Origin of the sequence: Aquimarina penaris, from assembly GCF_040786285.1 — a bacterium.
Classification (GTDB): domain Bacteria; phylum Bacteroidota; class Bacteroidia; order Flavobacteriales; family Flavobacteriaceae; genus Aquimarina.
This window is the reverse complement of the sequence record NZ_JBFMKQ010000005.1, coordinates 1-230686: the sequence shown is the minus strand read 5'-3', so window position 1 is coordinate 230686 and position 230686 is coordinate 1. Positions and strand designations below refer to the sequence as shown.

Sequence of the window (230686 nt, the reverse complement as noted above, 5' to 3'; positions counted from 1 at the left end):
GTAGGATTAAATTATAGTTACTCTTCAGGGGTTTCGGGAAACCTTTCTTTATCGGCGAATAGTTATTCTCCAGAGGAGGTTTCGGGAAAACTTTCTATGCCGGTGAAAGGATACTCTTTAGGCGTAAGTTTTAGTGACAAAGGAACTTCGGTAAACATCAGTAATGGGTATGGCCTATCCACAAACAACAATGGTACTACAGCTGGAGATTATGATGAGGTTGGAGAAGCGTGGTTTCAAATAGCAATACCAATTTATGCGTTTTTTATAGGTTATGGACACAGAAGAGATCACTATTCTCTTTACAAAAAAAACACATTAACAACCTCGGGTTCAGTTTACCCGTATCATGCAAACGAAACTAAACCATTCATTGATGGAACAGGATCTAGTTTTTTGATGAAAGAAAATTATTTTATGGATGTGAATGAGTTCCCTGCTTTTTCTCATAAGGACATGAGTTTGGATTATTTAGTAGAACAAGATTATAAGATTGATAAAAACAACATTTCTTTACCCGGATACGATAGTTATACAGTTACTTCTCAAGGGTTATCCGGAAGTATTACTCCTGCCAGTTACAATGAATTGAATTTAGTAGATAGAGGAAGAGGGGAAGCTAATAATGATAATATTTACACCGCTTATGTAGCTGATAATTTCGATGGATGGTTGGATCGATATAACGACTTAGGTGGATATACCAATTTCTATTTCGAAAATGAATTTAGTTCCTTTTTAAGAATTGACAAATCCAATATTTATAAAGAATCATTTGTTAATAACGCAACCGACCAAACCTTACTTAATGGTTTTAAAACTGCAAATACAAATACTTTTAGTCAAGATATTCTACCAAATGGGGATAAACTAAAATCAGGAAACAGAAAACGAACTGGAAGATATGTAGAAACCTTTACAAATAAACAAATTCGCGAGAATATAAACACATCCGGGTTTATTGAAGCCAAAAACATTCATAGAAATGTTGAAACCAACACATTTTTAGATGAAGGAATCGGAGCTTTTAGAATTACTGCACTAGATGGTAAAACATATCATTATTCTCTACCTGTATATAATTTTGAAATTTTTTATAAAAACTTTAAAAATCCATCAAACGAGGACGAAAAATTTTTCGAAATTGAGAAAACAAAACCCTATGCTACACACTGGTTACTTACTGCCATCACAGGTCCTGATTATGTAGACGTTAATACTAACGGAGAAGTCGATAAGGGAGATTATGGATATTGGGTAGAGTTTGACTATGGAAAATGGTCAGATGGTTACATTTGGAGAAGTCCTTTTAGTGAATATGAAATCCAAGAAGACAAAGAAAATCCAGATGATACTACATATTATTATTATTGGGGTAGGAAACAAATTTACTATTTAGATGCAATAACTACACGAAGCCATAAAGCTCTTTTTGTAAAGAGTTTAAGAGCTGACAATCACGGAAAATCTATTGAAAAGTATAAAGAAAAAATAGATTATTCTGAAGGACAAACTTTATATTCAACTCTAAATCATAGAACTTTTAAGAAACAGGTTGGAGATCCTGAAGAAGTAAGGTATGGACAAGAATGGGTAAGAGGAGTTCGATATAATACTCTTTTTGCTAAAGGTGGTAAAAAAGCTTCAGCAGAATACATGGACATTCCAAAAAACAGGACATTAAAATTAGACAAAATAATTTTACTTAAAAATGGAAATATAGCTATAGATAAATCTAGATCTAATAATATACCTTCATCAACAGGATACTTAAATAAATTAATCGGATTTGGAGAAAAATATGAAAATACCCAATACAGTTATATTCCTAATTCCCCTCCTGGTCATTATAACAATGCATTGTATTATGATGGACAAGTTGTTGGAATTACCTATGACTACTTTACTCCAACAACGACGCACTTCAACGTATTTCAACAACATATTTCTAATAATGTTATTGACTCTGATGATATAGTTGGATTAGACTTAGAACAAAATACAGTTCAAGTAATTGATTTTAATTATGATTATTCTTTAGCACAACAATCCCCTAATTCCTTAGCTTCTACTAAAGGGAGATTATCTCTAAAGTCTGTACGCTTTAAAGGTAAAAAAGGAATTTCTTTAATCCCCCCATACAAGTTTAGTTATGATTTACCCTATGTTACCTATAATAAAGAAAATCAAGATGAATGGGGGTATCACAAAACGTATCCACAAGCATGGAGTTTAAATGAAATCACTACACCAACCGGAGGTAAAATTAAGATTCAGCACGAACCTGATTCTTATTATTCAGAAGCTGCATATACAGCAACTGAAAAATTTGATGATATAGAAATAACTAAAACAGAAACATCAAAAATAGTTACGGCTAAATTCAATAGCGGAAACATAAATTTATTAGATTACTTTCAAGAAGGTATCGAAACAGAATTAACACTTACTGAAAAAACGTTTGGTTTTAATACAATATGCAGGTGTTGGATCCCATATTTCGATAACAAACATACTTTTAAAGTAAATATTATAAGTGTTTCTAATATTAACAAAGAACTTACTGCTGAGTTAATATTGCCAGATATTGTTAATAACCCGTTTGCTCCGTCAACTATAAATACTAGACTAAATGACTATGGTTTTACGGCTACTTCTAATAATTGTGAAAGAGTTGGTCCAGGAGACAACGTCTCTTCTTATTGCTATTTTGAACCAATACTAAAAAGTACCAAAGCGCCAAATCTTAATTATACTAATTCAAATCCGAATGGTAAAAAAGGAGGAGGTATTCGAGTTGCTAGTATTGAAGTTAAAGGCGAAAACACAACTTTAAAAACGATATATGATTATACGAATTTAGAAAACAATAATATTTCTGGTATAACTTCTTATGCTCCTTCTGAAGAACAAAAAGGAATTCCTTATGTTAGCGAACTTCCTGCGCCCTTGGTTACATATGGTAACGTAACTATGAAAAACTATGATGCGAACAACGAATTCTTAGGTAGTACTTCTTATAAATTTGATGTATTAAAACCGTATGAAGAAAACCCTGATTATATTTTCTGTTTAGGAGATTTCTTTAAAGTAAAAGAACAACAAGATGAAAACTTTTTTAATGGAGAAGTAAGAGCCAAAAAATATACTATTTATAACAAAATAAGTGATATCGGTCGAGTATTATCTGTTGCTTCTAAGAATAGAAACGGGCAATTACTAAACAAATCCGTTAGTAATTATAAGGTAGACCTTGATGATAACGGTCAGATAGGAGTTTCTCAACAATCCTATAAGAGCATTAAAAAGCTAAAAAAAGATAATGTAGAGAGTTTTTTAATAACCTCTTCCAGCAAAGTAGATTATCCAAGTGTAATAGAAAGTACAACTAATACACAAGGAGGGTTTACAAACAGTACCTATTATGACAAATATGATTTTCTAACAGGTCAAGTTACCGAAACCAGATCTTTATCTAGCGAAGGTGCAGAAATTATAACCAAAATCACTCCGGCATATCAAGTTGGAAATTATACCAATAACACCAATGGTTATAGTATGGGAGCTAAAGTAGACAACCCAACCAATAAAAACATGCTTACCCAAACCGCAGCTACTTTAACACAAATCAAAGGAGCCACAGGAGGTTGGAAAACCATCAATGCCGATATCACTACCTGGAACAACAACTGGACCTATCGCAGTGATAATGGCACCACCACTACCCCTTCTAGTGACAATGAAAAAATATGGCGTAAGCATAAAACCTTTGCCAGAAAAGGGCAACTAGATCAAGATGGAGCCTTTGCAGGATATACCGGAGATTTTGATGGTTTCAACTGGAATGATCCGGATAATCAAACCAATCGTGATTGGATCAAAACATCAACAGTAAGTCTTTACGATCATTATTCTATGCCTTTAGAATCTATAGACATCAATGGCAATAAAGCCAGTACAAAAATGGGAGATGATTTTTCTAAAGTATTTGCAGTTGCCAACGCAGGATATAATCAGATGTATTATTCTGGTGCAGAAGATCTTATAATAGGAACAAACTATTTTAGTGGTGAAGTATCAAAAGGGAGTACCGCTACCCTATCCGACACCTATCATACTGGTAGCAAAGCCTTACAAGTAGCTGCCAATGTAAAAGCATTTGCAGTACAACCAAAAGCTGGGCAATACAAAGCTTCGGTTTGGGTACATAAAAATAACAACCAAACCAATACCCGATTACGGATTGGGGGTACTACAGTAACCTACCATCCTACAGAGATTATTCCTGCTGGAGATTGGGTACAACTTAATTTCTATACAGGTGATATCGCTAATAATCAGGAAGTATACATATATAACACTTCTGGAACCGCTATATATGATGATTTCAGGTTGCTTCCTGTAGCATCATCGATGTCTAGCTATGTATATAATGAGTGGGACGAACTCACCTATATCATTGGAGCCAATAATATGGCTACGAAATACGAGTATGACGATGCCGGTAGACTAAAAAAGACCTATCATGAAGTAATGGATACTCCAGGAATAAAAGGTGGGTTTAAACTGAGTAAGGAAATCAACTATAATTATGGAACTCCTACAAGTAGCAACACAACTAATCCTAATGCACTAAGTGTAAATTTAGGTATTGGTGATCCTAATGTATCAACTACTACACTTACCGCAACTGCAAACGGTGGAAGTTATGAATACGAATATCGATGGGCGATTAGTACAAATAGCAATAGTTTTAGTTTTGGTAGTTGGACAACTTCAAATACAACTACACTTACCACTAGTTGTGGAAATGGTGGTAGACGCTATTATAAATGTGAAGTAAGGGATAAAAACTCAAGAGCTATCGTATCAGGCTCTGGAAATCATCAAAGAGGAAACTGCGGAATCGATGGTGAAGGAGATCCTATAGAAATTATTCAACAATAATCAGCTTTAAACTATAGAAAAACAATGAGAAATTTAAAATCATATATCATATTTTGTCTAGTAATGGTGGTTATTGGAACCACTAAAGCTCAAAACTTAAATTGGTATCAGAATACTGGTTTTGATGTCATCGATGCAAATACAGTATCAGGAAATGGAAACTTATTATCACTTGAAGTATTATCCGAAGAACAACCTACGGGTTACTTTGAAATTCGTAATTTCAAAGTAGATGGTAATAACCTTGCCCCTTTCGTAGAAACAAAGTTTTCCTCGGCTTCCATATTTCTATCGCAAACTGCTTCATTGAATTTATCAAGCAACAATGGTTACGCCATTACGATAGCGCTCGACACAAGAAATGATTTATTAGGAAATCGATATACGATAACCGCTAAAAAACCAGACGGAACTGAGTTAGGAAGGTTAAATGATATAGTACTCCAAACGACAGACCGCATACGTATTGAAAAAATAAGTAGCTCACAGTTGCGATTCTTTTTTAATAATCAGATTATGGCTACTGTTACGGATTCTGATTTATCTTGGAATCGTGCAGGAATAAAAAATTACAATCTTATAGAAGCTGGATCTAATGCTGGTGTTTTATCAGTATCCTACGCTCAAAACGGATTTGAAATTACTGATGACAGTTATGGTCCCTTTAACGTAACAGATACAGATAAAAACTGGGTATCTGTTAATAGTTATGGAATTACTGAAAATGTGGAGGGTAACTTTATTGGAGCCAGTGTGAGTTATTATGATAATCTTGGTAAAGGAACGCAATCCCAGTCTTTTGATCTTAAAGGGAAAAAGACCTGGGCTTCAGAAATTCGATATGATCATCAGGGAAGACCTGCTTTAAGCACGCTAACTGCTCCTATTGGGAGTGAAGGTGCTTTTACATATAAAGACGGCTTTATTAAAAAATCTGGAAATGCAGATTTTAATATTAGTGATTATGAAAAGTCTGATATTGAGAACCCTACTCCTGTAACTTCTGAATCTAATACTTTAGGTTGGTATTATAGTCAAAATAATAATAATGATCCTTATCAAGATATCACTAATAGGCCTTATTCTAGAGCAATTTATAGTGAATTAAACCCAGGAACAGCACTTAAAACTGTTGGAGGAAATAAAATGGATGAAGAATGGAAACAAGGCTATGTGTTTTCTATGCCAGCAGGGCAAGAGCTATCTAAGTCTGGAGCTTTCGGAGAAACCAAATACAACAACTATAAAATCGTAAAAACTGTAGCAAGAGATGTTCATGGAGTGGAATCTGTAATTTTTACAGATACTGATGGTAAAACCTTAGCAGCAGCAAGAAGCGGTAATGAAGAAGGAAATAATACATCAAGAGAATCTACGGTTACCATTAGCGAACAAAAATTTGTAGATATCCATATCCCCGTAGGTTTACAAGGAATAACAGTTACAAATGAAAATTTTGGAAACTTATCCAATAACCATTGGTTCGAAGTTTATAATTTAATTACGGAACAAAAAATTACTGCTCCTTTTGGAAGTTTATCTAATGGTTTTTATAGAATATCGTATGTTGCAGCGGGTGAACCTGTTATAAATGTAACCTATCCAGAAAACTATTATGATTACAGTCTTAGCCAATACGATAAAGCAGGACGATTGCTTAGTAGCAAGCAACCCTTAAAGAAAAATGATGGTACTGATCAAAAACTGGAAAGCACCTTTAAGTATGATGCCTTAGGAAGATTAACCTATTCAAAAAACCCTGATGAAGGTGATGCCTGGTTTAAGTATCGCTCTGATGGGCAAATTCGATTTTCTCAAAATAGCAAACAAAAAGCCAATGTCCAGTTTTCATACACCAATTATGACCAACTAGGAAGACCTGTAGAAAGTGGAGTATATAAAGAAAACTCATCGATTTATTTTAACTCTATAGCTTTACATAGTAGTTTAGATAATGTACATACATATCAAGAATATTTAAATGACGAGGATTTTTTGAAAAACCAATATTGTAGTGAGCGTCATATTACAACCTATGATGCATTATCGACATCAGACCTTAATTATCTAGAAACACTGGATAACAGTTATGCCACCCCTTCTTTCTTAAACGGTAATGTGGCCAAAACATGGAACGAAAACACCACTACCTATTATAGTTATGATATCTACGGTAGAGTACAATGGATTGTACAAAACATTACTGGTTTAGGAGCCAAAACTATCGATTATGAATATGACCCAGTAACCAGTCAGGTTAACCGTGTACTCTATCAAAAATACAGTACTACTGATCTTTTCATACATAAATACACTTATGATAAAAATGATTATAGCCTAACCAAAGTAGAAACCTCTACAGACGGCAGTAATTATAAAGAACATGCAGCTTATGAGTATAACGAAACTGGTGCACTGAAACAGTTAAACTTAGCAGAAGGGTTACAAAAAATTGATTACGTATATAACCTCAATGGCGCTTTAAAAAGTATCAATGATCCTACACTTGATGACACCAATAATCCTGCTCAAGACATTGATGATCTTTTTGGGATGAACCTGCATTATTATAATAATGACTATGCCCGTACAGATACCCCAAGATCTGTAGCCAACACAAGCGCTGGTATCAATCAGTATAATGGAAACATTAAATCCATTACCTGGAACACCAATAGACCTGATATAGCTAATAATCCTAATAGTTATTATTATACCTACAATAAAAACAATTGGTTAACAGGAGCTAGCTATAACCAAACGGTCAATGAAGCAGATCCAAATATCTCGCTAACTGAAACCAGAAATCAAACTGTGAGTACTACAGAAAATGTAAAAGCCAGGCAATCTATTAAATTAAGAGAAAACTTTCGTGTCACGGCGACTTCAGGGCTTACGTTTAGTGCAAAAATTACCACCGATGGTACTGTACAAGGAGATGGCGACTATAATGTATCTAATATAACCTATGATCCCAATGGTAATATCCAGTCATTACACCGTAACAAGGACACCTATCAAGGTAGTAATGCGATGGATAAATTATCATATGAGTATAAAACTGATAAACCCAATCAATTATTGCGCGTAGAAGATGCTGCGGGTGATGCAAACGGTGCAGATGATATCGATACACAAACCAATCCTGATAACTATGTATATAATGAAATAGGTCAACTAGTAGAAAATAAAGAAGAAAATATTACATATATTTACAATGCCAGTGGATTGGTGACCGAGGTACATAAAAACAACACACCTTTGGTGATGTTCTTTTACAACGACAAAAATTTTAGAGTACGCAAAGAGTCCTATAATCCTAACAATGGTAGTTTGGTCTATGCCGAGTTTTATATCAGGGATGCAGCGGGTACCGCGATGGCTATTTATAGAAAAGATGCCAATGGTACCAACCTGGTAGAAAACACCATTTATGGAGCTAGCAGATTAGGAATACATAAACCCGATGGTTCCGACTATTATCAGCTTACAGATCATCTAGGGAATGTACGTGCTGTAGTAACCAGGGATACAGATGGTACCCCTATAGCAAAAACTGCTACCGACTATTATCCCTTTGGGATGCCAATGCCTAACCGAAACTTGAAAGGAGACTACAGATACGCATATCAAGGACAAGAAGTAGATCCGGAAACTGGGAAAGAAGCGTTTCAGCTGAGATTATGGGATTCTAGGATTGGTAGATGGTTAACTACAGATCCAGCCGGGCAGTTTGATTCCCCATATTTAGGTATGGGAAACAATCCTTTGAAGTATATTGATCCTGATGGGGCAAAAATAGTAACTGAAGGATCCTGGTTTTTTAGATTACGCGTGAATTTTAGTTTATTTTTAGCCAAAACATTTTCAAAAGATGCTCGAATAATTATAAACGAGTTAGACGACTCTCCTTTTGAGCATAAAATAGTTAAGGGGTCAATTAACCTTACACAAACAAAAGGATTTAATAATATAGCAACTAATGATTCGCCTTTAGGTTATAAAAACTTTGTTGAATACGTACATAATGGAGAAACCGTTATCGATGAATATATTGGAACTGGAAAAGGAGCAGGCAGCATAATAACATGGGATACTAACGAACGTGATGGTGGATTAGATGTTTTTGGTAATAGAGCAAGACCGAAAATAATTGGATTGCTTCATGAATTAGTACATTCTTGGGATATTAACAATGGAAATATTAGAAGAAATAGAAACCATAATGGCATAAAAACTTCTGAATTAAGAGCTTCCAATTATGAAAACGTGTTCAGAGTACAATTGGGTTCCAGCTTATTTTTCAGATATATACCTTTAAGAGCAAAATATGAAGGCAAAACAATTCTTTTTAATCCTACGCATGATTTTAGAACCGGAGTTCCTCCGAATTTACCTAGGTAAATTTTTATTATTAATTTTTATTATTTTTTCTGTTTTTTCATGTAAAAGTCAATCCAAGATAGATCGCGATATTAAATGCATAGTAAGACAAATTGATAAGGAATATTTAATGAGTCTAGATGTTTCTAAAAGAGCAGAAAAAATTGCAAAAAAATTCTATGAGAATCATACAAACTATAAAGAGGATGTATTTGTTCATTGCTTTAAAGTTATAGAGAATAACAAGACTTTTTATAACATTTATTTAAGTTCAAAAGATCATCAAATAATTAATAATAAAAGTATTCATTTTTTTGAAATTGAAATAAAGGAAAACTTATTTATACTAAGAGATTATGTGGTTGAAGATGGGGCTAATTCTGTAATTTTAAAAATTAATAGAAATTTATCCATTTCAGCAGGATATTTGAGTTTAGGATATGATTTTTTTGTTAAACATTGTAAAGGTTGTGATTACTCAAAAGAATTTAATGAATTAAATGAAAACTTAAAACCATTTAAAAATTGATAATAAAGGATCGCGCGGATGTGATGGCGCGGAAATGTTCCTTAAATCCGTAAGTCTCAAGTGAAAATAAACGCTGCCGCTAGAGTGGTCGCTACCGCTACGTCTTTGACTAGTGGCGATAAAGATTGGTAACGTATGAGTAAGCAACAACAGTAAGAAATACTTTAAAAACAGTCACATCGATATGGCTGTTTTTCTATAATCAATACCCTTCTTTAATCACCAAAACTTGAAACAAAAAAGTTTATAAAGTTTAAAAAATAAGTACTGGATCTTCAACTGTATACAAATACAGAACTCAAGATATCTATTATACCCTTATTATTGTAGTGTTGAGTTTGATAGGGAAAAATAAACCAGGTGCGGATTAGGGAAAACAAAAACTGCCTCGCCGCTCGGGTATAATATGTCGCTAGTGCTAGTTTGCAACTAGTACCGTATATGAGTAAGCAACAACAGTAAGAAAAAAAGTAAAAACAGTCACATCGATCAGATGTGGCTGTTTTTTTTATCATCATCCAGTTAACAAAACATCTCGATCCAAGCTCGTACCTCACGCACTCGATGTGACATCCGGGTTACTCAAAAAAACTTCAATTTCAAAATCCTAAAACACCCTGTAAAACAACAAATTACGGGAAACCATATTCTCAAAAAAGCAACTTTTGTACTATAAAAAAACAGTGATTATAGCTAACTTCCTTATTTTCAAATAGAAGCCTTGCTCCTCACCTCTCTCATCTAATATCTTTCCAGAAATTTCCCCTACTCAAAAAGGGATATAATCCCCATACCGCAGCATTGCATTTAGCTTTAGGTTTGCCATTCTAATTATTAATCAAATAAAATATTCACACAAATGGCATTAGAAAATCTAATTAGCATTGATTTTAAGAAAGAAGAATTAAAAGAATTGGATCATCACATGACAGGTATTCAAAACATCTTCAAAGGTAAGACGGTTAACATTACTCCAGAACAAAGACGACAGTATGGTAGTATTGGTAACCACAATAAACTTATCGTAGATAAAGCCAAAAATTATATGGAGCAACACCCAGATTGGATTCCACGGTTTTTGGATAAAGAAGAGTTTGATAGAGATCATAAAACCAGAGAGCAAGTAGAGAGCCGAGCACAACTACTCAACAACTTGTCACAACAATTACTAGACACCAAAACACTGCTGGATCATGACAATTATACCAATGCACTCAGTTTTTATCGTATGATGCGCTTTTTGGCCGGAGAAAACGAACCAGGTGCTAAACCCGTGTATGAGGATATGAAAGTACTGTTTAATAAATCTACAGCAACAAGTACAGATGAAACCGAATAATAATTACAATTATTCTAGAAAAGCCGCTATACAGCGGCTTTTTTTATACACACTATTACCTCCATCAGATACCCCCTAGAGGGTGGTTCTGAACCACCCCTGACCCGGTTGCGAACCACCCCTAACCAGGTCCTGAACCCTTTTTACCCTATACCATAGTATCTCGAAGCGGTTCGAAACCCTTTCGAAGAGGTTACATAGGTATTTAGAACGGGTAATTTACCGGTTCTAACAGGTATTGAACCACTTCAAATAGGTGCAGAACCATCTCGAACCAATACAGCAACCCATTATAATGGGTATACTATTGTTTCTAATGGGTATAGAACCGCTTCGAAGCAGTAATCAACTCCCCAACCCTAAGTGATATACCAACTAAAGAGTGTACGAAACCACTTTGAATCGATCTATAACTGCATAGAACCAGTGCATAACCACCTAGACATGAATTGCGAACCTATTATAAAGAGTCTACAACCTATTTGATCTAATAACCAACTATAAAAACTTAAAAAAATAAGTTCTGGATCTGTAGGTAGTTGAAGATTCAGTACTTCCTTTTTTATTAAACCTACTATCATTGTCGCATTTAGATTATACACACAAACCATAATAAAAGTTAACATGTATTTCAATCATCATAAAAATCAATTTACTAAAATGAAAAATCAAATACTCCTAGTTTTAATTTGTTCTATAACATATTTAGGCTTCTCGCAACAAACACAATATAATGTTACCGCCGGTAATGGAAATGGTTTACGATTTTGGAACAGTGATACCTACAAGATACACATGGGTAATGCCGCCGAATATAAGTTTGGGCCTGTAACTGATTACAGTATTAAAATGAATATGAGTAATACCGCCGGAAGAGGTTGGACTTGGGGTGTGGTTGGCCAAACTCCCATTGCTGCATTAAATACTTTAGGGAATTTTCAAACAGCAGGTAGCATAAGTGGTAATACCATTAGCGGATTAAAAGGTGTTTTCGATTCTAGTAGTTTGGGAAATAATGGATGGATTCCTGTCTCTATAGGTCGTGAGTATAAAACAGATAGAAGAACTTTTGAGTTCGTTGTTGATCCTACCGATACAGGGTCTGGATATACTGCATTTGGAATAACAGATCAATCAGAAAACTTAAGACATGATTTTGTTTCTAGGAATACAGATACCTGGATAGATCTAGATGATCACAAAGGAACTCATTTCTTTAAATTAAATAGATCAGAAACGGCACCCGGCAAATTTGCCACTTATATCCATATGCCTACCTCAGATGCTAGAATCGTTATCGGACAATATGGGGGATATTTAAGTGATATGGGCTATAAATTGGTTGTAAATAATGGAGGAGCATTAGTAAATGGTGATTTAATCGCAAATGGAAATGTAGGCATTGGTACAAACGACCCTGGAGCATATAAACTTGCAGTAAATGGTAAAATTCATGCACAAGAAGTTAGAGTAGACCTGGTAGGATGGCCCGATTATGTTTTCAAAGAAAATTACTCCTTGCCTACCCTATATCAAGTAGAACAACATATTGCAGAAAAAGGTCATTTGATCAATATTCCATCTGCCAAAGAAGTTGAAAAAGATGGAGTTCAATTAGGAGAGATGAATAAAAAGCTTTTGGAAAAAATAGAAGAGCTTACCCTCTACACTATTGCTCAAGAGAAAGAATTAAAATCTCAACATGAAGCCATTAAACAACAGCTTATCATTAATCAAAAATTAGAGACTAAAAACAATACCCTCGAAGCCCGATTGTCAAAGTTAGAACGTCTTTTAATTGAAAAATAAAATCACCAATATACATTCTCTATGAAAAAGTGGTTATTTATAATATTTAGTGCAGTAACGCTAACCTCCTACGCCCAATCTTTGGATCAAAACTTTACCATGTCTATTGTTCCCAAAAAGGCCATGACTATAGATGAATTGGCAAACGTGGTAGAATTTTCTAACGGTACAATAGATAATTTGATTATCGATTTTGCGGCCAGTAATCAAACTTTTGTTGCATCACAATCCATAACCTTAGAAAACAACACTGTTCTTACACCTGATGTAACCTTGAAGATTAACGATCCTTCTACTACTAACGAGTCGGTATTTAGAGATATTACCTATTATGATGGTTTAGGAAGGTCAATACAATCGATCAATATAGGCCAAAGTCCAAATGGTAAAGATCTTGTACAGCATTATGAGTATGATCAATTCGGAAGAATTGAGAAATCATACCTCCCATTTGCAAGTACTCAAAATACCGGGAACCTGGTTAATAATCCAACGTTAGAAATTAATACCTATTACCAAACAAAATATGGAGATACCAATCCTTTTACAGAGCAACGATTTGATAATTCTCCGTTAAGCAGGGTATTAGAATCTGCAAGCCCCGGTAATGATTGGCAAATGTCTTATACAAATGACACTGATCATACCACAAAATATGACTATGACATCAACGATGCTAAACAAATAAGGTTATATGATATTGATAATTCTGGAAACCTAGTTTTAGGAATTAATTTCTACAATCCGAATGAGTTGATGAAAAATATCTCTAAAAACGAAAACTGGCAGCCGGCTGATGGTAAACTAAATACCTCAGAAGTCTATACCGATAAAAATGGTAGAATCATTGCAAAAATAAACCATATAGGTAACAATGGAAGTATAGAAGAACAAATCACTCAATATGTTTATGACTATTATGGTAGGTTAGCATATATGATGCCTCCAAAGGCTAATGGAAAAATGTTAAATAATACTCCATATGAAATTTTTGACGTGGCTATTCCATTTGACAGTTTTGTTGAAAACCCAGAACTGGTGCAATGGCGAGGATCAGGCTATATTTCTTTGCAAAGTTTTCATACAGAAGCTGGTGTCACTACAGATTACGATTTTGGAGCACAAATAAATTTTCAATTTGATGATACAAATCCTGGCAATGGAGCTTATCTAAAACTAGGAAACATCTTTACATTCCCTAACAATGGAACTATTGTCCCAGACCGTCACCTGTTCGATATTTATAATTCAAATGATAGTAGCTGGTATGAATTTTCGATAAAAAATGGAAGTATTCACAATGTTTTAAGGGCACGTAATGGCCCTGATAATGATCCTCAGGCAGCCTTTAAAGTTGCAGAAATTGATTTTGACTTTAGAGAGGTTATTCCTGCTTTGTTTTCGGTAAACACTACAACCCTTGATGAACTGGTTTATCAATTCAAATATGACGAACTTGGAAGGCAAATTGCTAAAAAAACTCCCGGTAAAGGGTGGGAATACATTGTTTATGATCAACTAGATAACCCTATCCTCATACAAGATGCGAACCTAAGGGAAGAAAACCTTTGGTTGTTTACCAAACATGATTCCTTTGGAAGAGTTGTGTATAGTGGAAAGTGTTTTAGCACTAAATCAAGAGAAAATCTGCAATTGGAAGTTGATAATTTCATTAACAATTCAACAAATTTAACAAATGTTGAGAAACGTATATCGGGTACAAATTCTATTGATGGTGTTAACATTAGTTATTCCAATAGCGCTTATCCTAAAAATGGTATTACCCAACTCTTATCCGTAAACTACTATGATGATTATAATTTTGTAGACTTAGACAAGCCTTCTCTTCCTTCAAACATAGAAGGACAATTAGTATCAGATAAAACTCAAGGATTACCTACAGCAAACTGGACAAAAACACTTGAAGAGAATTCTTGGTCTAAATCGTATACTTTTTATGATGAAAAAGGTAGAAATATTAAAATATATGAAAAAAATCATCTGGGAGGATATACTACTACGGACAACAAATTAGATTTTAGAGGAAATACTGAGAAGACTATTACTACGCATAAAAGAGTCAATAGTTCAACGCCACTTACTATTCATGACAGATATGAATATGACACCTCTGAACGCTTAATTGCCTCATACAAGAAAATAAATAATCAATCTGAGGAGCTAATTCATCGATATGAATATGATGCACTTGGAAACATTGAGAATAAAAATGTTGGTGGATTAGCCTCGTCCAACACATCATTACAACAAGTTTCCTACACATATAATATAAGAGGATGGTTAAAAGAAATCAATGATGTAGATGATATTGGTAATAAATTATTTGCTTTTAAATTAAATTATAATGATCCTATCGAAGGTACCAATGCTGAAGCAAATAGTCATTTTAATGGAAATATTACGCAAAGTATCTGGAGATCTAAGCATGATAATACAAAGAAATCATACGCTTATACCTATGATGAATTGAATAGAGTAACTAATGCAAACTATTTAATTGGTAATTCTCTTGTTAGAGAATCTAATAATGCTTTTGAGGTTCATAATATAAATTATGACACCAATGGAAATATAAAGTATTTAGACCGTAATGGACCATCCGAAATCATGGATCAATTATCTTATAATTATGGTTTATCAAATGGTAACCAATTAACTTCAATAACTGATAATGCAAATAAAACTGTAGGTTTTATAGACGGTAATATTAATGAGGATGATTATGCTTATGATGAAAATGGTAATATGATCAAAGACCTGAATAAAAACATTAGTGAGATAGCCTATAATCATCTAGATCTTATCAAAAAAGTAACTTTTAATGATGGAAAGAGTATCAACTTCACTTATGATGCTTCGGGTAGAAAACTGGCAAAAACTTTCAATACTGGAAATAACACTTATAAAACAGAGTATTTAGGAGGATTTCAATACCAGCAAAATCAATTGCAGTTCTTTCCTATGGATGAAGGCTATGTATATCAAGATAACGCTAATCTATATAAATATGTCTACACCCTTGCTGACCATTTAGGTAATAACAGGGTTACCTATAGCGATACCAATGGTGACGGTACCATAAGTAGTGCCGAGTTATTATCAAATACAGACTATTACCCTATGGGCTTAACTCAGAGTGGAGAATTTAATAGTTCTATAGCATCAGAATTTAAATATAAGTATCAAGGCAAAGAACTACAAGAAGATAATAATATAGATCTATATGATTTTGGATCCAGAATGTATGATCCCACAGTAGGTCGTTGGTTTAATACTGATCCTCAAAATCAATTTGGTAGTCCATATCTGGCTATGGGTAATAATCACGTAGCAGTAATCGATCCAAATGGAGAGTACTCTGAGGCTGTTGTGGTTGCAGGAATTATATTAGCAACTGTAGTTGGTGCAGCATATGCTGCTATTTCTACAGCAAGTAATGGTGGAGATATTTATCAATCCATAGGAGCAGGTATAAAAGGTGCAACCGTTTCAGGTTTTAGTGCAACTGTGGGAGCTGCAACCGGAGGAGCCGTAACTAGTACAGGAATTGCTTATGCAGGAACATTAGCTGCCGGAGCAAGTGCAGCCGCATCAACTACATCGGCAAACTTAATACAAGGAAATGGTGTTTTTGAAGGAGTTGAAAGTAATGTAATCGGAAGCATGGTAGGGTCTTATATAGGTGGAGGTATAGGGTCCTTTACAGGCGGAGCTATTTCTGGTGGTCTTGAGGAAGGCTTAAATGGAGGGGATTTTGGAGAAATTGCTTCTTCAGCTGGAATCTCAGGAGCACAGGCGTTAGCCACTTATTTAATATTAGAAGAACTATATTACCAAGATTATCAAAACGGTCCTAAAGCATTTGGTGATTTGACCAGAAGTGGTTATCGAAAATTTAGTACTGCTGTTCAAAGAAGTTTTGCCAGAAATCGTGAAGTACGAGGCTATTTTCTTCAAAACGGAGAAGTATCAGATCTAAAGTGGGGTTCTTCTTCTAAAGTAGACTATAACACTAGTGATAGGCCCACATATGCCAGAGCAAGTTTTCATACACATCCTAATAGAAATCAGGGCTACACTATGCCATCTATGCCTGCCGATTTTGAAGAAATATTTGCAGCTTATATTATCGCTTTTGATAAGACTGCATTTTTTGCAGATACTATCAAGCAGGTCAATTTTACGAATAGGTACAATCAAGAAGGGATTAGTTTCGCAAACGAATATTACAATTCTTTTGATCAAGTTTTTCAAAACTCAATTGGAGGAACAGGTTTAAAACCATATGTACCTTCTTTTAATCATAGTCTGAACCGAGGAAATTACTATTATAACAATTTTTAAAGAAGCTATTAAAGAAGTTACTTAAATGAAAATTAAAAAAAAATGAAGAAAATTCTTTTAGCAATCATAATATCTATAAATGCCATAGTTAGCGCCCAAGAAGTGGATATAATAACACCGAAAAAATCTACTTTTAATGCTGGGCAAAATATAGAAGGCTTTGTAAAAAGCTCAATTAATGAGCCCACAGGGAAAGTTAATTTCTCGGTACCTGTTACCAAAATAGCATCTAGAACAGTATACTATGATGTCTCTCTAAATTACAACGGTAATCTTGCATTTGATGAAGGATCATATACTAACAAGTATATGCCCACTAGTACAGTTGGAGTTGGGTTTAAGTTAAACATACCCAGGGTCATAGTGGATAATAAAAATACCGCAGCAAAAGATGATGATGTGTTCTATTTACAAAATGGTACGAGTAGCACAAAACTAAATTGTTTTAATAAAATTGATCCAGGAAACGTTGAAGGGGATGAAATTTGGGAATTTCATACAGAAAGTTATTCTCCATGGAAAGTAAACTATTATAAAAGTCATAAAACTTTTACCGGAAATCCTGTTGTAGTAACAGAAACTCCTCTTGATTATTGGGTAGTGACTAATGAGGAAGGTGCCGAGTATATATACGGTAAAACACAAAATTCTAGAGAAAATCTAGTGGCTTGGGGAAACTGGATGGGGAATTCTATTAAAACCGGGGGAGCAAGAGAAACCATAGCCTGGAATCTAACTACTATTCGCGATCAATGGAACAATAATATACAATTCGAATATGAGATTCAAGGAAGTACCATAGGTGGTGTACATCAAACTGAAGCTGCTTATTTAAAAAAAATAACTTCATCTACAGGCGAAAGTGTCAGGTTTTCATATACTGATAAAAGTCTGGGAGAAATCTATGAACCTCATACAGAACAGACTGAACCAGATGCTTATCAAGAGCGCTATGAAAAGAAATATTTACAACAGATACGTACATATAATAGTAACAATCAGCTTATTTATAACTATAATTTTGCTTACTCCTTAATAAATAATAGTTCTGCCGAAGATCAGAAACGCTATCTACAAAATATTACACAAGAAAATGCAAACGGAGAATTCTTACCCGGACAACATTTCGAATATTATACAACCGGTGATTTTAAAGGGGGCATTAAAAAGGTTACCTACCCTTCAGGAGGTTCGGTTAACTATGAATATAATAACAAATATTTGTTCACTAATGAAGAAAATAAATTTGGTAATGCAAATCCCAAAAATACAGACTACTACTACTACTCTATCGCTACACGAGATAAGTACGCACTAAGGATGTATCACAGCCCTTTACCCGTTAATGGTAAACATTCTTTTCAAGTAATTAGACATTTCTGGAACGGTCAGTCTTGGATAAGAAATGGATTTGATTTCCCTTACACTATTGCAAATCCTTCAGCACCTACGTTGCAGAATTTTTATACTGTTTTTGGTGATGATTTTTACGCTTTCTTACACGTAGAGGGTTTCAAAGGTAGATTAGATCTCTTTCATTTAGAATCTGATGGTGTATCATGGGACCATAAAACGTATACTAACATCAATATAGGAGCTGGTATACCAAAACTTCTTAAGGGAGATAAGTTTGTAGCCATCGGCACACATCATATAGGTAATTTGCATACTTATACTTGGGATAATAATCAATGGCAAAGTAAAACCATTTATCAAGGAAATGGTCAATATTATTATGGAGCTACTAACAATTATGTCTTATCTCTAGATGAGGATGGTGGGCTTGATATGATTACAAATATTGATCATGAAGATAATTACTATATGCACTATCTGGATATCTCTAATATATGGAAAACTAAATCATGGTCTGCTAAGGCAGATCCCTATATTGCAGGTATAGAAAAGCCAAGTTACTTCTACCCTGATAATGCTATGAGTGGTTTTGTAGCTGATGACAATCCAGAATTCTTTTTGCGATGGGATAAAGACTATAACCTACAGCGACCAGATAATGTTTTAGGAACTTATGATGATACTAATCCGATTATATCAACATATACAGGTATGTTTACTTTGCAAAATAGCTTTTATCAATATCCTTTTAGATATGCAAGATTTAATGGATTAAGTTGGAACGTAAGTAATTTACCTGAGTCATACGGATTTAATTATGCTAAACCAACATATGGGGAAGACATCTTAATGTTTCAAAGCTACAGAAACAACCGTCATATTGGATATGCATACTATGATCCCAATTCTAACTTCTGGATTTATGACCTCCAAAAGTATCGTTTTTCAAATTATCAAAGTGGGGATATTCATAAGCTAACAGGAATTGTACAAGATTTTATGATCGCCGGAAATGAAATATATCTAAGTTCAAACACTTCAAGGTTTGCACAAACAGCAAATATTGTTAATTACGATAATGTATTTACTCATACCGATGGATTATCACATGGATTTGTAGAACTCGCATCGGGATCCTACAGTCCAACGTCTTCAAGATTTTATTATAAAGATAAAAAGACAAACCAATTGAACTATATATCTTTAGGAGCAAAGTTTCATACGGATTCGCCACCTTCTTTTGCAGGAAGAACTCCCTTTATGAATCCAAAAACAATGTGGTTGAGAAGTAAAAGCTTTACAAATCCAAATGGATCAACCTCATTTACTCCTTATTTACATAGAGTCATTGATGATAAGTTAAATAACCCTATCTATGATATCGTTGTGGGTAAAGTAAAAATTGATAATAATAATGGCGAAGTAAGGGAAACTGTATATACTTACAACGCTCCAAAATCTTCACCAAATAATGAAACTACATTTTATGGAAATGTAACCGTTGAAAATAAAGGATTCGGTACTGCTTCTATAGGTAAAATAGAAAAAAAATATAATAATGGATCTGAAGATGTTCAAATGGCAGGAGTATTATTAGAAGAGCGAATAAAGGATACTAGCAACAATACGGTGCGTTTGCTAACAAATACCTGGACAAAATTTAAGCCTTTTTCTAAAAACTACACATTAAAACTAACTAAACAGGAGGAAGAAACAATCTATAATGGTAAAACCATAAAAACTACAAAATCTAGTAGTTATGCAGCACCCCATTATTTCCCTTCTTCGACATCAATTGTAAATAGTAAAGGTCAAACAGAAAAAACAGAAATTAGTTACGCAATAGATCGATACCCTTTTATGAATGATAGAAATCTGGTTAGTCAACCTTATGAAGAAATATCAAAGATCGATGGCAAAGTTGTTTCTGTTAACCGAACCATTTGGATAAAGGGTAGTGATAATAAAATATTTGCTTCAGAAACCTGGTCAGGACTTTCTGCTAATACATTAAGAAAGAATTATGAAGTAACAAAAATGAATGATTATGGTCAGATTATAGAAACGACCAACGGTAAAGGACAATATAATTCTATACTATTTGGCTACAATTATAGGTTCCCCGTTGCAACATTATCAAATGTAGGATATAACACTGTCATAAATAATCTTGATGTTTCATTAAGCGCTCTTCAAAATCTTAATAATACAACGCTTAAGGGAGAATTATCAAAACTATATGATAGGCTTTCAACATCAATGATTGACGCTAGTATATACGATATAGAAGGAAAAATTGTAACAAAAATTAATCAACGACAAGAAGAATTAAATTACTTCTATGATAGTTTTAATAGATTAGATTATGTTACGGACACAAATAATAACGTCTTAAAAAAGAATATCTACAATTATAAAGTTAACTAAAGATACTTTATTTAATTACACTAGTAAAAGCTATCCTATATGGGTAGCTTTTTGTGTTTAAAAAGAGTTTTGAATCTATTGTTATGCTTAAGCTATACTCGCAAAACAGAACTTTAATCCTTTATTATATAAAAAATTAAAAAAATAAGTACTGGATCTTTAACTTTATATAGATCCAGAACTCGAGATACCTATAGTACTCGTATTATTGCTATGTTGAGTTTGAAAGGGAAAATAAATCTAGGTACGGTACATTGGGAAAACAAAATTACCGTACCTCTTCCCTATTTCTATTTTTTATATCGACGTTTAAAGTTGTATGCTCCAAAAGAAAAATCATCTCAAATCTTCAAAACTATTTTTTCTAGATATAATATATACTCCATGTTTAAAATAAGAATATAACATACCCCTAAACACACAAAACTCTGTTTTTCAATACTTTAATTTTTTGGCACGCTGCTTGATACTATAATAGTGAGCATCAAAATACACAAATTGAGGTGCTTACTTAAAATCAAGAATTATGAAAAAATTTGTTTTACTTTTTACAGGGCTTTTATTAGCAACGTTTAGCGCTAACGCATCAGAAACCAGTACAGAATCAACTGCACGTTATTATAATAGCGGTAAATCTTTTATCTTCTCTGAAGGAGGAATTGATTTCTCTATATACGCAGATGGGCAATTCGATTTTTATCTTAATGGCCGAAGAGGTGGTGTAAGCGTTGGTGTTAATGCACCGGGAGTAAACATTAGTTTTAATTCGGGATATGATTATGATGCCTATGTACAGTATGATGATTACGGAGCTGTAGTGCAAATCGAAAATACGCCTATATTTTATGATCACTATGGTAGAATTACACAGGCCGGAGATATCTTTATCAATTATAATAATTACGGACGAATCTCTAGAGTTGGTGGATTATATGTACACTATAACAGCTACGGAAACTTTTTAAACTGTACAGGTTTTATTAACCCTTATAACAGACGTTATGTATATAGACCTTTTCATGCCTACTTTACGGTGCCTGTAGTAAGCAGATGTATAGTATATAACAGACCATATAGAAGATATTATACACCATACAGATATTCTTATAGGGTATACAGAAATAACTATTATAACGGATATTATAACAGACCTTACGGAAGTCGTAACTATTACAGACCTCATAATAGAGTGGCAAGTTATAACAGAGGATATAGAGGTTCTAATGCGAGAGCAGTAAGTTATAGAAATAGAGATCGAAGAGCTGCAATGTATAAAAGAAATGATCTTAATTATGGATCAAGATATTCAACGCGAAGTAGGTCTAGTAATTATGGAAAAAGTCATGTTACACGTAGCAGATCTAATAACTATGGTACAAAAAACACAAACAGAAGTAGATCTAATAACTATGGTACAAGAACTACAACTAGAACTCGATCTGTAAGCCCTAATCAAAGAACACGTTCTGTAAGTAGAAATGTGCAAGCTAAACCAAGAGTGCAATCGACTAAACGAAGTACTCCGTCTAGAAGCTATGCAAAAGGAAATCAGAGAACAAGAAGTGCTGTAGCAAACAGATCACAGAATACAAGTAGGTCTCAATATCAGAGAAATAGTACTCCAAAAAGATCGGTAGCAAAACCAAATCAAGTACAAAGATCAAGGAGTACAGCAAAAAATTACTCTAGAAATGCAACAAAGCGATCTAATAACAGTAATTATAGCAGTAGAGTACCTAGCAAGTCTAGGTCAACAATAAACAGACAAAGAAGCAATACTTCAAATAGATCAGCAAGATCAGGTAACTCACGTTCTCGATCTGCTAGAAGTAGAAGCTAAGAAAACATAAACGACATTTATTTTTTTGGTTGGTTAGTTGGAAAATCCCTTAGAGAAGATGCTCATGCACCTCGAGGGATTTTCTTTTTATTACTATTACCTACTTAGGATACTATCAATCAGGCTATTAATATCCCGAGAAATCTTCAACATATAAAGAATTGTTGTATAACTGGTAGTGATCAAAAAGCTTTTCAGGATAATATTAAGAATAGGGTGAAAAGGTAACTCCCAAAAGTAAAACCCCAAAACAAATACAATAACTAGTAGCAGTGCTAAAAACGAATTTCTCGAAAACGGGTGCATGTTAAACTTAGTATAAACAATCCATAATTTAGCCAGGTTATAACAAACCACTGCCGAAAATGTAGCGATAGCTGCTCCCGTAATTCCGAAAATAGGAATACAAATTAAATTTAATACCACAGTAAGCACTGCCATCCCAATACCAATATACAGGATAAGTCTATAGTAGTCTGAATTATAAAGTATAGAATTGTTATTCCCTAAAAAATTATCAAAAAGCTTCACACAGCCGATAAGAATAACTACCCATATGTACAATTCATATTGTACAGGTAACATCTCAAATAGTTGATTTACATTACAGATAATTAGCACAAATAACAACCCACTTATAGCCAAAAGAGTAATCGAGCTTTTGGTATACAAATCTTTTAATCCACTATACGCTTTTTCGTTCATTAATTTTGCGGTTAGAGGATACGTAATCTGATGCATCGCTCTAGAAGGTATAATAATTACTATCGCTATAAACGCAGACAATTGATAATCTGCGAGATTCTCTATAGGCATATAGCGCTCTATCATTGCTTTATCTAAATCAATCAATAACGTAGCAACCGATCCGGCTATCAATATTAATGAAGAATACTTTAGAACCGAAACAAAATTATCGGGTAAAGAAAAACGAAATTTAGGACGATGTAAACTAAACGCATACACTTTCATGATCAGTGTGCGTACTACATATGCAATGACTAATGCATAAATAAACTGCTCTACAGAAAGTAGTTTGAAATATACCAGAAACAGTAACCCACTAATGCAGACTCTTAAGAAAAGTTCTTTCATTAGGTTACCAAAAACGCTTTTCAATTTTACCTTAGACCACGCAAAGAAAAGTTCGAAATACGATGTTGCAAAAGCTAATACAAAAATCGTCCAAACATAAGGTTGTACAATAGTGTTTCCTTCACTAAAAAAGTCGAGCAAAGTGCTATACAACAAGGTTGCAATACTTCCTATAACAACTGCTATCCCAAGGGGTAGCAATAACATGAAGCTTAAAAACTTATTTTGCTGTTCTTGATTCATATAAGATGAAAAAAATTTCACCAGAGTATTTTGTACTCCAAAAGCCAGTAAGGGCCAAATCAAATTAGAGGCCGAAATCAGGTAAGAAACCAAACCATAATATTCCTTTTCTAAAAAATGGGTGTATAAAAATAGCGTATTCACCGCCCCAACGCCAAAGCCAAGACATGTAATCACTACATTTTTAATAGATTGATTTACTACTATTCCCATTCTTATAATTACAACTTTAATGATATGTCAGCGTGACAAATTGTTTATTCATTGGTTTTTAGTTCTCTTAGTATTTCAGCCAAACTTCGTGTTAACTCCCTCCTACTATACTTTTTAATTCCTGTTACCCGTGAAACCAGTTTCTTATCTTGATACTCCTTAAAATACTTAAATATTTCATTTTTTAAAGCTTGATACTCATGATACTCAAAAAAACATCCTGAATTAGTTTCTGCAATTAATTTTGAAATATCTGCATCTTTAGGCCCCATAGCTACTATCGGTCGATTTGAAACCATATACTCAAACAACTTACCCGGAATAATACATCGGGTTTCTTTACTATCGATTTCAATTAATAACAATAACTGCGAACTTCTTTGAATCTCTACCGCCTTGCCATGAGGTACATACCCCTTTAAATCCAGAAAATCAGATAAACCCACTTCTGTAATTGTTAAAAGCACATCATCACTCACCGCACCAACCAATTGCAGTTTAAACGCCTTTGAAAAAGCTTCATTTTCTTGCGTTAATTCATACAAAGCTTTCCATAGGTATTTGGGATTGCGACCAGATAATAACGATCCAATATGTGATATCGTAAATTGTTCATCTAAGATTGCATTAGAGCTCATTTCGGTATCATACCCATTAGTAATTACAGAAATAGGCGTATCAGTGATCTCCCCAAATTCTTTCTGAGTAGTAAAACTGGTCACAATAATTTGATCTGCAGTATTTAAAACTTCTTTTTCAAGAGATTTATGCTTTTGGATTGATCGTTTTGTGAGCTTTAATTTATCATGATACCCAATGGTAGTCCACGGGTCTCTAAAATCGGCTATCCAATTTAGATTCATCTGTGCTTTTAACTCCTTCCCTATCATATGCATACTATGCGGTGGCCCCGTAGTGATTATCGTATTGATTTCATGTTCAGCAAGGTACTTGTTTAGATACTTCACAGAGGGTTGCACCCAAAACTTACGTGCATCGGGTATAAAAAAGTTTCCACGAATAAATAACAATACCCTTTGAATGAATGATTGTTTTTCTTTACCCGATATAATCCCTCTACTGATAGTTTTAGTTTCTTTTTTCGAAAAAACCTGAGCGAACCGATAAGGTTCAAAAATAGGATGTTTTAAGACCGTAACATCTTTGGGAATGTCTGATAATAAAGAATCGTCTTCTAAGGGATATGTAGGGTTTTCTGGTACATATACAATAGGTTCTATGTCAAAATCTTTTAAATACTTTACAAACTTAAGCCATCGCTGCACTCCGGGGCCTCCTGCTGGCGGCCAATAGTATGTTATGATTAGAACTTTCAAAATTCGAATTACTTCTCTTCTTGGGTTAACGATAGTATACTACCTGTTTTCTTGTATTGATATAACACTCCCCCTACAATCAGCAATAGAAAGAGTATCGAACTGGTAAGTGTAATTGTACTTCCTGTTTGTATAACCTGCGGTTCAAATTTAAACTCTACTTTATGATTTCCTGCAGGAACGGGTACTCCTCGCAATGTATAATTTACCTGTGCATGCGCCACTGGATTCCCATCTATATATGCTTGCCAACCGGGGTAATATATCTCAGAAAATATTGCAAAACCTTCTTTAGGGTTATTCGATTCATATACCAGATGATTGGGTTTGTGTTGTATAAGTGATACCGAGGCTATACTATCAACAACATAATTAGTTTTGGATATTACCTCATTGAATTTAGCGTTGAAAATAGCATCTTTTTTGGTGTCCAACTTTTTCAACCCCAACATCTCATCATTTACAGTCTCTACAGGTTTTAATGTTGAAACAAACCATGCATTACCATTGGCATAAGGGTTATTTAGAGCTTTTATACCATCTTCATCTTGAGTAATGATATATTTTACATTAAGCATATTCATAACTCCAACGTCATTTTTAGCCAGGTAAAATTCGAATAACTCTTGCATTCTTCCTGGTTTAGCAGCATGATATCCCCCTATTGCATTATGAAAATACGAAGCTCTACCAGAATTAAAAGGATTTGCAGTAAGATCATACACTTTAAAGTGCCCTTTATCTTTTAGAATTTCTTTATCGGCTGCATTTGGGCTAAATGGTTTATTAAACTCTCTTGAAGAAACGAAGTTGCTTTTATTTACATATTTCCAGTCTACAGAAATTAAATCTATAATTATCAAAGCCCCCAGCCCGACTATTAGTAAATTTTCCTTTAATTTTCCTTTTAGATAAAACCAACATGCTGCAGCGGTTAACAATACAAAGATTAATGATCGTAAGGTATCAGAAGTATACATTGCCTTTCGGTCTTCTTTAAGTGCGCGAACAAAATCTGGTCCTAATTGTTGTATAAAAATACTATCATTAGCTCCGCTAAAATCAAATAAAGCAGACTTAAACAATAAAAGTACAACTGCTAGCCCACCCACAATTGCAGTAGCATATTTTATAGCTTTAATCTTCACTTCTTGTTCGACCGTATTGGTTAACAGTTTATGCACTCCAATAATCGCCAGAATAGGAAGGCATAACTCTATAATAACCTGAATGGATGATACTGCTCTAAATTTATTATATAACGGAAAAAAGTCAATAAAAAGCTCAGTAAGAAAACTGAAGTTTTTACCCCATGATAATAACAATGCTAATATCGTTCCTCCTACGATCCACCATTTTAGTCTTCCTTTTACTAAAAACAAGGCAAGAACGAACAGAAATATAACGACAGCTCCTATATATGCAGGAGCCCCAACGTAGGTTTGATCTCCCCAATATGTGGGTGCGCTTTCTGTTATCGATTTAGCTTGTCTTGCAGGCATTCCTAACCCCAATAATTCTGAATAAATATTTGCATCAGTTCCTATGTCTTCTGCACTAGACCCTCCCATAAATCGAGGAATAAATAGATTAAGAGTTTCTGCACGACCATAACTATATTCTGTAATGTAGTCAAAATCCAAACCAGCACCTTTACTTTTTTCTTTACCATTAGATTCGATAGTCAGGCCTGTATCTCCTCGGGTACTATACTTTGTGTATTCCCTGGTTGCAAGAAGACTTGTAGCATTTAATAATACTGAAAAAAGTACGGCCACGACCATTACTCCTAAGGATTTAAAATAATCTGGTATTTGCTTCTTTTTGTAGGCGTCAATCAAATACGAAACCCCAAGTACCAGAACTAGTAAGAAGAGATAATAGGTCATCTGAAAGTGATTTGCCGCGATTTCTAACCCCATTGAAATTGCCAACAAAAAGAATCCCCAAATATATTTTTTCCTGAATGTGACTATAATTCCGCTCAATACCAAAGGCATATACCCTATTGCGTGTGCCTTGGCATTATGCCCAACTCCAATAATGATAATAAAATATGTAGAAAAACCAAAGGCCAAGCTGCCCAGAAAGGCAAGCTTATAATCAACTTTAAGCACTAACAATAAGACATAAAAACCAATAAAATACAGAAATAAATAATCTGCTGGTCTTGGTAAAAATCGAATCAATCGATCTAATTTCTTAATATAACTATGAGGATACTGCGCTCCCAATTGATATGTCGGCATTCCTCCAAATGCATTATCAGCCCAATATGGTTCTTCGTCTGTTTGATTTCTGAAATCGGTTTGTTGCTTGGCCATCCCGGTATACTGCACAATATCTCCCTGTCGCATTTTTTTTCCGCTAAGAACGGGATTAAAATATGCTATCGAAGCAATTAAAAAACCTAAGAGAACAAGAATATGGGGTAAAAATCTTTTGGTTAAAGACATGATAAGTGCGAGTTTACGAAATGAACCGCCAAATTAAAAAATATAAGTTACTTCTGTAATAATATTACATATTTTTAATTCTTGTATTTGTCAATGAAAAGGAATGAAAAATCAATCGATCTCTTCAAAATCGATATACTCTCCTACATCTTTATTAGAAGAATTTTGTGTTGGTTTTTTATCAATTGTAACTTCGTCTTGTGCAGATTGTTGTGCTTGATGGTATTGACTAAATTGTTGTTCAAATTTTTCTCCGGCCTTCTTTGTGACATACCTAAGCAATAGAGGACCAAATAAACGCGTTAATACTTTTAGTCCATAATATATTAGTACTATAATGAGAATTACCTTTAACACCCCTTGTAGAGAAGCTTCTTGCATATCATTTTTTTTCAAAAATAAGGAACTATCTATACAATTACATGTTGTTAGTCCTAAAAAAATGATAAAATCTGCTATATTTGAACCAAATCTACCGAATATGAGCCCTAGATATATTCTATTCTTTTTTACCCTGTTTTTATTGGGGATATCAGCTTCTGCACAATATACCGAGAAAATAAATTCTAATAGACCGGGGACCTCTCAAGGTTCTTTCTCTGTAGGAAACAATGTGCTACAGTTAGAAGGTGGTATGGGTTTTGGAAAAGAGAAACACAAAATTTTTGACACAAAAACGAATGTATTTAATTTTGATTATACTGTACGATATGGGCTTCTTATCGAACAATTAGAAATTAGATTAAATGGTAGATTTAGAGCCGATGGTGTTAAACAAACGATAGGTGGTAACGAGGAAAAAATAAACAGAAGCAATTTTGAAGTTAATACACTAGGTGCAAAGTATTTAATCTATGACCCTTATAAAAGACCTAAAAAGGATACTATTAACTATGCCGCTCTAAAAAGTTGGAAAGAACATCATAAGTTTAGATGGAAAACCTTGATCCCAGCGGTATCTGCCTATGTAGGAGCTAATTTTGTTTCTTCAGATAACCCTTTTACATTTCCAGAAGATCCGACTTTCAGTCCTATTTTTGCAGTACTTGCTCAAAATAACTGGACCACCAGCTATGGTGGTGACTGGGCTTTTGTTACCAATATAATTGTGGATAAAGTGACAACAGATAATCCCGCAATCGGATGGATTCTTACTGCTACTCATACCGTAAATGATCAATGGGCAGGTTTTATAGAGTATCAGGGACAAAAAAGCGATTTCTACAGTGATGATATATTAAGATTAGGAGGAGCCTATCTATTTGATAAAGATTTGCAATTTGATGCAAACATTGCTTTTAACTTCAAAGACACCCCTTCTATATTTACCTGTAGTTTTGGAGCATCATATCGATTTGACTGGCATACTAAAGACGAAATCATTGAAAAACCCGGTTTAGAAGGTGGTATAAAAGAAGGTGAAGAGGAAGAAGGTGAAGAAGGTGAAGAGGAAGATGGAATTGATGGAGAATTAGATGAGCTTGAAGAAATTGAAAATGATAGTCTTAAGTTAGAAAAAACTCCGTTTATAAATACGTTCGAGGATGATGACTTTAGAGATGCTATTGAAAAAGATCTTGACGAAAGACGTACCGAGGAGCGTTTAGAACGAGAACGTATCGAACAAGAAAAAGTAGATAAAAAAGAAGGTAAAAAATTCAAAAAAGAAGAAGCTAGACGATTAAAACGTGAAGCTAAAGAAGCTAGAGAAGCAGAAAAAGCAGCGCTTAAGGCCGAAAAGGAAAAGCAAAAAATGATCGAAGATATTGATGCAGAATTGGATAAGATGGAAAAAGATCAAGGCGTTGATGGAGAACTTGATGATATTGACAAACAGCTTCAGGAGTTAGAGAAAATGGAGAATGAATTAAATCAGGAAGAAAAAGAAGAAGAACAAAAGGAAGAGAAAGTAGAAGAAAAGAAAACCGAGGAGAAAGAAGAAGATGTCGATGCTGAGTACGAAAAATATCAACTGCAGCAAGAAAGAGCCAAGAAAGAAGAAGAAAAAAGAAGAAAGAAAGAAGAAAAAAGGCGATCAAAAGAAGAGAAAAAAAGAAAAAAAGAAGAGTCTAAACGCAAAAGCAAAGAAAAAAAAGAGGATAATGAAAACCTTGACATCGATAAGGAATTAGAAATAATTGATAATTAACCAACTCGATATTGTTCAAAAAATTTTCTAAATGAATTCGGTAAAATACTTAACACAAATGCCAAAATGATCGAAACGTAATCATTATATTAAAAAAAGGGTTATATATTTGCCAAGAATTAGAGATGACATATGATTTATGATTACGATTAAAGAAATTACTTCTAAAGGAGATTTAACAACATTTGTTAAGTTTCCTTTTCAATTATATAAGGAATCACCTTATTATGTTCCTTCAATTATCAAAGAAGAACGGGATGTAATGAACCCCAAAAAGAATCCGGTTTTTAAAAATGCGAATGCAAAGTATTTTTTAGCGTATAAGGGAGATACTATAGTAGGACGAATTGCCGCAATTATTAATTGGATCGAGGTAAAAGAACAAAAAAAGCCTAAAGTTCGTTTTGGCTGGTTTGATGTTATTGACGATATAGAAGTAACCAAAGCACTTTTAGAAAAAGTTGCCGAATATGGTGCCGAGCATTCTCTAGAATATATGGAAGGCCCGGTTGGTTTTTCTAATATGGATAAAGCAGGAATTCTTATTAAAGGGTTTGAGGAGCTAAACACCATGATTACCTGGTATAATTATCCATACTATGCAGATCATATGGAACAACTTGGTTTTGAACCTGCTGCTACCTGGGTAGAGTATAAAATTAAGGTTCCTAAACAAACCAAAGAGAAGGTTCTAAAATTTGCCAAGGTGATTAAAGAACGTTATCAACTACAACTTTTAAAATTTAATAAAGGAAAAGATATTCTTCAGTATGCAGATGATATGTTTGACCTGCTTAATAAAACCTATAGCGGCTTACAAACTTTCGTCCCTATACAACAATATCAGATAGATATGTATAAGAAAAAGTACCTACCCTATCTAAATCCTGAGTATATTATTTGTATTGCAGACAAAACAGGAAAACTTATCGCTTTTTCTATTGTTATGCCTTCATTTTCGAAAGCATTAAAGAAGATGAATGGTAAAATATATCCTTTACGATTTTTGCATATTCTAAAAGCACAACGAAGAAATGATACCGCAGCCTTTTATCTTATTGGTGTAGATCCCGAATATCAAAACAAAGGAGTTACTGCACTAATTTTTAAAGAAATGAATGAAACTTTTCTTCGAAATGGAATTGAAACTGTAGAAACCAATCCCGAATTAGAAGAAAACAAAGCTATTCAGGCACTTTGGAACGGATATGAACACGATCAGCATAAAATGAGAAGGACGTTTAGAAAAAGTCTTTGATACTTCTGCATACTACTAGTAAAACACTGTAGTAGTATATTAGGACATACAACTGTTATTGTATTGTGCCCACCAGTATCCATATTGTTTTAGTAGCATCATTTTCCCATTTACCAAAGTCGTTAATTTCTTTTGAGATTAGAAACCCTGCACTCTTTAACTCTGACCTAACATAACTCATCGATAATGTATGTGCCTCTATTTGGTCTGCACGAGATTTATTACGCATGTGTTTCTTTAGCTTCTCTATTATAATAATCTTTCCTTTGGGTTTGAGAGACGTTTTAATATGCGCTAAAACAGTTTTATATTCCTTTATTTCATGATATGTATCCATTACAATAACGGCATCCAGGGATTGCTTTGGTAATTTAGGATCATCATAGTCCCCTAATACCGTAGTAACATTAGCTATCTCCCTTTCTTTTACATGTTCATCTAACGTACGCAATCGATCTTCTCGCACATCTACAGCATATATTTTTCCAGATTCTCCTACTTTTTTAGACAGATGAATAGTTAGATATCCTTCATGGCACCCCACATCGGCAACTACACTTCCAGATTCAATTTCTGATAATTCGAATATTTTAGAAACATTCATCCAAGTATCCCTATCTGCCCAATCGTTTTCTTTGTATTGAGCATGGCATTCCTCTAATGTACAAACACCTATAAAAATTAAAACCGCAACTTTTAGTTTCATACCCCCAGTATTTAGATATAATTAATAATTCAAATTAGCTTTTAATTGAATCATAAGGATCTACTTTATGAAAAATTTGGGTGTTAAATATAGTACAACCAAATGTACTTTGTGCGAGCATTTCACCCTGTACTCCCCTATTTACGGTACAAATATGTTAATATTTGTTAAAATAGTACCTTTTTATACATAGTACTGTAACAAAATTGAAATGGTGACGTCTAGTAAGTATAAACAATCATAAAAAACAATATCATGAGAACTTTAAACAACGATCAAATCACGAAAAAGCCAAGTACATCGAAAGGACATATCTGGAATACTAAAAGACGTTACAGATAAATTATAAAATTCAATTTAAACCATAAAAGACTAGAAAATATGAGAACATTAGACAATAATCAAATCACTAAAAAACCAAGTGCAGCTAAAGGATACATCTGGAATGCTAAAAGACGTTACAGATAATTTTTAAGAATTCAATAATAAATCAAAAAACGACAAACACATGAGAACTTTAAACAACAATCAAATCACTGAAAAGCTAAGTACATCTAAAGGATATATCTGGAACACCAAAAGGCGATATAGATAACGTAAAGACATTCATCAATCAAAAACTAACTACCATGAAAACATTAAAAAACATCAAAAAAAGATTACAAGAAACGAAACAAAAACAAACCCAGTTTTTGGGTTTTACACAAAGTGGTCATGATTATGAGTATCATATTCGCATACGACCAAACCTATATATTTATTAAACGTTACATAATTAGGCAAATGTAAAGGCAGATTTTTGTTAAAATCTGCCTTTCTTCTTTTGAAGAATTTAGAGGTTATTTAGATTTTCTATACCCTTCTATGGTATACCCTCTATCATAAACATATACTTTTTAGTATTTACATATAATTTTTGAAGAATATATAGTCCATAACTTGAGGTGAGTTTTAAAAAGCAACCAAAAAGTTGCGTATTAGAATTTGGCACTGTATATTTGCAACCAATAAGTTGCGTATTAATATTTAAATTTTCACTATTATGAATGATATCATAAGTAAAGTTCACATTTTCAGCCATTCTATTGATAAAGTTTGGAATGCTATTACAAAAGAAGAAGAGATCTCTACATGGTTTATTAAGGCTAATTTCAAGGCTGAGCCGGGTTATAAATATACCTTTACTGCTCCCGAAGAGCAAAACTGTACTCAAATTACCGGCGAGGTAAAAAAGGCTAATCCGTATATTTTGATTTATACTTGGATTGTTGCTAATACAGATACAGAAACAACCGTAAAATGGGAATTAGAAAAAACCGAAGAAGGAGGAACAAAACTACATCTTGAACATTCTGGTATTTCAAATTATCCTGGTGATACCGCTGTAAATATGTTTAACAGCTTTAATGGTGGGTGGGATAATTGTGTTTCAGAATTGAAAGAATATTTAAAACAAATAGTGCATGCAGGATAAGATCACTCGAATATTAAAAGCAGTAGCCGATCCCACCAGGCGTGAAATTTTTCACGCTTTAGTGGTTGCTGCCACTGCCCTACCCATTACACAAATATCAAATCAATTTGATATTAGTCGTCAAGGGGTTACCAAACATCTTAAAACCTTAGAAGATGCTGGGCTAATTAAAATAGATACTAAAGGAAGAGAGCGTTTTTGTTATGCAGATGCAGCTCCTCTACAAGAAGTAAATCAATGGTTAAAGTTCTATGAACAATTTTGGGATGATACCTTAGACAATTTAAATTCTTATCTAGATAATCTATCATAAGGCCAAGCTTATATCACTCTATTGTTAGTTGCTCATTCATCCAATTTTTGGCATCTTCAATACGCTCAAAAGACACAATGTTGTCATAATAAAATATATTTTCGATACTTACGCTTGTTTTCTGAAGGTTATTGTAGATAACAACTGCAAATGCTTTAATATTCGGAAATACCTCTTTTATCTTCAAATAATCCAAAGGTTCTAGTGAGTATGAGTTTACTCTATTAGAGATATACCCAAAAGCACTATCCCCAAAATGTAGATTAGTTAACTCTGAAAGTTGTTTTGCTTTTTCATGATTAAAAGAAGTCCCTTCAGCAACTTCAATAATCAAATAATTTTTATAGAAAGACACTTTACCCATATCAAGATGATAACTCTTGATAAGTCCTTCTTTATTAGTAGGTTTCGACATACTCAGCTTCAAGATTTAAGGGGGAAATCTATCAAAAAAGTAACATTATTTTTTAACAGATTTTTAAAGATGCGAAAGTACTCAAAAACTTATTACGAAGATCAATTTTATAATTTCAATAACATTTTTTGTTAAATACGGATGTAGTAGAAACAGTAATTAAAGTGATGTCCCGAATCAAAAAAAAGGACCGTTTTGTATGTACAGTCTTTTTTTGTTCCATTAGTTAGAGTGGTGTTATCTCAATTTAACTAGTTTCTTCTAGCTCTTTGATCAAAGATTCGGCTGAATTTATAGTCCTGTTATAACATTTTATAGCCCATCTGGAAAATAAAATAAAAAAAGTGATTGCCAATGGTATTGTAACGGCAAGCACCCAAACTGACTTTGTTTCTGCAAAGAAATCTTTTCCATTGATTAACTTCGAGCTTACTGGCATAACAGCAAACATAACAATGAAACCGAGATAATAACTCACTGTTGTAAGTTTCTGAAAATGTGTTTTGGCTTTTGCATACTGGATTAGTGTTTGTTTATAATTATTTGTAGCTACATCCAGGTTACGCATCCTGTTAATCGACCCTAGTGATAGTATGGGTAATACCATTAAGGTAACTAATGTTATGATACCCGATAATAGTGTGTACCAATTATCTAATTTTGATAAGTTGATTAGTATTAAAATTGCAATAGCATAGCAAATAACTGCGCCAATCATTTCTGGATATGCAATTTTATTCAATCTATTTCGATATTTTTCCTGAGTCATCATAATAATCATTTTATCAGTTAACTTTTTTTGTTGCTCTAGCTGGTTACTCATTTCAGACCACACAGCTTGCATTTCTTCTAATTCCATAGTCTGTTTATTTTTTTACGATTTGTGATTTTAATTTTTGTTTTATTCTCGAGATTTTTGTTCCAACGTTACTTGGTGATAATCCAGTAATATCAGCAATCTCCTCATATTTTTTACCTTCTAAAAGGAGTAACATTAGCCCTTTTTCTATCTCATTTAATCCGTGTATATGAGCATATATTATTTTCAATCTTTCTTCGAACTCTGTATCATAACATTCTGTTTGTTTCATTATGACTTTATCGATTTCTATTTGTCTACCACGCCGTTTTTCTTTTTTTAATCGTGTAATCGCGGTATTAAGTGCAACTCGATACATCCAGGTACTAATTTTAGAATCCCCTCTAAAATTGTCGTAAGATTTCCATAGTTGATAGACTATCTCTTGATATAAATCTTTTTGATCCTCTTGGTCATTAGTGTAAATGGTAGTTATTTTAAAAATAACTCCTTCATTCTCTTTAATAATTCGAGTAAACTCGTATTCTTTACTCATTCTCAAATCTTATTTTTCTTATTAGTAGTTAGAAGAATTAAAAAATCACAAAATATCTGAAAAAATTCAAAAGTAAGTATTGAAATAGTAAAGTAATGAGTCATGAAGATCTGTTATAACTCATTTTACAAGATCATAAAAGCCTTTAATTAATCTTTTACCACAATCATTGTAGCTCTCTTGCCCATGGCAAGATTCCATCCATTACCAGTAATTAAGTTTCCCTGATCGTCATAGAGAAGAAATTCTGCTGTATTAGGCGAAAACTCACCTTCATTTAATGCCAGAACATCAATTTGATTAAAACCTTTTATTAGGTTAATCTTCGTAGTTTTATATCCACCAGAGAGCACTACCCGACCGCCTATAATATCATCATTTACAAAAATTCGAACCATATCCCCATCAACCTCTCCATGATCTCTATACACTAAATTTACGAATTTGCCATTACTCTTAAAATCGCCAAAGTACTGGTCTTTATCTGATTCCTCTATATCGCCTTCAGCTTTCTCAAACCATTTGGGTGTAATATCTGTTGTTGGTTTTAAAAAACCATTATCCCCGGTCATATCAAAAGCCTTATTATTACGACGACTATATTCTTTTAATTCCTTTGGTAAATTATAGAGTTCAGAGTTTGTATTAGCATTAGAATCAGAACTTGATAAACTATATTTATTCGAACTAAGGTCACTTTCTTCATCAATACGTAATGTAGTAGAACCCTCTATCTGTGCAGTTAATAGCCCACCGGTAAGTAATAAAATAATTTGCAATATTTTAAACTTCATTGTCTTTATTCTGTTCTTCATTACTTCAGTAAAGATAATAATATAAGGAGCTATCATTGTTAATTCTCTACAAAATCTTTGCCAATCTACAAGCAAATGAAAAAAAAGACTCACTCAAACTTGTAAGATAAAACTGATATGATTTATTTTGTTGCATAAATAATGTAGCTATGACCTATTATATTATCGGAGCAATACTTATGGCTATAATTCTTTTTTTATCGTTGCATTACAAAGGTGTGAAGAAAACACTTAACGAAAAAAACAAAGAATTACAATCACTACAGAATGAGACCAAAGTACAGATTCAATCCCAACAAGAATATATTTCAATTCTAAGCCAGGAATTAAGAATCCCTTTGTATGGGATAATGGGATTAACAAATCTTTTGGCAGAGGATCATCCAGAACTTAAGAATAGTAAAAAGCTAAAATCTCTTAAATTCTCTGGGGATTATTTACTTACATTAATCAATAACATTCTGCATGTAAATTATCTTGATTCTGAAGAGATTTTATCTCAAAATACATCTTTTAATGTAAAAGAAATAACACAAAATCTTGTAAACTCTTTTAGTTATGCTACTGAAAACAGTGATAATACATTACATTTTGATTTTGATCCCGAAATTGGTGAATCGATCAACGGAGACCCAGCTATTCTTTCTCAAATATTAATGAATCTTATTAGCAATGCTTTACGATTTACGAAAAATGGAAATGTCTATTTTTCGGTTAACTTAATTAAGAAAAAAGAGAACAAGACTACTATTTCTTTTATCATAAAACATGATGGATTTGAAATCACTAAAGAAGATGAAAAATCAATTTACCAAGAGTTTATTGATGTAGAAAATGTGAAAAAGCCTTACTTGGGTACCGGTTTAAATTTTGCTATCGTAAAAAAATTAGCAAAAGCATTAGGTGGTGAAATCATTATTCAAAATGATTCACATGCTGGCTCTGAGTACGCATTTACAGCTGATTTTGAAACCGTGCAAAATAAAGACAATGCTTCTACTAAGGTTGCATCTGATACATTTGTTGATCATCCTAAATTAAAAGCCCTAGTGGTGGATGATAATAAATTAAATCTGTTGGTAGCAGAAAAAATGTTATCTAAAGAAAACTTTGATTGCACTACTATTGATAATGGCTTTGATGCCATAGAGTTGGCTAAAGAAAACATATATGATATCGTATTAATGGATATCAATATGCCAAAACTAAATGGTATTGGAACCACCAAGCGAATACGTGAATTTGACACAAAAACCCCAATTATTGCTCTAACAGCCGTCGATGTGACTCAATTAAACCGTCAAATAATACAAGCTGGGCTTAATGACTACATTTTAAAACCTTATAACAAAAACCATCTTTTAGAAATTATTAATAAAAATATCATACCATCTTAGAGGTATACATATTTCTTAATGAAAAGTATTGACAAGTGTATCTACTGTATATAATAATCCTTTTATACAACAATTTTTACTACTCCAAATGTTTACATAATCAAACTATTGAGGTCTCATTGTAATGCGTTTTATAACATATTTTAACTTTTAGAATACACTCTTCTTTTTACTCAAAAAACACTATTATTTCCCTCCCCCTTCACTACACTTTAATAATCAGCAAGTTATAATGCGCTTTAATACTAAAGGTGTATAGAATACCATAACTACAAAGAAAATGTATTAACATTTTTTAAGATATTCATATGAAAAGATTAATAATTAAAGAAACAATAAATGAAATATCAGGTAGTTTAAAATAACACAAATAATAATTAAGTAACCATGAAAAAATCATTCACATTAATCGCATTGTCAGGTATTATCTTGACATCATGCGTGTCGAAAAAAAAGTATGTTGCTTTAGAGCAAGAATTACAAGATACACGTAGTACTTTACAAAGAACTGCTGTAGAAAAAGATGAATTAGAGGATAAATTTGCAAAAATTGAAGCAAGAGTAGCGGATTATAATGCCAAAATCAATTCTTTAAGAGACGAAAGCAATGAAAAAATGGTAATGGTAGATGATATTGCCGCGATTTCAAACAATAGCAAAGAAAAAATGAGGGAAACACTAACGAAGGTAGATCCCAACAAATTACAAAATGCTAAAACATTAAAAGATTCAATGAATTTAGCGGTTTCACATAACTTAAAAAACTCTTTAGATGATAGTCTAAAAGATGATGAAGATATATCTATAAATATCGACAATACTGTGGTGATGATCTCAATTTCTGATAAGATGTTATTTAAAACTGCAAGTTATAGAGTGAGTGATAAAGCTAACGGAATTTTACAAAAACTGGCCAACGTTATAAACTCTGAACCTAGTATCGAAGTTATGGTAGAAGGTCATACAGACCCAAGAACAATAAGTAACACAGTGGTTCAGGATAACTGGGATCTAAGCGTAAAAAGAGCAACATCGATTGTTAGAAAATTACAAAACAAGTATGATGTAGCTCCAGAAAAGTTAATTGCCTCTGGAAGAAGTAGCTACAAACCACTTGTAGAGAACAACTCAGATGAAAATATGGCAATAAACAGACGTACAAAAATTGTTTTATTACCAAATATGGATAAGTTTTTTGCGATGCTTTCTGCTAACTAACTATATACACACTTTTATTAAAAAGGGTAGCAACAAAAATGTTGCTACCCTTTTTTTATGTACTCGATAATCGAGATTTAAATGCTCCGAGGCTTGCCTCGAAATCAAAATTATTTTGCAATCCATGCCTCGCGGGCTTGCCCCAAGGTAGTTTACTATGTTTTTTATTAGTTTTTCGTTTTACAATTAAACCTTTTCATAATTCTTATGTCCTAGTTATAGGTAAATAAATTGAAAAATTATGAAAAGGATAGTACTTCAAAGATCAACAATTGTATCATTATTACTGGTAATACTATTCTTAGGAAGCAGTTTTACTATAACCAACATAGTCAAATGGGAACATTTGGGTTCTAGAACGGTTAATTACAGATTAGATAAGGATGTAATCAAAGTAACTGCAAGAGAAGGCAGCTTTAAAAAACTAAAAATCAAGGTTACCGGAGGCGCTCTTAATATGCACAGAATGGTGGTTCAATATGGAAATGGACAAAAAGATGTTATTCAATTACGACATAACTTTTCGCGTAAAAGTACAACCAGAATGATCGATCTAAAGGGTGGAAAAAGAATAATAAGAGACATCACTTTCTTTTATGACACAAAGAATATGTCTCGAAAAAGAGCAAAGGTTCATATATTTGGTAGGCACTAAGCCCAAGGTACATTTTGAACGTAAAAAAGCGACCCAATTTAGGTCGCTTTTATTGTACTCGGTAGTAACCACATTTAAGGTAGGCTCCCTCGGGAAAAGTTACCGGGTGATCTATATCATGATATGTTTTTTCTAGTATTTCAAAACTTCTTCCGGTTTCCAAAATACTTTCTTCAGAGATACTAAAAAAATCTTCTGTAATAACTCGAGAAGAGCATGACGCCAATATCAAAACACCGTTAGACGATACTAATTGTGCTCCCAATTTTGCTAATCTCGCATACCCTTTCTTAGCTTTTGCAATCTCGCTTTCTCTTTTTGCAAACGATGGCGGATCAATGACTACAATATCAAATTGTTGGTCTTTATTAATTAAGTCTTGTAATCCATCAAAAGCATCAGCCACCATTATGCTATGCGTACCTGTGAAATTATTCAGCTCAGCATTTTCTACGGCCATTTGTAAAGCATGTTTACTAATATCAAGGCTAATCACCTCTTTTGCTCCTCCGTGCAATGCGTGAACAGAGAATCCTCCGGCATAAGAAAATACATCTAATACGGTTTTCATATGGGCAAGCTCCCCTACTCTTTTTCTATTATGGCGGTGATCAAGAAAATACCCGGTCTTATGCCCTTTGATGACATTTGCAGAGAAAAGGACTCCATGTTCTCTAAAAATCACGACTTCATTCTCTAATGTCCCGTAAATGATCTTTCCGTCACTTAAACCATATACATCGCCTTTGGACTGCAATAATCGGCTTAATCGAAGTACAACCACATTACAGCCAGTAATTGTGATCAAATGAGGTACAATCCAATTGAGATAAGGAAACCATATATGCGAATACAATTTAATAACCAATACATCATCATAAACATCGGCTATAAAACCAGGCATATGATCGTTCTCTCCAAAAAGTAAACGATAGCTATTGGTATCGGTTTCAAGAAGTGGTTTTCTGATTTGGTATGCTTCCTGAATTTTTGAGGCAAACCATGCTTCATTAATTTGTGCTGGTTTTGCAAACTGGATTAACTTAACTCGAATCGGAGAAAAAGGATCATACAATCCACAAGCAATGAAATTATTCTTTTTATTATCATAGATGATCACCAAATCCCCTGGTTTTCCATCAGTATTTTGCTTGACAATACTATCTTCAAAAATCCAAGGATGACCTCGTTTCACCATTTTTTCTGCAGATGGTTTCAACTTAACAGCCAATCTTTTTGTTTCTATATCCCGAATAATTTTCATAGGTAGCAAGAATAGGGATATTTTTTCTATTCTAATACAAAAGAAAAAGAAAAAGCACCTATCTCAATAAGTATCAAGATAAGCGCTCTTTCATGTATCGTTAAAACTATTGCATCATATTTGGATAAATACAAACTGTTACATAGCCTTTATACCTAGATGACGATTAAGTTCATATTTTGTTACACTATATCTATTGTTTTAATATAAAACAGAAGCGGATAACATATTTATAAAATTAAATATGTATATTTGTTGTATGAATGATAAAAGAATACTCGAAATTAATAAGGCATTGTCTAATGCTACACGCTTAGATATTTTAAAGTGGCTCAAAGATCCAGAGGAAAACTTTCCTCCTCATAAAGATTTAGGTCATTTTAATGATGGAGTTTGCGGGCAATACATCCAGGATAAGTCTGGCCTATCGCAGCCAACTATTTCTCATTATTTATCAGGAATGCATAAAGCCGATTTATTGATAACTACAAGACATGGTAAATGGACCTATTTTAAAAGAAATGAAGAAGTCATTAAGAGTTATTTAGAAACGATAAGCAAACTTTAAAAAAAAAAATTTAATCAACATATTTATAAACTTAAATATATAATTATGAAAATATTAGTTATCGGTGCTACTGGCACTATAGGTTTTGAAATTTATAACAATTTAAGAAAAGAAAATCATGAAGTATATGGAGCCCACCGAAATAGCACCGATTATCCAGTAGATATTACAGATAAGAATTCTATTAATAACGTATTCAAAAAACTACCAAAACTAGATGCTGTGATCAATGCAGCAGGTACAGCCTCCTGGAAACCTTTATCAGATCTTACAGAAGAAGACTACTACATTGGCATTAGAAGTAAATTAATGGGGCAAGTAAATCTTGTAAATACCGCAAAAGAGCATGTAAACGATAATGCATCTATAACCCTCACTACAGGGATCCTTGCAGAACACTATGAACCTGGTGCGGTAGCATTATCCTTGGTCAATGGAGCGATACATAGTTTTGTTAATGCAGCCAGTAATGAACTACACAGAGGTATCCGATTGAATGTAGTTGCTCCTGGAGCTATTGCTGGAGATTTTCCTGAAGATAAAAAGTTTGCAGGATACTTTCCAATACCCATTGATGAAGCTTTAAAATTGTATCGAAAAGCATTAACAGAAAATATTTCAGGTCAAATCTTAAAAAAATATTAGCATGCAAATTCCAATATATCAAATAGACGCGTTTACCCAAAAATTATTTGGAGGCAATCCAGCAGCAATCTGTCATCTCCCCTATTGGTTAGATGACCAAACTTTACAAGATATTGCCATTGAAAACAATCTGGCAGAGACTGGATATTTTGTAAAAAAAGAGGATATATACGAAATTAGATGGTTTATGCCTCATGCCGAAATTGATTTATGTGGTCATGCAACTTTAGCTTCTGCCTATGTGATCTTCAATTATATAGATTCCTCTATTAATGAGGTTACATTTTCTTCAAAAAGTGGCATTTTAAAAGCAAAAAAAGAGGGTAATGGCTCTATTACACTAGATTTTCCATCAAGACCTCCTAAAGAAATAGAAATTCCAAAAGAAATATACGAAGCCCTTAATGCAACACCTCAAAAAGCTTTTGCGGCAAGAGATCTGGTAATCACACTTTCTTCTGAAGATGAAGTACTAGCCGAGAATCCTAACCTAGAAATATTGAAGGAACTACCCTACCTCTGTATCATTATCACTGCAGAGGGTGAAAACTCTGATTTTGTATCCCGTGTTTTTGATGCCAACGCCTTTGTACTTCCTGAAGATCCTGTTACCGGTTCTGCACATGCATCTCTAGTACCTTTTTGGGCAAAAAAACTGAACAAAACCACGCTAAAGGCTTTCCAATTGTCAAAACGTGGCGGTGAATTGGATTGTAAGTTAGATGGAGATCGTGTTTTTCTTAGCGGATACTGCGTGCCATACCTAAACGGAAAGATTACCATATAACCTTAAAAATACAGACTATGAAAACTATTGGACTGATTGGAGGAATGAGCTGGGAATCATCGGCTCTGTATTATGAATTGCTAAATAAACGTGTAAAAGAACTACTTGGTGGATTTCACTCTGCTAAAAGTATATTGGCATCAGTAGATTTTGCTGAAATTGAAGATTTACAACGTAAAGGTGATTGGCATGGATTAAATCAACTAATGGTACAATCTGCTAAACAATTAGAAAATGCCGGTGCAGATTTAATCGTCCTTTGCACCAATACTATGCATCTATGCAGTGAGGGAATTATAAAAAATACGAGCATTCCCTTTTTACATATTGCTGAAGCAACCGGGAGACAAATTAAATCTAAAGGATTAAAAAAAGTGGCTCTTCTAGGAACGAAATTCACTATGGAAAAAGACTTTTACAAAAACACTTTGAACGATTATAATGTAGAGGTAATGACCCCAAATCCAGAAGATAGAGAAGTGATACATCAAATCATATATAAAGAACTCGTTCTTGGAACCCTTAAAAATGATTCTAAAGAAAAAATCAAACACATAATAAAGGATTTAGAGAATCAAGGAGCCGAAGGCGTAGTACTGGGATGTACAGAAATCCCCTTACTTATCAAATCAGATGATGTGGATATCCCAGTACTTAATACCACCAAAATTCATGCAGAGAGTGCAGTAGAAATGGCTTTAAAAAAAGAAAATATCAAAACTCCGAATTAATTACATGACGGCATTCAAAAACAGACAGTGGATATATACCAAAAGGCCAGAAAAATTAGTAGACAATAGTCACTATACTTTAAAAGAGACTACAATTGATACATCACAATTGAAACCAGGACAAGCCTTAATAAAATCAGAGTATTTTAGCATAGATCCCTATATGCGTATTCAACAATCTGGTAAAGACACCTGGGAAGAACCACACCCACTTAATACTGTACAGGGTGGTGCTGTTGTTGGAAAAATCATGGCTATAAACGATCTACATTCCACCTTAGAAATTGGTGATTGGGTGTTATCCTATCCAGGGTGGCAAGAATATGCTATTACAGAAGTTAATTCACTGCGCAAACTGGATCCAAGTGAAGTCCCGGTTACTACGGCCCTGGGAATTTTAGGTATGCCAGCACGAATTGCCTATTTCGGGTTTATAGAAGCTGGAAAACCTAAAAAAGGTGAAACTCTTGTTGTTTCGGGTGCATCTGGAGCTGTGGGTCTGGCAGTGGTGCAAATCGCCAAAATAAAAGGATGTAGAGTAATCGGTATTGCCGGATCTGATGAAAAAACCAAATACCTTAAAGAAACACTTGGTGTAGATGACGTAATTAATTATAAAAAACACCCCTCTGCTTCAGAGATGAAAAATGAACTTTTAAGAGTATGCCCAGACGGAATTGATATCTACTACGATAACGTAGGCGGATATATTACCGATGCCATTTTCGAACTTATCAATCTCAATGCAAGAATCATTATCTGTGGTCAGATTTCACAATATTCGGGTGGGTTGGATACTCCAGAATTGGGCCCAAGGTTTTTACATAAGATGCTATACAAACGTGCTACTATTCAAGGTGTTTTGGCTCGGGATTATAATGATAGAATGGATGAAATGCTTGAAGAAATGACTCCTTGGGTAAAGGATGGTTTGATTCACTATAAAGAGACAATTATTCCCGGATTCGAGAATTTACCGGATGCTCTTCAGATGCTTTTCTTCGGAAAAAATATGGGAAAATTAATCGTAAAAGTTAACCACTAATCCATGAAAAGTTGATTAATTTTAGAACGTAATTTTCGTTTATAATCCTCCTCTAACCAATCTCTGTAGTTTTTGGTACTTTTACTAATACAATACGAATATCTACGTACGCGATACTCAATATCCTTATCTAATATTCGACTAAGAATACGCGCATCAAATACATCTTCACTGTTTTCAACACACATCGTAGCATGTTGTTCTATTGATTTCTCTAGTACAGTAAGACTTCTAAGATTATATCTTTTTGTTTTTGCATACTCCTCTTCAATATCAAATTCTATATCCACAGATTTAGCAAACTCTTTTCTTAATTCATCTGGTAATACGTATTTGAAATTTCTTTCAATTTCCTCATCCCCAACAAGGCTATCATAATAAAAGTCCGGAGATCTAAATATAGATTGCCAATCCATCTCGGCATTCCATAAACCAAATCTAGCGGTATTATTACCTAAGTCAATTATGGTAAATTCTGGTTTAGTTGGTAATATTCGAGACCCTCTACCAATCATCTGAAAATACAGCGTAAGTGATTTTGTGGCTCTATTAAGGATAATACTTTCTACTGTAGGCTCATCAAACCCTGTAGTTAAAATACTAACAGAAGTCAATATAGCATCATCAGTATGTTTAAACCATTCTAAAATATCTTCTCTTTCCTGTCTGCTGTTGGTATTATCAAGATGTCGGATGGGGTATCCAGCCTTTTTAAAGGTGTCATACACATATACCGAAGTATTGATTCCATTATTAAAAATCAACGTTTTCTTTCCTTTTGATCTTTCTTCGTATGCATGCAAAAGTTTGTCTTGCATCTGCATATTGGTATACAATTCTTCAGATGATTTTACCGTATAATCACCATTCATACCAATTTTTAAAGACCCTAAACCTACATCATAAGTATAGGTGACAGGTGTGGCCAGGAAGCCACTTTTAATTAACGAATTAATGGTATCCCCTACAATGAGCTCATTATAGTTATCCTTCATAGGAAGTTTCATGTTAGAGCTAAGAGGAGTTGCTGTTACTCCAAGGATAAAACAGTTTTTAAAGAACCTAAAAAGCTTTCTAAATGAGTTATAATGGGCCTCATCTATAATCACCATTCCTATATCATTAAGCTCTAGTTTATCATCATTAAGCCTATTATTTAAGGTTTCTACCATGGCAACAAAACACATGTACTCATCCTGATCATGAAGTTCTTTAACCGAACTGTTAATGATTTTATTCTTCACCTGAAATTCGGTAAGCATTTTAGATGTCTGACTGCAGAGTTCTATTCGATGAGTTAGCACCACTACTTTTTTATTGGTAGCTTCAATATACCTTCTAACAATTTCAGAAAAAATCACTGTTTTCCCACCGCCTGTAGGGAGCTGATAAAGTAGGTTATATGATTCGGGAAATTCTTCAAGACGACCAAATATTTTATCAATATCTCGTTTCTGGTAATCATATAGAACTTTTTGTTCCTTTTTTGTAATCTCTGTGGGCAGTAGTGCCATTACCTATAGGCTTCGTTAAAAATAAGCCACAAAATTAAGCACTTTAAGAGGTTATACGAAACAATTGATGAAATATATTTTTCAATAAGGGATATTTCAAATGTTAATTAATCATAATTGTTTAATACATAAGAACATGATATTTTAATTTTAACATTTAAAAAGTAACCCTGATTTATAAATGAAATGGATAAAGATTTAATTCCTATTCAAGCGCTTTTAGTTCCGAAACCAATACTATACACCGGAAAAATACTTAATTGGATATCCCCTTTTCTTGCTTCTCGATTCGCGGCTAGAATGTTCTTAACTCCTTTTAAGTATGAAATGCCTGAACGGGAAAAATTGATGTTTGAAAAAAGTAAAAAAGAACGAATTCGTATCAAAAAAATTAACCGAGAAGTCGTTGTATATAATTATGGTACCTCTAAGAAAAAAATTCTCCTGGTACATGGCTGGTCTGGAAGCGGAACACAACTCTCTATAATTGCAGAACAATTATTAGAAAATGGATATAGTACCGTAAGTTTTGATGCTCCTGCCCATGGCAAGTCTCCAGGAAAAAGAACACTAATGCCTCATTTTATTGAAACCATCTATCATCTCGAAAAGACTCATGGGCCATTTGAAGCTGCTATAGGACACTCTCTGGGAGGAATGTCATTATTAAAATCAACTAAAAATGGATTGCAGATAAAAAAATTGGTTATTATCGGTACTGCCAATAGTGTTACTGCAATAACCCAAGAATTTGCAAAAAATCTTCAACTCAATGAAAAAGTTGCCAAACTATTAAAAGAATATTTTGACAAAAGATATGGAGAAGATCTCAATAACTATTCTGGAGCCGTATCGGCAGCAGGTGTTGACATTCCGACATATGTTATTCATGATAAGAATGATGTAGATGTGCATTATAGCTCTGCTCATGAAATAATAGAAAATTTAAACCAAGGAAAATTATTACTCACAGAACAATTAGGTCATCGTAAAATTCTGGGTAACAAAGATGTTATTTCAAAGATCACAAAATTTATTTTGGAATAATTATTGTGATGTTATTCTAAGAGAGTTTGTACGACTATACTTAAAACAAAATTCTAAATACATGAAACAATTTATCATTTTACTTATAGGAGTTCTAACCATTAGTTGTACGGGTACTGCTCAACAAAAAACTAAAAAGCAAGAAAAAACATATGCAGTTTCTAAGACTAATGCCGAGTGGAAAAAAATTCTAACATCGGATCAGTATTATATTCTGAGACAAGCAGGCACAGAAAGACCATTTTCGAGCCCTCTAAATAAGCTTTATGCATCTGGGACATTTCACTGCGCTGCTTGCAATACACCATTATATGAAAGCCAATATAAATTTGATAGCGGTACAGGCTGGCCTAGTTTTGACAGAGCTGTAGAAGGAAATATAGAAAAGGATGTTGATCATAAACTAGGCTATGCACGTACCGAATTATTATGCAATACATGCGGAGGTCATTTAGGGCACGTATTTAACGATGGACCAAGAGAAACTACGGGGATGAGACATTGTATAAATGGAGATGCTTTAACCTTTGTACCAAAAAAAACAAGTAATGAGTAAGTATCCCATTAAAAAATCAGAAGCTGAATGGAAATCACAGCTTAGCGAAGAACAATACAAAGTACTTAGGCAAAAAGGAACCGAAAGACCATTTACCGGGGAGTACAATATGCATTTCGAAGAAGGAACCTATACTTGTATGGCATGCAATACTCCATTATTTAAAAGTGTGACCAAGTTTGATTCTGGATGCGGGTGGCCAAGTTTTGATGAATCCATTGAAGGAAACGTAGAATACATAAGAGACACATCACATGGTATGATCAGGACCGAAATATTATGTGCAAGTTGCGGAAGCCACCTGGGTCATGTATTTAATGATGGGCCTACACAAACCGGACAACGATATTGTGTTAATTCTTTAAGTATTGATTTTGATAAAAAATAAATTCACAACAAATAATTAATATTCATGAAAAAGATTCTTTTTTTACTCAGTTTATCTCTAGTTTTATTTTCTTCTTGCGAAGGAGATCAAGGACCTCCAGGACCTGAAGGACCTCCAGGTTTAATCGGCGAAGCTTTTGAAAGAACAATAACTTTTACTGCTGCCAATGAATTTATCGAAAGAGTTCCACTAGATCCTAATATTGTCGATAGTGATGTAATTTTGGTATATCGCTTAGAGGCTGTGGATAATAATCTGGATGTTTGGGAACCTTTACCTACGGGATCTGTTTTCTTTTTTAATGATACTACCGGTGCAATTGAAGGTTTTTTATACTATAGATTTAATTTTACCGTTGGGGATGTTGATATTATCTTAGAAAGTGATGCGCCAGACCTTGCGGGACCAGAATTTACAGACAATCAAACTTTTAGAATTGTAATAGTGCCTGCTGACTTTGCAACAACTACAGACATCGATCTAAATGATTTTAACGCAGTACAAAGCGCACTAAATTTAGAATTCAATTAACTAGTAAACTTTATAAACAACAATATTCAATAATTTAACACTATCTAATGGATAGTGTTTTTTTTATTTTTAATACTCTTCGAAATCTTATTCTTAGGGAATACTTAATTCCTTTTCTGATTAGCCGAATTATCCTTAAATTCGTGACTTCAAAAAATTGACATTTATGAGCACATATGATATCATTGTTTTAGGAAGCGGTCCTGGGGGTTATGTAACCGCAATTAGAGCTTCACAATTAGGTTTAAAAACTGCGATAGTTGAAAAAGAAAGTTTAGGAGGCGTATGTTTAAATTGGGGATGTATCCCGACCAAAGCACTATTAAAAAGCGCACAGGTATTCGAATATCTTAAGCATGCATCGGATTACGGGCTTACCGTTGAAAAATTCGATAAAGACTTTGATGCCGTTGTAAAACGAAGTCGTGGTGTAGCAGATGGGATGAGTAAAGGTGTTCAATTCTTAATGAAAAAGAATAAAATAGATGTTATTAATGGTTTCGGAAAATTAAAAGCCAGCAATAAAATTACGGTAACTTCAGAAGATGGTAAAGCTACAGATTATGAAGCTAAGCATATCATTATTGCTACTGGAGCCAGATCAAGAGAACTTCCGAACTTGCCTCAAGATGGTAAAAAAGTGATTGGCTATAGAGAGGCCATGACATTAAAATCACAACCTAAGAAAATGATCGTTGTTGGGTCTGGGGCTATTGGAGTAGAATTTGCACACTTTTATAACGCAATGGGAACAGAAGTAACTATTGTTGAGTTTTTACCAAACTTGGTTCCGCTTGAAGACGAAGAAGTATCAAAACAGTTTGAAAGAAGTTTCAAAAAGGCGGGAATCAAAGTAATGACTAATTCTTCTGTTGAAAGCGTTGACACAAGCGGTGATGTGCTAAAAGCAACGGTAAAAACAAAAAAAGGAGAAGAAGTTCTTGAAGCCGATATCGTTTTATCTGCTGTTGGGATTAAAAGTAATATTGAAAACATAGGATTAGAGGAGTTAGGGATAGCTACCGATCGAGATAAAATTGTAGTAAACGATTGGTACCAAACCAACATCCCTGGAGTATATGCTATTGGTGACGTTGTTGCAGGTCCTGCGCTAGCACATGTTGCTTCTGCGGAAGGTATTACCTGTGTAGAAAAAATTGCCGGTATGCATGTTGAAGCCATAGATTATGGTAACATTCCTGGATGTACTTATGCTTCTCCGGAAATCGCTAGTGTTGGTATGACCGAAAAACAAGCAAAAGAAGCTGGTTATGAAATCAAAGTTGGTAAATTCCCTTTCTCTGCATCTGGTAAAGCAAGTGCCGCAGGAACCAAAGATGGCTTCGTTAAAGTAATATTTGATGCCAAATATGGCGAATGGTTAGGGTGTCATATGATTGGCGCTGGAGTAACCGATATGATTGCAGAAGCTGTGCTAGGAAGAAAATTAGAAACTACAGGTCATGAAGTTCTAAAAGCAATTCACCCACACCCAACAATGAGTGAAGCTGTTATGGAAGCCGTAGCTGATGCGTATGATGAAGTAATTCATCTATAATAAGAGCACAATATTAAACATAAAAAAATCCGCTGTAAAAGCGGATTTTTTTATGTTTAAATTTTTCTGATAGACAAAACTACTCTCCCATAGCCGCAGCGACTGCCGCAGACATGCGCTTGTAAACACCACTTTCTAATCGCTCTCGTATTGCCGAAAACGCAACTAATGTTTCTTCTATATCTTCCATAGTATGAGAAGCTGTAGGAATCAATCGTAATAAAATTAATCCTTTAGGTATTACAGGATATACTACAATCGAACAAAATATACCGTGATTTTCTCTTAAATCTTTAACCAATGCCATTGCTTCAGGAATACTTCCTTTTAAATAAACTGGAGTAACACAACTTTGGGTAGTTCCTAGATCAAAACCTCTATCTTTTAATCCATTTTGTAACGCATTTACATTCTCCCATAACTTTGCTTTTAGTTCTGGCATAGTTCTAAGCATATCCAAACGCTTCAATGCCCCAACAACTAACTGCATTTGCAATGATTTTGCAAACATTTGGGAACGTAAATTATATTTTAAATAATCTATTATTTCTTGATCCGCAGCAATAAAAGCTCCGGTACTTGCCATAGATTTAGCAAAAGTAGCAAAATATACATCTATCTGATCCTGTACTCCCTGCTCCTCACCTGTTCCTGCTCCGGTAGCTCCTAAAGTCCCAAACCCATGGGCATCATCTACAAATAATCTGAAATTATATTTTTCTTTTAAAGCAACTATCTCCTTCAATCTTCCTTGCTCTCCTCTCATACCAAAAACACCCTCAGAAATCAATAAAATTCCTCCTCCGGTTTTTTCAGCCATTTTAGTAGCACGCATTAGATTTTTATCAATACTTTCTATATCATTATGACGATAGGTATATCTTTTTCCTTGATGCAATCTTACTCCATCTATTATACAAGCATGAGCATCAACATCATATACGATGATATCATCTTTACTAACCAGCGCATCAATGGTAGATACCATTCCCTGGTAACCAAAATTCAATAAATAGGCTGCTTCTTTATCAACAAACTCCGCAAGTTCATTCTGAAGTTGTTCATGTAAATCGGTATGACCACTCATCATTCTTGCTCCCATAGGATAAGCCGAACCATAATTAGCAGCTGCTTCGGCATCAACCTTACGCACCTCTTCTTTATTGGCTAGCCCTAAATAATCATTAATACTCCAAGTGATTACTTCTCTCCCTTGAAACTTCATTCTATTTGATATAGGCCCTTCTAACTTTGGAAAAACAAAATATCCTTCTGCCTGATCTGCCCATTTTCCTAATGGCCCTTTGTCTTTATAAATTTTATCAAATAAATCTCTCATCTATCAAAAATTTGTTTCTTATAAGTCTGCGAAAATACGGAAAATTGATTTGATGGCATAATTATATTCAAATTCACTTTTACAAAGTGTGATTTTAACAAATCATCATCTCCAGCACATATAAACACTAATATTATAATGTTTTCTGTTAATTTAGTGATTAAAACTAATTAATAAACAAATACAAGCCCGGTTTTTCTGATTCTTCTTTTAAAATAACTATAAAAAAAATGCACTTGATCGTTGATCAAATGCATTTAGTCTTTAATTTCTTATGGTATTATTTAATAAACTGAACTTCTGTAGCATCGATTTCGCGTTGACTATCAAAAAAGCCTTGCTCCATCATCCAATCATCACTAAATACCTTACTCATATATCTTGAACCATGATCAGGTAGAATTACAATTACATTACTATTTTCATCAAACTCTCCTTGTTCTGCAAGTTGTTTGATTCCCTGTAATGCTGCTCCACTTGTATATCCCAGAAATAAACCTTCTGTCTTTGCCAACTCTCTTGCTGTGTGAGCGCTATCTTCATCATTTACCTTTTCAAATCTATCAATCGCTTCAAAATCTGTAGCAGTAGGAATTAGATTTTTACCTAATCCTTCGATACGATAAGGATATATTTCTTCTTGATCAAATTCTTTAGTTTCATGGTATTTCTTCAACACAGAACCATATGCATCTATCCCTAAAACGCGAATATCTTTATTTTGCTCTTTTAAATACCTCGCTGTGCCTGATATTGTACCTCCGGTACCACAACAAGCAACAAAGTGTGTTAAGTGACCATTCGTTTGATCCCAAATTTCAGGACCTGTAGAGTTATAATGTGCATCAATATTCAATTCATTAAAATATTGATTTATATACACCGATCCTTTTATTTCTTCATGTAAGCGTTTTGCTACCTGGTAATATGACCTTGGATCATCCGCACTTACATGAGCAGGGCAAACATAAACTTTTGCTCCCATATTTTTAAGCATCGCTATCTTATCTTTCGAAGATTTAGAGCTTACTGCCAAAATACAGTCATATCCTTTTATCACACTTACCATAGCTAAGCTAAAACCTGTATTACCACTGGTGGTTTCAATAATTGTATCACCAGGTTTAAGAATACCCTTTTTTTCTGCTTGTTCTATAATATAAAGCGCAATTCTATCTTTAGTGGAGTGTCCCGGGTTAAAGGATTCTATCTTTGCATAGTAATTCCCGGGGAAGCCTTTCATAATCTTGTTCAGTTTTACAAGTGGGGTATTACCTATAAGTTCTAAAACATTATTATAAGCCTGTATATTTTCTCTCATATAGTTGTGTTTAACAGGGTCGTGGATTAAAAACGGGGGAACCACTATCTGCTTCAAAAAACGGTACGAAGTTACATTATTTTTTTTAATTAATCTTTGATATCTTCCAAATCAAACAAAAACGCATATTCTTCAGCTACTTCTTTTAAGGCTTCAAACCTTCCGGAAGCCCCACCATGACCAGCATCCATATTAGTATGTAACAACAATACGTTATCATCTGTTTTTAACTCTCTTAATCTGGCCACCCACTTTGCAGGTTCCCAATATTGTACTTGAGAATCATGTAATCCTGTAGTAACAAGCATATTTGGGTATTTTTGAGCAACAACATTATCATAAGGTGAGTATGATTTCATATACTGATAGTATTTTTCTTCATTTGGATTACCCCACTCATCGTATTCTCCTGTGGTGAGAGGAATGCTATCATCCAGCATTGTCGTTACTACATCTACAAAAGGAACCGCAGCTACCACTCCGTTATACAATTCTGGAGCCATATTAACAACTGCTCCCATTAGTAAACCTCCTGCAGAACCACCCATCGCATACAAATGATCAGAAGAAGTATACCCTTGATCTATTAAAAACTTTGAACAATCTATAAAATCGGTGAATGTATTTTTTTTCTTTAAAAGTTTTCCGTCTTCATACCATGATCTTCCTAAATACTCACTACCTCTTACATGTGCAATTGCAAAAATAAAACCTCTATCCAACAAACTTAATCGCACTGTAGAAAAATAGGGATCGATAGTAGATCCATATGACCCGTAACCATATTGTAACAGAGGGTTTTTGCCATTTTTTTCTATTCCTTTACGGTATACCATAGAAACCGGAATCTTAGTTCCGTCTTGGGCAGTTGCCCATACTCTTTCAGAAATATAATTAGTTTTATCAAATTTTCCTCCAAGTACTTCTTGTTCCTTTTTAATCTCTTTCTCCTTAGTATCCATATCAAAATCGATTACAGAATTAGGAGTTGTAAGAGAATTGTATGCATACCTAAGTGTGGTAGTGTCAAAATCGGGATTTGTACTCACATAGGTCGTATAGGTTTCATTATCAAAAGGGAGATAATAATCTGCACTACCATCCCATCGTTTTATATTAATTTTATTTAAACCATTACTACGTTCGCTAACTACGTAATGATCTTTAAATATCTCAATATCTTCAACCAATACATCTTTTCTATGCGGAATAAGATCTTCCCAATTTTCTTTACCAGTATTTTTCTCAGACACCTTCATTATTTTAAAATTGGTAGCACCATCAGCGTTGGTAAGTATATAAAAGTTTTCACCATAATGTGCAATACCATATTCTAGGCCTCTGGTTCTGGGTTGAAAAACTTTAAATTCTCCCATTGGATCGTCTGCTCTTAGCACCCTATATTCTGAAGTTAGCGTGCTGCTGGAACCAATCACAATATATTTTTTTGATTTTGTTTTATAGACAAATGTATTAAAGGTGTCATCTGTTTCATGATACACCTCAACATCTTTTGAGGCATCTGTACCTAGAGCATGTCTAAATATTTTATCTGATCTTAATGTTTCATCATCCTTCTTGGTATAGAATAACGTCTTTCCATCGGCGGCCCATGTACTACCCCCAGTGGTTGTTTCTATTACATCAGGATATACTTTTCCTGTAACTAAATTTTTAACCCTAATGGTATATTTACGTCTACTAACGGTATCTACTCCAAATGCTATATGTGTATTATCAGGACTAACACTTAATCCAACCATTCTATAATAACTATGCCCTTCGGCTTCTTTATTACAATCAAACAGTATTTCTTCTTCTGCCTCTAAGGTTTCTTTTTTTCTAGCATATATAGGGTAATCCTTGCCTTTTTCATATCGAGTAATATACCAGTATCCATTAAGTTTGTAAGGTACTGAAGCATCATCCTCTTTAATACGCCCTTTCATTTCTTCAAAAAGTGCCGCCTGAAAATCTTTAGTGTGAGCAGTCATCTTATCATTGAAATCGTTCTCCCGCTCCAGATAGTCTATTACTTCTGGGTTTTCTCTTTCATTTAACCAAAAATAACTATCCACACGAACATCATCATGTTTTTCGAGGTTTGTTGGTTTTTTATCAGCAATAGGAGGTTCAATTTTGGCGTCCACTGTCGTCATTTTGTTATTTTTACATGAAGTTGCAAAAGTAAGTGATAATAAAAATATAATGTGTGAAGTTTTCATCTATTTCTAATAATTTTATTTCGAGTTAGATGGAATTCGCCAATAGTCTTATCACCGTACCTTATTTGATTGCTATAGTTCATTTCATCTTTATCCTTTAGTTTATTTACTGCCAAAGTACTAATTTTGTTTTATAATTTTAAAAAACACAACCATGTTTGGAGATATGATGGGAATGATGGGCAAACTAAAAGAAACCCAAAAAAAAGTTGAAGAAACCAAGAAAAGGCTAGATTCTGTTCTAATTGACGAAACTAGTTCTGATCACCTCTTAAAAGTAACGATAACAGCAAATCGGAAAATAAATAGTATCACCATTGAAGACAAGTTACTCGAAGACAAAGAACAGCTAGAAGATTATTTAGTTTTAACCATAAATAAAGCAATCGCTAAGGCAACTGAAATACAAGAGGCCGAATTAGCTGCGGTGGCAAAAGAAGGAATGCCAAATATTCCCGGATTAGATCTATTTAAGTAGTACCATCTGACCCAGAATTATTAATTCCTAAAAAAAATACGCTTCGTTATTTTTATATTTTTCTTTTTCCTTTTAATTCTATAATTTTAACAAAAGCTAAAAAATTAACTAAAATCAAATAGTATGTTTGAACTCAAAAACAAGGAAGGGTCAAGTTTTCATTTCACCTTAAAGGCAAAAAATGGACAGGTTATCCTGAGTAGTGAAGTATATAACAGTAAATCGGCTGCAGAAAACGGGATATCTTCTGTAAAGAAAAACTCTCCAGAAGATGGGCGATATGAGCGCAAAACAGCAAAAAACGGAAAGTTTTATTTCAATTTAAAGGCTGGTAATGGTCAGGTAATAGGGAGCAGCCAGATGTATTCTTCAGAATCAGGAATGGAAAATGGGATAAATTCTGTAAAAGAAAATGCTCCGGATGCTGAGACTAAAGAAGTATAATTTTTTAAGTGTTAAGTTTTATTTATAAAACCAGATAAAGCTGTTCAATTATTCTGAGCAGCTTTATTTAGTTGTGCAGAAGACAAAACTTCTAAGAAATAAGTATGCATCTCTTGAGTATAGTCTAAATGGGTAACAAATCTTAGTTTACCTTGCCCCATGCCATAAAAATGAATATTCTTTGTTGACATTTTAGAAATAAAGTCATTTTCATCACCATCAATTGTAAATATGACAATATTAGTTTCTATAGGTTCTACTTGTTTTACAAAAGATAATTTTTCTAGTACAGTGCCAATTTCCTGGGCTCGTTTATGGTCTTCAGACAATCTCTGAATATGGTTTTCTAATGCATACAAACCTGCAGCAGCCATATAACCAATTTGCCTCATTCCTCCTCCCAGAACTTTACGAACTCTAATCGCCTTCTCCATAACCTCTGTATTACCAATTAACACAGATCCAACGGGTGCTCCTAAACCTTTACTTAAACACACCGAAATGGTATCAAAAACTTCTCCGTATTGCTTAGGGCTTTCTTCTTTGGCTACCAAAGCATTCCATAACCTTGCTCCATCAAGATGATATCCCAAATTATGATCCGTACATACATTTTTGATTCTTTTAATTTCTTCAAAATCATAACAAGCTCCACCTCCTTTATTGGTGGTGTTTTCTACACAAACCAAACTCGTTAATGGGCTGTGATAAAAATCTGGTGGATTAATCGATTCTAAGACCTGAGTTGCATTTATCATTCCTCTATGCCCACTTATTAATTTACAAGACACGCCACTATTAAAAGACACCCCTCCTCCTTCATAATTATAAACATGAGCATATTTATCTGCAATAAGTTGCTCTCCTGGCTGAGTGTGCAACTTAATAGCAGCTTGGTTCGCCATACTACCCGAAGGAAAAAATAAAGCACTATCCATACCAAATATATTGGCTATTCTTTGTTCTAGCTCATTTACAGTTGGGTCTTCTTTATATACATCGTCCCCTACTTCTGCATTCATCATTGCTTGGAGCATTCCTTTAGTAGGTTTGGTAACTGTATCGCTTCTAAGATCTATTTTCATTTACACTAAATTTGAAAAAAATTAAAAACTACATTTATAACTTCCAATAGGAGAACCATCAGGAATTTTTGGTGAAGGTACTACTTTAAAATTTTCAGGTTTGTCTAAAAAGTTATTAATCTGCCTCACATAATACTCATTATAGATTTTATCCAGTGGATTCATGTTTTTTTCTTTCAATACCCTAAGCAAACTAACAATTTTAGCATAGGCTATTGCATTAACCTGGGGATAAGCGTCTTTATTATTATTTAATTGCATAAGATGTTTTAAAACATTAGCTCTTACTGTATGTTGTATCTCATTATAATATGCATTGTTAGTTTTAGTATTAAAAGTAAGTTCTATTAATTGGTCTAAAGCTTCAGACAATCCCAATTGATTTTTATCTAAGCTTTTTTGCTGCACCAATCGTGAAGTTCTCTGCGGATGTAATAAAAAGGATAAGCTCATATCACTCGCGGTAGCAGCGATACTTAATGCATCAAAACCAACCCCCGTTTTACCTTTAAAAGATTCCCTGTTTTTATCATATCGGAAGGCTCTTGGTGGAAACAATTTTAGTTTATCTTCTGGAATTGCAAGTACTTTGGGAGATAATGTACTCAAAACCTGTTTAAGTGCTTTCTTTTGCTTTTTTGAATCCACAGTTTCAACAATGGTTTGCCCATCTCCTTTTACGGCATAGTTATAATTTAATCCACCAATAAGTTTTACTGCCGCTTCTGTTTGATACCTATGAAAAAAATAAAGAGGTACAAAAACATCTTCTAAAACAGAATATGGTTCATTATTCCTAATATTATCAATAGAAAAGTTTTGTATTGCAACCTCCCTAATCTTTAATACATTTTCTAATTCACTTGATGCACTTTTTCCATTATCCCACAAATGTGCCAGCTCATGGGCTCCACCCAATGGTCTGGCATCACTATCAGAAATAAATCGTAAACCAGATTGATATGCAGTATCTAAAATTCTATTAAGCTCTGCAGTTTCATTAGCCCCTTGAGCAAACTCAGAGTAACTATAGGCTACAGTGACTTTATCCCAATCCCCAATTTTTGTGTCATATGCGTTAGACAGATCAATACTACCTCCCTTAAGTGAAACGGTTGGGTGTGGATAATCCATTACAGATGCTCTTCCGTTTGTACTGGCAGCAAAATTATGTGCAAAACCCAGGGTATGCCCTACTTCGTGGGCAGATAATTGTCGAATACGTGCTAATGCCAGGTCTAACATGGGTTGATAATTATCATCTCTATCCTTATAAGGTTGATTTAATAACGCCTGGGCGATCAAGAAATCCTGTCGAATACGCAAACTACCAAGGCTTACATGTCCTTTTAGAATTTCTCCTGTTCTCGGATCTACAACACTAGCTCCATAGCTCCATCCTCTCGTAGATCGATGCACCCATTGTATTACATTGTATCGTAAATCCATAGGATCTGCATCTGCCGGTAACATTTTTACCTGAAACGCATCTTTGTATCCAATTGCCTCATATGCCTGATTCCACCATCTTGCTCCATCTAATAAAGCGGATCTCACGGGTTCTGGAGTACCTGGATCCAGGTAATATATGATTGGTTCTTTGACTTCACTAATTTGCTGATCAGGATTCTTTTTCTCTAATCGATGTCTAATAATATATCGTTTAGTAATTGATTCATGAATTGGAGTCGCGTAATCCAAATACGAAATAGAAATTGCCCCGCTTCTTGGGTCAAACACACGTTTTTTATACCCATCATCAGGTAATTCTACAAAAGAATGATGCTGAATTACTGTCAAAAAACTTGAATTGGGAGCTACCGAGCTAATATTTTGCCCCTTAGCCGTACCCTTATACGTGATCAGTGCTTCAAATTCTACATTTTTCGGAAATGCTTTTGTACGCTCTAAACTCAATGCACTTTTTTGCTTATCAACACTATAAGCACCTTCTTTTTGAGTTTTTAATCGTTCAATTATACCATGAGTATCTTGCATTAAAAACGGAGTAATATCTATTACATATTTTCCTGACTTTTCTTCTTTAATAGGAAAACCAAATAAAACGGATTTAGCAAATGCCTGTTCAACACTTCTCTTTTCTAACTCATTGTTAGTTATCGCTCGATAGCGCTGATTGGGCTGCACAAGCAAAAGTTTATTACCTGCTTTTTTAAATTTTACAATAACGCCATTTCCTATTTGACCTCTATCTAAACCTATATCATTAGATCCTAACCCTGTAGCCAAAGAATGTACGTACAAAAACTCCGTATCCAGTTTATCAACTTCTAAATAGATTTCATCTTTTTCTTTGTTATAATGAAAGCTGAAATAGCCAGTATATGATTCTAGGTTTTTTTGTAGCTCTAAAAATTGAGCAGAAATAGAACTAGTAATTATCAAGAATAAGCAAACGAAAAATTGTTTCATAAATGATGGATTGAGTGAAAATATTTACAAAATTTTTAAAGCTATAAAATAATCGAAAAAATGTTTCTTACTGAATTGTTAAATCCTATTTTTGTCACAAATAATTTAGATTATGATCACTACCGAGACTTTACTTGATCTCAGAAAGCGCCTGGTTGCGTTAAGGAGGTATCTTTGACATTGATGCCAAACTTATAGAAATAGCTAACGAAGAAGAAAAGACCTATGCCCCAGATTTCTGGGATGATGCTCAGGAAGCAGAAAAATTAATGCGTTCACTAAATGCTGAAAAGAAATGGGTATCCGACTATGAAAAAGGAGTTTCTTTAGTCGATGACCTTGACGTTTTGTATGAATTTTACAAAGAAGGTGATGCCACCGAAACAGAAGTGACCGAACGTTATGAAGAATCTTTATCAACCATTGAAAGCTTAGAATTTAAAAATATGCTAAGCGATGAGGGAGATAGCATGAGTGCTGTATTACAAATCACGGCCGGTGCAGGAGGAACAGAAAGTTGTGACTGGGCAAGTATGCTTATGCGTATGTACCTTATGTGGGCAGAAAAGCAAGGCTATAAGATTAGAGAGCTTAACTACCAAGGAGGCGATGTTGCGGGTATAAAAACAGTAACCCTCGAAATAGAGGGTGAATATGCCTTTGGGTGGCTTAAAGGGGAAAATGGGGTACACCGTTTGGTTCGTATTTCTCCTTTTGATAGTAATGCAAAGCGCCATACCTCTTTTGCTTCTATTTATGTTTACCCGTTGGCCGATGATAGTATTGAAATAGATATTAATCCCGCCGATTACGAGATTATTACCTCCAGATCCAGTGGAGCTGGTGGACAAAATGTAAACAAAGTAGAAACTAAGGTGCAACTTACTCACTTCCCTACTGGGATACAGATTTCGTGTTCAGACACTAGATCACAACAAGAAAATAGGTTAAAAGCACTACAAATGCTTAAATCTCAGTTATTCGAAATAGAGCTTCAAAAACAGAGAGCCCAACGTGATGAAATCGAAGCCTCAAAAATGAAAATCGAATGGGGGTCGCAAATCCGTAATTATGTAATGCACCCATACAAACTGGTAAAAGATGTTAGAACTGCCGAAGAAACTGGTAATGTTGATGCCGTAATGGATGGGAATATTGACCGATTCTTAAAAGCCTATCTTATGATGATGGGACAAAAAAATGAAGATTAATACAGTTAGCAGTTAGCAGTTAGCAGTTAGCAGTTAGCAAAAATATAAAATCTCATGTTCAACATAATTCGTAAATCGTAACCCTTAATTCGTAATGTACAACCATGACTACTATTTATCATAACCCAAGATGTCGAAAGTCAAGAGAGACTCTTGCAATACTCGAAGAAAAAAAAGAGGAGATAACCATAATCAAGTACCTTGAAACTCCTCCTTCAGAAAAAGAATTAACTAAAATGATCACGCTTTTAGGAATTTCTCCTTTAGCATTGGTAAGGAAGAATGAATCGATATGGAAAGAAAATTTTAAAGGTAAAGATCTCAATGATAATCAATTGATCAAGATCATGGCAGACAACCCAATACTTATAGAAAGACCAATTGTAATTAAAGGTAATAAAGCAATCATTGGTAGACCTCCAGAAATAGTGAAAGATATCTTATAATTTAAATAAAAAAAGGAAGTCAAATGACTTCCTTTTTTATTCTATATATTTTTATTCGTTATGCCTGTTCTTTGGCTTTACGCTTACTCTCTCTCCACATTTTAAAGTTTTCAAGATTAGCACCAATAATCCAGTAAGGTACTACAAAGGTTAACAAAAAGATCATTAACCAAAAACCAATGGTAAGGATAGTTAAAAAAGCTAAAAAACCAAGATACTGATCAAATTCAAACATAACGATATTCTAATTTTCAATTTTGACAAAGATACTAAGTCTTGAGTATATGTCATAACAGAAATATAATTTATTTTAAAATCTATTTTCACCTAAATAAATATCCCAAAAAACAAGTCTTTATATTCAGAAATAGCATGTCAAATGCTTAAATTTGCACTCTTAAAAAAAAACAAATCATCATAGCTATGCAATATAGAATAGAAAAAGACACAATGGGCGAGGTAAAAGTGCCAGCAGATAAACTTTGGGGGGCACAAACAGAGCGTTCTAGAAATAACTTTAAAATTGGTGCTTCAGGTTCGATGCCTTTAGAAATAGTATACGGGTTTGCTTATCTAAAAAAAGCAGCAGCCTATACAAACTGTGAATTGGGTGCATTACCTATAGAAAAACGAGATCTGATTTCGCAGGTATGTGATGAAATATTAGAAGGAAAGCATGATGATCAATTCCCGTTAGTTATTTGGCAAACCGGTTCGGGTACGCAAAGTAACATGAATGTAAATGAAGTTATTGCCAACCGAGCACATCAATTAGCTGGTAAAACGATTGGCGAAGGAGAAAAAACATTGCAACCCAATGATGATGTAAACAAATCTCAATCTTCTAATGATACCTTCCCCACCGGGATGCACATTGCCGCATATAAAAAAATAGTAGAAGTTACTATTCCAGGAGTAACCCAATTAAGAGATACTCTAAAAAAGAAATCCGAGGAGTTTAAGAATGTAGTAAAGATTGGACGTACGCATTTTATGGATGCTACTCCACTTACCATAGGCCAGGAACTATCTGGTTATGTTTCTCAATTGGATCATGGTCTAAAAGCTTTAGAAAACACGCTGCCGCATATGGGAGAATTAGCATTGGGTGGTACTGCAGTGGGAACAGGTTTAAATACTCCAAAAGGATACGCAAAACGTGTTTCTGAATTTATCGCACAGTTTACAAGCTTACCCTTTATTACTGCCGAAAATAAATTTGAAGCACTTGCGGCACATGATGCATTTGTGGAAACCCATGGTGCTTTAAAACAATTAGCAGTTTCATTAAATAAAATAGGGAACGACATTCGCATGTTAGCTTCTGGTCCTAGAAGTGGTATCGGGGAACTAATCATCCCTGCCAATGAACCAGGAAGTTCTATTATGCCTGGAAAAGTAAACCCTACACAATGCGAAGCATTAACTATGGTATGCGCCCAGGTATTGGGTAATGATGTTGCCATTAATGTTGGCGGAATGCAAGGCCATTTTGAATTAAATGTATTCAAACCTGTTATGGCTGCCAATCTGTTACAAAGTGCTCAATTAATAGGAGATGCCTGTGTTTCTTTTGATGAGCATTGTGCACAAGGTATAGAGCCAAATCAAAAGCGAATTACCGAATTATTAAATAATTCGTTGATGCTAGTTACTGCTTTAAATACCAAAATAGGATACTATAAGGCTGCCGAAATAGCAAATACTGCTCATAAGAATGGTACTACACTTAAGCATGAAGCAGTTGCTTTAGGCCATGTCACCGAAGAAGAATTTGAAGAATGGGTAAAACCAGAAGATATGGTTGGAGTTCTGAAATAAAAATATATCAGAAAATGAAAACGAAAGACCTGTGTTTATGAATACGGGTCTTTTTTTATTCTTCAATACTAATTAATTATCGATGAATTGCATGACTAGATGCTTTTGGAAGTTCTTTGATGAATTCTTGTATAAACCTGAAATTAATTCGAAATAGCTTCATAATATTTTTGTGTAAAGTTGTGGTATGTTACTGTGATTTATGATGTAAAAATAAGGACCACATACTTTATATGAAATAAGTGAAGCTACGTATATTTATATTCCATATATGTAGCCTTTACAAGTTTTTTCAGAACCAACGAGGTCTTTTTGTTCATAAGTTAAAATATTATAATGGGTACTTTTATAGCTTATTTCACAATATTTTAATATAATTGATAAATTTATGTTAATGAAATTCGCCCTACTTACTCTAATAGCTTTTCTATGTACATCTTCTAATATTACCTCTGATTCCTATATCGGAAAATGGGAAATTACCGGAGGATCAATTATCGAAATATACAGAGATGGTGATGTTTTTTTCGGGAAAATTCATAAACGAGCAAAAAACCCATTATCGAACTTTAATGGATTAGATAATAAAAATCCCGTAAAAGAACTTCAAAATCGTTCCTTACTAGGGATGAATATCTTGAATGAACTAAGTTATAAGGATGGTGTCTTATCTGGAGGTACAATATACAATGCCGATAGTGGAAAAAGCTATACTGTAAAAGTGTGGATCGATGATGATGATACTAATATTTGTTATATCAGAGCCTATAAAAGTTTCTTATTCAAAACATTTATAGCAAAACGAATCAAACCAGAAGAAATGGCTGGTAACCTTGATTAAGTCTTTAAAAGTAACCCAATAAAACACTAAAAACCCGCATTTCTTTGAAAATGCGGGTTTTTTGTTTCCTTTACTATTTGTTTTCCAATAATCAACACTACCTCTATACCAACGGCTAAACTTTAACTATCTATGAATAGCGTGGCTACTAGCCATTGGAAGTTCTTTTATAAATTCTAAAATAAAATTGAAGTTAATTCTTAATAAATTCATGTTTTCTGGGTGTAAAAATGATTCAATAAATTGTTTTAATAAGCTGGTGTAAAGATACTTTGATAACCCATACCGCGCAATGGGGAAAAAGCCCCATTCTTTACAGTTGATCCCCCCTACGCCTTTAAATCACGGTAAATTTGGGTGATTTTTTAATTAAATAAGCCAAAAAAAGCACAGTTATAAACTGTGCTTCTTCAATTTATGAGTATAAAGAAAGACTATACTTTTTCTACTTCAAGTTCGTTTTGAATTTCTACTTTTTCTAGAGCTTGCTCTAAATCCCAAACTAAATCTTTGGCACTCTCTACCCCTATTGATAACCTTATTAATTGATCGGTTATATTCATTCGTTTGCTTTGCTCTGGATCAACTCCTGCGTGAGTCATTGTTTTTGGGTGTTCGGCCAAACTTTCTGTTCCTCCCAAACTTACCGCGAGCTTCATTAGTTTTAGATTATTCAAAAACATAAATGCTTCCTTTTCACCTCCTATGATATCAAAAGAAACCATAGCACCCGGGGCAGAACACTGTTTTTTATAGGTTGCAAATGCTTTAGTTCCTTCATTTAATAATCCTAAATAATATACGTTTTTAATCTTAGGATGATTAACAAGAAAATCTGCAACAATCTGTGCATTTTGTGTTTGCTGGTCCATACGTATTTTTAAGGTTTCTAAACTTCTAAGTAGTAACCAAGCAGTATGTGGACTTACCATATTACCCAAAAAGGTACGAAGTGTTTTTACTCTTAACATTAATTCTGCATTCCCTAAAACTGCTCCTGCAATCAAATCACTATGTCCTCCTATATATTTTGTTGCCGAATACAATACTAAATCGGCACCACATTGCAAAGGATGCTGCCATAGTGGCCCCATATAGGTATTATCTACTGCTACCAACGTTTTTCTTTCTTCAGTACTGTATCTAGCAGCGATCTGACTAAATTTCTCAATATCAACAATATCATTAGTTGGATTAGCAGGAGTTTCAAGATAGATCATTGCTAATTGATCTGCTTTACCAGAATCTTCAATCATTTGGATTACTTCATCCAGGTTTTGATCTGGCATCACTCCTATGGTATGAACTCCTATTTTATCTAAAAAATGATGAATAAAATGATCTGTACCACCATACACAGGGTTACTATATACTAAAAGATCTCCTGGCTTCAAAAACTCTAACAATACAGTACTAATAGCAGACATCCCACTTTCGAATACAGCACAATCATCTGCTTTATCCCAAAGACAAAGACGATTTTCTAAAATCTCTAAATTAGGATTGTTTATTCTACTATAGATAAGCCCTAGTTCTTCTTTTGGTGATTTTTCTCGTAAACCATAGGCCAGCTCAAAAAAAGCTTTTCCTTCTTCGGCAGTTTTAAACACAAAAGTTGATGTTTGAAATATAGGGCATTTTATTGCTCCTTCAGACAACTCAGGTTTATAACCATAAGTCATCATTAAGCTTTCTGGGTTAAAGTCGTGATTTTTCATTTCATAAAATTACAACCAAAAGAATTAAAAACTATGAATTACAATAATTTAAGAATATAAATTTGTAAATACACAATTAAAAGAATTTTATTCTATATTTGGTCTGTAATCAGTTAATAAAAAGAAAAAAAATATGGACAAAATAGATCGATCAATACTTCTTTTGTTACAAAAAGATGGTAAAATCACCATTAAAGAAATTGCAGAACGATTGAACCTGACTACGACTCCTATTTTTGAACGTGTCAAAAAACTAGAGCGTGAAGGATATATAAAATCATACAAAGCAATTCTTGATCGCAAAAAAGTGGGATTGCAATTAGTTGTGTTTTGCAATGTTACTTTGAATCTTCATCAAACAGATTATTTAAAGAAATTCGAAAAAGACATTCAGCAATTTCCAGAAGTGGTAGAATGTTATCATGTAGCCGGAATGTTCGATTACTTAATTAAGATATATGCTGAAGATATGGAACGTTATCAGGATTTTCTTTCAAACAAACTAGCTTCACTAGAAAATATTTCTAAGGTACAGAGTTCTTTTGTGATGACAGAGGTGAAAGACTTTTCCTATTTACCCATCCCTTAGAATAATAGTTCAGCTTAACAAAAGATTTAGAATTCAAATAGTACTTTTGATATTCAGCTTAAAAAATTACACACAATTATGGATATTAAAGATGCAAAAGTGCTAATTACTGGTGGTAATTCTGGAATCGGAAAAGCGACAGCAAAACTTTTAAAAGAAAAAGGGGCGCAAGTAATGATCTCTGGGAGAAATGAAACCACCCTTAAAGCTACTGCCAATGAGTTGGGGGTTGATTACGTTAAAGCAGATGTAACCGAAGAAAACCAAGTTACAGATATGGTACAAGTAGCTAAAGATAAAATGAATGGCCTTAACGTATTGGTCAATAATGCTGGTTATGGATATATTTCAAAACTTATTGATATTGAAGCCGATAAATTCACTGATCAGTTTAAAACGAACATTTTAGGAGCAACGTTGTGCGCAAAAGAATCTGCAAAACATTTTATTGCTCAAGAATACGGAAACATTATTAATATTGGCTCTACATCTTCGTTAAAAGGCTCTCCTACAGCTTCGCCCTATGTAGCCACAAAATTTGCACTTCGTGGAATGACAGAAAGTTGGAGAAATGAATTGCGTCCGCATAATATACGAGTAATGCAAGTTAACCCCAGCGAGGTGATGACCAACTTCTCTGATAATCGTGTGGATAGTAATTTTAATGAGAAGCACTATACACAAGCAGAGCAACAAACCAAGCTTAGAGGTGAAGAAATTGCGCACACAATAAGTAGTCTTTTAGAAATGGATGATCGAGGTTTTATAACAGAAGCTACTGTTTTTGCAACAAACCCTAAGGTATAATTATACGGTTTTAATTGTAGGCTCTTGTTGCAAAGTTGCTTTCTTAGTTTTGAAGTGATTTATAATTACTAGAAAGAAAATAAGAAGAAATATTCCTGACCCTATCGTAAAAATGGTCATTTGTATGCTTTCGAAAAGAATACCTCCTAAAATTAATCCAAAAATACTGGCAAAACTACCCATACTATTGCCATATCCCTGGATAGCACCTTGCATTTGGGGGTTTCCTGTTCTGGATAATAGTGATAAAAAACTAGGCCACATTAAACCATTACCTAATGATAACAGTGTATTAGCAAAATAAAGAATAAACAAATCTGAGATAGACAGAAAATAAAAGCTTAGCGCCAATAATGCAGAACCCAATGCTATGCAAAATATATTGGATACCTTTCCTGAGAGGTAAGATAACAATGGTCCTTGCACTAAGATCATAATAACACTAGAATACGCTAAAAACACACCCAGCTCAGTGGCAGACCATTCTAAAATTGTAGAAGCATAAATAGGTAGGCCTGCATAAAAAAGACTAAATGCCAAAAATGTAAGAAAATACACGGCATAAAGTAACGGGATATTATCTAGTTTCAAGATTTTCCAGAAAGAATTAGCTTCATTACTATCGATACTATCATCTGTATAACATTCTTTATGCTCTACCTGAAAAAATCTTCTAAAAGATTTAAATCCAAGGTTACCAGTATCTACAACGCAAGGGTTACTTTCTGGTAGCTTTAAAGTAATCACGAAAATAGCAATCAAAGATATCATGGCGGCCAATATGATGGGCAATGCTTCTCCTAAGAAAGTAGACGCTAGGATTCCTGCAACTGCAGGACCCAGAACAAATCCAAGGCTGGTAGATGCCCCCATCATTCCGAAATTCTTATCTCGGTCATCATCTGTCGATACATCTGACAAATAAGCATTGGCTACCGAAACATTCCCCCCAGTAAATCCATCAAAAATTCGTGCTACAAAAAGTAATAGTAATGGCAACGTCATTATATAACTACCAGTAAATTCTGAATCTGATGACCACAATCCGGTTTTAGGAAGTATAAAAGCCAATAAAAACAACACCCAGGCGATAAATGTACCGGCCTGACTAACAATAAGTACTTTTTTCCTTCCAATTTTATCAGATAATTTACCCAGAATTGGCGCCCCTATTAATTGAAAGAAAGGATACATGGCCCCTAATATCCCATAAATAAATCCATTTCCGCCTAAATCGATTACAATAAAAATAAGAATAGGGATAACAATACTATACCCTAGTATACCGATAAAATTCACTAATAAAATGGGAAAGATCTTTTTAGTAAAAAAAGTAAAAATTTGCATGCTCTAAAATAAGATTGTTCATTCTAAAAGCTTGTTAAACAATTGCTAATAAAATGCAACTACATCATCCCATAATTTTTACTAAAAGTTCTTTAAGAATATCTCCTTGCGGAAGATTTGCTGCTCCCACTCCTTTACTTTTTACATCTGCATCCCTAAGCAATGCAATAACCTGACTTACTTTTTTCATGGGATAGTTATGCGCAGCTTCGGTATAATCTTTTACAAAGTATGGGTTAATTTTTAAAGCCCCGGCAACATTACGCTGCGATTTATCAGACAAGCCATGGTATTGCATAACCTGAGAGAAAAAACTATATAATAAAGAAATGGTAACCACCAGGGGGTTATCTTTAGGGTTTTGTGCAAAATAATTAATGATTCTATGTGCTTTAATTACATCTCTAGAACCAATAGCTTTACGAAGTTCGAAATTATTAAACTCTTTACTAATTCCTATGTTTTCTTCAATTTGATCTGCTGTGATTTGCGATCCAGAAGGTATGATTAATTTTAATTTTTCTAACTCATTATTGATTTTACTAAGATCTGTACCTAAAAACTCGACCAACATTTGCGCGGCTTTGGGTTCTATACCATATTTAGCTCCGGTTAAAACTCTTCTTATCCAATCGGCAACCTGGTTTTCATATAATTTTTTACTTTCAAAAATAACCCCATTCTTGGCTACAGTCTTGTAGAGTTTTTTTCGCTTATCTATTTTTTTATACTTATAGCACATTACCAATACCGTAGATGGTTGTGGGTTTTCGGCATAATCAGCTAGTTTTTCTATAGTCCTTGATAAATCTTGTGCCTCTTTAACTATAACAACTTGTCGCTCGGCCATCATAGGAAAACGTTTTGCATTAGCTACGATATCGTCTATTGCTACATCTCTTCCGTACAATACCATTTGATTAAATCCCTTCTCCTCTTCGGCAAGAATATTTTTATCAATAAATTCAGAAATCCTATCAATATAATAGGGTTCTTCACCCATCAAGAAATAAATTGGCTTTATATTTCCACTCTTTATATCGGTTACAATTTGTTTTACTTCATCCATTCAGAAAAAAATCATCAAATTTGTGCTATGCAAATGAAAAAGTTAAACTTTCCGGCATATCAATTCAGGTTCAAAAGTAGCGAAAATAAAGTTTCTATTTTTGACCGAATCCGCAAAAAATTTATCATTCTCACCCCAGAAGAATGGGTTCGTCAACATACGGTACACTATCTCATTGAAGAAAAAAAATATCCAGAAAGCCTTATTAATGTTGAAAAGCTTATAAAACTTAACGATCTAAACAAACGTTATGACATCATCATATTTAATCCCGATGGTAGTATTTTTCTTATCGTAGAGTGCAAATCTAATACAGTAAAGGTCACACAAGATGTTTTTGATCAAATTGCCAGGTATAATCTTGCTTTAGATGCAGAATACTTAATGATCACCAATGGTATAGAGCATTACTATTGCCAGATGAACTATACCCAAAAAGAATACACTTTTCTAAAAGATATTCCCAAGTATACATAGTATTCAGTCTATGGTCGATAGTCGATAGTCGATAGTCGATAGTCGATAGTCGATAGTCGATAGTCGATAGTCGATAGTCAATAGTCAATGGTCTATAGTTGATAGTTGATAAATTATGGATCCAAAACGATACACTTTTATAACTTATATTGTTTTGCTTCTTATTAATCTCTTTATTTGTACCTGTGAATATCGCAGTAGTCATATTAAATTGGAACGGTAGGTCGTTGTTAGAGCAATTTTTACCATCGGTTGTAAAACACTCTAAGGAAGCCACTATTTATATTGCAGATAATGCGTCTACCGATGATTCTGTACCCTATGTAAAAGCAGCTTTTCCTGAAATAAAGATTATTCAAAATACAGTTAATGGAGGCTATGCAAAGGGGTATAATGATGCTTTAGCCAAGATTGAAGCCGATATATATTGTTTACTTAATAGTGATATAGAGGTGACCAAAAATTGGCTAACTCCAATTCTAAAGACCTTTGAATCGTCTGATACTATAGCTGCAATCCAGCCTAAAATTTTAGATTATAAAAAGAAATCCCATTTTGAATATGCAGGAGCTGCAGGTGGTTATATTGATCAATTAGGATACCCCTACTGTAGAGGTAGAATTTTTGACACCATAGAACAAGACCATGGTCAGTATGATGATACAACTGCAATATTTTGGGCAAGCGGAGCTTGTTTATTCATAAGAAAATCTGTTTTCGAAGAAGTTGGAAAACTAGATGAAGATTTTTTCGCTCATCAGGAAGAAATTGATCTTTGCTGGCGTCTTCAAGATCATGGATATATCATAATGTATAATGGATCATCTACAGTATATCATTTAGGAGGGGCAACCTTAGACACCATGAATCCTAAAAAAACGTATCTCAATTTTAGGAACAACCTCTATCTTTTAATAAAAAATGTTCCGGGGCGCAATGTATGGCTTGTACTATTGATAAGAATGATCCTAGACGGGTTAGCTGGTCTAAAGTTTTTGCTGGAAGGAAGATTTTCTCATTTCCTATCCATTATCAAAGCTCACCTTAGCTTCTATCGCAATTTGAATGTTTTTTTAAAAAAACGTAAAAAACTTTCAAAGACGGGGAAATATTATTCGTTTTTTTCCGTTGTATGGCAGTATTTTATTTTAAAACGTAAACATTTCAACAAATTAAAAGGGCGTATAAATTAAATTATTGTTAATGGGTTAGTATTACATCACATTTTTGATAATTTTGAGTTATATAACCAGAATAAGACTTAAAACAAATTTCCTGATGAAAAAAGTAATGATTATTGGAGCCTCTATGGCGGTATTATTATCTTCTTGTGTTTCGCAAAAGAAGTTTTCCGAACTAGAAGCCAAACACAAAGAAACTGAAGACCTACTCAATACGGCATCTGTAAAATTAAATAGTTGTTTAGAAGAAAAAGCGAGTTCGACATCGCAACTAAAAGTTCTTCAAGATCAAGTATCGAACCTTAAAAATCAAAATTCTGCATTATTAAATAATGTAGGTAATTTAGCTACTCTTTCTACCAAAGAGGCAGAAAACCTTGAAAAATCTCTAGAAAGCATCAAGGAAAAAGACATGCAGATAAAAACAATGCGTGATGCTCTTACCAAAAAGGATTCTGTAACCTTAGCACTTGTAACCAGCTTAAAAGGAGCTTTAGGAAATCTTGCTGATGAGGATATCGAGATTAATGTAGAAAAAGGTGTAGTTTATGTATCGATTTCAGATAAACTTCTTTTCAAAAGTGGAAGTTATAATGTATCTGCCAGAGCACGTGAGGTGTTAGGTAAAGTTGCAAAAGTAGTTAATGATAAGCCAGACATCGAATTTTTGGTAGAGGGCCATACAGATAATGTACCCATCAAGAACAAAGTATTACTAGACAACTGGGATCTAAGTGTAAAACGTGCTACTTCTGTAGTGAGAGTATTACAAAATGATTTTAAAGTAGATCCAAAACGTATGACTGCTGCTGGTAGAAGTCACTATGTACCTGTTGCTGATAACACTTCTTCTGCAAATAAAGCAAAGAACAGACGTACAAGAATTGTAGTATTGCCAAAACTTGACCAGTTTTACAATATGATTGAAGACGGTATGAAAAAAGCTTCTCAGGGAGGAAACTAAACTCCGTTAAAATAATACAAAAGGGTTGCCTTATGGGCAACCCTTTTTTTGTTTATGTATATACCACATAAAACACTGTAAATCCCCTATCAGCGTGACAAACATGCATAAATGTTAAAAATTTAAGATATATTTGCTCGCTTAAAACCAAATCTAAATTTAAAAAAATGAAAAAACTTATCCTCTCAGGAATACTACTTATGAGTATGGTTTCTGTTAAAGCTCAATCCTATATGGGCTTTCTCACCGATAACTATAGTGGTGTGCATGGTGTACTTAGTAATCCAGCTAATATTGTAGATTCACGATTCAAGACAGATATCAATCTGGTGGGTGTTAGTGCTTTTGCAGGAAACGATTACTTTGGAGTTAGCGTTAGCGACCTTCTTGATGACGATTTTGAGTTTGAAGACGAGGCTAAAAGATTTCCAAAAGATCAAAATAATTTAATTGGAAATGTAGATGTGTTAGGACCCGCATTTATGTTTAATATTAACGAAAAGAATTCAATTGCCGTATATACAAGAGCAAGGGCCTTCTACAATGTTAATGGAGTAAATGGAGAAACTTTAGAAAGCTTAATAGATGACCTGGATGATGATATAAGCTTTGCTGTAAATCAGGGCGATTTATATGGTAGTGCAAATGCTTGGGCAGAAGTTGGTGTTTCTTATGCAAGAGTTTTAATGAGTAAAGAAGAGCATTTCTTAAAAGGAGGTATAACTCTAAAATATTTACAAGGACTAGGAACTGCTTATGCCAGAGGTACCGGTTTAGCAGTTACATTTGATGCAAACGCAATTGCCGCAGGAAATGGTAGTGTAACCACCCTGGGAGAAGCAGCCTACGGATATAGTGAAAACCTCGAAGAAGACTTAGAGGATGTAGAAATTGTGAGTGGGTCTTCTGGTATTGGTGTTGATCTTGGTTTTGTATACGAATGGAGACGAGATTATAAAGAATATACGTCTACAGATAGTAAAGGAAACCCATTTACACCAAAAGACATCAATAAGTATAAACTAAAATTTGGATTGTCATTAACCGATCTGGGTTCTATCTCCTACGATGATGGAACAGAAGAAAGATATAATTTTAATAATACACTTACGCAGGATGATTTTGAAGATATTGATATTGATGAATTAGAAAGATTTTACGGCACTCCAATTCTTGTTGAAGCTGAAAAAGCTGTATTACCAACAGCATTGCATGCCAATGTAGATTGGAATATTAATCAGAAGTTTTATGTAAACTTGAATACCGATTTTTCACTTACCTCAAAAAAGAAAGCAAATAGAAGTAGAATTGCAAATGTTGTATCCTTGACTCCAAGGTTCGAAAGCAAATGGTTTAGTTTTTATTCTCCTCTTAGCCTTGTTCAGCATAGCGGTTTTCAATGGGGTGCAGGACTTAGAGCAGGACCTCTTTATGTAGGTTCGGGATCGATAGTATCATTACTAATTAGTGATGAATCTAAGGCTGCTGATGTATACGTAGGACTTAAGGTACCAGTATATCAATCTCGTCCTAAAGATAAAGACGGTGATGGTGTATTAGACAAAGTAGACGAATGCCCTGAAAAAGCTGGACCAGAAGAAAATTATGGTTGCCCATGGCCAGATACAGATGGTGATACTGTACTTGATAAAGACGACAAATGCCCTGAAGAAGCAGGAGAAGTGGATAATAACGGGTGTCCATGGCCAGATACAGATGGTGATGGATTACTTGATAAAGATGATAATTGTCCAGATGTTGCAGGTCCTTCAGGAAATCAAGGTTGTCCATGGCCTGATACCGATGGTGATGATGTTTTAGATAAAGATGACAATTGCCCAGATGTTGCAGGAACAGTTGCTAACAATGGTTGTCCCGAAGTAACCGAAGAAGTGCAAAAAACCTTGAATGAATATGCAAAGACAATTTTATTCGATTCAGGGAAATCCTCGATAAAAGCAGAATCAAATCAGGTTCTTAAAGATATCGTTGGCATTCTTAATGAGTACCCAACCGCCAAGTTTACTGTAGAAGGTCATACGGATAGTGCGGGTAGTGCAAAACTCAATCAAAGGCTATCAGACTCGAGAGCTAATGCCGTAAAGAATTACTTATCTGAAAATGGAATTGATCAATTTAGGTTGTCTGCTATCGGATACGGTGAAGATAGACCAATTGCAACGAACAAAACCAGAGCAGGAAGAGCACAAAACAGACGTGTAGAGATAAATCTTGTAAAAGAGTAAATAATCTCTTAATACTACACAGTACTATAATCGCCACGAATACTTGATATTCGTGGCGATTTATTTTTAAAAACAAAAGGCAATACATCTGTATTGCCTTTTGCATAGTGGTTGAGTTAATAAAACAATCAAATACTAACTTCTTTTATAAATTTTCTATCCTTCAGAGAGAAATATATAATATACTTCCCAGAGGGTACATCAGAAAAACTATAGGTTCTTTGAAAAATTAATTCGTCATCTTTAGCTTTTTCGCTAAATAGCATAACACCTTCTCTATCATATATTGAGATACTTAATGGTGATTTTTCTACTCTGTTTAACATTACTTTGACTATCGTATTCTCTACATCAACTTTTGGTTTAAATACGGTTATCGCCGAATTATTAATTAATGCAATTCCTTTTGGGTTTTTTAATACCGGTGTTACTTTTATATCAAATTCTGTTTCTGTTTCTACAAAATAGATCCCATCCTCTACAGTACTTAGATTAAAATACTTTCTATAAGAAGATACGGCGTCTAACGTAATATTAAATAATACAGCTCCTGAATAATCTTTTAGATACAATTTCTGCCCTTGACTTGTATTAGACAATGAAACATTAATTGTAGAAGAGTTCTCAATTTTTACAGATAAAACATCTGAAGCATTCACAATGGTACTAAATAATATAGCACAGATAAGTAGGCTTAGGTTAATTACTCTTTTCATAACTTTTTAGTTTTAGTTGTTAAGGTTTTATAGCACAAATCTACTATGGGAATATTTTATGAAATACAATTATATTTGCATAAATATGTTCTATTTTAACCTATAAAACTACGTTAAAACCCTACCTGGGTTAATTTAACACATTATTAAGAATATTCATGTATTTTTTTAACAGATAAAACACAATATTTACAAAAGAATTGCACTCACAGAAGTGCACCTTTTAATATTTTCAGTAGTTATAATTATGTAATTAATTAGTGATGAATAAACTTCATAATATTAAACCTTCTTTAGAAAAAATTGCTCCCGAATTCGGAAGTTCCTTTTACTACGAAACGTTTTCAAAAGAAAAAATTAATAAAGACCCTATCTGGCATTATCATCCCGAAATTGAAATAGTATATGTTAATGGCGGCACCGGAAAAAGGCAAATTGGTAGTCATATGTCATACTATCGTAATGGTGCTTTGATGTTGATAGGTGCTAACCTCCCTCATTGTGGGTTTACCGATAGCTTTACTGGGAATAGCAGCGAAACCATTATCCAGATGTTACCAGATTTTTTGGGAACATCTTTTTTTGAAATCCCCGAAATGAATGCCCTTGGAAAATTATTAGTACAAGCCAAAAAAGGTATTGTTTTTCATGGGGATACTAAAAGAAGAATTGGAGCCCAGATCGAAGCCTTAAAGAACTTAGAACCATTCGAAAAACTTATCGGAATCCTTGAAGTAATTAAAGAAATGGAAAAGACTAATGATTATACAATACTCAACGCTGAAGGATTTATTATAGAAACCGAAATTCAGGACAACAATAGAATCAATTTAATTTTCAATTTTGTACAGGAAGAATTTACAAGACCGATCCCTTTAGAAGAAATCGCAGATAAAGTAAGTATGAGCATCCCTGGTTTTTGTAGATATTTCAAAAAAATTACTGGCAAAACCTTTATTCAATTCGTAAATGAATATCGTTTAGTACATGCTTCCAAATTATTACACGAAAAACAAATAAGTATAACCGATATTTGTTACGAAAGTGGTTTTAGCAACTTTTCTCATTTCAATAAATTATTTAAAAAGTTTATAGGAAGAACTCCTAGTGAATATAGAAATGAGTTAACATATACGGTATCATAAAATTTATATATTCCATAAACCCCACATGCGGTCTATTCTTAAATAATATCTGTACTCCCTTTACCCTCTCTAAGTAAAACGGGCTCAGCACCTGTTAAATCAATTATTGTAGAGGGTATATTATCTCCATATCCTCCATCAATAACCATATCTACCAAGTTATCCCATTTTTCTAAAATTAATTCTGGATCTGTAGTATATTCTATTACTTCATCCTCGTCATAGATAGAAGTTGACACAATAGGATTACCCAACTCTTCGACTATTGCAGTACAAATGGTATTATCTGGCACACGAATCCCTACAGTTTTCTTTTTCTTAAATACCGTAGGTAAATTATTATTTCCTGGTAAAATAAAAGTATAAGGACCCGGTAATGATCTTTTTAATAATTTAAACGTACTATTATCTATTTGTTTCACATAATCAGAGAGATTGCTTAAGTCCTTGCAGATAAAAGAAAAATTAGCCTTTGCCAGTTTTACGCCTTTAATATGAGCTATCCGCTCTAAAGCTCTGGTGTTAGTAATATCACAACCTAATCCATAAACGGTATCAGTAGGGTAAATCACTAACCCCCCGTCTCTCAAGCATTTTACTACCTTTTGAATTTCGCGAGGATTGGGATTCTCTTCATATATTTTTATAAACTCTGCCATATACAATTATTATGATAAAGGTAATGCAAATTACAATAAAACATAGGTGTCTTGTTTATATCTATATGCTATACGCCTTTATCTTTAGTAATGCTCTTTAATCTATACCTAATTGTTCTTTGGTTAATTTATAGCGATTCACAAATTGTAAAAAATTAATCTGTCCAGGTATGGTTTCATATTTCTTGATAAATTCAAATCCGATCTTTACCAGGGTTTTATTGGGCGCTATGTTTTGAGCATAAGGCTCACAGATTAATTCCTCTAATTTAAAATTCTTAAAATAGAATGGAATTGTTTTCTTCAGAAACTCTACTCCTAACCCTTTCTTTCTTTTCGTATTGTTCCAAAGATGTAAATGCATTGTTGCTGTGCATCCAAACTCAATTTTATTAATATTAGAATGCCCTACAGGTTTATCGTCTAGTAACCATATGATATAGTAAAACTCTTTATCCGCATATGGTTTTTCGAATTCTTGATTAAGTTTTTTAATCCACTCAACTTTACTTGGTAGTTTATTTTTATCTGCACCCATCGATGTAAGGAATTCTGAATCAGCATTGATAAAATAATCAACCATTAATTCAATGTCATTCTTTTTCATTTCTCTAACCGATAGCTTCATTACCTATATTTTTTAGAGTACAATCATTTATAGAACCTTCAATTTTGCAAAACGAAGCAATAATTTTTTAATTCCCCCTTTTTCGAAATGAATTTCGGCCTTTTTATCCTGCCCTACTCCTTCTATTTTGATAATTTTCCCTCGACCAAACCTCATATGTTCTACTGCCGTTCCTGGTATTAGATTTCCATCAAATAGATTGGTATTAGATTCACTTGCTGCTCCATTAGATACTGGTCTTAGTTTTCTCAATTTCTGAAGCTGTTCTTCATTTGGTTTATGAGCCAAAGGAGGTGAGCCCGAAACCGGTTTCTTTAGTCTTAGCTTACTCTTATCTACTTCTCCGAAAATATCTGAATCAATTAGAGGCTTATATCGATAACTCTCTATTGGAGTCAAATATTCAAGGTATTGATCATCGATTTCTTCAATAAATCGACTTGGTTCTGCATCTACCAGTTTCCCCCATCGATAACGAGATTGCGTATAGGTAAGATAGGCTTGTTTTTCTGCTCTTGTTAATGCTACATAAAATAAACGTCGTTCTTCTTCTAGCTCACTTCTGGTATTCATACTCATTCCTGATGGAAATAGATCTTCTTCCATCCCAACGATATATACATGCGGAAATTCTAATCCCTTGGCAAGATGTATCGTCATTAATGCCACTCTATCGTCATCTCCAGTATCCTGATCTAAATCTGTAGCCAATGCTACATCTTCCAAAAACTCTGCCAATGAACCCGTTTCATCTGCCAACTCTTTTTGCCCTTCAACAAAATCACGAATACCATTAAGCAACTCTTCAATATTTTCGATACGAGCAATCCCTTCTGGTGTACCGTCCTTCTTTAATTCTTGTAATAATCCCGTTTTTTTAGCCACCATTTCTGCCAGTACGAATGCATCTGAAGTCTGATTTGCTACCTGAAAACTTTTGATCATCATCATAAAGTTTTCCAATCGTGTTTTGGTGCCACTATTAATTTTAAGGTTGATTCGCTCCAAGTTTTCAATCACCTCAAAAATAGATCGATCATAATGATTTGCAGCAACAACTAATTTATCAACCGTAGTGGCTCCAATACCTCGTGCCGGATAATTTATAACTCTCTTTAGAGCTTCTTCATCTTTTGGATTGATAACTAAGCGTAAGTATGCCAATACATCCTTGATCTCTTTGCGTTGATAGAATGACAAACCTCCATAAATTCGATACTTTATATCTCTTTTACGCAGTGCATCTTCTATGGCTCTAGATTGAGCGTTGGTTCTATATAACACAGCAAAATCACCGTTAGGTAAATGGTGTTGCATTTGATTTTCGAAAATAGAACTGGCCACATACCGCCCTTCATCTCCATCGGTTAACAATCTATTTACTAAAATTTTTGGTCCGGGATCATTAGCTGTCCAAACCACCTTATCCAGTTTGGTTTTATTTTTATCAATAATTGAGTTTGCCGCTTCTACAATATTCTTTGTGGACCTATAATTTTGCTCAAGCCTATATTGCTGAACATTATCATAATCTCGCTGAAAATTTAGAATGTTATTAATATTCGCTCCGCGGAAAGCGTAAATACTTTGTGCATCATCCCCTACCACACAAATATTCTGAAACTTATCAGACAAAGCGCGTACGATAAGGTATTGCGAATGATTAGTATCTTGATACTCATCAACTAATATATATCGAAATCGATTCTGGTATTTTGCTAAAACTTCTGGAAAACGATTAAGTAACTCATTGGTTTTTAAAAGTAAGTCATCAAAATCCATAGCACCTGCTTTAAAACAACGCTCTACATAATTTTGATAGATCTCACCCATTCTTGGTCGCTTAGCCATGGCATCAGCTTCGGTAAGTTCTGAGTTTTGAAAATATGCCTTTACAGTAATTAGACTATTCTTGTATGACGAAATTCTAGAATATACTTGCTTATATTTATAGATATCTTTATCGAGCCCCATTTCTTTTATAATTGAAGCTATCAATCGTTGAGAATCTTGGGTGTCATAAATTGTAAAATTTGAAGGATATCCTAATTTATCAGCTTCAAATCTAAGTATCTTGGCAAAAATAGAGTGAAATGTACCCATCCATAGGTTCTTCGCTTCACTTGGCCCAACAATACTAGCAATACGTTTTTTCATCTCACGAGCTGCCTTATTTGTAAATGTTAAGGATAGTATGTTAAAAGCATCCACTCCTTGATGCATTAAATAGGCAATACGATAAGTAAGCACTCGGGTTTTGCCAGACCCAGCACCAGCAATTACGATCATAGGCCCATCCTTTTGTAGAACAGGCGCTCGTTGCGCATCATTTAACTCTGCTAAATATTCTTCCAACGTAACAATTTTTAAAAAAGTGAAATTTAAGGAAAGAAAGACGGTTTTAAAACCATAAACTTCCCTTTTTGTAAACAAATCGTAGTCAATAACTTTTGTTCACAAATCGAGTACCTAAAATCATATTGATAATGTGAGGCTATACTCAATTCGTTATATATTATACCCGAAAAACATTTGATCTAAAGAAGTCAATCGTACCAGGTACTGGGTGGATAAACATAGCCTTTTTAAGAAAAGAAAAACTCTGAATAACACGTTTTAGTATTTTTTAAAAAGTAAGTTTTTTCCTTCATTAAATATTATTTTTGTAAATTTTATAGACAAAAAGCTATATTTTAAGTTTAAATGTCTTATATTGAGGAAAATTTAATACTAACCCCCTTTTTTATACGATTTAAAAAAGCAAACTCAATTTAACACTATGGCCCCAAACATGAATGTGCAAATGATTGAAAAGGAACAAATTAAATTATTAAAATTCCCCAAAAAAGATGTTCTTGATAAAAGAAAAGATCAGATTGATCGGTTTTTAGAATTGCAGAGAGCACTTTCTCTAGGAAATTTAGAACATCAAAAAGTAAGAATCATTTTTGTCGATGATCAAGGTATTAAAAAAGTAGAAACTACAATATGGGGTATAACTGATAAAGAGGTTATACTAAAGCAATCTACCATTATCCCTCTAGAAAGAATCATCAGTATTGCCTAAATTTTTAAGTACCCACAAAGAGTTATACAATAATTCAGAGTTTTTTAATCTAAAGCTCTTATTTTTTGGTAGAAGGCGTATTTTATATATAAAATACGTCTTTACTACATTTTTTATATTGTTTAAGATAAGATGTCTCGTATTTGTTCGTTACATACTTTTATACGATACGAAAATGAATTTATTTTAATCAAAACCAACGCGTTGTATACCTCCAAAAAAATTAACAACAATCAACATCCCAAAACTAATTAACCTAAAAAAATGAAAAAGAAATTATTGAAGTACATTCTTCTAATGGTTGTTCTAATCACTGCACAAAAATCTATTGCACAAACAGGCACACCACATTTGATATCGAATAACCAACAAAGCTTTATTAGTAACTTAATTAGTGTAAAAAAATCTAAGCCAACATCAATAAAAATCGATAATGATCAGTCGCTAACACTTACTCTTAATACTAAAGAAGAAACTGGTGAAGGCCTTACCTTAATTGGATATGTAAATAATGAAATAGCATCTACATTCTCTTTTTATGAAATCAATGGTAAATTAGAAGGTACTATAGTCCAACCCAAAAGCAAAAAAGCATATTCGTTATACTCTGAAACTGACGGAAAAGTATACCTTAAACAAACCGATATTAATTCGATTCTTTGTGTAGATTATGAAAAAGTGACTCCCGAAGAGGAAGAAAAAGAAGTACATCAAAAAAGCGCGTCGCTCAAAACTTCGCTTCAATTAGAAAGTTTACCCGGTGCTACTGGTATCATTTATCTTGATTTTGATGGAGAGGTAGTTTCTAATACGAGTTGGCTATCTGGTGCCACAATTAATGCAATATCACCCAATTTTACGGATGCAAAAATTATTGAAATTTGGAAAATTATGGCCGAAGATTTCCGCCCGTTTAATCTTAATGTAACCACGCGTAGAGATCTTTTTGATGCTGCTCCCAGAAACCGTAGAATGATGTGTATTTTTACTCCAACAAAAGACGCAGCACCTACATCTGGTGGTGTAGCATACGTAAATTCTTTTTCGGCCAATAATAACAACCCTTGTTGGGTATATAATTTATCGACAAGAGCAGCTGGAGAAACAGGGTCACACGAAGTAGGACATACACTAGGACTAAGACATCACGGAAAAGGTGCCACCACCTATTATAATGGACACGGTCAATGGAGCCCAATCATGGGATGGAGTGCCAGCAAACCTATCGGTCACTGGAGTGCCGGAGAATATGATGGAGCATCCAACCCAACACAAGATGATGTTGCGATGATTGCCAATAGTAGAAATGGTGTAGGATTTCAGACCGATGATCACGGTAATGATATTAATGCCGCTACCTCAATCCTGGTAAGCCCGGCAGGTAATGTTAGTTCTGATCAAAACTTTGGATTAATAAGTACCCGAGACGATAAAGATGTTTTTACTTTTGCTATAGAAACAGGACCCGTGTCTTTTTCTTTTGAACCAGACCCCGATTATCCTAATTTAAATATACAGGCCAGAATTTTGAATGAATTAGGTCAGGAAGTAGCTATTTCTGATCCAGATGGACTGTCTGCTGCCATATCAGAAAACCTTACCGAAGGTATCTATTTTATAGAAATTGATGGTGTTGGCGAAGGAACTGTAAATAATGGGTATTCTGATTTTTCATCATTAGGTAATTACACTATATCAGGAAGTTACATTCCGGGAGATGATAATAATCCTCCTTTATCAGAGTTTGAAGCCTCACAAAATTGTTTAGAAATTGCATTTAGAAGTACTTCTACAAATAGAATAAATTCGTATCTATGGAATTTTGGAGACGGTCAAACCTCTACACAAGAAAACCCTAATCATACTTACGCCACAGAAGGAGACTATACCGTAACCTTAACAACGACTAATGATTCTGGAAGCAATGTAAAAGAAAAGCCAAATTTTATAACTATTGATACTCCAAGCCAACCTGTTATCTCTGATCAAACCATTTGTAGTGGAGAGGCAATTACATTATCGGTATCGGGTAATAGTGATTTCAATTGGTATAGCACTTCAACAGGTGGTAGTAGTATAGCATCAGGAGCAACATATACAACTCCAGAACTTACTTCAAATCAAACCTATTATATAGAAGGAACAATTGGTGGATGTACTACCGCTACAAGAACTCAGGTAAATGTAAATGTATCTGCTAGTCCGAACCAACCTACAGCTTCAGACCAAAGAATTTGTAGTGGAGAATCGGTTACTTTGTCTGTATCCGGAAATAGTGAGTACATGTGGTATGAAACTCCCACCGGAGGCACAAGTATAGCTTCAGGGAGTACATACGAGGCCTCTGCCCTAACTTCATCTCAAACATATTATGTAGAAGGGATACTTGGTGATTGTATTACGCCAACAAGAACCGAAGTAAGAGTTACCGTAGCCGAAAGTTTACAACTACCTACTGCTTCTGATCAAAATATTTGCAGTGGAGAATCGGTAACGATTACTGTTTCAGGAAATAGTGATTACAATTGGTATGATGCCCCAACCCGAGGTACGATCATTGCATCTGGTAACACCTATGAAACCCCTGCCTTAACTTCTTCTCAAACCTATTATGTAGAAGGAGTACTAGGAGATTGTACCACAGGAGCCAGAACAGAAATAAATGCCATTGTTTCAGAATACCCAGAAATGCCTGTTGTGATGATCAATCAAAATCAGAGTTTAGGCATTATCGCAGAATTTTCAGCATATCAATGGTATTATAATAATGAGCCTATAGAAAATGCAAATGAATCAACGTATGTACCATTACAACGAGGAGAATATCAAATAGAAGTGTCTAATGATTCGGGATGTAACACTATTTCAGAAAAATTTGCTGTTGATGAATCTATTTTAAATTCAATCACAAATAATAGAAACTATACCTATTACCCTAACCCAATTAAGGGTGATGATCTTCTAAACATAGAAGGTTTTACGGTAGATGATTATGATGTGAGAATTGTAAATATTCAAGGTCAGATATTATTAAAATCAACCCCAACCTCTCAATTAGATCTATCTGAGTTATCTAATGGATTATACATTCTTCTTATCAATAATAAAGCTGTTGGGAAGTTTGTAAAACAGTAAATCATACATAAATATTAAAAGAAAGCATATCATTAAGAAAAAGTGATATGCTTTTTTAATGCAAAAAATCTAAATAGTATTTTAACTTTCCTTTAATAGATTTTTGAATATCTTTAGAAACCAAAATATAACCCTTGAAAAACAAACTAGCTACTTATATCATATTGGTACTGCCCTTTCTAATTTTCTCTCAAGAAGAAGGAAAAGTAATCTCAGGTTATGGTAAAACATATAAAGTAGTCAATCCAGAGTATAAAACCGATACAAAACACGATCTAAAAGTTGTGTTTGATATCGGAAGAACTTTTGCAGATAGCTCAAAAGTAAATCCACTTATAAACACCGCAGCCAGGTTTCTTAACATGCATGAAAAGGCAGGAGTTTCTGTTGAAAAGCTTAAAGTGGCTATGGTACTTCATGGTGGCGCATCTTACGATATTTTGAATGATGCAAAGTATAAAGCAAAATATGGTATTATCAATCCAAATACCAAGCTTATTGCTGCGCTATCAGAAAAAGGGGTACAAATTATTTTATGCGGTCAAACTGCAGCATATCGAAAGATAACAAAAGAAGACGTACTGCCAGAAATAAAATTTGCTCTATCTGCTATGACGGCATTAGTGCAATTACAAAACGAAAACTACAGACTTATCAATTTTTAAACAAATGAATACGTACACACAAACACTTTTACTCGTCATTTTAGCTGCTTTTAGCACTATGCAAGCGCAACAAATCGATCCTGATATCGATAAAATGTCTAAAGAATTAGAACCAAAAGTTATCGAATGGAGAAGGGATTTTCATCAAAACCCTGAACTCTCTAATCATGAATTCGAAACTGCTAAGAAAATTGCAAAACACCTTAAGGATTTAGGACTCGAAGTAACAGAAAATGTTGCCAAAACAGGAGTCGTAGCCCTTCTAAAAGGGAGTGGTAAAGGAAAAACGGTAGCCCTAAGAGCTGATATTGATGCACTACCCGTTACAGAAAGAGCAGATGTTCCCTTTAAATCCAAAGTAAAAACCACGTTTCTTAATACCGAAGTTGGTGTAAGCCATGCCTGTGGTCATGATACCCATATAGCTATATTAATGGGAGCTGCAGAGGTTCTTTCTAAACATAAAGACAAGATAAACGGTACCGTAAAGTTTATTTTTCAACCAGCAGAAGAAGGTCCGCCACCAGGAGAAGAAGGAGGAGCAAAATTAATGATTAAAGAAGGGGTTTTAAAAAACCCGGATGTAGATGCTATTTTTGGCTTACACATTAATTCAGGCACGGAGGTTGGAAAAATTCGTTACAAACCGGGAGGAACTATGGCCGCTGTAGAGCGATTTGTTATCAACGTAAAAGGAAAGCAAACTCATGGCTCTGCTCCATGGACAGGTGTTGATCCCATCTTAATTTCGGCAAAAATAATTGATGGTTTGCAGACTATTATTAGTAGAGAATCTCCCCTAGTCAATGAAGCCGCTGTAATCACAGTAGGTAAAATAACAAGTGGAGTGCGTTTTAATATCATACCAGAAAGTGCCGAACTGATCGGAACGGTAAGAACATTAGATCCAAAAATGAGAGAACTTATTATTAGAAGAATGAATGAAATGGTTCCTTCTATTGCTAAAGCTTATGGAGGAGACGCCACAATAGAGTTTCAAAATAATACATCTATAACTTACAATGATCCGGATTTGGTAAAAAAGATGTTACCAACGATTCAAGGTATTGCCGGCAAAGAGAATGTAATTTTGGCAAAGGCGACTACGGGTGGTGAAGATTTTTCATATTTTCAAGAGGTTGTCCCTGGGTTTTATTTCTTTTTAGGCGGAAAATCCCCAGGAACGGAAAAAGCAGCCGCTCATCATACACCAGACTTTTATATCGATGAAAGCGGATTGCTATTGGGTGTAAAAGTGATGTCGCAATTAACTATTGATTATTTAAACGCACAATAAATAGATTGCTTTAACAATGGAAAGTACACTTGATTTTTTGAGTTCAATATCATGGTGGGTTTGGGGTATTATAGCACTGGTATTAGTCGCTATCAGAGATATCTTTTTTAATAAAAAGCATACTATAAAACATAACTTTCCGATTATTGGTCATCTTCGCTATATACTAGAGAGTATTGGTCCCGAGATGAGGCAATATTTTGTAGCAAACAATCGAGAAGAGCTTCCATTTAACAGAATAGAAAGAGGTTGGGTATATGCATCCTCTAAAAATGAAAATAATTATGAAGGCTTTGGTACAGATCGAGATATCTATCTGCATCAGCACATTTTTGTAAAAAATTGTATGATTCCATTTAAAATGGATAAAAATCACCCCAATAAAGAGGATAAAACATTTCTTCCTTGTGCAAAAATAATGGGACAGTATAACCAGCGCAAAAAGCCCTATCGACCAGGTTCTATTGTTAACGTTTCCGCCATGAGTTTTGGTTCCCTTTCTTCGAGAGCCGTAGCATCTTTAAACATTGGAATAGAAAAGTCTAATGCATACCACAATACAGGAGAAGGTGGCCTCTCCCCTTATCATAGTAACGGAGGAGATGTAATATTTCATTTTGGAACGGGCTACTTTGGTGTTCGCGACGAAAATGGTGGGTTTTCGATGCAAAAAATGAAGGAATTAGTAGCTGAAAATCCGTTCATTAAGGCCATAGAAATTAAACTTTCGCAAGGTGCAAAACCAGGAAAAGGAGGCGTTCTTCCAGGAGCTAAGATTACTCAAGAAATTGCTAAAATTAGAGGTGTCGAGGTAGGTAAAGATGTATTATCGCCATCCGCACACACTGCTTTTACAAGTGTTCCTGAACTATTACAATTCATAGAAGATATCGCCGAAGAAACAGGACTACCTGTAGGAATTAAAGCTGCAATTGGTAAAACAGAGCAATGGGAGCTTCTTGCCGAACTTATGGCTAAGACTAATCGTGGCCCCGATTTTATTACCATCGATGGTGGTGAAGGAGGTACAGGTGCAGCTCCACCTAGTTTTGCAGATCATGTATCCTTACCATGGGTATATGGTTTTACTGCTATTTATAAAATTTTTCAAAAACATAAGCTCACCGAACGCGTTGTTTTTATTGGTAGTGGTAAGCTTGGGTTTCCTGCCAAGGCTGCAATGGCTTTTGCCATGGGTGTAGATTGCATTAATGTCGCACGTGAGGCAATGATGAGTATTGGTTGCATCCAGGCACAGATATGTCATACCAATAGATGTCCTAGTGGTGTGGCTACACAAAGTAAATGGTTACAAAAAGGTATTAATATTCCGCTAAAATCGGATCGCCTGGCACAATACTTTAAAACATTCAGAAAAGAATTTATAGAAATAACGCATGCCGCAGGATATGAGCATCCCTGTCAATTTACCATGCAAGATGTTGATCTTAATGTAGATGATGGAGAATTGACCAAAACCTTAGAAGAATCTTTTAAATACACCAAAACACCAGTTGAGTATACCTGTGCTCAAGATTTAAAAGATTGTACGTACCTTGGCGGTAATTACAAAAAAGAAACTGAAATAGAACACTCATAAAACACAATATAGTAACCAATGGATTTCGAAATTATTCCTTTAGTCATATCTCTCATCCCTGCAACATTAATAACAGTACTTGCTTTTTATTTTTTTAAGCTCCATACTACCAACGAAGAGCAACGTCGTCGATTTCTTTTACATCGAGAAAATCAAAAACAATCGTTCCCGTTACGACTTCAGGCTTATGAGCGTATTGCTCTTTTTTTAGAACGTATCTCGCCAGGAAAATTATTAACCAGAGTGGCTCCTATTGCAGAAGAGGCTAAAAGTTATGAATCACTCTTGACGCATACGATAGACCAGGAATTTGAACATAATCTTACACAACAAATTTATGTATCTGATGAATGTTGGAACACGGTTATTGCTGCAAAAAATGCAACCAAAGGTTTAATTAGACAAGTAGCCCTAAAAGAAGAGGTAGATTCTGCGGATAAAATGAGAGAAGTAATTCTTACCGAAATTATAGAAAAAGGCGCTCCTAGCGATGTTGCATTAGCTTTTATTAAAGAGGAAATTTCTGATTTGTTCTAATCTAAAACATAAAATAATGGCAATTGCTATTATAAACTTGTTACCCATAATTACAATGAGGACTAAAAAAGCTAAAAAGTACGATGAGCAACTCGACCGGGAAATTGAGAAAGCTGTCTCAAGATTCTCCGAGCATCTTATGTCAAACTCAAAATGGGTTCGACTCATAGATACCCTTGTTGATAATGCTTCCAAGATTAAAAAAATTGAATTTAAAAAAGTCCAAAAAAACCAAATTGGAGAATTATACCTGACTGAGGGCACAACTTATGGGTTTGACTATTGGCAAAATGGATTCGAAGGTCATAATTCATTTGGTTGTTGGTTGGTCTTCAAGGAAATTGAATATCTAGTCTTTCCAAAAGTTGTTAACTCTGACAAGCAACTTGAACAAGATTTGACAGAAATTAAAGATCTGATAGATAAAGTTGGTCAGTTCTTTCTTGATATTGATGATAATGGAATTAAACTGATCTGTTATAAATAAAAAACTATGGGTAACACAGTGTATGAATTTATTGCGGCGGAATTTCCTTATCGGAAATTCACCTTCATTAATTATCTTTAGCAACGGCGGAAAATACTTGCGTACTTTCTCGCAACTAATTATACACTAAAAGTTGTAACACATCCAATGAACTATATCGAATTCAATAAATATTGGAACACCAATTATCCTGAATCTAATCCAATTGGATATAAACTAAGAAGTATTTATCAGAATAGATGGTTACGAATTCATAGTTTGCCCGAATCAAAAAGATACGCTGAATCTGAAGAAGATTACCAAATAATTCTTGAAAGACAAAATGAATTATTTCTCAAATTAATGGGAGAAAATGCAGATATTATAATTTTGATTGGACAATATGAAATCGAACAAAAGGATGGATTCTTAAAGGAATTCTCCGATTTTGGTCAATTTGTAAAATGTAAAACAGTCGAACTCCATAAAATATATCCTGAGGAATATGATCCTGATGATTTTTATAACATTTATATCAAACCAGATAATTGGAGGAAGAATTCTCAAAATGAGATGTTGAAAAAGATCGTGGATGATGAATTTAGAGCAATTTTTATCTGTCCGAAAAGGAATTGTATTTTAGCTCCTTATGATGGCGGAATGGATATAATAGTCGACAATCAGGAAAAAAGGAACAATTTAAAAGCAAAATATAAAGATTGGCTTTCGGAAAGAGAAGATGGAATGTAGCAAAGAAAAACGCATTACAACACTATATATGGGATCATAGCAGATAAATGATGAATCGAATGGTTATTGTAATTTTGGCAAGGCGCAATGCTTGCAGCGAGGAAAAGTTAGCAATCAATGCGCAGAAAAATCGAAAAGCTAGGTAACATTTTGCCTGGATACGATACATATATTAAACGTTAGCTACAATTATAAATGAACATCCTTAAAGCAATTTTACTTACAGCCTTATTAATGGGATTAGAAGTATTAATTTCTTTAGGGCTTTATGAATTTGTAGAACCAAAAGCAACTGATTCATTAAGTTCAGATAATCACCTAATACATTATTTCGGAATTACAGGATGCTTAACTACAGTAATAGCATATTTTATAGTTTTCTATTTGTCGTTCAAAGCTGTATTCGACTATAATAAAGGAATCGACAAAGTGAAAGTTATCAAACCTAAATTTCTATTCTATTTAATAGCAATAACCATTGGACTTGAGTTCTTTGACAGACCATTGTTTGATTTTAGTAAAATTTATGACTATTTGAGTGGTGCAGAATTAAAACCATTCGAATTTTCCAAAAGTTCAAACTTGTCAGTTTTTTATCGTGGAATATCAGTTCTGATAATTGCACCAATATTCGAGGAACTTTTCTTTCGAAAGTTTTTATTCGGAGAACTATTAAAAAAATACTCATCTAATGTTTCAATACTTGTTTCGAGTATTTGTTTCTCTATCATTCATCTACCCAGCTATCGAAACTTGATACCAACATTTATATTTGGTATTATAGCCTGCCTCATCTATAAAAAAACTAGAAACATATTTTATACAATAATCCTACACTTTTTGGCTAATTTAAGTTGGTTGCTATTAGTGTCTTATGGAAAATCCTATTATGAATGGAGTTATGGGCTGAATTACAATTTCATTTATTGGTTGTTATTCATTTTTGGAATAGGATTGACTTATATTGGAATTAAAAAAATAACAGTAGCTAACAATGTATAAGAAAACATAGAGCTTTAGGGCTTAATCAAAAGATCTGTGATTCTTTACAAAGTTGCCAAATGTGAAATTTACAGTTCATTTTTATTTTATATTTTGGTAATTGTAGTCCTTCGGTGGGCATTTACTAAAAATGATAAAAGTAAAATATTTAAATTTGGCTTAATACCAGTTCGAAACGTATTGCTTATCACCTGCCCTACGTTTCTTATACGAGACTTTGAACTCAATACACAATAGAAATAGACTATGAAAATTATTAAGACCATCTTACCTCTACTCTTCGTTTTTATTTTTACAAAAATAAATTCTCAAACCGAATCAATTCAATTTGAACTAAATGGCAGAAATGCTACCGATATTTCAAAAAACCCTTTTGGAAAGTTTATTGGTGAGTGGGCTCTAAAAGATGATATCTGGACACACAATTGGGGAAATGGAACCGAAACAATAAAAATTCCAAAGCATCATACGGTATCAAAGCAAATGAATACGAACAATAGTCTTTTATCGATTATAGACGGCCCAGAACCCAATGGACATATTTTCTGGTCTTACAACCCAAATACAAAAGAAGTTCATCATTTATCTAGCTTTGGAACAATTAGAGCCGGTAATGGAAGTGGAACAATACATGAGAATGGAGATGTACAATTAAAACTTATTTTCGAAGGAGAACCAGCAGGAACGTACCGGATTTATAATTACAAATGGCTTAATGAAAATGAATATCATATGAAGTCAGTACAATTTAACGCTAATGATGAGCCAACCGGCTTATTTTATGAAGGAAATTTTGTACGTCTCGATTTGAATAAAAATGATACTCTTAAAAAAGAAATTACGAAACTTTTAAAAGTTCTGGATGATAATCACATTGAAGTGAAAGAACAATTAAATGTTTATTCAAATGATATAGTTCACATGGCCCCAAATAACCCTGTGATCACTAACAAAGAAGACCTTAAACACTATTTGGAAGAGCAAAGAAAGTACGGTACTACTGAAATGAAACATCAAATTGTAGAGATAGAACCGCTAGGGAATAAGATTTTAATGAGAGGAATGGTGACAGGTACTTTTAATCCAAGTAATGGCGAAAAACCATTTGAATTTAAAACTAAAAATTTGTTTGTATTCGAAAAAATAAAAGGAGCGTTAAAAATTTCGAAAGTCATTTATAATATATCTCCAAATAACTAAAAACCCGGCCTACAATGATTATAAATAATTGCTTGGTTTTTCGATTTCTGAAAATTCTTATAGAATTTTCACTTAATGTCTATTCGTAAAGTTAAGTACTAACCTTTGTAACTACTCATATTCGAGACGTTGAAATTAAAATATATAAATTACAAAACATTTAAACACACTATATCACCTTAAGAGGTCCCATATACACTATATATCAATTATCAAACAAAAATAGTTTACAAAACAACTACCAATAATTTAAGAAAATAAGTTAAAATCAATATGAAAACTAAGCTCTTCCTCTCATTTTTATTCATACTAAGCTTTTCTTTCACTCTTTTGTCACAAACATATATTAGAAATGTGACTATAGTAGATGTAGAAGAACAAAGTTTAACTCCTCATCAAACTATAGGCATCAAAAATGGTTTAATCACAGCAATACAACATGACAAAAAAACTATAGTTCCTGATAATGCCAATGTAATCAATGGCAATGGAAGATATGTAGTACCTGGATTAACTGATGCCCACATACACTTTTTTCAAAATGGAGGATTATATGCTCGTCCAGATATTATTGATCTGCGCAATGAAATGCCGTATCAAAAGGAGATCGATTTATCTCATCAAAATATGGATAACGTATTGCGTAGATACCTGCAAAATGGTATCACCAATGTAATCGATGTGGGATCCTCTGTTAATTTTTTAAAACGAAAAGAACAATTTAAGGATAAAGATTATTCACCTTCCATTTATATGACTGGTCCTTTATTGACCACTTACGAGCCTGCAGTATATAAAGATCTAAAAGATGATACACCTTTTAGCTTGGTAAAAACCGTTGAAGATGGGGTTGCTATGGTACAAAAACAATTGCCTTATCATCCAGATTTTATTAAAATTTGGTATATCACCTCTCGAGATGGTTCTGGAATAGAAGCTAGTGCACGCAAAAATCTACCTATTATTAAAGCCATAATAGATGAAGCTCATAAAAACAATTTAAAAGTTACTGTTCATGCAACCGAAAGAATTACTGCGCAACTTGCCGTAGAAAACGGATGTGACTTTTTAGTACACAGTATTGAGGATGAAATTTTGAAAGATGATTTTGTACAACTTTTAAAGAAAAACAAAACCATTATTTGCCCTACTTTAGTTGTTCAAGGTGGTTATATTAACACCTTTGGACAAAAACTTGATTTTGGCAATCATGAACTACTAAAATCAGACCCATATCAATTAGGTTCATTATTGGATTTAAAACATATATCAGATACCCTTCTGGTAAATCGATACAAAAAAAGTGCTACTTCGAAAAAGAATCTCGCACGTTTTAAGAAATTAGATTCTATCAAAATGATGAATCTAAAAATACTATCCGATGCCGGTGTCTTAATTGCCACCGGAACAGATGCTGGAAATATTGGTACTCTGCACGCTTCGTCTTATTTAGCAGAATTGAAAGCTATGCAAAAAAGCGGAATGAGTACTTGGCAAATTATCCAAGCTTCAACTATCAATGGAGCAAAAATCCTTAACAAAGAGAATGAATTTGGGACCGTAAGTATTGGCAAAAAAGCCAACCTGGTCATTTTAGATAAAAATCCAATTGAAAATATTGAAAACATAACTACTGTCTATCGTGTAGTGAACAAAGGCATTGTTTTCAATCCCGATGAGCTTATTCAAGACATGCCTTCAGATTTGGTACAACGCCAGTTAAATGCTTATAATTTTAGAAATATCGAAGCCTTTTTAGAACCTTATGCCGAGGATGTTGAGGTATATACATATTCTAACAAATTACAATATAAAGGTAAAGAAACCATGAGGAAGAGATATTCTAAAATGTTTGAAGTCGCGGTTGGTTTACATTGTGAATTAAAAGAAAGAATCGTACAAGGCAATATTGTAATTGACAAAGAGCATGTCACCTTTAAGGATAGAGCGGTTGAGGCAGTTGCCATTTATCACATAGAAAACAATAAGATTAGTAAGGTATATTTTATTAATTAAACAACCTACCCCGCCATATCAATATCTTTTAGTTTATTTTCTTCGGCTTGTTTTGCTTTTCGAGCGGCATACATAAATCCTTGTCGCCACCAATTACCCATCAATTTTTTGTCAAAAATCAAGGAGTTTTCGGTTAATTTTGATGGAGTATAGTACAAATTTAAAGGTACATTCTTATTAATTGCCGCCAATTTACCTACAATAGTATCATGCCCTTCAACCTGATCCAACATATACCCAAACAGATTGACCATTAGTGAAAATGGGTTTTTTCCCAAGATTTTATTATGCTCCATATTCTCAGATTCCAGGATAATAGCATCAACTTCGGTCGCTCCTCTTCGTATAGCTTCGCGTATGGGAACCATGCACCCAAATCCCCCATCGGCATATTCGCATTCATTCTTGGTCACTAAGCTCATAAAAGGCACATAGTTACAAGATATCCAGATCCAATCACAAAAGTCTTCGTATGAAAAATCATTAATAGACTTATATTCTGTTCTATTTTTGGTAAGGTTAGAAACGGTAACCACTACATCGGCAGATTTTCTGCGTGCTAATCTAAATTCGGCTTCAGAGAAATTCTTTCGTATAGAGTTTCTAAGATTTTTACTTTCACCAAAAGTGCGCTTCTTTTTAATAAATTGCCATAAGGACGCAAAAAAGTTAATAGAAACAAACTCACGATTTCCTTTCTTACGAACCACAAATGGGTTTACATTAAAAATTGTATGTTGATTCACATTGGTGTAGATATCATACATCTTACCTATATTACCTAAGGCAAGCTGAGGCACCAAAAGACTACCGGTAGAAGTCCCTAGAAACAAGTCATATTTTCGACCAGCTTCATTCATTAAATATTGAGCTACGCCACCGGCGTATGCTCCTTTACTTCCTCCTCCGGAAATTACCAATGCACGCATATATTTTTACTATGGGGTTAATTTTTTTTGTAAAAAATCTTGTTGATTCTTCGGTAAATTATCCTTTAAAACTACATATTTCTTTTTATATTTTTCATCTTTTAGTAGTTTATCGAGAATTTTTCTACAGGAACTCCTAAAACGCCAATTATGGTGTGTCGCCCCATGAACAAGATCCACTAATGATTGGTCGGAAAAAGCTTGCAAACTTTCTAAATAAGAAAACGCATTTTCTCTTACGCTAAAATGATATTTTGGAGAGGTATACCCAGAAAGCTCATTAAAAAACTTTTGATGTTTATCGGTTTGATAGTCCTGGGTACTTAATGCCAAAACTAACCAAAGCACTCTCACATTACGATCACTAAAGCCAATGATCTCTTTGGTAGTCTCGAGGTATTCTTTTCGATTTTCGGGAAAACTTGCCCATAAATGATACAATGCTGGTTCTATGGTCGCATACGATGAATCTTGTAATAATGATTCATATTCTTCTTTTAAATCAGTAGGAATGGTACTCAATGTATTCGCTATAGACTGACGTACAAATATATTAGCACTGGCAAATCCTTTGTCATATAATGCAATAGCCTCTGGAGAAGTTTTTCCTTCTAGTTGATAAATCGCTTCCTGCCCCAGGTAATCATTCGTTGGTGAATCCAATGCTTTAGCCAAAATTTGCCATTTACCAGCCATAGGTTGCGTTCGCTCTTTGGCCAAAGTCAAATATTCTTTAATAAATGAAGATTTTGTAAGGATCCCCAACGCTTCTTCTGAAGGAAACTGTACATTCTCTAACCATGTTTTTTTATACTCGGTCAAATCTTTGCCACTCACTGTTGTAGCCACCGCAATAAAGTCATCTGTATTAGCATTCCTGAATTTATGATTCTCTAGAAAATTGTGCACAGTGATTTTAAAACTCGTATCCCCTATTAAATTTCTTAGGGCATGTATTGCCCATGCTCCTCTTTGGTAAAAGGTTAAAGAACTAGCCTTAGGATCCAGTAATGAGGTTGCATTTGGTGTTTTTGAAAGCGCTGTAAGTTGTTCTGCACTTTCATATAACTTATATAGAAAATAATCCTCTCCAAAAATCTCTTTTTCTGCCAATAGCGCATAATACGTTGCAAACCCTTCTTGCAGCCAGTGGTGTGTTCCTTCAGTTTCTGTAACGAGATCTCCAAACCATTGATGCGCCAACTCATGGGCATTAACATTAATATAATTACGATCAATATAAGCCGTTTCATCAACTACAAAAGCATCAGAAAAAATGGTAGTTCCTGTATTCTCCATACCGGCATATAAAAAATCTTTCACCGGGATTTGTTTATAATTCTGCCAAGGAAAAGAAAAACCAATTTCTGCCTCTAAAAAGTCGAATATCTTTTTACTATACTTGTAAGTCGACTCAAACTTATTCTTATCGGCTGGATAATAATACATTTCTAACGGAATCCCGCTCGCAGAAGTTTCTACTACTTTTTCATAGTTACCAATCGCTAATGCAAGAAGGTAGCTACTCATAGGATGTTGCATATCATACTGCCACCGTTGTATAGAATCATTAACGGTTTCAGATTTTAATAACTTTCCGTTAGCAATTACTTCAAAACCTTTGGTATAATTAATAGTAAGATCGAACTCTACTTTTTCATTCATGTCATCAAAACTAGGTAACCAATTAGAGGTATATTTTCCTTGTCCTTGGGTCCATACTTGATCTTTGCCTTGATAGTCCTGTACAAAATACATTGCTTTTTTTGGTGATGCTGCATATTCTATAGCAACATTATGATCAGTATTGGTTTTAAAATCTGAATCGACAATAATTTTCTTATCATCATATTTAAAGTCAGTTTTCTTTCCATCTAACATTATGTTCTTGATTTGCATCTTTTGTGCATCAATAAAAACAGACGTAGTAGGTTGAAGAATCTTAAACGTATACTTCACTGTACCCATTACTGCTTTATCTTTGGCATTAACAGTAATATTAACCCGACCCTTTAAAAAGTCTACCGAATCTATTTGTTGTGCCGTGCTTCCGAAGAAAATGAAACTGAAAAATATGTATATACTAATTCGCATGTTCTGATGTAATCAAATGTTCTGCCAAAATAACGATTTTAGACTACTAATGTGGCAAAACCAGGTTGAACTATTTTCTAATAAGTACTATATTCGTCCTAATGAATCCTAATATTTTACAAACCCCGATAGATTATCTTAAAGGCGTAGGTCCTTCGCGTGCTTCTTTGCTTCGTTCGGAGTTAGGAATTCATACCTATCAAGACCTTGTTAATCTATTTCCGAATCGATATCTGGATAAAACGCAGTACTACACTATCAATCAATTACAACGAAATTCTTCCGAAGTACAAATCATTGGTAAGATTGTAAATATCAAAACGGTTGAGCAAAAAAAAGGAAAGCGACTAGTAGCCAAGTTTATAGATGATACTGGCGAAATGGAACTGGTTTGGTTTAGAGGACAAAAATGGATTAGAGAAAACCTAAAGTTGAACACCCCGTATGTAATTTTCGGAAAAACAAAGTACTACAATGGGTTTAGTATGCCACATCCTGAGATGGAGCTGCTTGATGAACATAAAGGCAATCTAAGAACAGCCATGCAACCGGTGTATCCTTCGACAGAGAAGCTTTCTAATAAAGGAATTACGAATCGTGTGATGATGAAGATGATGCAGCAATTGTTTGTAGAAACCAAAGTGCGTTTTTATGATACATTATCTAAAGAAATTTTAGATGAATTAAAATTGATTTCAAAAAGCGAAGCCGTTTTTAATATTCATTTCCCGAAGAGCCAGGAATTGTTAGCCAAATCTCAATATCGACTTAAGTTTGAAGAACTATTTTATATTCAGCTTCAGCTCATTACCAAAAAATTAATCCGAAAACAAAAGATCAAAGGTTTTCCTTTTACCGAAGTTGGGGAGCATTTCAATAATTTCTACAAAAATCATTTACCATTTGAACTTACCAACGCTCAAAAAAGGGTGATTAAAGAGATTAGAAATGATATTGGCAGCAGTGCACAGATGAACCGATTATTGCAAGGTGATGTTGGTTCGGGTAAAACGATTGTTGGGCTAATGACGATGCTATTAGCCATAGATAATGGGTTTCAGGCCTGTTTAATGGCACCAACAGCAATATTGGCTAATCAACACTACCAAGGTATCACAGAATTGACAAAAGACCTGGATGTTAAGGTAAAATTGCTAATGGGAAGCTCTACCGCCAAAGAGCGACGAGAAATCCATCAAGAATTAGAGGATGGAACATTACATATTCTAATCGGTACTCATGCACTTCTAGAAGATAAAGTGCAGTTTAAAAATCTGGGATTAGCCATTATCGATGAGCAACATCGATTTGGTGTAGCACAACGGGCAAAACTATGGCACAAAAACACCTATCCACCTCATATTTTGGTGATGACAGCCACTCCTATCCCAAGAACATTAGCCATGAGTTTGTATGGTGATCTGGATATTTCGATTATAGATGAGCTACCACCGGGAAGAAAAGCCATAAAAACGGTACATCGATATGATAGTAACCGGCTGAAGGTATTTAAATTTATTGCTGATGAAATTCAAAAAGGAAGACAAATTTATATCGTTTATCCTTTGATACAAGAATCTGAAGCTATGGATTATAAGGATCTTATGGACGGGTATGAAAGTATTGCGCGCTCCTTCCCTACTCCCGATTATCAAATTTCTATTGTGCATGGTAAAATGAAACCGGCAGATAAAGACTATGAGATGGAGCGGTTTGTAAAAGGAGAAACCAATATCATGGTCGCTACCACTGTGATCGAGGTTGGTGTTAATGTGCCTAATGCCAGTGTAATGATTATAGAGAGTGCAGAACGATTCGGGTTATCACAATTACATCAGTTAAGAGGTCGTGTGGGTCGTGGTGCAGAACAAAGTTATTGCATCTTGATGACTAGTTTTAAACTCTCTGCAGATAGTAAAACCCGATTAGAAACTATGGTACGCACCAATGATGGATTTGATATCGCCGAAGTGGACCTAAAACTACGTGGTCCTGGTGATATTATGGGCACTCAACAAAGTGGTGTATTGAATCTAAAAATAGCCGATATCGTAAGAGACAATGATATCTTAAAAACGGCCAGGTACTATGCTATGAAAATCCTAAATGAGGATCCTGTACTAGCTGAAGAAAAAAACAAAGTATTGCTGTACACCTATCAACAAATGGCAAAACATAAAAACATCTGGAATTATATTAGTTAGTGGTTAGTGGTTAGTGGTTAGTGGTTAGTGGTTAGTGGTTAGTGGTTAGTGGTTAGTGGTTAGTGGTTAGTGGTTAGTGGTTAGTGGTTAGTGGTTAGTGGTTAGTGGTTAGTGAAAAATGCTAATTTTACCTGTTGTGCCTTTTTATATTTTTTAAACAAAACCCGTCAATTTGAGTGCTTCGACTTTAAGAGAAGTGTATCTAGAATAGGGTTTTAGTTTTAAAAAGCCGTTCTCGATACATTTTATCTCCATTTTATTACGACAAAACACTCGAACTGACACTTTTTTATATGGTATTCCTCGATAACCTCAGGATACTGTACAAAAAAGATTGAGCTTATCCTGAGCTTGCCGTAGGACTACTACCCTTAACGTAATGGGTACACAAAAAAGGGAAAACGTTATATTTAGAATAAATCAGTTATCCATATACTCTTGCCATTGTACTAAAAGATACTTCTCTTTTTGGTTATCCTGTAGTTTTAAAAACCCATATTCATAACAAAATAAATAAACTTGCCCTTTTTTGTTTTTCCAATAATGCGTAAAATACTTTGGGTCGAAACCTTCGCTTATAAGTTTCTCTTTCCGAACTGTCGACAAACCGGATTTGTTATATGCTTTCAAGATTTTTCGATTAATCTTAAGCTGTTTATCAATTTTGTAATATTGCTGTTCTTCCTGCTTTCGTTTTTGATATTGATGTGCAGATTTACAATGCACCGAACAATATTTTTTATCAGATCTTCCGGTTATTTCTGTATTACAATAGAGACAGTCACTCATTACTTTTTCATTTAATAGTATATTATACGAATACTATTCGAATAATACACTATTATGTACATCTTTTTATTCATTTTAGATCGATGAAACCTTCTAAATACATAACATTAAAACATCTATTAATTAATCATCAAAAAATGATTGGATTACAATTCTATCCTGATAAAGTAATACAGGCATTAGTCAAAGAGCTCCCCCAACCCAGATGGAGTAAAGAATTTGAGATGGTTTACATTAAGAATACCAAGAAAAACCTTGACCTAATCTTTGAAAAATTTAAAGGCGTGGTATGGATTAATGGAAGTCATTTTTTTAAAGATAAACCTATACGAAATAACCAACCTACAGATATGAATGGTTATCGTAAAAGAACTAAAGTAACTACATTTAAATATGTTCCAGAGGCATATCTTACCAAATTAGAGTTAAAGAAATATGCCTTTAACACTTGTAAAGTGTATATATCTCATTTTGAAAAATTCATAAATTATTATAGTCACTTCTCTTTGATTGAAATATCAGAAAAAGAAATAAGAGAATACATACAATATCTAATTCGGAAACAAAACTCTAACAGTTGTATTAACCAGTCTATTAATAGCATTAAATTTTATTATGAGGTTGTTTTAGGAATGCCAAATAGGTTTTACAGTATAGAGAGGCCTATAAAGGAAAAAAGATTACCCGATATACTGGCAAAAGAAGACATCATAAAAATGATTGAGGTAACCACAAATCTTAAACATAAGTGTATCATAAGTATGCTATATTCTTCTGGATTACGAAGAAGTGAACTATTAAATCTCAAAATTGAAGATATTGATAGCAAAAGACTACTTATTAAACTACAACAGGCCAAAGGAAATCATGATCGATATACGGTACTCAATAAAAGTGTTTTAATCAGTTTAAGAGAATATTATAAAGCTTATAAGCCTAGAATATATTTATTCGAAGGACCTACACCTGGTCACCGCTATAGTGCATCTAGTATCTTAAAAGTTATTAAGAAGGCTTCTCAAAAAGCAAGTATTAAGAAAAAAGTACATCCACATATGCTTCGTCATAGTTTTGCAACACATTTGTTAGAAGAAGGAACTGATTTAAGATATATACAAGCTTTATTGGGTCATAAATCCAGTACAACCACAGAAATTTACACTCATGTAGCTATAAAAAGCTTTACGGGGGTAAAAGATTTATTAAATTAGCTCCTGATAAAAAAGAAATATAGTTACCTTTTGTAACTATATACAATTGTTGTACACCATAAAGACGAAACTATTGAGAAAAACATTAACAGCAATTATTTTATTAATTTTTAGTTTCACATCTTTTTCACAAGAAAAGATAATTGTAAATACTGAAATTATTGATTTATCATCATTAATAGGAGATAAACAATACAGTGAATATATAACCGACTTGAAAAAAGTACCCGAGAATATTCGATTTAATCTTGACAACTATCTTAAAATAATTTTAGACGAGTTATATGCTAACGCACTCTTCAAAGATGGATATGTTTCTGATTTAGCGGGATACTTTAAGGAGAATCCAAATGCATTTGATAGAGGCTGGATTATAACAAAGTATCAGTTTGTTTTTAAACTTGTAAAACCTGATATCGGAATCATTAATTATCCTCTCAAAGTGGATATGGATGAATATGGACAAATTATTGACTGCAACTGGCCTCGAAAATGGTTCGGAAAAGTAAACGATTTTGTCGAGCGTACTGAAATTGAGAAAAAAGCAATGAAATGGGCGGAAAAGAAAACTCTAAATTCAACTGACTATGATGTGGATTTGATATATGATAAAGGAAATAACACAATGTCCTGGAAGTTTCAGTTTCCTAAAAAGCACCCTAATGTTAGTAGGTCATATCAAGTGTTGGAAATTGACTGGAGTAATAATAAAATACTAAAGGAATATAATATTTATACTTCGATTAGTCATTAAATAATTACGGTGTACAACACTATATATAGCAAATAGGGCGATTAGTGTTTCACCTAAAAGTTATTGTCTATTTGCTAAGTCGCCAAATCTTTTGATTTGGTATTAAAAGAGAAAAATTAAAACAAAATAAAAAGATTTGGCTTGTGGTTAAACCGAAAATAATTGCTTGTTTTCTGCCCCACTTGCCATATATTTAACGTTGGCAGTAATTCAAAATGAAAATTATACATACAATATCATTTCTTCTCATATTTCATTTTTGTGGATTCTCGCAAAATAATCCTGAATTAAATTCAATGGAAAGTTGTGTGCAATCTGATATTTATTTAAAAACAGAAGTTCAAGAAAAATCGAGAAGAATTCTATTCTTTTCAACGCACAATAAAAAAATAAAAACTACTGACAGAATTATAGATTCTGATTCTAATATAATATTACAACGAGTGACTAAATCCATTGAGTCAGGTGATACTTGGAGGTTCGAAATCTTTAACCGACTCAAAATAGAAGGAAATGAAATAGTTGAATATCTCATAAATAGAAAATCTGATAACGGAAAAGCCATTAGTTATAATAGATGTGGAGAAAAAATCAGGGAAAAGGATATGAAATCTAATCTTATATTAGCCAAGTTTATTACAAAATAAAACTACTGCCAACACGATATATGTGATCATAGCAGTTAAGTGATCAATCGAATGGTTCTTGTATTTTTGCAATGGCGCAATGCTTGCAAAAAGGAAAAGTTAGCAACCAATACGCAGAAAAATCGAAAAGCAAGGTAACATTTTGCCCTGCTACGACACATATATAAAACGTTAGGCGCCAGCATCGGAGGTCTGAAAAGCAAAACGCAATGTAGAACGTAAACGGACGGGCTACGGAGGAAAGGTCTGAGTATTTTTTTTAAAGATTTTTACCGATTCAAAAGTTGGAGCTCCTCCCCGATTCGGACGGAATTTGGGCTAGTGATTTTTTGTGAGAGTTATCGTCCAATCCAAAGTCGCAAAGCGATCGCGGGAATTGGAAAAAGCAGTTCGCAAGCAATCATCGCTTTGCTTAAGGCAATTTTGCAAAGTCCCGGCTGAATAAAAAAGCCGGCGCATAACAAAATGTATAAGTTCATAGCGGCGGAAATTCCTAACGGAATTTCACGCGCGTTTGCTATCTTCGTGTCAGTGCGGAGCATTACTTGCGAGTTTGCCCGCTACGAAATTATACATTAAACGTTACAGCACATAATCCAGAATGGAATTTGAGGGCGGAAAATTACGCAAGCAGTACGAAAATGAACGGAATCTAAAATCGCGGAAAAATGTGCGCCGAATTGAAAAACTAACGGAATGGAAATCTGAAAAGCAATACGCAATCTGAACTCTAAACGGACAGTACTCAGATAAATAATTGGAAGTGTTTTATGAAGATTCACAACGGAATCGTGACGAAAAACTAAGGATTACGGAACAAAACGTAAACGGAATCCTAAAATAAAAAGTACGTGCTGTAACACTATATATGTGATCATAGCAGTTAAGTGATCAATCGAATGGTTCTTGTATATTTGGTAAGGCGCAATGCTTGCAAAAAGTTAAAGTTAGCAACCAATGCGCAGAAAATTCAAAAAGCAAGGTAACATTTTGCCCTGCTACGACACATATATTAAACGTTACAGGCAAGCATAATTACAAATGAGAATAATTTACATCCTAATACTAATTTTACCCTGTCAACTAAGTTTTGGACAAACTTTAGATTTTGACAAGTTTCAATTCAAAGAACTAAACTTTTTTTCTTCTAAGTCAAAAATTATCGGAAAGCTTGGAAATCCAAATCGAGAATTTGAACCAAACTATGATTGCGGCGGATTATCCGCAGATTGGCAAGGAGGCAAATATTTTTCTCTTGACTATGAAAAAGTAAGATTTACTGGAAATAAAAAAGCAAAATACTTAATTGAGAAAATTGATTTTGAAAATGACAACTCTGTGGGATTAACTTATGGAAAACATATATTGAACTGTGAAACGGAATTGGAAAAACTTTCTGAAATATTTGGTAGTCAAATTAAAAACCGAATGGATAAAGGACAATTAAGCGGACTGTTTACTGTTCTACACGAAAAAACCGATGATGGAATAATACTTGAAATCAAAAACGGAAAATTAATAAGATTCAGGTATTGGACGTCTTGTTAAAAGCCTGCCTGTAACATCATATATGAAATCAGAGCAAAAGTTTAATGCTGGATCGAAAGGTCATTTCCTTTTTGCAGTGGTACTAAATTTTTTATAAGTTAAACAAGAAAAAAAATGCGCAGATAAATCAATTGGTTCAGGCTTGCTTGCCTTGCTCCGATTCATATATTTGGCGTTGTGCAACATCAATCTGAATAAATGAAAGTATACGGACAATGTAAAACTTGTGATACCGAATTGGAATTTAGGACAAAGGCTCGAACTAGAGTACAATTTTCAATGAAAGAAGGGAAAATTAAACAAATTGATTGTAAAAAGTGTAAAAACACAACTGAATTGCATATCAATGATGTTTATACTAAAAAATCAAATCTGACTTTAATTGTGGCAATTTTGATTTTCGTAATTGGAATTTTGATCACAGGTTATTTTACAAAGAATTTAATTGATTCCCCTCAAATCTTAGATTTAGCATTTGTATTTGGAGCGTGTCTTTTTATACCCTTTACGGCTTTCCAAATTTTGAAAAAACAAGATCAAAATAGAGTCCGTTCTTTTAACAAATTGAAAGTAAAAGAAGAATAAAAAACGTTGCACAACACGATATATGTGATCATAGCAGTAAAGTGATCAATCGAATGGTTGTTGTATATTTATGAAGGCGCAATACTTGCAAAAAGAAAAAGCTAGCAACCAATGCGCAGAAAAATCGAAAAGCAAGGTAACATTTTGCCCTGCTACGACACATATATTAAACGTTGTAAAACATTCTAAAAACTAATGTCAAGAGATAACACAAACGACTTTTCTCATATTAAATTCGGTTTTAGGGGCGAAGGAATTATATATAAGCTGGATGGAAAAGAATATGAATTAAGTTCTACTTGGATAGATGGAATTAGAATTCACTTTGATGATTTGACAAAAACGGATTTAAATGTAAATCAGAAAACCAAAATGTTTGCGGAAATTATTCAGTTCGTAAACAAAAGAGACAACGAAAAACCAATAATCTGTTATAATTCAGACTATAAAGACGCTGAACTATGGAAAAGGCTCTCATCTGAATTTAGTTCAAAAATTAAAGATGTTGAAATTAGTGACGTTGAAAAAGAAAATATTGCTCTCTATAAAAATATGTCGGACGATTTAATAACAGGTTTAGCCGAAATAAATATCAAAGGTTTAAGAATAAAGACCGTTAAGGATTTAGACAAACATTGGAATAAAATAAAATTCACAAAAGATGGTGAATCAAACGAAAAAATCACCTTTTGGGATAAGTTAAAAGCTAAACTGAATTAATATAATGCTGGAAGATTTAAATAAAGAACAATTAAAACTTGCTGAGTATATGAGTGAACTATCTGAATTAGCATACACCGCTGGATGGATGGATAAATTGGAGTTTGCACTTTGGAATGCAATGAATAACAAAATAAAAGAATACGGCACACTTGTTTTTACCGAAAAAATGATAAATAATTTGAGAGAATTATCTAATAAAGCTGGTGGATGGATTGTGTTCGACGAAAAAAAAGAGGAGACATTCTTAACTTGGCAAGAATGGAATAAATTAAACAAGTAAAAACGTTTTACAACAATTTGTATAATGCATATACTCCCTTCGGGAAGCAAACGCACCATACAAGAGACGTTAGGTGCAATTAGAAGAAATAAATGTTTAAAAAATATACTTCCATAGAAAACACATACCGTGACGAATTTTTAGATAGAATTAAAGGTCATGGATTTTGGAATGATGAGTTTATTGTTCAAGAGAAAGTTCATGGAGCCAATCTAAGTTATTGGACAACAAATGGGGAAGACTTTTTTTCTGCAAAAAGAACTGACCAAATATCCAACGATGAAAAATTCTATAATCATGATTTGATTCTAAAACAAATAGAACCTAAGCTTAAAAACATTTGGTTAGACTTAAAAAATGAATTTGAGGACTTAAAACAACTAACAATTTTTGGAGAAATAATTGGTGGAGATTATCCTCATAAAGAAGTTGAAAGTGATAAAAAATCAATAATTGTTCAAAAAGGCATCTTTTATAGTCCTAAAAATCACTTTTACGCTTTTGATATCTTAATCAATTCAGAAATCTATTTAAATGTTGATGTGTCTAATGAACATTTTGAAAAACAAAATTTGCTTCACGCAAAAACTGTGTTTAGAGGAAATATCAACGAATGCATGAATTATCCTAACGATTTTAATTCAACGTTACCTAAGGAATTTAATCTTCCTGAATTAGTTCCAAACATTGTCGAGGGAGTAGTCATTAAACCAATAAAAACAAGACATTTCAATAATGGTGTTCGAGTTATTCTTAAGAACAAGAATGAGAAATGGTCTGAAAACAAAAAATATCACAAATCCATAAAATTGGAAGATGAACTTTCTGATAAAGTAGTTAAGCTTCAAGAAGCCATTCTAACCTATGTGACTGAAAACAGATTGAATAATGTTATCAGTAAAATTGGAGAAGTTTCTCAAAAGGATTTCGGAAGCGTATTGGGGATGTTTAATAAAGATGTTGTAGAGGATTTCTTAAAAGATTATCATCAAATAACTAACCAGTTGGAAAAAAAGGAATTGAAACTGATTACTAAATCCTTTGCTAAAACCGCAACCGAATTAGTGAACGATAAAATAAAAAGCACCTAACAATTTGTATATTGCATATGCTCCCTTCGGGAAGCAAACGCAACATACAAGAGACGTTACCACAAATCTTAAAATAAGAAGGTGCCAATCAAAATAAATCAATATACTCCTGCCGAATTTCCTGATGGCAAAGAACCAGTGGTAGAAAAATTTCTAAAATTGATTTTTGACAATGTTGAAAATTATGAGGAGTTTCAACTACACACTTTGAGAAGTAAGCTTGGATTAACTGACAACGAAAAAAGGCAGTTTAATGAAGTATTAGATATTCTAAGAAGTAAACTTAAGAAAAATGAACGAATAGAAATTATTAGTGGAACTCTACTCAGAATGTTACCTGCTGAAAACTTAAATAGTCAACCAAATATAAATATTGAAAATTTCATTGGTGGAGATAATAATGGAATACAATCTTCAAAAAGTGATTTTAGTGATGTGAATGTAAAAAACAACTATCAGGAACTAAATCAAGAGACTGAAAAAGAATCTTTATTACGGAGAATATTTTTAAACCCGTATGTAATAGGGTTGATATTTGTTATTATTGCTGCCATATTCAATGCAGAAAGAATAATGAATTTTATTAATAAAATAATTAATGATATATAGCTCATATCAACAACCTGAAAAAAAAGTAATGAATTTGATAAAAAACTTGTGGTAACATCATATATAAAATCAGAGCAATTTAGTGCTAGATTAAAAGGTCATTTCCTTTTTGCAAAGGCGCTATATTTTTATAAATTAAACGAGAAATAAAAATGCGCAGATAGATCAATTGGTTCAGGTGTGTTTGCCTTGCTCCGATTCATATATTTGGCGTTAGGCGCCAGCAACAACATCGAAAACAGAGTCTGAAAAGCAATACGCAAGCAAACTCTAAACGGACGGGCTACGCTGCAAAGAACTGAGTATTTTTTCAAAGGTTTTTACCAATTCAAAAGTTTAAGCTCCTCCCCGATTCGGACGCTGTACGCGGCAGCGAACTTGGGGTGGTTTGGCATAATCCAATGGCAGCAAAGCAATCGCGAGAATTAGAAAAGCAGAACGCAAAGATCTCGCAAGCAATTATCGCTTTGCCAGGCTACTTTGCAAAGTAAAGGCTCTATAAAAAGCCAGAGCATAACAAAATGTATAAGTTCATAGCGGCGGAAATTCCTAACGGAATTTCACGCGCATTTGCTATCTTTGGGCCAGTGCGGAACATTTCTTGCGAGTTTGTCCGCTACGAAACTATACATTAAACGTTACAGCACATATGATGAAAAAAGAAATAATTCCATTACTGATTTGCATACTTCTCCTACTCTACTCTATTGGAATTACCTTTCTAACGGATTATATACTGAATTATAAGCATTATCTGGGAATAACTCTAATTGGAATCTCAACAATGCTTTATTTCAAGAATAAAAAATTGTTTGTTTATATATTCGGATTGACATTGATACTTGGGATTATAAACTTAATTGACATTTATTATTCGAACATTATATTTAGTATCGGTCCTATTAACTTCAACCCAATCTTTTTAGCTTTGTTAATTACATTTCTTGCCTTGAATAAAAAGCAATTAAACGAAATGTTTCCTAAAAAAGAATTAACTGAACAAGAGTTAGCTGACAAAAATATGGAAACGGAAAAACTGATTAAAAGTTACCAACTAAAGTTCAAATCAAAACCTGAATCGGAATTGAAAAGTATTGCGGACGAAAATAGCGGATATGTGAATGAAGCAAAAACTGCTGCGCAACGTATTCTAAAAACAAAAAACGTGCTGTAACACCATATATGTGATCATAGCAGCAAAGTGATCAATCGAATGGTTGTTGTATTTTTGGTAAGGCGCAATGCTTGCAATGAAGAAAAGTTAGCAACCAATGCGCAAGAAAAATCAATAAGCAAGGTAACATTTTGCCCTGCTACGACACATATATTAAACGTTAGACACAAGCGCAAATAATATGACTAATACAATCTCCAAAATTCCAAATAATATTCAAAATAGAGATTCTGTCGCTTGGCAAAAATTATGTGAATATGTTGAACTGATCGCTAAAAACGGATCTGATGAATTTGTTCCCAGAGAATATCTAGGTGATGAATTATTCTCTCAAATATATACGCTTCCAAAATCTATATCCAAACTCGAAAGAGTTAAAAAAATCGGGCTTTATGGAAGTAACTTAAAAAGAATACCTCCTGAAATTGGAGAAATGGAATCTCTTGAATATTTTGATCCTTACGGTTCTTACAATTTAAATTGGCTTCCTTATGAAATAACAAATTGTAAAAATTTAAAAGACAGTAGAATAAGTACTAGAGCATTATACGGGAACTATAAAAACAGAAAGGGATTCCCTAGATTAAATCATAATCCTGTAAAATACACTTCTGATATAATTAACTGTAGTATTTGTAAAAGAGAAATGTCTTTTATCGACAATAGTCAATATTGGATAACATTAGGTGTAGCTACCGATATAGTTCCTTTGTTAGTAAATGTTTGTTCAGATACTTGCAAAGAAAGTTTACCAAAACCTCCCGAAGATTATGTTCAACATCCCCATAGAGGTGGATCAGACTTAAAACAACCTGATATGGATGAATGGGATTATATTGAGAAAAATTACAAAAAGGTTACCATTAATGATGAGCCTAACGAAGAGAAAAAAAACTCTTCTGGCAAACTACCAATAATCAAATTAATACGGAAGATATGGGAAAAATAGCCTGTGTCTAACATTATATATGAAATCAGAGCAAAGTTTAGCTCTAAATCGAAAGGTCATTTCCTTTTTGCAATGGCGCTAGATTTTTATAAATTAACTAAGAAATAAAAATGCGCCGACAAATCGATTGGTTCTGGCTTTCTTGCCATGCTCCGATTCATATATTTGGCGTTATGCGCCAGCATCTGAGTTCTGAAAAGAAAATCGCAAGCAACACTCAAAAACTGACAAGCGCCAGATCAAAGACCTGAGTATTTTTGTAAAGAATTTTAATGATCCAAAGGTTCGCTACTATCTACAGCTGACGGAATAAAGACCATCGTAATTTTGTGATAGTCATTGCCAAACCCAAAGTCACAAAGCGATCGCGGGAATCTGAAAAAGCTGCTCGCAAGTGGTTCGCAAGCAATCATCGCTTTGTTTAAAGCATCTTTGCAAAGTTTCGGCTGAATAAAAAGCCGGCGCATAACAAGATGTATAGTTCATAGCGGCGGAAATTCCTAACGGAATTTCACGTGTGTTTGCTATATTTGGGTTATTGCGGAATCAAAGTTTTGTACTTGCCCGCTATAAACCATACATTAATCGTTGGCAGTAATTAAAAAATGAAAAAAATATTTACACTTTTATTTCTACTCATATTGAGTTTTTATGGATTCTCTCAAAATAATCCTAAATTAAATTCAGTAGAGGATTGTGAGCAATTTGACGTTTTTTTAAAAACAGAAGTTCAAGAAAAATTGAAAAGAATTTTGTTCTTCGAAACACACGATAAAAAAATAAAAACTATTGACCGTATTCTAGATTCTGATTCAAATATAATATTGCAACGAGTTACTAAATCTATAGAGTCAGGAGATACTTGGAGGTTCAAAATCTTTAATCGACTCAAAATAGAAGGGAATGAAATAATTGAATATCGGATAAATAAAAATTCTGATAACGGAAAGGCTATCAGTTATAATAAATGCGGAGAAAAAATCGGAGAAAAAAATTTGGAATCCAGTATCATATTTAGCAAGTTTATGCATAAGTAAAAACTACTGCCAACACCAAGTATGTGATCATAGCGGTTAAGTGACAACCTAAAGGTTCTTGTATATTTGTTATGGCGCAAAGATTTTAGAGTAAAAAGTTATAAAATCTGCGCAGTTTTGTCGTTGGCAAGGTAACATTTTGCACAGCTACGACACATATATTAAACGTTACCATTAATTATACCTAATGAAAATTAAAATATTTGTAATAATATTCCTTTTAGTAAATTGTACTTTCGGACAAAATAAAGTGGAATACAACGAAATCATTCCCAAATATATTAGCGCTATTTGGGAAAAAAATGAGACTTCAGATAATCAGGAATTTGATGTTATTGAACTAGAAGAAATTAAACTTTTTTTCGCAGAAATAAGGAAAAAACAAAACAACATAACATCTGATATTTTTTTAAAAAAACCGACTAATAACACTCTAGTTGCCCATTATTTAAGTGTTAAATTGCAATGGAATGCGTTTAACGGACCACACGTCGGACTAAGAAAACTAGCACCAAAAAAAGTCATTAAGAATTCAATTAAAAAGCTTCCCACAAAAAATGAACTTTTAGCTTTTTATTATAGTACCATTTTTATTGATGTTTTGAATAAGCGAAAACCAATGGATTTAGCTGAAACAAACATTGACTTGGAAAATCTAAATCTTGACGATGATACTGAAAAAGCAATTCTCTTTTTAACTGCTATGCGACACGTTGGAAATCAAGTTACATCTTATTCTACACATCGTTTCCCAGATAATTGCTCAAGAGCCAAAAAATATGTAGAAAATATGCCAAAATTCAATGGTAAAGCATTTTATTTATTTGAATTACCTGAATTTAATGATTTTAAAATAGAAATTGATAAACGCTATCCTAAAAGTAGTTTTAAGAAACGATACATTCCTGAATTTAAAAATGCTAAATCTGCATATGGAAAATGTATTACAGAAGAAAAAAACTAATGGTAACATTATATATGAAATCAGAGCAATTTAGGGCTAGATCGAAAGGTAATTTCCTTTTTGCAGTGGCGCTAGATTTTTATAAATTAAACAAGAAATAAAAATGCGCAGATAGATCGATTGGTATAGGCTTGCTTGCCTTGCTCCGATTCATATATTTGGCGTTACCAGCAAGTATTACTGAAATTTGAAAAAAGTCACTCTAATAATATTATTGAATATAGTAAGCGTAAGTTTAATTGGACAAACTACGGAGAAAACTTATTATGTTAAAGGAGTATCTAACGGACCAACCTATTGTTATCAAGTAACTGAATTAATTATCAAACCCAATTCTGACTATGAATTAAACAGTTACGGATGTGGAGATAAGAAACAATGGAAAGAATATAAAAAATGGAAAACGGAAAAATCCTTGGGAAAAATAACTAAAAGTGGTGAATATTATACTCTGACGGAATATCGAAACGGAAATAAGACTGACCTTGTCTGGAATTGTAAAATAAAAAACAAAGCCGTTATATTTTATCTTGACCTTGGAAATGGAAAAATGAGGAGAACGGCTAAGTATAAAAGAACCAGCTGGTAACACGATATATGTGATCATAGCAGTTAGGTGATTAATCGAATGGTTGTTGTATTTTTGGCAAGGCGCAATGCTTGCAGAATGGAAAAGCTAGCAACCAATGCCCATAAAAATCAAAAAGCAAGGTAACATTTTGCCCTGCTACGACACATATATTAACCGTTAGCATACATTTATGAATAAAATCCTTAGTATAATTTTAATATTGTGCTTTATAAGCTGTAACTCTGAAAGAAAAACAGAAGTATCAAATACCAAAATCTCAAAATTAAATCCCGAATTAGCTGGGATTTATGAATATGAAACACCAAACAAAAGAGAAAATCATCAATTGTACTTAGATATTGAGGACAATAAATTAATTGGATTTTATTTTGGAACAGAAAGCTCTGGTGAACACGGAATTTCCCATTATGGAAATCCGATAGAAAATGTGAATTTTGAAAATAATAAAATAGATTTCGAAATTGGCATCCGAGAATTATATGAATCTACTAGAAACAAGGTATACAAACCCGGTCAAAAACTCGAAAATCAAGAATCAATTGGAATTTCAAGAAGTACACTAAAATATAGTGGAGAGATTATTAAAAATAAATTTATCTTGAATTGCATATCTGAATTTAATGATTGCTGGGAAAACCGAATGGAATTCAAAAAAATATCTGAATTAAATTAACGTATGCTAACATTATATATGAAATCAGAGCAATTTAGTGCTAGATCGAAAGGTCATTTACTTTTTGGGATGGCGCTAAATTTTTATAAGTTTAATAAGAAATAAAAATGCGCAGATAAATCGATTGGTTCAGGCATACTTGCCTTGCTCCGATTCATATATTTGGCGTTATGCGCCAGCATCTGAATTCTGAAAAACAAAACGTAAGCAGAACGATAAACTGACAAGCCACGGACGAAAGACCTGAGTATTTTTTCAAAGATTTTTACTGATTCAAAAGTTTGAGCTCCTCCCCGATTCGGATGGAATAAAGGTCATCGCAATTTTGAGAGAGTTATTGCTCAACCCAAATTCGCAAAGCGATCGCAGGAATTAGAAAAATTAGTTCGCAAGTGGTTCGTAAGCAATCATCGCTTTGCTTGGAGATATTTGCAAAGTCTAGGCTAACAAAAAAGCCGGCGCATAACACCATGTATAATTCATAGCGGCGGAAATTCCTAACGGAATTTCACGCAGGTTTACTAACTTTGGGCAGTTGCGGAATATTAGTTGTTGATTGTTCCGCTACGAAATCATACATTAAACGTTGTGCAACATCAATATAAATAATGAAAGTATACGGACAATGTAAAACTTGTAGTACTGAATTGGAATTCAGGACAAAGACTCGGACTAGAGTCCAGTTTGCGATGAAAGAAGGAAAAACTAAACAAATCGGCTGTGAAAAGTGTAAAAACACAACTGAATTGCATATCAATGATGTATATGCTAAAAAATCAAACCTGACTTTAATCGTAGCAATTTTTATTTTTATAATTGGAATTTTGATCACTGGTTATTTTACAAAGAATTTAATGGATACTCCTCAAATCTTAGATTTGACATTTGTATTTGGAGCGTGTCTTTTTGTACCTTTTACAGCTTTTCAAATTTTAAGAAAACAAGACCAAATTAGAGTCAGTTCATTTAACAAATTGAAAGTAAAAGAGTAATAACAAAAACGTTGCACAACACTATATATGTGATCATAGCAGCTAAGTGATGAATCGAATGGTTCCTTTATATTTGGTAAGGCGCAATGCAAGCCGAATAGAAAAGTTAGCAATCAATGCGCAGAAAAAGTCGATGGCTTGGTAACATTTTGCCTTGCTACGACACATATATTAAACGTTGGCAAACATTAGATGAGAAGAATATTAAAAATAATTGGGGTTCTAGTGATCATATATATTTTTATATCATATATTTTCCCAAAACACATAGCTTCTCACCTTGCTGCATGGAATTCTATACAAGTATGGAAAGAACATAAAAAACCTTCAAATAAAAACCTAAATTCAGATGACTATGAATTAATTGGCGTCTATGAATTTAAAACAGACAATAAAGAAGAAAATCACTTTATTTTCATTGATACCGTTGATGCAAAATTAGTTGGATTCTACTTTGGAACTGAAAGCAGCGGCGAACATGGAGTTTCACATTATGGAAATCCGTTATTAGACTTTAAATTAGTTGAGGATACAATCGAGTTTAAGATTGGAGAAAGAGAATTATATGAAACAACTAGAAATAAAGTTTATAAACCATCTCAAAAACCAAAAGAAGAAACTTCTGTTGGAATTTCAAAAAGTCTCCTAAGTTATTATGGAGAATTGACGGAATTTAGATTTAAACTAATTTGCGAGTCTGAATTTTATGATTGCTGGGAAAACGAAATGGAATTTAAAAAGGTTTACGATTAAAAAAAGTGATTTGTCAACAATAATTAATTGAGTTCAAAATTGTCTCTGTCAAAACATACTGCATTTAATTCAGAGGCTTTATTTGACAACTCCGTAGATTTCTCAACAGTTTTTTCTTTCCAAAATATATAGTAGATGAAAAGAATTGAGCTAAAGAATACATCGAAATTTTGTTGTTCGCCATTTAAACCGTAAATGTATTTTATTTTATCACAATTTTGGAAAATGGTTTTTGCCACATTTATATTTCCACCATCACAGGCTTTAAGTATTAATATTGTATCATCGTGGAAATTTCCAGAATCATTTATGAGTTTTGCTAAATCTAACCAAGTGTGTGTAATACTATCGTTATTACTAAAAACTTCGTCATTACCATGAGCCATTATATAAATATGAGTATAGACCAAAGGACTTTCATTATTATTAATGACGTTGTGTAAAGAATATTCATTTAAATCAAAAAAATGAATATTATTACCAAGAGATGATATAAAATTTATCACAAAGTCTATTTGACTTGGTAGAATATCATTAGATGATTTTATTACTAAAAATTGAGACATATATAATTAAAAACAGAAAGCTAAGATAATAGAAAAACAACCAAACCAGTATAGGAGAAGCTTACTCAATCGGAATAATAAAAACGATTTGCCAACAATGTATAAGAAAACATAGGGCTTTTGGGCTTAACCGAAAGGTTCGCGTTTATTTGCTAAGTCGCCAAATATAAAATTTGGCGTTTACGAAAAATGATAAAAGCAAAATATTTATATTTGACTTAGTATCAATTCGAAACGTATCGCTTATCACCTGCCCTACATTTCTTATACGAGACGTTGTATGCAATTACTTTGAATAATATGAAATATATAATTCTCATAATTTTCGTTTTGTCTTTATTTGGATGTAATTCTAACAAAGAAAAGTGGTCCAACTCTTCCAAATCAGATTCGACAACTACTGTTCAAAAGGAACTTGAAAAGATTGAAAAAAACAATCAAAACACTAATTCTCAAATCGCGGTTGACTTCATTAATTCTTACATTGAAAACAATAGTAATTTAGGAATTATCGAATGGACAAAAGCTTCACCTCTTGTGACAGAAAGTTTTAAAAAGGAATTGGAAAATACAATCACAAAAGCGTGGGAAGAAGATCCCGAGTTAGGACTTGGTTTTGACCCAATATTTGATGCTCAAGATTATCCTGATAAAGGTGTTAAACTTTTGAAATTTGATCCTAAAACTGGTTATGTTATAGTTAAAGGAATTAAGTGGAATTCTTTTAATCTAACGTTAAGAATAATAACTGAAAATGGAAAAATGTTAGTGGATGGAAGTGGAATTATAAATATCCCAGAAGATAAACGATCCGAAAGATAAAACTGCATACAACATGATATATGATGTCATAGCAGCAAAGTGATCAATCGAAAGGTTATTGTATTTTTGGTAAGGCGCAATGCTTGCAGGAAAGTAAAGTTAGCAACCAATGCACAAGAAAAAGTCAATGGCTCGGTAACATTTTGCTCTGCTACGACACATATATTAAACGTTATAAGCAATTTGAAAAATAATAATTTATACATATTACTATTTGTTTTGACTCTTTTCTTGTCTTGTAAATCTGACTTGAAAAGGGAGAGTCATGACAAAAAAATAACGGTAGAATTCATAAACCAATTATTACAAAAAGAAAGTTTACTTGGAGACAAAAGCTTTCTTGACGTTAATTGTATAATGGAGCAATCCGTATGGAAGTCAAAATTAATTGAAGAGAAATTCAAATTATATGTACAAGAAAATTTAAAAATTGAAGACATTAATTTTCTTAAATTTCAAATTGATCTGTTCAATAAATTTAAGATAACTCAAGAATTAGTGCCTGGGAAAAATATTATCAAAAGCGGAGAATACATCGAATTTAATAAGTCATTTAAAGATAATGAGTTTGCTTATTTAGATTGGTTGGAGAAAAAAAACTGCAGAAAGGGTTTTTCTTCTATTTCTAAACCGTTATTTAACGAAGCTTATGATATTGCAATGGTTCGTTTTGAAAAAATTTGTGGTCCAATGTGCGGAGGTGGTGTAGTTGTACTTTACGAATTAAAAAAGAAAAAATGGACTCAAAAAGTTGTCTTAGACAATTGGATTCAATAAATAAAAAAAGCTCATAACATTATATATGAAATCAGAGCAAAGTTTAGTGTGAATCGAAAGGTCATTTCCTTTTTGCGATAGCGCTGGATTTTTATAAATTAAACAAGAAATAAAAATGCGCAGATAAATCGATTGGTTCAGGCTTGCTTGCCTTGCTCCGATTCATATATTTAGCGTTGTGCTTAATTAGAAAAGAATGAGTCTATTCAATATACCTAGTCTTCCAACAGATAATTTGTATAAGTTTTATGCGATTACTGGTTTAACCATATGTGTTATCACTGCTTCGTTCCTAGGAGTTTCATATATTAAACTTAAGGATGATCAGTACGCTATAAATGCCGAGTTGGCTCTTCTTCATGTAGAAGTTGAATTTGCCGAGGAGAAGTCAAAAGATATAGTTAAGTTAATTAATAAGCTTGATAAAGAGGTGGATGCCTTTTATAAAGGACAAGAACTAGAGGTTAATTCAAGCCCATCAACAAACCGATACGAGATTGAAGTTGACCGGCAAGTGAAATTAGCGGTTGATAAGGAGCTTCGAGAGTATTACAAATTTCAATTCGACTATGAGAAGCAATTGTTTCCCTATAAAGTTAAGCAGGCCAAAATTCCAGAGCTGATAGAAGAATTGGATGTTGTCAAGAAAGCTATTAAGCTTAAAAGTGTTGAGGTAAATTCAAAATCGGTAAAGTTAGATATGAAACGGAATCAGCTCATAAGTTTGACGATGTTGTGCAGTATTATCATTGTCTTTGGAATTTGGCTTTCTAACAGAGGTTTTTATTTATGGAAAACCAGAGTCCAAGACAAGATTGATGAGAAATTAAAGTTAGAATTATTAGCGCTCAATTATAATGAACAAAATTCAGAAGAAAGTGGGGAAAGTGATGAAGTTAAATCCGACGAATAACTAAGCACAACAATTTGTATATTGCATATGCCGCCTTCGGCAGGCAAACGCAACATACAAGAGACGTTAGCGATAATTGAAGAAATGAAAAAAAAATATTTTACAATATTGATTCTTATATATTCTTTAAAATCTTTTGCTCAAACTGGTTCAATCCAAGGTAATGTGATGTACTTAACAGATTCGATAAATGTACCTGAAGTAAAAATTCTGGTTATTGGAACAAAAGTTCAAATCGAGACCTTTACAGATTGGAGTGGACATTTTAAAATCGATAGTTTAAAACCAGAAACATATAATGTGGTTGCTCAGAAAATTGGATATCTTAATGATTTTACAAAAAGTGTTTCTGTAAAAAATGATTCAATTACCCAACTAAAATTAGAACTGAATAGAAGAAAAAACACTTCAAGAATATGTCCAGTAGATAAAAAATCTGATGAAGTTATACCAATAGTTTATGGTTTAGTGAGTGATATAAAATCACTAATGAAAGCAACAAAAGGTGAAATAATTCTTGCAGGTTGTGGAATATCAGAATATGATCCAATGTGGCACTGTAAAAAACATAACAAATCATTTTAAAAAAACAAAAACTATCGCTAACACCAAGTATGATGTCATAGCAGTTAAGTGATAACCCAAAGGTTCTTGTATATTTGCTATGGCACAGAGATTTTAGAAAAAAAAAGTTATAAAATCAGTGCGGATTTGTCGATGGTTTGGTAACATTTTGCTCTGCTAAGACACATACTTATAACGTTGTAGCCAATTAGAACAGAATGCTTGGAATTCCGACATATAAACCAAAATTTCATACTAAAGCTCAGAGTTTTAAGGATGAGTTTGATAAAACTCTATCGGAACTCATCGGAAAAAAAATTGACCGCTTTTGGGTAATGTGGGAGACAAATGAAAATGAATGGCAAACTGATGGACCAGTGATTCTTGAAATAGGTGGAAATAGATTTGAATTTACGGCATATCAACTAGATGAATTCAGTATGACTATAAACTCGTTTGAATTAAACGAGAAACTAGATTGGTACGGAATGGGAAATGAAATGCCCTTAATCTGGAAAGAAAACGGGAAACCTGAGTTTACCAAAAACCTGAATAAATCAATAATTGGAATAAATATTCTGACTTATAATTTTGTGAGTGAATTTGTAGAAAGCGGAAAAAAACACGAGACAGGTGATATGCTGACTGGAATAGAATTCATATTGGAAAAGGAGTCGGAATCCGATAAAGAAAACTTCTTTACGATTTTTAACAATCTTGACCAAAATGGAATCGAAAAGACTGAAATAAATCACGAAAATCAAATAAAACGAATAAAAATAACTGGCTACAACAACACCTAAACTGCATTAAAACGCAGTTTAGCCAAACCGTTGTAGCCAATTTGAAATTAGATTATGAATAAAGAAGAACTAATCAAAAAACTAGCGAGTAACTCTTTTAAAGATTATTTAATTGCTTGCAATCACTTATCTACCTATGTACAAGATGGAGGTGAATTAAACCAAGAAATTATAGAACGTGCCTTGTTTGTCAATTTGCTACCACTGTGGGCCGAACATGAGGATTTATTTGGGAAGTATAATGAGATTACAGCAGAATTACCTAATCATTCAGAATTACTCAACAATGAAAAAACGAAGAGTGATTTAATGGGGCTTTCTTTATTTGTTAATGGTTTAATTAATGGAGAGTTTGATGTGTCCGGATTTTTTTGGTGTAGCAATGGATATATGTGCTGTAGCACTTCCTGCAAATCTATTTCAGAACACTACAAAGAAGAAGGGAAAAATAAAGAGTCAAAATATTTCCTTGAGCTTTCGGAATGGTTCATGGAAATCTATAGTGGGACAACTGATGTATTTGGTGCAATCATGAAAATTGACTTATGGAATGAAAGTATGGTAGTTGGACTAACTAATTTCTTAAATGAAAGTTTGAAACATTATGGAGTTTTCGAATGGATTTTAAGTGGATTGTATAAGGTAATAGATGATCCTCTAATCAAAGAGAAAGTGTTTGACCACTACATTAGCATACTTACCAAATCAAGAGAAAATTTAAAAAAAGAAAAGAAGAAAGAAGAAGCTAATGACCTGACCGAGAAGTTGAAAAATTTAAGAAAATTAGCGAAAGGCAAAAGTATTTGAGCTTACTATTGATATATGCGAAGAAATAACTGTCTACAACACTATGTAAAAAGCATTAAAACGACTTTTTACATTTGAACGTTATGCACAAGCAAGTGAAATCTGAAAAGCAGGACGTTATCTGAATGATAATCGGACGGGATAATGGTCAATGACCTGGTGTTGTTACAAAGGATTTAGCCAAAACAAAGGTTCTCCCCTATCAGCATCTGACGGAATAAAGGTCATCGCTATTTTGTGATGGTAATCGTTAAACCCAAAGTCGCAAAGCGATCGCGGGAATTTGAAAAAATACAACGCAAATAGTTCGCAAGCAATCATCGCTTTGCTTGAGCAACTTTGCAAAGTAACGGCTGAAGAAAAAAGCCAGTGCATAACATGATGTATAATTAATAGCGGTGGAAATTCCTAACGGAATTTCACGCGTGTTTGTTACCTTTGGGCTATGCGGAACGTTGGTTTTAGATCATCCCGCTACAAATTATACATTAAACGTTAGTGGCAATTAAAGCAAAATGAAAATACCTAAGATTACAGGAATAATAGACAGAAGAATTCTAATCAATTATCAAGTTGACAAGGAAGTCTTGGAAAACTATTTACCTGAGCCATTTAAACCTAAATTAGTTAACGGTAAAGGAATTGCAGGTATTTGCTTAATAAGGTTAAAAGAAATAAGACCTAAAAGACTTCCAAAACAAATCGGAATATCATCTGAAAACGGAGCTCATAGAATTGCAGTAGAATGGATTGAAAATGGTGAACTAAAAGAGGGTGTTTATATTCCAAGAAGAGATACATCCTCGAAATTAAACTCATTAGTTGGAGAAACTATTTTCCCTGGAGTTCACCATCTAGCTGAGTTTTCTGTTAATGAATCAGATGGAAACTATAAAGTTGCGTTTGTAAGTGACGATGAAACCTCACTGTCAATTGAGGCTAAAGAGACTAATAATTGGAACAACGAAAGTGTTTTTGAAAGTTTAGACTGTGTTTCTGATTTTTTTGAAAATGGCTCAGTTGGTTATTCCCCTGATAAAAATGATTTTGAGGGGCTAGAACTCAAAGCGTACAACTGGAAAGTGTCTCTTTTAGATGTAAAGAATGTCCAATCTAGTTTTTTTGAAAATGAAAATATTTTCCCCAAAGGATCGGTTAGGCTTGATAATGCTTTGTTGATGAGGGATATTGAACATGAATGGATTGGTTTAAAGAAAATTAAAAAAAGCCACTAACACTGTATATAGCAAATAGGGCGTTTGGTGGTTTTAGAAAGTTCAGAGCTATTTACCAACACCGCCAAATCGTTGATTTGGCTTTTAAAATGAATAAGTTAAACAAAATACAACGTTTTGGCTCAGTGCAAACTTGAAAGTTTATTACTTTCTACTGCCCTACTTGCCATATACTAAACGTTACAGCACATTTGAGAAAAACATTTCGCTAAACCAAAAGACCATTTTACTCATTTCTGATTTTCAAATCAAGAAACTGACTTTAGATTTGACAGAAATAATTGGAATATGAAACATCTTTTAATTCTAACCATAACTCTGCTATTTGGTAAAAATGTGTTCTCTCAAGAAACCACAACTGATTTAATTCTGACTGAAAAGCAAAACACCGAATGGATTGCGAGTTTTGAAAAATTGAGTTCAAAATCTGACCAAATAGCTCAAATAAAAAAGAAAATATTTGCAGACACTATTTACAAACGACAAAAAAGTTATTGTCGAATTGTAATTAAAAATCAAGAAACGATACAAGACGCAATGGAAAAGGCGAATTGTGAATGTAAAATTGTTTTTGTTCTAGGCTTAAAGAAAAACGCTTATTTGCTTGACCCAACAGAATATCCCAAAACAAATAGAATACTTGAATTGGTAACTGATAAGAACGTTGACAAGGTAACTGTATTAAAAGGAACTAATGCTTCAGCATTATATGGAACTAATGGCCGTTGCGGAGTTGTTATAATGTATTCTGACAGCAGAAAATTTAAACGAAAAGTGAAAAACGTGCTGTAACAATGCCTATGAGTTTATTGCGGCGAAATTCCTTAACGGAATTTCACGCGCATTTGTTATCTTAGGCTCTTTAACCGGAATCGGACTCGCGTGCCTTTCCGCAACAAACCATAGCCGAGACGTTGTGCAACATACCCAAAAAACTGATAATTAATGACAAATCGAATTTTAACGGCTCTAACTTTGAGAATAGCTGGAATATTTTTATTCATTAAAATATTCGACCATTTTGGTTCATATTTCCTTTCAATTTACGGAACGGCGGCAATGGCCCAGTTTGCAGAATTATTGGAAAAACCAATTGATAAATTCTATTTCACTGGAACATTTCTGACTTTAGCTAATATTGTTGTTTCTTTATTTCTGTTTTTGAAAGCGGATTGGATTTCTAAAAAACTAATTAAAACAGATAAAGAAATAGTTACGGAATTAAACCCTAAATCATTATCGAAAGTAATTTTAATGACAGTTGGAATTGTTTGGCTAGCTACTTCAATTTATCTGATTCCTGAGTTTATAGAATATTGTATTCAATTGACTTCTCAACTGAATGGAAATGAAAACGCAGATATTTCTGACTTTAGCGTAGCTAAATATATTGTAAGAACAATGATAGCTTTGATTTTAATATTCCGAATTGAAAAAACATCGGATTGGATTACAAAGCGGATATAAAACGTTGCACAACAAGGTGTATGAATTAATTGCAGCGGAATTTCACTATCGGAAATTCACTTGCATTAATTATCTTTAGCAATGACGGAAAGTACTCACGTGCTTTCTCGCAACTAATCATACACAAAACGTTGTATGCAAGCCGTGAAATTTGAATATGAAACTGAGTAAAATTTTTAATAGAAAGGGTAAAGAAGTTTTTAAATGCGAATGTTGTGGAACTGAATATGATGATATGCCATTATGTTTTGGATCCGAATTTCCTGACTATTATTACTCAATCCCTCCTGATGAAAGAAAATCTAGAATTGAAATTGAAAAAAGTCTTTGTGTTGTAGACGAAGAGCATTTTTTTCACAGAGGTAGATTAACTATTCCAATATTAGATTACCCAGAAGATCTTTACTTTGATATTTGGGCGTCAATAAGTCGTGAAAATTTTGAAAAAAGAATGGATGACTGGAATAATCCTCAAAGAATAGAAAATGAACCATATTTTGGATGGTTACAAAACCAAATTCCAACATATAAAAACACTCTTAATATAAAATCAAGAGCTATTGAACAGAATGTAGATTCCATAGTTGAAATCGAAATTGGAGAAGAAAATCATCAACTGACTTTTGACCAAGAAAACGGAATTACATTGGAGAAAGCTAAAAAAATAGTTCAATTTGTTCTTAAGGATAAACATAAAAACGAATAAAAAAGCCTGCATACAACATTATATATGAAATCAGAGCAATTTAGTACTAAATCAAAAGGTCCTTCCCTTTTTGCAATGGCGCTAAATTTTTATAAATTGAATAAGAAATAAAAATGCGCAAATAGATCAATAGGTTCAGGTATACTTGCCTTGCTCCGATTCATATATTTGACGTTAGCTACAATAAAAACAAATGAAGATAGCATATATACTATTTGACGAAATAACTCTTTTAGATTTTATTGGATTTTATGACCCTATAAAGAATATAAAAACCAAAGGGTTTATGGAAAATCTAAATTGGGATTTGTGTGCGACTAAAAAATCGATAAAGGATAGTTTTGGACTAGAAATTATTGTCGATAAAATTAAACCTGATTTATCGGATTATGATATGATAGTTGTGCCTGGTGGATATGGAACAAGAGAGCTTCAACACAATACAGAATTCATTGAATGGTTGAGAACTGGAAAAAATGTTGATTATATAGTTTCAATTTGCACAGGTAGCTTATTAATTGGTTCAGCTGGATTTTTAAAAAACAAAACTGCAACGACTAACTTTAATGAATATAAATCATTGGAAAAATATTGCGAAAAAGTTGTTCAAACAAGAATTGTTGATGACAATAATACCATTACAGCTGGAGCAGTTGCATCTTCATTGGATTTAGGCTTATACCTATCTGAGAAACTTATCGGAAAAGAAAAAACCGAAGAAATACGAATAGGAATGGACTATCACCCCAAAAAAAATGAAATAATTACTGTAGCTAACACTATATATAGCAAATTGGGCGATTAGTGCTTAATCCAAAAGTTGTTGTCTATTTACAATAGTCACCAAATCTTTTGATTTGGTCTTAAAAGAGAAAATTAACACAAAATGCAAAAAATTTGGCTTGTGACTAAACCGAAAATAATCACTTGTTTTCTTCCCAACTTGCCATATATTTAACGTTAGTGGCTATTTGACAAAAACCATCGAGAAAACCGAAAATTTTAAGTAAAATATGGAGAATGAATTAAAACCGATGTGGAGTAAGATTTTCAATTTTAATTGGAAATTCGGACTTTTTTTAATTCTTGTAATCTGTATTCCTCGTTTCATTTTAGTTCTACACGCAAATGAAATAGCAAACTACGCCTACATTGGACTGATTATGTTTATTTCCGCGATTGCACCATTCATTTTTTTGAGTAAGTACGGAAGAAAAAAAATCGGAATTAAAAAGCCTACGGAAAAGAATTGGTTAATTATTTCTTTTATAATTGGAATCGTATTTAGCATTTTCCTTTACTTTTTAGGCGAAATTTTTTACGGTCAGTCTTACGAAAATTGGTACTACTATATTGGAAAATCTTATAATATTCCAGTAGAAATTGACCAGCAGAGTAAACTCGTGATGTTTGGTATTATGGCTTTGACTGGAATGATATTCAGTCCGATTGGAGAAGAACTTTTTTTTAGAGGTATAGTTCATTCAAGTTTTGCAAATTCCGTTGGAAATGGAAAAGCATCTATAATTGATAGTTCTGCATTTGCTCTCGTTCATATCTCTCATTTCGGACTAGTTTTCGTAAATCAGCAATGGGAATTATTGACATTACCGACTTTGATATGGGTTTTGAATATGTTTTGTGTGAGTATTTTATTTTACGTTTGCAGAAAACGTTCAGGCTCGATTTTAGGAGCAATAATATGTCACTCAGCTTTCAATTTAGGAATGATTTATTGCATCTTTTATCCAATCAACGTGAATTAAAACTGCCAGTAACAATGTATAAAAAACATAGGGTATTTGGGCTTAATCCAAAGGTCTGTGTGTATTTGCAAAGTCGCCAACTATAAAATTTGGCGTTTAGGAGAAAAAAGATAAAAGCAAAATATTTATATTTGGCTTAGTACCAATCCGAAACGTATCGCTTATCACCTGCCCTACGTTTCTTATACGAGACGTTGGCAACAATTATAATTAAATGAGAAACTTTCTAATTTTATTAATGCTTTTTACTTTCAACAAAATGGTTTCGCAAGAAACAATTGGAATGAAGGAAACATATATTGACAATAATTTAGTTTACAAAAGTGTTAATAACAAACTCTTTACTGGAATTACTCAAAAAAAACGAAAAAATGGACATTTAGTTTATGAAGAGGAATACAAAAACGGAATTATCCTGTCGAGTAATTTATACTACAACGGAAAAGAAAAAAGAGTTTCAAATAAGATAATATACAACCCAAATAAACAATTAGTTCTTTTAAAAGAGCATAAGTATAATTTAGAAGGTGAAGTTTTTGAAACCATAACTTATAATGATGACGGAATAAAAATTCTTGTGGAACAGTTTGAAAGGGGAAAACTGACTTATAGCTGTCAATATTTAGGGAAAAAGAAAAACGGAATTGAATACTGCCTAAATAAAAACGGAGCCAAAACTCAAATAGAATATCGAAACGGAAAAAAAGTAAAATAACTGTTGCCAACACTATATATGTGATCATAGCAGCTATGAGATAAATCGAATGGTTATTGTATTTTTACTAAGGCGCAATACTTGCAAAAAGTAAAAGTTAGCAACCAATGCGCAGAAAAATCGAAAAGTAAGGTAACATTTTGCCCTGCTACGACACATATATTAAACGTTGTAAGTAATCCTTAAAAACCAATTTTGAAGTATCAAATTCCATTTGACGAAAAGCTTTATATCGAACAAACAAAATTGACTTTCCCTTATATTTTTCCAAAAGAATATAAGAAGATGAAAGAATCATTAATTATTTCTTGTATATGTTTTATTCTTGGACTTAGTATCTTGATTGGGGGAAGTGAATTGAGCACTTTATTCTTTGTTATTGGAATTTTTGCAATTTTCGATCTTTACTTTAAAAATGAAAAGTATACGGGATTAAAAAACGATTATACAAGGAATTTAAAAAGCTTATTTAAGGAAAATGAAGTAACTACGACTGGAATATTTGAATTAAATGATCATTGTTTAAGATATTCTAACGATTACTTATGTAATTGGACGAATTGGGAAGATTTTCAAAAATATAAAATAGTTAAATCTAATCTTCTATTAATTCAAAAAGAAAATTATGGAGAGGTATTCGTAATTGGAAAATCTGAAGTTGGTGAAGAGGATTTCCAAAATATCTTAAACTTTGTACATGAAAAAATAAAATAAACTACTTACAATAACATATATGTGATCATAGCGGCTAAGGGATGAATTGAATGGTTGTTGTATTTTTGGTAAGGCGCAATGCTTGCAGAAAGTAAAAGTTAGCAATCAATGCGCAGAAAATGTCGATGGCTTGGTAACATTTTGCCCTGCTACGACACATATATTAAACGTTGTGTGTAAGCGTAAAATGAGCTACAAAAAAAACAAAATAGAACTTGATGAAAACGGATATTCTGTATTATCTGACTTGTATTCGGACAATGAAATAAGTCAAATCTTGGCTTGTATTGAGAATACTGAACAAGACGGAAATTCGTTTATGAAAACAAAGGATTTATTTGCAATTAGGCAATTAATCAAAAATGTACCTGAACTAAGTGATTTGCTATTTAACAAAAAGCTGACTGAATTACTTACTGACCTTTCCGAATCCAAATATTTCCTGACAAAAGCAATCTATTTTGACAAACCTAGTGAATCAAATTGGTTTGTTGCTTATCATCAAGATTTGAGTATTTCTGTTGATAAAAAAGTAGAGTTGAAAAATTACTCAAATTGGACTTTTAAAAAAAGGCAATACGGAGTTCAACCACCAATTGAGATTTTACAAGACACAATAACAATTCGAATTCACTTGGACAAAACGGACAAGAATAATGGAGCTCTAAAAGTAATTCCAAAATCTCATTTAAAAGGAATAGTGCGTGCCGACTCAAAAGATTGGAATATAGAAAACGAATTTGTTTGTGAAGTAGAAAAAGGCGGAGCAATGTTAATGAAACCTCTGACCTTACACGCTTCGAACAGAACAACAAACGGTAAGAAAAGACGAGTAATTCATTTAGAATTTAATATGCATAATCTGACTGAACCACTAAATTGGTTAGAATATTGGAATGGAAAAGCCAACACACAACATTATATATGAAATCAGAACAATTTAGTGCCAGATCGAAAGGCTATTTTCTTTTTGCAGTGGCGCTATATTTTTATAAATTAAACAAGAAATAAAAATACGCAAATAGATCGATTGGTTCTGGCTTACTTGCCTTGCTCCGATTCATATATTAAACGTTGTGTGTAAGTTGAAAAATGATGAAAAAAATTGGAATTATCATATTAGCTACTATATTTTTGATTCAATGCAAATCAGAGCAAAAATCAAATTTAAATTTGAAAAAAAGTGAATCTGACACAATTAAAAACACAGCTAATAAAACACCGAAATCTCTGAGTACAAAGAAAACAACAACGCAAGCTACTCTGCCTATAAAAGAAGAGATAACATATATCTCCGAATATCCCGAAAGGACCAATTTTAAAAAGTATAGCTTAAACGACACCATAAAAATTGACTTGAATGGGAATGGAGAATTAGAAAAAATATACTTTGTCAGAAACAAATGTAAATACATATTTATAGAGCAAAAAAGAGGGAGCACTTTAAAAATTGGTTGTAATGAAACAAAATTCATAAAATACCCCGAATTAGTAGATTGGATTGATGAATGGGGAGTCATTTCTGACAAAAAAACTTGGGAAGTATTAATTAAGGAAAATGGAGATCTAGATAAAGATACTATCATTAAACTTGAAAGACCTAGTATTTATGTACAAAAGCTAGATGCAGGAGGAGGTATACTAACTTTTAAAAAAGGGAAATTATATTGGGTTCATCAATCAGATTAAAAACCTACACACAACATTATATATGAAATCAGAGCAAAGTTTAGTGCTAGATCGAAAGGTCATTTTCTTTTTGGGATGGCGCTAGATTTTTATAAATTAAACAAGAAATAAAAATGCGCAGATAGATCAATTGGTTCAGGCTTACTTGCTTTGCTCCGATTCATATATTTGGCGTTGTGTGTAAGCGAAAAAAATAAATTTAATGGAATCAGCAGAAACGATCACTAAAAAAAACACCAATTACAGAACTTGGTCCTTCCGGTTTTTAATATATTTTATTTTATTGAACATTTTGGTTGCTTATATTGTCGGAACCTCTACTACTTTATCAATTGAATTGGAAGGATATGAAAAGCCGCAAGAGAATTCGGACATACTCCTCTCCGTATTGATCATTCTGACGAATTTACTCGTAATTTCTGGTACAGCTTTAACAGCCTTAAGTATTTTAAAAAAGGAAAAGAAAGATTATAAATATATTATTTCTATCGTTGGATTTTCCATTTTTTTGATCGTAGCTGTGTTATCAATAATTTGAATTAAGCCCGAAACCTGAAAAGAAAGCCCTACCCACAACATTATATATAAAATCAGAGCAAAATTTAATGTTGGATCTAAAGGTCTTTTACTTTTTGCGATGGCGCTAAATTTTTATAAATTGAATAAGAAATAAAAATGCGCAGATAGATCAATTGGTTCAGGAATACTTGCCTTGCTCCGATTCATATATTTGGCGTTGTGAGCAATACCTGAAAAAACTAAATTGATATTGAAAGAAAAACTAATAGAGAGAGCAATCGCAGAAATTGAAAAGCCAACTTTTGGAACAACAGAACAGTATTTGGAAGTTCATTCAGTCCAATTAAAAAATGGAAAACCAAAAGTTGAACGCGTCGATTTTAAATCATTTGAAAAAGTAAATGCTGTTTATTTTCCTATAGCAGAAGAGCCTTTCTTTTTAGTTATTTATTTTTCAAAAGAAAATAATAAATTAGTTGCTGTAGATACCGAAAATGGAAACCGAATATATTTAACCGCGACTTCCGATAAACTTACTTTTGACGAATTATCTAAATTAACGAAACTAAAGCCATTGACAGGTTGGAGTATTGATGATTTGAGAGCAAATGGAAAAAGCAGATATAATTTCAGCAGAATTTCATTTGAGCCGATCAAAAGTAATGCTTATGAGTTAGAACCTAAATTAAAAATGTTACTAACTGAATTGGAAAAAGATATTGATGGAATTAAAAAGTTGATTGCAAAATCTAATGTTATAATTTCTATTTTTAGCCAACAATATATTTGTGGGAACAAAGGAATTCATTTTGACACCAAAATAATTAGTCGAATGAATAATTTAAACCTAGGGATTGATATTGATCAATCTGATTATGGGAATGAATTAAAATCTGTTCTCTAAAAAAAGTACTGCTCACAACATTATATATGAAATCAGAGCAATTTAGTGCTAGATCAAGAGGTTATTTCCTTTTTGCAAAGACGCTAGATTTTTATAAGTTTAATAAGAAATAAAAATGCGCAGATAAATCAATTGGTTCAGGTATACTTGCCTTGCTCCGATTCATATATTTGGCGTTGTAGCCAATTAAGCTGAATGCAAAAAACAATCGAATTTATAGAAAATAGAATTAAGTGGAGAGCTTCTCAACATAGTCTACCGAATAAAAGTGCCTTTTTATTTGAAAACTTGACTGATGAAGTTAAAATGAAATATTCAAATCATTTTGACGAAAAAGATAGCGGAAAAATAATCTTACTATTTACGGATTCAAAGAATAATTGGACCGCATTGGGGACTAAAAGAATCATTGGATATGATGGAACAAAACTCAACTCTATAAAACTAGATTCAATTGAAGATGTAGATTCTAAAAATCGGAAAGAATATTTCGAAAAAGCAGAAGCTGGCGAAACTAAACTCAAAAAAATTAAAAAACGTAATGAATGTGAATTGTTAGTTACTGAATTTGACGGGAAAGAAACGATTTTTATTACGAAAAAAGGAAATGACTTATTCTCGCTTTGGAATATTATAATTATGATAACGAGACTAAATAAATAAACTGGCTACAACACTATATATGTGATCATAGCAGCAAAGTGATCAATTGATTGGTTGTTGTATTTTTGGTAAGGCGCAATGTTTCAAAAAGTAAAAGTTGGCAACCAATGCGCAAGAAAAATCGAAAATTATGGTAACTTTTTCTTCTGCTACGACACATATATTAAACGTTAGAGAATATTAAACTTGATAATTAAATGGATGGATCGAGAAAAATAATTTTACCATTAGTTATAACTGTTTTTTTAAGTGCAACTATCTCCTACTTTTTATTCAAGTGGTTGGAAGGATATTCAATAGACCCTTTGATTAAAAATTCCGTTAGCAAAGGGCCGATCATAAAATTATTCATTACTTGGTTAATCTATTTTTTCTCTTTAATTACTTTACCATTTCTATGGAAGGAGTTAATAGAGTGGATTAAAATAAAAGAAAAGGATTGGTGGAAAGCTCCTTTGATTCTTGAATTGTTTTCTCTAATTTTTTCTTACTTGGCAACGCCTCCTGATTTTATTTCAACTATTTTGTTTTTTATAGCCTGTCAACCAATTGTAATAGTAAACAGCATTATATTAAAACGAAAATTAACTAAAATTAATGGAGATGGTTTATAAAAGAACACATTCTCTAACACTATGTAAAAATGCATTAAAACGCATTTTACATTAAACGTTACAGCACATTTGAGAAAAACATTTCGCTAAACCAAAAGACCATTTTACTCATTTCTGATTTTCAAATCAAGAAACTGACTTTAGATTTGACAGAAATAATTGGAATATGAAACATCTTTTAATTCTAACCATAACTCTGCTATTTGGTAAAAATGTGTTCTCTCAAGAAACCACAACTGATTTAATTCTGACTGAAAAGCAAAACACCGAATGGATTGCGAGTTTTGAAAAATTGAGTTCAAAATCTGACCAAATAGCTCAAATAAAAAAGAAAATATTTGCAGACACTATTTACAAACGACAAAAAAGTTATTGTCGAATTGTAATTAAAAATCAAGAAACGATACAAGACGCAATGGAAAAGGCGAATTGTGAATGTAAAATTGTTTTTGTTCTAGGCTTAAAGAAAAACGCTTATTTGCTTGACCCAACAGAATATCCCAAAACAAATAGAATACTTGAATTGGTAACTGATAAGAACGTTGACAAGGTAACTGTATTAAAAGGAACTAATGCTTCAGCATTATATGGAACTAATGGCCGTTGCGGAGTTGTTATAATGTATTCTGACAGCAGAAAATTTAAACGAAAAGTGAAAAACGTGCTGTAACAATGCCTATGAGTTTATTGCGGCGAAATTCCTTAACGGAATTTCACGCGCATTTGTTATCTTAGGCTCTTTAACCGGAATCGGACTCGCGTGCCTTTCCGCAACAAACCATAGCCGAGACGTTACCCACAAGTTGAACAAAGCGAATGCGAAAAATACTGACCTTAATATTGATAATGGGATTTTTAAGTAAAATATTCGGACAAACAGAAAAGAAAACTGAATACGAACCTGATTGGACTTTTTACTTTTCAAATGTAAATGACAAATTAAGTTCCATTGCAACGGATTTGAATTTAACGAGTGTTGCTCCAATAAATGGACAAGAAAATGTTGTCTATGTTTCAATAAAAATGCCTAATCCGAAAGACAACGGATTGTCCAGTAACGATGATGCGGATGAATTATGGAAAATTGAGGATGAAATAATAAGCGGATTTGACAAAAGTAATCTGAATTACACTTTTGCTGGACGACTGACTTCAGACGGATTTCGGGATTTATACTTTTTTGGAGAGAACACAATTTTAATGGAAAAACAAGTTTCATCAGCAATGACCGCATTTCCGAATTTCAAATTTGATTTTGGACATAAAACAGACAAAGAATGGAACGGATATTTTGACTTTTTATATCCTTTGCCAAGACAAATGCAAGTAATACAAAATAGACGTGTGCTTGAACAATTAGAAAAAGGCGGAGATAAATTAATCAAACCGCGAGAAGTTTTTCATTGGATCTATTTTAAAAACGAGAAAGAACTCGAGAAATTCGAGAGTTTCACTAATGAATTAAAGTTTATAACAAAAAACAAGGGAAAAACGGAACAACCTAACGAATACAAATATGTAATATCAGTTTCAAGAGTTGACAAAGTTGGATATGATCAAATTGATGATTACACATTGCAACTTTGGGAGAAAGCAAAAGAACTAAACGGAGAGTATGATGGATGGGAAACCTCTATTGAAAAATAGAAACCTGTGGGTAACATCATATATGAAATCAGAGCAAAGTTTAGTGCTAGATCAAAAGGTCATTCCCTTTTTGTCGTGGCGTTAAATTTTTATAAATTAAACAAGAAATAAAAATGCGCAGATAAATCGATTGGTTCAGGCTTGTTTGCCTTGCTCCGATTCATATATTTGGCGTTGTACACCATTTAAATGAACATTAGAGACACAATCAAAATTCTGATTTTAATTCCTTTATTTTCTTATGCTCAGCATGGTGATAAATATTTGGAATTAATGAACAATTTAAAGCCTATTGATTCAAGTAAAATTGAAACCTATTTTAAGAACGGACAACCAAAATATTCAGGAACTACAACCTATTATGAATATAACAACAAGGAATATTCTTTCTTGACTGGAAAACATATTAGATATTACAAAAATAGTTCGAGAACAGAAAGTATTTACGATTCGTGGGGAACGGTTATGAATAATAGATACTTTGACAAAAATGGAAATCTAATTTCTGACACAAAAACTCTGACTCTAAATACAACTGCAAAAGATTTACAAGAAATTAAAAATTCTAATAAGCATATCACATTTATTATAAAATCAAAGGACTACAAATACTCTTCCGAACTGAATAAATGGTACTTACATTTAGAAAGTGAACATACTAATGGGAAAAAAAGCGGAACTTGGAAGTATTATTATCCTTATGGCGAATTGAAAAAACAAATAGAAAAATAAAAACGCTGTACAACAACATATATGTGATCATAGCAGATAAGTGATCCATCGAATGATTATTGTATGTTTGGTAAGGCGCAATGCTTGCAAAAGGTAAAAGTTAGCAACCAATGCGCACCTGCCTGCCATCCGCCAGGTAGGCAGGGAAAAATCGAAAAGCAAGGTAACAATTTGCCCTGCTACGACACATATATTAAACGTTATGCGCCAGCATCTGAGGTCTGAAAAGCAAAACGCAAGCAACACCCAAAACTGACAGGCTCCACTTCAAAGACCTAAGATTTTTGCAAAGAATTTTAATGACCCAAAGGTTCGCTCCTATCCGCAACTGACGAAAGAAAGGTCATCGTAATTTTGTGATGGGCATTGCCAAACCCAAAGTCGCAAAACGATCGCGGGAATTGGAAAAATCAGCTCTCAAGTGGTTCGCAAGCAGTTATCGCTTTGCTTAAGGCATTTTTGCAAAGTCTCGGCTGACAAAAAAGCCGGCGCATAACACCATGTATAAGTTCATAGCGGTGGAAATTCCTAACGGAATTTCACGCGCATTTGCTATCTTTGGGCAGTGCGGAGGGTTCTTTGTCGACGAGTCCGCTACGAAACTATACATTAAACGTTAGGCACAATCTAAGCCAATCATTTGTTAATTGTCCTCATCGCCCGCTTGACTATGTAAGCTGTTTCTTTTGTTTGAGGCTGCTTTTCCCATTCCATGCATATATTTCTAACCCAACCAGGATTGGACTTTGAAGCATCGTTCAGCCAATTAGCAACCGAATTTTGAACATATTTTGAGCTATCGGACTTTAGTGGGCTAATCAAAGGAAATCCCAACTCAGGGTTTTGATGGAGTGCATCCACTTTTTTAGTCCAGACCCCATTGGGTCGTAATACTTCGGCAACATATCTGCGAATATTTTCTTCTTCTGAGGTACACCATTTTTTTAGCAGATTTATTGAGTTCACCAAATCCATTGTAAGTTGTTCTTTGGAAGCGAAAATGACTACTTCTCGCACCCCAAAATGCGCATCAGCTGCATAAGGCTTCATTTTTTTAAGTAGTTCTTTCGTGGTGTTTGCATTACTACTTTCTACCCAACAAGCCCAACACCGAACGACATCTGAAGGATGTGACTTTAGATAGCTAAGTATGTTTCCAAACTCAACCAACTTTACAAACTCTGACCCAATCACTTTGGTATTACTATTGGAAGTAGGCTTTTTTTGCGAATTGACTACAGCTTCAAATTCAGGGAAATGATTTTCAAGGCGAAGTTCGTTCAGCACGGTTTTCAGCACCTTAAGTTGGTTAATAGCCAACCACTCTGTGAGATTGACGGTCTCTATCATTCCTTTTTCCAGTAGCTCAAGGACTTCAGGGTTGATATCCGTTGCCTTTCGTACCCCTTTTCGGTTAAGTATTTCCTTTGGAATTTCCATTTTTATTTCAGATTGTTATGAGGCAAAGATATAAATTTCTATATTTACAACCAATTGGTCGGATAAATTATGGGCAGACACAAAAAATACGATGAACAGCTTGCTGTTGATAAAGGAGTTAAACTTTTTCGCGAAAGCGGTTACCACAATACAAGTGCGGCTGATATTGTGAATGCCCTTGATATACCAAAAGGCACTTTTTTCGGGATGTTCAACACTAAGGAAGAATATGTACTAAAAGTGTTACAGAAGTATATTGTTGACACGTTAGCTTTTATGGACAAAACGCTGTACGAAAACACCAAGATTTCAGCAGCCAAGCGACTCAAACTATTCTACGCATCTTTGAGCAATTATTTCAGCAATGAAGGATGTGCTTACGGTTGCTTGCTCAATACATTGACATCAGAAATAGGTGGCTACAACGATACCTTTAGCCGACTCATAAAAAAAGGACATTCCCAATTCATTGACAAACTAGAGCCTTGCGTGAAAGAAGCACAGGAAGCAAACGATTTTCGTTCAGATATCAATAGCAGAGAACTCACTTACTTTATTCATACCAGTTTTGATGGTGCACTTATCAAAATGAAGGGCGTTAGAAATGATGAGGCGTTACAAATTTTTCTGAATACAACTTTTAAGCTAATTGAAATGTAAAAATTTTTTTAATCAATTTCAGACCAATTGGTCGTAAATTTAATTCAATATGAGAATACTTAAAAAACAACTGAAACTATTAACCGTCCTTGCAATAACTTTCAGTTTTATTCAATGCCAAGGACAAACTAAAACAAATTCAAAAATGAATACAACGCAAAAAGACACGGCAAGTCTTCCAATGCCATCGGGAATTGAAAACCCTAATAGAGTTTACTTCGTCACTTTTTTGTGGTATAATGAAGATGGTGCAAACCAACTAAACCAATTTATGGACGAGGCACAACCCTATTGGGACAAGTACAAGTTGGGTAATGTAGGAGTGATTCAAATTGGGATGAAAAGAGCCATTGAAGGAGAGAACGACATAGAGCAACCTGACGAGATACGTCTGAACTATGCGGATGATATGTCTCTTTTTGAACAATACACGCAAGATGAAGAAATCCAGAAAATCGACCATATTCGTGACGGTGCCATTAGACGGTTGACGCTTGTGCTGGGAAAAGAAGAGGATATTGCTTCAATGAAAACATCATTTGAATCAAATATAAAAGACCGTTTGTACGTAGTTCAGCTTCTTCATTTTAAAGAAGAAGGAGCTGAAAAGTGGTCAAAGTTTAATGAAGCAGCAGCACCGCTTTTTAAAGAATACGGACTTCATTTTGATTACGTTTTGAGCCCAATCAAAAAGGTTGACGGAAAAGGCGATGGCTCGGATATGCAAATGCCCGATAAGGTAGTAGTATTCCATGCTGATGACCCAAGTCGATTGGCGGACTATAATGCAGATGAAAGGTATTTGAAACTTGCACCGCTTAGAGCAGAAGGTGTAGAACATAACAAACTGTTTGGTGGGAAGTTGATTGCCTATTAATGGAAAAAGACTGTGCCTAACAAGGTGTATAAGCAATAGCGGTTCAGGTGCAAACTTGAACCGTTTTTTCATTTTAAAAAGGTATCTTGTAAACCGAAAGGTAGTCGCAAAAAATCCGCTACTGCTCATACACAAGACCGTTAGCAAAAATTTAAAATGAAAAAAAATATACTGTTCTATCTTTTTATTATTCTTTCGATAAATACTTTCGGACAATCATTGACTAAATTGGGTTTTGACAAAATTCATAATGAAATTAGAAATATTACGTCTTCTATAAATAGTGAAAAAGATTTTGACATTCTTGTAAAGAGATTTAATCTGACAGAAGAACAATCGGAGTTAATTGAAAAACTAAAAAAAAGTGAAGTTCTAAAGTTTAATGAAGGTAGAGACCTGACCAAAAATTTTATTTTACCTTTTTATGTAAAGTCTGAACATGATGATCGTTTATTCTTGACACTTTTTGCTATTACAAATGTTGGACGTAAGCCTGGAGAGAAGTTTAGTAGAGGCAGGTATTATTTTGTTTTACAATGTTTAGTTGGATTAGATAAAACTTATAACGTAGTATTTGAAAACCCTAATCTGATTACTGACAAACAAAAAATTCAAAAATGGTTTTTGGACGGACACAAAGATTACGTAAAAAATACGAAACCAATTCATACCAAATACGATTTCATACCTCCTCCACCTCCATTACCCCCGAATACTTTAAAGTAAAACTTTTGCTAACATCATATATGAAATCAGAGCAATTTAGTACTTGATATAAAGGTCATTTCCTTTTTGCAATGGCGCAAAATTTTTATAAGTTTAATAAGAAATAAAAATGCGCAAATAGATTAATTGGTTCAGGTGTGTTTGCCTTGCTCCGATTCATATATTTAACGTTAGCAAACATATGAAAAACGAAAAGTTCAGCATATTAATTTTAGTTTTTACAACCCTAATTTTTGGTTGTAAACAAAAATCTGAATTTAAAGTTGCTCAAGATTATTCTGAATTCACAACGAAAATGGAAAATAATGACACTATAAATATTGGAGTGGTTTTATCAATGTGTATGTGGAGTGAATATGACCAATTACAAATCACAAAATCGAATGACAGCGTATTTCTTCAATTAAAAGAAAAACGAGTTATGGACGATGAACCTGTTCATTTTAATAAAGTTGTTTATGAATTGAAAAACGACACTCTGAATTTAGAAAAAATGATGACTGATTTTGATGTTAATTATCAAGAAAAGATAAGCAGTCCGTTTTTTGTAATAATTAACCCAAAAGAAAAAGACACAATTCTATTGAGAACAACTGGACTTGGAAATCGTGGATTTAACATTGAGCGTTATCAAAAAATAATGACGGAACTATATCCAAAAGAAATGGCGGAATATAGAAAAGAATATTTTACACCTCCTCCTCCGCCACCAAACGGAATTGAAATTGAAGAAACTCAAATGGAATAAAGATACGTTTGCTAACACGGTGTATAAAACATAGCTAGTAAGTGTAAAAACGAAAAGATTAGTACCTATTTTCAAAGACCGCCAAATTTTTAATTTGGCTTTAAAATAAAAGAAGTTAAAACAAAATATAAAAATTCGGCTCTGTGTTTATCCGAAAAGTTAGTGCTTTTTTGCACGCTACATTTCATACACAAACCGTTGTATGCAATTAAACCAAAATGACCGAACAAGAAGTTAAAAATAAAATACTTGAAATTTTTAAATCGGAAAGAAGTAATCCTTCTGCTGATTTTAACGAAAGTCATTTTATGGACTTCTTAACCCATCCAGCGCATAAAAAAAACACAATCAAAAATTCATTTAGAGGAGTACGAAAATACTACAGGTTTATGGATAAACTTGAATTGGAATTTGGAATCTGCTTCCCTTATTCAGATTTGGACAAATATTACAGTATTGACAAACTAACAAAGAAAGTGTTGGAACGGATTAAAAAAGGAAAAGGGAATAAAATGATTCTTCAAAGAAGAAATAAGGAGAAGGAGAAATACATTTTCGAGATAGTCCTTTTAGCAATTCTTATTGGAGTGTTTTATTGGCAAGGAATCAGTTGGATTTCAATCTTTGTAGCAATTCTATTTGGTGGAATAACATATTGGATTATTAGTAGCAAACTTTACAGCAAACGGCATATAAAAAAAATGAACGAACGCCTGAATATAAAATAACAAACAGCACACAACAACATATATGTGATCATAGCAGCAAAGTGATCAATCAAATGATTCTTGCATATTTATGATGGCGCAATGCTTGCAGATAGGAAAAGTTAACAACCAATGCGCGAGAAAAATCAAAAAGCAGGGTAACATTTTACCCTGCTACGACACATATATTAAACGTTGTCGATAATTGAAATGAAACAAACTTTATACTTTATAATAATTGGATTTTTAAGTTGTCAGACTTCTCAAAAGAAAGTTGAGCCAACAAATGACAACTGTGACAATACTAAACTGGTGAATTATGTATATCCTATAGAGAATTTTGTTAAAGAAAAAACATTCGTTTATTCACTAACATCAAACCGAGAATCTGGAATTGAATATTCTAGAAAAAGTTATCGCTTACAAACCGAAAAGGATTCCCTAATAACGAGTGTTACAAAAGACTCTCAAGAAAAAACAATTGACTCAACAGTATTTTCCTTTAAAAATGGAATACCTAAAATACTTAAATCATATACAAGAGTAGACTCTTATCCCAACTTAATTCCAACTAAGGAAAATATTGTTGGTAATAGATATTGCGAGTTTACCACTTTTGGAGACTCATCTGAATACAAAATTCCTACTGATGATGGCGATATCTATAGAAAATTCAAAGGACATACAACTCATAAAGAGTATGTGAAAAGAGAATTCAATGGTATTGAGTATAATTGCGCAATTTTTGAGTCAAAAAAGACTCTGACCGTTGAATTTAACAATAGAACTCAAAAACTGGGTGGAACTTGGACAGGTTGTGCCTGTGAAAATATTGGCGAATTGTATTCAACCACCAAAACCGAAGATGGACTTATAATCGAACACAAACTTGAAGAAATAATTGAAAAGTAAAAAATAACTATCGCCAACACAATATATATGATCATAGCAGCTAAATGATGAATCGAAAGGTTGTTGTATTTTTGGTAAGGCGCAATGCTTGCTGAGTGGAAAAAGTTAGCAACCAATGCGCAGAAAAATCGAATAACAAGGTAACATTTTGCGCTGCTACGACACATATATTAAACGTTAGCATTAATAATTTTAATTTAAAAAGACATTAAGAATTTAAGTTATATAAATAGGTTTTTTGCGGTTGTAATAATCGCTATGAACTTTTTATACTTCCTGAAAGGTACGTTCGATTTAATTAAGGAAAGTGGAGGGCCAATGGGATTCGGAGGACTTGTTTTTCCGATCTTGATTTCTATTAATCTACTTATGATTCCTGCTTTTTTGACTTTTAAAAACAAACTGAAAGGAAGTAAAGGACTTTTAATTGTTAATTTTTTTGGTCTATTATGGATTCTATTTTGGTTTAAAATTGTTATCCTTGACCCATTATTTGAATAAAAAATAATGCTAACAAGGTGTATAATTAATTGCGGCGGAATTTCCTCAATGGAAATTCACTTGCATTAATTATCTTTAGCAACAGCGGAAAGTACCGGCGTACTTTCTCGCAACTAATCATACACAAAACGTTAGCAACAAGCAGCAAAAAACTATGAATAAAGATTTAACTGCATTTATTGAAGATATAAGTTGGTTTTTCAATGAAACTGATAAAGTTGAAATAGAAGTTAAACCTTTTAATTTATCAGCTGATTTCAAACTCATATTTCCTAAGTTGACTGAATTAATTAATTGCGCCAGAATAACACATTTACGAATAAATAATGTTCCTCATATTTTGTTTGCTTGGAATGATATTGATGACGAAATTTTTGGTTGGTTAAATAAAATTGAGGATTTGAAGAACTTACCCAACCATTTAAGCAATGAACATAAAATACTATTACAGAATATTGGCGGAATACAAGAATCATTTAATCAGCCTGAAGATTCTTTGACAAATAACCAAAACTTTATGTTTATCGGAACCGAATGCCGTTTCGGTATTGGAAGTTGGGATGAATATTATAAAGAAACTTGTGATGAAGAAAATGTTAAACCAATAAACTACTCAAACCTAATATGTTTTGTGGAAGAAGCTAATGGAAATTTAACTTTTTATAATCCAACCACTAATGAAATAATTTTGTTTGCTTCTGATCACTGTTTTAATGATATTACTCCATTAAATGGACAACCAGAATATACCTTTTATAAATATGACAATATAAAATCATTTCCAGACTATGTCGAGAAAATAGCTGATGAATGGATGGAAGAAAATGCCAGTTGCTAACAATGTATAAGAAAACATTGGGCTTTTATAGGCTTAATAGAAAGGTCTGTGTTTATTTGCAAAGTCGCCAACTATAAAATTTGGCGTTTATGAAAAAAAAGATAAAAGTAAAATATTTATATTTGGCTTAGTACCAATCCGAAACGTATCGCTTATCACCTGCCCTACGTTTCTTATACGAGACGTTAACCTCAATTAAAAAATGACTTAATTTGATTTGGAAAAAAGATCGATACAAGATATTAGAAGAAAATAAAATCCAGCTTTCTGGATTGGTGTCCAAGTATGGTCTAAATAAATCTGGAATTTTGTTTGCTATTCTACATCCCAATAAAATGGATGAATCATGGTATAATTATCGATTAGTGGGAATTTCTCTTGAAAAAGGTATTTTATGGGAACATAAAGAATCTAACTTTCAACCAAATGAATTGAGGATTTCAGATAATGGAGATGCCTATATAAGTAGTGGAAACGAAATACGGCAAATATCTGAGGACGGGCAGATTCAAAAATCAGTTACATTTAAATTAGAAACTGACCAAGAAATAGGAAGTTTTGTACTTATAATAGATGGATTTATTTTGACCCTACAAGGAAAGAAAAATTCAAATGCTAAAGTACAACGGGTCACATTTGACGGAAAAATAATTTGGGAAACTCCAATTTCAACGAAAGATATATCATATAAAGGGTTGGTTCAAATGAGTGCAAAAAATAATTGGAAAGCCGAAGAAATACCTTCTTGGAATCCAAAATCTTGGAATTGTTTGACTGATAATGAAATAATTGTTTCTGGAGAGAACATTCTTGTCAACTATTTTGAATTTCCTGGAAGTGGAATAGGTATGTCTTTTTGCCTAAATATTGAAACGGGAGTTATAAAATGGACAACAAAACCAGCACCGTTTGAATCTATTTGTGGACTAAATGATGGAAAATTCTTGATAGGCCATCAGGGATATGGAGCTTTTGACACTAATTTACTTAATAGTGATGGAGAAATTGTTGAAAATTGGAAATCCGTTGGAACATCTGTGGTCAATGCAAATGAACAAATATTTGCTGTAGAAATGGACAACCATTCTGATTCAAAGTTACATTTCGTAGAATTAATAAAAGGAAATAAAATAAAGAAAGGAAAGAGAATTCCAGGCTATTACATAATTCATCCAGTGCTTGATGATTTAGAGAATGTAATATTTTGGAGAAATAATGAATTAATGATTGTCGATAATAAAGGTAATTTACATAAGTTATTTGCTATTAAACCAACTAATAGAGACTGGACTTCTGATAGAATGTTATTACACCAAAATGGGACGTTAATTTTTTCAATAAATGAAAGTCTATATATCTTGAAAACTACACTTGGAAACCTTGAAAAAGGCTCTTGGGCTTGTAAATATTCAAATAATGAAAGGAATCCAGTAATAAAAAAAGAGGTTAACACTATATAACAAAACATAGCTGCCCTTTAGGTCAGCAACGTTTGTTATATTAAACGTTAGCCATAATTACAAAACATGAAAAGAACACTTTTACTTTTTATTCTTTTGATTTCTTTTTTGGGATTTGGACAATCTCCCAAATATTTTAATGGAATGATAAAGCATAAACACTCTTATAAAAGCGATAAATACAAAGCTGATTCAATAGCTCAAAACAAATCAATCGGAGATATTTACTATTTTCATGATAACATTTACCAAGGAATAACTTTTACAGGAGAAAACAAACTAATTTATACCTATGATAGTGAAAGAAATAGTTGTTTAGGATATAACCTTAAACAAAGTAATATTTCTTGTCTGGACTATTCTATTAATAAGGGAGATACTTTGACTAAATCATATAAAAAGAATGGTTCTTTCACTATAAACGGAGTAGAATGTGAACTGATAGTTCTGGAATATCCAAACATTACCTACCATGAATATGTTACTGACGGATTCTATATAGATCCCAAACTATATTTAAATCATCAGGCATTTGATTTTGTGTCTAAGATGAAAGCCACTAACGGTAGGGCATCAATCAGAACAGAAATCATAATGAATGACTATACTATGATTATTGATATGATTGAATTTAAAGAATCTAAAGAACCCTTAACTGACTTAAGCCAGTTTGACGAGTGGTGGAAACTTTGCGCAGGTTCAAAGTCTGTTACAGAATAAAAAAATGGCTAACAACGTGTATGAATTAATTGCGGCGGAATTTACCTATCGGAAATTCACTTGTATTAATTATCTTTAGCAATGCCGGAAAGTACCTGCGTACTTTCTCGCAACTAACTATACACAAACCGTTGTGCATAATGTTGGAAAATCAAAACGTAAATTGAATTGAATAAAATACCTTACAAGATTAAATATCTTATTTATGGGCTTTGTGGATTGATCTTCGTAGCTCTGAATTTTGGAATTAGAGCAAAACTTTATATAGGACTGATAGAAAGCTTGCAAAAAATAACTGACTATTTTTTCGGAATTTCAACAAATACTCTTGATTATTTAACTTTTGCGTCCATTCCGTTTTTCGGAATGTTATATAACTCAACGAGAAAGGAATTTAAAAAGTCCGAGTTAATAATGGATATTCTAACAGTTCTGTTTTGCGTAACAATAATATCCGTAATTGGAATTTATTTGTTAATTTATGTTGGTAGAAGTTCAAATCCATTAATTCCAGAATATTTGCTGACTGAGCCTTTTGACTTATATTCAACAATATTAATTGGAATAGGAATATTGACACCTTATCTGATTGTCAAATTGACGAAAAAATAAAAACACTATGCACAACACGATATATGTGATCATAGCGGTCAAGTTATAGATCGAATGATTGTTGTATTTTTGGTAAGGTGCAATGCTTGCAATACGGAAAAGTTAGCAACCAATGCGCAGAAAAAATCGATGGTTTGGTAACAATTTGCCCTGCTACGACACATATATTTAACGTTGTGCATAATTGACTAATGAACATTTTAGAAAAAATAACATTTATATTATTTGTTGGGATTGTAATCTATTTATGGAATAAGCATATTGTAACAAGGCTAGTTCATAAAGTGGTGCAGAAAAACCCAAACAATAATTGGTTAGCAGATAAACAAAATATAATTATAAAAGGATTTCAATCATTTTACTGGATTGGATATATGATGCTAATTTTGTCATTCCTAATATCTGATTAAAAAGAAACAAATGCCTTTTCCAATTGAAGAAAAATATATAATAGAAACGGAATCTGAACTAAATGTAAAATTCCCAATTGAATTCAAAACCCGGATGATAAAATCAAATGGAGGTGAATTAGTAACAGACGAATTTGAATTTGAACTTTATCCATTTTTTGACAAATCTGACCGAAAAAGAATAAGTCGGACTTGTAATCATATCGGGCTAGAAACCAAAAATGCTCGTGAATGGAGTGGATTTCCTGAAAATGGAATCGCTATAGCATCCGACGGATATGGGAATCAGATAATCCTAATTCATAATGGTGATGGAATTTTGACGGACGAAATACACTTCTGGAATCACGAGAATGGAAAAACGGAAAAGATTGCGGAATCAATTAATGAACTTGAATAATAAAACCTATGCACAACAAGGTGTATGAATTAATTGCGACGGAATTTCCCTATCGGAAATTCACTTGTATTAATTATCTTTAGCAATGCCGGAAAGTACCTGCGTACTTTCTCGCAACTAACTATACACAAACCGTTAGGCTCAATTAAGTATGAAAGAAGAAGGGCTAGAAAAAATACATATTGATTTACCAAATCATTGGGCTATTGGCGGAGAATCTTTTTGGGCAACTCCATTAGGGAACGATTTATTTAGACTTGAGAATGTTCCATTTTACGCATATGGTTTGAATTTTCACGATGTTGTAAGAGCTACTCCGGATTCTAATGAACACAAACCCGAAATTCGAGAGGTATTCGAATCTAGTGGCCACAGAACGTTTCGAGTATATTTTGAAAAAACCATTAATCGAGAAAAACAGGAAGAAATCCTTGACGCAATGAAGGATTTGACAATATCTTATGAACGAGCTAATGAAATTTATTTTTCATTGGACATTCAACCTGAAGGAAATTATCAAGCCGTATTTGATAAACTTGATGAGTTTGAACGGAATAACATACTGGAGTTTGAGACTTGTGACGCCAGAATGGAAGGAAGTTTTGATGACTTGCCTACTCAAGATGAATAAAAAAAGAGCCTAACATTATATATGTACTCATAGCGGCTAAGTGCTTAATCGAAAGTTTATTACTTTTAAGCCCCACACTAACCATAGCTGAGACGTTGTGTGTAATTATGACCCGTCCTGAAATATGTATACAAAAAATGAAAGTAACTATAGTAGATATAATCGGTGTTTTAATAATATATCAATCTATAATATTTATCTTATCTCTACTATTTAACAAAAAACCTAAACCTCTTTTTACTAAAGTTCTGATTACTATTTGTCTATTAATTATTTTTCATTTCAGTTATATGCTTTTTGAAAAATATAATACATTAAATCAATTTTTTTTAGGCCCCTTCTTCGGACTTATTTATGGGCCCATTTACTATTTATATACTAAAAGTTTGATTTTAGAAGCCATAGATTATAAAAAAATTGGCGTTCATTTTATACCAGCTTTAATTACTTTAATTGGATTAGTTGTTTTTGATAATCAAATATTTGACAAAATAAATCGTATAGGTTTAGCAGTTACAATTCATTTTATAGTCTACTTAAGTATTGCATTACGCACATTATTTAAATATAGAAAACTATTAAAAAGCACGACATCTTCTTTTTATAATATTAGCCTCTTTTGGTTGGAAATATTGATTTATATACAACTAACAATAATTGTTGTAATGCTTTTAGAGAGCTATTTTCAATCCTTTTTTATAAAGAATATCTTGATTTTAATTATCTATTCTCTAACACTAATTCTAATTAATTGTTTTTATTATTTGGGATTAAAACAAGTAAACTTATTCAAAGGATTTAAGGAAGAGAATGTAAAAACTACAATTTCAAAGGAGTATTTAATTCCTGAAAAGCTATTCAATTCATACATAGATAAACTTAATAATTATGTTGAGAATGAAAAACCTTATTTAGAGTTCGAGATTTCATTACAAGATTTATCAGATAAATTATCGATTTCCCCAAGAAATTTGTCACATATAATAAATAAAAAATATGAAAGAAATTTTTATGATTTTATAAATCATTATAGGCTAGAATTAGTAAAACAAAATCTCCAAGAATCTAACAGCCCTATCAAAGAAATCATGTACGCTAGTGGTTTTTCTAATAAAGCAACATTTAATGCTATTTTTAAAAAAAATACTGGGTTAACACCTACTCAATATAGAGAAAAACAAAAAAGTTAGTCCGAGTACAAGTATATATACTTTTTCTTGAAATTCATTTGTCATTTTTACATTATAAAACAATTTAAAATGACAACTATAAAAAAATACCTTAAACCATTTTTAACAGGAATAGTGGTAACTCTTATTATGGTTATAGTAATGCTAAAAATTACTATGAACTTTCAAATACTTCTATTTTTGGGAGCCTTTATATTTCTTGTTGCGGGTTTAATTAACTCCAATTTCAAAAAACACTTTTTACTAGTGACATTATTAATAACAATGATTTATTTATTAGTATTCATATTGTTGGTTTTAGAAGAAATCCCAGAATTATGGTACTTTGTTCCAATATATTTTGCTACAACTTTTTTAGGATTACTTTATAAAAATCATAAACAAAAAATACTAGTATCCCTTGCATTATTAACGATAACAATGTTGTTTATGGCAATAAAAGTAATTCCTAAAGACTTAGAAAATCGTTTAACTCAGACTAGGTTTGAACAACTTCCTGTGTTTTCAATAAATGAAATGTCAGGAAATGTAATTGATTCTGAAACTTTAAAAGGAAAAATCGTGATTTTAGATTTCTTCGGAACATGGTGCAAACCTTGCGTCCAAGAGCTCAAGGAATTGGATAAAATACAAAGGGTATTTAAAGAAAGGGATGATGTCGTTTTTTATATTATAAATGCTGATTTAGGTGGTGACACTCCAGAAAAATTCAAGGAATTTATCAAAAACCATGAGTATAAATTTAAGTTCGCATATGACTATAATAGTGAAATCTATAAATTACTAAAATTTCAGCAATTGGGATTACCAACTTTATTGATAATAGATAAAGAACAAAATATTAGATTACAACATGTTGGATATAATACAGCTGAAACAAATTTTTCTAAATACATGATTGAAACTATCAATGGTTTAAAATAATGATGTTTAAAAACAGGAATTTTACCAAATGAAATCTGAGAAATAAAATTCAACGAAATGACAACAGTGTATAAAATTAATTGCTAGTACAAGCCTACTTACGAGAATCCTCGTGGACTTTCTATTCGGTTTGTATTTGCTATATTAGGTGCTTAAACAACACCACTAATCTTATACAAAATCGTTGTAGCCAATACGAAAAAAAACCAATGATATTTGAAACACACAAACTAAAAGGAACTATAAATAACTACATTGAATCTATATTTCATTTTAAAAATTTTGTTCCTGACCATTCAATTGAACGAGTAGTTCCGACTGGTCATATTTTTATTATTTTTGAATTAGACGGTTTTACGCGAAACACCTTTGATAATGAAACATTAAAATCAAACAATACATTTACAAAAGTTTGGGTTTCTGGAATGCACAAAAATTACATTTCAATTTCGGCTCATCAAAAATCAGAAATGTTTGTTATTCAGTTTAAGCCATTTGGAGCTTACCCATTTATACACTTACCAATTCAAGAATTAAACGAAAAAATAATACCTGCTGAAAAAATATTTGGAAGTGAAATACTCAAATTACGAAAAGAAATATTAAAAAAGCCAACGTCTGAAGAAAAATTTGAAAGCGCAGAAAAATGGTTAATCAATAGATTTCATAAAGAAAAAACACCCTCAACTGAATTACTAAATGTTTTAGAAAAATTACAAACTGAATCTGTAGCCAACTATAGTAAGATTATTGAAAACTATTCTAAAACACAGAAACACTTAATCGACCAATTCAAAAAATATGTGGGATTAACACCCAAATATTACCAACGTATTTTACGATTCAACGAAATTTTGCAACAAATACACCAATCAGAAAAAATAGAATGGTCGCAAGTTGCTTATCAATGTGAGTATGCAGACCAATCTCACTTTATAAAAGAATTTAAACACTTTTCAGGAATAAACCCTCAAAAATTTATTCAACAGAACTTTCATAAAGATGAAGAGAAAAATTTCTTCCCTTTAGATAGGAAAGGTTAATTTTTTACTATCCATAAAAGATAGATTAAAGTAGTATTGTACTTTAATTTAAAAACAATAAAATTATGGATTTAGTAACTGCATTTGAAAACATTAATTGGCTATCAGTAATCGTAGCCGCAATTTCATCATTTTTAGTTGGAGGAATTTGGTATGGCCCCGTTTTCGGAAAAAGCTGGATGAAAGAATTTGGATTTAAGGAAGAAGATTTAAAAAAGAGAAGCATTCCTAAAACCTTTGGTTTATCTTTATTCTTAGCGTTTATTGCAGCATTAATATTAGAAATGTTTATAGGAGCAGAAGCAGATTTAATGTTTGGTGCTTTGGCAGGTTTTTTTGCAGGTTTTGGATGGGTTGCTACAATGTTAGGGATTTTGTATTTATTTGAAATGAAGTCATTTAAAGCATATTTAATCAATGCAGGATATTGCATAGTGTCATTAACCTTAATGGGCATTATTTTAGGAGCTTGGTAAAAATATATAGTTATGGAAAAAGGACTATTAGAAAAAACAGGAAAACCACTTGACTATTGGGTTAAAATTGTGAAGGAATCTAAAATTGAAAAGCATAAAGCGATTATTGACTTCTTAAAATCTGAACACGGTTTTACTTACGGGTTTGCAAATTTTGTATCTCTCAAATCAAGAAAGTCTGATGCTGGTTCAATGAACGACATAGACTTATTGACAAATCAATATAAAGGAAAAGAAAACTTAAAACCAATTTATGAAAAACTTCTATCTGAAATCAAGAAATTAGGAAATGACATAACAATAACGCCTAAAAAAGATAGTGTGAGTTTTATAAGAAAAAGGCAATTCACTTTAGTAAAGCCTACAACAAAAACACGCATTGATTTAGGATTAAAACTAAAAGATAAAGAACTTACTGAACGTCTTGAAAAGTCTGGTCCATTTGGAGCAATGTGTACTCATAGAGTAAGATTAAACTCAATAGAAGACGTAGATTATGAACTTATGGAATGGATAAAAGAAGCATATCAAAAAACAAAATAAAGTACTGGTTACAACACAGTGTTTAAGCAATAGCGGTTTGAGTGATAATTCAAGCCGCTTTTTCATTTAATTAAGGTATATTGTAAACTAAAAAGTAGTGCAATAAATCCGCTACTGCTCATACACAAGACCGTTAGCCAAAATTTGACCAAAAAAATCGGAATCAATTTGAAATGACATTCTACAAAGAAAAATTAAACCATATTAAAAACATTTGTTACTCGAATGAGAAACAGATTAATACTGTTATAGAAACACGTCATTTCATTGATAATAATTTTGAGAATAATTTAAAATTAGATTTTCTATCTCATATACGTTTTACTTCAAAATATCATTTACAACGACTTTTCAAGAGGTACTATGGTCTTACACCAAAACAATACCTAATTGACAAACGAATTGAAAAATCAAAAGAAAATTTGAAAAATGGAATGACAGTTACAGAAACTTGTTTTGCAGTTGGATTTGAAAGTTTAGGGTCGTTTAGTAAATTGTTCAAAACTAAAACGGGAAAGTCACCTAGTGTATTTCAAAAAGAGCAAGTTTCGATAAGCAAATTAGATTAAGAATTCTGAACTTTGGAATATGAATAATAAATATAAAAGATGAAAGTAACATTAATTAGTATTCCTGTAAGAGACCAAGAAAAAGCCTTAAAATTTTATACTGAAAAATTAGGTTTCATAATAAAGAAAGATGCGCCATTAGAGGGTGGAAATAGATGGTTAACGCTAGTTTCACCAGAATGGCAAGATGGGCCAGAATTATTATTGGAACCAGCTCCTAATCATTTCGAACCCTGTAAAGTCTTTCAAGATGCCTTAATGGAAGCAGGATTCCCTTACACTCAATTTGATGTTGACAATGTTGATGCCGAATATGAAAGACTGACAAAACTCAATGTTGAATTTAGTGTAAAACCAACTGTAATGGGAACAGTAAAGTTTGCAGTTTTTAACGACACTTGCGGAAATAACATTCAAATTGTCGAAAACCTATAATAGAAAAACTGTGGCTAACAATGTATAACCGCAATTACGGCGGATTCGACCACGTCCGAATCCACTCAGAATTGCTAATGTCTGTGCCAAACCGAAAATTAACGCATATTAAACCGTAACTGGCGGTTATACGAGACCGTTGTAGCTAAATTATGAAAATAGAAATTGAGCAAAATAGTATTATTATTAATGGAAATACATTAATTTTTCCATTCAAATTAGAAGAACTAATCTCCATCATTGGAAATTATTCTTTTACAGAAAAGATTACATATTACTGGGACGATTTAGGTTTTAGCTGTACTGTTTTAGAAGATAATATTGTAAGCGGTTTATATATTACATTTGCAGATAATTCATTAATACAACATCCTATAAATACATATTCTGGCGAATATTTTATTGACGGAAAACCTCATAATGAAATTAAATATTTTGATAAAAAAAAGTTTGGTAATCTAGAGGTATTAAATTCAGATTCAGCAAATAATATCATTGCACATTCTCTTATTCAACCAGTTATACCAGAACCTGAAGTTGAAAATCCAGATTTATATAAACTAAAAGAATTTGACGGAGAGTTCATTCAATTTGAAGACTTCAATTTTAAATTAGCTGTAATAGAATTTTTAATGTACTCTAAGAGACTCATTGAACCCATATTTTATCTTGATGAATTTGTTAAAAGGCATAAGAATAGAAAAATTAACACTTGGGCCGAAGGAGAAAATAATATCCAAGAAGCCGAAGAATATTTTAAACAACTAAAAATTGATAAAAATTTAGTTCATCATGTAACAGAACTATTTCAAGACGATGCTTGTAGTATATATTATCAAATCACACCGTTTGGAAACATCGAAGATGGACGTTTTGACATTAAATCTTCGAAAGACATAAAACATTTTCCGAATTTAAAAAGAATAACTCTTTTTGCTAATGAAAACCCTGAATTAAAAAAAGAACTTGAAAATATAGGTGTAGAAGTTCAATATTCGTAAAAAAACTAGTTACAACAGCATATAAAATTAATTGCTAGTGCAAGCCTACTTTCGAAAACCCTCACGAATTTTCTTTTCGGTTTGTATTTACTAAATTAGTTTATTAAACAACACAACTAATCTTATACACAACGTTACCCAAAATTATAAAACACGAAATCTGAATTGAATTTTTTATTTAAAACCTTAGATTTTTTTCGTCTTTTTAAAGTTAGATCTTTAGGGAATGTCAATTATCAAAATATTTTAATTGTTGGACTTTTAGTTGGTTGGATTTTATATCAAGGTTTGGAAAGGAACTGGATTCCAATTGAATTGCTTTTAACAATTGTGGTTATCACAAGTATTATCTCTACGCTTGTCTTTAAAAAATTTTATAAAATCAAACTAGGACTTAAATGGTCTCTTTTTCACAATTTAGGAATTGGGCTAATTGTTGCATTTGTCTTTATGGAGAGTAATGATTTTTTATCTTCTGAACCTGTAATAACTAAAGAGTATTATATATCAGACTTATCCTTGGTTCACGGAACTAAACAAAATGGAAGAAGAAGATCAAGCGTACTAAACCCAAGAATTTCGATAGAATTTGATGGGATAATAAAAAAAAATACTTTGCATCATTCACGCTCAAAGAATGCAATACATACAAGAAAAGCCATTGTTGGAATTAAAAGGGGGTTCTGGAATTATAATGTGGTTAAAACACTCAGGTTAGAAAATGAAGAATAAGCGAACTGTGGGTAACACTATATATGATCATAACAGCTAAATGATGAATCCAATACTTGTTGTATTCCTGCCATCCGCCAGGTAGGTAGGCAGGGAAAAACCAAAAAGCAATGTAACAATTTGCCCTGCTACGACACATATATTAAACGTTACCTACAACCAAATAAAGACACAAAACAATTAAATTTAACCCAATAAAAAAAGAAGTTAATACTGACAAAGGTGAATTCATTAAAAGAATGAATTGTCCATATAAAATGAATTGGGATAAATTAGAAAGAACCAACTCTAATATGCGGAAATGCTTAAATTGCGACCACTTCATTGTTGATTCAGAATTTCTATCAGATGACGAGCTTTTAACTATAGTCAAATTAAATCCCAACACGTGTTTAAAAATAGACTTAAATCAGCACAACATAAAAATAATATAAAATGGCATTTGGGAACGGAAATAAAAGCTCAAAAGGTTTGCGTATAATTAAGACTGTACGAGATATAGATAGTATTAATAAGGCTGCAAAAAATGGACTTAAACCAATCATAAAAAAGGTCGAGCCTTCTGATGAAATACGCTCATGCTATTCTGTAGTTCAGAATAAGAAGACAGGAGAAATTGAAGTCATTAGAGATCACCGAGTAGATATTTATTCGGGGGCTAATAAAGAATTTGAACGAGTAATTGAATGGACGTATTTTTATCCGCATTATTTCGAACATCCATTCGCAGCTTATTTAATTCCCAAAGACATTAAAATTGGCGAAAGAGTTTTTATTGAAGATTTAATCGAAGATTATATTGGTGCAAGTTGGCAAGGTGACACATACCGCTTTGAAAGTTGTGAAGCAATTTGGAATGGTTCAGACTTAGAAATTCAGTATGACCCAAGAAATAATCATTCAACTTTTGTGGGATAGAAAATTGCAGCAGGTAACAATAATTATAGTTAATATGGGTTTGGTGCTTATTCCTAAGTTTAAAACTTTAAACCAAGTCGAACAAATCTTTTGATTTACTTTATAAATTAAAAGATTTGACTAAAGAGCTTAATCGAAAGTTCACTACTTTTAATTCCCATACTAACCATAGCCGAGACGTTGTGGCTAATTCCAAAACTGGTAAATAGTAAAAACTAAATTGAAATGTCAAAAATTATTTATTACGTAGCGACTTCATTAGATGGGTTTATTTCTGGACCAAACGATGATATTAGCAATTTTGTGGTTGATGGTAATGGAGTGGAACAGTATTTAAGTGATTTGAAAAGTTTTAATACTGTTATCATGGGTAGAAAAACATATGAATTCGGGTATAACTACGGACTTGAACCCGGACAACCCGCATATCCACATATGGAACATTACATATTTTCAAATTCATTGCATTTGGAAAACCTACATGATTCAGTCCATATTGAGAAACCAAGTATTGACCGTATAAATGAAATCAAAGAAAACTCCACAACTGATGTTTATTTATGTGGAGGTGGAGATTTTGCTGGATGGCTACTTGATAATAGACAAATTGACCTGCTGAAATTAAAAATCAACCCAATTATTCTAGGTGGAGGCGTAAAGATTTTTGGAAATTCGAAAACAAATGCAAACTGGAAATTGATAGAAAGTAATCAATTTGACAACGGACTTCAAATCGCCGAGTATGAATTAAAAAAATAAAAAAACACTAGCCACAACAACGCCTATAATTCATTGTGGCGTAATTTCTTACCGGAAATTCATATCTTAAACCAGTGTTGGGTTCTCGCAGAATGGTTCTGGCGGGTAATTCCACAACGAAACCATACACCAACCGTTACTAAACATTAGAAAAAATTGAACAATGAGAAATTACAATGCCATATTATTAATACTTGTATTGCTACTACTTTTAAATGCTTGTAATACTAAAAAACAGAACTCAAAAAACAATGATTCACCAACAATAGAAAGCCTCTATCATGGGCAAAAACTACCAGGCTTAATTCCTGAAATTTTTGCTCCTGGTATTATTTCATTAAATGGAAGATACGAACATGCCATTTCGTTTTCTCCTGATTTAAATGAAGTATATTTTTCAGCTAATAAAAAAGACGAAGACCCAAGTATATATTTTTCAAAACTAGAAGGCCAAAAATGGACAAATCCTAAAAAAACAAATTTCACAAAGGGCAAAAAAGTTGGAGAAATGCATCCATTTGTGAATTCTAATGGGGATAAGATTTATTTTGCAGCTCATGACGCATTTACATTGCCTCACCATAAAGAATCAGTTAAAACTTGGTATGTAAACCGTCTTGAGAATTCTTGGAGTAACGCAATACTACTTGATTCCCCTGTAAATGAAGATTTCGTTTTTTATCCTAATCAAGCGAAAAACGGAGATCTTTTTTATACAAATGTGTCAAAACGAAAAATGTATTATGCACCTAATAAAAATGGCAAATTCCCCCAAGTACAAGAAGTTGGAATTGAATTTGGTTTTCACGGTTTTATCTCTCCATCTCAAGATTATTTAGTAGTAAATGCTCGAAACAAAGAAGATGACCAAAGAAAAAGCGATATTTATGTCTATTTTAAGAAGAAAGACGGTGGATGGTCACAACCCATTAACCTTGGAGATGAAGTAAATTCTAATTTCGCCGAAACATGCCCTAGTATCACTCCAGATGGCAAATATTTATTCTTTGGTAGATATAACGAAGAAGGAGAGATATCAAACTTTTATTGGGTGAGCACAGAAGTTATTAATAAAGTACGGCCAGTTGATTTTTAAGAAGAAACAATAAATTTAGCATTCATAATTTTGATACTAATTGTACATACCTTTGGTAACAATGTATAAAATAATAGCCGATACAGCAGTCAATTAAAGCATTTTGGCTCGCTTCAACTTTATTGTAAATTGAAAGCGAATGCTCCGTAATCATCTACTATTCTTATACTAAACATTGTAAACATTTGAAAAAAATGATGATTGAGATTAAACAAGTTGATAATTCAACTGAATTTAAAATCATAGAAAAATTGGCTGCTGAAATTTTACACGAAGTTTATGACCCAATAATTCCGGCCGAACATACCGACTATTTCTTAATGGAATTCCAATCGGAAAATGCAATTAGAAATCAAATTGAAAATGAGAATTTCAGCTATTTTCTCTTAAATTTTGACACTAGAAATGTTGGATATTTAGGGATTCAAAAACTTAATGAAAAACTGATTTTGAGTAAACTCTATATTTTGGAATCGTTTCGAGGGCTAAAAATCGGAAAAACAGCCTTAGAATATGTTAACAGATTTGCAACGGATAACGGAATTGAAAAAATTGAGCTAATTGTTAATCAACAAAACCAGAATACGATTGACATTTATCTAAGAAACGGATTTAAAATTATGGAATCGATTGTAAACTCGTTCCCGAATGGACATTCTGTTGAGGATTATAAAATGGAAAAGATAGTTAGTTAAAAAATAAAAACGATTTGTCAATAACGTGTATAGAACATAGCTAATAAATGCTACAGAACAGATCGATGTTTTAAGAAGAAATGGCTTTACATATTCTAAATTATTTAAAACTTTAAAATATCTAATCGATAAATGCGGTTCACCCAAAAACTAAATCATATCCTAAATAATATTTTTTCATACTAATTCGTTACTTTTAAAGTCAAATACCTGTTCTAACCCTAAAGACATCTACTTTGAAGATTAAAAAATTCTGGAAACGAATTTTATTAGCACTAATCTTAGTTCCAATTTTAGTAGTTGGAGGCCTAATGCTATATATTCAGAGCAACCAATCTGAAATTATTAAAGAGGAGATCGCAACCCTAAACAAAGAACACAAAGGTCTTATTAGTGTTGGCAAGAGTAAATTATCTCTTTTTGGCAACTTTCCATACATCTCTATAAAAGTTGATGACGTGCGAATTTTTGAAACCAAAGAAGACAATGCGCCCATCATCATGGATGTAAAAGACATATACATAGGTTTTAACCTATGGGATATGGCGAAAGGAAATTATGATATTCAGTCTTTAGTAGTAGAAGAAGGTGTTTTTAATATTGTGATTCATGAAAATAATACCACGAATATTCAAAACTCCTTAACAAGCACTTCTGAAACAGAAACACCCTCCACCAATATTCATCTGAAAAAAATTAAACTTAAAAATCTAGATATCCACACCTTAGATGAAGCTACGAATACAGATGTCGAAAAATTTATATACACTGGTAAAGGTGGTTTTAGCCAAAAAGATAGTATCATCGCTGGGCATATAGATACAGATCTTGAATTAAATGTGATAAAAGATGGAGACACCACCTTTATCCATAAAAAACATTTTGAAATTCATACAGACCTGGTATTTAATGAATATACGGGCATTCTAGACATATCACCCTCAGGTATTGTCATGGAAAATGGTGATTTTGAGTTAGAAGGATCCATAGACACCAAGAATGATGTAGACCTTGATCTTTCTATAAAAGGAACAAAGCCCAATTTTGATATGCTTATTGCATTTGCTCCAGCAGATGTAATACCCGTATTAGAAAAATACAAAAATGCTGGCGAAATCTATTTTAATGCGAGTATCCAAGGACCAGCTAACAAAGGAAACAGACCTTTTATCAATGCCAAATTTGGGGCCGGAAAAGCCTTTTTAGAAAATACCAAAAAAGCGAAAAAGATTGATAACATGGGCTTCAACGGTCATTTTACGAATGGAAAAAATAGAGATGCTAGTACCATGGAATTTTCGCTAACCGATATGACTGCGTCTTTAGAAAAGGGAGAGTTTGAAGGTTCTATTTTTGTGAAAAATTTTGAATCCCCAGAAGTGGATATGCAAATAAACTCGAATTTCAATCTCGATTTTATTGCAGAATTTTTTGAACTAGAGCGAGTACAAGAGGCCTCAGGAGAGGTTTCGCTGAAAATGAATTTTCATGATATTATAGATATCGACGAGCCCGAAAAGGCATTACAAAAACTCAATCAAGCGTACTTTACAGAATTGATTGTAAAAGACTTGAGTTTAATTGCCAAAGAACTTGCCGCTCCCCTGCATGATCTGAATGTACATTTGGTAATGAATGGCAAAGAAGCGACCCTGAAACAGTTTGAAATGCTGGTGGGAAATTCAGATCTATCGATAAGTGGTTTTCTTTCAGACTTACCAGCAATTGTACATCATACCAACATCCCGGTAGAAGCCCATTTAGATATTACCTCTAAGTATTTAGATATTGCCCAATTAACCCGTTTTTCAAAACAAGACACTACCCAAACTGGTGTCGATGAACAAATAAAAGACCTAAGCCTGGGGCTTTCTTTTAAAGCTTCTGCGAAAGATTTTACAGAATCTGAGTATTTACCGAAAGGCGAATTTTTTATCGATAGTTTACACGCAGACTTGAAGCATTATCCGCATAAACTACATGATTTTCATGCCGATGTGCTAATCGATGATAAAGACTTAAACATAATAGATTTTACGGGGTATATAGATGATAGCGATTTTCATTTTGACGGGCTCATACATGATTATGCTTTTTGGATGCAACCCCAACTTAACGGAGATGTAGATTTAGATATCAACCTTACTTCTAAGAAATTAAGGCTAGAAGATGTTTTTTCGTATAAGGGAGAAAATTATGTTCCAGAAGAGTATAGACATGAAGCGTTTGATGATTTGGCATTGCATTTTGCGGCTGGTATGCATTATAAAGATTCTGCTTTACATTCTATCGATCTTGCTTTAGACAAGTTAGATACAAAAATGAAATTGCATCCGCTTCGCTTTCATGATTTTAGAGGAAACATACATTATGAAGACCAGCACATCGTTATAAAAGACTTTCATGGAGAAATAGGATCCACCAATTTTAATTTCGATTTAAACTATTATCTGGGGGAAGATCAGCAGATAAAGAAAAGAGATAATTATCTGGCAGTAAAGGCAAATTATATCGACTTTGATGCTCTTTTTAATTTCGATTTAAGTCCGCCAAAACCAACAGCAATTGTGACTTCGAAAACTGCGGATGTGAAAGAACATGCAGAGGCCTTCAATTTATATGAGTTGCCATTTACAGATATGCAATTTAAAGCAGACATCGCTCACTTTATGTACCATAGAATAGATCTTCAAAATATCAAAGCAGATGTAAGAACAACCCCCAACCATTACATTTATATAGATACGTTGCATATGGATGCTGCAGGAGGAAATATTCGATTAAGTGGATATTTTAATGGTAGCGATCCGAAACATATCTATATGCAACCTGATTTGGTGATGAACAATGTTGATTTGGATAAATTGCTATTCAAATTCGAAAATTTTGGGCAAGACCATCTCGTTTCCGAAAATTTACAAGGGAAACTCACCTCTAGAATTAAAGGTAAGATTAGAGTATACCCGGATATGGTGCCAGATCTGGACCAATCAACTATAGAAATGGACGTAAAAGTATTAAATGGGAAATTAAAAAATTACAATCCAATGCTGGCGCTTTCGGACTATATGGGAGCTAAAAACTTGCAAAACATTCGGTTCGACACCTTACAAAATAGCTTACGTATAAAGAAAGGTAAAATTACTATTCCGGCTATGACGATCGAATCTACTTTGGGTCATATAGAACTGTCTGGTATGCATGATAGTAATCAAAATATCGATTATTATATACGTATTCCTTGGAAAACTGTGAGAAAAGCTGCTTGGCAAAAATTATTTAAAAGTAAGAAAGATGCTGCTATTTATGAGGAGCAAGAAGATGAGATTGTAGAAGTAGATCCTAACGAAAAAATAAAGTATCTCAATCTAAAGATCAAAGGGAGCATAGATGACTATAAGGTTTCATTAGGTAAGAAAAAAGAAAAGTAACATCCGGTTTTGAAAATTTTACCGGAGGATGAACTCTTGATATTGCTGAAATCCAAAAGTTAGACTTAGGTAGATTAGACTTAATGATAATATGTAAAATAACCGTTGCCAATAATGGCGATACCCAATTGCTTACTCTTGCCTACCCTCCCAATGTTCTAGTTGTTTGTTTTCCAACTTGGGTGGTCTGTGATATTGATCATCGTTTGAGTATTTTTGGATAAACCAGCCTAGGCGGCGCAACTGTGTATATCCAAAACGTTGTATGTCACTAAATAAAAACAAATTATTAATAGACTATCAAACATTTCAACCGCACCCCGACTTAAGTGCTTTGGTTAAATTTTATTGGACTTTGGAAGTCCCCTTTGATCCAAGTAATCAGAAGCAAAAAATTATTCCCGATGGGTGTATTGAAATGACTTTTAATCTTGAAGATAAGATTAAGCGGTATATATCTGAAAATAAATTTATAGTGCACCCTAATTCTATGGTAATGGGGCAAAGAACAAAGTCTTATTATATAGAACCTTTAGGAAATGTTAACTCATTTGCAATTTGCTTTTATCCATATGGATTCGCTAACTTTATATGTACTCCTCTTGAAAATTTGGTGGACGTTCAAACGCCAATCGAAAGTCTGTTTGGAGAGATTCCTGCAAAAGAGTTAGAACAAAAGATTATTCAAGCAACTAGTACTCAAAAACGTATTGAAATTATTGAAACATTTCTTTTAAACAAACTCAACCAGGGTAAAACTATTGAAAACTTAGTAAAAACAACTGTGAACACTCTTCTTGCCACTAATGGAAGTACCTCAATAAATCAAATTTTGAAAGGGGATTTATCAAAAAGAAGACAACTAGAAAGAAACTTTAAAAAGCAGATTGGTATTAGCCCAAAGCAGTTAGGTAAGGTATTGCGTTTGCAAACAGCTTTAAAAATGTTACTTAATGACGATGAAAACCTAACCAGAATAGCTTATGAAAGTGAATACTTCGATCAAGCACATTTCATTAAAGACTTTAAAGAATTTATCGGAACTACTCCAAAAGAGTTTTTAGGAAATGAAAATATGGCTCTTTCTACCCTATTCTACAAATAGCATTAAAGTGTCGCATTTTTACAATTTCAATTCTACTATTGAAGATAATTTTGTAGTATCAATTTATTCAATATAAATGAAAAGAATACTACTAAGCACCTCTATTCTGCTTGTCGTTGGATTTATGGCTTATAGCGGTCATAACAAGTCAAACTCTGAAACAGAAAAGCAAGATTTACCGGTCAGAAAAAACACGAATGATATGAACAGTTTTATTTCCCTTTTTGAAATTCCAGCAACGGATATTATACGAGCAATCGATTTTTATCAAGTAATTCTAGACATAAACATTGATAAAATGGAAATGCCAGGAATGGAAATGGGGATATTCCCCTACGAAGAACAAATGGTTACAGGAGTAATAATTAAAGGGGAAGGATACAACCCCTCCGCTACCGGAATAACAATATATCTAAATGGCGGAGATAATCTTCAAACCATTCTTGACAAAGTTGAAGAAAACGGTGGAAAAATTATTGTTCCAAAAACAGCTCATGCAGATGAAAGTGGTTTTTTTGCTTTGTTTTTAGACACCGAAGGAAATAAACTTGGTCTAAATTCCCCAAACTAAACGGAAGAAAAGCGAACGCACCACAATGTCTAAAAGTTATAGAGATTCGGGTGCAAACTCGCGCCGGATTTGCATTTATATAAGTATATTTTTATCCAAAAAGCAAGTGCGTTTTAATCTACTACTGCTTTTATACTAATCATTGCGCTTCATTTTGGCCCGTCCTGAAACTGAATTTTATTTATGCTCCTTTAATAGAAATTGTGTATTTACCAACGTTTAAAAAGGTAAATAAAAACAAAAATTCTTATCAAATAAGTTACCTATTCGGTTATCGGGTATCGGGTATCAGATAAATCTAATAAAATACAACTTATTGATTATTAAAAACATAGCATAGTTTGATAACATTTTGCCACCCCGACGAACCCCTTTTCAAGAGGTATCAAAATCTTGTTAATTGTATGATTTGCAAGGTTTTCATTTTCCCTGTATTCATTTGAATCGTTTTGAAGCCATCCTTTTCGTGTACAATTGGAACATTTTCAGGTATTCACTGGTAGCCCGATGGGATAGGGATGGTGTAGATCGTCAGTTTGAAAATTAAAAGGTCTTTAGTCGAATATACTCACTGGGGGTCTGCCCATACCACTTATGAAAAGCCCGAGCAAATGCGGCAGTCTCCGAATAGCCTAATAGATAACTGATGTCCTTGACCATGTAGGGTTCATGGCTGAGCAAGAGCACCGAAATCTGCTTTTTCAGCTCGTTGAGAATTTCCCTAAAGGTCATTCCTTCTTTGGCCAAAGCCCGCTGTAGTGTTCGTGGGGTTGTACAAAATATGTCGGCCACCTCATTTAGGCCAGGTAGTTCAGGGGTGGCCATCTGCAATAGAGTGGTCTTAACCCTGCCCACTAAATACCGATTGTCTTTTATGGTTGAAACTAGGACTAGATATTGAGGTATCAGATAATCAAAATGAAGTCTTTGATAGCGCTTTATGGCAGCTTTTAGTTCCACCGCAGGAAATGATAGTATGTACTTTTCGACATAGGTGGTGCCATAAGGATACAATGGATTATGGCTTGGAATGGTGATATGGATATCCACCGATCGCACACTCATAAGCTGGATTTCTCTGGAGATAATGGCAAGGTAGCATTCCAAGATGATACTTTTTACACCACATGTCTCGCCCTTTAAGTCCAATTCTATGTTTGTCCTATTGCCGGTTTGTTGAATCTCAAGCGTCATTATAGGGAAAGTCATAACTATAAAGTCCCTTAGATAATAAAGTGCTTCTTGCATTGTTATGCATTGTAAAGAAATCTGATGGACTACCCCCAAGGAACTGAGTTTACAGAAATTTCCGGTATTTACACCCAGCCGTTCGATGCCCAAAGTTGATTGTATCTCTTGTAATACATCATAAAAATCTTCAGATTCAATATATTCGTCTGTTTTGTCAAACACCTTCCGTAACCTCTTTTTATCAATTATCTGATCAATGTTCATACCCCGCGCCGAGGCATAGACTATGAACGGGGATAAATGTAAGGCTAATATTTTCATATTGTCGCAAAATATCAGTTCTTCCAGCCACTTCCAAAATACTTTTGTTAAAAATAGTTGGGTAGTGCATCAAAGATGTCATCAAACTATAACAAGTATAATTTCTAACATTAAAACAGTAAAAAAATGATTAAAGCAGAAGAAACGTTCAATGGCACATTCCCGTTCAGAGCGAATTATGAACAAATTTCCGGTTTTAAAATGCACTATGTAGACGAAGGTAGTGGTGAAACGGTGCTTTGCCTACATGGTCAACCCACTTGGGGATATCTCTATAGACTGGTGATTCCATTGCTCTCCGATAGATATAGGGTCGTAGTACCGGATAACATGGGGTTTGGTAAAAGCGAGACACCACAGAACAAGGCCTATAGGTTACAGGAACATATAGATAACCTTATTGAGTTTGTAGCACGTCTGGATCTTGAAGATATCACGCTCGTGCTCCATGACTGGGGTGGTCCCATTGGCTCGGGACTGGTAAAACAAAGACCAGATTTGGTAAAAAGGATAGTGGTTATGAACTCGCTTCTACCATTGGGCACGGATAAGGAAAATGAAATTATTGTGGAAGGTATCGGTACATCGCCTTGGTTCCATATGATGGGCGGACTATATGAAAACGGAACCTTTGATCCGGTAGTCAAGAACCTTTTTCGGTACGCGACGGTATCGTTGATAACCGATCACCTTGGCTTTGAAAAGAGATCTAACATCACCGAAGATTGGATAAGGGCTTACAGTGAGCCTTTTAAGACCGAGGAAGAAACAAGGGCAGCGGTAGCTTTCCCCAAGAGTATTGTAAATGGCAGTAACGATCTATGGCATCCTTTTAACGAAGATGAACTAAAAGCCGCCAGAAGCAAACCGACCATTATGATCGAAGGCCTAAAAGACAAAGGTCTGCCTCCAAAACTATATATGGCCATATTCAGGGAAGCCTTTCCGAACAGTCCAATATATGAGTTGCCAAATGCCGGCCACTTCCTACAAGAAGACGAGCCCCAAACGATTGCCAGTTTGATCGACCAGTTTATACAGACTAGCTAATAACTGATGTCACGTTCTCAAATGGTAATTTAAAAATGTAAATTTGAACGGATAGTACTCATACTATCCGTTAATCATTCATAGCGAAGATAGGATAGACCATATCTTCGTTCTTTTTATGTTACCCGATTGGGTCTATTCCCAAATCACTATTAACTTCTTAATTAAAAATAGTGCTAAAAATATGTACTCTAGTTTGTAGTTTAAAAAAATGACTTATGCTAATCTAAGGAATAAATTTAGATAGTAAACCAGTAAGTTAATGTGTTTTCGACTCAAACTTACTTTGTTCAGATATAGCAATTTGATTTGTTTTGATACAATAGGTTTTCCGAAATTTATAGGGCAAAGAATTACATCACTTGTACTGATTTGTATTAAAAATTGCAAAGAGGTGTACAGTTTAAAATTAGTGCAGTTAAATATTGTAAGTGTGCGTGTTACGATCATATTTCTAGATCTTCCACTCTACCTTTTTAATAAATCAATTAGAAATAAAGAAAAATAACGCAAGTACAACACCATGTACAGTTCATTGTTTCTGAATTTCTTATCATAAATTCCTCATACTTTTACTATTTTGGTTTCTTAATCTGAAAATCCTCACGTATTTTCACGCGACGAAAATATTCACAAAACGTTGTATACCATCAAAATACAAGGTGTTATATGATAAAACTCATTTCATAAAAAGATTCACTACAGTAATTTGCTTTCAAAAATATATTTATATCATGAAAGCAATATTCTTATCTATCTGTTATATTTTATTCTTTAGTTTTACTTATGGACAAGCAGATAATCAATCGACAAAAAATACCAGAATAGGTTTTGAATTAGATGCATTGCCATATATTACCGGAGGATATTACGGTTCTATTTGGGTTGGTCACAAACATTTTAGATATCGGGCTATTATTGCAAGAGCTGAAACACCCAACTTTATCCTTGAAGATGGTTTTACCAACAATGAAATTAAGGCCTATGCAGCCGTGGTAGATTACTTTTTCAAACCCAACTTTAAAGGTTGGTGGATAGGGACCGGCTTAGAGTATTGGGATGGTAAGATACAAACCGACGCTAAGTTAAATACTGCAAATTATAACAATACAATATTCACCGCCGGTGGTGGTTACGTATGGAAATTTTACAAAAATCTTTATTTGAATCCCTGGGTGGCAGGGCATTTAAGAATCGCCGGAGATAAAGACATTGTTGTTGATGAAAGTACGTTTGAAACTAAACTATTTATCCCTGAAATATCCTTAAAGTTAGGTTGGCATTTCTAATATTGAACTATAAATTATGAATAGTTGCGTGGTTGTGAAAAGGTTAATAAATTAGTAAACAGCGCACTACAACATGTATAATTAATTATCTTTATTCTCACAACGAAAAATCCTAGCTGATTTTCCGCAACTAATCATACACAAACCGCCAGCAACAATCAAAGATTATATTATGAAAAAAAGATTCTTTAAAATGGCTTTTTTGACTTTTACATTATTCCTCTCATCAGGAAATATTATTGCTCAGGAAAGGAATATTCGGGATTTAGATTTTTTAATTGGAGAATGGAACGTGAGAGAGGATAACAAGGAAAAAAAATGGTGGGAAAAAAGCACTCGGATTGGACGATATGTTTTGGACAGTACTTATATTGAGTTAAAAGCCTCCGCCATTTCATCAAGTGGTAAAAAAAGGACGTATAACTGGTACATTCATTATAATTCTAAAAAAAATCAATTTGAAATGGTTTCAATGTTTAGCAATTGGTATGAGGTTCTATTTGATATTCTAATTTGGGATTCGACACAACGTAAACTGACGATAAAACATAACTCAGATTCAGATTCAAATGATTATCACGAAAGATATGGAGAGATTATCTTTGATGAAAGTTTCAACGAATATATATGGGTAGGTGAAAACAAATATGGAGATCCAAATAGCCCGAGTGTTTGGAAATATGTAGAAAAAGGATTGCGGACTAAATAACCATAGTTCTTAACAACGTATAAACTCCATAAGTGTTTGACATTTTAACTCAAAACAATATCTTTAGATCTCTTCCAAAACGCCGAATAGTCATTACTGACAATTCCACTTACTGAAACGTATACAAACCGTTATAGCACATTAATATTAATCTTGAATATAAAATTGTCGAATTAATCATCAAATTTTTTCGAAAAAAGTGTAACAATCTATCGCCCATAATATCTTATAAAGGAGTTTAGTACAACTAACACATAAATAAAACCAATATGACTCATAAGATTTTTTTTGTTATCGGTCTAATTTTCCTTTTAACAGGTCAGCTATTATTAGCTCAGGGCAATGATTTTGTATACAGTCAGGAACCAATTGATTTTGCTCATTGGTTTTTGTTAGTTGGAGTGGTGTGTCTGATCCCCCAAGTTGTATCATTTCCTAAAAAAATCTTTAGTTTTATTGGAATACCATTAACCCTAATTGGAATAGCTTGTATGATTGGCATGTGTGTGCTGGACTTTATATTCTGGAGCTTTCCTAACGCAGAAATGCGTAATGAATTTGCGAGTCATATTACCCAAGTTCCATCAATCTGGAAAACATTTATTACTATAGGACCAAGTTCAAAAGTCTTCAATCTTGGCTTGCTCATTTTAAGTCTGAATTACATAAACAAAGAAAAAATCGGAATAGGTATTCTTTTCATAGCTACTCTCATTTTATGGCATATTATACCAGTACCCTTTAGATTAGTTTTTGGATATTCTTTAACCCTAATTGGATTTACTGTAATTTTATTTGGAAAGGATATAAAAAACATACTACAACAACCTGCATAGTTCATTGCCCTGAATTTCCTAGTTGCTGAATATTGGGTTCGCTCCTATTTGCTATCTTAGTGCTAACGCAACGAAACCATACACGAACACGTTACCCATTATTATGAAAAACATAGCAATACTAATAACGCTCATCCTATTGACGAGTATAATAAGCTATGGACAAGGTACATATCTATATTCCCAACCGAAAGAACTCGATGATGGATGGAGAACGAACAATTTACGATCACATAATATAGATACAACAAGGGTCTATCAATTATTTAGCCAATTACAGAACAGAAAAAATAAATTGCATAGCATTCTGTTAGTAAAAAACAACGAATTAATTATTGAGGAGTATTTCAATGAAAACTCAATAGATAAACCTCACGACCTTCGTTCAACAACAAAAAGTATCAGGTCGATATTAATGGGAATTGCTATTGATAAAGGATTTGTGGATGACGTTAACGACCCAATATCGAAATATCTTAAAAGTCACGTACCCACCAAAAATCTTGACAAGAGAAAAGAAAAGATAACTATTGCCAACCTTTTAGCAATGTCAAGTGGATTTGAATGCAATGATTGGGATAAAAATTCTAAAGGGCAAGAAGATAAAGTTTATAGAAAAAAGGACTGGATTCAATATACACTAGATCTCCCTATGGTTAATAAACCTGGAAAGGTCTCAAATTATTGTTCAATGGGTGCCATTTTAATAGCCGAAATAATTAGTCAATCTTCAGGAATGACAATCGGTAAGTTCGCAGAAATGTATTTGTTCAAACCGTTGGGGATTAACAACCTAAAATGGGGACATACGTCTGATAAAGAAGTTATTCCTTCAGGAAAGAGATTATATATGACATCACGGGATATGGCAAAAATTGGACAATTGATACTCAACAACGGAAAGTGGAACAATGAGCAAATTGTTTCCCAAAAATGGGTTGAAGAATCAACAACATCAAAAACAAAAATTACAGGAATTGACTATGGCTATTTTTGGTGGAATATTCCATTTAAGATAAATGAAAAAGTAGTTGTTTCAAAAACAGCAACTGGAAACGGAGGACAGTATATCATGGTTTTTCCAGAACTGGATATGGTAGCAGTATTTACCGGAGGTGCATATAATTCACAGGAGGATAAAGTACCTTTTGCTATCATGAAAGACATCTTCCTACCAACATTCACTGGTAAAAAATAACAAAGAGTAGCTCTGTAATAATCTAAACGGGGATGTAAGATCCATAAATTCACTATTGGCAAAAACGGGAGTTTAATTACTACGAAAGAATACTAACTGTTGCAAATATGAAGTATGATGTCGCAGCAGTTAAGTAATTCCTCAATGGTTCTTGTATATTTGTGATGGCGCAGAGATTTTAAAGTGAATACATTAAAAAATCAGTGCAAACATGTCGATAGCTTAGTAATATTTTGCTCGGCTACGACCAATGTATTAAACGTCGTGTGTTATTTAAACCAAAAGATAAAGTGAAGAAATCTACAAAAAGTATATTCAAATATATATTAGAGTTTTTAATTGTTGCGTTTGGTGTCTTTCTTGGAATTTATACAAGTGACCTACAAAATGAAAAGAAAATCAAAAGAGAAAAAGAAAAGTCTATAAATTATATACTTATAGAATTAGAAAATAATAAAAGTAATCTTGAGGAGTCTATTGAGTATCATCAATTGATTAAATCCAATATGGATAGTTTAGCAAGTACTTTAACAGAAAAAGATATGTTTGCAAATTACATGAGAAATAAAAAATTTCAGCATAATCAAATTAAAGGATGGAATGGTGTTAGACTAGCAGATATTGAAAACACAGCATTTGAAAGCGTGAAAATAAGCGGAATAATACAGGAATACGATATTGAGCTAATCCAAATTATTTCAAAAATTTATAAACGTCAAGAAGCTTATTCTGAATTCGGAAAATCCTTACTTGATAGGATACTCAGCTTAAACTCATCAACGAAGGTGTTTGATGTATTTGGCTCAGTTAAACTAATGACTACTGATTTACTATCAATTGAAAAACAATTATTGACAGCATTAGAAAAAGTTCAAAAAGATATAAAAATGGCACACAGCTATACCACTAAATAGTTGCTTATTATGGCCTATTTAAGATTATTATTGGTCAAAAAGATTATCAGACAAACTTTATACTGGCCCAAAAATATTTTAATCTATTGAAAATGCAAGGCATTTTATTCCTGATGAGGACGATATTGAATTTCAAAACATAATTACTAAAAGTATACTGCCTACAATCGCAGAAAAGAAAAATTAAAAACAAATAGTTGAACATTATACTGAAAATAATATCTCAAATACTCCTGTTTGTCTTTCTAACTATAGTGACTCAAATTGGTGGGATTGTTTATTTATTAAGTCTCGTACTCATAAAAAAATGGGAATGGAACTCGAGATTTAAACCTCTAATCGTTTTTACAGGGCTTTATGTGATTTCAACATTACTTATCGTTCCTATTGTTGCTCCAATTTTTGGTCGGGAAAAGGTAAAACATACAGACCGAATACAACCAACAAATTATATGACTGTGTTTCTAAATAGAAATTATGTTAGACCAGAATTAAATGAATTATTATTACAAGCGGAAAAAGAATTGAATGCATCGAATATTGAAATCCATTATTTGGATGCAAATTTTCCATTTATAAACAAATTCCCTCTACTTCCGCATCTAAGTCATAATGATGGAAAGAAAATTGACATTAGTTTGATTTATGAGGCCGAAAGTGGAGAAATAACTGATAAACAAAAATCAATAAGTGGATATGGAGTATTTGAAGACCCTAAATCCAATGAATATAATCAAAGCCATAAGTGCCTAAAAAGTGGTTATTTTCAATATGATTATCCTAAATATGTAACTTTTGGAAAGATCAATAAAAAATTGGTTTTCTCAGAAAAAGGAACCAAAATGCTTATAAGAAGTATCTTGAAAAACAGAAATTTAGGAAAGCTCTTCATTGAACCCCACTTAAAGAAAAGAATGAATTTAGTTGATAGTAAAATCCGTTATCATGGTTGCAGAGCAGTTAGACACGATGATCATATTCATATACAATTAAAATAAAACGAATGTACCATATAAGGAACGCTGTAAAACATTTGATTACAACCCAGTGTATTGGCATGAATATATTTAAAAAATTTTATAAAATGTAGTAACTATAACCCCTTTACGATCATTTAAAATAACTGATAATAATTGTTTTTCTTCTTTTACCTTAAGATTAAATGGTGGAGCTAATAGGTTTAAACCACTTTGTTTCTTTAGTCTAGTGCCTTGCCCCGAAATAATATCTTTATTGGGTATAAAATCTCCTTCAGGCACATGTTCTGTTACAATAACATATTTAAAATCAGTTAATTTGCTCAATATACGCTGTACTTCTGCATTCGATAAATGTTGTAGTACTTGTCGCAATGTTGCACAATCTCCAGAAGGTAAATCATCTATTGCTATATCCAAGCAATGAAACTCTAAATTTTCTTCTTTAAATGTTGACTTATTATACTCTATAAGGTCCGACACGATGTCTACAGCGACATATTGAGTAGTGTATTTCACCAATTTTTTTCCTACATTAAAATCCCCACAACCTAAATCACATAGCGTAAGAGGATTTTTAAAAGATGTTAAGAATGCTGTTAAAACATCAATATATGGATTTACTATTTCAGGATGATGTGATCCTACACCTGAATAAAAATCAGAATTGTTAGCACCCCAAAACTTCATTTCATAAACCTGTTCCATAGCATCTTTAGTTGGCCAAGGTTTCTTAATTCTTTTAGTTCCACTTTCTTTCTTTTTCATAAACACTCTAGTAGCCTAAACAAACTATAAAAATAAATTATATATATTCGAATGTACTATTAAAACAAACGTACAAATTATACGCAATACAATATTGTATAAAACTGACAACTCTTTACATAAAAAATGTTTTGCTTCATGTATAAAAAACAAAACTTAAATACCTGTTTCTGCATAATTTTCAACAACAAAATCTCCCCAATCTGCAATAGAGTGTAAAACAGGAATAAGTGTTTTTCCGAAATCTGTTAAGGAATATTCAACTTTTAAAGGAGGTTTCGTAGTGTATACTTTCCTCTCGATTACTCCATCTTCTTCCAGTTTTTTTAATTGCAAACTTAACGTTCGTTCTGTTACACCTTTCATTTGTTTTCTCAATTCACTATATCGTAAAGGTGTTTCTATTAAATGATATAGAATTACTGTCTTCCATTTTCCTCCAATAATTCCCATGGTTACACTAGTGCAGCAAGGATATTTTTTTCCATTTATACAATGCATATTTTCTCTTTTTTAGCAAAAAAAATCATACTATCATTTTTGACCGTTATTGCATAGTCATTAAACTATATTTAGTTTTGTAACTATATTTTGTATAGTCACTTTCGAAACACAAAAATATAAGTTTTCTAGAATCAATGCAACAAGGGTATACAATCCAATTGTATGATCCATTAAATAAAAAATTATGAAAGCAATAGGATTTAAACAATCTCTTCCCATTACCGAAAAGAATAGTTTTATTGAATTTAATACTGAAAAGCCTAATCCTACGGGGTATGATATCTTAGTCAAAATATCGGCAATTTCGGTTAACCCGGTAGATTTCAAGGTTAGGCAAAGTGCAGCAAAAGACATCATACTCGATACACCCAAAATTATTGGATGGGACGCCGTTGGAACCGTGGAAGCTGTAGGCGATACAACATCAAGATTCAAAAAAGGAGACCATGTATACTACGCCGGAGATATTACCCGTAGTGGCAGTAATGCAGAATACCAACTCATTGATGAGCGTATTGTTGGCCATAAACCTAAAAATTTAACTGTAGCTCAAGCAGCAGCCATTCCCTTAACCGGATTGACCGCCTGGGAATCTATTTTTGACCGAATTAAAGTTGATTCTCGAACGGATAAAGGAAAAACAATCTTGATCTTGGCAGGCGCAGGTGGTGTAGGCTCTATGGCAATACAAATAGCAAAAAGAGTGGCTGGACTCACAGTAATCGCAACGGCATCAAGACCAGAATCTGAAAACTGGTGTAAAGAACTAGGAGCAGATCATGTGGTAAATCATCACAACCTGAAAGCCGAACTGGAAAAAATCAGTTATAGCCAAGTGGATTATGTTCTGGACTGCGTAGATATAAATAATTATTGGGAAACTATAGTAGAAATTATCAAGCCACAAGGGCACATCGTTACCATTGCTGGTAGTAACAAGCCATTGAACCTTTCTTTACTCAAAACCAAAAGTGTGTCTTTTTCATGGGAATTTATGTACACCCGTTCTATGTTCACTACAAATGATATGGATAGACAACACCAGATTTTAAACGAAATAGCAAATTTGCTAGATACTGGTACGCTAAAAACGACATTGACCACCACCTTGGATGGCTTTACTGTAGACAATCTTAAAAAAGCACATGAAATGCAGGAATCTGGTAAAACCATTGGTAAAACGGTTATTCAATTTTAAAAGTCAGGAATTTTCTAAAATTGAGTCATAAAATCTGTGACCAACAAAGTATATGGGCAATAAGGCGATTGGTTTCGGGTTCGAAATTAATCGCCTTTTTTGTAGTGTTTGCCTTTTTTAGTTGATAAAAATGTAAATTGTAAAATCAAAAAACTGAAAAAAGGCCTGTAGTTTACCGCAAAGTGCATCACTTGTTCTCCCCTACTTACTATGTGTTTGGGTATTCTTCAAGTACAAAAAATACCAATCGATCTAAAAGAACAACTATGAATTCTATAATTAAAAATATTTTAGCGGTTATTGCCGGATGGTTAGGAGGTAGTATTATCAATATGGGGCTCATTAAACTTGGTCATAAGGTATTGCCTATAAAAGGCATTGACCCCAATGACATGAACGCTTTAGCGGCTGTCATGCCTGCTTTAGAATTTGAATATTTTATTTTTCCATTTTTGGCCCACGCCCTGGGGACCCTGGTTGGTGCAACAATTGCAGGTTTGATCGCAGCAAGTCACAAAATGAAATTTTCATTGAGCATTGGTGGTTTGTTTTTATTAGGAGGCATTATGGTAAATTACATGCTCCCCGGGCCAACTTGGTTTGCAATAATAGACATTGCTATCGCTTATATTCCTATGGCATGGATTGGAGGAAAAATAGCTCTGAAAATATCAGAAAAAAGCTAAAGGATTAGAGATTATGCATTATAACATAATGTCTTTCATAAGTGATGAATAACAACCAGGTGTAATCCTTTGCGTATATAAAGCTTCGTTTTCAAAATAGTAAACGTTTAAAATTGTGATAATCATGTAATTTTTCGTTTGAAGTGGAAAGAAAATTAGAAATGAATTTAGTTACCATTATCTTTGAAAAATTCCTAAAGTTAAATCATGCTATCAAAAAAAAATCAACAAGAAAAAAGTAGGTTACATCCTCGAAACAAAAACCGAGAACGATATGATTTAAGCGCATTAATAGAAGTTAATCCCGAATTAAAGAATTACCTAAAGCCTAATAAACATGGCGAAAACTCTGTTGATTTTTCAAATCCAGTGGCCGTAAAAACTCTCAACAAAGCATTACTCAACCATTATTATGGTATAAAAAACTGGGAATTCCCTGATGAGAATTTATGTCCGCCAATACCCGGGAGAGCAGATTACATTCATCATATTGCTGATGTATTACGTGAAAGCAATTTTGGCAGAATTCCCGAAGGAGATAAAATTACTTGTTTTGATGTTGGCATGGGTGCAAACTGTATTTATCCAATACTTGGAGTTACAGAATACGGCTGGAAATTTATTGGGTCTGATATTGATCAAAAATCGATTGCTTCGGCGCAACATATTGTCAATTCTAATGTATCGCTTAAAGGTAAGATTGAGTGTAGATTACAAGAGAATTCCAAAAACATTTTTCGTGGAATCATAGACCAAAAAGATAAAATTGATATCTCTATTTGTAATCCTCCTTTTCATTCTTCGGCTGAAGATGCTCAAAAAGGAACTCGAAGAAAAATTAAGAATTTATCAGGAAAAAAAGTAAAAACACCTCAACTTAATTTTGCGGGAATAAGTAATGAACTCATATATGAAGGAGGAGAATTTAAGTTCATCACCAATATGATCACACAAAGTAAAGAATTTGCCAAAAACTGTTATTGGTTTTCAACTTTGGTGTCAAAACAATCGAATTTAAAAGGAATATATCAATTGCTAGAGAAATTTAAAGCTAAACAGATTAAAACCATTCCTATGGGAACCGGAAATAAGTCTACTCGAATTGTAGCCTGGACATTTCTTTCTGCCGAAGAACAGAAAGAATGGAAAAAAACCAGATGGAAAACTAAATCAAAATAAATTTTATAGAGGTTCATGATTTTTATCCACCCAGGACCATACAATAACAGGATATTACAAGTATAAAAACATCAACAACAATAATGAATATTTCAGATAATTTCTATTTTGAGAAGCAAGAACCCAATAAGAGTTGTTTATTGACCATGCGCAGTATTCTTCTTAATTATGACAAAGAAATTACCGAAACACGAAAATATGGAATGCCTTGTTTTTGCTATAAAGAAAAAATATTCTGTTACTTATGGGTAGATAAAAAAAGTGATGAGCCCTATTTTCTTATGGTGGCAGGAAAACACCTTCACCACCCTCAGTTAGAAACAGGTAATCGATCTCGAATGAAAATTTTTAGAGTGGATCCTAACAAAGATTTACCAATCGCTACAATCAATTTGATTATGAACGAAGCATTGGAGGTATACAAAAATGGAGCTATTTAATATTTAAAATCAGTAAACCACCTCGGGGCAAACCCGCGAGGCATTGGTTGGAAAATAATTTTGATTTCGAGGCAAGCCTCGGAGCATTTAAATCTCGATTATCGAGTAAAAGTATTTGATCAATAAAAACTGAAAAAATAATGTCACAATGGATTCAAAAGCATTAGTAAAAAATTGGTTCGACAAATGGGAAAAAGGGGATTTCTTAGACTTACCTATATCAGATAGTTTTAAGCACACAAGCCCCTTTGGTACAATAGAAGGAAGAAGTGCATATACAGATTTAGTAGAAGCGAATAAAGATAAATTTTTAGGGTATCACTTCGATATACATGATGAAATTTATAATAATGATAGCGCTTGTGTTCGTTATACTGCGACTCAGGGCGATTTTGTTTTAGATGTGAGTGAATGGTACATTTTTAAAAATAATTTGATTGAAGAGATTATAGCGTATTATCACATTGGTGAGATTCGTGAAGATCGAAAACTTACTAACCCATAAGCCAAATGGACAAATTGCTGATTTTTGATCTAGACGATACGATATTTGAAACAAAAACCATGGGAAAGGGATCAATGGAACCGATTTTAGGAAAATTTGAGATCATATCTATACAAAAGTACAGTACCACTACCACTCGCAAAATAATAGCAGAATTATGGAAATATCCATTTGATTTTGTAGCAAATAAGTATGAATTTGGAAATCAATTAATAAAAGAGTTTTCAGATTTAATTAATGAAACAGACTACTCATTAGATATCAAACCGTTTAAAGACTTTGAGCATATCAAAAAAATCACATCCGATAAAATATTGGTAACTACGGGGTTTCCTAAGTTACAAAAGGCTAAAATCGAATCTTTAAGAATCACGCAAGAATTTTCTGATATATACATTGATAATGTACTTGATCCCAATAGAATTTTTAAAAAAGGAATATTCGAAAAAATCCTCTCTCAAAAATGTGTTGATCAAAAATCTGTATTTATCATTGGCGACAATACCGAATCAGAAATTAAAGCGGGGTATGAACTTGGGCTAAATACAATTCAGGTATCCAAATTAGGGCAGAAAAAATCTAAATATTCAAATTACAATATCTCAAACTATAGTGAGTTATTAGAAATAATAAACTAAAAGAACCCGTTGTGCATTTAGGAAAATAATTACAAGAAAAGCGTCAATTCGAGTATTTTGCATAATGACCTCTCGACTTCGCTCGAGATGACAGAAGACAAAATGCCCGCCTGCCGGATGGGTAGGTATCGAGAATAGCTTTTTTTAACCAATAATCCTATTCTCGATACACTTCTCCTAAAGTCGAAGCACTCGAATTGACGGAGTTTGGTTAAAAAATATCTAAATGCACAACGGGTTAAAAGAGTTTCTTTGTAGGTGTCAAAAAACACCTTTTAATCTGTACATTGTAATTAAATTGAAGAAATATGAAACATTCATTAATTATCGGTCTTATCTTATTTTTTATTTCAGGAAACATCTTTGGCCAGTATCTAAAAGAGCAAGAATGTGCTACTTTATCTAGTTTATCAAGTGTTGAAGATCTGCCAGAGCTTGAAACTTTTTTAGAGGCAAGAGGTTTTTTAAAAGTTAAAGAAGAACATAATAAATACATATTCTATAACTGGAAAAAAACAGATGGTTTTTATTATGGTGTAAGAATCAATAAAAACTCTAGACAAGTTACTTATTTGACCAATGATCAAAAATATGTTTTACGAATGCTATCCAGGTTTATGGTTGATTATTCAAACATAAAATCCGAAAAACAGGGAGAAAATAAAACGCTTCATATTTTTGAATCTAAAACCAGTACAATAGCTGTTATGCTGGACACCTCAAAAGATTCGGAAACACATCTACTGTATGCCGTAAATAAGTCATAAAACTAGTATACGACTTGCTTAAATTATGTGTTGATTTTATACTGGCAATAAAAAATTCTTAATAAACCGAACTATCCCATTTTTAGAAGGACCTTTAACGTCTGCATCTATAAGGATTAAGTCATCTTCTTTCTTTTTGAGATAGATTCCGCTCATAAACACATCAATTAGATTTAACTCTGATTCTACATTAAAACGTGTGTTTTTTTGCCAGGCTAATATCCTACTTGTCGCAATACTTGCATTGGCATTAACATGACCCGCTGTTATTGGTTCTCCTTTGGTTAGTAAAATTAATTTTCCCGGTCCTTTTGCTGTGGTAAATATCAACCGGCCAAATAGTAGAGAGGTTAGCCTAAGACTTACTACTGCCGAAATCTTAATCCCTTCACTCATACCCACAAAATTCTTAAAATGAAATACAACCTCCTCTCCTTCTTTGATATCCCATTCAACAAATTCATGACTACCCATCGCTTTAAAATGAACGGCTTCTGATCTCGACTTCATAACCACTTTATTCATAGCATAATTTCTGGTGAATATTCTTACCAAAACCGCAGCTTTCCATTGAGGTAAAGAGAACTTAGGTGCCCTACCGCTCGGCTCAAAGGAGCGCGAGATAAAATAGTTTTCTTTTGTCGATACAGGATCGATCGTATATTGATTTCCAGATTCATGTAGTTTTCCTTTAGAGGTATTGCTATCAGATTCTAACAACGTTACATAATTTTCGTCATCTGATGAAAAAGCAACTCTAGAGAATACATATAAAAAACTCTTCAGTATTAAAAACCCAAAAGCGATATCCAAAAGAAGATTGATAAACAATATGGTATCAAAGGTTGATTGAATAGTAAATTTGAGCTTTTCTATAATAGTATCTATTTCTTCTCGCATTAAACCATTAACGCTATCTGTAGAACCTTCTACTCCATCTTGAATATCTTTAGCCGATTTCTTAACTTCTCCTACCAAAACACCTCTCATTTCGTTTCGTTGGGCTATATATGATGTATTGATACTCCTTTTTGCACTGTTTTTTGCCTGACACGGAAAATTGAGTTTGCCCCAAAAGCCACAATCTTCTTCTTTAAAAACAGGTGCCATCTCTGGTAAAGAAGGTCTAAAAATACCTTTAAATACATCATCGACCTGGGTAGGCATATCATCGGTCTTACTTCTTACAATACCAACGATCTGTTTATTCCCTTTTTCAATGGCTTCGTGCATGCAAATTACCTCAGCTTCTATAGAAAACTCAAGATCATTTTCGAATTGACCTCTTTTATATTTTCTACTTTCATTCGTAGACATGATAAAAGTCTTATCATAAAGCTGATCAATTGAAGCCTTATTCATTTTAGTATTGAATATAGCTGCCGGTATGATAAAAATTAATAACGGAGACCAATACAGAAAAGATTTCAAAGTAAGAATTCCGGTTCTTTTGAATCCCGTTTGTTTAAAAATCGTAATGTTTTGCTTGATCGCCAGGTATAAAAATCGAACAAGAATCGTATAGGTTAGAAACAAAATTAAATGCTGGATATCCAGTAAAATCCAAATCAATAAAAGTGTAATGAAAAAAGGTATAGAACGTAGTTTTCCTTTCACTATAAAATAAATAAATGCGATTTTATAGCATAAGAAATGAAGAGTACTAATTAGTGTTTGGTATTTTTCAAGAGAAATCTCTTCTGAGCCCAGCAACAAATGTATATATGCTGCAAAAAAAGCTGGTAACAGACCCAAAATCCGATAATAGTTTTTACCGCCCATCATTAAAATTAACCCCACAGGGATAAGGTACAACGGTATAGAGTATAGCAATCCAACCTCTTCATGAATACGGAATTTGGCTATAGAAAAACCGAAAACTGCAAAAAGTGAAAAATCTTCAACCGCTGGTAGAATTCCTATTAATACAATGAGCAAAAAAATATGAGTAGGCCCCTCTTTTACAAGGCGCTGTTTTAGCCGTTTAGAATTGTACATCTAAAGAGATTTGTGTTGGTTATTACTATACAAGATAAGTAATTAGGATTAAATCTTTTTGCAAACAACTAAGCTAAAGGTCTAGAACAACATAATTGCGATCTTTACTTTACTTTAGTTTCTATAATTAACGGCTTGTTGTACATGATTCTCAATGCTAAATTTATTCTCTTTCCATTTTGGTATTCTTAGTTTTGATGATTCAATTGTTGAAACTTCATTTTTTATATCCAAATTCTTATGTAATTCTTGGGTGGCTTTGTAATAATTCTTGCTTACGTGTACCGAGGCTCCTTTATATAAGCCTTGTAATTTTGAAACTATCTTATGCTTCCTTTTTTGCAATACAGCAATATCAATATCATTGTATTTTAAATCCTTCAATGATTGTTTAATTTTTTTCTGAATATTGATTGCTAGTTTTGCAGAAACTTTATGTTTTAGCATTATTCTAACCTGATTTGATTTTCTATAAATCAAACTAGTTATAAAGAGAAGTATCGATACTGTAAATAAAGCTAATCCAAGCTTAAAATTTTTAGTATACTCCATAACCAAAAGTGTAGTAGGTATCATTATTGCAGAAAAGATCTGAAGAATTGTAAGCATTATCCTTCTTCTGTTAATAATATTCATGCACTCCTTTTGGGCTTTATAGGTACTAGAAATACTATCGTTTAATGTTTTAAGTTGATTTTCTATGGGTACTGACTCAGGAAATTCTGTACCAAATACCTCTTTCCATTTTTGTATCGCCAACCAATGTTCATGGTTCCTAGAAAATAGAATTGCACTTTCTGCTTTATAATGTGCCATTATGGCCTTATATCTAAAATTTAATGCATTGGGTATAATTAAAACACCTCCAATAGATTTCCATTCTTTTTTTGATGGTTTCTGATCCATTAAGAATTTAAAAAAGTCCTTACACATCAGGTCAAAATAAGAATATGGTTTATCCCTATACTCCCATGACATTAAAAACTCATATGCCAATGTATCAATAAGAATATCTTTAATAGGAACATTACAGCGTTTTTTCCACATTTTCATCATTCTGCATAGTTTTTTAAGGTTATGATTTGTAGCAATGTTCCCTATTTTTATTGCTTCTTTCTCTTTTCGAAAGTTTTTAACCCTCCAACTACCTCCCTTACGTGGATCTGCATAAACATGTTCATTATCTTTCTTAAAAAAAACTGGAGCTATACTAAAACTCATTTTGTCAAAAAAGCAGACTTTAATTCCAAATTCATCATGCACCAATGATGTATTAGGATATATCGTAGCAATTGACCTTCTCACATCCTCTAAGAACAAAAACTGACCGTTTTTAGGTTTTTTAGAATATTCCTCTTGCAAACGATATGGCATTTCAAAAATCATCTCGATTTTATCTATGTCATTGTTTGCGGTTTCTCTACCATAACAACCGACAAAAATACCGCCATAGTTTGTATTTATATTCCAAAAATCATTATTAAGCTTTTTACAGATAGAATTGTAGCGTAAAGAAATTATAGACTGCGTTTTTGCAGAAATCTTTAAGTCCTCACAAAACTGATTAAAATTTATTGATATGCTCATTCTCTTTTTCTTATTTTCCAATTACACATTTTTTTTATTGGTAATCAAGACAGACAAAGTCTTAGGGTATCATGTGATATATAAAAATCTATAATAGTACTTTGTTATTGAGTACAGAAATCGATTATCACAATAGATAAAACTCTTGTCATCATGATTCGCAGAATGAGATAATGTTTACGTTATACTAAATGGATCAAAAATCCATTTTTTAAGCCTTACAATACAATTTAATATATTGCAAAAATTGAAAAGTTTTAAGAGTAGCCCTTGATTGTGTAGTTTAGTCGTCTATACGACCGATGTAGAAATAGTATTTTTTTATCATACGCATTTTTTTAAGTTACAAAGTCTTTATTAATAATGACTTACATTTCATTTTTATAAATTTACAAAGCAGGATATAATTTTATTTACGGTAAAACCATAATTAAGATATGGTTTAAATCCCAATCCTCGTGAAACCCTAGAAAAAACAGTAAACAAACGATAAGAAATAGATTACAAAAAAAATAAACGCTTACGGCTTTCCATAATTTCATCAAAAAAACAGTGTATTTCATCGTAAAATACAAGTACTAAAATTGTATTTTTGTTAAATAAAAATCAAAAAAAATTATTGTTTTCATTAAAAAACGTCAAATATCTGTTAAAAAACCATAATAGTGGTAATTAATTAACGTAATTAAAATACGGTTATCTTTCGATTTAGTAAACTACCTCGGGGTAAGCTCTCGAGGCATTGGTTGGAAAATAATTTTGATTTCGAGGCAAGCCTCAGAGCATTTAAATCTCGATTATCGAGTAAAAGAAAAACCATCAAAACAAAAGCCTTGATGGTTTATATTATAGTATGATCTATAGATTATTTCTTACTCAATAATTATTTTTTTAGACGCTGTACGTCCGTTATCACTAATTTCTAAAATATACATCCCAGCTTGCATTCTATCCAATGCTATTTGACTTCTGGTAGTTTTACCAGATTTCACAATACTTCCATGTAAGTTTATTAATTTAAAATTCACTTCTCGATTGTCTGTTGCACCTATACTAATAAATTCTGAAGCTGGATTTGGAAAAACTCTTGCCGAATATACTTTAGCTTCATTACCAAGCTCTCCATCAATATGCACAGTATTCTTAATTGCTCTTACCGATGATGCTCCAATGTTAACCGAGTAATCCTCTACTTCTCCATAGCCAAATGTTTCGCAAGAAGTGGGAGCCCCATTCCATTTCATAGAAACTCGCATTCTTGTATTTCCCGCTTGAGCAGTAGATGGAACAGTAAAACTATAGGATAAATTACCAGAATTCGATGTAGAACCCGTTACTACCTTCTCTGAACTCTCAAAACTTCCATTCTTATTAAAATCAATCCAAACGCCCCAGTTTTCGGTATACGATGAACTCACAAAACCTATACTTAAGACAATTGTATTAGATCCATAAGGAAGATTTGCTACTTGGGACGTAAAATCACCATACCCCCCATTGGCTGCTGTAGCATTAGAGATCTCCCCTATGCCTACATAATCAATAAATTCGTAGCTCACTGTATTCCCTTTTGAAGAACAATATGTAAGCACTATATCCTGGGTCGTAACATTAATCAAATTACTGAAAGCAGAAATGTTTCCTGAGGCATCATATGCATTTACTTCAAATGTATATGTAGTACCAGGTGTTAAACCAGAAATATCATATGTAGTACCTGAAGTTGCTACTATAAAAGTTCCGTTTTGATACACATTATACCCCGCTACACTTACATTATCTGTAGAAGCTGACCAAGAAAGACGAGCTGTTGTTTCTCCTACATTTGAAGCTGTTAAATTTGCCGGTACCGTAGGAGCTTGAGTATCTGATGAAACTGCTGTCGTTACATTTAGAGAATTACTTAATACCGAAGTATTTCCTGCTGCATCGTATGCATTCACGGTAAAAGTATACGTTGTTCCTGCACTTAAACCAGAAACATCATAAGAAGTACCCGAAGTGGCTACTATAAAAGTTCCGTTTTGATACACGTTATAACCTGCAAGCTCTGTATTATCTGTAGAAGCTGACCAAGAAAGACGAGCTGTTGTTTCTCCCACATTCGAGGCTGCTAAATTTGCAGGTACCGTAGGAGCTGTTGTATCTGTATTACCTCCTCCTCCATTGAAAGTATGGTTTCCCAAGTCATTAAAAGTGTTTTGCGAATACGAGTCCCACTCAGTTGTTGTATATGTTGTAGAAGGTGAAGATATGCTCGCTTTTCTCCTTAAAGTAACATCTTTAGCAAAATTTGACGAACCGCCGTTAAAAGTTCCGATAATATCAATCAAAACACCATTCTTAAAAAGCCCAACAGGGTCATTACCATTAAAACTCATTGCCGATGACCCCGAGGTAAGATCAGCAACATTTGTGATGGAAGTAGAAGCAGATCCATTTGCTACAACATAAACATCTCCATTAACAATTGTTCCAGAAAGATTTAATGCGGTTGACCATGATCCAGAGCCGTTAGTTTGCCTTTTTATTGAATATCCCGAAAGATTAACAGAGCCTCCGGTGAAATTTCCTATTTCTAAAGCTTTGTTATTTGAAGAGCCTTCTATATACTCCGAAAAGAATAATTCTGTTGCCGCTCCCCCACCAGAAGTATTATCTTGAGTAGTTACATTAACAGCAGTACTTGCTGCAGATACATTACCTGATCCATCTCTGGCTTTTACAGTAAATGTATAACTAGTATTTCCCGTTAAACCTGTCACAGTATAACTTAGAGAAGTAGCAGTCCCTATAAATCCACCATTTTGGTATACAAAATATCCTGTTACTCCTACATTATCTGTCGATGCATTCCAGGATAATGTAGTAGAAGTTTCGGTAGTATTGCTTGCTGTTAGGTTAGTTGGCACACTAGGAGCAATAGTATCTGTACCTCCTCCACCTGTGTTTCCAAATCTATCTTCGGCTTGTGGGCCACCCCAAATTTGCGTAGCAAAAGCAGGATTATCGATAAATGGATTTCTATTCCCTTGGATATTCTCTAATATGGGATTTCGTTGTAATTCTAATTGGGATACCGGATCTTCCGCATTCCATTCTAAAAACAATTGAAGCATATTGCCGTCACTGGCAGCAGTGGCTCCAACACCAACATTAATAGGTAAAGTTCTGTTTCCATAACGAATATACATGTACATCATCATTCGAGCGACGTCTCCTTTAAACTCGTCCCCAGGATACCAGTGTCCTTGAGCTGTAGCCCCAGAGTTTCCTGATCCGTCTGCAAATTTTCTGCTACCTCGTGATGAATTTCGCTGAACATCGGCTGGTCTTAAGTGATGAGCATCTGCGCCTGCCCCTTCTGTACCAAGGTTTGGGTTACCTAAAGATTTTGGATACACATGCTCTCGGTTCCAATCGGTAGATCCACCTCCATTATTATTTACTCCCCGTGTTCTATCGGTAGTTGAATTTCCGTCGGTATCATTATACCCATAGATTAAAACAACCTTTGATGCATTTGTGGGATCTAAATCGCTCTGTTTTAATGCATCCCAAACCCCTGGCGTGTAGGTAAGAAACGTTACATGCGTATTGGTAACCTTGGCTCCCAATTCATTTTTTAAAGCATTTCCCGATACATTGAGATTAACATCATTGTAATATGTTGGTATCTGACTATAGCCAATAGCAGAAATTACCAACATTAATAGTAGTAATTTTTTCATTGTGTTGTTGTGAGTTAGTCTATTCGTTAGTTTAAATATAACTGAGTCGAAGCTAAAATTATTTTATTAAACTTACTAGTATCCTATGTTACCTTATGGTTATGTAGTATGTTGATAATGTATGATTTAACTAAAAAAATATAGATAAACAACTTATTATCAATTAGTTATACAATTTAACACTTGTTAATAAGTTATTTCTTACAACAGGTATCAGAATTATACTTCATTATATAAATTCATCATAAAAAAAGAGAAATAGTGAACTGATAAAACCAAAACAAAACCACATTTCTTTTGCGGTTTTTAAGTATTTGATTTACAGTATTTTGAGCTATATTTAGATACCATCTTAAATATATTACACAATGAAAAAAATCTTAAACTTAACTGGAGTTCAAAAACTAAGTAAAGAGCAACAAAAACAAGTTAGAGGAGCATCTTTTAGAGCAACATGTTGCCCATCTGGTAGCGGTTGTCTTATTAGTTGGGGAGGGCAAAGTTTCTGCGAACCTGGCTACTGCGACCGATGGGGACGTTGTATTTTTGCTTAATACAAAAGAGTATAACAAAACAAACAGAAGACAAACCAAAAAGTTTGTCTTTTGTTATATTATGACAATAATTCAAAAGATTGTTTAGCAATCTCTAGTTCTTCATCTGTAGGAATTACCAAGATTTTTACTTTTGATGATAATGCTCCTATATTCCTAATTTCTTTAGATCGGGTACTATTCTTTTCTTTATCTAACTGAATACCTAAAAACTCTTGATCCTCGCATACTAAACGTCTAATAACATCTGAGTTTTCTCCTATTCCCGCTGTAAAAACAATAGCATCTAAACCATTCATTATCGCTGCATAAGAGCCAATAAACTTTTTGATACGATAGGCATTCATTTTTAGAGCTAATCTGCAATCCGAATTTCCTTTTTCAGCTTCGGCCTCTATATCTCGAAGGTCGCTAAAACCAGTAAGTCCCAACATTCCACTTTCTTTTTGTAAAAGTGTATTCACCTCATCTAAAGTATACCCCAAAGAGTTGACCAAATAGAAAATCACCGCAGGATCAATATCACCAGAGCGTGTTCCCATAATCAATCCATTCATCGGAGCAAACCCTAAAGTATGATCTATACTTTTACCATTTTTTACTGCTGTCATACTACAACCATTGCCTAAATGAATTGTGATGATTTTAGATGTTGATTTTCCTAAAAACTCGATTGCCTTTTCTGAAACATATTTATGGCTTGTACCATGAAAACCATATACCCGAATATTATTTTCATCTAAAAACTTATTCGGTATTGCATATTTGTGAGCTTCAACAGGAATAGTTTGATGAAAAGCAGTATCAAACACTGCTACTTGCTTTGCTTCTGTAAAAATTTGCTCTGCCACTAAAATACCTTCTAAATTTGGCGGATTATGTAATGGTGCCAAAGCTGAGAGTTTTTCAATTTTTTTCTTTACCTCTTCTGTAATTTCTACAGTTTGTGCAAAGGTACTCCCCCCGTGCACTACACGATGACCAACCGCATGGATTTCTGAAGCAGATTGGAGTACTCCAACTTTAGTATCCAAAAGGTATCGGGCTATCAATTGCAAACCATCCCGATGCGTTTTGATGATCTCAATTTTCTCTATTTTTTCTTGATCAGATGTATACTTGATTTTGGCATTTTCTAAACCGATACGTTCTACAAGACCTGAGCAAATTACTCTTGCATCTGGCATAGAAAATAATTGAAACTTTATAGAAGAGCTTCCTGAGTTTAATATTAATATCTGCATATCCCTTTTTTTGTTTTATAATCCCTGTGCCTGAATTGCTGTAATAATAACTGTATTATACACATCGTCTACAGTACAACCACGACTTAAATCATTAACAGGTTTATTTAATCCTTGTAACATAGGTCCAATTGCCAATGCACCAGTTTCTCGTTGTACAGCTTTGTATGTATTGTTCCCGGTATTTAAATCGGGGAATATTAAAACACTGGCTTGTCCGGCCACTTCAGAATCAGGTAGTTTACTTTGCCCAACCTTAATATCTACAGCGGCATCATACTGTATTGGTCCTTCAATCTTAAGGTCCGGTTGCTTTTCTTTAACTATGGCTGTGGCTGCTCTAACAATTTCTACATCAGCTCCTTTACCCGACGTTCCCGAAGAGTATGATAGCATTGCTACTTTAGGCTCTATTCCGAAAGCTAAAGCAGATTTTGAAGAAGAAATTGCGATTTCTGCCAGTTCTTCAGCATTTGGATTCGGATTGATGGCACAATCACCAAATACAGAAACTCTATCCTCTAAACACATAAAAAATACCGAGGAAACTACTTTTATTCCAGGTTTGGTCTTGATAAATTGCAATGCCGGTCTAATGGTATGTTGCGTAGTATGAACAGCTCCAGAAACCATTCCATCTGCGTGACCTTTATAAATCATCATAGTACCAAAATAAGAGACATCTGCCATCATATCTTTAGCCATATCAAGATTTACATTTTTGTGTTTACGCAGTTCATAGAACGTTTGCACATAATCATCATAATGGGGAGATTCTGTAGGAAAAATAATATTTACTTTACTAAAATCAATAGGTATATCCAGCTTTACGGCTTTGCTCTTTATTTTCTTTTCATCACCAATTAAAGTAATATCAACAACATTTGACGCTAATAGTCTAGATGTAGCTCTTATGATTCTTTCATCTGTTCCTTCGGGAAGAACAATGTGTTTTTTATGTTTTAATGCTCGTTTCAACAAGTTATATTGAAACATTCGAGGTGTAAGTCCTTCAGATTTAAAGGTGATTAATCGATCTGCAAGGTGATTTTCATCAACATATTTTTCAAATGTACTTATTGAAGTAGTTATCTTTTGTAGGTTATCTACATATATCTTCGATTTGATGGCTCCAATTTGATTTGTAATTGAAAACGTTCCGCTTGGGACTGATATAATTGGAAACGATATTGAAACCCCTTCGATCAATTTGAGTATAGACTTCTCCGGGATAATTCCTCCAGTAAGTATTATTCCAGAGATTTTTGGGTAATTATCCGATATATTTGCTTGTAGAACACCAAGAATAATATCGGCACGATCTCCCGGAGTGACCACCAGGCTATTATCTTTAAGATGTGTTAGATAATTACGTAATTGCATTGCACCTACTCCAAAACTACCTGCTTGATTATTTAAATACTCTTTACCAAATAAGATAGTTCCTCCCAGTTCTCCAACAATTTCTTTTATTGTGGGATTAATTAAAGTATTGACTTTGGGTATAATTATTCTCTCAACTCCGTTTTCAAAATCTTTATCAAATAAAGTATTCAATTTCCCCTCACAGCCTGGAGTTACCTTATTAGCGACCATTGCTAAAACCTCTACATCTTTGCTACTAAAAGTATCGAAAGCCAGTTTTAAATTCCCTACAATTTCTTTATTTTTCTTATCAATACCACTGGCAACTATTATAGCGGGAATACCCAGGTTTTTGGCAATTATTATATTGATATCAAATTCAATGATACTCCCCTCATCAGAAAAATCAGTACCTTCTACCAGTATAAAATCAAACTTTTCTTCAAGGCTTTTGTATTTTCTAATAATACCATCTATTACTTCTCCCGATTTTCCTTGATTATACTTTTGAAGAACTTCACTCCTGGTATAGGCGTAGGCATTTTTGAAATTAATATCTAATTCGAAATGAGATATTACAGTATTGATATGATTATCAACTTCTCCTTCTTTTGGATCATCAATAATGGGTCTAAAATATCCTACTCGGGCAATTTTACCCAGTAACATACTCATCATACCTAAAACTACAATAGATTTACCACTATTAGGCTCAATAGTAGCAATATATACGGCTTTACTCATGTGGTTAAATTTGGTTGACACAAAGATACATTAATACAGCTTTACCGTAAAATTATTAAGGAATAAAACTACCTTGTAAAGTGCATATATAATATTAATCATTCCTTTTTAATTTCAATAAAAAAAGGTCTAGAAAAATTCTAAACCTTTTACATCTTATACATTTTGCTTTCTAGTTGATATCCTCTCCTTTTTTAAGTTTTTCTAGATTACCATTTAACCTTGGTTTAAATCTTTCGGGTGCGTTAGGTAAAGCGGTGTTTAAAGCCTTTATCGCGTTTTGATAATCTCCTGTTGCAGAATACGCTCTTGCCAACCCATAATTTGAAGGCCAGGCTCCCTTATTATTCTTTACATTATCCTTTAGTACCGCTAAAGCTTTATCTTTTTGGTCTAGCTTTATAAGCCCAACTCCTAATCGATACACTTGAGAAGCATTACCCATTTTAGCGGCTTTATCGACATAGGTCATCGCTTCAGATGTATTTCCTTGCTTCGCTAGGATTTGTGACTTAAGAGAAAGGTTAGAAAAAGTTTCTTTACTAAAGAAAGATCCTGTAATCGAAGTATTGATCCACTCTAATGCCTGGTCTAATTCTTCAGCATTAAAAGCATAATTAGCTGCGCTATCCCAATTTGACTGTGTAAATCCCTTAGAACCACGAAGATCTTGCTTAATTTTATTCATTACCACATCCTTTACATTGACTTCTATCTTAAAAGGAATTTCCTTTTTTTCCCAACGTAAAGCGGCCGTAGTACTATTCGCTTCAAATTCTGGAAACAAGAAGGTTAATGTTTCTGTATGTGCAACATCTTTGGTCTTTACATCTACTCGTAATGCATCCTCTTTTTCGTCATAAAAATAGCTTCCCCAGGAAGAATAATTATTAGAAAATATAACCGTTGCACCTCCATCTTCTTTTAATGCAATATGCAAACCGTATTTACCGGCTTTGATATCTTTTCCTTCCACTTTTACATCATGTGTAAATTTTATGGTAGAATTCGTATTTGCACCTGCTCTCCATGGTGCAGCAGTAGAGGTTCCAAAACCTAAATTATTATATCCGTAAGGTACAAGTTTTCCCCATATTTCGCGTTCTTTAACGCTGGGCCTTCCATAGTCAATAATAATATCGGTGATTCCTACACGTTGCATTACTTTTGCACGTTGACTCGCTTCGGGGGTTTTTAGTTGAGCAGTTGCCTCAATTGAGAACAACAGCGTAACTACAGCAATACATGCTGTAAACAGATTTGATTGTTTCATGACTGACGTTTTTTGAATTAATTACTATCCTGTAGAAATTTGATTGAATCTCTACAAGTAACAATGTAAGAGGTAATTATTAATCCTAATGTTACCATATTGTTAAACTCAATAAGAAAGTCATAATTGATTGTTAAACCGATTTATTCTAGTAAGAGTTGATTAACAAATTCTTCGAAATCTTTTTTAAAGTCAATATATTTTTGACCTGTAGCTGGTCCATTAAACCCTGTATGTATCTTACGTACTTGACCTTTTTTGTCAATAAAAATGGTTGTAGGGTACGATAGAACATGGTTAAGCATTGGTAATTTTTCTTGAGCTTTTTGTTTATCTGAAGTGCCGTATTGTGCAAGAAGAATAGGATATTCAACCTTTAATTTCTTTTGTAATCTTTCAATAGACTTGAAAGCTTTTTCTTTGGTCTTGGCATATTCAAAGGCTAAGGCAACAATCTCTACATCTTTTTCTTTATTTTGAGTATAGAAATCAACATAATATTTTGTTTCGTCCATACAGTTTGGACACCAAGTTCCCATAATCTGTACTATTACAACTTTATCCTTAAATCGAGCATCTTTTAATGAAACTTGATCTCCTTTGGCATTCGGAAAATTAAAATCAAAAGTATCATATCCTTTTTTAAGGTAAGTCAACGAGTCTTCTGAGGGCAACTCATAGGTTTCATTTTTCTTTGCCGTAAAAGGCTCTTTCCAATGATTTCCTGAATAAAAATAGCCATTCATTGTACTATCGGTAACCTTTGCTGTAAATAAAAATGCATGTGCGGCATCAAAAGTAGATAATTGTAACTGATCATTATTAAGAACACCTTCTAGATACCTATAATCTCCAGTTGTAGTTCTAAAAGTACCAGAAACAATATTGCCATTTTGAGTAAATGACCCTTTGGCAATATATCGATCTGCTTCATCATCCTGACTAAAAACAGTTTCCCAATTACCAGTAATATCATATAAAGGTTTTGAATGAATCTCAAACCTATCTTGCTCACCGTATGTCGCCGTAAAAGGTACTATCCTATCTAAACTTTCTTTAACAAAACTCCCTGAAATATTCATTGAATCCACGAACTTTGCGGCTACATATCCTTCAAATACAGGAAACTTAATTTTTATAGAATCACCGAATATCTCAACTTCATCTACATCAATGGTTTCTTCGGCATTAAAGATTTTTAAAGTCTGGTCATCCATTACTTCAAACAAAAAAGGAAGTTGTTTGCTATCTTGAACATCAAGAACAGCTCTCCAAGGACCACTTTTAAAATTGACCGGATCTTTGGGCTCATCTTTTTTACATGAAAATAATACAAGAGTGAGGGTAAGTACTAAAATGATTTGTTTCTTCATAACATCTATAAAAAATGCCTAGAAAGAACAATATACCTTCCAGACATTTTTCTATTAATTTAAAATTTATATATAATTATTTAATTCCCATTTTCATTTTCTTCATCTTATCAAAAATAAAAAATTATATAGTCAAATATGATTTTATTCTTCTATTTTTTGCAAACAAGTAAGAATGCATAGAAGCATCAACATTTACAAAGAATTAAAAATAATTCTCATATACTATATTAAGGTAAATTTCTTGTTTGTAACCTCTATCCAATATATTATCTTTACCGACTGAATTTAGAAACATCATAGATGAAGATTTCATATAACTGGCTTAAACAATTTATTAATCCTGATTGGAGCGCCGAAAAAACAGGAGAATTACTTACTGATTTAGGTTTAGAAGTAGAAGGAATAGAAACCTACCAAAGTGTTCGAGGCGGCTTAGAAGGAGTAGTAGTAGGACAGGTTCTTGCATGTGAAAAACACCCAAATGCAGATAAACTGAAGATAACTAAAGTAGATTTAGGTAATGGCGACCCTGTACAAATTGTTTGTGGTGCACCAAATGTTGCAGCGGGTCAAAAAGTACCTGTAGCCACTATTGGAACAAAGTTATATGATGATGACGGAAAAGAATGGGTGATCAAAAAAGGTAAAATACGTGGAGAAGAAAGCCACGGTATGATATGTGCCGAAGATGAACTGGGCCTTGGGAAAAGTCATGACGGAATTATGGTTCTAAATACCAATATTACCGTAGGAACAAAAGCTTCTGAAGTATTTGATATCGAGAATGATCAAATTTTTGAAATTGGATTAACCCCCAACCGTGCCGATGCAATGAGTCATTGGGGTACCGCTCGTGATCTTAAAGCCGGATTACTACAACAAGACATCAACCTTGAACTCATTACACCATCGGTAAGTAATTTTAGAGTAGAAAACCGGTTAAATAAAATTAATATTGAAGTTAAAGATCCGGCTTTGGCTCCAAGATATTGCGGTGTTACGATCTCTGATATCAAAGTAGGCGAATCTCCTTCTTGGCTGCAACATAGACTTAAAGCTATTGGAATTACTCCAAAAAACAATGTGGTAGATGTCACTAATTATGTTCTTCATGAACTAGGACAACCATTACATGCTTTTGACGCACATTATATAGAAGGTGGCTCTATCGAGGTTAAAACCTTAGAATCAGGTACAAAATTTACTACTTTAGACGAAATCGAGAGAGAATTGCATGAAGAAGATCTAATGATATGTGATGCTGTAAAACCACTTTGCATCGCAGGTGTTTTTGGAGGTATAAATTCTGGTGTTACCGAAAGCACCACCTCTATTTTCTTAGAAAGTGCATATTTTAATCCTGTAAGCGTTCGTAAGACCGCAAAACGTCATGGATTAAATACCGATGCTTCCTTTAGATTTGAAAGAGGAATTGATCCTAATGTTACAGAATATGCCTTAAAAAGAGCAGCTCTATTAATACAAGAACTGGCAGGTGGTACTATTTCTAGTGAGATTATGGATTTATATCCTAAAAAAATTGAAGATTTCCAGGTGTTTTTGTCGTTTGACAATACAGCAAAATTAATTGGAGAAGAACTTCCTCAGGAAACTATTAAGTCTATTCTTACTTCGCTGGACATTAAAATTAACAGTATTACCGAAAAAGGAATTGGATTAACCATCCCGGCATACAGAAATGATGTGCAAAGAGAAGTCGATGTTATCGAAGAAATACTTAGAGTATATGGATATAACAATATAAGTTTTACGCAAAAATTAAATGCGTCTATATCTAATATTGACAAGTTTTCTGATCATAATGTACAAAATACAATATCAAATCAATTAGTAGGTCGCGGGTTTAATGAAATGTTAGCTAACTCGCTTACTACTCAAGATTATATTGATCTTAGCGAACAATTAAAAGCTGAACACAATGTAGAGATGCTAAACCCTCTTAGTAATGATTTAGCAGTTTTAAGACAATCGATGCTGTTTTCTGGACTTGAAGCGGTTTCTTATAATATCAACAGGAAACGTGCTGATCTAAAATTATTTGAATTCGGAAAAACGTATCACGATTACGATGGTAAAAGAATTGAAAATAAACACTTAAGCATTATAATTTCTGGTAATCAAACAAAAGAGAGCTGGAAAACAAACCAACAACATAGTGATTTCTTTTATCTAAAAGGTATTGTGTCTTCTGTATTAGAACGTCTTGGTTTAACTAAACTTAAAACCACTCCGATTAAGAATGACCTGTTCTCTGAAGGGCTTTCACTTAGTTTAGGCAAAACCAAGTTAGTAGATTTTGGAATTGTAAAAAAATCTGTTTTAAAACATTTTTCTGTTTCTCAAGAAGTATTGTACGCTGATTTTAATTGGGATGCTGTTTTAGAATATGCAAAACATAATAAAATTTGGTATCATGATATTCCTAAGTTTCCAGAAGTACGTCGTGACTTTGCTCTTCTCTTAGATGATACTATAAAATTTGAAGAAATTCATACTATAGCAAAACAAACTGAAAAGCAGCTTTTAAAAGATATCAACCTATTTGATGTATATCAAGGAAAGAACTTACCCAAAGGTAAAAAGTCGTATGCAGTAAGTTTCACTTTACAAGATGAAAATAAAACACTTACCGACAAGCAGATAGACAAAATCATGAATAAGCTACAGCATAATTTTGAAAGTAAATTAGGTGCTGAGTTAAGATAAATTAACTCTCCTCCTTTGAAAAGGTGATTTTTAAGGTATAAAAAAACCGGAATCTTGTTAGATTCCGGTTTTTTTTATGCTTACTTAGATGAGATTTAATTACCTCCTTCTAGCGCTTTAAGTTTATTTTTCATAGCATCAGCCTTAGGGTCATCTAACTGATAAAAAATATTCATTAACGTTCGTACAGCTTCTACATTATCAGAATCACTTTTTAATGCTCCTTCTAGGTAAGGTATTGCACTTTTATACAAACCATCTCTCCTAAGCTTCAATTCGTCATAACGTTTGTAATCCTTACTAGAAGTACCCAAGTTATTCATCTCCTCTACAATCGCTTTTTCATTACCTAAAATTAAAGCGGCAATGTTGATCTGTGCAGAAGTATAATCAGGTCTTAATTCTAGTGCCTTTTTGTAATACTCCATAGCCTGGTCATTATCTTCTAAACGAGAAGCACTAACACCCAGGTTATATAATAAATCAGGATTTTCAGGATCATTAGCAACAATCTGTTCCATGATTTCTTTATACTTAGCTATATTCCCTTGTTTGTAAAACATATCGGCTTGAGCTTGCATTAAAGCAGTGTCTTCAGGATTTTCAGCTCTTGCTTCTTCAATGGCTTTTATTGCTTCTTCATCTTTTCCTTGAGTCATGTAGATTAAAGCAATATTTTTAACTATTTCTCCTTTCCTAGATTCTAATTTACGTTCTTCTGGCTTAATGTATTTTCCAGATTTTACAGAAAGGTCTCTGGTTTGTTTAGAATCAAAAGGTTCTACTTCTCCAGTTTCTTTATTTGTAGCCACAAATTCTGTTGTAATACCACTAAAACCAACGTTTTTCAATTCTTCATAGTACGACAATGCAGTATCGTAATCTTTTCCATTAACAGCATTTCCTGCAGCATAGTAAAGATATATTGTATCTGCTTTATTTGTTGTGTACCCTAAATGAAGTTTTTCTGCAGCTCCTTTATAATTCTTAGCATTCTGATCCTTGATAGCATTCTCAATCAAAGACTGACGTATTGTCTGAATTTTTTGATTTGCATCAGCAGTATATTTGGCAGCTCCAGCTTCGTTTTCAATTTCAATCGCTTTTGTGTATGCATTTGTAGCTTTTTCAATTTTCTCTAAAGATGCACCCGCAGACGAAGACAACACCTGTCCTTTAAGAAAATAAAATTGTGCTTTCATTTTCTTATCAGCTGTTTCTATAAGTCCTTCAGCAGTCTTTAGTGCTTCACTAGCAGCTTCCATATTACCTGCCTTAAGTGCCTTTGAAGCTGTTTTTAATTCTTGTTTTTGAGAAAATCCGATAGCGCTAAATGTTAAAAATAGTACTACAATAAATTTAGTCTTCATTACTTTATTTTTTTTAAAATGGGATTTGATTATTCTTTCGTTTCATTATCAATATTCATGCCATCTGACGCAGAATCATGATCTACAGAAGAAGAATTTTCATTTTCTATATTTTCATCTTCTCCGTTTTCATCAATATCATCTTCGTCGTGCATAACTTTTGCCACCGCAGCAATAGAATCTTTACCTTTTAGATTAATAAGACGAACACCTTGTGTAGCACGTCCCATAACACGTAAATCTTCTACAGCTAATCTAATAGCAATTCCTGATTTATTAATAATCATAAGATCATCTAAATCAGTTACATTTTTGATGGCAACTAAGTTTCCGGTTTTTTTGGTTACAGAAATAGTTTTTACACCTTTTCCTCCTCTATTGGTTATTCTATAATCTTCTAATTTAGAACGTTTACCATAACCATTCTCTGAAACAACCAAGATATTGCTATCCATGTCATTTACCGCTATCATTCCTATTACTTCATCCTTTTCGTCGGCCAATCGAATACCTCTTACTCCAGATGCTCCTCGACCCATGGGCCTTGTTTTTTCTTCTTCGAAACGAATAGCTTTTCCTGATTTAACGGCTAACATAACCTGACTTTTACCATCGGTCAACTTCGCTTCAAGAAGTTCATCATTATCCTTTATAGTTATCGCATTAATACCATTAGTTCTTGGTCTGGAATACTGCTCTAAAGATGTCTTTTTGACTTGCCCTTTTTTGGTTGCCATTATAACATAATGAGAGTTAATGTATTCTTCATCTTTAAGATCTTGAGTACATATAAATGCTTTTACTTTATCGTCACTTTCGATGTTGATCAAATTCTGTATTGCCCTACCTTTAGAAGTTTTACTACCTTCAGGAATTTCATATACTCGCATCCAGAAACACTTCCCTTTTTGGGTAAAAAACAACATATATTGATGATTTGTTCCGACAAATAAATGCTCTAGAAAATCTTCGTTACGTGTTGTACTTCCTTTCTGACCAACTCCTCCTCTATTTTGTTTCTTATATTCATTAAGAGAAGTCCTTTTAATATAACCGGCATGAGAAATAGTAATTACAACTTTTTCATCAGGAATCATATCCTCGATACTTAGATCCCCACCTGCATATTCTATCTGAGAACGACGATCATCACCATACTTTTCTTTTACCTCGATAAGTTCTTCTTTGATGATCTCCATACGACGTTCTTTTTTAGCAAGAATATCTTTAAGATCTTCAATAGTCTTCATTAATTCCTCATACTCCGCACGTAACTTATCCTGTTCAAGACCTGTAAGTTGACGTAATCGCATCTCTACGATTGCTTTGGCTTGTATTTCAGATAGTTTAAAACGTTTGATAAGCTTTTCTCTAGCTTCATCGGCGTTAGCAGAAGCACGGATTAACGCAATCACTTCATCTATATTATCAGATGCAATAATTAATCCTTCAAGAATATGTGCTCTTTCTTCGGCTTTTCTTAATTCATATTTTGTACGACGAACAACAACTTCATGTCTATGCTCTACAAAATAATGAATCATTTCTTTTACATTAAGCAATTGTGGTCTTCCATTAACCAGTGCAATATTATTCACACTAAAAGAAGATTGTAATGCTGTATATTTATATAAAAGATTAAGAACGATATTCGGTATTGCATCACGTTTTAAGATATAAACGATGCGCATACCATTTCTATCTGATTCATCACGAATAGTAGAAATACCATCGATCTTCTTATCATTAACAAGATCGGCAGTTTTCTTGATCATATCTGCCTTGTTAACTTGATAAGGTATCTCTGAAATGATAATACATTCTCTACCATTTACCTCTTCAAAAGCGGCTTTACCACGCATTACAACTCTACCTCTACCCGTCTTAAAAGCCTCTCTAACACCATCATAACCATAAATTATACCTCCAGTTGGAAAATCAGGAGCTTTTATATGGGTAATCAATTCATCAATTTCTATTTCATCATTATCGATATAAGCAATGGTTCCATCAACAACTTCGCTTAAGTTATGTGGTGGCATATTGGTAGCCATACCCACTGCAATTCCCGACGCTCCATTAATTAACAAACCAGGTATTCTTGTAGGAAGAACTGTTGGTTCTTGTAAGGTATCATCAAAATTAAAGGTGTGATCTACAGTATCTTTTTCAATATCTGCCAACATGTCTTCAGATATCTTACGCATTCTGGCCTCTGTATAACGCATTGCTGCAGGGCTATCACCATCTACAGAACCAAAGTTACCTTGGCCGTCGACGAGCATATATCGCAAGCTCCATTCTTGAGCCATACGCACCATAGTGTCATACACCGAAGTATCCCCATGTGGGTGATATTTACCAAGAACTTCTCCTACAATTCTTGCAGATTTCTTATGAGCACTACTCGCCCTAACACCTAATTCATGCATACCGTATAAAACACGCCTATGTACAGGTTTAAGACCATCCCTAACGTCTGGAAGAGCCCGAGATACAATAACCGACATCGAATAATCGATGTATGCCGATTTCATCTCATCTTCTATATTGATAGGTATAAGTTTTTCTCCTTCTGTCATAAAAAACTTTTTTCTAAAATTGAATTAATAAACGCGCTAATTTAAGTAATTTAAGACGGTTTTAACAGCGAATAAGCTATGTAATATACGTAATTTATTAACAAAAATAATGCTATCTATAGTTAATAAGTCTATATCGATAGGTTTTGATTATTAAACCTTTTTTTGTCTATTTACCAATGATTAAGGCAAAAGACCTCTAATTTGTCAGTAAAAAAACAGCAATCTTTATATAAGATCCTCATTTATATGACATAATATTACATTACTGTCAGATATTTGTTAATGATCGTGTAAAAGGAATAGTTTTTGCCTTACTAATCCTAAAAAATTACTATTTTAGTTAAAAAGAAAGAGATTAATCTTATGGATGATAATTTTTCACCTAGAGTAAAAGATGTTATTGCATACAGTAAAGAAGAAGCCCTTAGATTAGGGCACGACTTTATAGGTACCGAACATCTTATGCTAGGTTTATTACGTGATGGAAGCGGGAAGGCAATTAACATATTAGATGCATTGGATATTGACCTGACCAACCTAAGAAGAAAAGTTGAAATTCTTAGCCCGGCAAACCCCGATGTAGCGGTAGTATCAAATGAAAAAAAGAACTTGCATTTAACAAGGCAGGCAGAAAGGGCTTTAAAAACCACTTTTTTAGAAGCAAAATTATTTCAAAGTTCATCAATTAATACAGCACATCTCCTTTTGTGCATTTTAAGAAATGAAAATGACCCAACTACTAAACTTTTAAATCGTTTAAAAGTTGATTATGATAACGTTAAAGACCAATTTAAGTATATGATTGCTAACGACGAAGAATACATAGACAACCCAAAAGCAGAATCTTTCTCAGAAGACGATGATGATTTAACTGGTGATTCCTCTAAAGAAAACCCCTTTAACTCTCCTTCTGGAGGAAGCAAAGCTGGAAAAAAATCTAAAACACCTGTCTTAGATAATTTTGGGCGTGATTTAACTGCTATGGCAGAAGAAGGTAAACTAGACCCTGTTGTAGGGAGATCTAAAGAAATAGAACGTGTGTCTCAAATACTAAGTAGACGCAAAAAAAATAACCCGCTATTAATAGGAGAACCAGGAGTTGGTAAATCTGCTATTGCTGAAGGACTCGCCTTAAGAATTGTAAAACGAAAAGTTTCGCGAATTTTATTCGACAAACGTGTCGTTACATTGGATTTAGCAAGTTTGGTAGCAGGTACTAAGTATCGTGGTCAGTTTGAAGAACGAATGAAAGCGGTAATGAATGAACTTGAAAAGAATGATGATATTATTCTTTTTATAGATGAAATTCATACTATCGTGGGTGCTGGTGGAGCCACAGGAAGTCTTGATGCTTCTAACATGTTTAAGCCCGCTTTGGCAAGAGGGGAAATTCAATGTATTGGCGCAACTACACTCGATGAATATAGACAATATATCGAAAAAGATGGTGCCTTAGAAAGACGTTTTCAAAAAGTAATTGTAGAACCTACAAATATTGAAGAAACCATTGAAATCCTTAATAATATTAAAGAAAAATACGAAGAACATCACAATGTTAGTTATACCGATGAAGCAATACAGGCTTGTGTAAAACTAACCAATAGATATATGACAGATCGATTTTTACCAGATAAAGCTATTGATGCTTTAGATGAAGCTGGTTCAAGAGTTCATATAACCAATATTGATGTTCCTAAAAAAGTTCTCGATCTAGAAAAGAAATTAGAAGAGGTTAGAGAACTAAAAAACAGTGTCGTTAAAAAACAAAAATACGAAGAAGCGGCTAAACTAAGGGACGACGAAAAGAATCTTGAAAAAGAACTTGCAGTGGCTCAAGAACAATGGGAGAAAGAATCTAAACTACACAAAGAAACTGTAGACGAAGAAAATGTTGCCGATGTAGTTTCGATGATGACTGGTATCCCCGTAAATCGTATTGCTCAGACCGAAAGTAACAAATTGGCAGAATTACCTAACCTAATTATGGGTAAAGTAATTGGACAGGAAGAAGCTGTTACCAAGGTAGTAAAAGCTATACAACGTAATCGTGCAGGTCTTAAAGACCCTAATAAACCAATAGGATCATTTATTTTCTTAGGTCAGACAGGTGTTGGTAAAACTCAATTAGCCAAAGTACTCGCTAAAGAATTATTTGATAGTGAAGACACACTTATTCGTATCGACATGAGTGAGTATATGGAGAAATTTGCCGTCTCTAGATTAGTTGGAGCGCCTCCGGGATATGTAGGGTATGAAGAAGGTGGTCAACTTACAGAAAAAGTAAGAAGAAAACCATACGCAGTCATTCTTCTTGATGAGATCGAAAAAGCACATCCTGATGTATTTAATATGATGCTACAGGTATTAGATGATGGTTATTTGACGGATAGTTTAGGTCGAAAAATTGATTTTAGAAATGCAATAATTATAATGACCTCTAATATTGGAGCCAGAAAATTAAAAGATTTTGGTCAAGGTGTTGGTTTTGGAACTTCTGCTAAAAAAACACAGGCAGAAGATTACGCCAAAGGAGTTATAGAAAATGCATTAAAAAAAGCTTTTGCACCTGAATTTCTGAACAGAGTTGATGATGTAGTTGTATTCAATGCCTTAGAAAGAGAAGATATTCATAAGATTATTGATATCGAGCTTGATAAACTATACGGAAGAATCAGAGGACTGGGATATGACCTTACTTTAAGCGAAAAAGCTAAAGATTATATTACCGAGAAAGGATTTGACAGACAATACGGAGCGAGACCTCTTAAAAGAGCCATCCAAAAGTATATCGAAGACGCCCTTGCAGAAGAGATAATTAATGCTCAACTTCAGGAAGGTGATAGCATATTTATGGATATGGATGACAAATTAGGAGAGTTAACCATAACCATTAAAAAAGCTGAAAAGTCTACAGAATCCTAAGCATATATATTAGCTAAGAATCTAGTAAATAATACAAAGAGGCTGTTAACCACTATTAACAGCCTCTTTTTTAGAAAAGAATGGTAATAAAATCTAACTTCTGTAGAAACACCTTACCTCAGATTAAACACAAGTTAAAAAACGGTCTTTGACCTTTCTTCAACAGATTTTTTCATAACTTATAAAAAAAACCACCAATTTAAAGTCAATTAAATTCGATGATCACCTCCTATGATTTAGGCTTCTGCCAAATGGATATATACGAAAATTATGTTATCAATATAATGAATGAAGGAATTACTGTTCTACCAGAGTATAATGACATATTTGTAGAAATAGCTGAGAAACACTTCGAAAACAAAACATTTGTTTATATCTCACATAGAATCCACTCCTATTCTGTAGACCCAACTATATACATAGAAACTGCAAAAATTAAAAACTTAGTTGGTTTTGCTGTTGTATCTAATACTCCTCTTCAAAAAATGCAAACCAAAGTTGAAAAGGTCTTTTTCGGAAAAGAATTTCGTCATTTTGAAACCATTAAAGAAGCTATTAACTGGAAAGATAAAATTATCAAGAAACGTTCTTTACAGAATTAAGATTCTGCGGAAAAAGACTAAAAAAACAAAATTTCATACCACAAATCATCAACATTTATCGTAACTTAATAACATATACCTTAATGTCGATTTACACTGATGATTACGTCATATAATTTAGAATTTTGTACTGCAGAACTATATAATGATTATGCTATTGTGGTAATGAAAAAAGGAGTTACCGTGTCTCCAAATTACATAGGTACATTTCTCGAAATCGTCAATAAGCATTACAAAAACAGGCCCTTCGTTTATATCTCCCACAGAGTTAACTCCTACTCTGTTAATCCAGCCACCCATTTAGAATCCAGTAAAGTTCCCAGTTTGATTGGTGTTGCTGTTGTGTCTGATGATCCTCTGCAAAAAATACAAACCAAGGTTGAAAAACCATTCTTTGAGAAGGAATTTCAACATTTCGACACCCTAGAAGAAGCATTGAAATGGAAAGATGAGATCATAAAAAAATACATCGATTAACTATACCAAATCTTCGGAAAAAACAAACGCAATACATATACATTAGGTAATGTATCATATTTTTTTCTTACCTTAATATTCTAGAGAAGAAGGGAAATCTCACTTTTTCAATTAACAAAAACCGAACTATACTTTTAAATTATATGATTACATCTTACAATTTTGATTATTGTCTTGCAGAAATATATGATGACCATATACGGGTTTATATAAATGAAGGAGTAACTGTAGTACCAGAGCATATTGCCGAATTGAGTTTTGTTACAAATAAGCATTTTAAAAACAAATTCTACGTATACCTGGCTATACGTATCAATTCTTATACTATTGACCCTATGATATATATTGAAAGCAATAAAATTAAAAATTTATTAGGAATAGCAATTGTTTCTAATGACCCAAAACAAAAAAGTCAAGCCAAAATAGAAAAAGTATTCACCAATAAAAGGTTTCAACAATTTGAAACCCTCGAAGAAGCATTATTTTGGAAAGATGAAGTCATAAAAAGACGTAAAAATGGATTAACTGAACAAAACCAATAAAAAATGGAGAGTTATCCTCTCCATTTTTCTACTTTATATGTGTAAAACATCACCCTATTTAGCAATATTCACAGCTCTCGTTTCTCGTATTACTGTTATTTTTACCTGACCTGGATACGTCATATCGGTTTGAATTTTTTGAGAGATTTCAAAAGACAAGCTTGCAGCTCTTTCATCATTTACTTTTTCACTTTCTACAATTACCCGTAGTTCTCTACCCGCCTGGATAGCATATGCCTTTTTAACCCCATCAAAAGCAAAAGCAATCTCTTCTAAATCTTTCAACCTTTGAATATACGAATCTAATACTTGTCGTCTAGCCCCAGGTCTTGCTCCACTAATCGCATCACAAACCTGAATAATCGGAGATATTAACGAGGTCATTTCTACTTCATCGTGGTGAGCCCCAATAGCATTACAAACTTCAGGTTTTTCTCCATATTTTTCTGCCCACTGCATCCCTAAGATGGCGTGTGGCACCTCTGTTTCTGTATCCGGTACTTTTCCAATATCATGAAGTAATCCAGCTCTTTTAGCAAGTTTAGGATTTAATCCCAACTCTGCGGCCATAACGCCACATAATTTTGCCACTTCTCTTGAGTGTTGTAATAAATTTTGCCCATAAGAAGATCTATACTTCATCCTTCCCACAGTTTTAATTAACTCTGGATGCAATCCATGTATCCCTAAATCAATAACCGTACGCTTACCTACCTCAATAATTTCCTCATCAATTTGTTTCCTGGTTTTCTTAACAACCTCTTCAATTCGTGCTGGGTGTATTCGTCCATCGGTTACGAGTTTATGTAGAGACAATCTAGCAACTTCTCTTCTAACGGAGTCAAAACATGAAAGAATTATGGCTTCTGGTGTATCATCAACTATGATTTCTACTCCGGTAGCAGCCTCTATAGCTCTAATATTTCTTCCCTCTCGACCTATAATACGGCCTTTTACATCATCACTTTCAATATTAAATACCGAAACACAATTCTCTATTGCCTCTTCTGTACCTATTCTTTGAATTGTATTAATCACAACCTTTTTAGCTTCTTGTTGTGCAGTTAATTTTGCTTCTTCAATGGTATCCTGAATAAGTGCCATCGAATCTGTCTTAGCTTGTTCTTTTAACGACTCAACCAATTGCTCTTTGGCTTCTTCGGCAGATAACCCAGATATAACTTCTAATTGCTGAACTTGACTCTTATGAAGCTTTTTGAGTTCACTTTGCTTTTTTTCAAGATATTCATTACGTTGATCATAATTTTTCATCTTTTCTTCAAGCTCAGTATTCAGCTTTTTACTTTTAGACAACTCATTAGAAACTTGAGACTCTTTGTCTCTTGTTCTTTTTTCTGCCTCGGCAATTTTTTTATCTCTTGACAATATCACCTTTTCATGCTCAGATTTTAGTTCTATAAACTTTTCTTTTGCCTGAAGCATTTTATCTTTTTTAAGGGTCTCCCCTTCGCTTTTTGCTTCTCTTATAATACTTCCGGAAGTCTTCTTTGCGTCTTTAATAATCTCTGATGCTCTGCTACGCTCAAGTACTTTAGCGATAATAAAACCTATCACTAACCCCACAACTGAAGCGCCGACCAGATATATAATGTTATCCATAATCGTTGTTAATATTTATATATAAAAAAGCCTGCACTAGCAAAGGTTCTGTATAAACTCTGTAAAAACAGGTTTAGGGCTAACAAATTGCTCAAGAATCCGCTCATAATGGCGGCGCGCTTTTACAATTTAAACTCACCCTTTTTAATTAATTCTTGTTGAGTTTATCAAAATAACAACTAGTGCAGGCAGTAACCTTATTTATTTTTATGAACGTTATGATAAATGGTCATGTAACAACTCGTTTAATGCATTCAATCTATTACCTACATTAACCATATTATCATTTTTATCTATAGTCTTTTGTTCGACCTGTGCCGCAAACTGCAAAGCACACATGGCTAAAACATCTTGCTTATCTCTTACAGCATAACTTTGTTCAAACTGTTTAATCATAGCCTCTATATTCTTTGCTGCTTTACGCAAGCCTTCCTCCTGATCAGGAAAGATAGTTAAAGGATATACTCGATCTGCAATCGATAGTTTAATTTTAAGCTTTTCTGCCATGTTTTACTTATTCAGAGAGTTGTGCTATACACATATCTATCTCTCTTATTAAGGCGTTTATTTTGAGCTTGGTCTCCCTTTTATATTCGTCACTGCCGAGCATTGCGTTTGCATTCTTGAGTGCACTGAATTTTTCTTCCCAGTGCTTTAATTGGTTTATTTGAAGTTCTGAATTAGACTCTAAATCTTTTATTTTATCTTTTAGATTAGCATTTTGTTGTTTCATTAATTCATACTTATGAAGCAACTTGCTTATCCTATTTTCAAGAGAATCAACAATTTCAATTAAATCACTCATTAATTATTTTTACACAATACTTCGTTACACAAAGTTAACATACCAATTGAAAAAACCCAATAGTTTTTAAACTAATTTTGATCCCTATAATTATTCAGGTTCTGACCCAGATATTTCTTCTACCTTAGCCAGTGATGATGCTATTATTTGATGCATATCATAGTAACGATACTCTGCTAATCTACCACCAAAAATCACATTTTCAGATTTTAATGATTCTTCTTTATATTTTTTGAATACCTTTTGATTGCTATCATTATTTATAGGGTAATACGCTTCTTTGCCTCTATCCCAATTTTCTGGATACTCTTTAGTTACAATGGTGTTGCTTTGTTTTCCGAATTCAAAATGTTTATGCTCTATAATTCTTGTAAACGAATATTCTGCATCATTATAATTGACTACTGCGTTTCCTTGATAATTTTCAATGTTGTGTAATTCGTGTTCGAAACGTAAAGATCTATATTCTAATTGTCCGTACTTATAATCAAAAAACTCATCTATTTTACCTGTATACACCACTTTGTTTGCAAGGGACTCTAAATGATCTCTATCAGCAAAAAAGTCTACATTTGTTTTGGTTTCTATCCCTTTAAGTAGACCATTGATAATAACATTATACCCCCCCATCGGAATCCCTTGATAGATATCATTAAAGTAATTATTATTATAGGTATATCTAAATGGTAATCTTTTAATAATAAAGGCAGGAAGTTCTGTTGCTTTTTTACCCCATTGTTTTTCGGTATATTCTTTTATAAAAGTTTCATAAATATCTTTTCCAGCCAATGATAAAGCCTGTTCTTCAAGATTACTTGGGGATTTAACTCCATATTTCGCTACCTGTTCGTCAATTATTTGTTTGGCTTCAAGAGGAGTTTTTGTTCCCCATAATTGATAAAAGGTATTCATATTAAAAGGTAGATTATACAATTTCCCTTTTGATAAAGATAAAGGTGAATTTATATAATTATTAAACGTAGCAAATTGATTAACGTAGTCCCATATTTTTTTATCATTGGTATGAAAAATATGAGCTCCGTATTTATGAACATTAATGCCCTCTTTTTCTTCACAATATACATTACCACCCAAGTGACTTCGTTTATCGATCACTAGGCATTTTTTATTCTGCTTTGTCATTTCGTGAGCAAAAACACTTCCAAACAACCCTGCTCCTACTATTAAATAATCATATTTTTTGTCTATCACTTTTATTTATTTTGTTTAAATCCATAGCTGCACTACTTTCTATCGCCAAAACTAGTGTTTTTTAAGCTATTTAATTTCTAATACGACTACTCAAAAAGAATCCACAGCAATTATCTTAAAAAGATATTGTATAAAAAAATAAAATGTATGTATCTTTCCTTCCGCAAATTTACTTAGATAGATCAAATGGGCATAATTACTATTTTACTCCGTACTTGGATGATTTGTATGCTACTACTATCTAACAACTAAAAAAATAAACAAAATTAGATGAAAGGATATTATATTTCCAGAAATTATAAATCTCTTTTTAATGCCGCCGGTAAAGCAAAAACTGATTGTGAGCACATTTTATCAGGAATGGGGTTTAAAAATTTAGGTTTTAAACAATCTTCAATACCAAGTTCTGCTAAGGGAACCATAAAGAATTTTTTTGGAATAACATTTGCCTTATTACGCTTACCTTTTAAGAGTACAATCTGTACGCAATATCCCCTAAACAAGTTTAGAAAGTATGTCATGTTTGTGGCAAGATTAAAAAGGTGCCAAATTATCACTATTGTTCATGATGTAAGATATTTAAAAGGCAGAACCAGTAGTGCAGAGAAAGAACTAAAGAAAATAATTTCTTCTAATGTTATTATAGTACACAATGAAGCGATGAAAAAATGGTTCTTAGAACAAAATGTTCAGATACCCATTATAGTTCTCGGGATCTTTGATTATGTATTAGACAATGGACTACCCGAACAGAATGACAACAACAACGGGCAAAAACCTTTTGAAGTAGTGTACGCAGGTGGTTTTGGAGAAGGTAAAAACTCATATATGTATGACCTTGATACATTAGAGAAAAATAATTTCAAAATGAACCTTTATGGTCTTGGTTTTGATTATAACAAACTTAAAGTCTCAAAAGAGGATTCTATTTTAGACTATAAAGGGGGATTTCCTTCTGATATTGTAGCTTACAAAATAGAAGGATCCTTTGGTTTGGTTTGGGATGGCGTTTCTACCGAAGAATGTAGTGGACAATATGGTCAATATCTAAAATTTAACAACCCGCACAAAACATCATTGTATATTTTATGTGGTTTACCGGTTATTGTTTGGGATAAAGCAGCAATAAGCAATTTTATACTCGAAAATGGTATAGGCATAACTGTATCCAATCTAAAAGACCTGAGTGATATTCTCGAAAAACTATCACAAGAAGAGTATTTAGAAATGAAAAAAAATGTAAATCAGGTTAGAAAAAAAATAATTTCTGGAGGATATCTTAATGATGCTATAAATCAAGCTATACAAAAGATATAACCTTCCAAAAAAATAAGTAGTTTTATACGGTTTTATTAAACATCTATTTTTTACCCCTATATGCGTTCAATACTAATTTTCATACTATTTGGTTTTTCAATTTGCTACAGCCAGGAGAAAATTGCAAAAGATTACTTCATCCATCCGCTAGATATACCTTTAGTGATTTCTGGAACCTTTGGAGAATTACGATCAAATCATTTTCATTCTGGAATAGACATGAAAACTAATGGAGAAGAAGGACTTAATGTATATGCATCGGCTTCAGGAAGGGTAAGCCGTATAAAAGTTTCTCATGGTGGTTATGGTAAAGCTATGTACATTGCACATCCCAATGGTCATACTACTGTGTATGCACATCTTAAACAATTTTCTCCAGAGATAGAGGCCTTTGTTAAAAAGAGACAGTACGCCAAAGAATCTTACGAGATAGAACTTTTTCCTAAGTCTGGCTCATTAATGGTAAAACAAGGTGATGTGATTGCCTATAGCGGAAATACAGGAGGAAGTTCTGGACCCCATCTGCATTTTGAAATTAGGGATGCAAAAGCCCGCCCCATGAACCCAATGCTTTTCGGGATCGATATAAAAGACACTAAAAAACCTATTGTAAATAGTCTTTGGGTATATAGTGTAGATAAAAACGCACATGTTAATGGCGCTCAAGAACCTATAAAATTAAGATTATCCCCTCAAGAAGACGGGAGTCTAAAAGCCGAAAGTTTGCATGCATTTGGAGAAATTGGTTTCGGAATTTCAACAATTGACAAACAAGATCTTGCCGCCAATAGTAATGGAGTATACAAAATAGCTACAGAAATTAATGGTCAAGAGAACTTTACATTAGAAATGAATCGTTTTTCGTTTGCTGAAACCCGATACATTAACCGACTCATTGACTATGCATATTTCAAAAAAAACAGAAGCCGGATAACTAAACTCTTTGTAGAAAAAAACAATCCCCTAACCATTTATAAGAACAAAATAAATAATGGTTTTATCGACATCCAGGATAGCCTTTCCTATACCTACAAGATCTATGTTGAGGATTATAAAAATAACACCACCGTAATTCATGTCCCCGTACAAGGAAAGCTTACTGATTCTATCACAAAAACTGAAACTCTTACAACCCAAAACTATGCTCAGTCAAATGAAAATTACACGTATAGTTCTGGGATTTTTGATCTTTTAATTCCGAAAGGAAGTTTATATAAAAATACGTACTTAGATATATCGGTCAATGGAGAAACGGCAAAAATACATGATAACACAACTCCATTACATAAAAACATGACATTGGTTTTTGATGTATCACATTACAAAGAAGAGGATAAGAAAAAATTGTACATAGGTAGAGTTAATGGTAAGAAAAAAGTGTATTTCTCTAGAACGTATAAAAAGGGAAATAGATTTTCTACCAGAACACGTACTTTTGGAACGTACTCTTTATTTTCAGACCATCAAAAGCCTACCATTGTCCCCATTAATGTTTCTGGCAAAAAATGGATCTCTAAAGAAACCCACCTTAAAGTTAAAATAAACGATTCAGAATCAGGAATTAAAAGTTACAGAGCTACGATAAATGGAAAGTTCATTTTAATGGAGTATGATTATAAGACAGGAATGTTAGTTTATGATTTTAATGATAAAATTAATACCGATTCAGAAAATAATTTTAAACTTGTTGTGTTAGATAATATTGGTAACAGAGCTACATTTGAAACTACATTCTATAGAAAACCTTAAATACTCTTTTTTTTGAAAAATAAAACCTTACTTCTTTTCACCGTATTTATTACAATAATCAGTTTTTCTTCTGTAGCACAGACCGCAACTCTAAAAGGGGTGATTCTAGGCGAGGATAATTTCCCAATACAAGGTGCTAATATTACGTATAATACCCAGGGAACCGAATCAGATGAAAACGGAGTATACCAACTTAGTATCCCTGCTAATCAAGAGGTTGAAATTATAATATCGCATCTTGGATTAAAAGATGTTCAATTTAAAATTAATCTCGAAGAAGACCAGGAATATGAGCTTAATCCTGTTTTAAAAACCAATGTAGAACAAATAAGTGAAGTCGTAATATCAGGTAGAGAACGAAAAGTAGTAGAAGGAATAACCACCCTGGATCCAGAAACCATTAGAACAACTCCCTCGGCCAATGCTGGTGTAGAAGGATTACTTAAAAGCTTACCAGGCGTTAGTTCTAATAATGAATTAAGTACCCAGTATTCTGTGCGAGGCGGTAACTTTGATGAAAATCTGGTCTATGTAAATGAGATCGAGGTATACAGGCCATTTTTGATTAGATCAGGGCAACAAGAAGGATTAAGTTTTGTGAATACCGATTTAGTGAGAAATGTAGATTTTTCTGCAGGAGGTTTTCAATCAAAGTATGGAGATAAACTTTCTTCAGTTTTAGACATCACCTATAAAAGACCTACTCGATTAGGAACCACTGCAAATTTAAGCTTACTAGGTGGAAGCCTTTCTGCCGAAGGTATTTCTAAAAACAAAAAACTGGCAGCTATCGTAGGGGTGCGATATAGAGATAATAGTTTACTAGTAGATGCCAGAAATACCGAAACTAACTTTCAGCCAAGGTTTGCCGATGTACAAACCTATATTTCTTATAATATCACCAACAAATTTGAATTAGGATTTTTAGGTAATTTAGCAATTAACACCTATGACTACGAACCCTTAAGAGAACAAGTCAATTTTGGAACATTACAAAATGCTCAAGCGTTAACTGTTGTTTATGACGGTGAAGAAAGGGATCGATATGATACTTATTTTGGAGCATTAAAGGGAACCTATCGTGTAAATGACAATTTAACACTAAAATTAATAGCCTCTGGATATCAAACACAAGAACAAGAATATTACGATATCTTTGCATCATACGCTTTAGGTACTGTAAACACCGATATAGGCAGCGAGGATTTAGGAGAAGTAGTGTTTAGTGAAGGTGTAGGTTCACAATTAACGCATGCAAGAAATGACTTAGATGCTCTTATATTTAATGCAGAACATAAAGGAACCTATATCGCAGGCAAGCATCAGTTCGATTGGGGGATAAAATATACGTCAGAAGATATTAGAGACCGATTACAAGAGTATGAAATTGTAGATTCGGCCGGATTTTCTATAAGACCTCCTGTATCAGATTTTGTAAATGACCAACCCTACACTCCTTTTGCTAGTCCGATTGTTCCTTTTACCAATGCCAGAGCTATTAATATGGCAAAAATTGATAGAATTTCTGGCTATGTTCAATATAATATTCGCTCTAACATTAAGGAAACCGAAATTTGGGCTAACATTGGTGTAAGAGCTCATAACTGGAATATTTCTGGAGAAACGGTTAACAGTTCTGATTCTCAAATTGTATTTAGCCCAAGAGGTCAAGTTGCTATCAAACCCAACTGGAAAGCCGACATGATCTTTAGAGCTTCTGGAGGTTTTTACCATCAACCTCCTTTTTACAGAGAACTAAGAGACTCTTTAGGTTCAATACGTCCAGAAGTTAAGGCCCAGCAATCTATACACCTAGTTCTAGGTAATGACTACAGTTTTAAGATGTGGAATAGACCCTTTAAGCTAACTACAGAAATATATTATAAAAAGTTAACCGATGTAAACCCTTATACTATTGAGAATGTACGAATTCGATATCGTGCAAGAAATAATGCCGAGGCTTATGCTCAAGGATTAGATCTTCGACTTAATGGAGAGTTCGTACCCGGTACCGAAAGCTGGGTGAGTTTAGGGTACTTGAAAACTGAAGAAAACATTGATGACAGAGGTTACATTTCCCGACCTACAGATCAAAGATTAAAAATCGGAGCGCTCTTTCAGGATTATGTGCCTTCGATTCCTAATTTAAAGATGTACCTAAATATGGTATATCAAACGGGAGTCCCAGGAGGATCACCTAGTTATGCAGATCCATACGATTTTCAGACCAGATTGCGGGATTATAGAAGAGCCGATCTGGGGATATCTTATGTTGTGGTGGATCAAAACAAAAGACTTCGAGAAGGTCATTTTATAAATGCTTTTAGAGAACTTAGTTTTGGTTTTGAGATCTACAATATCTTTGATAACCAAAACTCTATTACCAATACTTTTGTTAGAGACGCTTCTAGTCAAAGACAATTTGCTATACCCAATTTTTTAACTCCTAGAGTTTTTAACGTACGATTAGGAATGAAATTTTAAGTTTTTTTAAAGTTTCAAATAGTAAACTACCTCGAGGCAAGCCAGCGAGGCATTGGTTGGAAAATAATTTTGATTTCGAGGCAAGCCTCAGAGCATTTAAATCTCAATTGTCGAGTAAAACGTTAATCAATCATAAACTTTTTTAACACGTCTACAACATAATCCACTTCTTCTTTGGTGTTATACTTTGAAAAAGAAAACCGCACCGAAGGTTTCTCTAAATCTTCTTCAGAAAGAATCTCTGTCAGCACATGTGATCCCTTACTGCTTCCGCTTTGGCATGCGCTTCCTTTAGAACAGGCAATCCCATTGATATCTAAATGAAATAATAATATACCTGCTTTTTCCGTAGAGACAGGCAAACAAATATTAATCAAAGTATATGTACTATGCTCATGATCACAGCACTTAGCATTAAACTTAACCCCTTCTATATTCTGCTTAAGGGTATCAATAAAATAATGTTTAAGGTCAATAATATAGCTCTTTTCTACGTCTATGTTTTCATATGCTAAGCGTAGTGCTTCATCCATCCCTGCAATATTATGCACACATTCGGTTCCTGCTCGGTAGCCTCTCTCCTGTTCTCCCCCAAAGATTAATGGTTTTAATCCAGAATTCTTACGAATATAAGCAAACCCAACTCCTTTGGGGCCATGAAACTTATGAGCACTAACTGCAGTAAAATCAATATTTAGTTCATTTAGATTCACTTCTAAATGTCCTATAGACTGCACCATGTCACTATGAAAAAGGGACTCATATTTTTCACATAAATTACCAACTCGCTGTATATCTAATATAGTACCTACCTCATTATTAACATGCATAAGACTTACTAAAGTTTTCTCATTAGAAGTCTTTAGTAAGGATTCTAAATGTTTATAATCTATAGCACCATCCTTGTCTATATTCACGTAACTTACGTTAATTCCAAAACGAGTTTCTATTTCTTGCACCGTATGCAAAACTGCATGATGCTCTATCTTAGACGTGATAATATGTTGAACTTTTAGATCTCTTACTGCACTATTAATCGCCAGGTTATCAGCTTCAGTCCCTCCCGATGTAAAAATAATTTCTGATGCTTTTACCCCAAGGTAATTCGCAATATTTTTACGAGCTTGCTCTATATGGTTTTTAGCCGATCTACCAAATCCATGGGTAGACGATGGGTTTCCATAATCCTCATTTAAAACAGAAACCATTTTTGTAACGACCTCTGGTCGTATTTTAGTGGTTGCGGCGCTATCGAAATAAACTTTTTGCATTAAATTCAATAAATTAATCGTTTAAACAGATATGTGAAAAATTTCTATAAAAATAGGCTATGTTTTTTAAACTATCCTCATTTTTATGGTTACAAAACTAGTTTAAATAAAATTATTTTCAACCAGACTCGTTATAATCTTTCAATTGCTTTACTTTTGTCAAAATTTGTTAAAATATCGACAGGTGTAAACATTCACTTTTTTATGTCGTCTTTACTATAAAACTGATGAGTCTAACACAAAAAATCAATACCTTTTAAATACGTGAAAAAGCTTCTTTACTTTCTTTTTTCTTTAGTAATACTATCATCTTGTGATGATGGCGATATCCTTATTACCAGTTTTGAGTTTGATGATGTCGATCTTCAATTATGCAATGGAGCAAAACAAAATGAGTTCGTTTTTTTTAAGATAAATCAAACTATTAATGAAGCGATTTCGTACAACTTTATTAGTGAAACGTTCTCAGATACAATTGCTTCAGATACTCCCCTATTTATTGAGTTAAATAATGAAACAAACAATTTAATCTATAGACAATTTAATATAGGAATTACTGCAGATTACTATTGCTCCAACATTCCACCAAGTAACATTTTAATAACAGAAGAATTAATCGGTGCATCAGGTACTTCAGAAATAATTACCGAAATTATTGAAGAAGATGATAGTGATGGTGTCGCGGCTGAAGATGAAGGTAATAATGATACCGATAATGATGGTATTCCTGATTTTAAGGATCAAGATGATGATAATGATAATATTTTGACCAGTGTAGAATTATCTAATGGTATCCCAGACAATGATGATCTAAGAAACACAGATGGTGATTCACTTGATGATTATCTCGACCCAGATGATGACAACGATGGTATACTTACTATTAATGAAGATTTTAATAATAATGGTAACCCAAGGGATGATGATTATGATAATGATGGAACTCCTGACTACCTTGACAACGACGATGACAACGATGGGATTCTAACGATCAATGAAGACACCAATGGTAACGGAAACCCTAAAGATGACGATGATGATAATGATGGTATTGCCAATTATTTAGATACCGATTCTGAAAGCGATCAAAACAACGACAACAGTGATATAAGTCCTAGTTTAGACAATACTATCCAAACAACTTTTAGAACTACTGTAACGATTAACAACATTATTTTTAATGGTAGCAACCAAAATTTTGAAGATGATAATTTTTCATTTGGCTTTAGAGATGTTACCATTCCCAAGACCACAAAAAAAATGTAGTCTGGAAAATATTAGTATGATATGAATAAAGTTTTTTGTCTTATAATTTTTACTTTACTATTAACTAATTGCAGTGAAGGAGATATTATTGAAAATGACACCAATTTTGATGCTTCTTTAGAGAATTGTTCGAATCTTAATGATAATACTTTTGTTTTTTACAAGATCGATGATGATATCAATCGTTCATTATCCGTAAATTTCACTAGTCCAACATTTGATATTACACCCGAAGTCAATGATATTTCGGTTACCACTCCAACCACAATAACACTTAATGATGACAGTAATCAATTAATATATAGAGAATTTAGCTCTGCAATTACTGGTTCTGATTATTTCTGTAGCAGCATTCCTTCTAGTGATATTACAATTACTGAAGAATTAATAAGTTCTGATGGGATTATGGAGGTTAGCTATGAGGAATTAGACCCTACATCAAACACTCAAAGAAGATATACCCGTACTGTAGTAGTAAGAAATGCAACATTAATAGGTAACGGAATTGTTATTCGCAACGAGTTATTGGTCTTAGGTAGTGATATAATTGATGCTGATGTGTCTATAGATTTTACCGGAGAGCTGCAAATTTGCCCAGAAACTGTTACAGACACTTTTACTTTATATACTTTGAATGCAGAAGCTAATAAAGCCATTACTCTAGACTTTACAAGCACCACTTTTGAGATCACCCCTTTAGCAGGAAATATCTCTGAAGACCAAATCGAAACTATCGAATTAAGCACAGCTTCTAATCAATTGGTATATAGAGAGTTCGATACTTCCATTCCCGAAGCTGACACAGCAGAGTCTTTATGTAATAATAATCTCCCAGGCTCTATATCTGTAACCAGAGAGCTTACAAGCAATACTGGTTCTATTGAGATAAGTTACCAAGAATTAGACCCTGTAGACAATAAAAGGAGATTTAGACGTACCTATACAATGAAAAATATAGCACTAGAAGGCAGTGGGAACCCTGTACAGATAGAAACACTTGTATTAGGAACAGAAGAAATTAGTATTGAATAATATAATTAATTTGGATTCTGAATAATATAGATTTCCATAGCGCCTAATCCATATTTTTTATAATCGGCATCAGATGTTCTTACATTATCATATCTCCCAAAGAGGTATTTCAGTTCTTCTTTAAGAACTCCCTGACCCACACCATGAATAAAAATTACTTTAGGAATACGCTTGCTAATTGCAAAATCTAACTGTCTTTTTGCCGTATCTAATTGTAAATTAACCATATCATGATTAGCCATGCCTTTAGTCGATTTTACTAACTTATGAATATGCAAATCAACCTCCATTGGTGGTAAATGCCGCTCCTTCGGTTTTGGAGCTGGTCGCTTAGGTTTCTTCTTGAAGATTTCTTTTTCCTGTAGGTTTCTATGCACTTCTTCATAAGAAGGAATAATCATCTCTCCTGATTGAATCTTAACCACTTCGTTGATAAAAAAAGTCATATCAAAACCATCTTCAGTTGCTATAGTAACTTCTTCAGAGTTTATAGAAATTACCTTTCCTGTGATCGGTTCATCTAACACCGATACTATATCGCCAACGTTAATCATAGTTATTCCTCTTCAAAATTTCTATCTGGATTACTTTCTGTCTTAGATTCAATTTTAGAAGTAATTAAAAACAGACCGATCATTAATAATATAACTCCTATACTTTGAATATAGTAATTTTTATTTTCTGAAGAGATTTCACTGATAAGAGCTACTGCACCAGTAATAATACTAACTATACTAATTATTTTTTTTACGTTTTCTCCTTTCATCTACTCTTTTATTCTTTAATCTTTATTAGATGTAATTCACCATAGCGTGTATAAATTCACACCAACTTGCTTGTCATGGTTCATTTTATTGCACAAAAGTATCAAATAATAGTTTTTTAACCTCTCAAATGTTTTAAATAACTTAATTATGTATATTGCATGCATTAATCAGTAATACATTGCCTTTGGAAAAATACATGCTGCCTTGTATAAACAAAAAGATTTTAGGCGTTGATTGTTTAGGTTGCGGTATGCAAAGGTCAATATCTCTTTTATTGCAAGGAGAGTTTACAGCAGCATTTTATATGTATCCTGCCATTTACCCTCTTCTATTATTACTGATGTTTTTAGGATTCAACTTTTTTCTCAAACTTAAATATGGCTATCTAATTAAGACTGGTCTAATGATTACCACTGTGCTCACAATTATTGTAAGCTATATAATCAAAATGAAAATTATTTTTAACTAATCGATTAAAATTATGGAAAAACAAACATTACCCAACTCCACCCTTATCTTAGTTTTTGGTATTCTTTCTATTGTAGGATGTTGTTGCTATGGTTTACTTGGGCTTATTTTTGCCATTGTAGCATTAGTTCTTGCTAAAAAGGCAACGGCTTTATATACAGAAAACCCTGAGCTATACGAAGGATACAATAATGTAAAAACTGGTAAAATTTTAGCAATTATTGGTTTGATACTAAGTGCAATCTATTTAATTTTCGTGATTATCACATTCGCTACTATTGGAATGGAAGGGTATCAGGAAATGATCGAAGAGATGGCTCGAGGATATCAATAAGAAGCGGGAAATTAATGATCGAATATATAATAAAACCTCGCAATATGCGAGGTTTTATTTTTAAATAATTTTATCTGTTTTTACTCAAACTCTTTTAATGTTTTGGTAATAATACCAACACATTCTAGTAGTTGTTCTTTACTCATAACTAATGGTGGTGCAAAACGAATAATATTACCATGTGTTGGTTTAGCTAAAAGACCATTTTCTTTAAGTGCCACACAGATGTTCCATGCTGTTTCACTTTCTTCAGAATCATTGATTACTATCGCATTTAACAATCCTTTACCTCTCACTAAATTCACAATTCCTGAAGTCTCTATATACTTATTTAACTCGGATCTGAATAGTTCTCCCAGTTCAAAAGCATTTTCTGCCAGTTTTTCATCTCTCACAACCTCTAAAGCGGCAATCGCTACAGCAGCTGCAACAGGATTACCTCCAAAAGTACTTCCATGATTTCCTGGTTTAATCACTTCCATAATATGATCATCTGCGAATACTGCAGAAACCGGATATGCCCCCCCACTTAATGCTTTACCCAGAATTAAAACATCAGGTTTTACATTCTCATAGTTTACAGCCAATAATTGGCCTGTACGAGCAATCCCAGTTTGCACTTCATCGGCAATAAACAATACATTATGTTTTTCGCAAAGTGCTTTAGCTTTGGTTAAATAATCTTCAGAAGGCACATAAACTCCAGCTTCTCCTTGTATAGGTTCTACTAAAAATCCTGCTACATTTTTATTATTTTCTAGTGCGTTCTCTAACGCAGCAAGGTTATCATATTCTATTTTGATAAATCCAGCAGTATAAGGTCCAAAATTCTTTCTTGCCACAGGATCATTGGAGAATGATATTATTGTAGTAGTTCTTCCATGAAAATTATTCTCACATACTATAATCTGAGCTTCATTTTCAGAAATACCTTTTTTCTCATATGCCCATTTTCTGCATATTTTTAGAGCGGTTTCAACTGCTTCTGCACCAGTATTCATGGGTAAAAGCTTATCGAAACCAAAATATTCGGTCGCAAACTTCTCATATTCTCCAAGCTTATCATTATAAAACGCTCTTGACGTAAGCGTTAACGTTTGTGCTTGATTAACCATTGCCCCAACTATTTTGGGATGACAATGTCCTTGATTAACCGCAGAGTATGCGCTTAAAAAATCATAATACTTTTTACCTTCTACATCCCATACATAAACACCTTCTCCTCTGTTCAGTACAACGGGTAAAGGATGGTAATTATGAGCTCCATACTTATTTTCTAAATCAATTGCTTGCTGAGAAGTTAATTTTTCTAAAACAGCCATTTTTAATAATTTAAATTGATAAAACAACCATTCCTTCTGTACCTTTATCCTTTCGAAAAGACTCGAAAATTCAGCGTGGGAGAGAAATCATCCCTAAGAGAATTGCAAAATTAATAAAACTTTAGCGAATTATTAATTTTATGCGCAATAATACCTCAAAATTTTATTTTCTATGAAATAGAAGCTGATATTCTAACAGAATCTCATTTTAAGATACTTTCGAAGCTAAAGAAGATATCTGAAGTTCTAACCTCTTAATTTCTCTTAACAGTGCATTTTTATCCATCTGCATCCAGGAAAAAAGCTTAAGCATTATTACAAAACTCATACACGTAAATCCGGCAACAGACCATTTGATAAGTTCATTAGTAGCATCAGTATTTAAAAATTGAACGATACAATACACTAATAGTCCAAATGCTATTACATGTACAATATTCATTATTATAATGATCCAACTATTTCTCGTTTTAAACAACCCTCCAATCATCTCTAAGAGATTCTGCTCATCTAATTCATCATAAAATTTAGCCTCTTCCTGAGTTAGCGTTTCTTTAATTAATCGATCAATGTCTTTTATGTCATTTTTCATAATTTCTGTTTTTTAAGAATTAATTTTAATTTTTCTCTGGCATTAAACAAACGGGACTTAATGGTACCCGTCGATACATTCATTATTTCGCTTATCTGTTTAATACTATACTCTTCTATATAAAAAAGGTTAAGCACGATCTGTTGGGTTTTTGGTAGTTCTTTTATTGATTTTCTTAGCTGAACAACCACCAATTCATTAGTATCATGATCGATAGTGCTTCTATGATTCTCTTTGTGGTAAGAATTTAAATTCACTAGCTCCTTTTTGTGCTTTCGTTGCCAATCAATCGCATTACGAGTAACAATAGTTAGTGCCCAACTTCCAAAACTGTTTGGATCCTTAAGATTATGAATTTTTAAAAGTATTTTACTCCAACTGTCCTGAACAACATCTTTTGAGGCCTCTATATTATTTGTATACCAATATGCCTGTTTACACAACCTAGGATGCCATCTTTTAACAAGAAGCGCCATTGCTTTCCTGTTTCCGGATTGGCATTGCATTACCAACAAAGAATCAAATATCTTATCGGTTGTTGTCATAGTAACCTTTATATTATAGACGTCGAACTATTAAATAGGTTCATTTTTTTTATTTCTTTTTATAAGATATATTGAATAATTAATAAGTATATGCTTTCTATTCTTATTTTTGCGCTATGGCAAGAAAAAATCGAAGACAAATCTTTGAACATATCGAAGTAATTGACGCAGGCGCAAAGGGAAAAAGTATTGCCAAAGCTCCTGACGGAAAAGTGATATTTATCAACAATGCAGTTCCTGGTGACGTGGTAGATATACAAACCACTAAAAAGCGCAAAGCGTATTATGAAGGATCAGCAACTGTATTTCATAAAAAATCGCCTAAACGAGTAGCACCTACTTGTGCACATTTTGGAACCTGTGGTGGATGCAGATGGCAATTTATGGGATATGAACATCAACTGGCATATAAGCAACAAGAAATTGTAAATAATCTTACTCGATTAGGCAAAATTGAGCTACCAACGATAACTCCTATATTAGGATCAGATGATCAGTTTTTCTATAGAAACAAAATGGAATTTTCTTTTAGTGATAGCAGATGGCTTACTTTAGAAGAGATCCAGAGCGGAACCGAAATCAAAAGTAGAAATGCATTAGGTTTTCATATGCCGGGAATGTGGGACAAAATTCTTGACATAGATACATGTTATTTACAAGAAGATCCTAGTAATGATATAAGAAATAAAGTAAAGACTTTTGCCACAGAAAACAACCTGTCTTTTTATAATGCCAGGAAACAAGAAGGTTTTCTGCGCACCTTGATGTTACGTATTTCATCTACAGGAGAAATTATGGTGCTTATCCAATTTTTTAATGAAGATGAAGAAAAAAGAACATTATTACTGGATTATATTGCCTCAGAGTTTCCCGAAATCACTTCGCTGCAATATGTAATTAATTCTAAAGGAAATGATACTATTTATGACCAGGAAGTAATTTGTTATAAAGGAAAGGATTTTATCGAAGAAGAAATGGAAGGGTTACGATTCAAAATCAATGCAAAATCCTTTTATCAAACTAATTCAAAACAAGCCTACGAATTATATAAAGTTACTCGGGATTTTGCTAGTCTTACCGGTAACGAATTGGTATATGATTTATATACAGGAACGGGTACTATAGCACAATTTGTTGCTAAACAAGCCAAAAAAGTTATTGGTGTAGAAGCTGTACCAGAAGCGATAGAAGATGCTAAAGAAAATGCTCGAAACAACAATATAGACAATGTAGAGTTCTATGCCGGTGACATGAAAAAGGTGTTTACAAAAGAGTTTATAGCCAATCATGGACAACCAGAAGTTGTAATTACTGATCCACCAAGAGATGGTATGCACAAAGATGTAGTAGCACAACTATTAAACATTTCACCAAAAAAAATTGTGTACGTAAGCTGCAATAGTGCAACACAAGCACGTGACTTGGCGTTATTAGATGAAACATACAAAGTAACCAAGGTACAGCCTGTAGATATGTTTCCGCAAACGTATCATGTAGAAAATGTGGTTTTATTAGAAAAAAGATAATATATGAGAATATCAAAATATCTGCTATTACTATTAACTTCTATATTCATATTATACACAAACTCTAGTTGTGAAAGAGATGATATCTGTGCAGAAGGTACTCCTACAACCCCCCTTCTAATTATTAAGTTTATTGATTTTGATACGGGTACCGAGATAAAACCTCCGATAGAATTACAGGTAAAAGCAGTAGATGTAGACAGTCCTTTTACTTTAGGCACGGTAACCGATTCAATCATCATACCGCTAAAAACAAAAGAATCTATTACTGACTACGAATTTACTATAAATTCAAATTTTGAAAATGACTCTATACCAGAAAATACCGATACGGTTAGTTTTCAATATACATTAGAAGAAGAGTATGTGAGTAGTGCTTGCGGATTTAGAGTTAATTATATAGGCCTTACAGCATCTCCTCCAGAAGTAGGCAATGACGGTAGTTGGATTAGAAATATAACAATACAAAGAGAAAACGTAACAGATGAAACAACTGCACACGTATTTATTTTTCATTAGTATTCTACTAGCCACAGGTATTCAGGCACAGGAAGAACAAGAAAAAATTACCCCTAAAGACACTTTGCCTCCAGCTGAAAAATATGGGTTTAGAGTAGGAGTTGATCTTGCCAGATTAATTCGTACAGCTGTTGATGACAAAGTATATTCGGGATTCGAAATTGTAGGTGACTACAGGCTATATAAGAAATTTTATATTGCAGCAGAAGTAGGTAACGAATCCTTAAAAAGAGATGAAGAAAATATTAATGTAGAAGGATCTGGTAGTTATATTAGAGCTGGAGTAGACTATAATGCTTATGATAACTGGTACGGTATGCAAAATAGTATTTATGTTGGGTTGCGTTATGGTTTCTCTAGATTTGATCAAACCTTAAATGAATATTCGGTATTTACCGGCACAAATTATTTTGGAGAAAATAGAGTAACAACCCCAATAAAGTCTGATATGCTAACTGCCAGTTGGATCGAACTGGTTTTTGGTATTGAAGTAGAAATTATAAATAATCTATATCTCGGAGCCAATGTATCATTAAGAAGTTTAGTCAGCGAAGAAAAACCAGATACATTTGACAATCTATATATTCCCGGATTTGGTAGAACCAATGACTTTAGTGACATTGGTGTTGGTTATGCATATACAGTAAGCTATCTAATTCCTTTTTTCAAGAAGAAAAAATAAATACTATCAAAAATAAGACCTGTCAGGTTTATTTAGTACCTAACAGGTCAGGATCATTGAACATTTAATTTTCTTTGAACGCCTCTTCTAATAACTTTTGAAGTTCTGCCCATGATTTTTCATCTGCCTCTTGCTGATACGCTAGTGGCATATCAAATTTTTTAGCTAATGAATCTGCCGCCTTACTGGTAAAAGAATGAGTTGCATTTTCGTATGCGATATATTTATAATCTGCTTTTACACTATCCATTGCTTTTTTATAAGCATCAACAGTTTCTATCGGTATAAAAGGGTCTATTGCACCATTACAAACCAATACTTTCGCTTTAATATCTGCTGTGGGCATGACAGGAAGTTGTACACCACTATGAAAAGCAGCAACAGCATCCAAATCTACTCCAGCATTTGCCATAGTAAGAGCAACACTCCCTCCAAAACAATACCCTATTGCAGCAATCTTGTCTGGATCTACAGACTCTTGTGCCTTAAGCATTTCTAAGGCGGCATTAAATCTAGCAGTGGCTGTCTCTATATTACCCATAACACTCATAGCAAATTTCCCGGCATCATCGGGATGAGCTGCTTGTTTACCATCACCATACATATCGATAGCTAAGGCAACATACCCCAATTCTGCAAGCATATTTGCTCTTTCTCGCACATAATCATTATGTCCCCACCACTCATGAACTACAATAACACCCGGTCTTTTTTCGGTTGCATTTTCATTAAAGACCAAATACCCTTTCATTGATAAGGTATCTACTTTATAGGCTATTTCTTCACTTTTTAATTTTATAGTTTTTTCGGCTACAACCTCGGACTCTTCTGTTGCTTCTGTAGTTTCTTTTGTTTTATTGTCTTTGCAACTTATGATCAAAAAAATAAGTAAACCATACATTGTGAAACGTCTCATAAAAGTTAGTTTTAAGATTAGATTTAATTTGTATTAAAAATAAAGAATTTCATTCTTAAAACCGCCAAAAATTGCTTCCGCAATCTATCGGAAGAAAAATGGCAGCAAAATATAGCATCTAATTTACTCCTCGACATAAGGTGCTCCAGCCTCTCGCAATGCTTTCGACAGCGAATCGGTTTCATTTTTTAAACCGTTGTATTGCGTAGTCATTGTACTTATTAGAGTATTGATAATCTGCATGGTTTCTAAATGTGTACTAGTCGGCCCATAGGTAGAGCGATCTACTCCCCTGTAAATGGCAAACATTCGATCACCAATGGTGGGTTTAGTCTTCTCACCTACTTGTTGCTTGGATTGGTTTCCTCGAAACGCTGTATTTAAATTATCGAAACGCTTTTTTAAAGCAGAAAGTCGCGCATCTATATCGCCAGGAGCGGTATTCGCTAATTCCAAAGCTCTATTCATAGCTTTAAGCCGTTTCTCGATCTTACTTATCTGTATATCTAACGTAGAAACTTTTCCTTGAGCTTTCTCAAAGTCTCTCCAGAAAGTTGAAGCTTCTTCGGGTGTTGCTCCTTTTAAAACACCTTGACGCATTTGCTTTACTGTAAAGGATATCGGATCTGAGAGTGGCGTCACTTTCCCGTCAATAACTTTAGACAATGTAGCAGTATACTTACCTGGTACCGCCATAAGTCCTCGAGGAGCTCCAAATGGAAAATCTTGCTTTTTTAGAGTGATTGCATTAGTTGCAGGATAACGAAGATCCCAAGAGACTCTATGAAACCCCTTGGTAACAGCCCCATTGATCCTACGAATAGTTTTTCCGTTACTATTGGTGATTGTAAGTACAATTTGTGGTTTAGGTTCGGTACGTTCGGCTTCTACTTTATCCCACCCAGGAAATGCAATATCTTTACCCTTGTTTTTCTTTTCGGATTCTTTTCGTTTTTCTTCAGCAGTTTTTAATCCATCTTTTAAATAATAGGTAAATACTGCTCCAAAATCCGGATTTGGTGCTACATAGTGAGACGCGCCCTGGCTTCCTCTTTTATCATCAAAACTAAGATTTGGTCTTGGGATATACCACCATGCATCACGAGTCGGAAACAATATAGCCTCTTCCTTTAATTTTGCTTCAGAGATAGTTCTTAGAGTAGTGTAATCATCAAACACAAAGAATCCCCTTCCGAAAGAAGCGCCTATCAAATCATTCTCCTTTCGTTGTATGGCCAAATCTCTAAAAGAAATGGTTGGCATATCGCCTTTTAACTTTATCCATTTGTTCCCGCCATTTACAGTAAAATAAATTCCAAATTCTGTTGCGGCAAAAAGCAGATTAGGCTGTACATGATCCTGAACAATACGCCAGACTAATGTTCTTTGTGGCAGATTGCCTTTAATAGATTTCCATGTACGCCCGTTATCAGAACTCTTTAATAAATAGGGATTAAAATCTCCATACTTATGATTGTCCAAGGCTACATACAAGGTATTGGCGTCAAAAAGATCTGCTTTTATATCATTTACAAAAGCTGTAGCCGGAACACCAGGCAATGTACCTACATCAATTCTGCGCCAGTTACTACCTCCATCTTGTGTTGCTTGTATAATTCCATCATCTGTTCCTACATACAAGACTCCTTCTTGTTTCGGAGATTCTGCAATAGAAGTAATCGTATTATAATTAGACATTGCTAAGAAATCCCAGGGCGCATCCCAGGATTGTTTCTTGCCCATTATATTTAATTCTATTCGTTCTTGATTTTTAGTCAAATCTCCTGAAATAGCGGTCCATTTATCCCCACGATTGTTTGATCTCCAAAGCCGTTGCGAAGCAAAGTAAATACGTGCAGGATCATGTGCACTAACTAAAATTGGAGCATCCCAATTAAAACGCTCAAAACTTTCATTGGCTCCTGGTTGCGGCTGAATATCGATCACTTCGCCCGTACTTAGATCCACACGAGAAAGATTCCCTTCTTGGCGTTCGGCATACATAATGTTTGGGTTTCCTGGTTCGGTAGCAGGTTGATGGCCATCCCAGTTTAAAACTATTTTCCAATCAGAGTTTTGGATCCCATGTACATTATCTGTTCTTGATGGCCCTCCTTGAGTACTATTATCCTGTGTACCGCCATAAATATTATAAAATGGTTCTGAATCATCTACAGCAACTTTATAATATTGCGTTACCGGAAGATTATCGATAAAGTGCCAATTTTTGGTAAGATCAAAAGTTTGATACAGCCCTCCATCAGTTCCGACTAAAATATAATTCGGATCGTGTTTCCTAAAAGCAACTGCATGGTTGTCTCCATGTTTATGATCTCGATTCATTCTGGTAAAAGTCTTTCCTCCGTCTTCTGAGATTTGCATACGTGAATCCACAAGATATAACCTTTCGAAATGGTGTGGAGAAGCATATAACTCTTGGTAATAATGCGGTCCCGTAGCTCCTGCAACGGCATCAGAGCGTTTCTCCCAGCTAGTTCCTTTATCGCTAGATCGATACACTCCTCCCGTTCTTCGGTCTAACTCAATAGCCGCATACAGGATATCTGGATTTTGTGGTGAAATTGCCAATCCGATCTTACCCATCCAAGACTTGGGTAATCCCTCTTTAAGTATTGACCAGGTTTCTCCACCATCTGTACTACGGTGAATTCCTGATCCCGGTCCGCCTCCCATATACGCGGCAACAGTGCGATGTCTTTGCCAGGTTGCAGCATATAGTTGATCAGGGTTTCTAGGGTCTATAATCAAATCGGTAACACCGATCCATTGATTATCTCCCAAGGTTTTCTTCCAGGTTCTTCCTCCATCAATTGACTTATAAAGTCCTCGTTCTCCCCCTTTTTTCCATAATGGACCTTGTACCGCTGCCCAAATCACATTAGAATTTTCGGGATGTATTATGATCTTAGAGATATGTTCTGAGTTCTTCAATCCCATATTCTCCCATGAGGCACCACCATCATTGCTTCGATAGATACCATCTCCATACCCTACATGACGTCCTCCTACGTTTTCTCCTGTTCCTACCCAAATGGTATTATAATTATTGGGATCTATAGTTACACAACCGATAGAATACGAAGTTTGATCATCAAAAATGGGTTTCCATGTAGTTCCAGAATTTACTGTTTTCCATACTCCCCCAGATCCGACTGCCACATACCATATATTTTCATTCTTAGGATGAATAGCAATATCTGCAATTCGCCCTGACATAAAAGCAGGACCAATATTTCTTAATTTTAAGCCCGAAAAAACAGAATCTGAAAGTGTAGATTGTGGTACTTGTTTCCCTTTAGATCGTTGCCCAAAAACTGAACAAGAAAGTAATAATAAAAATACTGTAAAGAAGTGTGCGAATTTTGTTTTCATATTGACAGGAAGATTAGTTATTTGTTGAGTTATGAGCAGAAAATTATTGTTATTTCGACAATAATCTCTTAACAAAAACATAAAACTACCTACCGCCCAATTGATTTTAAGAATTAATTAACCTAAGGGAAATTAACGACCAAGAAATCTGTTCTTACAATTTATTTCTGTTGAAACTTTGTTCTTTTACTTCCGGCATACATCTCGTATTTAACCAAACGCGATTCAAGCTTACCATTAAAGATTTTTATTTTTCTAGAAGGTCGTAGGCCTACATGCTTTAATGCTTCAAGGTTTCCTGTAATAAACCATGCGTTAGTACCTGGGTAATTTTTCTTCAAAGTATCCCCGATTTGCGAGTAAAATTCTTCTATATTAATTTCTAATCGTTCATCATAAGGTGGGTTAAACACCATATGTAACGGCCCTTCTACTTGCTTTTCGGATTCAAAAAAATCGGCCTCTTTAATAGTAATGAAATCAGTAAGATTAGCATTTTCGATATTAATATTGGCTTTTCGTACTGCAGAATATTCTTTATCAAATCCAATGATTGAATGATGAAAATCTCTTGTTTTTTTAAGACATGATTCTTCAATTTTTTCAAATAAATCCATATCCCAATCCAACCATTTTTCAAAAGCAAATTCCTTTCTATTTAAGTTTGCCGGGATATTACATGCAATCATAGCCGCCTCGATAGCCATAGTACCACTACCGCACATGGGGTCTAAAAAGTCACATTGTCCATCCCAACCCGAGAGTAGTAGTAAACCAGCTGCCAAAACTTCATTAATTGGAGCAATATTAGTAGCCGTACGGTATCCTCTATGATGTAATGACCCCCCAGAACTATCTAAAGATACGGTACACAGATCTTGTTGAATATGCACATCAATAGAAAGATCGGGATAATCTAAATCAACACTAGGTCGCTCTCCTGTTTCATCTCTAAACTTATCTACAATAGCATCTTTTGTTTTTAACGCTATAAACTGAGAATGATTAAACAACGTAGAGTTTACCGTAGCATGAATAGCAAAAGTATCTTCTGTATTCAAATACCCTGACCAATCTATACTTTGAATGAAATTATATAAATCTTTTTCGTCTCTAATTCTTTTTGAAGTAATAGGCTTCAAAATTTTTATAGCTGTTCTCAAACATAGATTGGCTTTATACATAAAACCTGTATCCCCATAAAAACTAACCATACGGTTTCCTGCTGTTACTTTTTCTGCACCTAAATTTCTAAGTTCTCTTTCGAGAACTTCTTCAAAACCAAAAAGGGTTTTGGCTACCATTTTAAATGAATTACTCACTATCTTCGTATTCGCTATAATTAAACCGCAAAAATACATTAATTTTGCGCCCTATGCTAAAAGATTCAACAATGTGGTATGCATCATGGTTTGACACACCGTATTATCATATATTATATAAAGATAGAAGTCATACTGAAGCAAGGGATTTTATGGATAACCTAACTCATTATCTAAGTCTCGAAAAAGGCGAAAAAATTCTAGATCTTGCTTGTGGAAAAGGTCGTCATAGTATCTATCTCAACAAGTTAGGATATGATGTTACCGGAGTAGATCTCTCGAAAAATAGTATTGAGTATGCTTCTCAGTTTGAAAATGAAACTTTAAAATTTAGAGTGCATGATATGTGCCGCCCTTATTCTGAAAAATTCTCAGCTGTTTTTAACTTATTTACCAGCTTTGGGTATTTTGACAAAGAAGAGGATAACCTTAGTACTATAAAAGCAATAAAGTCTGACCTTAATGAGCGTGGTTTTGGGGTTATTGATTTTATGAATGTAGACTATGTTATCGACAATCTTGTCCCAGAAGAAACTAAAGAAGTGAACGGAATACTTTTTAAAATAAAAAGATATACTCAAGACGGATATATATTCAAAGAAATCAGGTTTAGAGATAATAGTGAGGATTTTTTCTTTACAGAACGAGTAAAAGCGATAAGTCTAGCGGATTTCGAAAACTACTTTAACAAAGCTGATGTTAACTTACTAGATATATTCGGTAATTACCAATTACAAAAATTCAACAAAAATACTTCACCTCGACTTATATTAATATTTAGATAGTGCATAATTACATTTTATCCATATCGGCGGTTTTTATAGGGGCTTTAATTGTCTTTGTTTTCAAACCTTCAAATCAGAAAAACCTAAAATTGCTCTTAGCATTTAGTGGTGCTTTTCTTTTGGCAATTACTATTTTTGACCTCTTACCTGAGGTGTTCGAAGATAACCCCTTCGCAAAACGCGCAGGTGTTTGGATAATGATAGGGATATTGCTTCAAAAAGTGCTCGAATATTTTTCTAAAGGAGCAGAACATGGTCATATCCACTTGGATAAAGAGACTTATCAAATACCCAAGTTGCTTTTTATCAGTTTAGGCTTGCATGCGATACTTGAAGGATTTCCAATACATCACACCGATGGTATTCTTATTGGAATTATTATTCATAAAATCCCAATCGCTATGATCCTAACCACCTTCTTGTTGAATACCCAAATTAAAAAAACGACCATAGTTCTAACATTAACCGCTTTTGCTCTAATGACACCATTAGGAACTTTTATGAGTGAATATTTAGGCGCAATTCAAAACTATTATAAAGAAATTACTGCATTGGTAATCGGTATATTTCTTCATGTATCTACCACTATTTTATTTGAAAGTAACGAAGGGCATAAATTTAACATCTCAAAACTATTGGTAATTCTTGTTGCCACAGCCACGGCATACCTTATATAATATGTTTAGTAAAGAAGAATCTAAAAAAATAAGGGAAGAGTTCTGGACTAGCTTCGGAAAGCAATACCCTAAAAAATGGTTGTTGTACAACACTAAAATAAAAGATGTAACTTTAAAATTCACCTTTACTACAAAAAAAGCTCAAGTATCAGTTGACATAGAGCCTTACGATGATATAATCAAGGCGTATTATTATGACAAATTTGTAAGTTTAAAAAATATAATTATATCAGAGTATGTAAAGGACATTATCTTTGATGAACATTATGAGTTAGATAATGGTAAAATTATCTCAAGAGTATATGTAGAATTACAAAATGTAAGTATTCATAATAAAAATACCTGGGACTCTACAATGACATTTTTAAATGACAACATGCTTACCCTTGAAGCTTTTTTTATAGAATATAAAGACTTCATTTCACAATAAAACACTTTGTTTGTTGTTTTAGTTAGCGTACGAAATTTAATATATGTTCAAAAGCCCTCTAGTTATTGAGAATAATAGAATTTATTGATCAATATGGCATCAAAAATTTACAATATAATAAACAATTTAGCAATAGATTTAAGAAAACTTAATACTCTTACTTTCAATACATTATAAAATTATTAAAAAACACAATTATAGATATTTATCTATATATTTGTAGCGCACAAATTATTTTAGGAACAATATTTAGAAGAAATTAACCATGCTTGATAAGGAAGGGCTTACAACACAACCTGGATCCTCTGATAACTCATCTAAAAAGGTATCTGAAGTTAGGCTATATGGCGCTGGCGGTCACTCGCAAGTCATTAAAGAAACTTTAGGTTGCGAAGAAATTATTGTTAATGAATATTTTGATGACAATCCAAAGCGAAAACACTATTTGGTACCAGAAGTATACAAAGGTGTTAGGCAAAATATAGACTCTTTTCCGCATCAAGGTCCTCCGTTTATTATTTCGGTCGGAAACAATCGTGAACGGTTAGAAATTGCACAAATGTTGAAAAGTGAGTTTCATACTGCAATCCATGATACAGCCATTATATCCCCGCGAGCATCTATCGGAGAAGGAACTGTAGTATTTGCAGGAGCAATCATTCAACCAAATACATCCATAGGAAAGCATGTAATCATTAATACTGGAGCAAGTATTGATCATGACAATAGTATAGGTGACTATGCACACATATCCCCACAGGCAGCACTTTGCGGTCATGTAGAAATTGGCGAAGGTACTCATGTTGGTGTAAGTGCTTGTGTTATACCGCAAGTAAAAATTGGTAAATGGTGTACGATAGGAGCTGGTGCCGTAGTTATAAAAGATGTACCAGATTACTGTACAGTCGTTGGTAATCCAGGCAAAATAATAAAAACGAAAAAGCCATATCGATCAAATCAGAAAAATGATGTTGTTTTTATTGGCTCTGGCATATCTACATCTTTTACGATTATTAAATTATTAGATCAGTATGTAGACAGTAAGCTTCCATTAAAATTATCAATTGTAGAAAAAAGCAATGAATTTCATACAGGTATACCTTATGGATATCGTTCTACAGACACTACTTTATTGATTAAACCTCTTTCTCAATTTTTACCTTCTAAAGAGTTAGGTTATTTTATCAATTGGCTTACATTGAATAAAAAATCACTAATTGAAGATGCCATAGTACAAGGGGGAAAATTAACTCAAGAGTGGTTTAATGACAATTATGATTCAATAGAAAACAACAACTGGGAAGAGCTTTATATTCCTAGAATTTTCGTTGGTAGATACATTTCAGAAGTAGTAGAAAAAAAGATACAAACAGCGATTAGCCAGGGGATATTATCGATAGATTATAGTAACGATGAAGTTGTTACTGTAGATAAATTACCGGATGGCTATTCGGTTCATCTTAAAAATAACTCCTCACCTTTATTATCCAGAAAAGTTGTTCTTGCAATTGGGTCTGCCCCAAATCGTAAATTATTTTCTGTAAATGATATGCTTATATCTAAAGATAATGGGGTTTTGATTGAAGAACCATACGAACCAAGCTTAAAAATAACCATTAATCAAATTAAAAAATTCATTGATACAAAACAAAAACAAAAGATTAATGTATTAATAATTGGTACTAATGCCAGTGGTATAGAGTTAATGTATACATTAAACGATTATCCAGAAATTGAAGCAAGAATTAATCAATTTTATACATTGTCTCCCCAGGGTAAGTTTCCTGATGCAAAAATAGATATGGATCCCTCTATAGAGTTTATTCCAAAACATCTTATACAGCTAGCAAAACAATCAAAAATAACCGCTTCTGATATAGAAAAAGCTGCCCAAAAAGATTTAGATCAAGCAGAACAGGACAACATTAGCTCTATTTATACAATACATCCCATATCTGAAGCATTCGGTCCTTTATTAAGCAAACTGGATCTCAAAGAAAAAAGAAAATTTGCTACTCATGTAGGGAATGAAATTGGTAAAAGACAGAGAGAAGCAGGATCACACTATTCTAAAGTGATTCAAGATCTTCACGCTCAACACCGATTAGTTAATATTTCGGGTAAATTCTCGGGTATAGTATCAAGCAATACAAATGGACTTCAGTTTGCCTATGAATCAAAGAATGAAGTTATTGAACATGAAGAGTCCGTAGATATTATAATAAATTGCTCAGGAAGTTGTGATATTAAAAGTGTGCAAAATGAGAACACTTTAATCAGTAGTTTAATCAGCAATACAATATGTAAAATAAATCCTTCTAATAGAGGTATTACAGTGAACAAGTCTCTAGAAGCCTCTGAAGGGTTTTATGTTATCGGACCATTACTAGGAGGAAATTTAATAGATCAAAAACCTGTATGGCATGTTGAACATGCGGGTAGAATCTCTTCTTTATCGGAAAAATTGGCTACTATAATCTATAAAGAACTATCAACTAATATAGAAATAGATCAAGAAGATCTTGTAAAAGTATAATCACTTTAAATAATATACCTGTATATAAATAGATAATGATAAATACTTCCTGCTAAGACAAAAAGGTGCCAAATTACATGGCTAAATGGCATTCTTTTTAAAGCATAAAAAATAATCCCTATAGTATACGCCAAACCACCAAACATTAAATAATTAATTCCTTCAGAACCAACTTTATTGGTTAGCGTATCAATATCAAAAATGATTAGCCAACCCATTATTAAATATAGAATAATGGACAAAATTTCAAACCTTCCTGTAAAGAATAGTTTTAATACAGAACCAAATATTGCTATGGACCAAACCAATGAAAAAAGTAATACCCCTTTACTGTCGATTAAAGCAATTAAAGTGACAGGAGAATATGTACCGGCGATTAGCAAATATATACTAATATGATCCATAATTCTGAATTTCTTCTTAAGCTCAATTTGAGAAGAATAATGATACGCTGTTGAAGCAAAATAAAGGATCATTAAAGAGCATGCGAATAGTATAATTGAAAAGCCACTATACTGTGTCTTATTAGAATCAGAAGTAAGTAATATAAAAAACCCAGGGATTGATAAAATAAATCCAAAACCATGAGTTATCCAATTCCACCTTTCTTCTATTTGGGATTGTATTTTCATTAGCTATAAAAAGAGCAAAGCTATAAAATATCAAATCAAAAAATCGTAATAAAGTAGAAAAGAAATCCATTCATTTTCTAAGTCTATTATTTTTCGTGCATAAAAAAACCCTTCATTGTAATAATGAAGGGTTTTCAAGGAAGGCGGCGACCTACTCTCCCACGATTGTAGTACCATTGGCGCTAATGGGCTTAACTTCTCTGTTCGGAATGG

General features: G+C 33.3%; 209 protein-coding genes, 1 rRNA gene and 1 other RNA gene (1 of these 211 cut by a window edge). 154 read left to right on the top strand and 57 right to left on the bottom strand.

All coding sequences use genetic code 11. From position 1 onward, the window contains the following. The 8 genes from ABW637_RS20625 to ABW637_RS20590 all read left to right on the top strand — a co-directional run. Positions 1-4947, top strand: the 3' portion of a protein-coding gene (locus tag ABW637_RS20625; RefSeq protein ID WP_367586622.1) for an RHS repeat domain-containing protein. 657 nt of this gene lie to the left of the window's left edge; only the last 4947 of its 5604 coding nucleotides appear in the window; the start codon falls outside the window, past its left edge; the stop codon is at positions 4945-4947. A gap of 24 nt (positions 4948-4971) precedes the next feature. After that, complete coding sequence (locus tag ABW637_RS20620) at positions 4972-9351, top strand: RHS repeat domain-containing protein (RefSeq protein ID WP_367586621.1); 4380 nt, start codon at positions 4972-4974, stop codon at positions 9349-9351. Further along, positions 9278-9859, top strand: a complete 582-nt coding sequence (locus ABW637_RS20615; protein WP_367586620.1) for a hypothetical protein — start codon at positions 9278-9280, stop codon at positions 9857-9859. Before ABW637_RS20620 ends, ABW637_RS20615 begins: the two co-directional genes overlap by 74 nt. A gap of 859 nt (positions 9860-10718) precedes the next feature. After that, a complete protein-coding gene (locus tag ABW637_RS20610; RefSeq protein WP_367586619.1) occupies positions 10719-11198 on the top strand; it encodes a hypothetical protein in 480 nt (159 codons plus the stop codon). A 660-nt stretch (positions 11199-11858) separates the two neighbouring features. After that, positions 11859-13007 carry a hypothetical protein gene (locus ABW637_RS20605; protein WP_367586618.1) on the top strand — a complete coding sequence of 383 codons (1149 nt, stop codon included), beginning with the start codon at positions 11859-11861 and terminating at the stop codon, positions 13005-13007. 21 nt (positions 13008-13028) lie between these two features. After that, complete coding sequence (locus ABW637_RS20600; protein WP_367586617.1) at positions 13029-17372, top strand: DUF6443 domain-containing protein; 4344 nt, start codon at positions 13029-13031, stop codon at positions 17370-17372. Between the two features lie 42 nt (positions 17373-17414). Continuing rightward, positions 17415-21155, top strand: coding sequence for a hypothetical protein (locus tag ABW637_RS20595; RefSeq protein ID WP_367586616.1), 3741 nt, complete (start codon positions 17415-17417; stop codon positions 21153-21155). A gap of 526 nt (positions 21156-21681) precedes the next feature. Then, positions 21682-22995: a hypothetical protein gene (locus ABW637_RS20590; RefSeq protein ID WP_367586615.1), complete on the top strand. Its 1314-nt coding sequence runs from the start codon at positions 21682-21684 to the stop codon at positions 22993-22995. Between the two features lie 96 nt (positions 22996-23091). Here ABW637_RS20590 and ABW637_RS20585 read toward each other — a convergent pair whose 3' ends face one another. From ABW637_RS20585 to ABW637_RS20570, 4 genes are all read right to left on the bottom strand, one after another. Next, the gene (locus ABW637_RS20585; RefSeq protein ID WP_367586614.1) at positions 23092-24546 is read right to left on the bottom strand and encodes an oligosaccharide flippase family protein; all 1455 of its coding nucleotides are present in this window, start codon (positions 24544-24546) and stop codon (positions 23092-23094) included. Positions 24547-24590: 44 nt separating this feature from the next. Continuing rightward, positions 24591-25886 carry a glycosyltransferase family 4 protein gene (locus ABW637_RS20580; RefSeq protein ID WP_367586713.1) on the bottom strand — a complete coding sequence of 432 codons (1296 nt, stop codon included), beginning with the start codon at positions 25884-25886 and terminating at the stop codon, positions 24591-24593. A 5-nt stretch (positions 25887-25891) separates the two neighbouring features. Further along, the gene (locus tag ABW637_RS20575) at positions 25892-28339 is read right to left on the bottom strand and encodes a YfhO family protein (protein ID WP_367586613.1); all 2448 of its coding nucleotides are present in this window, start codon (positions 28337-28339) and stop codon (positions 25892-25894) included. A gap of 111 nt (positions 28340-28450) precedes the next feature. Continuing rightward, positions 28451-28720: a DUF4834 family protein gene (locus ABW637_RS20570; protein WP_367586612.1), complete on the bottom strand. Its 270-nt coding sequence runs from the start codon at positions 28718-28720 to the stop codon at positions 28451-28453. Positions 28721-28820: 100 nt separating this feature from the next. Between ABW637_RS20570 and ABW637_RS20565 the strand changes: the two genes are divergently transcribed. Continuing rightward, entirely contained in the window at positions 28821-30488 is a 1668-nt protein-coding gene (locus ABW637_RS20565) for a transporter (RefSeq protein WP_367586611.1), read from the top strand. A gap of 139 nt (positions 30489-30627) precedes the next feature. Next, positions 30628-31746: a GTP cyclohydrolase gene (locus ABW637_RS20560; RefSeq protein WP_367586610.1), complete on the top strand. Its 1119-nt coding sequence runs from the start codon at positions 30628-30630 to the stop codon at positions 31744-31746. 55 nt (positions 31747-31801) lie between these two features. Here ABW637_RS20560 and ABW637_RS20555 read toward each other — a convergent pair whose 3' ends face one another. Beyond that, positions 31802-32452 (bottom strand): class I SAM-dependent methyltransferase, encoded by a 651-nt coding sequence (locus ABW637_RS20555; protein ID WP_367586609.1) that lies wholly within the window; start codon positions 32450-32452, stop codon positions 31802-31804. Positions 32453-33081: 629 nt separating this feature from the next. On the opposite strand from ABW637_RS20555, the gene ABW637_RS20550 reads away from it, so the two are divergent. The 3 genes from ABW637_RS20550 to ABW637_RS20540 all read left to right on the top strand — a co-directional run bounded on the left by ABW637_RS20550 (position 33082) and on the right by ABW637_RS20540 (position 34239). Beyond that, positions 33082-33216 (top strand): hypothetical protein, encoded by a 135-nt coding sequence (locus tag ABW637_RS20550; RefSeq protein WP_367586608.1) that lies wholly within the window; start codon positions 33082-33084, stop codon positions 33214-33216. Between the two features lie 278 nt (positions 33217-33494). Continuing rightward, a complete protein-coding gene (locus tag ABW637_RS20545; RefSeq protein ID WP_367586607.1) occupies positions 33495-33926 on the top strand; it encodes an SRPBCC family protein in 432 nt (143 codons plus the stop codon). Next, a complete protein-coding gene (locus ABW637_RS20540) occupies positions 33916-34239 on the top strand; it encodes an ArsR/SmtB family transcription factor (RefSeq protein WP_367586606.1) in 324 nt (107 codons plus the stop codon). The genes ABW637_RS20545 and ABW637_RS20540 overlap by 11 nt, the downstream gene beginning before the upstream one ends. A gap of 13 nt (positions 34240-34252) precedes the next feature. On the opposite strand, the gene ABW637_RS20535 is transcribed toward ABW637_RS20540, so the two are convergent. The 4 genes from ABW637_RS20535 to ABW637_RS20520 all read right to left on the bottom strand — a co-directional run bounded on the left by ABW637_RS20535 (position 34253) and on the right by ABW637_RS20520 (position 36803). Then, positions 34253-34654, bottom strand: coding sequence for a hypothetical protein (locus ABW637_RS20535; RefSeq protein WP_367586605.1), 402 nt, complete (start codon positions 34652-34654; stop codon positions 34253-34255). 247 nt (positions 34655-34901) lie between these two features. After that, entirely contained in the window at positions 34902-35513 is a 612-nt protein-coding gene (locus ABW637_RS20530) for a hypothetical protein (protein WP_367586604.1), read from the bottom strand. A 7-nt stretch (positions 35514-35520) separates the two neighbouring features. Continuing rightward, positions 35521-36009 (bottom strand): RNA polymerase sigma factor, encoded by a 489-nt coding sequence (locus ABW637_RS20525; protein ID WP_367586603.1) that lies wholly within the window; start codon positions 36007-36009, stop codon positions 35521-35523. A gap of 149 nt (positions 36010-36158) precedes the next feature. Then, positions 36159-36803, bottom strand: coding sequence for a hypothetical protein (locus ABW637_RS20520; protein ID WP_367586602.1), 645 nt, complete (start codon positions 36801-36803; stop codon positions 36159-36161). A gap of 170 nt (positions 36804-36973) precedes the next feature. Here ABW637_RS20520 and ABW637_RS20515 point away from each other — a divergent pair, with 170 nt between their 5' ends. The 3 genes from ABW637_RS20515 (at position 36974) to ABW637_RS20505 (ending at position 40094) form a co-directional block, all read left to right on the top strand. Beyond that, entirely contained in the window at positions 36974-38221 is a 1248-nt protein-coding gene (locus ABW637_RS20515) for a response regulator (protein WP_367586601.1), read from the top strand. Positions 38222-38608: 387 nt separating this feature from the next. Next, the gene (locus ABW637_RS20510; protein WP_367586600.1) at positions 38609-39439 is read left to right on the top strand and encodes an OmpA/MotB family protein; all 831 of its coding nucleotides are present in this window, start codon (positions 38609-38611) and stop codon (positions 39437-39439) included. Between the two features lie 241 nt (positions 39440-39680). After that, the gene (locus ABW637_RS20505; protein ID WP_367586599.1) at positions 39681-40094 is read left to right on the top strand and encodes a DUF2541 family protein; all 414 of its coding nucleotides are present in this window, start codon (positions 39681-39683) and stop codon (positions 40092-40094) included. Positions 40095-40143: 49 nt separating this feature from the next. Here the strand turns inward: ABW637_RS20505 and ABW637_RS20500 are convergent, their stop codons facing one another. Next, a complete protein-coding gene (locus ABW637_RS20500) occupies positions 40144-41358 on the bottom strand; it encodes a class I SAM-dependent rRNA methyltransferase (protein WP_367586598.1) in 1215 nt (404 codons plus the stop codon). 259 nt (positions 41359-41617) lie between these two features. On the opposite strand from ABW637_RS20500, the gene ABW637_RS20495 reads away from it, so the two are divergent. Genes ABW637_RS20495 through ABW637_RS20475 form a run of 5 tightly spaced genes read left to right on the top strand, consistent with a single transcriptional unit; the run spans position 41618 to position 45134 of the window. Further along, positions 41618-41926, top strand: a complete 309-nt coding sequence (locus ABW637_RS20495; protein WP_367586597.1) for an ArsR/SmtB family transcription factor — start codon at positions 41618-41620, stop codon at positions 41924-41926. Positions 41927-41971: 45 nt separating this feature from the next. Next, positions 41972-42571, top strand: coding sequence for a short chain dehydrogenase (locus ABW637_RS20490; RefSeq protein WP_367586596.1), 600 nt, complete (start codon positions 41972-41974; stop codon positions 42569-42571). 1 nt (position 42572) lies between these two features. Further along, positions 42573-43358 carry a PhzF family phenazine biosynthesis protein gene (locus ABW637_RS20485; RefSeq protein ID WP_367586595.1) on the top strand — a complete coding sequence of 262 codons (786 nt, stop codon included), beginning with the start codon at positions 42573-42575 and terminating at the stop codon, positions 43356-43358. A gap of 17 nt (positions 43359-43375) precedes the next feature. Then, on the top strand, positions 43376-44089 hold the full coding sequence (locus tag ABW637_RS20480; protein ID WP_367586594.1) for an aspartate/glutamate racemase family protein: 714 nt from the start codon (positions 43376-43378) through the stop codon (positions 44087-44089). A 4-nt stretch (positions 44090-44093) separates the two neighbouring features. Next, the gene (locus ABW637_RS20475) at positions 44094-45134 is read left to right on the top strand and encodes an NADP-dependent oxidoreductase (RefSeq protein WP_367586593.1); all 1041 of its coding nucleotides are present in this window, start codon (positions 44094-44096) and stop codon (positions 45132-45134) included. On the opposite strand, the gene ABW637_RS20470 is transcribed toward ABW637_RS20475, so the two are convergent. Next, entirely contained in the window at positions 45131-46648 is a 1518-nt protein-coding gene (locus ABW637_RS20470) for a DEAD/DEAH box helicase (RefSeq protein WP_367586592.1), read from the bottom strand. The two genes, ABW637_RS20475 and ABW637_RS20470, sit on opposite strands and share 4 nt — an antisense overlap. Before the next feature lie 186 nt (positions 46649-46834). Between ABW637_RS20470 and ABW637_RS20465 the strand changes: the two genes are divergently transcribed. The 5 genes from ABW637_RS20465 to lpdA all read left to right on the top strand — a co-directional run bounded on the left by ABW637_RS20465 (position 46835) and on the right by lpdA (position 50728). Continuing rightward, on the top strand, positions 46835-47695 hold the full coding sequence (locus ABW637_RS20465) for an alpha/beta hydrolase (protein WP_367586591.1): 861 nt from the start codon (positions 46835-46837) through the stop codon (positions 47693-47695). Between the two features lie 61 nt (positions 47696-47756). Continuing rightward, a complete protein-coding gene (msrB, locus tag ABW637_RS20460; RefSeq protein ID WP_367586590.1) occupies positions 47757-48251 on the top strand; it encodes a peptide-methionine (R)-S-oxide reductase MsrB in 495 nt (164 codons plus the stop codon). Beyond that, a complete protein-coding gene (gene msrB / locus ABW637_RS20455; protein WP_367586589.1) occupies positions 48244-48639 on the top strand; it encodes a peptide-methionine (R)-S-oxide reductase MsrB in 396 nt (131 codons plus the stop codon). The genes msrB (ABW637_RS20460) and msrB (ABW637_RS20455) overlap by 8 nt, the downstream gene beginning before the upstream one ends. Before the next feature lie 24 nt (positions 48640-48663). Then, positions 48664-49170, top strand: coding sequence for a collagen-like protein (locus ABW637_RS20450; RefSeq protein WP_367586588.1), 507 nt, complete (start codon positions 48664-48666; stop codon positions 49168-49170). Positions 49171-49336: 166 nt separating this feature from the next. Then, positions 49337-50728, top strand: coding sequence for a dihydrolipoyl dehydrogenase (gene lpdA / locus ABW637_RS20445; RefSeq protein ID WP_367586587.1), 1392 nt, complete (start codon positions 49337-49339; stop codon positions 50726-50728). A 79-nt stretch (positions 50729-50807) separates the two neighbouring features. On the opposite strand, the gene capB is transcribed toward lpdA, so the two are convergent. The 3 genes from capB to ABW637_RS20430 all read right to left on the bottom strand — a co-directional run bounded on the left by capB (position 50808) and on the right by ABW637_RS20430 (position 55613). Further along, complete coding sequence (gene capB / locus ABW637_RS20440) at positions 50808-52067, bottom strand: cysteate-C-fatty acyltransferase (protein ID WP_367586586.1); 1260 nt, start codon at positions 52065-52067, stop codon at positions 50808-50810. A 280-nt stretch (positions 52068-52347) separates the two neighbouring features. After that, positions 52348-53388 carry a cysteate synthase gene (gene capA / locus ABW637_RS20435; protein ID WP_367586585.1) on the bottom strand — a complete coding sequence of 347 codons (1041 nt, stop codon included), beginning with the start codon at positions 53386-53388 and terminating at the stop codon, positions 52348-52350. An 89-nt stretch (positions 53389-53477) separates the two neighbouring features. Then, a complete protein-coding gene (locus ABW637_RS20430) occupies positions 53478-55613 on the bottom strand; it encodes a S9 family peptidase (protein WP_367586584.1) in 2136 nt (711 codons plus the stop codon). Between the two features lie 154 nt (positions 55614-55767). Here ABW637_RS20430 and ABW637_RS20425 point away from each other — a divergent pair, with 154 nt between their 5' ends. Beyond that, positions 55768-56091, top strand: a complete 324-nt coding sequence (locus ABW637_RS20425) for a YbaB/EbfC family nucleoid-associated protein (RefSeq protein ID WP_367586583.1) — start codon at positions 55768-55770, stop codon at positions 56089-56091. A 123-nt stretch (positions 56092-56214) separates the two neighbouring features. Then, complete coding sequence (locus ABW637_RS20420; protein WP_367586582.1) at positions 56215-56535, top strand: YegP family protein; 321 nt, start codon at positions 56215-56217, stop codon at positions 56533-56535. 44 nt (positions 56536-56579) lie between these two features. Here the strand turns inward: ABW637_RS20420 and ABW637_RS20415 are convergent, their stop codons facing one another. Then, positions 56580-57620, bottom strand: coding sequence for a threonine aldolase family protein (locus ABW637_RS20415; protein ID WP_367586581.1), 1041 nt, complete (start codon positions 57618-57620; stop codon positions 56580-56582). A gap of 21 nt (positions 57621-57641) precedes the next feature. Beyond that, positions 57642-60053 carry a zinc-dependent metalloprotease gene (locus ABW637_RS20410; RefSeq protein WP_367586580.1) on the bottom strand — a complete coding sequence of 804 codons (2412 nt, stop codon included), beginning with the start codon at positions 60051-60053 and terminating at the stop codon, positions 57642-57644. Positions 60054-60165: 112 nt separating this feature from the next. Here ABW637_RS20410 and prfB point away from each other — a divergent pair. Both prfB and arsC read left to right on the top strand, forming a co-directional pair. Beyond that, a protein-coding gene (gene prfB / locus ABW637_RS20405; protein WP_367586579.1) for a peptide chain release factor 2 occupies positions 60166-61264 on the top strand; the annotation gives its coding sequence in 2 pieces (ribosomal slippage) (positions 60166-60228 and positions 60230-61264; 1098 coding nt in all). A 104-nt stretch (positions 61265-61368) separates the two neighbouring features. Beyond that, positions 61369-61710, top strand: a complete 342-nt coding sequence (arsC, locus tag ABW637_RS20400; protein ID WP_367586578.1) for an arsenate reductase (glutaredoxin) — start codon at positions 61369-61371, stop codon at positions 61708-61710. Positions 61711-61768: 58 nt separating this feature from the next. Here the strand turns inward: arsC and ABW637_RS20395 are convergent, their stop codons facing one another. After that, the gene (locus tag ABW637_RS20395; RefSeq protein WP_367586577.1) at positions 61769-61945 is read right to left on the bottom strand and encodes a hypothetical protein; all 177 of its coding nucleotides are present in this window, start codon (positions 61943-61945) and stop codon (positions 61769-61771) included. Positions 61946-62133: 188 nt separating this feature from the next. Between ABW637_RS20395 and fumC the strand changes: the two genes are divergently transcribed. Further along, positions 62134-63531, top strand: coding sequence for a class II fumarate hydratase (fumC, locus tag ABW637_RS20390; RefSeq protein WP_367586576.1), 1398 nt, complete (start codon positions 62134-62136; stop codon positions 63529-63531). A gap of 394 nt (positions 63532-63925) precedes the next feature. Further along, entirely contained in the window at positions 63926-64372 is a 447-nt protein-coding gene (locus ABW637_RS20385) for a DUF2147 domain-containing protein (RefSeq protein WP_367586575.1), read from the top strand. A 434-nt stretch (positions 64373-64806) separates the two neighbouring features. On the opposite strand, the gene ABW637_RS20380 is transcribed toward ABW637_RS20385, so the two are convergent. Beyond that, positions 64807-66090, bottom strand: coding sequence for a cystathionine gamma-synthase family protein (locus tag ABW637_RS20380; protein ID WP_367586574.1), 1284 nt, complete (start codon positions 66088-66090; stop codon positions 64807-64809). Between the two features lie 133 nt (positions 66091-66223). Here ABW637_RS20380 and ABW637_RS20375 point away from each other — a divergent pair, with 133 nt between their 5' ends. Both ABW637_RS20375 and ABW637_RS20370 read left to right on the top strand, forming a co-directional pair. Beyond that, positions 66224-66679: an Lrp/AsnC family transcriptional regulator gene (locus ABW637_RS20375; RefSeq protein ID WP_367586573.1), complete on the top strand. Its 456-nt coding sequence runs from the start codon at positions 66224-66226 to the stop codon at positions 66677-66679. A 78-nt stretch (positions 66680-66757) separates the two neighbouring features. Continuing rightward, a complete protein-coding gene (locus ABW637_RS20370; RefSeq protein WP_367586572.1) occupies positions 66758-67486 on the top strand; it encodes an SDR family oxidoreductase in 729 nt (242 codons plus the stop codon). On the opposite strand, the gene ABW637_RS20365 is transcribed toward ABW637_RS20370, so the two are convergent. After that, the gene (locus ABW637_RS20365; RefSeq protein ID WP_367586571.1) at positions 67487-68833 is read right to left on the bottom strand and encodes an MFS transporter; all 1347 of its coding nucleotides are present in this window, start codon (positions 68831-68833) and stop codon (positions 67487-67489) included. Positions 68834-68897: 64 nt separating this feature from the next. Continuing rightward, positions 68898-69902, bottom strand: a complete 1005-nt coding sequence (gene holA, locus ABW637_RS20360) for a DNA polymerase III subunit delta (protein WP_367586570.1) — start codon at positions 69900-69902, stop codon at positions 68898-68900. 33 nt (positions 69903-69935) lie between these two features. Between holA and ABW637_RS20355 the strand changes: the two genes are divergently transcribed. The 4 genes from ABW637_RS20355 (at position 69936) to ABW637_RS20340 (ending at position 74770) form a co-directional block, all read left to right on the top strand. Then, positions 69936-70379 (top strand): type I restriction enzyme HsdR N-terminal domain-containing protein, encoded by a 444-nt coding sequence (locus tag ABW637_RS20355; RefSeq protein ID WP_367586569.1) that lies wholly within the window; start codon positions 69936-69938, stop codon positions 70377-70379. A 185-nt stretch (positions 70380-70564) separates the two neighbouring features. Then, positions 70565-71572 (top strand): glycosyltransferase family 2 protein, encoded by a 1008-nt coding sequence (locus ABW637_RS20350; protein ID WP_367586568.1) that lies wholly within the window; start codon positions 70565-70567, stop codon positions 71570-71572. A gap of 85 nt (positions 71573-71657) precedes the next feature. Continuing rightward, the gene (locus ABW637_RS20345) at positions 71658-72524 is read left to right on the top strand and encodes an OmpA/MotB family protein (RefSeq protein WP_367586567.1); all 867 of its coding nucleotides are present in this window, start codon (positions 71658-71660) and stop codon (positions 72522-72524) included. Positions 72525-72691: 167 nt separating this feature from the next. Next, positions 72692-74770 carry a DUF5723 family protein gene (locus ABW637_RS20340; RefSeq protein ID WP_367586566.1) on the top strand — a complete coding sequence of 693 codons (2079 nt, stop codon included), beginning with the start codon at positions 72692-72694 and terminating at the stop codon, positions 74768-74770. A gap of 128 nt (positions 74771-74898) precedes the next feature. On the opposite strand, the gene ABW637_RS20335 is transcribed toward ABW637_RS20340, so the two are convergent. Beyond that, positions 74899-75486: a PPC domain-containing protein gene (locus ABW637_RS20335; protein ID WP_367586565.1), complete on the bottom strand. Its 588-nt coding sequence runs from the start codon at positions 75484-75486 to the stop codon at positions 74899-74901. 263 nt (positions 75487-75749) lie between these two features. Between ABW637_RS20335 and ABW637_RS20330 the strand changes: the two genes are divergently transcribed. Further along, complete coding sequence (locus tag ABW637_RS20330) at positions 75750-76631, top strand: AraC family transcriptional regulator (protein ID WP_367586564.1); 882 nt, start codon at positions 75750-75752, stop codon at positions 76629-76631. Positions 76632-76669: 38 nt separating this feature from the next. Here the strand turns inward: ABW637_RS20330 and ABW637_RS20325 are convergent, their stop codons facing one another. From ABW637_RS20325 to ABW637_RS20315, 3 genes are all read right to left on the bottom strand, one after another. Next, complete coding sequence (locus tag ABW637_RS20325; RefSeq protein WP_367586563.1) at positions 76670-77290, bottom strand: L-threonylcarbamoyladenylate synthase; 621 nt, start codon at positions 77288-77290, stop codon at positions 76670-76672. Between the two features lie 97 nt (positions 77291-77387). Then, positions 77388-77918, bottom strand: coding sequence for a GNAT family N-acetyltransferase (locus ABW637_RS20320; RefSeq protein WP_367586562.1), 531 nt, complete (start codon positions 77916-77918; stop codon positions 77388-77390). 27 nt (positions 77919-77945) lie between these two features. Then, positions 77946-80273 (bottom strand): ATP-dependent helicase, encoded by a 2328-nt coding sequence (locus ABW637_RS20315; RefSeq protein ID WP_367586561.1) that lies wholly within the window; start codon positions 80271-80273, stop codon positions 77946-77948. A 424-nt stretch (positions 80274-80697) separates the two neighbouring features. On the opposite strand from ABW637_RS20315, the gene ABW637_RS20310 reads away from it, so the two are divergent. The 11 genes from ABW637_RS20310 to ABW637_RS20260 all read left to right on the top strand — a co-directional run bounded on the left by ABW637_RS20310 (position 80698) and on the right by ABW637_RS20260 (position 93653). Beyond that, positions 80698-80985, top strand: a complete 288-nt coding sequence (locus ABW637_RS20310) for a hypothetical protein (protein WP_367586560.1) — start codon at positions 80698-80700, stop codon at positions 80983-80985. Between the two features lie 264 nt (positions 80986-81249). Next, positions 81250-84120, top strand: coding sequence for an Ig-like domain-containing protein (locus ABW637_RS20305; protein WP_367586559.1), 2871 nt, complete (start codon positions 81250-81252; stop codon positions 84118-84120). Between the two features lie 134 nt (positions 84121-84254). Then, entirely contained in the window at positions 84255-84785 is a 531-nt protein-coding gene (locus ABW637_RS20300; RefSeq protein WP_367586558.1) for a DsrE family protein, read from the top strand. A gap of 58 nt (positions 84786-84843) precedes the next feature. Further along, positions 84844-86082, top strand: coding sequence for an amidohydrolase (locus ABW637_RS20295; RefSeq protein ID WP_367586712.1), 1239 nt, complete (start codon positions 84844-84846; stop codon positions 86080-86082). Positions 86083-86098: 16 nt separating this feature from the next. After that, the gene (locus ABW637_RS20290; RefSeq protein ID WP_367586557.1) at positions 86099-87682 is read left to right on the top strand and encodes an FMN-binding glutamate synthase family protein; all 1584 of its coding nucleotides are present in this window, start codon (positions 86099-86101) and stop codon (positions 87680-87682) included. Between the two features lie 18 nt (positions 87683-87700). Then, positions 87701-88219, top strand: a complete 519-nt coding sequence (locus ABW637_RS20285; RefSeq protein ID WP_367586556.1) for a DUF7935 family protein — start codon at positions 87701-87703, stop codon at positions 88217-88219. Between the two features lie 16 nt (positions 88220-88235). Next, positions 88236-88706, top strand: a complete 471-nt coding sequence (locus ABW637_RS20280; RefSeq protein WP_367586555.1) for a hypothetical protein — start codon at positions 88236-88238, stop codon at positions 88704-88706. 147 nt (positions 88707-88853) lie between these two features. After that, positions 88854-89435 carry a DUF3885 domain-containing protein gene (locus ABW637_RS20275; protein ID WP_367586554.1) on the top strand — a complete coding sequence of 194 codons (582 nt, stop codon included), beginning with the start codon at positions 88854-88856 and terminating at the stop codon, positions 89433-89435. A gap of 195 nt (positions 89436-89630) precedes the next feature. After that, positions 89631-90437 carry a CPBP family intramembrane glutamic endopeptidase gene (locus tag ABW637_RS20270; protein WP_367586553.1) on the top strand — a complete coding sequence of 269 codons (807 nt, stop codon included), beginning with the start codon at positions 89631-89633 and terminating at the stop codon, positions 90435-90437. Positions 90438-90683: 246 nt separating this feature from the next. Further along, positions 90684-91637 (top strand): nuclear transport factor 2 family protein, encoded by a 954-nt coding sequence (locus ABW637_RS20265; RefSeq protein WP_367586552.1) that lies wholly within the window; start codon positions 90684-90686, stop codon positions 91635-91637. Positions 91638-91910: 273 nt separating this feature from the next. Then, on the top strand, positions 91911-93653 hold the full coding sequence (locus ABW637_RS20260; protein WP_367586551.1) for an amidohydrolase family protein: 1743 nt from the start codon (positions 91911-91913) through the stop codon (positions 93651-93653). A gap of 5 nt (positions 93654-93658) precedes the next feature. Here the strand turns inward: ABW637_RS20260 and ABW637_RS20255 are convergent, their stop codons facing one another. Beyond that, positions 93659-94582: a patatin-like phospholipase family protein gene (locus ABW637_RS20255; protein ID WP_367586550.1), complete on the bottom strand. Its 924-nt coding sequence runs from the start codon at positions 94580-94582 to the stop codon at positions 93659-93661. A gap of 9 nt (positions 94583-94591) precedes the next feature. After that, on the bottom strand, positions 94592-96676 hold the full coding sequence (locus tag ABW637_RS20250; protein ID WP_367586549.1) for a M1 family metallopeptidase: 2085 nt from the start codon (positions 96674-96676) through the stop codon (positions 94592-94594). Between the two features lie 101 nt (positions 96677-96777). Between ABW637_RS20250 and recG the strand changes: the two genes are divergently transcribed. After that, the gene (gene recG, locus ABW637_RS20245) at positions 96778-98880 is read left to right on the top strand and encodes an ATP-dependent DNA helicase RecG (RefSeq protein WP_367586548.1); all 2103 of its coding nucleotides are present in this window, start codon (positions 96778-96780) and stop codon (positions 98878-98880) included. A gap of 420 nt (positions 98881-99300) precedes the next feature. Here the strand turns inward: recG and ABW637_RS20240 are convergent, their stop codons facing one another. Beyond that, positions 99301-99669, bottom strand: a complete 369-nt coding sequence (locus ABW637_RS20240) for a hypothetical protein (protein WP_367586547.1) — start codon at positions 99667-99669, stop codon at positions 99301-99303. A 137-nt stretch (positions 99670-99806) separates the two neighbouring features. Here ABW637_RS20240 and ABW637_RS20235 point away from each other — a divergent pair, with 137 nt between their 5' ends. The 17 genes from ABW637_RS20235 to ABW637_RS20155 all read left to right on the top strand — a co-directional run bounded on the left by ABW637_RS20235 (position 99807) and on the right by ABW637_RS20155 (position 114251). Next, positions 99807-100880, top strand: coding sequence for a tyrosine-type recombinase/integrase (locus tag ABW637_RS20235; protein ID WP_367586546.1), 1074 nt, complete (start codon positions 99807-99809; stop codon positions 100878-100880). Between the two features lie 73 nt (positions 100881-100953). Next, positions 100954-101634 (top strand): hypothetical protein, encoded by a 681-nt coding sequence (locus ABW637_RS20230; RefSeq protein ID WP_367586545.1) that lies wholly within the window; start codon positions 100954-100956, stop codon positions 101632-101634. A gap of 215 nt (positions 101635-101849) precedes the next feature. Beyond that, on the top strand, positions 101850-102281 hold the full coding sequence (locus ABW637_RS20225; RefSeq protein WP_367586544.1) for a hypothetical protein: 432 nt from the start codon (positions 101850-101852) through the stop codon (positions 102279-102281). A gap of 1041 nt (positions 102282-103322) precedes the next feature. Then, entirely contained in the window at positions 103323-103829 is a 507-nt protein-coding gene (locus ABW637_RS20220) for a hypothetical protein (RefSeq protein WP_367586543.1), read from the top strand. A gap of 198 nt (positions 103830-104027) precedes the next feature. After that, on the top strand, positions 104028-104414 hold the full coding sequence (locus ABW637_RS20215) for a hypothetical protein (RefSeq protein ID WP_367586542.1): 387 nt from the start codon (positions 104028-104030) through the stop codon (positions 104412-104414). Positions 104415-104609: 195 nt separating this feature from the next. Next, on the top strand, positions 104610-105134 hold the full coding sequence (locus ABW637_RS20210) for a hypothetical protein (protein WP_367586541.1): 525 nt from the start codon (positions 104610-104612) through the stop codon (positions 105132-105134). A gap of 49 nt (positions 105135-105183) precedes the next feature. Further along, on the top strand, positions 105184-105417 hold the full coding sequence (locus ABW637_RS20205; RefSeq protein WP_367586540.1) for a hypothetical protein: 234 nt from the start codon (positions 105184-105186) through the stop codon (positions 105415-105417). Positions 105418-105509: 92 nt separating this feature from the next. Then, positions 105510-106508, top strand: a complete 999-nt coding sequence (locus ABW637_RS20200; RefSeq protein WP_367586539.1) for an RNA ligase, Rnl2 family — start codon at positions 105510-105512, stop codon at positions 106506-106508. A gap of 81 nt (positions 106509-106589) precedes the next feature. Next, positions 106590-107117, top strand: a complete 528-nt coding sequence (locus ABW637_RS20195) for a hypothetical protein (RefSeq protein ID WP_367586538.1) — start codon at positions 106590-106592, stop codon at positions 107115-107117. Positions 107118-107766: 649 nt separating this feature from the next. Beyond that, on the top strand, positions 107767-108291 hold the full coding sequence (locus tag ABW637_RS20190) for a hypothetical protein (protein ID WP_367586537.1): 525 nt from the start codon (positions 107767-107769) through the stop codon (positions 108289-108291). 181 nt (positions 108292-108472) lie between these two features. Further along, entirely contained in the window at positions 108473-109240 is a 768-nt protein-coding gene (locus ABW637_RS20185) for a hypothetical protein (RefSeq protein WP_367586536.1), read from the top strand. A gap of 605 nt (positions 109241-109845) precedes the next feature. Next, positions 109846-110277, top strand: coding sequence for a hypothetical protein (locus ABW637_RS20180; protein WP_367586535.1), 432 nt, complete (start codon positions 109846-109848; stop codon positions 110275-110277). A gap of 187 nt (positions 110278-110464) precedes the next feature. Continuing rightward, a complete protein-coding gene (locus ABW637_RS20175) occupies positions 110465-111241 on the top strand; it encodes a hypothetical protein (RefSeq protein WP_367586534.1) in 777 nt (258 codons plus the stop codon). Positions 111242-111428: 187 nt separating this feature from the next. After that, on the top strand, positions 111429-111830 hold the full coding sequence (locus tag ABW637_RS20170; protein WP_367586533.1) for a hypothetical protein: 402 nt from the start codon (positions 111429-111431) through the stop codon (positions 111828-111830). A 172-nt stretch (positions 111831-112002) separates the two neighbouring features. After that, positions 112003-112506 (top strand): hypothetical protein, encoded by a 504-nt coding sequence (locus tag ABW637_RS20165; protein ID WP_367586532.1) that lies wholly within the window; start codon positions 112003-112005, stop codon positions 112504-112506. 689 nt (positions 112507-113195) lie between these two features. Next, a complete protein-coding gene (locus ABW637_RS20160; RefSeq protein ID WP_367586531.1) occupies positions 113196-113498 on the top strand; it encodes a hypothetical protein in 303 nt (100 codons plus the stop codon). A 192-nt stretch (positions 113499-113690) separates the two neighbouring features. Next, entirely contained in the window at positions 113691-114251 is a 561-nt protein-coding gene (locus ABW637_RS20155) for a hypothetical protein (protein WP_367586530.1), read from the top strand. Between the two features lie 23 nt (positions 114252-114274). Here ABW637_RS20155 and ABW637_RS20150 read toward each other — a convergent pair whose 3' ends face one another. Next, positions 114275-114817 (bottom strand): DUF8616 domain-containing protein, encoded by a 543-nt coding sequence (locus ABW637_RS20150; RefSeq protein ID WP_367586529.1) that lies wholly within the window; start codon positions 114815-114817, stop codon positions 114275-114277. Positions 114818-115117: 300 nt separating this feature from the next. Here ABW637_RS20150 and ABW637_RS20145 point away from each other — a divergent pair, with 300 nt between their 5' ends. From ABW637_RS20145 to ABW637_RS20035, 23 genes are all read left to right on the top strand, one after another. Continuing rightward, complete coding sequence (locus ABW637_RS20145) at positions 115118-115639, top strand: hypothetical protein (RefSeq protein WP_367586528.1); 522 nt, start codon at positions 115118-115120, stop codon at positions 115637-115639. Between the two features lie 39 nt (positions 115640-115678). Next, complete coding sequence (locus ABW637_RS20140; RefSeq protein ID WP_367586527.1) at positions 115679-116416, top strand: hypothetical protein; 738 nt, start codon at positions 115679-115681, stop codon at positions 116414-116416. 196 nt (positions 116417-116612) lie between these two features. After that, positions 116613-117329 carry a hypothetical protein gene (locus tag ABW637_RS20135; protein ID WP_367586526.1) on the top strand — a complete coding sequence of 239 codons (717 nt, stop codon included), beginning with the start codon at positions 116613-116615 and terminating at the stop codon, positions 117327-117329. Positions 117330-117413: 84 nt separating this feature from the next. Beyond that, positions 117414-117914 (top strand): carboxypeptidase-like regulatory domain-containing protein, encoded by a 501-nt coding sequence (locus tag ABW637_RS20130; RefSeq protein ID WP_367586525.1) that lies wholly within the window; start codon positions 117414-117416, stop codon positions 117912-117914. A 197-nt stretch (positions 117915-118111) separates the two neighbouring features. Beyond that, positions 118112-118696 (top strand): hypothetical protein, encoded by a 585-nt coding sequence (locus ABW637_RS20125; protein ID WP_367586524.1) that lies wholly within the window; start codon positions 118112-118114, stop codon positions 118694-118696. A 54-nt stretch (positions 118697-118750) separates the two neighbouring features. Beyond that, positions 118751-119503 (top strand): hypothetical protein, encoded by a 753-nt coding sequence (locus ABW637_RS20120; protein ID WP_367586523.1) that lies wholly within the window; start codon positions 118751-118753, stop codon positions 119501-119503. A 515-nt stretch (positions 119504-120018) separates the two neighbouring features. After that, on the top strand, positions 120019-120738 hold the full coding sequence (locus tag ABW637_RS20115) for a DUF2071 domain-containing protein (protein WP_367586522.1): 720 nt from the start codon (positions 120019-120021) through the stop codon (positions 120736-120738). Between the two features lie 288 nt (positions 120739-121026). Beyond that, positions 121027-121530 carry a hypothetical protein gene (locus ABW637_RS20110; RefSeq protein WP_367586510.1) on the top strand — a complete coding sequence of 168 codons (504 nt, stop codon included), beginning with the start codon at positions 121027-121029 and terminating at the stop codon, positions 121528-121530. 153 nt (positions 121531-121683) lie between these two features. Continuing rightward, on the top strand, positions 121684-122205 hold the full coding sequence (locus ABW637_RS20105) for a hypothetical protein (protein WP_367586521.1): 522 nt from the start codon (positions 121684-121686) through the stop codon (positions 122203-122205). A 157-nt stretch (positions 122206-122362) separates the two neighbouring features. Further along, positions 122363-122911 carry a DUF2199 domain-containing protein gene (locus ABW637_RS20100; RefSeq protein ID WP_367586520.1) on the top strand — a complete coding sequence of 183 codons (549 nt, stop codon included), beginning with the start codon at positions 122363-122365 and terminating at the stop codon, positions 122909-122911. 193 nt (positions 122912-123104) lie between these two features. Beyond that, complete coding sequence (locus ABW637_RS20095) at positions 123105-123716, top strand: DJ-1/PfpI family protein (RefSeq protein WP_367586519.1); 612 nt, start codon at positions 123105-123107, stop codon at positions 123714-123716. A 208-nt stretch (positions 123717-123924) separates the two neighbouring features. Next, positions 123925-124677 (top strand): CPBP family intramembrane glutamic endopeptidase, encoded by a 753-nt coding sequence (locus ABW637_RS20090; protein ID WP_367586518.1) that lies wholly within the window; start codon positions 123925-123927, stop codon positions 124675-124677. Positions 124678-124960: 283 nt separating this feature from the next. Then, entirely contained in the window at positions 124961-125392 is a 432-nt protein-coding gene (locus tag ABW637_RS20085) for a hypothetical protein (RefSeq protein WP_367586517.1), read from the top strand. A 195-nt stretch (positions 125393-125587) separates the two neighbouring features. After that, positions 125588-126106 carry a hypothetical protein gene (locus ABW637_RS20080; RefSeq protein WP_367586516.1) on the top strand — a complete coding sequence of 173 codons (519 nt, stop codon included), beginning with the start codon at positions 125588-125590 and terminating at the stop codon, positions 126104-126106. A gap of 187 nt (positions 126107-126293) precedes the next feature. Further along, positions 126294-127034 (top strand): phytanoyl-CoA dioxygenase family protein, encoded by a 741-nt coding sequence (locus tag ABW637_RS20075; RefSeq protein ID WP_367586711.1) that lies wholly within the window; start codon positions 126294-126296, stop codon positions 127032-127034. 167 nt (positions 127035-127201) lie between these two features. Further along, positions 127202-127795 carry a hypothetical protein gene (locus ABW637_RS20070; protein WP_367586515.1) on the top strand — a complete coding sequence of 198 codons (594 nt, stop codon included), beginning with the start codon at positions 127202-127204 and terminating at the stop codon, positions 127793-127795. Positions 127796-127997: 202 nt separating this feature from the next. Next, on the top strand, positions 127998-128333 hold the full coding sequence (locus tag ABW637_RS20065; protein WP_367586514.1) for a hypothetical protein: 336 nt from the start codon (positions 127998-128000) through the stop codon (positions 128331-128333). A gap of 231 nt (positions 128334-128564) precedes the next feature. Then, positions 128565-129218: a DUF4279 domain-containing protein gene (locus ABW637_RS20060; protein ID WP_367586513.1), complete on the top strand. Its 654-nt coding sequence runs from the start codon at positions 128565-128567 to the stop codon at positions 129216-129218. A 195-nt stretch (positions 129219-129413) separates the two neighbouring features. Next, the gene (locus tag ABW637_RS20055; RefSeq protein WP_367586512.1) at positions 129414-129881 is read left to right on the top strand and encodes a hypothetical protein; all 468 of its coding nucleotides are present in this window, start codon (positions 129414-129416) and stop codon (positions 129879-129881) included. Between the two features lie 197 nt (positions 129882-130078). Beyond that, the gene (locus ABW637_RS20050; RefSeq protein ID WP_367586511.1) at positions 130079-130495 is read left to right on the top strand and encodes a hypothetical protein; all 417 of its coding nucleotides are present in this window, start codon (positions 130079-130081) and stop codon (positions 130493-130495) included. A gap of 166 nt (positions 130496-130661) precedes the next feature. Next, positions 130662-131165 (top strand): hypothetical protein, encoded by a 504-nt coding sequence (locus ABW637_RS20045; RefSeq protein ID WP_367586510.1) that lies wholly within the window; start codon positions 130662-130664, stop codon positions 131163-131165. Between the two features lie 146 nt (positions 131166-131311). Continuing rightward, positions 131312-132142: a DUF695 domain-containing protein gene (locus ABW637_RS20040; RefSeq protein ID WP_367586509.1), complete on the top strand. Its 831-nt coding sequence runs from the start codon at positions 131312-131314 to the stop codon at positions 132140-132142. A 273-nt stretch (positions 132143-132415) separates the two neighbouring features. Next, complete coding sequence (locus ABW637_RS20035) at positions 132416-132874, top strand: hypothetical protein (RefSeq protein WP_367586508.1); 459 nt, start codon at positions 132416-132418, stop codon at positions 132872-132874. Positions 132875-133510: 636 nt separating this feature from the next. On the opposite strand, the gene ABW637_RS20030 is transcribed toward ABW637_RS20035, so the two are convergent. Next, a complete protein-coding gene (locus tag ABW637_RS20030) occupies positions 133511-134314 on the bottom strand; it encodes a DNA alkylation repair protein (RefSeq protein WP_367586507.1) in 804 nt (267 codons plus the stop codon). A 69-nt stretch (positions 134315-134383) separates the two neighbouring features. On the opposite strand from ABW637_RS20030, the gene ABW637_RS20025 reads away from it, so the two are divergent. The 29 genes from ABW637_RS20025 to ABW637_RS19885 all read left to right on the top strand — a co-directional run bounded on the left by ABW637_RS20025 (position 134384) and on the right by ABW637_RS19885 (position 160004). Next, entirely contained in the window at positions 134384-134974 is a 591-nt protein-coding gene (locus tag ABW637_RS20025) for a TetR/AcrR family transcriptional regulator (RefSeq protein ID WP_367586506.1), read from the top strand. Positions 134975-135023: 49 nt separating this feature from the next. After that, positions 135024-135851, top strand: coding sequence for a hypothetical protein (locus tag ABW637_RS20020; protein ID WP_367586505.1), 828 nt, complete (start codon positions 135024-135026; stop codon positions 135849-135851). A gap of 156 nt (positions 135852-136007) precedes the next feature. After that, positions 136008-136577, top strand: a complete 570-nt coding sequence (locus tag ABW637_RS20015; RefSeq protein ID WP_367586504.1) for a hypothetical protein — start codon at positions 136008-136010, stop codon at positions 136575-136577. Positions 136578-136758: 181 nt separating this feature from the next. Continuing rightward, the gene (locus ABW637_RS20010) at positions 136759-137325 is read left to right on the top strand and encodes a hypothetical protein (protein ID WP_367586503.1); all 567 of its coding nucleotides are present in this window, start codon (positions 136759-136761) and stop codon (positions 137323-137325) included. A gap of 218 nt (positions 137326-137543) precedes the next feature. After that, on the top strand, positions 137544-138053 hold the full coding sequence (locus tag ABW637_RS20005; RefSeq protein WP_367586502.1) for a hypothetical protein: 510 nt from the start codon (positions 137544-137546) through the stop codon (positions 138051-138053). Positions 138054-138242: 189 nt separating this feature from the next. Then, positions 138243-138944 carry a hypothetical protein gene (locus ABW637_RS20000; protein WP_367586501.1) on the top strand — a complete coding sequence of 234 codons (702 nt, stop codon included), beginning with the start codon at positions 138243-138245 and terminating at the stop codon, positions 138942-138944. A 258-nt stretch (positions 138945-139202) separates the two neighbouring features. Continuing rightward, a complete protein-coding gene (locus ABW637_RS19995) occupies positions 139203-139445 on the top strand; it encodes a hypothetical protein (RefSeq protein ID WP_367586500.1) in 243 nt (80 codons plus the stop codon). 154 nt (positions 139446-139599) lie between these two features. Then, positions 139600-140283, top strand: coding sequence for a hypothetical protein (locus tag ABW637_RS19990; protein ID WP_367586499.1), 684 nt, complete (start codon positions 139600-139602; stop codon positions 140281-140283). A 212-nt stretch (positions 140284-140495) separates the two neighbouring features. Next, complete coding sequence (locus ABW637_RS19985; RefSeq protein ID WP_367586498.1) at positions 140496-141743, top strand: hypothetical protein; 1248 nt, start codon at positions 140496-140498, stop codon at positions 141741-141743. A gap of 66 nt (positions 141744-141809) precedes the next feature. After that, positions 141810-142463, top strand: a complete 654-nt coding sequence (locus ABW637_RS19980; protein WP_367586497.1) for a hypothetical protein — start codon at positions 141810-141812, stop codon at positions 142461-142463. Between the two features lie 168 nt (positions 142464-142631). Further along, on the top strand, positions 142632-143075 hold the full coding sequence (locus ABW637_RS19975) for a hypothetical protein (protein ID WP_367586496.1): 444 nt from the start codon (positions 142632-142634) through the stop codon (positions 143073-143075). Between the two features lie 420 nt (positions 143076-143495). Next, on the top strand, positions 143496-143885 hold the full coding sequence (locus tag ABW637_RS19970) for an SMI1/KNR4 family protein (protein WP_367586495.1): 390 nt from the start codon (positions 143496-143498) through the stop codon (positions 143883-143885). A 151-nt stretch (positions 143886-144036) separates the two neighbouring features. Next, positions 144037-144516 carry a DUF4265 domain-containing protein gene (locus ABW637_RS19965; RefSeq protein ID WP_367586494.1) on the top strand — a complete coding sequence of 160 codons (480 nt, stop codon included), beginning with the start codon at positions 144037-144039 and terminating at the stop codon, positions 144514-144516. Positions 144517-144653: 137 nt separating this feature from the next. Further along, positions 144654-145706, top strand: a complete 1053-nt coding sequence (locus tag ABW637_RS19960) for a helix-turn-helix domain-containing protein (RefSeq protein ID WP_367586493.1) — start codon at positions 144654-144656, stop codon at positions 145704-145706. Positions 145707-145775: 69 nt separating this feature from the next. Then, complete coding sequence (locus ABW637_RS19955; RefSeq protein WP_367586492.1) at positions 145776-146630, top strand: redoxin domain-containing protein; 855 nt, start codon at positions 145776-145778, stop codon at positions 146628-146630. 209 nt (positions 146631-146839) lie between these two features. After that, complete coding sequence (locus ABW637_RS19950) at positions 146840-147673, top strand: DUF6597 domain-containing transcriptional factor (RefSeq protein WP_367586491.1); 834 nt, start codon at positions 146840-146842, stop codon at positions 147671-147673. 65 nt (positions 147674-147738) lie between these two features. Next, on the top strand, positions 147739-148149 hold the full coding sequence (locus ABW637_RS19945; RefSeq protein WP_367586490.1) for a DUF1761 domain-containing protein: 411 nt from the start codon (positions 147739-147741) through the stop codon (positions 148147-148149). Between the two features lie 12 nt (positions 148150-148161). Then, positions 148162-148692, top strand: a complete 531-nt coding sequence (locus ABW637_RS19940) for a DUF5655 domain-containing protein (RefSeq protein ID WP_367586489.1) — start codon at positions 148162-148164, stop codon at positions 148690-148692. A 173-nt stretch (positions 148693-148865) separates the two neighbouring features. Next, positions 148866-149261, top strand: coding sequence for a helix-turn-helix domain-containing protein (locus ABW637_RS19935; RefSeq protein WP_367586488.1), 396 nt, complete (start codon positions 148866-148868; stop codon positions 149259-149261). A gap of 39 nt (positions 149262-149300) precedes the next feature. Continuing rightward, positions 149301-149696 carry a VOC family protein gene (locus tag ABW637_RS19930; RefSeq protein ID WP_367586487.1) on the top strand — a complete coding sequence of 132 codons (396 nt, stop codon included), beginning with the start codon at positions 149301-149303 and terminating at the stop codon, positions 149694-149696. Between the two features lie 152 nt (positions 149697-149848). Next, positions 149849-150697, top strand: a complete 849-nt coding sequence (locus ABW637_RS19925; protein ID WP_367586486.1) for a DUF6892 domain-containing protein — start codon at positions 149849-149851, stop codon at positions 150695-150697. Between the two features lie 165 nt (positions 150698-150862). After that, positions 150863-151429 (top strand): hypothetical protein, encoded by a 567-nt coding sequence (locus ABW637_RS19920; RefSeq protein ID WP_367586485.1) that lies wholly within the window; start codon positions 150863-150865, stop codon positions 151427-151429. 435 nt (positions 151430-151864) lie between these two features. Beyond that, entirely contained in the window at positions 151865-152347 is a 483-nt protein-coding gene (locus tag ABW637_RS19915) for a hypothetical protein (RefSeq protein WP_367586484.1), read from the top strand. Between the two features lie 225 nt (positions 152348-152572). Then, positions 152573-153106 (top strand): dihydrofolate reductase family protein, encoded by a 534-nt coding sequence (locus ABW637_RS19910; protein ID WP_367586483.1) that lies wholly within the window; start codon positions 152573-152575, stop codon positions 153104-153106. A gap of 163 nt (positions 153107-153269) precedes the next feature. After that, complete coding sequence (locus ABW637_RS19905) at positions 153270-154202, top strand: hypothetical protein (protein WP_367586482.1); 933 nt, start codon at positions 153270-153272, stop codon at positions 154200-154202. A 194-nt stretch (positions 154203-154396) separates the two neighbouring features. Next, on the top strand, positions 154397-154897 hold the full coding sequence (locus ABW637_RS19900; RefSeq protein WP_367586481.1) for a GNAT family N-acetyltransferase: 501 nt from the start codon (positions 154397-154399) through the stop codon (positions 154895-154897). A gap of 236 nt (positions 154898-155133) precedes the next feature. Then, on the top strand, positions 155134-158328 hold the full coding sequence (locus ABW637_RS19895; RefSeq protein ID WP_367586480.1) for an AsmA-like C-terminal region-containing protein: 3195 nt from the start codon (positions 155134-155136) through the stop codon (positions 158326-158328). 265 nt (positions 158329-158593) lie between these two features. Further along, positions 158594-159433 carry a DUF6597 domain-containing transcriptional factor gene (locus ABW637_RS19890; protein ID WP_367586479.1) on the top strand — a complete coding sequence of 280 codons (840 nt, stop codon included), beginning with the start codon at positions 158594-158596 and terminating at the stop codon, positions 159431-159433. A gap of 76 nt (positions 159434-159509) precedes the next feature. After that, on the top strand, positions 159510-160004 hold the full coding sequence (locus ABW637_RS19885) for a VOC family protein (RefSeq protein ID WP_367586478.1): 495 nt from the start codon (positions 159510-159512) through the stop codon (positions 160002-160004). Positions 160005-160547: 543 nt separating this feature from the next. Here ABW637_RS19885 and ABW637_RS19880 read toward each other — a convergent pair. Beyond that, positions 160548-161516 (bottom strand): helix-turn-helix transcriptional regulator, encoded by a 969-nt coding sequence (locus tag ABW637_RS19880; RefSeq protein ID WP_367586477.1) that lies wholly within the window; start codon positions 161514-161516, stop codon positions 160548-160550. Between the two features lie 126 nt (positions 161517-161642). Between ABW637_RS19880 and ABW637_RS19875 the strand changes: the two genes are divergently transcribed. The 7 genes from ABW637_RS19875 (at position 161643) to ABW637_RS19845 (ending at position 168510) form a co-directional block, all read left to right on the top strand. Continuing rightward, complete coding sequence (locus ABW637_RS19875) at positions 161643-162566, top strand: alpha/beta fold hydrolase (RefSeq protein WP_367586476.1); 924 nt, start codon at positions 161643-161645, stop codon at positions 162564-162566. A 734-nt stretch (positions 162567-163300) separates the two neighbouring features. Then, positions 163301-163855, top strand: a complete 555-nt coding sequence (locus tag ABW637_RS19870) for a hypothetical protein (RefSeq protein ID WP_367586475.1) — start codon at positions 163301-163303, stop codon at positions 163853-163855. Positions 163856-164027: 172 nt separating this feature from the next. Continuing rightward, complete coding sequence (locus ABW637_RS19865) at positions 164028-164564, top strand: hypothetical protein (protein WP_367586474.1); 537 nt, start codon at positions 164028-164030, stop codon at positions 164562-164564. Between the two features lie 269 nt (positions 164565-164833). Continuing rightward, the gene (locus ABW637_RS19860; RefSeq protein ID WP_367586473.1) at positions 164834-165400 is read left to right on the top strand and encodes a hypothetical protein; all 567 of its coding nucleotides are present in this window, start codon (positions 164834-164836) and stop codon (positions 165398-165400) included. Between the two features lie 103 nt (positions 165401-165503). Then, the gene (locus ABW637_RS19855; protein ID WP_367586472.1) at positions 165504-166598 is read left to right on the top strand and encodes a serine hydrolase domain-containing protein; all 1095 of its coding nucleotides are present in this window, start codon (positions 165504-165506) and stop codon (positions 166596-166598) included. Between the two features lie 290 nt (positions 166599-166888). Further along, complete coding sequence (locus ABW637_RS19850; RefSeq protein ID WP_367586471.1) at positions 166889-167512, top strand: hypothetical protein; 624 nt, start codon at positions 166889-166891, stop codon at positions 167510-167512. A gap of 197 nt (positions 167513-167709) precedes the next feature. Continuing rightward, the gene (locus ABW637_RS19845; RefSeq protein WP_367586470.1) at positions 167710-168510 is read left to right on the top strand and encodes a hypothetical protein; all 801 of its coding nucleotides are present in this window, start codon (positions 167710-167712) and stop codon (positions 168508-168510) included. A 69-nt stretch (positions 168511-168579) separates the two neighbouring features. Here the strand turns inward: ABW637_RS19845 and ABW637_RS19840 are convergent, their stop codons facing one another. After that, the gene (locus ABW637_RS19840) at positions 168580-169257 is read right to left on the bottom strand and encodes a methyltransferase (protein WP_367586469.1); all 678 of its coding nucleotides are present in this window, start codon (positions 169255-169257) and stop codon (positions 168580-168582) included. Positions 169258-169413: 156 nt separating this feature from the next. Further along, the gene (locus ABW637_RS19835) at positions 169414-169758 is read right to left on the bottom strand and encodes a winged helix-turn-helix transcriptional regulator (RefSeq protein WP_367586468.1); all 345 of its coding nucleotides are present in this window, start codon (positions 169756-169758) and stop codon (positions 169414-169416) included. A gap of 187 nt (positions 169759-169945) precedes the next feature. On the opposite strand from ABW637_RS19835, the gene ABW637_RS19830 reads away from it, so the two are divergent. The 7 genes from ABW637_RS19830 (at position 169946) to ABW637_RS19800 (ending at position 175174) form a co-directional block, all read left to right on the top strand. Beyond that, positions 169946-170959 (top strand): zinc-binding alcohol dehydrogenase family protein, encoded by a 1014-nt coding sequence (locus tag ABW637_RS19830; protein WP_367586467.1) that lies wholly within the window; start codon positions 169946-169948, stop codon positions 170957-170959. 266 nt (positions 170960-171225) lie between these two features. Then, positions 171226-171645, top strand: coding sequence for a hypothetical protein (locus ABW637_RS19825; protein ID WP_367586466.1), 420 nt, complete (start codon positions 171226-171228; stop codon positions 171643-171645). A 207-nt stretch (positions 171646-171852) separates the two neighbouring features. After that, positions 171853-172824 (top strand): 23S rRNA (adenine(1618)-N(6))-methyltransferase RlmF, encoded by a 972-nt coding sequence (gene rlmF / locus ABW637_RS19820; protein ID WP_367586465.1) that lies wholly within the window; start codon positions 171853-171855, stop codon positions 172822-172824. Between the two features lie 83 nt (positions 172825-172907). After that, entirely contained in the window at positions 172908-173264 is a 357-nt protein-coding gene (locus ABW637_RS19815; protein WP_367586464.1) for a DUF1801 domain-containing protein, read from the top strand. Positions 173265-173412: 148 nt separating this feature from the next. Then, a complete protein-coding gene (locus tag ABW637_RS19810; RefSeq protein WP_367586463.1) occupies positions 173413-173769 on the top strand; it encodes a nuclear transport factor 2 family protein in 357 nt (118 codons plus the stop codon). Positions 173770-173774: 5 nt separating this feature from the next. Next, positions 173775-174407 (top strand): HAD family hydrolase, encoded by a 633-nt coding sequence (locus tag ABW637_RS19805; protein WP_367586462.1) that lies wholly within the window; start codon positions 173775-173777, stop codon positions 174405-174407. Positions 174408-174715: 308 nt separating this feature from the next. Continuing rightward, positions 174716-175174: a hypothetical protein gene (locus ABW637_RS19800; protein WP_367586461.1), complete on the top strand. Its 459-nt coding sequence runs from the start codon at positions 174716-174718 to the stop codon at positions 175172-175174. 36 nt (positions 175175-175210) lie between these two features. Here the strand turns inward: ABW637_RS19800 and ABW637_RS19795 are convergent, their stop codons facing one another. The 3 genes from ABW637_RS19795 to ABW637_RS19785 form a co-directional block, all read right to left on the bottom strand. Beyond that, complete coding sequence (locus ABW637_RS19795) at positions 175211-177172, bottom strand: AIM24 family protein (RefSeq protein ID WP_367586460.1); 1962 nt, start codon at positions 177170-177172, stop codon at positions 175211-175213. A gap of 114 nt (positions 177173-177286) precedes the next feature. Continuing rightward, entirely contained in the window at positions 177287-178759 is a 1473-nt protein-coding gene (locus ABW637_RS19790; RefSeq protein WP_367586459.1) for an SMODS domain-containing nucleotidyltransferase, read from the bottom strand. An 872-nt stretch (positions 178760-179631) separates the two neighbouring features. After that, positions 179632-182490: an endonuclease gene (locus tag ABW637_RS19785; protein WP_367586458.1), complete on the bottom strand. Its 2859-nt coding sequence runs from the start codon at positions 182488-182490 to the stop codon at positions 179632-179634. A gap of 368 nt (positions 182491-182858) precedes the next feature. Between ABW637_RS19785 and ABW637_RS19780 the strand changes: the two genes are divergently transcribed. Then, positions 182859-183044, top strand: coding sequence for a hypothetical protein (locus ABW637_RS19780; RefSeq protein ID WP_367586457.1), 186 nt, complete (start codon positions 182859-182861; stop codon positions 183042-183044). 59 nt (positions 183045-183103) lie between these two features. Here ABW637_RS19780 and ABW637_RS19775 read toward each other — a convergent pair whose 3' ends face one another. The 4 genes from ABW637_RS19775 to ABW637_RS19760 form a co-directional block, all read right to left on the bottom strand. Beyond that, on the bottom strand, positions 183104-184288 hold the full coding sequence (locus ABW637_RS19775) for an acetate/propionate family kinase (protein WP_367586456.1): 1185 nt from the start codon (positions 184286-184288) through the stop codon (positions 183104-183106). 15 nt (positions 184289-184303) lie between these two features. After that, positions 184304-186397, bottom strand: a complete 2094-nt coding sequence (gene pta, locus ABW637_RS19770) for a phosphate acetyltransferase (protein ID WP_367586455.1) — start codon at positions 186395-186397, stop codon at positions 184304-184306. A gap of 172 nt (positions 186398-186569) precedes the next feature. After that, the gene (locus tag ABW637_RS19765) at positions 186570-187670 is read right to left on the bottom strand and encodes a DUF2911 domain-containing protein (protein WP_367586454.1); all 1101 of its coding nucleotides are present in this window, start codon (positions 187668-187670) and stop codon (positions 186570-186572) included. A 143-nt stretch (positions 187671-187813) separates the two neighbouring features. Further along, positions 187814-189043: a peroxiredoxin family protein gene (locus ABW637_RS19760; RefSeq protein ID WP_367586453.1), complete on the bottom strand. Its 1230-nt coding sequence runs from the start codon at positions 189041-189043 to the stop codon at positions 187814-187816. Positions 189044-189346: 303 nt separating this feature from the next. On the opposite strand from ABW637_RS19760, the gene pheT reads away from it, so the two are divergent. Beyond that, positions 189347-191773, top strand: coding sequence for a phenylalanine--tRNA ligase subunit beta (gene pheT / locus ABW637_RS19755; protein ID WP_367586452.1), 2427 nt, complete (start codon positions 189347-189349; stop codon positions 191771-191773). Between the two features lie 95 nt (positions 191774-191868). Here the strand turns inward: pheT and ABW637_RS19750 are convergent, their stop codons facing one another. Beyond that, on the bottom strand, positions 191869-193143 hold the full coding sequence (locus ABW637_RS19750) for a tetratricopeptide repeat protein (protein WP_367586451.1): 1275 nt from the start codon (positions 193141-193143) through the stop codon (positions 191869-191871). 29 nt (positions 193144-193172) lie between these two features. After that, positions 193173-195725, bottom strand: a complete 2553-nt coding sequence (gene gyrA / locus ABW637_RS19745; protein ID WP_367586450.1) for a DNA gyrase subunit A — start codon at positions 195723-195725, stop codon at positions 193173-193175. A 366-nt stretch (positions 195726-196091) separates the two neighbouring features. Between gyrA and ABW637_RS19740 the strand changes: the two genes are divergently transcribed. The 4 genes from ABW637_RS19740 (at position 196092) to ABW637_RS19725 (ending at position 200271) form a co-directional block, all read left to right on the top strand. Beyond that, the gene (locus ABW637_RS19740; RefSeq protein WP_367586449.1) at positions 196092-198650 is read left to right on the top strand and encodes an ATP-dependent Clp protease ATP-binding subunit; all 2559 of its coding nucleotides are present in this window, start codon (positions 196092-196094) and stop codon (positions 198648-198650) included. Between the two features lie 251 nt (positions 198651-198901). Then, the gene (locus tag ABW637_RS19735) at positions 198902-199252 is read left to right on the top strand and encodes a hypothetical protein (protein ID WP_367586448.1); all 351 of its coding nucleotides are present in this window, start codon (positions 198902-198904) and stop codon (positions 199250-199252) included. 99 nt (positions 199253-199351) lie between these two features. Then, on the top strand, positions 199352-199729 hold the full coding sequence (locus tag ABW637_RS19730) for a SpoIIAA family protein (protein ID WP_367586447.1): 378 nt from the start codon (positions 199352-199354) through the stop codon (positions 199727-199729). 143 nt (positions 199730-199872) lie between these two features. Next, on the top strand, positions 199873-200271 hold the full coding sequence (locus tag ABW637_RS19725; RefSeq protein WP_367586446.1) for a hypothetical protein: 399 nt from the start codon (positions 199873-199875) through the stop codon (positions 200269-200271). Positions 200272-200325: 54 nt separating this feature from the next. Here ABW637_RS19725 and rny read toward each other — a convergent pair whose 3' ends face one another. The 5 genes from rny to glf form a co-directional block, all read right to left on the bottom strand. Beyond that, complete coding sequence (gene rny, locus ABW637_RS19720; RefSeq protein WP_367586445.1) at positions 200326-201891, bottom strand: ribonuclease Y; 1566 nt, start codon at positions 201889-201891, stop codon at positions 200326-200328. Between the two features lie 54 nt (positions 201892-201945). Continuing rightward, positions 201946-202055: non-coding RNA, 6S RNA (gene ssrS, locus ABW637_RS19715), on the bottom strand. A 52-nt stretch (positions 202056-202107) separates the two neighbouring features. After that, positions 202108-202398 (bottom strand): cell division protein ZapA, encoded by a 291-nt coding sequence (locus ABW637_RS19710; RefSeq protein ID WP_367586444.1) that lies wholly within the window; start codon positions 202396-202398, stop codon positions 202108-202110. Between the two features lie 7 nt (positions 202399-202405). Continuing rightward, positions 202406-202696, bottom strand: coding sequence for a coiled-coil domain-containing protein (locus ABW637_RS19705; RefSeq protein WP_367586443.1), 291 nt, complete (start codon positions 202694-202696; stop codon positions 202406-202408). A 90-nt stretch (positions 202697-202786) separates the two neighbouring features. Beyond that, complete coding sequence (gene glf / locus ABW637_RS19700) at positions 202787-203905, bottom strand: UDP-galactopyranose mutase (RefSeq protein WP_367586710.1); 1119 nt, start codon at positions 203903-203905, stop codon at positions 202787-202789. A 273-nt stretch (positions 203906-204178) separates the two neighbouring features. Here glf and ABW637_RS19695 point away from each other — a divergent pair, with 273 nt between their 5' ends. From ABW637_RS19695 to ABW637_RS19685, 3 genes are read left to right on the top strand one after another with little or no spacing between them, the layout of a single operon-like run. Then, the gene (locus ABW637_RS19695; RefSeq protein WP_367586442.1) at positions 204179-205225 is read left to right on the top strand and encodes a glycosyltransferase; all 1047 of its coding nucleotides are present in this window, start codon (positions 204179-204181) and stop codon (positions 205223-205225) included. Between the two features lie 60 nt (positions 205226-205285). Further along, positions 205286-206974 carry a M23 family metallopeptidase gene (locus ABW637_RS19690; protein WP_367586441.1) on the top strand — a complete coding sequence of 563 codons (1689 nt, stop codon included), beginning with the start codon at positions 205286-205288 and terminating at the stop codon, positions 206972-206974. Positions 206975-206986: 12 nt separating this feature from the next. Next, positions 206987-209458 carry a TonB-dependent receptor gene (locus ABW637_RS19685; protein ID WP_367586440.1) on the top strand — a complete coding sequence of 824 codons (2472 nt, stop codon included), beginning with the start codon at positions 206987-206989 and terminating at the stop codon, positions 209456-209458. Between the two features lie 122 nt (positions 209459-209580). On the opposite strand, the gene ABW637_RS19680 is transcribed toward ABW637_RS19685, so the two are convergent. Further along, complete coding sequence (locus tag ABW637_RS19680) at positions 209581-210729, bottom strand: cysteine desulfurase family protein (RefSeq protein WP_367586439.1); 1149 nt, start codon at positions 210727-210729, stop codon at positions 209581-209583. A 264-nt stretch (positions 210730-210993) separates the two neighbouring features. On the opposite strand from ABW637_RS19680, the gene ABW637_RS19675 reads away from it, so the two are divergent. Together ABW637_RS19675 and ABW637_RS19670 are read left to right on the top strand one after the other, a co-directional pair. After that, the gene (locus ABW637_RS19675; RefSeq protein ID WP_367586438.1) at positions 210994-211995 is read left to right on the top strand and encodes a hypothetical protein; all 1002 of its coding nucleotides are present in this window, start codon (positions 210994-210996) and stop codon (positions 211993-211995) included. A gap of 21 nt (positions 211996-212016) precedes the next feature. Then, positions 212017-213027, top strand: coding sequence for a hypothetical protein (locus ABW637_RS19670; protein ID WP_367586437.1), 1011 nt, complete (start codon positions 212017-212019; stop codon positions 213025-213027). Positions 213028-213032: 5 nt separating this feature from the next. Here ABW637_RS19670 and ABW637_RS19665 read toward each other — a convergent pair whose 3' ends face one another. Beyond that, complete coding sequence (locus ABW637_RS19665) at positions 213033-213581, bottom strand: DUF8465 domain-containing protein (protein ID WP_367586436.1); 549 nt, start codon at positions 213579-213581, stop codon at positions 213033-213035. A gap of 2 nt (positions 213582-213583) precedes the next feature. Then, a complete protein-coding gene (locus tag ABW637_RS19660) occupies positions 213584-213793 on the bottom strand; it encodes a hypothetical protein (RefSeq protein ID WP_367586435.1) in 210 nt (69 codons plus the stop codon). A 197-nt stretch (positions 213794-213990) separates the two neighbouring features. Here ABW637_RS19660 and ABW637_RS19655 point away from each other — a divergent pair, with 197 nt between their 5' ends. Both ABW637_RS19655 and ABW637_RS19650 read left to right on the top strand, forming a co-directional pair. Continuing rightward, positions 213991-214263 carry a DUF2752 domain-containing protein gene (locus ABW637_RS19655; RefSeq protein WP_367586709.1) on the top strand — a complete coding sequence of 91 codons (273 nt, stop codon included), beginning with the start codon at positions 213991-213993 and terminating at the stop codon, positions 214261-214263. Between the two features lie 12 nt (positions 214264-214275). Continuing rightward, positions 214276-214596 carry a CCC motif membrane protein gene (locus tag ABW637_RS19650; RefSeq protein ID WP_367586434.1) on the top strand — a complete coding sequence of 107 codons (321 nt, stop codon included), beginning with the start codon at positions 214276-214278 and terminating at the stop codon, positions 214594-214596. Between the two features lie 80 nt (positions 214597-214676). Here ABW637_RS19650 and rocD read toward each other — a convergent pair whose 3' ends face one another. From rocD to ABW637_RS19635, 3 genes are all read right to left on the bottom strand, one after another. Next, on the bottom strand, positions 214677-215918 hold the full coding sequence (gene rocD, locus ABW637_RS19645) for an ornithine--oxo-acid transaminase (RefSeq protein ID WP_367586433.1): 1242 nt from the start codon (positions 215916-215918) through the stop codon (positions 214677-214679). Positions 215919-216126: 208 nt separating this feature from the next. Next, a complete protein-coding gene (locus ABW637_RS19640; RefSeq protein WP_367586432.1) occupies positions 216127-216510 on the bottom strand; it encodes a DUF6768 family protein in 384 nt (127 codons plus the stop codon). Next, on the bottom strand, positions 216507-217055 hold the full coding sequence (locus tag ABW637_RS19635; RefSeq protein ID WP_367586431.1) for an RNA polymerase sigma factor: 549 nt from the start codon (positions 217053-217055) through the stop codon (positions 216507-216509). The genes ABW637_RS19640 and ABW637_RS19635 overlap by 4 nt, the downstream gene beginning before the upstream one ends. A 116-nt stretch (positions 217056-217171) precedes the next feature. Between ABW637_RS19635 and rlmD the strand changes: the two genes are divergently transcribed. From rlmD to ABW637_RS19620, 3 genes are read left to right on the top strand one after another with little or no spacing between them, the layout of a single operon-like run. Beyond that, positions 217172-218581 (top strand): 23S rRNA (uracil(1939)-C(5))-methyltransferase RlmD, encoded by a 1410-nt coding sequence (gene rlmD, locus ABW637_RS19630; protein WP_367586430.1) that lies wholly within the window; start codon positions 217172-217174, stop codon positions 218579-218581. Between the two features lie 3 nt (positions 218582-218584). Then, on the top strand, positions 218585-219100 hold the full coding sequence (locus ABW637_RS19625; RefSeq protein ID WP_367586429.1) for a DUF6452 family protein: 516 nt from the start codon (positions 218585-218587) through the stop codon (positions 219098-219100). Beyond that, positions 219066-219782: a DUF6048 family protein gene (locus tag ABW637_RS19620; RefSeq protein WP_367586428.1), complete on the top strand. Its 717-nt coding sequence runs from the start codon at positions 219066-219068 to the stop codon at positions 219780-219782. The genes ABW637_RS19625 and ABW637_RS19620 overlap by 35 nt, the downstream gene beginning before the upstream one ends. A gap of 64 nt (positions 219783-219846) precedes the next feature. On the opposite strand, the gene ABW637_RS19615 is transcribed toward ABW637_RS19620, so the two are convergent. The 3 genes from ABW637_RS19615 to ABW637_RS19605 all read right to left on the bottom strand — a co-directional run bounded on the left by ABW637_RS19615 (position 219847) and on the right by ABW637_RS19605 (position 225413). Then, positions 219847-220698, bottom strand: a complete 852-nt coding sequence (locus ABW637_RS19615; protein ID WP_367586427.1) for a dienelactone hydrolase family protein — start codon at positions 220696-220698, stop codon at positions 219847-219849. Between the two features lie 123 nt (positions 220699-220821). Further along, positions 220822-224091, bottom strand: coding sequence for a VPS10 domain-containing protein (locus tag ABW637_RS19610; RefSeq protein ID WP_367586426.1), 3270 nt, complete (start codon positions 224089-224091; stop codon positions 220822-220824). Positions 224092-224252: 161 nt separating this feature from the next. Next, entirely contained in the window at positions 224253-225413 is a 1161-nt protein-coding gene (locus ABW637_RS19605) for a THUMP domain-containing class I SAM-dependent RNA methyltransferase (RefSeq protein ID WP_367586425.1), read from the bottom strand. 53 nt (positions 225414-225466) lie between these two features. Here ABW637_RS19605 and ABW637_RS19600 point away from each other — a divergent pair, with 53 nt between their 5' ends. The 4 genes from ABW637_RS19600 (at position 225467) to ABW637_RS19585 (ending at position 229841) form a co-directional block, all read left to right on the top strand. Beyond that, positions 225467-226198: a class I SAM-dependent methyltransferase gene (locus ABW637_RS19600; RefSeq protein WP_367586424.1), complete on the top strand. Its 732-nt coding sequence runs from the start codon at positions 225467-225469 to the stop codon at positions 226196-226198. Continuing rightward, positions 226198-226875 carry a ZIP family metal transporter gene (locus ABW637_RS19595; protein ID WP_367586423.1) on the top strand — a complete coding sequence of 226 codons (678 nt, stop codon included), beginning with the start codon at positions 226198-226200 and terminating at the stop codon, positions 226873-226875. Before ABW637_RS19600 ends, ABW637_RS19595 begins: the two co-directional genes overlap by 1 nt. A gap of 1 nt (position 226876) precedes the next feature. After that, entirely contained in the window at positions 226877-227305 is a 429-nt protein-coding gene (locus ABW637_RS19590; RefSeq protein WP_367586422.1) for a DUF4268 domain-containing protein, read from the top strand. Positions 227306-227570: 265 nt separating this feature from the next. Next, the gene (locus ABW637_RS19585) at positions 227571-229841 is read left to right on the top strand and encodes a NeuD/PglB/VioB family sugar acetyltransferase (RefSeq protein ID WP_367586421.1); all 2271 of its coding nucleotides are present in this window, start codon (positions 227571-227573) and stop codon (positions 229839-229841) included. A gap of 5 nt (positions 229842-229846) precedes the next feature. Here ABW637_RS19585 and trhA read toward each other — a convergent pair whose 3' ends face one another. Continuing rightward, a complete protein-coding gene (gene trhA, locus ABW637_RS19580; protein ID WP_367586420.1) occupies positions 229847-230473 on the bottom strand; it encodes a PAQR family membrane homeostasis protein TrhA in 627 nt (208 codons plus the stop codon). A 138-nt stretch (positions 230474-230611) separates the two neighbouring features. Further along, a 5S ribosomal RNA gene (gene rrf, locus ABW637_RS19575) occupies positions 230612-230686 on the bottom strand; the annotation flags it as partial.

What these genes read in the sequence shown, in the direction of transcription:
- ABW637_RS20560 (WP_367586610.1), top strand. Translation starts at nt 30,628, where the DNA reads ATGATTACGATTAAAGAAATTACTTCTAAAGGAGATTTAACAACATTT.
- ABW637_RS20025 (WP_367586506.1), top strand. Translation starts at nt 134,384, where the DNA reads ATGGGCAGACACAAAAAATACGATGAACAGCTTGCTGTTGATAAAGGA.
- ABW637_RS20465 (WP_367586591.1), top strand. Translation starts at nt 46,835, where the DNA reads ATGGATAAAGATTTAATTCCTATTCAAGCGCTTTTAGTTCCGAAACCA.
- ABW637_RS20110 (WP_367586510.1), top strand. Translation starts at nt 121,027, where the DNA reads ATGAAACATCTTTTAATTCTAACCATAACTCTGCTATTTGGTAAAAAT.
- ABW637_RS19655 (WP_367586709.1), top strand. Translation starts at nt 213,991, where the DNA reads ATGCTGCCTTGTATAAACAAAAAGATTTTAGGCGTTGATTGTTTAGGT.
- ABW637_RS19925 (WP_367586486.1), top strand. Translation starts at nt 149,849, where the DNA reads ATGAAAATAGAAATTGAGCAAAATAGTATTATTATTAATGGAAATACA.
- ABW637_RS20100 (WP_367586520.1), top strand. Translation starts at nt 122,363, where the DNA reads ATGAAACTGAGTAAAATTTTTAATAGAAAGGGTAAAGAAGTTTTTAAA.
- ABW637_RS20165 (WP_367586532.1), top strand. Translation starts at nt 112,003, where the DNA reads ATGAATAAAATCCTTAGTATAATTTTAATATTGTGCTTTATAAGCTGT.
- capA (WP_367586585.1), bottom strand. Translation starts at nt 53,388, where the DNA reads ATGAGAGAAAATATACAGGCTTATAATAATGTTTTAGAACTTATAGGT.
- rlmF (WP_367586465.1), top strand. Translation starts at nt 171,853, where the DNA reads ATGCTATCAAAAAAAAATCAACAAGAAAAAAGTAGGTTACATCCTCGA.
- ABW637_RS19780 (WP_367586457.1), top strand. Translation starts at nt 182,859, where the DNA reads ATGAAAAAAATCTTAAACTTAACTGGAGTTCAAAAACTAAGTAAAGAG.
- ABW637_RS20095 (WP_367586519.1), top strand. Translation starts at nt 123,105, where the DNA reads ATGAAGATAGCATATATACTATTTGACGAAATAACTCTTTTAGATTTT.
- ABW637_RS20285 (WP_367586556.1), top strand. Translation starts at nt 87,701, where the DNA reads ATGGATTTCGAAATTATTCCTTTAGTCATATCTCTCATCCCTGCAACA.
- ABW637_RS20220 (WP_367586543.1), top strand. Translation starts at nt 103,323, where the DNA reads ATGAGAATAATTTACATCCTAATACTAATTTTACCCTGTCAACTAAGT.
- ABW637_RS20505 (WP_367586599.1), top strand. Translation starts at nt 39,681, where the DNA reads ATGAAAAGGATAGTACTTCAAAGATCAACAATTGTATCATTATTACTG.
- ABW637_RS20600 (WP_367586617.1), top strand. Translation starts at nt 13,029, where the DNA reads ATGAAAAAGTGGTTATTTATAATATTTAGTGCAGTAACGCTAACCTCC.
- ABW637_RS19775 (WP_367586456.1), bottom strand. Translation starts at nt 184,288, where the DNA reads ATGCAGATATTAATATTAAACTCAGGAAGCTCTTCTATAAAGTTTCAA.
- ABW637_RS20530 (WP_367586604.1), bottom strand. Translation starts at nt 35,513, where the DNA reads ATGGAATTAGAAGAAATGCAAGCTGTGTGGTCTGAAATGAGTAACCAG.
- msrB (WP_367586590.1), top strand. Translation starts at nt 47,757, where the DNA reads ATGAAACAATTTATCATTTTACTTATAGGAGTTCTAACCATTAGTTGT.
- ABW637_RS20305 (WP_367586559.1), top strand. Translation starts at nt 81,250, where the DNA reads ATGAAAAAGAAATTATTGAAGTACATTCTTCTAATGGTTGTTCTAATC.
- ABW637_RS19810 (WP_367586463.1), top strand. Translation starts at nt 173,413, where the DNA reads ATGGATTCAAAAGCATTAGTAAAAAATTGGTTCGACAAATGGGAAAAA.
- ABW637_RS19980 (WP_367586497.1), top strand. Translation starts at nt 141,810, where the DNA reads ATGAAAAGAACACTTTTACTTTTTATTCTTTTGATTTCTTTTTTGGGA.
- ABW637_RS19935 (WP_367586488.1), top strand. Translation starts at nt 148,866, where the DNA reads ATGACATTCTACAAAGAAAAATTAAACCATATTAAAAACATTTGTTAC.
- ABW637_RS20265 (WP_367586552.1), top strand. Translation starts at nt 90,684, where the DNA reads ATGAAAATTATTAAGACCATCTTACCTCTACTCTTCGTTTTTATTTTT.
- ABW637_RS20540 (WP_367586606.1), top strand. Translation starts at nt 33,916, where the DNA reads ATGCAGGATAAGATCACTCGAATATTAAAAGCAGTAGCCGATCCCACC.
- ABW637_RS20105 (WP_367586521.1), top strand. Translation starts at nt 121,684, where the DNA reads ATGACAAATCGAATTTTAACGGCTCTAACTTTGAGAATAGCTGGAATA.
- ABW637_RS19785 (WP_367586458.1), bottom strand. Translation starts at nt 182,490, where the DNA reads ATGAAAAAATTACTACTATTAATGTTGGTAATTTCTGCTATTGGCTAT.
- ABW637_RS20010 (WP_367586503.1), top strand. Translation starts at nt 136,759, where the DNA reads ATGAAAAACGAAAAGTTCAGCATATTAATTTTAGTTTTTACAACCCTA.
- ABW637_RS20485 (WP_367586595.1), top strand. Translation starts at nt 42,573, where the DNA reads ATGCAAATTCCAATATATCAAATAGACGCGTTTACCCAAAAATTATTT.
- ABW637_RS20005 (WP_367586502.1), top strand. Translation starts at nt 137,544, where the DNA reads ATGACCGAACAAGAAGTTAAAAATAAAATACTTGAAATTTTTAAATCG.
- ABW637_RS20555 (WP_367586609.1), bottom strand. Translation starts at nt 32,452, where the DNA reads ATGAAACTAAAAGTTGCGGTTTTAATTTTTATAGGTGTTTGTACATTA.
- ABW637_RS19855 (WP_367586472.1), top strand. Translation starts at nt 165,504, where the DNA reads ATGAAAAACATAGCAATACTAATAACGCTCATCCTATTGACGAGTATA.
- ABW637_RS19930 (WP_367586487.1), top strand. Translation starts at nt 149,301, where the DNA reads ATGAAAGTAACATTAATTAGTATTCCTGTAAGAGACCAAGAAAAAGCC.
- ABW637_RS20355 (WP_367586569.1), top strand. Translation starts at nt 69,936, where the DNA reads ATGAAAAAGTTAAACTTTCCGGCATATCAATTCAGGTTCAAAAGTAGC.
- ABW637_RS19910 (WP_367586483.1), top strand. Translation starts at nt 152,573, where the DNA reads ATGTCAAAAATTATTTATTACGTAGCGACTTCATTAGATGGGTTTATT.
- ABW637_RS20000 (WP_367586501.1), top strand. Translation starts at nt 138,243, where the DNA reads ATGAAACAAACTTTATACTTTATAATAATTGGATTTTTAAGTTGTCAG.
- ABW637_RS19830 (WP_367586467.1), top strand. Translation starts at nt 169,946, where the DNA reads ATGAAAGCAATAGGATTTAAACAATCTCTTCCCATTACCGAAAAGAAT.
- ABW637_RS19695 (WP_367586442.1), top strand. Translation starts at nt 204,179, where the DNA reads ATGAAAGGATATTATATTTCCAGAAATTATAAATCTCTTTTTAATGCC.
- ABW637_RS20045 (WP_367586510.1), top strand. Translation starts at nt 130,662, where the DNA reads ATGAAACATCTTTTAATTCTAACCATAACTCTGCTATTTGGTAAAAAT.
- ABW637_RS20545 (WP_367586607.1), top strand. Translation starts at nt 33,495, where the DNA reads ATGAATGATATCATAAGTAAAGTTCACATTTTCAGCCATTCTATTGAT.
- ABW637_RS20565 (WP_367586611.1), top strand. Translation starts at nt 28,821, where the DNA reads ATGAGCCCTAGATATATTCTATTCTTTTTTACCCTGTTTTTATTGGGG.
- ABW637_RS20500 (WP_367586598.1), bottom strand. Translation starts at nt 41,358, where the DNA reads ATGAAAATTATTCGGGATATAGAAACAAAAAGATTGGCTGTTAAGTTG.
- ABW637_RS19790 (WP_367586459.1), bottom strand. Translation starts at nt 178,759, where the DNA reads ATGAGCATATCAATAAATTTTAATCAGTTTTGTGAGGACTTAAAGATT.
- ABW637_RS19960 (WP_367586493.1), top strand. Translation starts at nt 144,654, where the DNA reads ATGAAAGTAACTATAGTAGATATAATCGGTGTTTTAATAATATATCAA.
- ABW637_RS20325 (WP_367586563.1), bottom strand. Translation starts at nt 77,290, where the DNA reads ATGGCAGAGTTTATAAAAATATATGAAGAGAATCCCAATCCTCGCGAA.
- ABW637_RS20340 (WP_367586566.1), top strand. Translation starts at nt 72,692, where the DNA reads ATGAAAAAACTTATCCTCTCAGGAATACTACTTATGAGTATGGTTTCT.
- ABW637_RS20375 (WP_367586573.1), top strand. Translation starts at nt 66,224, where the DNA reads ATGGACAAAATAGATCGATCAATACTTCTTTTGTTACAAAAAGATGGT.
- ABW637_RS20370 (WP_367586572.1), top strand. Translation starts at nt 66,758, where the DNA reads ATGGATATTAAAGATGCAAAAGTGCTAATTACTGGTGGTAATTCTGGA.
- ABW637_RS20020 (WP_367586505.1), top strand. Translation starts at nt 135,024, where the DNA reads ATGAGAATACTTAAAAAACAACTGAAACTATTAACCGTCCTTGCAATA.
- ABW637_RS20345 (WP_367586567.1), top strand. Translation starts at nt 71,658, where the DNA reads ATGAAAAAAGTAATGATTATTGGAGCCTCTATGGCGGTATTATTATCT.
- ABW637_RS20510 (WP_367586600.1), top strand. Translation starts at nt 38,609, where the DNA reads ATGAAAAAATCATTCACATTAATCGCATTGTCAGGTATTATCTTGACA.
- rny (WP_367586445.1), bottom strand. Translation starts at nt 201,891, where the DNA reads ATGGATAACATTATATATCTGGTCGGCGCTTCAGTTGTGGGGTTAGTG.
- ABW637_RS20160 (WP_367586531.1), top strand. Translation starts at nt 113,196, where the DNA reads ATGAAAGAAGGAAAAACTAAACAAATCGGCTGTGAAAAGTGTAAAAAC.
- ABW637_RS20070 (WP_367586515.1), top strand. Translation starts at nt 127,202, where the DNA reads ATGAAAAAAATTGGAATTATCATATTAGCTACTATATTTTTGATTCAA.
- ABW637_RS19725 (WP_367586446.1), top strand. Translation starts at nt 199,873, where the DNA reads ATGATTACATCTTACAATTTTGATTATTGTCTTGCAGAAATATATGAT.
- ABW637_RS20035 (WP_367586508.1), top strand. Translation starts at nt 132,416, where the DNA reads ATGAACAATTTAAAGCCTATTGATTCAAGTAAAATTGAAACCTATTTT.
- ABW637_RS20150 (WP_367586529.1), bottom strand. Translation starts at nt 114,817, where the DNA reads ATGTCTCAATTTTTAGTAATAAAATCATCTAATGATATTCTACCAAGT.
- ABW637_RS20470 (WP_367586592.1), bottom strand. Translation starts at nt 46,648, where the DNA reads ATGGCACTACTGCCCACAGAGATTACAAAAAAGGAACAAAAAGTTCTA.
- ABW637_RS19860 (WP_367586473.1), top strand. Translation starts at nt 164,834, where the DNA reads ATGACTCATAAGATTTTTTTTGTTATCGGTCTAATTTTCCTTTTAACA.
- ABW637_RS19835 (WP_367586468.1), bottom strand. Translation starts at nt 169,758, where the DNA reads ATGCATTGTATAAATGGAAAAAAATATCCTTGCTGCACTAGTGTAACC.
- fumC (WP_367586576.1), top strand. Translation starts at nt 62,134, where the DNA reads ATGCAATATAGAATAGAAAAAGACACAATGGGCGAGGTAAAAGTGCCA.
- ABW637_RS20365 (WP_367586571.1), bottom strand. Translation starts at nt 68,833, where the DNA reads ATGCAAATTTTTACTTTTTTTACTAAAAAGATCTTTCCCATTTTATTA.
- ABW637_RS19765 (WP_367586454.1), bottom strand. Translation starts at nt 187,670, where the DNA reads ATGAAACAATCAAATCTGTTTACAGCATGTATTGCTGTAGTTACGCTG.
- ABW637_RS19825 (WP_367586466.1), top strand. Translation starts at nt 171,226, where the DNA reads ATGAATTCTATAATTAAAAATATTTTAGCGGTTATTGCCGGATGGTTA.
- ABW637_RS20480 (WP_367586594.1), top strand. Translation starts at nt 43,376, where the DNA reads ATGAAAACTATTGGACTGATTGGAGGAATGAGCTGGGAATCATCGGCT.
- ABW637_RS19620 (WP_367586428.1), top strand. Translation starts at nt 219,066, where the DNA reads ATGAAACAACTGCACACGTATTTATTTTTCATTAGTATTCTACTAGCC.
- ABW637_RS20115 (WP_367586522.1), top strand. Translation starts at nt 120,019, where the DNA reads ATGAAAATACCTAAGATTACAGGAATAATAGACAGAAGAATTCTAATC.
- ABW637_RS19710 (WP_367586444.1), bottom strand. Translation starts at nt 202,398, where the DNA reads ATGGCAGAAAAGCTTAAAATTAAACTATCGATTGCAGATCGAGTATAT.
- ABW637_RS19740 (WP_367586449.1), top strand. Translation starts at nt 196,092, where the DNA reads ATGGATGATAATTTTTCACCTAGAGTAAAAGATGTTATTGCATACAGT.
- ABW637_RS20610 (WP_367586619.1), top strand. Translation starts at nt 10,719, where the DNA reads ATGGCATTAGAAAATCTAATTAGCATTGATTTTAAGAAAGAAGAATTA.
- ABW637_RS20240 (WP_367586547.1), bottom strand. Translation starts at nt 99,669, where the DNA reads ATGAGTGACTGTCTCTATTGTAATACAGAAATAACCGGAAGATCTGAT.
- ABW637_RS20490 (WP_367586596.1), top strand. Translation starts at nt 41,972, where the DNA reads ATGAAAATATTAGTTATCGGTGCTACTGGCACTATAGGTTTTGAAATT.
- ABW637_RS19600 (WP_367586424.1), top strand. Translation starts at nt 225,467, where the DNA reads ATGCTAAAAGATTCAACAATGTGGTATGCATCATGGTTTGACACACCG.
- ABW637_RS19965 (WP_367586494.1), top strand. Translation starts at nt 144,037, where the DNA reads ATGAAAGAAGAAGGGCTAGAAAAAATACATATTGATTTACCAAATCAT.
- ABW637_RS20055 (WP_367586512.1), top strand. Translation starts at nt 129,414, where the DNA reads ATGCAAAAAACAATCGAATTTATAGAAAATAGAATTAAGTGGAGAGCT.
- ABW637_RS19800 (WP_367586461.1), top strand. Translation starts at nt 174,716, where the DNA reads ATGAAACATTCATTAATTATCGGTCTTATCTTATTTTTTATTTCAGGA.
- ABW637_RS20310 (WP_367586560.1), top strand. Translation starts at nt 80,698, where the DNA reads ATGGCCCCAAACATGAATGTGCAAATGATTGAAAAGGAACAAATTAAA.
- ABW637_RS20145 (WP_367586528.1), top strand. Translation starts at nt 115,118, where the DNA reads ATGAAATATATAATTCTCATAATTTTCGTTTTGTCTTTATTTGGATGT.
- arsC (WP_367586578.1), top strand. Translation starts at nt 61,369, where the DNA reads ATGACTACTATTTATCATAACCCAAGATGTCGAAAGTCAAGAGAGACT.
- ABW637_RS20295 (WP_367586712.1), top strand. Translation starts at nt 84,844, where the DNA reads ATGCAAGCGCAACAAATCGATCCTGATATCGATAAAATGTCTAAAGAA.
- rlmD (WP_367586430.1), top strand. Translation starts at nt 217,172, where the DNA reads ATGGCAAGAAAAAATCGAAGACAAATCTTTGAACATATCGAAGTAATT.
- ABW637_RS20585 (WP_367586614.1), bottom strand. Translation starts at nt 24,546, where the DNA reads ATGGGAATAGTAGTAAATCAATCTATTAAAAATGTAGTGATTACATGT.
- ABW637_RS19735 (WP_367586448.1), top strand. Translation starts at nt 198,902, where the DNA reads ATGGATATATACGAAAATTATGTTATCAATATAATGAATGAAGGAATT.
- ABW637_RS19680 (WP_367586439.1), bottom strand. Translation starts at nt 210,729, where the DNA reads ATGCAAAAAGTTTATTTCGATAGCGCCGCAACCACTAAAATACGACCA.
- trhA (WP_367586420.1), bottom strand. Translation starts at nt 230,473, where the DNA reads ATGAAAATACAATCCCAAATAGAAGAAAGGTGGAATTGGATAACTCAT.
- ABW637_RS20065 (WP_367586514.1), top strand. Translation starts at nt 127,998, where the DNA reads ATGGAATCAGCAGAAACGATCACTAAAAAAAACACCAATTACAGAACT.
- ABW637_RS20030 (WP_367586507.1), bottom strand. Translation starts at nt 134,314, where the DNA reads ATGGAAATTCCAAAGGAAATACTTAACCGAAAAGGGGTACGAAAGGCA.
- ABW637_RS20275 (WP_367586554.1), top strand. Translation starts at nt 88,854, where the DNA reads ATGAACTATATCGAATTCAATAAATATTGGAACACCAATTATCCTGAA.
- ABW637_RS20620 (WP_367586621.1), top strand. Translation starts at nt 4,972, where the DNA reads ATGAGAAATTTAAAATCATATATCATATTTTGTCTAGTAATGGTGGTT.
- ABW637_RS19940 (WP_367586489.1), top strand. Translation starts at nt 148,162, where the DNA reads ATGGAAAAAGGACTATTAGAAAAAACAGGAAAACCACTTGACTATTGG.
- ABW637_RS19945 (WP_367586490.1), top strand. Translation starts at nt 147,739, where the DNA reads ATGGATTTAGTAACTGCATTTGAAAACATTAATTGGCTATCAGTAATC.
- ABW637_RS20260 (WP_367586551.1), top strand. Translation starts at nt 91,911, where the DNA reads ATGAAAACTAAGCTCTTCCTCTCATTTTTATTCATACTAAGCTTTTCT.
- ABW637_RS19840 (WP_367586469.1), bottom strand. Translation starts at nt 169,257, where the DNA reads ATGAAAAAGAAAGAAAGTGGAACTAAAAGAATTAAGAAACCTTGGCCA.
- ABW637_RS20090 (WP_367586518.1), top strand. Translation starts at nt 123,925, where the DNA reads ATGGAGAATGAATTAAAACCGATGTGGAGTAAGATTTTCAATTTTAAT.
- ABW637_RS19905 (WP_367586482.1), top strand. Translation starts at nt 153,270, where the DNA reads ATGAGAAATTACAATGCCATATTATTAATACTTGTATTGCTACTACTT.
- ABW637_RS20335 (WP_367586565.1), bottom strand. Translation starts at nt 75,486, where the DNA reads ATGAAAAGAGTAATTAACCTAAGCCTACTTATCTGTGCTATATTATTT.
- ABW637_RS19730 (WP_367586447.1), top strand. Translation starts at nt 199,352, where the DNA reads ATGATTACGTCATATAATTTAGAATTTTGTACTGCAGAACTATATAAT.
- ABW637_RS20380 (WP_367586574.1), bottom strand. Translation starts at nt 66,090, where the DNA reads ATGAAAAATCACGACTTTAACCCAGAAAGCTTAATGATGACTTATGGT.
- ABW637_RS20415 (WP_367586581.1), bottom strand. Translation starts at nt 57,620, where the DNA reads ATGAAAATAGATCTTAGAAGCGATACAGTTACCAAACCTACTAAAGGA.
- capB (WP_367586586.1), bottom strand. Translation starts at nt 52,067, where the DNA reads ATGAGAGATTTATTTGATAAAATTTATAAAGACAAAGGGCCATTAGGA.
- ABW637_RS20155 (WP_367586530.1), top strand. Translation starts at nt 113,691, where the DNA reads ATGAGAAGAATATTAAAAATAATTGGGGTTCTAGTGATCATATATATT.
- ABW637_RS20605 (WP_367586618.1), top strand. Translation starts at nt 11,859, where the DNA reads ATGAAAAATCAAATACTCCTAGTTTTAATTTGTTCTATAACATATTTA.
- ABW637_RS20040 (WP_367586509.1), top strand. Translation starts at nt 131,312, where the DNA reads ATGCGAAAAATACTGACCTTAATATTGATAATGGGATTTTTAAGTAAA.
- ABW637_RS20550 (WP_367586608.1), top strand. Translation starts at nt 33,082, where the DNA reads ATGAAAACATTAAAAAACATCAAAAAAAGATTACAAGAAACGAAACAA.
- pheT (WP_367586452.1), top strand. Translation starts at nt 189,347, where the DNA reads ATGAAGATTTCATATAACTGGCTTAAACAATTTATTAATCCTGATTGG.
- ABW637_RS20235 (WP_367586546.1), top strand. Translation starts at nt 99,807, where the DNA reads ATGATTGGATTACAATTCTATCCTGATAAAGTAATACAGGCATTAGTC.
- ABW637_RS20320 (WP_367586562.1), bottom strand. Translation starts at nt 77,918, where the DNA reads ATGAAGCTATCGGTTAGAGAAATGAAAAAGAATGACATTGAATTAATG.
- ABW637_RS19585 (WP_367586421.1), top strand. Translation starts at nt 227,571, where the DNA reads ATGCTTGATAAGGAAGGGCTTACAACACAACCTGGATCCTCTGATAAC.
- ABW637_RS20075 (WP_367586711.1), top strand. Translation starts at nt 126,294, where the DNA reads ATGAGCTACAAAAAAAACAAAATAGAACTTGATGAAAACGGATATTCT.
- ABW637_RS20570 (WP_367586612.1), bottom strand. Translation starts at nt 28,720, where the DNA reads ATGCAAGAAGCTTCTCTACAAGGGGTGTTAAAGGTAATTCTCATTATA.
- ABW637_RS20590 (WP_367586615.1), top strand. Translation starts at nt 21,682, where the DNA reads ATGAAAAAATTTGTTTTACTTTTTACAGGGCTTTTATTAGCAACGTTT.
- ABW637_RS19865 (WP_367586474.1), top strand. Translation starts at nt 164,028, where the DNA reads ATGAAAAAAAGATTCTTTAAAATGGCTTTTTTGACTTTTACATTATTC.
- ABW637_RS19690 (WP_367586441.1), top strand. Translation starts at nt 205,286, where the DNA reads ATGCGTTCAATACTAATTTTCATACTATTTGGTTTTTCAATTTGCTAC.
- ABW637_RS20130 (WP_367586525.1), top strand. Translation starts at nt 117,414, where the DNA reads ATGAAAAAAAAATATTTTACAATATTGATTCTTATATATTCTTTAAAA.
- ABW637_RS20085 (WP_367586517.1), top strand. Translation starts at nt 124,961, where the DNA reads ATGAAGGAAACATATATTGACAATAATTTAGTTTACAAAAGTGTTAAT.
- rocD (WP_367586433.1), bottom strand. Translation starts at nt 215,918, where the DNA reads ATGGCTGTTTTAGAAAAATTAACTTCTCAGCAAGCAATTGATTTAGAA.
- ABW637_RS20255 (WP_367586550.1), bottom strand. Translation starts at nt 94,582, where the DNA reads ATGCGTGCATTGGTAATTTCCGGAGGAGGAAGTAAAGGAGCATACGCC.
- ABW637_RS20290 (WP_367586557.1), top strand. Translation starts at nt 86,099, where the DNA reads ATGGAAAGTACACTTGATTTTTTGAGTTCAATATCATGGTGGGTTTGG.
- ABW637_RS20205 (WP_367586540.1), top strand. Translation starts at nt 105,184, where the DNA reads ATGAGTGAACTATCTGAATTAGCATACACCGCTGGATGGATGGATAAA.
- ABW637_RS20385 (WP_367586575.1), top strand. Translation starts at nt 63,926, where the DNA reads ATGAAATTCGCCCTACTTACTCTAATAGCTTTTCTATGTACATCTTCT.
- holA (WP_367586570.1), bottom strand. Translation starts at nt 69,902, where the DNA reads ATGGATGAAGTAAAACAAATTGTAACCGATATAAAGAGTGGAAATATA.
- ABW637_RS20200 (WP_367586539.1), top strand. Translation starts at nt 105,510, where the DNA reads ATGTTTAAAAAATATACTTCCATAGAAAACACATACCGTGACGAATTT.
- ABW637_RS19990 (WP_367586499.1), top strand. Translation starts at nt 139,600, where the DNA reads ATGAATAAAGATTTAACTGCATTTATTGAAGATATAAGTTGGTTTTTC.
- ABW637_RS19815 (WP_367586464.1), top strand. Translation starts at nt 172,908, where the DNA reads ATGAATATTTCAGATAATTTCTATTTTGAGAAGCAAGAACCCAATAAG.
- ABW637_RS20535 (WP_367586605.1), bottom strand. Translation starts at nt 34,654, where the DNA reads ATGTCGAAACCTACTAATAAAGAAGGACTTATCAAGAGTTATCATCTT.
- ABW637_RS19915 (WP_367586484.1), top strand. Translation starts at nt 151,865, where the DNA reads ATGGCATTTGGGAACGGAAATAAAAGCTCAAAAGGTTTGCGTATAATT.
- ABW637_RS19590 (WP_367586422.1), top strand. Translation starts at nt 226,877, where the DNA reads ATGTTTAGTAAAGAAGAATCTAAAAAAATAAGGGAAGAGTTCTGGACT.
- msrB (WP_367586589.1), top strand. Translation starts at nt 48,244, where the DNA reads ATGAGTAAGTATCCCATTAAAAAATCAGAAGCTGAATGGAAATCACAG.
- recG (WP_367586548.1), top strand. Translation starts at nt 96,778, where the DNA reads ATGAATCCTAATATTTTACAAACCCCGATAGATTATCTTAAAGGCGTA.
- ABW637_RS19955 (WP_367586492.1), top strand. Translation starts at nt 145,776, where the DNA reads ATGACAACTATAAAAAAATACCTTAAACCATTTTTAACAGGAATAGTG.
- ABW637_RS19970 (WP_367586495.1), top strand. Translation starts at nt 143,496, where the DNA reads ATGCCTTTTCCAATTGAAGAAAAATATATAATAGAAACGGAATCTGAA.
- ABW637_RS19610 (WP_367586426.1), bottom strand. Translation starts at nt 224,091, where the DNA reads ATGAAAACAAAATTCGCACACTTCTTTACAGTATTTTTATTATTACTT.
- ABW637_RS19890 (WP_367586479.1), top strand. Translation starts at nt 158,594, where the DNA reads ATGTCACTAAATAAAAACAAATTATTAATAGACTATCAAACATTTCAA.
- ABW637_RS20250 (WP_367586549.1), bottom strand. Translation starts at nt 96,676, where the DNA reads ATGCGAATTAGTATATACATATTTTTCAGTTTCATTTTCTTCGGAAGC.
- ABW637_RS20420 (WP_367586582.1), top strand. Translation starts at nt 56,215, where the DNA reads ATGTTTGAACTCAAAAACAAGGAAGGGTCAAGTTTTCATTTCACCTTA.
- ABW637_RS19795 (WP_367586460.1), bottom strand. Translation starts at nt 177,172, where the DNA reads ATGTACAATTCTAAACGGCTAAAACAGCGCCTTGTAAAAGAGGGGCCT.
- ABW637_RS20015 (WP_367586504.1), top strand. Translation starts at nt 136,008, where the DNA reads ATGAAAAAAAATATACTGTTCTATCTTTTTATTATTCTTTCGATAAAT.
- ABW637_RS19660 (WP_367586435.1), bottom strand. Translation starts at nt 213,793, where the DNA reads ATGAAAGGAGAAAACGTAAAAAAAATAATTAGTATAGTTAGTATTATT.
- ABW637_RS19650 (WP_367586434.1), top strand. Translation starts at nt 214,276, where the DNA reads ATGGAAAAACAAACATTACCCAACTCCACCCTTATCTTAGTTTTTGGT.
- ABW637_RS19640 (WP_367586432.1), bottom strand. Translation starts at nt 216,510, where the DNA reads ATGAAAAATGACATAAAAGACATTGATCGATTAATTAAAGAAACGCTA.
- ABW637_RS19625 (WP_367586429.1), top strand. Translation starts at nt 218,585, where the DNA reads ATGAGAATATCAAAATATCTGCTATTACTATTAACTTCTATATTCATA.
- ABW637_RS20450 (WP_367586588.1), top strand. Translation starts at nt 48,664, where the DNA reads ATGAAAAAGATTCTTTTTTTACTCAGTTTATCTCTAGTTTTATTTTCT.
- ABW637_RS20225 (WP_367586544.1), top strand. Translation starts at nt 101,850, where the DNA reads ATGAAAATTATACATACAATATCATTTCTTCTCATATTTCATTTTTGT.
- ABW637_RS19805 (WP_367586462.1), top strand. Translation starts at nt 173,775, where the DNA reads ATGGACAAATTGCTGATTTTTGATCTAGACGATACGATATTTGAAACA.
- pta (WP_367586455.1), bottom strand. Translation starts at nt 186,397, where the DNA reads ATGAGTAAAGCCGTATATATTGCTACTATTGAGCCTAATAGTGGTAAA.
- ABW637_RS20190 (WP_367586537.1), top strand. Translation starts at nt 107,767, where the DNA reads ATGATGAAAAAAGAAATAATTCCATTACTGATTTGCATACTTCTCCTA.
- ABW637_RS20525 (WP_367586603.1), bottom strand. Translation starts at nt 36,009, where the DNA reads ATGAGTAAAGAATACGAGTTTACTCGAATTATTAAAGAGAATGAAGGA.
- ABW637_RS19995 (WP_367586500.1), top strand. Translation starts at nt 139,203, where the DNA reads ATGAACTTTTTATACTTCCTGAAAGGTACGTTCGATTTAATTAAGGAA.
- ABW637_RS20270 (WP_367586553.1), top strand. Translation starts at nt 89,631, where the DNA reads ATGAACATCCTTAAAGCAATTTTACTTACAGCCTTATTAATGGGATTA.
- ABW637_RS20515 (WP_367586601.1), top strand. Translation starts at nt 36,974, where the DNA reads ATGACCTATTATATTATCGGAGCAATACTTATGGCTATAATTCTTTTT.
- ABW637_RS20185 (WP_367586536.1), top strand. Translation starts at nt 108,473, where the DNA reads ATGACTAATACAATCTCCAAAATTCCAAATAATATTCAAAATAGAGAT.
- ABW637_RS20615 (WP_367586620.1), top strand. Translation starts at nt 9,278, where the DNA reads ATGAAGGCAAAACAATTCTTTTTAATCCTACGCATGATTTTAGAACCG.
- gyrA (WP_367586450.1), bottom strand. Translation starts at nt 195,725, where the DNA reads ATGACAGAAGGAGAAAAACTTATACCTATCAATATAGAAGATGAGATG.
- ABW637_RS20330 (WP_367586564.1), top strand. Translation starts at nt 75,750, where the DNA reads ATGAATAAACTTCATAATATTAAACCTTCTTTAGAAAAAATTGCTCCC.
- ABW637_RS20595 (WP_367586616.1), top strand. Translation starts at nt 17,415, where the DNA reads ATGAAGAAAATTCTTTTAGCAATCATAATATCTATAAATGCCATAGTT.
- ABW637_RS19670 (WP_367586437.1), top strand. Translation starts at nt 212,017, where the DNA reads ATGAATAAAGTTTTTTGTCTTATAATTTTTACTTTACTATTAACTAAT.
- ABW637_RS19615 (WP_367586427.1), bottom strand. Translation starts at nt 220,698, where the DNA reads ATGAGACGTTTCACAATGTATGGTTTACTTATTTTTTTGATCATAAGT.
- ABW637_RS20495 (WP_367586597.1), top strand. Translation starts at nt 41,618, where the DNA reads ATGAATGATAAAAGAATACTCGAAATTAATAAGGCATTGTCTAATGCT.
- ABW637_RS19705 (WP_367586443.1), bottom strand. Translation starts at nt 202,696, where the DNA reads ATGAGTGATTTAATTGAAATTGTTGATTCTCTTGAAAATAGGATAAGC.
- ABW637_RS20175 (WP_367586534.1), top strand. Translation starts at nt 110,465, where the DNA reads ATGAAAATTAAAATATTTGTAATAATATTCCTTTTAGTAAATTGTACT.
- ABW637_RS19875 (WP_367586476.1), top strand. Translation starts at nt 161,643, where the DNA reads ATGATTAAAGCAGAAGAAACGTTCAATGGCACATTCCCGTTCAGAGCG.
- ABW637_RS20430 (WP_367586584.1), bottom strand. Translation starts at nt 55,613, where the DNA reads ATGAAAACTTCACACATTATATTTTTATTATCACTTACTTTTGCAACT.
- ABW637_RS20120 (WP_367586523.1), top strand. Translation starts at nt 118,751, where the DNA reads ATGAATAAAGAAGAACTAATCAAAAAACTAGCGAGTAACTCTTTTAAA.
- ABW637_RS19635 (WP_367586431.1), bottom strand. Translation starts at nt 217,055, where the DNA reads ATGACAACAACCGATAAGATATTTGATTCTTTGTTGGTAATGCAATGC.
- ABW637_RS19900 (WP_367586481.1), top strand. Translation starts at nt 154,397, where the DNA reads ATGATGATTGAGATTAAACAAGTTGATAATTCAACTGAATTTAAAATC.
- ABW637_RS20210 (WP_367586541.1), top strand. Translation starts at nt 104,610, where the DNA reads ATGTCAAGAGATAACACAAACGACTTTTCTCATATTAAATTCGGTTTT.
- ABW637_RS19950 (WP_367586491.1), top strand. Translation starts at nt 146,840, where the DNA reads ATGATATTTGAAACACACAAACTAAAAGGAACTATAAATAACTACATT.
- ABW637_RS20425 (WP_367586583.1), top strand. Translation starts at nt 55,768, where the DNA reads ATGTTTGGAGATATGATGGGAATGATGGGCAAACTAAAAGAAACCCAA.
- ABW637_RS20280 (WP_367586555.1), top strand. Translation starts at nt 88,236, where the DNA reads ATGGCAATTGCTATTATAAACTTGTTACCCATAATTACAATGAGGACT.
- ABW637_RS20575 (WP_367586613.1), bottom strand. Translation starts at nt 28,339, where the DNA reads ATGTCTTTAACCAAAAGATTTTTACCCCATATTCTTGTTCTCTTAGGT.
- ABW637_RS20135 (WP_367586526.1), top strand. Translation starts at nt 116,613, where the DNA reads ATGAGTCTATTCAATATACCTAGTCTTCCAACAGATAATTTGTATAAG.
- ABW637_RS20520 (WP_367586602.1), bottom strand. Translation starts at nt 36,803, where the DNA reads ATGAAGTTTAAAATATTGCAAATTATTTTATTACTTACCGGTGGGCTA.
- ABW637_RS19665 (WP_367586436.1), bottom strand. Translation starts at nt 213,581, where the DNA reads ATGATTAACGTTGGCGATATAGTATCGGTGTTAGATGAACCGATCACA.
- ABW637_RS20215 (WP_367586542.1), top strand. Translation starts at nt 104,028, where the DNA reads ATGAAAGTATACGGACAATGTAAAACTTGTGATACCGAATTGGAATTT.
- ABW637_RS20475 (WP_367586593.1), top strand. Translation starts at nt 44,094, where the DNA reads ATGACGGCATTCAAAAACAGACAGTGGATATATACCAAAAGGCCAGAA.
- ABW637_RS19870 (WP_367586475.1), top strand. Translation starts at nt 163,301, where the DNA reads ATGAAAGCAATATTCTTATCTATCTGTTATATTTTATTCTTTAGTTTT.
- ABW637_RS20125 (WP_367586524.1), top strand. Translation starts at nt 118,112, where the DNA reads ATGCTTGGAATTCCGACATATAAACCAAAATTTCATACTAAAGCTCAG.
- ABW637_RS19760 (WP_367586453.1), bottom strand. Translation starts at nt 189,043, where the DNA reads ATGAAGAAACAAATCATTTTAGTACTTACCCTCACTCTTGTATTATTT.
- ABW637_RS20050 (WP_367586511.1), top strand. Translation starts at nt 130,079, where the DNA reads ATGGATGGATCGAGAAAAATAATTTTACCATTAGTTATAACTGTTTTT.
- ABW637_RS19880 (WP_367586477.1), bottom strand. Translation starts at nt 161,516, where the DNA reads ATGAAAATATTAGCCTTACATTTATCCCCGTTCATAGTCTATGCCTCG.
- ABW637_RS20395 (WP_367586577.1), bottom strand. Translation starts at nt 61,945, where the DNA reads ATGTTTGAATTTGATCAGTATCTTGGTTTTTTAGCTTTTTTAACTATC.
- lpdA (WP_367586587.1), top strand. Translation starts at nt 49,337, where the DNA reads ATGAGCACATATGATATCATTGTTTTAGGAAGCGGTCCTGGGGGTTAT.
- ABW637_RS19750 (WP_367586451.1), bottom strand. Translation starts at nt 193,143, where the DNA reads ATGAAGACTAAATTTATTGTAGTACTATTTTTAACATTTAGCGCTATC.
- ABW637_RS20410 (WP_367586580.1), bottom strand. Translation starts at nt 60,053, where the DNA reads ATGAAACAATTTTTCGTTTGCTTATTCTTGATAATTACTAGTTCTATT.
- ABW637_RS20180 (WP_367586535.1), top strand. Translation starts at nt 109,846, where the DNA reads ATGAAAAAAATATTTACACTTTTATTTCTACTCATATTGAGTTTTTAT.
- ABW637_RS19885 (WP_367586478.1), top strand. Translation starts at nt 159,510, where the DNA reads ATGAAAAGAATACTACTAAGCACCTCTATTCTGCTTGTCGTTGGATTT.